Below are 227,772 nucleotides of genomic sequence, written 5' to 3'. Positions count from 1 at the left end.
GAGATGTGCAGCGGTTGGGCGAGCAGCGCGGCCAGCTCATTGACCCGCGCCGGCGACAGTTCAGCCTGACGTTCGGCGAAGGCGAGCAAGGCGCGTTGTTCGCCGAGGTTGAGCGGCACGGGCGAGCTGCGTGGCTGGGCGTCAGGTAATTGCGGGCGGAGCAGGGCGCGTTCGCTGTAGACCACCAGCGTGCCGGCTGCGATGTCGCCCAGGCGCTTGAAGGTCGGGTGTTGCAGGCAACTGATGGCGCCGAGGAAATAACCGAACGGCAGCAGATCGACAAAACGCAGCAGGTTGCGCAGCAGCGAGGCCGACCAGCCGATCGGTGTGCCGTCATCGTGGATCACCCGCAGGCCCATCCATTGCTTGCCCGGCGAGCAGCCCTGATGCAGCACTTCGAACAGCACCATGTACCACCAGCTGACGGCAAACAGCAGCAGCGAACCCAGGCCCATGCCGAGCTGGCCGAGAAACGCCAGCAGCAGAAACAGCACGCCGAGGATGGCCCCGCGAATGCCCAGGTCGATGCCGAAAGCGAGGCTGCGCACCATCAGACCGGCCGGGCGCAACGGCAGGTCGATGCCCTCCGGGGTTTCCACTTGATAGCGGGTATCGAGTGGCGGGTTCAGCGGTGCTTTCCGTGGCAGTGCTGTGTTCTCGAGCATGGGCTACCTGATGGGGCCGGATCGGGATGCGAAGTCCGTCCGATGCTAGCAGCCTCTTGGGGGAAAACGACATAACTATGTATTGCACCGCGTGTGGCGCACGCTGGTTGAATGACACAGCGCTGGCCGCGACCCCGGTTCAACGCCTAGACTTTGCCGATCTTCAGTTCAGGAACCGCCCGTGACTTCAATCTTCTGGTACGACTACGAGACCACCGGCATCAATCCGCGCAACGACCGTCCGCTGCAGGTCGCCGGGATTCGCACCGACCACGACCTCAATGAAATCGACGAACCGGTTAACCTCTACTGCCAGCCCAGCGAAGACATCCTGCCGCACCCGGCGGCGTGCGCCATTACCGGTATCACCCCGAGCTGTCTCGCCGAACAGGGTTTGAGCGAAGCCGACTTCATGACCCGCGTACACGCGCAACTGGCGGCGCCCGGCACTTGCGGTGCGGGTTACAACACCTTGCGTTTCGACGACGAGATGACCCGCTACAGCCTGTACCGCAACTTCTTCGACCCGTATGCCCGCGAGTGGCAGGGCGGCAACAGTCGCTGGGACCTGATCGATGTGGTGCGCGCCGCGTATGCGTTGCGCCCGGATGGCCTGGTCTGGCCGACCGACGACGAAGGCAAGGTCACCCTCAAGCTCGAACGCCTGACAGCGGCCAACCACATCGACCATGGGCATGCGCACGAAGCGCTCTCGGACGTGCGCGCCACCATTGCGCTGGCGCGGTTGATCCGCGAGAAACAGCCGAAGTTGTATGACTGGCTGTTTCAATTGCGCAGCAAACAGAAGGTCATGGATCAGATTCGCCTGCTGCAACCGCTGGTGCATATCTCCGGACGCTTCTCGGCGGCGCGGCACTATGTCGGTGTGGTGCTGCCATTGGCTTGGCATCCGCGTAATCGCAATGCGCTGATCGTCTGTGACCTGCACCTTGATCCGCAAGGCTTGCTGGACCTGGACGCCGAAACCCTGCGCCGGCGCCTGTACACCCGCCGCGACGACCTCGCCGAGGGTGAACTGCCGGTGCCGCTGAAACTGATTCACATCAATCGCTGCCCGGTGGTGGCGCCGTTGTCGGTGTTGCGTGCCGACGATCAGCAGCGTCTGGGCCTGGACATGGCGCTGTATCAGGCACGTGCACTGCGGCTAAGTGACGCACAACAAGTTTGGAAAGATAAAGTCGCAGCGATTTACGCCAGCGAAGACTTCACGCCCAGCGAAGATCCGGAACAGCAGTTGTACGATGGATTTATCGGTGATCGTGATCGGCGTCTATGCGAGCAAGTGAGAACGGCGGATCCGGCGCAATTAGCGCAAGAGCACTGGCCGTTCGATGATGAACGTCTGCCGGAATTACTCTTTCGATATCGCGCACGCAACTTTCCCGACACGTTGAATTTCGAGGAGCAAGAACGCTGGAGAATATTCTGTCAGCAGCGTTTGTCCGAGCCGCAAATGGGCGCGCCTAATACCCTGCAATCTTTTGCCGAGGCCGTGCAGCAATGGGCGCTTAGTGCTACGCCGATACAGAATCAAGTGCTCAATGAGTGGCAGAATTATGTCCAGGCATTGCGCAAACGTTTGAATCTTTGAAATCGAACATAGTGTGCCCATGAAATGCCGGGCATAAAAAAACGCCAGCGTATGCTGGCGTTTTTCATGGGCCGCAGAATCAGTCTGCGACAGGCGTTGCGGCTTAGCCCAGCAGGGTAGCCCAGCCTTCAACCACGTCACCGCCCCACTTGGCTTTCCACTCTTTCAGAGTCTTGTGGTTGCCACCTTTGGTTTCGATGACTTCGCCGTTATGCGGGTTTTTGTATTGTTTAACTTTGCGCGCGCGCTTGGTGCCGGTAGTTTTTACTGCGGCGCCACGGGTGCCTTTGGTTTTCGATTCCGGATCCAGCAGGGCGATGATGTCGCGCAGGGACTTGGAGTATTCGCCCATCAGGGTGCGCAGTTTGCCTTCGAATTCCAGCTCGGCTTGCAGTTTGTCGTCTTGCGACAGGTTCTTCAAACGCGCTTGCAGCTCTTTGATTGCTTCTTCGGTGGCGCGATATTCGTTGATCAAGGACATGGTAACTACCTTATGCAGATGTGTTGAATGGCAGGGGACAGTGCCGCAATAATAGTCAGGCTGTTTCATCAAGTAAACATTTAACCGGTTTTTTTATTTGAATTAGTTGCAAGGAATAACCGGTAAATTGAATGGTCATTTAAATAATGTGATGCAGTCATCACGAATATTCACAATTATCTGGCTGAACAGCTTCACTGCAGGACTATCGTTTCGCCGCGCGTGGCGTCAGGCGTCGCTAATCGGGCCTGCCTGCGGACATGTGGTCATCAATACTGCAGTTTCCGCGCACAGTCGCTAGAATGGCCGCCTTTGCGAAGTTCTGGAGTTTTCCCCCCATGCGCACCTTTCGGTTGGTGATTTCCTGCCCTGACCGCGTTGGCATCGTTGCCAAAGTCAGTAACTTTCTGGCATCCCACAACGGCTGGATCACCGAAGCGAGCCACCACTCGGATAATCAGAACGGCTGGTTCTTCATGCGTCACGAGATCCGCGCCGATTCGCTGCCGTTCGGTATTGAAGTGCTGCGCGAGAAGTTTGCGCCGATCGCCGAAGAGTTCTCGATGGACTGGCGCATCACCGACACCGAGCAGAAGAAACGCGTGGTGCTGATGGCCAGCCGCGAATCCCACTGCCTGGCCGACTTGCTGCACCGCTGGCACAGCGACGAGCTCGATTGCGAAATCTCCTGCGTGATTTCCAACCACAATGACCTGCGCAGCATGGTCGAGTGGCACGGCATTCCTTATTACCATGTCCCGGTCAATCCGCAGGACAAGGAGCCGGCGTTCGCCGAAGTCTCGCGTCTGGTCAAACAGCACGATGCCGAAGTGGTGGTGCTGGCGCGCTACATGCAGATCCTGCCGCCGGCCCTGTGCCGCGAATACGCGCACAAGGTGATCAACATTCACCACAGCTTCCTGCCGTCGTTCGTCGGCGCCAAGCCGTACCATCAGGCGTCGCTGCGCGGCGTGAAGCTGATCGGCGCGACTTGCCACTACGTGACCGAAGAGCTGGACGCCGGTCCGATCATCGAGCAGGACGTGGTGCGTGTCAGCCACAGCGACAGCATCGAAGACATGGTGCGTTTCGGCCGTGACGTCGAGAAGATGGTGTTGGCCCGAGGCTTGCGTTATCACCTCGAAGACCGTGTGCTGGTGCACGGCAACAAGACCGTGGTGTTCTGATCGAACCTGCGCGTACTTGAATAAAGAAGGGCCTGGGCGTTCAATCGTCCCAGGCCCTTTTTTCGTTTCAGCCCTTGAGGAACTGCCCGTGAGCGACCCATTGGACAAAGCCACTTCGAAAGCGCCTGCCACCCTGGGGGAGGGCTGTTTGAGCCGCTACGACCCGGATGACCTGAGCCCGGAAGACGGCACCGAGTTTCCCGGCGCCGCCGAGCTGTGGGAGCAGCTCAAGGAGCAGGCGGACGAACCTGAGAAGCCTGCCTGATCTTCAACAGCTTCTTGAGCAGCGGCCGCCCGAGCATCAATAGAAACACCGGGCCGCCCACCACCAGATAGAAATAGAACGTCACCACCCGCCAGATCAGAATCGCTGCCGCCGCAGTGGATTTGCCGACCATCGGCGCCAGCAGCGCCGCCGAGGTCAGCTCTGCGGCGCCCGCACCACCGGGCAACAGACTCATTTGACCAGCCCCCAGCGATAGCATCTGCACCAGAAAACTCCAGGCCCACTGCAGATCGGCGCCCAGTCCGCGCAGGGCCAGATACAACACGCTGTAGCGCAGCAGCCAGTGCATGCAGGTCAGGGCGAACACCTTGACCAGGGTTTGCCACGGCAACTTGAGGGTGTCGATAAACGCGTCGAGAAAATGCAGCAGCTTGCGCGCCCAGCGCCGACGCGTGGCCGGTTGCACGTTGAGGCGGGCAAGCAGGCGTCCACTCACAAGGATCAGGCGGCGGTGGTAGCGCGCCAGCAGCACGCAACTGAACAGCCCACCGAACAGCGACACGGCGCTGACCATCAGCAACCACTCCAGGCGATCACTGAGATGCTGAAACAACGCGTAAATCAGGATGCCGCTCAGGGCGCAGAGAAAGAACAGCAGATCACTCAGCTGATCCATGGCAAACACCGCGCTGCCCCGGGCCGGGCGCACGCCGCAGCGCGCCAGCAAGGCCATGATCGTCAGCGGCCCGCCACTGCCGCCGGGGGTGGCGCAATAGGCAAACTCGGCGGCCATGACCACGCCGAGGCTTTTCAGCGGCGTGACCCGTTCGCGCTGATCACCCAGCAGCAGGCGCAAACGCAGGGTGTTGATGCCCCAGCAGAGCAGGATCATGCCGAACATGATCAGCAGCCAGTGCAGCGGAAAATTCTGCAGCCGCGCACCGATCTCGCCGCCGCCGAGCAGCACGGGAATCAGCACGGCGGCGAGCAGGCCGATCAACAGCACAATGCCGCGACTCATGCAGCGCGCTCCATTCGCCTGCGTTGCCGGGTGAACCAGTCGATTTTGTTCATGGGCGTGCGTCCTTCTGCCAGCAGCCGTTCAAGGGTTTGCAGCCAGTAATCACGCGCGAAGGCGTGGCGCATGTCTACCGGGTGCAAGCCTAGACGAATCACCGCGGCGTCGCGCCACTGCTGTTGGCGTTGCTCGCTGACGAGTTTTGACAGACCCCGGCGCCAGGCGCTGCGCGCACTCCACACCAGACCCGGGGCGTTGATGGCGGTGAAATCCGGTAATTGATAAAGATGTTGCGGGTCGCTGGTGTAGCTCAATGGTGTTTCGCGAAGGGCCTGGCGCGTGCCCTCGCTCATCAACCAGGCCGGGGCGACGAAGCCGTGCAACGGCCAGTCATTGCGCCGGAACAGTTCGATGCCGTCGCGCAGTCGCGCCAGGGCGGCTTCGCGGGACAGGCGATAAAACTCCCCTTCGTGGGTATAGATTCGGCGCATGAACCAGTCGCGGGGTGTGGCTGGCGCTGGCTCGCGGTCGTCATGGTGATAGCCGTGCAAGGCCAGTTCATCGCCACGGGCCAGCCGCTCGCCGAGCATTCGGCAAAACGCGGGATGATCCTCAAGCGCGTCGTGGCCATGGAAATCCGGAACGACCAGCCAGGTCATCGGCACGCCGCCCATTGCGTCGACCGCCTCGACAAATGGCCGATAATCCGCCCACGTTGACGGTGCCACGTCGTGCAGCACCAGTAGCACTGCGCGGTCATTCAAGGAATCAGCCATTGGCCACCCTTGGCAGCGAGTGACCGAGCACCGCGTGGTAATGGCCGAGCAGGCTGTCGACCACGCTGTCCCAGGAATAACGCCGTTCGACGTGTTGCCGCGCCTGTTGGCCGAGTTTCACGCAGCCGCGACTGAACAGCTCGCGCACGGCATTGGCCATGGCTTGTGGGTTGTTCGGTGCACAGAGCAAGCCGCAGTCGTCGGCGACGATCTCTTCAAACGCCCCGGCCGCCACCGCGACCACCGGAATCCCGCAGGCCATGGCTTCGAGGATCACCAGGCCGAAGGTTTCCTGGTCACCGGCATGGATCAGGGCATCGGCGCTCGCCATCAAGCGGGCGACGGTGGGCGCCGGGCAGAAGGCGTCGATCACGCTGACGTTGTCCGGGACGGCGGCCGGCATCGAAGAACCGACCAGCAGCAGGTGATAGCGTGGGCCGAGGCGCTGCATGCATTTGAGCAGCACCGGCAGGTTCTTCTCTTTGGAACCGCGCCCGGCAAAGATCAGCAGGCGCGTGTCTTCGGCAATTCCCAGTTCGGCGCGCAGGCCGTTGTCGCGGGCGTCAGGGTGAAAGGTTTGCAGATCCACGCCCAATGGCTGCACGAATACATTGCGCACCCCCAAACCGGTGAGCTTGTCGGCCATCACCTGGCTGGGCGCCAGCACTCGATCGAAGTTGCCATAGAGCTTGGTGACGTACGCCTCGACGTTCGGCGTGACCCAATGGCCCATGCGATTGCCGACCAGTAGCGGCAGGTCCGAGTGATAAAAGCCGATCACCGGCACGTCCAGTTGCCGTCGCGCATCCAGCGCCGCCCATGCGGTGAGGTACGGGTCGCCGACTTCGATCAGATCCGGCTGCAAACCCTGCAGGACATTGCGCCACGGCGCGAGGCGCAGCGGGAAGCGATAGCCTTTGCCGAAGGGTAGGGCGGGTGCGGGCACGGTGTAGATACCGTCGTTTTCACCGAAATGTGCGCCGGGAATCAGCAGACTATGACGAATGCCCGTTTTGCCCCCCAACCGGCGATGCTTGGCATCCAGATAGGTGCGTACGCCGCCGCTGGCCGGGGCGTAGAACATGGTGATGTCGGCGATATGCACGGTGATCAACCCTCCGCTGCGTTGCACTCCCTTGGTTGACCTTTATCCAGAATAGATGTTCGGTCGGGATTGCGCGGTGGGAGTGTCAGGGAGGTGTTGTGGTGTTTGACAGGACGCCCTCGCGAGCAAGCCCGCTCCCACGGGGATCTGCAAACGACACAGATCCCATGTGGGAGAACATGAGGGGATGTCGGCGATCTGCGCGGTGGGAGTGTCAGGGAGGTGTTGTGGTGTTTGTCAGGATGCCTTCGCGAGCAAGCCCGCTCCCACAGGGATCTGCAGATGACACAGAGCCAATGTGGGAGAACAGGGGGGATGTCGGCGATCTGCGCGGTGGGAGTGTCAGGGAGGTGTTGTGGTGTTTGTCAGGATGCCTTCGCGAGCAAGCCCGCTCCCACAGGTATCTGCAAACGACACAGATCCGATGTGGGAGCGAGCCTGCTCGCGAAGAGGCCCGTGGCAGCGATTTAGATGCGGAAACTGCCGACCAGCTGCTTCAGGCGCGAAGCCTGCTGCTCCAGATCCGAACAGGCTCGCAACGTCGCCTGCAGGTTCTCGACGCCTTCCTGGTTCAGCGTATTGATCTCGGTGATGTCGACGTTGATGGATTCCACCACCGCGGTCTGCTCCTCGGTCGCTGTTGCCACCGACTGGTTCATTCCGTCGATTTCGCCGATACGCTGGGTCACGCTGTTGAGGCGTTCGCCGGCGAGGTTGGCGATTTCCACGCTGTCCTGGCTGTGGCGCTGGCTGTCGCTCATGGTGCTCACCGATTCACGGGCGCCGACCTGCAGCTCCTCGATCATGGTTTGCACCTGCTGCGCCGATTCCTGAGTGCGGTGCGCCAGGTTGCGCACTTCGTCGGCGACCACGGCAAAACCGCGTCCGGCCTCACCGGCACGCGCCGCTTCGATGGCGGCATTGAGCGCCAGCAGATTGGTCTGCTGGGAGATGCTGGTGATCACTTCGAGGATCTGCCCGATGTTCACGGTTTTGCTGTTCAGCGACTCGATGTTGCTGCTGGAGGCGCTGAGCATGCTCGACAGTTGATTCATCGCCTTGATGCTGCGATCCACCACTTGCTGGCCGTCTTCGGCGAGGCCGCGGGCGTCACTGGCCTGGTTCGAGGCTTGCGCGGCGTTGCGGGCGATTTCCTGGGCGGCGGCGCCCAGTTGATTGATCGCCGCGGCGACGCTGCTGGTGCGCGAAGCCTGCTGGTCGGAGTTGTACATCGAGGAGTTGGACGCCGCGACCACGCGCAGCGCAACCTCGTTGACCTGGCCGGTGGCCGACGATACTTCGCGGATCGAGCCGTGAATACGCTCGACGAAACGGTTGAATGCGGTACCCAGCACGCCAAACTCATCGTTATTGACGATGGTCAGGCGCTTGGTCAGGTCACCCTCACCGTCGGCGATGTCTTCCATGGCGCGGGTCATGACGTGCAGCGGCTGGATCAGCAGGCGAATCAGCATGCCCAGCAACGCGATGATGATCACCACCGCAATCACCGTGGCAATCACCGCCGAGGTGCGGAACTCACTGAGCATCGAGAAGGCTTTGTCCTTGTCCACCGACAGCCCGATGTACCAGTTGACTGACGGCAGGCCTTTGATCGGCGCGAAGCTGACGATGCGGGTCTTGCCATCGACGGTGATTTCACTGAAGTCGCTGCTGATGCGCGGAGTGTCCTGCGGATAGGCTTCTTTCAGTGATTTCATCACCAGTGCCTTGTCCGGGTGCACCAGGATCTTGCCGTCGGCGCTGACCAGGAAGGCGTAGCCCATGCCGGAGAAGTCCCGGGCGGTGAGGGTGTCGACCAGGGTTTGCAGGCTCAGGTCACCGCCCACCACGCCAACGCTCTGACCGGCCTTTTTCGAGGCGGTGGCGATGGAGATGATCAACTGGCCGGTGGCGGCGTCGATGTACGGTTCGGTCAGGGTCGACGCGCTGCTGCTCTCGGCCCCTTTATACCAAGGGCGCACCCGAGGATCGAAACCGTCCGGCATCTTCACGTCCGGACGGATGGTGAAGTGACCGGTGGCATCGCCCAGGTAAGTGGCCATGAACGTCGAGGTCAGGGATTTCTGTTCCAGCAGGCTGGCGACGTTGGCCGGGTCCGGATTGATGGCAATATTCTGGGCGGCATTCTCGACCAGCAGAATGCGCCCGTTGAGCCAGGTCTGGATGTTATCGGCGGTGACTTCGCCCATCTCGTTGAGATAGTTGTTCAGGTCATCGCGGATCGCGTTGCGTTGCAGCCAGTCGTTGTACAGCGTGAACGAGGCGAAAGCGGCGATGACGATGAGGGCGGCGGCAAGCAAAATTTTATGGCTGAAGCGCAGGTTTTTGTTCATGGCTTGGGGTTCCGCTAAGGTCTTAATGTCCTGGGCGTGCTTTTATAAAGACGCGCAAAATGGGCAAGGGTGAAACAAACTGATATTTCCGACTCTCCTTAGGGAAATGTCCGACCGACTTTTCAGTCAGGTTCTCGCCCTTATCTATCGGCCACAGCGGATTAAAGATTAACCATAGGTGACAAAATGCCTGACACATCGCAACTCGTTATCGGCGCCGATCTGGCGGGGCAACCGATTGCTCAGGCCATGCGCCTGGCTAACCGCCACGGGCTGATCGCCGGTGCGACCGGGACCGGCAAGACCGTGACTTTGCAACGCCTTGCCGAAGCATTCAGTGACGCCGGGGTCGCGGTGTTCGCCGCCGACATCAAGGGCGACCTGTGCGGCCTGGGCGCCGCCGGCAATCCGCAGGGCAAAGTCGCCGAGCGCATCGCCGGGATGCCCTGGCTCGACCACAAACCGCAGGCTTATCCGGTGACGCTGTGGGATATTCACGGGGAGTCCGGTCATCCGTTGCGCACGACTTTGAGTGAAATGGGCCCGCTGCTGATCGGCAGCCTGCTGGAGCTGACCGACAGCCAGCAGTCGGCGCTGTACGCGGCGTTTAAAGTGGCCGACCGCGAAGGCCTGTTGCTGCTGGATCTGAAAGACCTCAAGGCGCTGCTCAATCACCTCAAGGACAACCCGCAACTGTTGGGCGAAGACGCCGCGCTGATGACCACCGGTTCCAGCCAGGCACTGTTGCGTCGGCTGGCGACCCTGGAGCAGCAGGGCGCTGAAGCCTTGTTCGGCGAACCGGCGCTGCAACTGGAAGACATTCTGCAACCGGCCGCCGATGGTCGTGGGCGGATTCATTTGCTCGATGCCAGCCGTCTGGTGCATGAGGCACCGAAGGTCTACGCGACGTTCCTGCTGTGGCTGCTGGCCGAGCTGTTCGAGCAATTGCCGGAGCGCGGCGATGCCGACAAACCGCTGCTGGCGCTGTTCTTCGATGAAGCGCATTTGTTGTTCGGCGATACGCCCAAGGCGTTGCAGGAGCGTCTGGAACAGGTGGTGCGGCTGATCCGCTCGAAAGGTGTCGGCGTGTATTTCGTCACCCAGTCGCCGGGCGACCTGCCGGATGACGTGCTCGCGCAACTTGGCCTGCGGATTCAGCACGGCTTGCGTGCGTTCACTGCCAAGGAACAGAAATCCCTGCGAGCGGTAGCCGATGGCTTCCGGCCGAATCCGGCGTTCGACACCTTGTCGGTACTGACCGAGCTGGGCATCGGTGAAGCACTGGTCGGGACGTTGCAGGAAAAAGGCACGCCGGAGACGGTCCAGCGGGTGCTGGTGGCGCCGCCACAGTCGCGGATCGGACCGTTGAGCGAAACCGAACGCACGATGCTGATCGCCGGGTCGCCGTTCAAGGGCCGATATGACAAACCGATCGATCGTGAGTCGGCATATGAAATCCTGATGGGCCGCAAGGATCTGGCGCCGGAGGCGGATGCGCCAGCGGGTAAGCCGGCAGCCGAAGAGCCGAGCCTGGCTGATCGTGCCGGAGAGTTTCTGGGCACGGCGGCGGGGCAGGCGTTGAAGTCAGCCATGCGTCAGGCGGCCAATAATCTGGGTAAACAACTGGTGCGCGGCTTGATGGGGTCGTTGCTCGGTGGCAGCAAACGGCGTTGATCCAAACTGTGGGAGCGGGCTTGCTCGCGAAAACGGTCTGCCAGTCAACAATAATGTTGACTGAAAGGACGCCTTCGCGAGCAAGCCCGCTCTCACATCGGATAAGTGTCAGTTTTTTGAATTGATATCAGGTTTTGTCTTTGCGTGCGCCGCCAGACGCTCAAGCGCCGCGCGCAGTCCCGGATCGCTGATCCCGTCCGCCGTGGACTGAATGGTCGCCGCTGCATTGCTCGACAGGTCCATCGTGTGCCCGACAGCCCCAGGCTGGACGATCGGTGGTCGCACGCTGAATTTGATTCGCGTCAGGTTGGCGAACTCTTCGAACAGCTGCAATTGCCGTTGCAGGCGTTTTTGCTGGTAGCGCAGGCGTGTCGCCCAATGGCCGTCGGTGACCACCAGCGACAGTTCGCCTTCACGCCACTTGGCCACATGACAATGTGCGCGGGCGGCAGGTTGCAGCTGGCTTTCAAGCAGGCGTTGCAGATGAGCGAGGCGTTGGGCATGACCAAGAATGGCTTTGAGCGGCTTGGCTTCGCGTAGCAGAACGGCGGGCGCTCTGGCTGTAAGGGGGCGAAATGCCATGATCGAACACCTGAAGTAACAGAAGCGCCATGTTAGCAGAAAGCAACGGAACCACTCGCCCATTGCTTTTGTCCCTGCTTTACCCATTAAATCAACAACTAACTTCTTGCCTTGATGGGTTGAAGTTGAGCAAAACGCCCTTATTTTAAGTGAGCCCCGTCAAAGCGCAGTGCCAGCATCGTGGAATATCGCCACTTTCCTCACCACCGTTTCCGGGTAGAATGCTCGTTCGCATGCGGCCATGAGGGCTGCACGGGCGACTCACGGGGCCGCCCTCCATCCCTTTAGTGTGGAAGATCCTGCCGATATGTTTGCGCCTTTGTTAAAGAAACTTTTTGGAAGCAAGAACGAGCGTGAAGTCAAACGCATGCTCAAGACGGTGCAGCTCGTCAATGCCTTCGAAGAGCAAATGGTGGCCCTTTCGGACGATCAATTGCGCGCCAAGACCAATGAGTTCAAGGCCCGTATCGCCAAAGGGGAATCCCTCGACAAGCTGTTGCCTGAAGCCTTCGCGGTCGCCCGTGAAGCCGGCAAGCGCGTCATGGGCATGCGCCACTTCGACGTCCAGTTGATCGGCGGCATGACCCTGCATGAAGGCATGATTGCCGAAATGCGTACCGGTGAGGGTAAAACCCTCGTAGCGACCCTGGGCGTTTACCTCAACGCGCTGTCCGGCAAGGGCGTGCACGTTGTGACCGTGAACGACTACCTGGCCCGCCGTGACGCCAACTGGATGCGCCCGCTGTATGAATTCCTCGGCCTGACCGTCGGCGTCGTGACGCCGTTCCAGCCGCCGGAAGAGAAGCGCGCCGCCTACGCTGCCGACATCACCTACGGTACCAACAACGAATTCGGGTTCGACTACCTGCGCGACAACATGGCGTTCAGCATGGAAGAGAAATTCCAGCGCGAACTCAATTTTGCCGTGATCGACGAAGTCGACTCCATCCTCATCGACGAAGCCCGTACCCCGCTGATCATTTCCGGTCAGGCCGAGGACAGTTCCAAGCTGTACATGGAGATCAACAAACTGATCCCGCAGCTGGAACTGCACGTCGAAGAAGTCGAAGGCCAGGTCACCAAGGCCGGTCACTACACCATCGACGAGAAGACCCGTCAGGTCGAACTCAACGAAGCCGGTCACCAGTACATCGAAGAAATGCTCACCGGCGTCGGCCTGCTGGCTGAAGGCGAGAGCCTGTACTCGGCGCATAACCTGGGCCTGCTGACCCACGTCTATTCGGGTCTGCGTGCGCACAAGCTGTTCCATCGCAACGTCGAATACATCGTGCAGGACGGCCAGGTCGTACTGGTCGACGAACACACCGGCCGCACCATGCCGGGTCGTCGTCTGTCCGAAGGCCTGCACCAGGCCATCGAAGCCAAGGAAGGTCTGAACATCCAGGCCGAGAGCCAGACTCTGGCTTCGACCACGTTCCAGAACTACTTCCGTCTCTACACCAAGCTGTCCGGCATGACCGGTACCGCCGACACCGAAGCGTTCGAATTCCACCAGATCTATGGCTTGCAGGTCATGGTGATTCCGCCGAACAAGCCGTTGGCGCGTAAAGATTTCAACGACCTGGTGTTCCTGACCGCCGAAGAGAAATACGCGGCGATCATCAATGACATCAAGGAAGGCATGGCCCAGGGCCGTCCGATCCTGGTGGGCACCGCGACCATCGAAACTTCCGAGCATGTGTCCAACCTGCTCAACAAGGAAGGCATCGAACACAAGGTGCTGAACGCCAAGTTCCACGAAAAAGAAGCCGAGATCATCGCGCAAGCCGGTCGTCCGGGCGCCCTGACCATCGCCACCAACATGGCCGGTCGTGGTACCGACATCCTGCTGGGCGGTAACTGGGAAGTGGAAGTCGCGGCGCTGGAAAACCCGAGCCCCGAGCAGATCGCCCAGATCAAGGCTGACTGGCAGAAGCGTCACCAGCAAGTGCTGGAGTCCGGCGGTCTGCAGGTGATCGCCTCTGAGCGTCACGAATCCCGTCGTATCGACAACCAGTTGCGTGGCCGTGCCGGGCGTCAGGGTGATGCCGGTTCCAGCCGCTTCTACCTGTCGCTGGAAGACAGCCTGATGCGCATCTTCGCCTCTGACCGGGTGAAGAACTTCATGAAAGCCCTGGGCATGCAGCCGGGCGAAGCGATCGAGCACCGCATGGTGACCAACGCGATCGAGAAGGCGCAGCGCAAGGTGGAAGGTCGCAACTTCGACATCCGTAAACAACTGCTCGAGTTCGACGACGTCAACAACGAACAGCGTAAAGTGATCTATCACATGCGTAACACGTTGCTGGCCGCCGACAACATCGGTGAAACCATCGCCGACTTCCGTCAGGACGTGCTCAACGCCACCGTCAGCGCGCACATTCCACCGCAATCGCTGCCAGAGCAGTGGGACGTGGCCGGTCTGGAAGCGTCGATTGCCAGCGACTTCGGGGTGAAACTGCCGATCCAGCAATGGCTCGACGAAGACGATCACCTGTACGAAGAGACCCTGCGCGAGAAGCTGATGGTCGAGCTGATGGCGGCGTACAACGAGAAAGAAGATCAGGCCGGTGCGGAAGCACTGCGCTCGTTCGAGAAACAAATCGTTCTGCGCGTGCTGGACGACCTGTGGAAAGATCACCTGTCGACCATGGATCACCTGCGTCACGGCATCCACCTGCGTGGCTACGCCCAGAAGAACCCGAAGCAGGAATACAAGCGCGAGTCGTTCACGCTGTTCTCCGAGCTGCTGGATTCGATCAAGCGCGACTCGATTCGTGTGCTGTCGCACGTTCAGGTGCGCCGCGAAGATCCGGAAGCCGAAGAGCAACGCCTGCGTGAGGAAGCCGAAGCACTGGCCGCGCGCATGCAGTTCGAACACGCCGAGGCCCCTGGTCTGGAGCAGCCGGAAGTATTGGGTGAAGAGGTCGATGTCGCCCTCGCCACCGCGCCGGTGCGCAACGAGCAGAAGCTGGGTCGCAACGAACTTTGCTACTGCGGTTCGGGCAAGAAATTCAAGCATTGCCACGGGCAGATCCAGTAACCCCCGTTTCAATCGCTGAAATACCCGCGCCGCGACCGGCTCCTGCCGTCGCGGCGTTTTGCCATTTACACCACCGCCATCCCTGTGAGCGGTGCTGACATCATTGAGTAAGGAGCGCATTCATGGCTGTTGGTCTTGGTCCTTTGCCAACGTTGCACCCGGTTGCCGGTTTTGAACTCGGTATTGCCTCGGCCGGCATCAAGCGCCCGGGGCGCAAGGATGTGGTAGTGATGCGCTGCGCCGAAGGTTCGACCGTGGCCGGTGTGTTCACGTTGAACGCCTTTTGCGCCGCGCCAGTAATCCTGGCGAAAAAACGTGTGCACAACGACGTGCGTTACCTGCTGACCAACACCGGTAACGCCAACGCCGGCACCGGTGAGCCGGGTCTGGCGGCTGCCGAGCGCACCACGGCGAAACTGGCCGAGCTGACCGGTGTCGATGCCAGCCAGATCCTGCCGTACTCCACCGGCGTGATCGGTGAGCCGCTGCCGGTCGAGAAGATCGAAGGCGCGCTGCAGGCCGCACTGGATGATCTGTCGGAAAACAACTGGGAAGCCGCCGCCACTGGCATCATGACCACCGACACCCTGCCCAAGGGTGCCAGCCGCCAGTTCGAGCATGATGGCGTGACCATTACTGTCACCGGCATCAGCAAAGGTGCAGGCATGATTCGCCCGAACATGGCGACCATGCTCGGCTACATCGCCACCGATGCCAAAGTCTCCCGCGACGTACTGCACAACCTGATGCTCGACGGCGCGAACAAGTCGTTCAACCGCATCACCATCGACGGCGACACTTCGACCAACGACTGCTGCATGCTGATTGCCACCGGCAAGGCTGCACTGCCGGAAATCACTCGCGCCGAAGGCGAGCTGTTCAACAAGCTGAAACAGGCTGTGTTCGAAGTGTGCATGGACGTGGCCCAGGCCATCGTGCGTGACGGCGAAGGCGCGACCAAGTTCGTGACTGTTGAAGTCAACGGCGGCGGCAATCATCAGGAATGCCTCGACGTCGGTTACACCGTGGCCCACTCGCCGCTGATCAAGACCGCGCTGTTCGCCTCCGACCCGAACTGGGGCCGTATTCTGGCGGCTGTCGGCCGTGCCGGCGTGCCGGATCTGGATGTGAGCAAGATCGACGTGTTCCTCGGCGACGTGTGCATCGCCAGCCGTGGCGCACGCGCAGCGACCTACACTGAGGCACAGGGTTCGGCGGTGATGCAGCAGGAAGAGATCACCATCCGTATCGAACTGGGTCGCGGTAATTGCAGCGAAACCATCTGGACCACCGACCTGTCGCATGAATACGTGAAGATCAACGCCGAGTACCGCACCTGATCCAAGACCGGGTCGCTTCTTTCGCGAGCAGGCTCGCTCCCACAGGGGGATTTGTGACAACACGATCCAATGTGGGAGCGAGCCTGCTCGCGATGGCGTTGTGTCAGGCAACATCAATGTTGAATGTGCCGGCCTCTTCGCGGGCCCAGTCACTCTAAGTCTTGAAGCTTTCCACTGACGAAAAGGCGCCACACCATGTCCCTGCACCTGATCATCGGCGACAAACTGCTTTCTTCCTGGTCCTTGCGCGCCGCTCTGGCGCTGGAACTGACCGGCGCTCCCTACAGCGAAGAATTGATCAAACTCGGCAAGCCCGACACCCGCGAGCGTCTGCTCAAGCATTCGCCGACCGCCAAGGTGCCATTGCTGCAAACCTCTCGCGGCACCATCGCCGACTCTTTGGCGATCGCCGAATACCTGGCCGAGCAGTTCCCGTCCGAACAGCTCTGGCCAACCGACCTGTTCGCCCGTGCCCAGGCGCGATCCGCCTGCGCGCAGATGCACAGTGGCTTTTTCGCCATGCGCAATCACATGCCGTTCAACCTGAGCCACGACGCACCGCTCAACCCGGTGCCGCCAGAGGTGAGGGTCGATATCGAACGCATGCTCGCGCTGTGGGCTGAATGCCGTGCTGCCGCCACGGAGCCTGGGCCGTATCTGTTTGGCCGGGTGAGCCTGGCTGACGCGTTCTTCGCCCCGATTGCCGTGCGCCTGCGGACTTACCAGGTGCAGTTGCCGGCGGTTGATCAGGCCTATGTTGAAACCGTCTACCAATGGCCCGCCTTCAAGGCGTGGCAAGAGGCTGGACTGGAGGAGTTGAATCCGTGAAACGAGTACACGTCGCGGCTGCCGTCATTCGTGACGACAGCGGCAAAATCCTCATCGCCCGTCGTGCCGATACCCAGCATCAGGGCGGCTTGTGGGAATTTCCCGGCGGCAAGGTCGAGGCTGACGAATCGGTCGAAAGCGCCTTGGCGCGCGAGCTGCACGAAGAGCTGGGCATTGTCGTTGGCGCCGCTCGTCCACTGATCAAGGTCCGCCATGATTACCCCGACAAGCAGGTATTGCTGGATGTCTGGGAAGTGTCGAGCTTCAGCGGTGAACCACACGGTGCCGAAGGTCAGCCACTGGCCTGGGTGACCGCCAAGGATCTGCTGAACTACGAGTTCCCGGCGGCCAATCAGCCGATCGTGGCCGCGGCGCGCCTGCCCGGCGAATACCTGATCACGCCGGAAGATCTGGAGGCCCCGGCCTTGCTGCGCGGCATTCAGAAGGCGATTGCCGGCGGGATCAAACTGATCCAGCTGCGCGCGCCGAACGGCTATGACCCCAAATACCGCGATCTGGCGGTAGATGCAGCCGGTCTGTGTGCCGGCAAGGCGCAGTTGATGATCAAGGGGCCGTTCGAATGGCTGGGCGATTTCCCGTCTGCCGGTTGGCACATCACCGCCGCGCAACTGCGCAAATACGCCGCAGCAGGGCGACCGCTGCCAGCTGAGCGCTGGTTGGCGGCGTCCTGCCATAACGCTGAAGAACTGGCGCTGGCCGAGCAGATGGGTGTGGATTTCGTCACCTTGTCGCCGGTTCAACCAACCTTGACCCATCCGGATGCGCAGCCGTTGGGCTGGGAGCAGGCTTCGACGTTGATCGAGGGCTTCAGCAAACCGGTGTTTCTGTTGGGTGGGGTTGGCCCGGCGGAACGTGAGAGGGCCTGGGGTGTTGGCGCGCAGGGTGTGGCGGGGATTCGCGCGTTCTGGCCAGAAGCTTGATTATGTTGTGAGGCTGATGGCCTCTTCGCGAGCAAGCCCGCTCCCACATTTGACTGCATTCCAACTGGATGAATGCAATCAACTGTGGGAGCGGGCTTGCTCGCGAAGGCGTCCTTACAGGCGCTAGATATCTGAAGGTTTCGCCGCCGGTTGCCACAAGATCTCCGCAATCCCCTGCCGCCGCGCAATCAACCTTGCGGCCACAAACAACAGATCCGACAGCCGATTGATATACGCCAAACCAACCCCGGCCAACGGCTCGATCGCGTTCAAATGCTGACAACGCCGCTCGGCACTGCGCGCCAGACTGCGGCACACATGGGCCTGGGCAATCAGCATCGAACCGCCCGGCAGAATGAAATTCTCCAGCGGCCCCAATTCCTCGTTCCACACATCAATCGCCGCTTCCAGGCGCTCGATTTCTGCCGTGTTCAGCGCCTGATATTCCGGCATCGCCAGCTCACCGCCAAGATCAAACAGACGATGCTGACAAGGCGCGAGCACGTCGATCAGTTCATTCAATCCCGGGAATGCCTCACGTTCGGCGATCAACCCGGCCAGCAGCACACCGACCTGACTGTTCAGCGTATCGACTTCGCCAATCGCTTCGATGCGCGGGTGATCCTTGGGCACGCGGCGGCCATCGCCCAGGCCGGTTTCGCCAGTGTCGCCGGTGCGGGTGTAGATCTTCGACAAGCGAAAGCCCATGGGTTACCTCGGTAGTTGATTGGTTTCGGCGGCGATGGCCGCCGGTTGGGTCAGTGGCAGGCGCAACGTGAAGCAGGTGCCCTGGCCCGGCGCCGATTGCACTTCCATCTGCCCTTTGTGGTTGTTGGTGATGATGAAGTACGACACCGACAGCCCCAGCCCTGTGCCCTGGCCGATTTCCTTGGTGGTGAAGAACGGCTCGAAGGTGCGTTTGCGCACGTTTTCGCTCATGCCGATGCCGTTGTCCTCGACCTGAATCTCGGCCCATGGCGGGTTCAGTTTGGTGCGCAAAATGATCCGCCCCGGCTCGCTGTCGTCTTCGCGCTGGTGAATGGCTTGCGCGGCGTTTTTCAGCAGGTTGAGCAGCACTTGTTCCAGTTCGTTGGCGGTGCCCGGCACCGGGCCGAGCGCCGGGTCGAACTGGCGGATGATCGCCTGGCCCTTGAAGTCGAAACCGATCGCCAGATCGAAGTCGTTACCGGCAATTTCCACCGCCTGATCAATCAGCGCCGGCAGATCGCAGGGGGCCATTTGCCTAGTGCTGCGGCGGCTGAAACTGAGCATGTGCGTGACGATTTTTGCCGCCCGCGCGCCGGCCTGCTGGATGCCGTCGAGCAGTTTCGGCACTTCGCGGCTCTGCAGGTAACGGTTGACCGTGTCCAGTTCGATGCCGAGATGTTCAGCGGTTTCGAGGTTTTTTGGCAGATCTGCCGACAGCCGCCGCCGAATGTTCTGCACGTTGTGCAGGATCGCGCCCAGCGGGTTGTTGATCTCATGGGCCATGCCGGCGGCGAGGCCACCGACCGAGAGCATCTTCTCCGACTGCACCATCATTTCTTCCAGCGACAGGCGCTGGGTGATGTCGTCGATACGGATCACCACACCGCGCCCTGCACCGCCCATCAGTGGGTAGAAGGTCAGGGCGTAGTGCTTGGGCTCGTCGTCCTTGAACCAGGTCACCCGCTCGATCTTCGCCACGGTGTGTTCTTCGACCGTTTGCTTCAGTTGTGGCAGAAACGGCTTGAGCGGTTCGAAGGCGAGGAAGATCGGTTGGTTCAGCGCCTCATCCAGGCGCGTCCCGGAGAGGGCGCTGGCCTCCTGGTTCCACTGGGTCACGTAGAGTTGCTCGTCGAGAGCAATCAGCGCCGAGGGCATGGAGTCGATGATGCTGTTGAGGTAGTTCTGGAATCCGGTGAGCTTCTTCTCGATCTTGCTCCGAACCTGGACTTCCAGCTCCAGTTTTCGGTTGGTGTGGCGGGTTTCTTCGGCCAGGCCCTGGGCCTGATCGTAGGCGGCCTGCGAGTCATCGCGGGCCCGTTTGAGCTGCTGTTCGCGGGCTTCGATGCGCGAGAGCATGGTGTTGAACGCCTCGGCGAGGCTGCCGATTTCATCGTGGTTGCCGCGTGAGGCGCGCAGGGCATAGTTCTCTTCGCGAGTGACCTGACGCGACAGTTCTTCCAGCTCATGGATCGGGCGGGTGATCAGGCGTTTGATCTGCCGCGCAATCACCAGCCACAGCAGCACACTGAAAATCAGGATGCCGAGACTGGCAGTCAGGGTGCCGGTGTAGAACGCCATCGGCAGTTCACTGCTGGCGACCAGCAGCAAGTGCCCGGGCGCGGTGCCGGGGCGGGGCAGGGTGATCAACTGATTGCTGCGAAACTCGGTGAGCTGCCAGGCTTCGACGTGTCGATAGCGTTCCGGCAGATTGAGCTTGTCGCCACGCTGCACCTGGGCGATGCGGTCACCCTTGCCGTCATACAACGCGGCGGCGCGCAGTGGCGAATAGCTGTCGAGTTCCTTGAGCAGGCGTTCGGCGCTCTGGGGCGACTCGAGGGCTTGTGCGACCAGGCTCGGGTTGGAGATCAGCCGGCCGATGGTCTGCAAAGCTTGCGGCGCCATGCTTTCCTGAGAGATGTAATAGGCGGCGCTGATAAAGGTCAGGTTGGCGACCAGCAGGACGGTGGTCAACAACACCAGCAGGGCGGCCAGCAGTTTCTGGCCGACCGGCAGGTTTTCAAGGCGCTGGCGCAATGGCATCAGGTTTATCGCAGCAAAGGAACAAGTGGCCAGCGTAGCCGCTGCTCAGTCGCTGGGCAATCCAAGGCTGTGCAGATGAGCGATCAGACGCTGCTGCAATTGATTGAGGTGTGGCAGGTTCAACTGGTGACGGGTGGCGACTTTGCAGGCGTGGCCCAGCAGGTAACTGATTTCGGTGCGGCGCTGGTTCGCCACGTCCTGATACATCGACGAGTAATTGGCTGCGGTGGCGTGAATCACCCGCTCGACTTCCTGTTGCAGATTGACCGCTGCGGCCGGTTGACCGCAGTGCTCCAGTAATTCGGCCAGCTCGTTGCACAGCGTGGCGACTTCGCATTGATGCTGTTCCAGCCCGCCGTTACGGCAATCGTGGAGCACGGTCAGCGGATTGATCGCGCAATTGAGCGCCAGTTTGCGCCACAGCCGGGTGAGGATGTCGGTGCTCCATTCGTGGGGAATGTTCGCCGCTTGCAGGTCGTCCAGCCAGATCGGCGCCACCGGATGGCCGGCATCACCCAGCCAGGTGAAACCGTGGCCGGCAAACACCACGCGCCAGTCGCCGTCGCGGAACGCGCCTTCGGTGCTGGAGGCGCTGATGCAGCGTGCCTGCGGAACCACCGCTGCGACGGCGTCCTGACTGCCGAGGCCGTTCTGCAGCAGGATCAGCTCGGCATCTGCGCTCAGGCGCGGGGCGAGGCGGGCGACGGCGCTTTCGGCGTCATAGGCCTTGCAGGCGACCAGCAGGCGGCGGATCGGCTCCGGGTCGTCCGCCGTTTGCGCGGGGACGGCATAGGTAGTGGCTGCGCCGTGTTCGACCAGCGTCAGGCCGCCGGCCACCTGATAGCTGCGCAAACGCTCGGCATCCCGCACGATCAGCCGCACCGGCAGACCGGCCCGCGCCAGACGCGTGGCCCACAGGGTGCCGAGGCTGCCGGCGCCAAGAACGTGCCAAGGGGTGGACATCAGTTTTTCACTCGGTAAGGTACTGGCATGCAAGGCTCGCCGTATCGGTGGGAAAAGACCCGTTATAATGAGCCGGATTTTAACCGCAAGCCAAGCGCGCTCCCTCCTTATCGAGCGCGCCTTTTTATTGGAGAGATTACATGCCGTCGTTCGACGTGGTATCCGAACTGGACAAACACGAGCTGACCAACGCGGTCGAGAACGCCGTGAAGGAACTTGATCGTCGCTATGACCTGAAAGGCAAAGGCAGCTTCGAGTTCAAGGAAAAGGACCTGACCGTCAATCTGACCGCTGAAGCCGGGTTCCAGCTGGAAGCGATGATCGAGATCCTCAAGCTGGCTCTGACCAAGCGCAAGATTGATGTGCAGTGCCTTGAAGTCAAAGACGCTTACGCCTCGGGCAAGCTGATGAAGCAGGACGCCATTCTCAAAGAAGGCATCGACAAGGAGTTGGCGAAGAAAATCGTCGCTCACATCAAGGACGCCAAGCTCAAGGTGCAGGCCGCCATTCAGGGCGAGCAGGTGCGGGTGACCGGCAAGAAGCGCGATGACCTGCAGGAAGCCATCGCGGCTCTGCGCGCCAAGGAATTCGGCATGCCACTGCAGTTCAACAACTTCCGCGACTAAGCTCGGTCAGAAGATTTGTGGGAGCGAGCCTGCTCGCGAAGGCGGCGTGTCAGTCAACCTCCTGGCTGAATGACACACCGCCTTCGCGAGTAGGCTCGCTCCCACATTTGATTTATGTGCACCCCGGCGGGTTTCTGCCGCTTATCTTTCGCGTGCCGAATGGCCGGAAATCAGGAGATGGAAGATGGATTTGAATGCTGAGGTAGACAACCTGGTCAAGGCGTCCCAGGCGTGGATTCCGATGATCATGGAATACGGCAGCCGCGTGCTGCTGGCGGTGATTACCCTGGCCATTGGCTGGTGGCTGATCAACAAGGTCACGCAAAAACTCGGCGGTCTGCTGGCCCTGCGTAATGCCGACCTGGCGCTGCAAGGCTTCATCAGCAGTCTGGCGAACATCATTCTCAAGGTGCTGCTGATCGTCAGCGTGGCCTCGATGATCGGCGTGGAAACCACCTCGTTCGTGGCCGCGATTGGTGCTGCCGGCCTGGCCATCGGTCTGGCGTTGCAGGGCAGCCTGGCGAATTTCGCCGGCGGCGTGTTGATTCTGCTGTTCCGTCCGTTCCGTATCGGTGACTGGATCGAAGCGCAAGGTGTGGCGGGTACGGTCGACAGCATCCAGATTTTCCACACCGTGCTGCGTACCGGTGACAACAAGACCATCATCGTCCCGAACGGCAATCTGTCGAACGGCATCATCACCAACACCAACCGTCAACCAACCCGCAAAGTGGTGTTTGACGTGGGTGTGGATTACGAAGCTGATCTGCAAAAGGCCCGTCAGGTGCTGCTGGATCTGGCCAAGGATGAGCGCGTATTGCAGGACCCTGCGCCACAAGCGGTCATTTCGACGTTGGGTGACAGTTCGATCACTGTTTCCCTGCGTGTGTGGGTTAAAACTGCAGACTATTGGGACGTGATGTTCATGTTTAACGAACAGTCCCGTGACCGTTTGAAAACTGCCGGTATTGATATTCCGTTTCCACAGCGGGTTATTCGAGTAGTTCAGGAATCGGCTGTTCAGTAATACCACTGATACTTGGCCTTGCGGTCAGTTAATGAGTGGACTAACCCAAGAGCTGTCCGCACTCTTGGGTTTTTTATGTCTGATCTAGATGTTCGTTGGCTAATAAGTAGCTAGCTACTATTGTTTGTACGGTCAGAAACAGGAAGGCAGGGCAAACTTGATTCATAAAAAAACCGCTCACCTGAGTCAGGTGAGCGGTTCTTGTTAGAGCAAAGCTCTACAGTACCTCAGCTGTATATCCCGATTAGAGGATGTTCAGTGGGTACTCGACGATCAGACGGGTGTCGTTGTTGTCAGACGCGTAGCCGCTGTAAGCGCCGTTCGAACGGTACATGGCGTAACGCAGACGGAACGACAGATCCTTGGCTGGACCTTCCTGGATCACGTACTTGGACTCGGCGTTCCACTCGTTCTCTTTACCTTCACCCAGACCGTTGGTCTTGATGTTGTCACCCTTCACGTAGCGGGTCATGAAGCTCAGGCCAGGAACGCCATAGGTCTTCATGTTCAGGTCGTAACGAGCTTGCCAGGAGCGTTCTTCACGGCCCACGAAGTCGGAGATCTGAATGGAGTTGGCAACGAAGATGGTGCTGTTGCCGTCAACGCCATAGTAGTAGGCATTGTCGCCGCTGGAGCGCTGGTGAGCGATGGTGAACTTGTGCGCGCCGAGGCTGTAGGCTGCTGCCAGGGACCACAGTTTGTTGTCTACGCCACGGGTGTCGTTGTCAGGGGTTTCGTCGCCAATGGCGCTGACCAGGTTGCCACGCTTCTCGCCTTCGGTTTTATAACCGTTGAAGTCGAAGTTCAGCGACTGGTCTTCGGCGATAGGCAGGGTGTAGTTCAGATTGATGTATTGCTTCTTGAAGTACTGGTCGGCATCCGAAGCGGCAAATGCACCGGTGAAGTTGTCGGTGAAAGCATAGCTGGCGCCGAAGATGTTGATGCTGGTCAGGCCCTTGCCACCGTTGCCGTTCTCATCAGGCAGACCGCCGATGCTGTCGCGGCCCATGCCGGTTTGCTTGCTCAGGGCGGTGAAGCGACCTGCGCTCAGTTCCAGGCCTTTGATCTCTTTGGAAGTGATCAAGGTACCGGTAGCCACTTCTGGCAACAGACGGCTGTCGTCAGTGGCGAAGACCGGGCTGGCAACGAATTGCTGACCGTATTTCAGCACAGTGTCGGAAACGCGGAATTTGACAGCGCCGCCGATCTTGCCTTGGGATTTCTCTTCGTTGCCGTCGCTATCAATCGCGAACAGGCCGTTACCACGACGACCCGAGCCACCGTCCAGCTTGACCGAACCCATGGCCATGGCGTCGAGACCGAAACCTACGGTGCCTTGAGTGAAGCCCGATTCGTAGGTCAGCAGTTGGCTGACACCGGTGTCCTGGCGATAGCCGCTTTCAAAACCCGGGGTGCCGTCTTTCTTTGCAACGTTACCGGCACCATTTTTGTAATCGCGGTTCATGTATTCCATACGAGTCTTCAGTTTCAGACTCTGGTCTTCCAGGAACCCTTTGGCGTCATCCTGCGAAGATGCCATTGCGAACTGCGAGGTGCCTGCTGCAACAGCCAGGGCGATCATGCTCCACTTCATCACGCGCATCGTGATTTGCTCCTTTGGTTTTTAGAAGAGTACTGCCGTCCCACCTGTTTTATTATCTGGGCGGCTCTTTCTTTTTGTGTCGGCGCAAACTTATATCACGCCGACAATGTTGGCGATACTTGCTAATCCAACCTTTCACCTTCTTTACGACGCTGTCGCAGATGGCTTTGTAGATGTCGCAAATTCACAGTACCGATGCAATCGGATCGACAACTTTCTCGCTGTTTTTCTAGCCTTTTGCATCGCTAAAAAAGAGTCCCTGGCAAAACACTTGAATCTCCATCGGGCAACCCTGCCACTGTTTTTGTTGGGCCTAAGGCTCCCACTTCCCGTGGTGCGCTTATAGTCCATATGGGTACGAATGCAACAAGCGTGCACAAACCGCTTTCTCTATGCGGTTATTTTTCTGAACACTCGTCACTCGCTGTAAAAACCTCATAAATACTGGGCCTCAAGCCCTTCTTTATCAGGGCTTGACGCCATCCCTCGCTTGGTGTTGTCGAGCAGGTTCGTGCGCGCGACAACGAAAAACGTTACCGGTTCACCCCGCCGGTGAGTATTCGGCGGATGCCCGACGCACTGAGCGTAGACGCGCTGTGCGGTTTTGGTGCAAAAATTTTTCCAGTTGTTCCGGATTCATACAGTTTGAGCGGGAGCAGGGGATGAACGCTTTGGGCTTTTCTGGTCATTTCATTGTGCTGCACCGCGCAGTCGGTTCCGTCATGGTGCGTGCCGCCCGAAAATGTCGCATGCAGGAGCGTTGAGCAATGTCTGTCCTGGCACGCTCATCGTGAAGCCCGGCGCATTCGCAGGTATGCTGCCTGCCTGTCGCTTGGCGCCATGCCTGTCTGGAGGGCCGCTAAGCTGAATTGTGTAGATCAGCCGGGAGTGCACGCAGTGTTTGCTTTAGATTCACGACTTCAACAGGACACCCTGACCATCGGCGATTTCCCGCTCTGCCGGCTGCTGCTGTCCAACGACGCCAATTACCCGTGGTTCATCCTGGTGCCTCGTCGCGACGATATCAGCGAGTTGTTTCAGTTGGATGTCGCCGACCAGCAGCAGTTGTGGCAGGAAACCACGGCGCTGGCCGAGTTGCTCAAGGACTTGTTCGATGCCGACAAGCTGAACGTCGCGACGCTGGGCAACGTTGTCAGCCAGTTGCATATGCATGTGATCGTGCGCAAGCGTGACGACGCGGCATGGCCGGCGCCGGTCTGGGGCAAACACCCGGCCAAACCCTACAGCGCCGAGCAGGTCGCGAGCATTCGTGAGCGGCTGCGTCTGGTGCTGACCGAACACTTCACGTTTCTGGAGGGTTGAACCATGAACCTTGAAGAACGCGTCACCGATCTGGAAAGCCGTCTGGCTTTTCAGGATGACACCATTCAGGCGTTGAACGACGAACTGGTGGCGCAGCAGCGGGTGATCGAGCGCCTGCAGTTGCAAATGGCGGCGTTGCTCAAGCGTCAGGAGGAGATGGTCGGGCAGTTCGATTCTTTCGAGGAAGAGGCGCCACCACCGCATTACTGATGCCAACACCTTTATGCAGGCGTAAAAAAAACCGCGAGCAGCCTGGCTGTTCGCGGTTTTTTATTGCCTTGGATCAGCGACGCGGCAGGGCGGCGATCACGTCCTCGGCTTGCAGGCCTTTGTCCCGATTCATCACCGAGAACTCCACGCGCTGGCCTTCGACCAGTACGCGGTGGCCTTCGCCACGGATTGCACGAAAGTGCACGAAAATATCATCGCCGGAATCCCGGGAGATAAAGCCGAAGCCTTTGGAGGTGTTGAACCACTTGACGGTACCGGTATCGCGGTTGCTCATGTCATAGGTAGTCGGTGCAGCGGCCGGTGAAGACTTGTAGAAGCTGATGGCCAGATGCAGGACCACGGCAACCAGAGCGATCACCAGGCTGAACAACACCGCCGGTTGACCGGCGATGACTGGCATCGGTGCGATCAGGGTCAGGGTTTGCAGGACGACAGTCAGCACGAGAAGAGCGCTGACCAGATTTTGCAGATGCTGGCGCGGGCCTTTGTTCCAGTAAGGAATCACTGGAGCGATGACCAGATTCAGCAGGCCGAAAAAGGCCAGGTAAAGTGCATCGGGTTGTTGCAGGTAAGGAACGGCTTCGGATTTCAAGCTAGGTATGAACGACAGCAGCAAGGCCGCTGCGCCCATTAGCAGGTGGACGATTTTCAACATTTTGATTGGCTCACGTTATGACGGCTCACAAGGAAGAGCTGAAGGCGCACGGTTCGCTTCGGAACAATAAAGAGGCGTTGGACACGTGCCCGGCATCAGCCTATGCGCGACACCCCCGAAAAATGGGGCGTAGCGACACACTGCCTATTTAACAGCAAAGCCTGCAGCTACTCAAATTACCCCGGCCAGCGGCACGTGCCCGGTCGATTTGTCGCATGGCGAGTGAAGATTGTCGGCTGCGAGGTGGCGGCTGCCTTGCTAGAGTGGGTCTGCACCTGTTGGATGAATTCAATCGCCTTAGGGGGTAAACATGGCAATCGATATCGGTATCAGTGAAGAAGACCGCAAGTCCATCGTCGAGGGGCTGTCGCGGCTGCTGTCGGACACCTACGTGCTGTATCTGAAAACCCATAACTTCCACTGGAACGTCACCGGTCCCATGTTCAGGACCCTGCATCTGATGTTCGAAGAACAATACAACGAGCTGGCGCTGGCGGTGGATCTGATCGCCGAGCGTATCCGCGCTCTGGGTTTTCCTGCGCCGGGTGCCTACGCGACTTACGCGCGTCTCTCCTCTATTAAAGAAGAAGTCGGGGTGCCAAGTGCCGAGGACATGATCAAGCAGTTGGTCGACGGCCAGGAAGCGGTCACTCGCACCGCTCGCGGCATCTTCCCGCTGTTGGACAAGGTCAGCGACGAGCCGACGGCCGACTTGCTGACCCAGCGCATGCAGGTGCATGAGAAGACCGCGTGGATGTTGCGCGCGTTGCTCGAGGCCTGATAGTCCGGTGCGCGGACGTCCGCAGGGTGTGGATGTCCGCATACTGTTTCAAATCTTACTGAAGATGTCGGCTTATCCTACGCTGCTGGGCAACTAGTCATCTGGCGCTGACTTTGCGTCTGCGTTTTTATGAAGGCACAGGATGTTGTCTTTATAAAAGCAGCGATGACAAAGGAGTGTCAGCGATATGGTAGGTGGAGACAGGCGATGCGAGCACGTCGGTTCGCAACGGGAAATGAAGGTCGATCCGTTTGTCAGCGATTTCGATTTTGAGCTGATCCGGCCGCTGGCCAGATCAGTGCGTTTGAACGGCTTTGCCACTTGCTTGAGGCTCGAGCAGGTTTACTGGAACATTCTTGGTGACATGGCCGGGCACAACGGCTGTTCGGTCAGCACGCTGCTGTCACATGTGGACCGCGAAGTGCACCTGCGCCACGGCGGGGTGAAAAACTTCAGTGGTCTGGTACGGGTGGTGTGCGTGATGAATGGCCTGCGGGATACACCGGCGGCCTTCATGCCCTGAACGGGCAATACTTGAAATGACGTGGCGGGCTGTGCAGTCTTACGGCTGCACAGCCCGCATTTAATGGATATAATCCCGCTCTTTCGCCGCAAAGCCCTGCACGCGGTGGCAATCTGATCGCCGAGACACCCCCATGCCGATGTACGATTATCAATGTGCTTCCTGTGGTCATCAGTTGGAAGCCATTCAAAAGATCAGCGAGGCACCGCTGGTCGACTGCCCTGCCTGTCAGGCGCCAGAGCTCAAGAAACAGCTGTCCATGCCGGGTTTTCGCCTCAGCGGCAGCGGTTGGTACGAAACCGATTTCAAGACCGGAGCCAAGAAGAATCTGGCCGGTGGCGACAAATCTGACTAGGGTTCAGGCCCAGGTCGAACGACACGCGTGAGATTTCGCAGTGCTTGAGTGCGACGGGATCTCCACCGAATTTCGAATTACGAGAAGCGAAACCACTACCATGATGCGCAGCCATTATTGCGGCCAACTGAACGAAAGCCTGGAAGGCCAGGAAATTACCCTTTGCGGATGGGTTCACCGTCGTCGCGACCACGGCGGGGTGATTTTCCTCGATATCCGTGATCGTGATGGTCTGGCGCAGGTGGTGTTCGATCCGGATCGCGCCGAGAGCTTCGCCGCCGCCGATCGCGTGCGCAGCGAATACGTCGTGAAGATCACCGGCAAGGTGCGTCTGCGTCCGGCCGGTGCGACCAACGCCAACATGGCGTCGGGCATGATCGAAGTGCTGGGCTACGAGCTGGAAGTGCTGAACGAGTCGGAAACCCCGCCGTTCCCGCTCAACGAATACTCCGACGTCGGCGAAGAAACCCGCCTGCGCTATCGCTTCCTGGACCTGCGTCGTCCGGAAATGGCCGAGAAGCTGCGTCTGCGTTCGCGCATGACCACCAGCATCCGTCGTTTCCTCGACGAGAACGGCTTCCTCGACGTGGAAACGCCGATTCTGACCCGCGCTACCCCGGAAGGCGCCCGCGACTACCTGGTGCCGAGCCGTACTCACGCCGGTTCGTTCTTCGCGCTGCCGCAATCGCCTCAGCTATTCAAGCAACTGCTGATGGTTGCCGGTTTCGACCGTTACTACCAGATCGCCAAATGCTTCCGCGACGAAGACCTGCGTGCCGACCGTCAGCCTGAGTTCACTCAGATCGACATCGAGACCAGCTTCCTCGACGAAAAAGACATCATGGGCCTGACCGAAGGCATGATCCGCAACCTGTTCAAGGAAGTGCTGGATCTGGAATTCGGCGAATTCCCGCACATGACCTTTGAAGAAGCCATGCGTCGTTACGGTTCCGACAAGCCGGACCTGCGTAACCCGCTGGAACTGGTCGACGTTGCCGACCAACTCAAAGAAGTCGAGTTCAAGGTGTTCAGCGGCCCGGCCAACGATCCGAAATGCCGTATCGCTGCACTGCGCGTTCCAGGCGGGGCGAGTATGCCGCGCAAGCAGATCGACGACTACACCAAGTTCGTCGGCATCTACGGTGCCAAGGGCCTGGCCTACATCAAGGTCAACGAGCGCGCTGCCGGTGTTGAAGGTCTGCAATCGCCGATCGTGAAAAACATCCCTGAAGCCAACCTCAACGTGATCCTCGATCGCGTCGGCGCGGTTGACGGCGACATCGTGTTCTTCGGTGCCGACAAGGCCAAGATCGTCAGCGAAGCCCTGGGTGCGCTGCGTATCAAGCTCGGCCACGACCTCGATCTGCTGACCTGCAAGTGGGCGCCAATGTGGGTCGTCGACTTCCCGATGTTCGAAGAAAACGACGACGGCAGCTTCTCGGCGCTGCACCACCCGTTCACCGCACCGAAGTGCTCCCCTGAAGAGCTGGAAGCCAATCCGGCCGGCGCTCTGTCCCGCGCCTACGACATGGTGCTGAACGGTACCGAGCTGGGTGGCGGTTCGATCCGTATCCACCGCAAGGAAATGCAACAAGCGGTGTTCCGCCTGCTGGGTATCAACGAAGCGGAACAGGAAGAGAAGTTCGGCTTCCTGCTCGACGCGCTGAAGTACGGTGCACCGCCGCACGGTGGTCTGGCCTTCGGTCTGGACCGTCTGGTGATGCTGATGACCGGCGCCCAGTCGATCCGTGAAGTGATTGCTTTCCCGAAAACCCAGAGTGCTGCGGACGTCATGACGCAAGCGCCGGGTGTGGTGGATGCCAAGGCGCTGCGCGAGCTGCACATTCGTTTGCGCGAAACGCCAAAGGCTGAGTAAGACGGGCCTGAAGGCGCATCTTCGGATGCGCCTTTTTTCTTTCTATAGAGAGCAGGTCGAGATTTTTTGTTTGCTGGCCACTGCGTGAGCAGGGCGGGCAACGTTTCAAGAGAATTCGGAGCGAGTTATGGCAGGTCATTCCAAGTGGGCGAACATCAAGCACCGCAAAGAACGTCAGGATGCCAAGAGAGGCAAGATCTTCACCAAGTGGATCCGTGAGCTGACCGTTGCGGCCCGTCAGGGCGGCGGCGATCCGGGTTCCAACCCGCGTCTGCGCCTGGCCCTGGACAAGGCCCTCGGTGCGAACATGAGCCGCGACATCATCGACCGCGCCGTTGCGCGTGGCGCCGGTGCGACCGAAGCGGACAACGTTGAAGAGCTGACCTACGAAGGTTACGGCCCGGGCGGCGTGGCGGTGATGGTCGAGTGCATGACCGACAACCGCAACCGTACCGCAGCTGCCGTGCGCCATGCGTTCAGCAAATGTGGCGGCAACCTTGGTACCGACGGTTCGGTTGCGTACCTGTTCGAACGCAAAGGGCAGATCAGCTTCGCCCCGGGCGTCGATGAAGACGCGCTGACCGAAGCGGCGCTGGAAGCCGATGCCGACGACGTGGTCAGCCATGAAGACGGCTCGATCGACGTGTTCACCTCGTTCACCAGCTTCTACGCGGTGCGTAACGCGTTGGAAGCGGCCGGGTTCAAGGGTGACGACGCAGAAATCGTCATGCAGCCGACCACCAGCGCCGAACTGGATCTGGAAGGCGCGGAGAAGGTGCTCAAGCTGATCGACATGCTCGAGGATCTGGATGACGTGCAGAACGTCTACTCCAACGCAGACATTCCCGAAGATGTGGCCGCTCAGCTCGGTTAAGAGCGACTAGGCTTCAATGTGGGAGCGGGCTTGCTCGCGAAGGCGGCGTATCAGCAAGCATCAATGCTGAATGACACACCGCCTTCGCGAGCAAGCCCGCTCCCACATTGGTTATTCGCTGTTTTGAATTTCTTGTTTTTACCGACTCCGCAGGCGTTATGACTTTAATTCTGGGTATCGACCCCGGCTCGCGCATCACCGGTTACGGGATTGTTCGCGATACCGGCCGCGGCGGCTGCATCTATGTGGCCTCGGGCTGCATCCGTACCGGCGCCGGTGAGTTGCATGAGCGGCTGCAAATCGTTTATCGCGGCGTGCGTGAAATCATTCAGACCTATGGCCCGGTGACCATGGGCATCGAAAAAGTGTTCATGGCGAAAAACGCCGATTCGGCTCTCAAACTCGGGCAGGCTCGCGGTGCCGCCATTGTGGCTGGCGCTGAAGAGTGCCTGGAGATTGCCGAGTACACCGCCACCCAGGTCAAGCAAGCCGTGGTCGGCACCGGCGCCGCCAATAAAGAGCAGGTGCAGATGATGGTCATGCACATGCTCAAGCTGACCAGCAAACCGCAGATCGATGCCTCGGATGCCCTGGCCATCGCGATTTGTCACGCGCACACCCGTTCCAGCCTGCTGCCGCATGGCCTGGGTACCGCACGCAGTCGTGGCGGGCGCCTGCGTCTCTGATAGCATCAGCAATCATTTTTGCGGAATGCGGATTTCGCGCCTGGGTCGTCGGCCCGATTCCCGCCTTCCATCTGTCGCCAGCCCACGGCTGGCCAACGCTCAAGGATCTGAAACGTGATTGGACGCTTGCGCGGCACCCTGGCTGAGAAACAGCCGCCGCACCTGATTCTGGATGTAAACGGCCTCGGGTATGAGCTGGAAGTGCCCATGACCACCCTTTATCGCTTGCCGTCGGTCGGTGAACCGCTGACGCTGCACACCCATTTGGTCGTACGCGAAGACGCGCAGTTACTCTATGGTTTCGCCGGCAAGCGTGAGCGAGACTTTTTTCGCGAGTTGATCCGTCTCAATGGTGTCGGGCCGAAACTGGCCCTGGCCTTGATGTCGAGCCTGGAAGTCGATGAACTGATTCGCTGCGTGCAATCCCAGGACACCTCGGCGCTGACCAAGGTCCCGGGGGTCGGCAAGAAAACCGCTGAGCGCCTGCTGGTTGAACTGAAGGATCGCTTCAAGGCCTGGGAAACCTCGCCGGCCATGTTCGCCCTGGTGCCGAATCAGCCGGACGGCCCGGCGCCGGTCAACACCGCTGAAAACGATGCGGTCAGCGCGCTGATTTCCCTGGGCTACAAGCCGCAGGAAGCGAGCAAGGCGATTACCGCCATCAAGGACAAGAATTTGAGCAGTGAAGACCTGATCCGCCGCGCCCTGAAGGGAATGATTTAAGTGATTGAAGCTGATCGTCTGATCGCCGCCGCGCACAGCCCGCGCGAGCGCGAAGAAGTCCAGGATCGGGCCATTCGCCCGGTCAGTCTGGCCGACTACATTGGCCAGCCGACCGTGCGCGAGCAGATGGAACTGTTCATCCAGGCGGCGCGTGGTCGCAGTGAATCGCTGGATCACACGTTGATCTTCGGCCCGCCGGGTCTGGGTAAAACCACGCTGGCCAACATCATTGCCCAGGAAATGGGCGTGTCGATCAAGAGCACGTCGGGCCCGGTGCTTGAGCGTCCGGGAGATCTGGCGGCACTGCTGACCAATCTTGAGCCACACGACGTGTTGTTCATCGACGAAATCCATCGCCTGTCGCCAATTGTCGAAGAAGTGCTGTACCCGGCCATGGAAGACTTCCAGCTCGACATCATGATCGGTGAAGGGCCGGCAGCGCGCTCGATCAAGCTTGATCTGCCACCGTTCACCCTCGTTGGCGCCACCACCCGTGCCGGCATGCTGACCAACCCGTTGCGTGACCGCTTCGGTATCGTCCAGCGTCTTGAGTTCTACAGCACAGCGGATCTGGCGACGATTGTCAGTCGGTCGGCGGCGATTCTCGGTCTGCCGCTGGATCCGGAGGGTTCTTTCGAAATCGCTCGTCGTGCCCGTGGTACGCCGCGAATCGCCAATCGTCTGCTGCGTCGGGTGCGCGATTTTGCCGAAGTGCGCGCCAAGGGCCATATCACCAAGTCGGTGGCCGATCTGGCGTTGAACCTGCTGGACGTCGATGAACACGGTTTCGACCATCAGGACCGGCGCCTGCTGCTGACCATGATCGAGAAGTTCGATGGCGGCCCGGTGGGTATCGACAGTCTGGCGGCGGCGATCAGTGAAGAGCGCCATACCATCGAAGATGTGCTGGAGCCGTACCTGATTCAACAGGGTTACATCATGCGTACGCCACGGGGCAGGGTGGTGACACGGCATGCATACCTGCATTTCGGTTTAAACATTCCGTCACGAATGGGTGAAATGCCCGTGGCAGACGAGTTTCTCGATGCCGTGGACGATTGATACACATTTTTTGGCGATTTATTCAGCGTTTGTACTGTCACAGGACGGTACTTTTGCGGTAAAGCCTTAAACACTGAAAAAACAGTTGCCTGGCCGGATTGGCAACCCGAGGAGTAAGCACTAGAGTATGCGCGCGCAAAACGGGCTTGAGCCGTTCGCACATCGTTGTCGCGTTTATTACGAGGACACCGATGCGGGCGGCATCGTGTATTACGTTAATTACCTCAAGTTTATGGAACGGGCTCGAACCGAGCGGCTCCGGACGCTGGGCTTTGCCCAGTCGGAACTGGCCGGGGAGGACCTGTTGTTTGTCGTGCATTCCAGCGAAGCGCGCTACCACGCGCCGGCGCGACTGGACGACGAACTGCTGGTAAGCGCTGATGTAATCGAATTGAACCGTGCCAGCCTGCGCTTTAAACAGCAGGTCAGGCGGGCCACGGATAATGTGCTGCTCTGTGAAGGGCAGTTTCTGGTGGCCTGCGTGCGCACCGACAGTTTGAAACCCCGGGCCATGCCCGAATCCTTGCGTGCGGCCTTTGCCGACGCGGGCGGCACGGGTACACACTCAAAGCAGGAGATAAAGCGTGGAAGCTAACGTCGTCGACCATTCCTCCATGTGGAGCCTGGTCAGCAATGCCAGCATCGTGGTGCAGTTGGTAATGTTGACCCTGGTGGCCGCATCGGTGACCTCATGGATCATGATCTTTCAGCGCAGCAATCTGCTGCGTGCCGGTCGACGCGCCCTGGAGAGCTTCGAAGAGCGCTTCTGGTCGGGTATCGATCTGTCCAAGCTGTACCGTCAGGCCGGCAGCAACCCTGATCCGGATTCGGGCGTGGAGCAGATCTTCCGTGCCGGTTTCAAGGAGTTCTCCCGTCTGCGTCAGCAGCCAGGCGTCGACCCTGAAGCAGTGATGGAAGGTGTGGCCCGCGCCATGCGCGTTGCCATCTCCCGTGAGGAAGAGAAGCTGGAGCAGAGCCTGCCGTTCCTCGCCACCGTTGGTTCGGTCAGCCCGTACATCGGTCTGTTCGGTACCGTGTGGGGCATCATGAACTCCTTCCGCGGTCTGGCCAGCGCCCAGCAGGCGACCCTGGCCACCGTGGCCCCGGGTATCGCCGAAGCCCTGATCGCCACCGCGATCGGCCTGTTCGCCGCGATCCCGGCCGTTATCGCTTACAACCGTTTCTCTGCCCGCAGCGAAACCTTGCTGAGCCGCTACTACACCTTCGCCGATGAGTTCCAGGCGATCCTGCACCGCAAAGTGCACACCAGCGAAGAATAAGCAGGTATTTCCCGATGGCTTTAATCGCTCGAGCCCGAAACAAGCGCAAGCCGGTCGCCGAGATGAACGTGGTGCCATACATCGACGTGATGCTGGTGCTGCTGGTTATCTTCATGGTGACCGCGCCGATGCTCAATCAGGGCGTGAAAGTGGATCTGCCCAAGGTTTCCAGCGAAGCCTTGCCGCAGGACAACAACACTCAGGTGCTGACCATTTCGATCAAGGCTGACAAGACCTACTACTGGAACCTTGGCAGCGAAGTCGATACCGAAAAGCAGCAGGACAGGGCAATGACCCTGCCGCAGATGACTGACGCGGTGACCAAGATCATTCGCGCCGGCACCGAAGGCGGCAAGCGTACCCAGGTCTTTATCCGAGGCGACAAGTCGGTCGACTACGGCGCCGTGATGGGTGCCATGGGCGGGTTGCAGAAAGCCGGGGTCGGTAATGTTGGTTTGATTACCGAGGCCCCCTGATGCAGCAACAGCGAGAGCCGTCCGCCTCGGAAAGCTACTTCTGGCCCAGTGTTCTGGCGATTGTCCTGCACGTGCTGGTGTTCGGCATGCTGTTCGTCAGTTTCGCCTTCACGCCCGAGTTGCCGCCGGCCAAGCCGATTGTCCAGGCGACCCTGTACCAGCTGAAATCGAAAAGTCAGGCAACCACCCAGACCAATCAGAAGATTGCGGGTGAGGCGAAGAAATCCGCCGCGCGCCAGACCGAAGTCGAGCAGATGGAACAGAAAAAGGTCGAGCAGGAAGCGGTGAAGGCTGCGGAACAAAAGAAAGAAGAAGCGGCTCAAAAGGCCGAGGAAGCCAAGAAGGCCGACGAGGCGAAGAAAGCGGACGAGGCGAAAAAGGCTGATGAAGCCAAGAAAGCCGACGATGCGAAGAAAGCCGAGGCCAAGAAGGCAGAAGAGAAACAATTGGCTGATATAGCCAAGAAGAAAGCCGAAGAAGAAGCCAAGAAGGCGGCTGAAGAAGAGGCCAAGAAAGCGGCCGCTGAAGAAGCCAAGAAGAAGATCGTCGAAGACGCGAAGAAGAAAGCCGCCGAAGACGCCAAGAAAAAAGCTGAAGCTGAAGAGGCGAAGAAGAAAGTCGCCGACGAAGCGAAGAAGAAAGCTGCTGCCGATGCTGCGAAGAAGAAATCGCAGGAAGCGGCACGTAAATCCGCCGAAGAGAAAAAGGCTCAGGCCCTGGCAGATTTGCTTTCCGACACGCCACAGCGTGAGCAGGCCATGGCCGATGAACAGGGTGACGAAGTCGCGGGCAGTTTCGATGACCTGATTCGTGCGCGAGCAGCGGAAGGTTGGGCGCGTCCGCCTTCGGCACGCAAAGGCATGACAGTCGAATTGCGAATCGGCATGTTGCCGGACGGTACGGTGACCACGGTCAGCGTGATCAAGTCCAGTGGCGATGGTCCGTTCGATGCGTCGGCAGTCGCGGCAGTGAAGAATATTGGACGTTTGACAGAAATGCAGGGAATGAAGCCGAGCGATTTCGCTCCGTATCGTTCATTCAAGATGACATTCACACCTGAGGATCTAGCCTTGTGAGAAACCTTCTTCGAGGAATGCTGGTCGTGATCTGCTGCATGGCAGGGATCGCGATGGCTGATGAAAAGAACATTCTGGTCACCAGCGGCAGCGATCGGGCCACCCCGATCGCCGTCGTACCGTTCGGCATGCAGGGCGGTGCCGTGCTGCCGGACGACATGGCTGAAATCATTGGTAACGATTTGCGGAACTCGGGCTACTACTCGCCGATTCCAAAGCAAAACATGATCAGCCAGCCAAGCCAGCCGAGCGAAATCATCTTCCGTGACTGGAAGGCGGTGGGTGCTCAATACATGATGGTCGGCAGCATTGCTCCTGCGGGCGGTCGTCTGCAGGTGCAATGGGCACTGTTCAACGTGGCCACCGAGCAGAAAGTGGCTGACGGCAGTGTTTCCGGTACCACCGAGCAACTGCGTGACATGGCGCACTTCATCTCTGACCAGTCGTTCGAAAAACTCACCGGTATCAAAGGTGCGTTTTCGACCCGTCTGCTGTACGTGACAGCCGAGCGTTTCTCCGAGAAGAACACTCGCTACACCCTGCAGCGTTCGGACTACGACGGTGCCCGTGCCGTGACTCTGCTGCAATCGCGCGAGCCGATCCTGTCGCCGCGTTTCGCCCCGGATGGCAAGCGCATCGCCTACGTGTCGTTCGAGCAGAAGCGTCCACGGATCTTCATGCAGAACATCGACACCGGTCGCCGTGAGCAGATCACCAACTTCGAAGGCCTGAACGGCGCGCCAGCCTGGTCGCCGGATGGCAATCGCCTGGCTTTCGTACTGTCGAAAGACGGCAACCCGGATATCTATGTGATGAACCTGGGTTCGCGTCAGATCACTCGTGTGACGGCAGGTCCTGGCATCAACACCGAACCGTACTGGGGCAAGGATGGTTCGACCATCTACTTCACCTCGGACCGTGGCGGCAAGCCGCAGATCTACAAAACCAGCGCCAGCGGCGGTGGTGCCGAGCGTGTGACCTTCATTGGCAACTACAACGCCAACCCGAAGCTTTCGGCTGATGAAAAGACTCTGGTGATGATCCATCGCCAGGATGGTTTCACCAATTTCAAGGTGGCGGCCCAGGATTTGCAGCGAGGTAGTGTAAAGATCCTCACTGATAGCACTCTGGACGAGTCACCTACTGTTGCGCCCAACGGCACCATGGTAATCTACGCCACCCGCCAGCAGGGCCGGGGAGTCTTGATGCTCGTGTCCATTAATGGACGCGTGAGGCTCCCGCTTCCTACCGCACAAGGCGAAGTCAGAGAACCGTCCTGGTCCCCTTACCTGAACTGACGCGGCGCTTTACGTTTTACTTAACACACTGGGGTTCATTAGGAGTTTCACGATGGAAATGCTGAAGTTTGGTAAATTTGCTGCGCTGGCTCTGGCCATGGCTGTAGCTGTAGGTTGCTCGTCCAAAGGCGGCGACAACGCCGGTGAAGGCGCTGTTGATCCAAACGCTGGTTACGGCGCAAACACTGGTGCCGTTGACGGTTCCCTGAGCGAAGAAGCTGCTCTGCGCGCAATCACCACCTTCTACTTCGAATACGACAGCTCGGACCTGAAGCCAGAAGCCATGCGCGCTCTGGACGTTCACGCCAAAGACCTGAAAGCAAACGGCGCTCGCGTTGTTCTGGAAGGCAACACCGACGAACGTGGTACTCGTGAGTACAACATGGCACTGGGCGAGCGTCGTGCGAAAGCCGTTCAGCGCTACCTGGTACTGCAAGGTGTTTCCCCAGCTCAGCTGGAACTGGTTTCCTACGGCGAAGAGCGTCCAGTTGCTACCGGCAACGACGAGCAGTCCTGGGCTCAAAACCGTCGCGTCGAACTGCGTAAGTAATTCGATATGCGAACGTGCCGTCGTGCTGTAACTGTTCTGGCTCTCAGCCTCGCGCCGCTTGCGGCGTGGGCTGCGGTTCCTGTGGTCGATGACAACTCCGGTTATAACAATAGCGGGAGCAGTTATCCGCCTGCGGGTTACGGTACGAACGGCGCCTATGCCGGGGGAGCGGCTTCGGCCCCTGCCTCGGCACAGGGCATGCTGTTCAACCAACTGCAACAGATGCAGGATCAGATATCGCGCCAGCAAGGTGTGATCGAAGAACTGCAGAATCAGGTTGCGCGCATGAAACAGGAATCCCTGGAGCGATACCAGGATCTTGATCGGCGCATAGGATCCGGTGTTGCACCTGCCGCGACTCCTGAGAATTCTTCTGCCGGTGGCGATGCAAGTGCTGCTGCCGGTGCTGCCGCTGGCGCCGGGGCTGCTGCCCAGGCACCTGCTGCAAGTAGCGAACCGGGTGATCCGGCCAAGGAAAAGCTGTATTACGATGCCGCTTTCGACCTGATCAAAGCCAAGGATTTCGACAAGGCCAGCCAGGCTTTCTCGGCATTCCTGCGTAAATACCCGAACAGCCAATACGCGGGCAATGCCCAGTACTGGTTGGGCGAAGTGAACCTGGCCAAGGGCGATCTGCAAGGTGCAGGTCAGGCTTTCGCCAAGGTGTCGCAGCTCTATCCCAAGCACGCCAAAGTGCCGGATTCGCTCTACAAGCTGGCTGATGTAGAGCGCCGCCTCGGTCACACCGAAAAGGTCAAAGGCATTCTGCAACAGGTGGTTTCCCAATACCCGGGGACCTCCGCTGCTCAGTTGGCCCAACGCGATCTGCAACGCATGTAAGTGTGTTTGACCCGTTTGGAAGAAACCCGCGCTTGTCGCGGGTTTTTTCGTTAGAATTCACGCCCTTTTTCTGAAACACGCTTCTGGTGATCTACGCGTTGGCGGGGTTGTCTGAAGTGCCTGACGGAGGCGGACAGCCTGTTTAGCTGTTACGCCCGTGGCGACTATGCAAGACACATTGAGAATTACCGAAGTTTTCTACTCGTTGCAGGGGGAAACGCGGACTGCCGGGCTGCCCACGGTTTTTGTGCGCCTGACCGGTTGCCCATTGCGTTGCCAATACTGCGACAGCGCCTATGCGTTCAGCGGCGGTACGATCCGCACCCTCGACGATATCCTCGAACAAGTGGCCGGGTTTCGCCCGCGCTACGTCTGTGTGACCGGCGGTGAACCGCTGGCGCAGCCCAATGCCATCCCGTTGCTCAAGCAATTGTGTGATGCCGGTTACGAAGTGTCACTGGAAACCAGTGGTGCACTCGATATCTCGGCGGTAGATTCGCGCGTCAGTCGCGTGGTCGACTTGAAGACACCGGACTCCAAAGAGGCGCACCGCAACCGCTACGAAAACATCGAACTGTTGACGCCCAACGATCAGGTGAAGTTTGTCATCTGTTCGCGGGACGACTATGACTGGGCGGTTTCCAAACTGATCCAGTACGGTCTCGATCAACGTGCGGGTGAAGTGCTGTTTTCCCCAAGTCATCATGACCTCAATGCCAGGGATCTGGCGGACTGGGTGGTGGCAGACAACCTGCCGGTGCGTCTGCAATTACAGCTGCACAAGTATCTTTGGAATGACGAGCCGGGGCGCTGAGATGACTGAACAACTGAACACCACCGAACAGCGTGCAGTGATTTTACTGTCGGGCGGTCTGGATTCGGCCACGGTCGTGGCGATGGCCCGAGCCGAAGGTTTCGCCTGCTACACCATGAGTTTCGATTACGGCCAGCGCTCCCATGCAGAGCTGCATGCCGCCGCGCGCGTCGCTCGCGATCTGGGTGTGGTCGAGCACAAAGTGATCGGCCTGAACCTGAACGGCATGGGCGGCTCGGCGCTGACCGACACCAGCATCGACATCCCGGAAGAGCTGGGCGAGGGCATCCCGGTGACCTACGTACCGGCGCGCAACACGGTGTTCCTGTCGCTGGCACTGGGCTGGGCTGAAGTGCTTGGCGCCCGTGACATCTTTATCGGGGTCAACGCGGTGGACTATTCCGGTTACCCGGATTGCCGTCCGGAGTTCATCGAGTCGTTCGAGCGCATGGCCAACCTGGCGACCAAGGCGGGTGTGGAAGGCAACGGTTTCCGCATCCAGGCACCGCTGCAGAACCTGAGCAAGGCGCAGATCGTCCAGGCGGGCGTGAAGCTGGGCGTGGATTACGGCCTGACAGTTTCCTGCTATCAGGCGGACGATGAAGGCCGCGCGTGCGGCAAATGCGACAGCTGCCGCCTGCGTGCAGAAGGCTTCGCAGCGGCCGGTGTAAGCGATCCAACACCTTATTTTTGATTTTTTTCAAAAAGGTGTTGAATAGTCCTTAAAAATCAGTATTATACGCGCCACCACACAGCGGGTCGTTAGCTCAGTTGGTAGAGCAGTTGGCTTTTAACCAATTGGTCGTAGGTTCGAATCCCACACGACCCACCATATTTGGCGGTTTAGAAAATCCGGAAGGCCCACGAAAGTGAGGATTTCCGGGTTTTTTTTTGCCTGCGATTCAGGCACCTCTCCCTTGATCGTTGCCTGCGCTGACACAGGTCAGAATCATCTTTTGTATCAACGGGATATTCTGTAGCCTTGCGCAGCTTCAACGCTGTCCGTGCCTGATAATACTCACTCTCCCGGCGGTACCCTCAAGTGGTCCGGAGCCGGGTGTATACTCGACTTTCGCGCGAAAGCGCCTGCAGGTCTTGCGAACATGACGCAGATTTCCGAACGCCTTCTGGTTCAAGCCCACCTCGATGCCAAACAGCCCAAACCGCTGACTGCCGAGGAAGAGGCCTACTACCGTTCCGCCATCGCCGCCGAGCTCAAGGCTCAGGACGCGGTGCTGGTGGCCCACTTCTATTGCGATCCGGTGATTCAGGCCCTGGCCGAAGAAACCGGCGGCTGTGTGTCTGACTCCCTCGAAATGGCGCGCTTCGGCAATGCTCACCCGGCCAAGACCGTGGTGGTCGCCGGCGTAAAGTTCATGGGCGAGACCGCGAAGATCCTCAACCCGGAAAAACGCGTGCTGATGCCGACCCTGGACGCGACCTGCTCGCTGGACCTCGGTTGCCCGGTGGACGAGTTCTCGGCGTTCTGCGATCAGCACCCGGAACGCACGGTGGTGGTGTACGCCAACACCTCGGCCGCGGTCAAAGCCCGGGCTGACTGGGTGGTGACGTCGAGCTGCGCGCTGGAGATCGTCGAAAGCCTGATGGACAACGGCGAGACCATCATCTGGGGCCCGGACAAGCACCTGGGCACTTACATCCAGCGCAAGACCGGCGCTGACATGCTGCTGTGGGACGGTGCCTGCATCGTCCACGAAGAGTTCAAGTCCAAGCAGCTCGAAGACATGAAGGCGCTGTACCCGGACGCCGCGATTCTGGTGCATCCGGAGTCGCCGACCTCGGTGATCGAACTGGCGGACGCAGTAGGTTCCACCAGTCAGTTGATCGCAGCCGCGCAAAGCCTGCCGAACGAGACCCTGATCGTCGCCACCGACCGTGGCATCTTCTACAAGATGCAGCAGCTGTGCCCGGACAAGGTCTTCATCGAGGCGCCAACCGCCGGTAACGGCGCGGCGTGCCGCAGTTGCGCACATTGCCCGTGGATGGCCATGAACACCCTTGAGCGCACGCTCAAGAGCCTGAAGGAAGGGACGAACGAGATCTTTGTCGATCCGGCGCTGATTCCGCAGGCGATCCGTCCGTTGAAGCGCATGCTGGATTTCACCCAGGCGGCGCGGCTGAAGCTGGCGGGTAACGCCTAAGCTCTTTCTGCCAGACAAAAAACTGTGGGAGCGGGCTTGCTCGCGAAGGCGGTGTATCAGTCGATGCAAAAGGTGACTGATACACCGCCTTCGCGAGCAAGCCCGCTCCCACATTGGTATCTGGTGTCAGGAAGTTATTTGCTCTTCTTCGGAATCCGCACCACGCGGGTATCGGAGTAGATGTCGTGCCAGGTGCGCTTCTGCTTGTCGTACAGCGACCAGAAGAATCCAAGCCCTGCGCACAGCCACGAAGCGATCGATACCATGAAGCGCAGCAGCGCCTGCCACAGGCTGATCGCGCTGCCATCGGCGTTCTGTACGCGGATGCCCCATACCTGCATGCCCAGTGTCTGCCCGCCGTGGGTCCAGAACTTGGCGAAGAACGCAAACAGCACCAACAGCAACACTGTGGAATACAGCGGATCGCCATCCATTTTTCCGGCGTCGGTCAGCACACGCAGGCGTTCTTCACCGATGATCGCTGCCTGGATCAACTTGTAGACGAATCCGGTGACGATCAGCAGGGCAGTGCACAACAGGAAGTCATAGAACATCGCGGCCAGGCGCCGGCCGAGGCCAACAGCAGGAAAGTCGCCCTGGGGAGTGAGCAGGTTCTTCGACATGGCAGCCTCTGGACGCAAAATGAAGCGCCATTTTACGGATTCGCGCGCACAAAAAAGCCCCTGATATCAATATCAGGGGCTTTTTCGTTACAGAAGATTAACCTTCTGCTTGTACTTCATCAGCCTGCATGCCTTTCTGGCCTTGCACAGCAACGAAGGTCACTTTCTGGCCTTCTTTCAGGCTCTTGAAGCCGTTGCCCTGAATAGCGCGGAAATGCACGAACAGATCCGGACCGCTTTCTGGAGTGATAAAACCAAAACCTTTCTCGTCGTTAAACCACTTGACGGTACCGCTCTGACGTTGGGACATTTCTTATTTCCTTTGACGCATAAATTGATGACAGCCTCTTTCTCATGAAAGAGTACTGGGGCTGGTTGCAGGAGAGTAAGAAGACGTCGAGCGGGATGTAGCTAACTTGTAGGCTACTGCCCAGGTCACGATTCCAAGCTGACCCATGCAAACACAGTGGACAAACTCTACGCCAACTACGGGAGAAAAAACAAGCCCCGCGAAGGCCCCGGTTTTACTGTCCCGGCTGGCAGTTAGTCAGTCTACTAGTGCGGCTTAGACGATTAGCTTGTTCAAAAGTTTTCGAACGTTATAAGTAAAGTTCATAATCGAATCAAATGTTAGAAAATGCACTTTTTTGTGGCGATTGCGTTACACATTAGTGCACGCATAACGCAATCGCGTTACTTATAGAAACAGTCAATCAACCACGATAGTAGCGTTGTGGAACAAATGGCATTTTGCTTACAAGCATTTGCACCTTTTTCCCACGAACGATGGCCCAGACTGGCGTATCCAGGGTGACATAAGCGCTGTCGAGGTAACCCATCGCCAACGGCCCGCCCAAGGTCGGACCGAAGCCGCCGCTGCACACGCTGCCGATGATTTCGCCCGCGTCGTTGACGATTTCTGCGCCTTCACGCACCGGCGTACGTTCCTGTGGCAGCAGACCGACGCGTTTGCGCGCGACGCCATTCTGCTGCTGAGCAAAAACTGTCTCTGCCCCCGGGAAACCACCGGCCCGCGCGCCGTCGGCACGGCGTGGCTTGGAGATTGCCCACAACAGGCTGGCTTCGATCGGCGTGGTCTCGGTGTTCATGTCGTGCCCGTACAGGCACAGGCCGGCTTCCAGGCGCAGTGAGTCGCGGGCGCCGAGGCCGATGGCCTGAACTTCCGGTTCGGCCAGCAGGGCGCGGGCGAGTTTTTCTGCATCGGCGGCGGGCACCGAGATTTCGAAACCGTCTTCACCGGTGTAGCCCGAACGGCTGACGAAGCAATCCACGCCCAGCAGTTGCACGCGATTGAACTGCATGAACGTCATCTTCGCCACCTCTGGCGCAAGACGCGCCAGCACGGTGACTGCAGCCGGGCCTTGCAACGCCAGCAGCGCGCGCGCTTCGAACAGCTCCGTAATGGTGCACTGATCGCCAATGTGTTTTTGCAGATGCGCCAGATCCTGATCCTTGCACGCGGCGTTGACCACCAGGAACAGCTCGTCGTTGCCCAGATTGGCGACCATCAGATCATCGAGAATGCCGCCGCTCTCGTTGGTGAACATCGCATAGCGCTGCATGCCCACTGGCAGGTCGATGATGTCCACCGGTACCAGGGTTTCCAGTGCCTTGGCGGCATTGGCGCCGGTCAGGCGGATCTGGCCCATGTGCGAGACATCGAACAGCCCGGCCTGCTCGCGGGTGTGCTGGTGTTCTTTCATCACGCCCAGCGGGTATTGCACCGGCATGTCGTAGCCGGCGAACGGCACCATGCGGGCGCCGAGTTCGATGTGCAGAGCGTGCAGCGGGGTTTTCGACAGTTGTTCGGTGGACATGCGTGGCTCCTTGAAAGTTTGAGTTTGGGGGCATGGGGCTAGATTTAGATCAAGATCAAAAGCCCCTCACCCCAGCCCTCTCCCGGAGGGAGAGGGGGCTAAGTGCGGTCCTCTACCAAAAGGAGAGGACATAAATCAGCATTCGATGATGTTGACTGCCAGACCGCCGCGGGCGGTCTCTTTGTATTTGCTTTTCATGTCGGCGCCGGTCTGGCGCATGGTGCGGATGACTTTGTCGAGGGAGACGAAGTGTTGCCCGTCGCCGCGCATGGCCATGCGCACCGCGTTGATCGCTTTCACCGAACCCATGGCGTTGCGCTCGATACACGGCACCTGCACCAGCCCGCCAATCGGGTCGCAGGTCAGGCCGAGGTTGTGTTCCATGCCGATTTCCGCCGCGTTCTCGACTTGCTGCACGCTGCCGCCGAGCACTTCACACAACGCGCCGGCGGCCATCGAGCAAGCCACGCCGACCTCGCCCTGACAGCCGACTTCGGCGCCGGAGATCGAGGCGTTTTCCTTGTACAGAATGCCGATCGCGGCGGCGGTCAGCAGAAAGCGCACCACGCCGTCATCGTTCGCACCCGGGATAAAGCGCATGTAGTAATGCAGCACCGCCGGGATGATGCCCGCCGCGCCGTTGGTCGGCGCGGTGACTACACGACCACCGTTGGCGTTTTCTTCGTTGACCGCCAGTGCATAAAGGTTGACCCAGTCGAGCACCGACAGCGGATCGCGCAACGCCGATTCCGGGTTCTTGCACAATTGCCGATGCAGCGCCGCCGCCCGGCGTTTGACCTTCAGCCCGCCCGGCAGAATGCCTTCGTTGCGACAGCCAGCGGCGACGCAGTCCTGCATCACTTGCCAGATTTTCAGCAGACCAGCGCGGGTTTCCGCTTCAGGGCGCCAGGCACTTTCATTGGTCAGCATCACCTGGCTGATGGACAGGCCGTAGGTGGCGCAATGGCCGAGCAGGTCCTTGGCACTTTTGAACGGGAAGGTCAGCGGTGTCGCGTCTTCGACGATGCGGTCGGCACCAGCCGCATCTTCATCGACCACAAAGCCGCCACCGACCGAGTAGTACTCGCGGCTGCGAATCTGAATACCGGCAGCATCGAAGGCACGAAAGATCATGCCGTTGGGGTGGTAGGCCAACGGCTTGCGGATCATCGCCAGGTGTTCTTTCTCATTGAACACAATGCTGTGTTCGCCGAGCAGACTCAGCCGGCCATTGCCGCGAATTTCCTGCAGGCGCGCGGCGACGGTTTCGGTATCGACGGTGTCCGGGTGTTCACCTTCAAGGCCGAGCAGCACGGCTTTGTCGCTGCCGTGTCCCTTGCCGGTAGCACCGAGCGAGCCGTACAGCTCGACTTTGACGGTGCTGGTGGCCAACAACAGGTCATCGCGGCGCAGGCCTTCGGCGAAGCGCGCAGCGGCACGCATCGGGCCGACGGTGTGGGAGCTGGAAGGGCCGATGCCAATCTTGAACAGGTCGAACACGCTTAACGACATGAGTTGTTCTCCGGTTTCTTGTTATAGGAATTGGCGCAATATCAGGCTTGATGCGTTCCTTGTGGGAGCTGGCTTGCCAGCGATGGCGATGTGTCAGGCAACAGAGATGGAGACTGATCCACCCTCATCGCTGGCAAGCCAGCTCCCACAGGGATTTGTGGTGTTCTGGAGAAAGGGGCAGATAAACCTGCCCCTCCATCGCTTAAGCGTAGCTTTCGATCGACGGGCAGGCGCAGACCAGGTTGCGGTCGCCGAACACGTTGTCGACGCGACCGACCGGCGGCCAGTATTTGCCTTCGACCAACGACGCCACCGGATACACCGCTTGCTCGCGGCTGTACGGGTGGGTCCACTCGCCAACCAGCTCCGCCGCTGTGTGTGGTGCGTTCTTCAGTGGGTTGTCGTCCTTGTCCAGCGTGCCGTTTTCCACTGCGCGGATTTCTTCGCGGATGCGGATCATGGCGTCGCAGAAGCGGTCCAGTTCTTCCTTGGATTCGCTTTCGGTCGGCTCGATCATCAGCGTGCCGGCGACCGGGAACGACATGGTCGGGGCGTGGAAGCCGAAGTCGATCAGACGCTTGGCGACGTCATCGACGCTGATGCCGCTGCTGTCTTTCAGTGGACGCAGGTCGAGGATGCATTCGTGCGCCACCAGCCCGTTGCTGCCGGTGTACAGCACTGGATAGTGCTCTTCGAGGCGACGGGAAATGTAGTTGGCATTGAGGATCGCCAGTTGCGAAGCACGCTTGAGACCGGCGCCGCCCATCATGCGAATGTACATCCAGGTGATCGGCAGAATGCTCGCGCTGCCGAACGGCGCTGCGCAGACTGCGCCTTCCTTGCGTGCCATTTGGCCGTGACCCGGCAGGAACGGGGTCAGGTGCGACTTGACGCCAATCGGGCCGACGCCCGGGCCGCCACCGCCGTGTGGGATGCAGAAGGTCTTGTGCAGGTTCAAGTGCGAAACGTCGCCGCCGAATTTACCCGGTGCGCAGAGGCCGACCATCGCGTTCATGTTGGCGCCGTCGATGTACACCTGGCCGCCGTTGTCATGAATGATCCCGCAGATTTCGCGGATGCCTTCTTCGAACACGCCGTGGGTCGACGGGTAGGTGATCATCAGCGCCGCGAGGTGTTCGCGGTGCTCGATGGCTTTGGCGCGCAGGTCTTCGATATCGACGTTGCCACGCGCATCGCACGCGGTCACCACCACGCGCATGCCGGCCATGTTGGCGGTGGCCGGGTTGGTGCCGTGGGCCGACGACGGGATCAGGCAGATATCGCGGCGCTCGTCGCCACGGCTCTGGTGGTAAGCGCGAATCGCCAAGAGGCCTGCGTATTCACCCTGCGAACCGGCGTTCGGTTGCAGCGAGATCGCGTCGTAACCGGTGGCGGCGCAGAGCATCGCTTCCAGTTCGTCGGTCAATTGCTGATAACCGGCGCTCTGCGCAGCCGGAGCGAACGGGTGCAGGGCGCCGAATTCGGCCCAGGTCACCGGGATCATTTCGCTGGCGGCGTTGAGTTTCATGGTGCACGAGCCCAGCGGGATCATGGTGCGATCCAGTGCCAGGTCCTTGTCCGCCAGTTTGCGCAGGTAGCGCATCAGCTCGGTTTCCGAGTGATAACGGTTGAACACCGGGTGGCTGAGGATCGGCGACTGACGTACAAGCGCCGCCGGGATGGTGCTTTGCACCGACGCGCCCAGCGCAGCGAAGTCCGGCAGGGTCTTGCCGTCGGCGAACAGCCCCCATAGGGTTTCGATGTCAGCCTGCGTGGTGGTTTCGTCCACCGACAGGCCCAGACGCTCGGCATCGATGACCCGCAGGTTGATCTGTGCAGCGTGTGCCTTGTCGTGCAGCGCGGCGGTGTGTGCGCCGGTGGCTACGGTCAGGGTGTCGAAGAAGCTTGTCTGCTCGACTTTAGCGCCCAGTGCGCTCAGGCCCTTGGCCAGAATCACGGTCAGGTGATGCACGCGGTTGGCAATCTGGGTCAGGCCTTTCGGGCCGTGGTACACGGCGTACATGCTGGCGATGTTGGCCAGCAGCACCTGCGCGGTGCAGATGTTCGACGTGGCCTTCTCGCGGCGGATGTGTTGCTCGCGGGTCTGCATCGCCAGACGCAGCGCCGGTTTGCCGAAACGGTCAACCGAAACACCGACCAGACGGCCCGGCATATCGCGCTTGAACGCATCCTTGGTGGAGAAGTAAGCGGCGTGCGGGCCACCGAAGCCCAGCGGTACGCCGAAGCGTTGTGCGGAACCGATGGCGACGTCGGCGCCGAACTCGCCCGGGGCGGTCAGCAAAGTCAGGGCCAGCAGGTCGGCAGCGACCGCCACCAGCGCGTTGGCGGCGTGGAAGCGCTCGGTCAGTTCGCGGTAGTCGAACACATCACCGTTGCTCGCCGGGTATTGCAGCAGCGCTCCGAAAAACGGCGTGACGTCGCTCAGTTCACGCTCATCGCCAACCACCACGTCAATGCCCAGCGGCTCGGCACGGGTACGCAGCACGTCGAGGGTTTGCGGGTGGCTGTGGATCGAGGCGAAGAACTGGTGGCTGCCCTTGTTCTTGCTCAGGCGTTTGCAGAAGGTCATGGCTTCGGCAGCGGCGGTGGCTTCATCGAGCAAGGAGGCATTGGCGATCGGCAGGCCGGTGAGGTCGCTGATCAGGGTCTGGAAGTTCAGCAGCGCTTCGAGACGGCCCTGGGAAATTTCCGGCTGGTACGGGGTGTAAGCGGTGTACCAGGCCGGGTTTTCCAGCAGGTTGCGCAGGATTGGCGACGGCGTGTGGCAGTTGTAGTAGCCCTGGCCGATGTAGGTCTTGAACAGTTGGTTTTTGCCGGCGATCGATTTGATCATCGCCAGTGCATCGGCTTCGCTCAGGCCGTCGTCCAGGCCGAGCACGCTGGTGCCCTTGATGCTTTCCGGGATGACGCTGGCGCTCAGCGCTTCGAGCGAGTCGAAGCCGAGGCTGTTGAGCATGGCTTGCTCGTCACCGGCGCGCGGGCCGATATGACGGGCGATGAATTCGTTGGCAGTGCCGAGGTTTACTTGGGTCATGTCGTTACTCCTCAGGCTTCGGCTTGGGCTTTGATCAGGCGGTCGTAGGCGTCTTGATCGAGCAGTTTGCCGACAGCGGCGGCGTCGCTTGGCTGGAAGCGGAAGAACCAGCCTTCGCCCAGCGGATCTTCGTTGACCAGTTCCGGGCTGCCGTCCAGTGCCGGGTTCACTTCCACAACTTCACCATCGAGCGGCATGTACACGCCGCTGGCGGCTTTCACCGATTCAACGGTGGCGGCTTCGGCGCCTTTTTCGTAAGCCTGCAGCTCAGGCAGTTGCACGAACACCACGTCGCCCAAAGCGTTCTGCGCGAAAGCGGTGATGCCGACAGTAACGCTGCCGTCAGCTTCGGTGCGCAGCCATTCGTGATCTTCAGTAAAACGCAACTCGCTCATGGAAACTCCTAAGGGGGCCAGACTCGTCTGGTGGACGCGGTGGAAGGCTTGGGCATGAAAGCCCTGATTTTATGAGCGGTTACTTAGCAAGAACGCGGCCAGATTGTATTTATATATATAAATCAAATGGTTATGTGTTTCTGGTTGTGATGGGTGTGGGGCTTCTGTAGCGAAATCGCTACAGCTTGGGGCGGGGAGAAAAGCTGAAGCGGATCAAAGCCTTGCACAGCGGTGATTGGAGGTGGGTGTATCGATATCGTTCCGCTGTAGCGCTTTCAGTACAGATGGAGGTCGGTTTTGAACGGATTTCGAATCCGTCACATGAACCCCCTGTGGGAGCGGGCTTGCTCGCGAAAGCGTCAGGTCAGTCGACATCACTGTTGAATGGCCCACCGCATTGGCGAGCAAGCCCGCTCCCACATTTTTGACCGCGTGCGGCTTACGGTTTGTTGGGAATGCCGTACTTGCGCAGTCGATGGGCAATCGCCGTGTGCGAGGTCTGCAGGCGGCTGGCCAGTTGGCGGGTCGAGGGGTAGCTGACGTAGAGTTTTTCCAGCAGCGATTTTTCGAAGGATTCGACGGCTTGTTCGAGGCTGTCGACGTCGCTGTCGGTCTGCCGCGCCACCGAGGTGCCGGCGATGTCGAGATCACCAATATCGACCAGGCTGCTTTCGCAGATCGCCGCGGCGCGGAAGATCACGTTCTGCAACTGGCGCACGTTACCCGGCCAACGATTACCAAGCAGCGCCGGATAGGTACCGGGCGCAAGGCGACAGACTGGACGCTGAATCTGCGCACAAGCCTGCTGCATGAAGTAGCGCGCCAGCAGCAGAATGTCCTGGCCACGCTCACGCAGCGGCGGCACTTCAACGTTGAGTACGTTGAGGCGGTAGAACAGGTCTTCGCGGAACAGGCCTTCGCTGACCATTTTTTCCAGGTCGCGGTGGGTCGCGCTGAGGATCCGCACGTTGACCTTCACTTCGCGATCACCGCCGACCCGACGGAAGCTGCCGTCATTCAGAAAGCGCAATAACTTGGCCTGCAAGTACGGCGACATCTCGCCGATCTCGTCGAGAAACACCGTGCCCTGGTTGGCCAGTTCCATCAGCCCCGGTTTGCCGCCACGTTGCGCGCCGGTAAAGGCACCGGGGGCGTAGCCGAACAGTTCGCTCTCGGCGAGGTTTTCCGGCAGCGCCGCGCAGTTCAGCGCGAGAAACGGCGCACTGTGCCGCGCACTGATCGCGTGGCAAGCGCGGGCCACCAGTTCTTTACCGGTGCCGGTTTCGCCTTGAATCAGCAGCGGTGCGTCGAGGGCTGCGACTCGTTGCGCGCGGGCCTTCAGCGTACGGATCGCCGGGGATTCGCCGAGCAGCGCATCGAAGCCTTCGGCGTGGTCATGGTGCAATGCCGAGAGCTGTTCACCGATGCGGTTTGGCTGATAAAGGGTCAGCAGCGCGCCGGCGTCGGTGATCGGTGTGGCGTCGAGCAGCAGGGTCTGGCCATTGACAGTGATCTCGCGCAGCGGCAGGCGGAAGCCTTGTTCGAGCAGGGTTTCCAGCAGGCCGGGATCGTTGAACAGCTCAGAGACACTTTCCCCCGCCGGTTCACGCCCGTACAGCGCAATCAGTGCCGGGTTGGCCAGCAGCACCTTGCCGGCGCTATCGAGGGCGAGTACCGGATCGGTCATCGCCGCGAGCAACGCATCGAGCTGCAGGTGCCGGCGCTGACCAGGGAGGATGTCGACCACCACCACGGCCTCCACACCGCGCACCCGAAACAACGCATCTTTGAGCTCTTCGAGCACTTGCGGGCTCAAGGTCGGTGCATCGATGTAGACGTTGGGCGGAATCATCTCCACCGCATCCAGATTGAGATTGCGCCCACCGAGGATAGCCAGGACTTCCTGGGTGATGCCGACGCGGTCGATGAAGCTGACGTGGATACGCATGGGGGCGGTTCAGTGTTCTGGAATGCGGAGGGGGGCAAGTATGCCTTGGGGCGGGCTAATGGTGAAACCGGACACAGGATTTCAGGCCAACACGGATCCCTTGTAGGAGTGAGCCTGCTCGCGATAGCGGTGTGTCAGAAACAACGATGTTGACTGATACACCGCTATCGCGAGCAGGCTCACTCCTACAGGGGATGTGCAAAATCCAGGTTATTCGAAGTGCTCGAGATTGACCGGGTCGCCGGACTTCATATCAAGTTGCTTGCGGATGTCTTCAAACATCATGTCGTAATGCTTGTGAACCGAGCCGATCTGGCTGTGGGTCTTGGGAATGCCGTACTTCTCGGCGATTTTCGTCACATTGTTGGCAAAGTTGTAGGCCTCCTCTTTGGGCAGGAAGAAGGTCTCTTTCATGTCCTTGCCCTGAAGGTTGCCGTGCATCGTGAACTGTATGCCTTTGCCTTTCTGCGGATCGGTGAACACTTCATAGTCGAGGTGCACGTTGTAACTGACGTCATCCGGAGTCAGCGCGTGCCGCTCAATATGCAAATGACCGGGTTCAAACTGGGCCATGGGTTTCTCCTTTCAAGGCATGGGAGAAGGGCAGCCCCCTGGGCCTGCCCTTGAGTTTCTAATTATCGATAGCTGATGCCCGGCTTCGCCGTGCTGACGCGTGTGCCGGCAGTGCCCTGGACGATCGCTTCGATGTCCGCGAGCGAACCGATCACCGCGACCTTGCCAGTATGGCGCGCGAATTCGCAGGCTGCCTGCACCTTCGGCCCCATGGAGCCAGCGGCGAAACCGAGGCGTTCGAGTTCATCCGGGTGGGCTTCGGCGATGGCTTTCTGCGACGGCTTGCCATAGTCGACGAACGCCGCGTTGACGTCGGTGGCGATCACCAGCAAGTCAGCTTCCAGTTGCTCGGCGAGCAGCGACGAGCACAGATCCTTGTCGATTACCGCCTCGATGCCCTTGAGGTTGCGGTGCTCGTCGTACATGGTCGGAATGCCGCCGCCACCGGCGCAGATGACGATGCTGCCCTTGTCCAGCAGCCACTTGATCGGACGGATCTCGAAGATGCGTTTTGGCCGTGGGCTGGCCACCACACGACGGAACTTGTCGCCGTCCGGAGCGATGGCCCAGCCTTTTTCAGCAGCGAGTTTTTCCGCTTCAGCCTTGTCGTAGACCGGGCCGATCGGTTTGGTTGGATTCTGGAAGGCCGGGTCCTTGGCGTCGACTTCAACCTGGGTCAGCAGGGTGGCGAACGGCACTTCGAAGTCCAGCAGGTTGCCCAGTTCCTGTTCGATGATGTAGCCGATCATGCCTTCGGTTTCGGCACCGAGCACGTCCAGCGGGTAAGGGGTGACGGAGGTGTAGGCCGCTGCCTGCAGCGACAGCAGGCCGACTTGCGGGCCATTGCCGTGGGCGATGACCAGTTGATTGCCGGGATGGATCTTGGCGATTTGCTCGGTGGCGATGCGGATGTTGGCGCGCTGGTTGTCAGCGGTCATCGGCTCGCCACGACGGAGCAGGGCGTTACCGCCCAGAGCTACGACGATACGCATGGTGCAATCCTTTCAGCAGAGAAATGGCAAACGACTCGGTTTCCCTGTCGGAACCGGAATTCCATGTGGGAGGGGGCTTGCTCCCGAAGGCGGCGGATCAGTCGACATGGCTGTTGAATGACACACCGCTTTCGCGAGCAAGCCCGCTCCCACATTTGGAGCCGGTTCTTTCAGTGGGAGCTATTCCGGTTACAGATCAGCCAGGGTCGAGACCAGGATCGCCTTGATCGTGTGCATGCGGTTTTCCGCTTGCTCGAAGGCGATGCAGGCGGGCGACTCGAACACGTCGTCGGTGACTTCGATGCCGTTGGCCAGGTGCGGATACTGTTCGGCAATCTGTTTGCCGACCTTGGTATCGCTGTTGTGAAACGCCGGCAGGCAGTGCATGAACTTGGTGCGCGGGTTGCCGGTGGCTTTCATCAGCTCTTTGTTGACCTGGTACGGCAGCAGTTGCTGGATACGTTCGGCCCAGGCTTCAACCGGCTCGCCCATCGACACCCAGACGTCGGTGTGGATGAAATCGACGCCTTTGACCGCGGCTTTCGGGTCTTCGGTCAGGGTGATGCGCGCGCCGGATTCTTCCGCGTATTTCTTGCAGCGATCGACCAAATCGTCGTGCGGCCACAGGGCCTTCGGCGCGCAGATGCGCACGTCCATGCCGAGCTTGGCGCCGACCAGCAGCAGCGAGTTGCCCATGTTGTTGCGCGCGTCGCCGAGGTAGGCGTAGCTGATTTCGTGGATCGGCTTGTCGGCGTGTTCACGCATGGTCAGCACGTCGGCGATCATTTGCGTTGGGTGATATTCATCAGTCAGGCCGTTGAACACCGGCACCCCGGCGAACTTCGCCAGCTCTTCGACGATTTCCTGTTTGAAACCACGGTATTCGATGGCGTCGTACATGCGACCCAGCACGCGGGCCGTGTCTTTCATGCTTTCCTTGTGGCCGATCTGCGACGAGTTCGGGTCGATGTAGGTGACATTGGCGCCTTGGTCGTAGGCCGCCACTTCGAACGCGCAACGGGTGCGGGTCGAGGTTTTTTCGAAGATCAGGGCGATGTTGTTGCCCTTCAGGTGTTGCTGTTCGGTGCCGGTGTATTTCGCGCGTTTCAGATCGCGGGACAGGTCGAGCAGGTAACGCAGCTCACGTGGGGTGTGGTGTTCCAGGCTGAGCAAGTTACGGTTGTGAATGTTAAAAGCCATGATGGATCTCCTTCGGTGTCGGTTATCCCCCTGGCCGCGCTTTGTAAGTCGCGGCCAAGGCTCAGAGGTTTAGTAATCGATCGGGTCGCGGATGATCGGGCAGGTCATACAGTGGCCGCCGCCACGCCCGCGACCGAGTTCGCCGGCGCTGATGGTGATGACCTCCACGCCGGCCTTGCGCAGCAGGGTGTTGGTGTAGGTGTTGCGGTCGTAGCCGATGACCACGCCCGGTTCCACGGCCACCACGTTATTGCCGTCGTCCCATTGCTCGCGTTCGGCGGCGAAGCTGTTGCCGCCGGTTTCCACCACGCGCAGCTTCGGCAGGTTGAGGGCTTTGGCCACGGTGTCGAGGAAGCTGCCTTCTTCGCGGCGAATGTCGATGCCGCCCTGTTTGCTTTCGTCAGGGCGCAGGGTGAAGGCGACGATCTGGTTGACCACTTCCGGAAAAATCGTCACCAGGTCGCGATCGCAGAAACTGAACACGGTGTCCAGGTGCATCGCGGCGCGGGACTTCGGCAGGCCGGCGACGATGACTTTTTCCACCGCTTTGTTCTTGAACAGGTTCAGCGCCAGTTGGCCGATGGCCTGACGCGACGAGCGTTCGCCCATGCCGATCAACACCACGCCGTTGCCGATCGGCATCACGTCGCCGCCCTCGAGGGTCGAGCTGCCGTGATCCTTGTCCGGGTCGCCGTACCAGATTTCGAAATCGGCGTTGGTGAACTGCGGGTGGAACTTGTAGATGGCGGTAGTTAGCAGGGTTTCCTGACGACGCGCCGGCCAGTACATCGGGTTCAGCGTCACGCCACCGTAGATCCAGCAAGTGGTGTCGCGGGTGAACTGGGTGTTCGGCAGCGGCGGCAGGATAAAGCTGGAGTGGCCGAGGAAGTCGCGGAACATCTGGATGGTCTTGCCACCGAAGCTGTCCGGCAGATCGTCGGCGGATACGCCACCAATCAGGTATTCGGCGATGTGTCGCGGCTCAAGGCTCTTCAGCCAGGATTTCACTTCGCTGATCAGGCCCAGGCCCACCGAGTCGGCGGTGACCTTGCGCTCGAGAATCCAGTCCAGCGCTTCCGGGATGGCGACGATGTCGGTCAGCAGGTTGTGCATTTCCAGCACGTCGATCCCGCGTTCGCGCATCTTGGTGACGAAGTCGAAGTGGTCGCGCTTGGCCTGGGCCACCCACAGCACATCATCGAACAGCAGTTCATCGCAGTTGTTCGGGGTCAGCCGCTGATGGGCCAGACCTGGGGAGCAAACCATGACTTTGCGCAGTTTGCCGGCTTCGGAATGGACGCCGTACTTAACTTTTTCCGTGGTCATTGCAGTGATCCTCCAGATTACAAATCAAGGGTTACAAGGTCAGGAAGCCGTCGTAGAGACCGTAGGCAGCCACCAGGGCACCCACGACCACTGCGGCGAAAATCAGCTTCTCGACGTTAGTGAAAATCGGTTGTTTGAGTTCCAGCTTGGCCTTGGCGAACAGGATCGCGCCGGGTGCGTAGAGCAGGGCCGAGAGCAGCAGATACTTGACCCCGCCGGCATACAGCAGCCACACCGCGTAGATCAGCGCGATGCCGCCGATAATCAGATCCTTGCGTCGTTCGGCCGCGAAGCCTTCGTAGCTTTCGCCGCGCACCGCCAGCAACAGGGCATAGGCCGCCGACCACAGGTACGGCACCAGAATCATCGAAGTGGCGAGGTAGATCAGCGACAGGTAAGTGCTGGCCGAAAACAGGGTGATGATCAGGAACAGCTGGACCATCGCGTTGGTCAGCCACAGGGCGTTGACCGGTACGTGGTTGGCGTTTTCCTTGCGCAGGAACTCTGGCATGGTGTGGTCTTTGGCGGCGGCGAACATGATCTCCGCACACAGCAGCACCCACGACAGCAGCGCCCCCAGCAGCGAGATGATCAAGCCGACGCTGATCAGCACCGCGCCCCAGTGACCGACCACGTGTTCGAGCACGGCGGCCATCGACGGGTTCTGCAGTTTGGCCAGTTCCGGCTGGGTCATGATGCCCAGCGACAGCACGTTGACCAGCACCAGGAACAGCAGCACGGTGATGAAACCGATGACGGTGGCCTTGCCGACGTCCGAGCGTTTTTCCGCCCGCGCCGAGAAGATGCTCGCGCCCTCGATGCCGATGAACACCCACACGGTAACCAGCATCATGTTGCGCACCTGGTTCATCACGCTGCCCAGATCCGGGTTTTTCACGCCCCAGATGTCAGCGGTGAAGATGTCCAGTTTGAAGGCGAAGATCGCGATCAGCACGAACAGCAGCAGCGGCACGACCTTGGCAACGGTGGTCACGAGGTTGATGAACGCCGCTTCCTTGATCCCGCGCAGCACCAGAAAGTGCACGGCCCATAGCAGCACCGAGGCGCCGATGACGGCGGCCACCGTGTTGCCTTCGCCGAAAATCGGAAAGAAATACCCGAGGGTGCTGAACAACAGAACAAAGTAGCCAACGTTGCCCAGCCAGGCACTGATCCAGTAACCCCAGGCGGACGAGAAACCCATGTAGTCGCCAAATCCGGCCTTGGCGTAGGCGTAGACACCGCCGTCCAGGTCAGGCTTGCGATTGGCGAGGGTTTGAAAGACAAAAGCGAGGGTGAGCATGCCGACAGCGGTGATGGCCCAACCAATCAATACCGCGCCGACGTCGGCGCTGGCGGCCATGTTTTGTGGCAAAGAGAATATCCCGCCACCAATCATTGAGCCGACTACCAAGGCAACCAGTGCACCGAGTCGTAGTTTTCCGGGAGCTTCAGACATTGCATGACTCCATTGCAGGAGAGAAGAGTTCACAGCGTAGATCTGTTGTCTGTTCAATCAGCTGACATAGATCAGTGCATGGCCACATTCCATTGTTAATGAATGACTTATGAAACAACTGGAGGCATAACGCTATCGCCTGGAAAGCCCGTCCTAGAGGCTTTTGCCTGATGTGGTTGGGAATTGGTCTTATTACTTTAGAGTTATCACGCTAGTTGTTTTTCAGCTTTTGGCAAATTTTCAGCATCTGTTTTCAGTACAGAATTGATTTATTAGGATTCGCGCACAAAACTGTCTTAGCGTGCTAGGCGTTAGCGTCAGTCGCTATATATAAACGAGTGTTTCTCGGTATTACCTGATAAACGTCGTCTGGTATCAGGCGTTTAGTTAATAGTTGTTACAAATGAATGAAGGGAGACAAGAATGTCGCAACCGACGCAAAAGCTGCGACTGGGTGCGTTGATCGCCCTGGTGGTGGGTTCGATGATTGGCGGGGGGATTTTTTCCCTGCCGCAGAACATGGCGGCCCGCGCCGATGCCGGGGCAATCCTGATCGGCTGGGGGATCACCGCCATCGGCATGCTGACCTTGGCCTTCGTGTTCCAGACCCTGGCCAACCGCAAGCCTGAACTGGACTCCGGCGTCTACGCCTACGCCAAGGCCGGGTTTGGCGACTACATGGGTTTCTCGTCCGCCTGGGGCTACTGGATCAGCGCGTGGCTGGGCAACGTCGGTTATTTCGTGTTGCTGTTCAGCACCCTCGGTTACTTCTTCCCGGTATTCGGCCAGGGCAACACGCCAATCGCCATCGGCTGCGCATCGGTGCTGCTGTGGGCGGTGCATTTTCTGGTGATGCGCGGGATCAAGGAGGCGGCGTTCATCAATCAGGTGACCACGGTCGCCAAGATCGTGCCGTTGATCATGTTCATCGTGATTGCCGCCGTGGCGTTCAAGGCCGACATTTTCACCCGCGACATCTGGGGCCGCAGCAACCCGAGCTTCGGCGGGGTGATGGATCAGGTGCGCAACATGATGCTGGTGACGGTGTTCGTGTTCATCGGCATCGAGGGCGCCAGCGTCTATTCGGCGCGGGCGGAGAAACGCAGCGACGTCGGGCGCGCCACGGTGATCGGCTTCCTCGGTGTGCTGGCGCTGTTGGTGCTGGTCAACGTGCTGTCGCTGGGGATCATGAGCCAGCCCGAACTCGCGACTTTGCAGAACCCGTCGCTGGCGGCGGTGCTGGAGCACATCGTCGGGCCGTGGGGCGCGTTGCTGATCAGCCTCGGTCTGGCGGTTTCCTTGCTCGGCGCGTTGTTGTCGTGGGCGCTGCTCTGCGCGGAAATCCTCTTTGCCACGGCCCGGGACAAAACCATGCCGGCGTTCCTGAAAAAGGAAAACGCCAACCATGTGCCGGTCAATGCGCTGTGGCTGACCAACGTGATGATTCAGATTTTCCTGCTGATCACACTGTTTTCCGCCGGCACCTACACCAGCCTGATCTACCTCGCTTCGTCGATGATTCTGGTGCCGTACCTGTGGTCGGCGGCGTATGCGGTGCTGCTCAGCGGACGTGGCGAAACCTACGAACATGCCTCGGCCGAACGTACCAAGGATCTGCTGATTGGCGGCATCGCCCTGTGCTACGCGGTGTGGTTGTTGTATGCCGGCGGGGTGAAGTATTTGCTGCTGTCGGCGCTGCTGTATGCGCCGGGGGTGGTGCTGTTCGCCAAGGCCAAGCATGAGCAGGGCGAGCCGCTGTTCACCCCTGTCGAGAAAGGTATTTTCGCCTGCGTGCTGATCGGCGCGGGGCTGGCGGCGTATGGTTTGTACAGCGGAGTGTTGTCGTTGTAGGTGGATTGATTGTGCATCGGTGGTGTCAGTGCGGGCCTCTTCGCGAGCAAGCCCGCTCCCACATTTGAAATGCATTCCCCTGTGGGAGCGGGCTTGCTCGCGAAGAGGCCCGAATGGTCATCACCACTGCGCGCGATGCGAACCCAATTCAGTAGCCGGCAACGCCCACTGCAGCGGCGTCCCGCTGATCTTCACCGGTGCCAGCAAGCGATGCGCCGGCCCCCATGGGGTCTGCTCCACCCGTGAGTCTTGATCCTGTTTAGCCTCGGCGCGCAACGCTTCGCTCGTTCCCGGTCCGTGCTCGATCAGCAACTTGGCGGTGCGCGCCAGTGACAAGCGTGCAGAACCGCCGCGACCGCTGCGCAAACGTTCAGTGAGCAATGTGATCGCACTCGCCGCCATCAGATACCCGGTCGCGTGATCCAGCGCCTGCACTGGCAGCGGCGTCGGCTTGTCAGCCTGTTTCCAGCGCTGTCCGGCCTCGGCGATGCCGCTGCTCATCTGCACCAGGCTGTCGAAACCACGACGGTTCTGCCACGGGCCGCTCCAGCCGTAGGCATTGAGGCAGACGTCGATCAGCCCCGGCGCCAGTTGTCGGCGGCGTTCGGCGCCGAAACCGAGGTGTTCCAGGGCATCGGCACGGTAGCCATGTATGAGGATATCGGCGTCCTTCAACAGGTTTTTGAACACTGCACGATCGTCCGGTTGCTGCAGGTCCAGCCGCGCACAGCGTTTGCCAAGAGTCATGTCGGGAATGACACCCGGCTCGTTCCAGCTCGGCGGATCGATGCGCAGCACGTTGGCACCGAGGCCCGCGAGAAAACGGCTGGCGGTGGGGCCGGCGAGCACGCGGGTCAGGTCGAGCACCTTGAGCCCGGCCAGCGGTTGCTCCACGGAGCCTTGCCACGCGTTGGCCTTTTCATCCTGCGAATCGATGAAATGCACCAGCGGCTCGGCATTCACTGCCATCCCTTGCGGATGCTGCTGCCATTGCGCCCAACTGCGCATTTCGGCGGCGCAGCCGTTGGCTTCGACCACCGCTTGTTCCAGATCGGCGCTGTTCCACTGCGCGACTTTCGCCGCCATGGCAGCGCGATCGGCGCAGGCACCGAGCACGCTTTCAGCCGCAGCACGGTGATGTGGGGCGTTGGTGTGCAGGCGGATCCAGCCGTCTTCGGTTGCGTAGTCGCCGGCAATCGGATCCCACAGCGGCGGGATCTCCCAGCCGATCGGCCGCAACGAGGTGGCAAACCAGAACGACGCCAGACGCCGATCGACTTCCACGGCGGGCAAGTGCCCGGTCTGTTGCCGGAGCAGTTCGCTGACGGCCTGACCGGCAGCGCCGATGCTGGCGCAGGCCAGGTCGCTGACGGCGAACGCCGAGGGCAGGGCGCCACTGGCGGTGAACGGAATCGGCGTGTGGGGCAAGCCGAGTGCGGCTTGAATGGACGTGAGTAAATCAGTCATCGAAGGCCCTCCGGGAGAGAGGGCGATGATAGTGCAAAAAAATCTCGGGCCAGATGAAATTCCGGCAGGTGAACACTTACCCCTGTGGGAGCGAGCCTGCTCGCGAAAGCGGTGGATCAGTCACTTTGATGTTGAATGTGCTGCCGTCTTCGCGAGCAGGCTCGCTCCCACAGGGATTTTTGCAGTTTGCTAGACGCGGAACTGATCCATCAGCTTCATCTGCTGGCTCGCCAGGGCATTGAGCTGGCTGCTGATCGCCGCCGACTCGGTAGCTTGCTCGGTCAGGGTTTCAGTCACGGTGCGAATCGCCGAGACGTTGCGGTTGACCTCTTCGGCCACAGCGCTCTGCTGTTCGGCGGCGCTGGCGATCTGCAGGTTCATGTCGCTGATCACGGTCACCGCATCGCTGATCTTGCCCAGCGCATCCACCGCCTGGCGGATCTGCCCGGCGTTGTTGTGCGCCTGGGTCTGGCTCGAATGCATGGTCGCGACCACGCCACGGGTGCCGGTCTGGATGCGCTCGATGACGATGCGGATTTCTTCCACCGAATCCTGAGTGCGCTTGGCGAGGTTGCGCACCTCGTCGGCCACCACCGCGAAACCACGGCCGCTTTCCCCGGCGCGGGCCGCTTCGATCGCGGCGTTGAGCGCCAGCAGGTTGGTCTGTTCGGCGATGCTGCGGATCACTTCCAGCACCGAGCCGATCTGCTCGCTGTTGACTGCCAGTGCTTCGACTTCGGTCACCGCTTTGCTGACTTCGTCGGCCAGTTGATTGATGTCGCGGGTGCTGCGCTCGATGATCGACAGGCCGTCCCTGGCCGACTGATCGGCGCCCTTGGCGGCGTTGGCCGCGTTCGACGCGCTGTTGGCGACGTCGTGGGCAGTGGCGCTCATTTCATTGGAGGCGGTGGCGACCTGATCGATTTCGCGGAACTGCACCTGCATGCCTTCGCTGGTCTGGCGAGCGATTTCCGATGACTGATCAGCAGTGCCACGCGCTTCAGTGATGCTCTGTTTGATCTGGGCGATGGTCGGTTGCAGCTTGTCGAGGAAGCGGTTGAACCAGTTCACCAGTTCGCCCAGTTCATCCTTCTTGCTGTAGTTCAGGCGCTGGGTCAGATCGCCTTCACCGCTGGCGATGTTCTTCAGCATCTCGGCGACGCTGTTGATCGGGCGTGTGACGCCGGAAGCCGTCAGCCAGATCAGCAACAAGCCAATCAGCCCGGCGACGACAGCCACCGCCAGCGCCGTGATCACGCCGGTTTCCTGCGCGTCGTCGAGCACCGCTTGCAGCTTCACCGAGTCGGCCAGCAGCACCTGTTTCGGCAGGTCGATGACCACGCCCCAGGCCCGCGAGTTGCCAATCGGATCCACCGGGTACACCGCGCGAATCAACTCGCCCTGTTCGAGAATCTTCGGCGTGCCGCTGCTGACCAGTTGCAGCACGTCCTTGCCGTCGGCGCCGAGGGTGTCGCCGATCTTTTTGCCGACCTTGGCGGCGTCCGAGCTGTCGGCAGCCAATACGCCGCTGCCGGATACGATCAGCATGTGCCCGGCGTTGTTGAACAGGTTGCGCTGGGAATCCACCGCCGCTGCTTGCAGGGCATCGAGGGCGATGTCGACACCGACCACGCCGATCGCCTTGCCGTCGACGATCAACGGCACGGAAATGGTGGTCATCAACATTTCCTTGCCGCCCACGGTGTCGGCATACGGATCGAGCAGGCAAGTACGCTTGTTGTCACGAGGGCAGGTGTACCAGCTGTTGTACGGCGTGCCGCTGACGCTGAGGGTGGTCTTGGTCATGTCTTCTTCGACCATGATCGTGTTCAGCGCCGAGCCGGCAGCGCGGCTCCAGTAGCTCGCAAAACGCCCGGCTTCGTTGGACTGGCGCGCGGCGTCGTTGACGAACTCGCTGTCCTTGCCGTCGAGGCCGTTGGGTTCGAAGGCGAGCCAGATCCCGAGCACCTTGTCGTTGCGCTCGAACGCGGTTTTCAGGCTCTGGTTCAATTCTTCACGCAGGGCCCCGGCGTCCAGTGAACGCTTGGCGGCCAGCAGGCGCATGTTCTTGATCTGATCGGCCAGCGCGGTGATCACCGTCAGGCTTTCGCCAAAGGTCTTCTGCACCCGCACTGCTTGTTCGGCGGCTTTGGCCTGCAACAGGTTCTGCACACTGGCAGTGAGCAACTGGTTGCTGGAGTTGCTGACCAGTTCGTCGTTCTGGTTGGTCTGGTAAATGTTCATGCCGACGATCAGCGCAACCACACCCAGCAGGCACAGGCCGGAGAGCAGGACGATTTTCAGGCGAATGGAGAGAGAGTCGAACATGGGGCGATCTCGTGAATGAATGAGCAGGTGGCCACGGGATGAACTACCCGGTTCGCCAAATCCATTCAGCGCCATGCATTGCTCATCGGCGCGCAGCGAGAGGGCATGAGCCGCTTGCCGACGAACGGTCAGCGCTAAACGTTTGCGCAGGGGAATGTGCTGAAAAGGCGATTAATTACAGGGAAGTTTCAGCCTGATGAACACCGGGGAGCTGTTGGTGATGAGGCTTTGTGGTGAGGGGATTTATCCCCGATGGACTGCGCAGCAGGCCCAAAACCTGACAACCAGTTTTAACTGAAACTCTGCGGATGCCTGATTTAGTGGCTGCTGCGCAGCCAATCGGGGATAAATCCCCTCACCACAAAAGCCACATCCACAAAGCATAGTGGGAGGTCAGGAAGAGGAGGGGAGCGCTTCCGGACGCGACCAGATCCACAGATTGCCCAGACTCATCCCGGCAATCGCCAGATACACCGGCCAGCCGTGATCGAGCATTACCAGCATCAACGTCGCGCACAGCAGCATGCTGATGGTGGCGCTGACCTTGGCTTTGCGCGCGATGATCTTGCCGTTGCGCCAGTTGCTCAGGATCGGCCCGAACAGCCGATGGTTTTCCAGCCAGGCGCTCAGGCGCGGCGAGCTGCGAGTCGCGGCCCAGGCGGCGAGCAGGATGAACTCGGTGGTCGGCAGGCCGGGCACGACGATGGCGATCAGGCCAATGCCGAGGCTGACGTAGGCCAGCAGGCCGAACAACAGACGGGCGAGTTTTGAGGTGGCGGGTTGCGGCATGGGCTCAGCGGTTGCTTTTGAAGCGGGACGGGAATCTTACAGGCTTACACCGTTCCCCTGTAGGAGTGAGCCTGCTCGCGATGGCATCCGGTCATTCAACATTAATGTCGACTGATACACCGCCATCGCGAGCAGGCTCACTCCTACAAGGGGAATTTGCTGTGTATCAGGCCGGTTCGGCCTCGGTGGCGTAAGCCTGTTCCAGCAGCACGGTGAAGCGGTTGAACGCGTCGATCGCGCCTTGTTCCACTTCGGCTTCCTCTTCGGCCGTGAACTGCAGGGAATCGAGGGTGCGCACGAAGCTTTTCCAGCCTTCGGCACGGCCGCCTTCCGGTTCACCCAGGTGACGGGCACCAAAGGTTTCGCTCAGCTCCAGCGCCACCGCACGTTTGATCAGGAACGCTGCGCCAAGCTTCGAACCTTCGGAGACGAAAATCCAGCCCAATGCACGGGCTTTGCTCGGGTTTTTCAGCGCACCGGCCACCGGTGGCGGGATGTCGGTGTCGAGATCCGCCAGGTCAGCCTTGGCCGCTTCGGCGCGGCAACGGGCCGGCAGATCCGGGACGATGGCAGTCAGTTCGGCATTGTTATAGAGATCGACCAGTTCCGACTGGAACAGGTATTGCGCAACCACAAAGCGGGCGAAGTTGGCGCGGGTTTCGAACGGCGCGTGGGCCTTGACCAGGGCGTCGAGCTTGCTGTGCGGCTCGTGGGTGATCTGGTTCAGGCGTTGTGAACGCAGGGCTTTTTCCGAAGTGGTCATGGGGGTGTCCTTGATAAAAGAGGCGCTTGATAACGAGACGAACGGGCAGCTGCCAGACCGTAAAAAAAGCCCCGCGACGCGTTGATCAATGCGCGTCGCAGGGCCGTGCGGTTCAGATGTCCCAGACCAGATTGATCGCGAAGTTGCGGCCCGGCTGGGTCAGGCGATCGAGGTTGGCCGGTTGCGTCACCGAGGCTTCGCCGACGCTGTCGTAACCGCGCACGTCATCCCACAGCCAGTACTTCTTGTCGGTCAGGTTGTAGATGCCGCCGCTGACGGTGACGTCGTCGGTGACTTTGTAATAGCCGGCCAGATCGAGAATGCCGAAGCCCGGGGTCTTGAACTGGCTGCTGACGCCATCCGGCGACTTGAAGTTGCTGTCGTCGACGCGGTCCTTTTTCTTCACCACGGTCCAGCTCAGCAGGCCGCCGTAGTTGTCCTGGTCGTAACCCAGACCGAATACGCCAGTCAGCGGATTGACGCTGTTGAGTGGCTCGCCGTTGTCGTTGTTGCGACCGTAGGCATAGGCGATCGAGCCTTGGGTGTAGAGGCCCTGCGGCGCGCCGAACGCATCGAGGTTCAGACGACCTTTGACTTCGGCGCCCTTGATGGTCGCGTGCTTGATGTTGCTCGACTGGAAGGTCAGCTCGTCGTAACCGGGAGTGACCGCGTCTTCGTTGATGAAATCGCGGTACTTGTTATAGAACACCGCCACGTCGAACGAGCCTTGCTCGAAGTTGCCGCGCAGACCGGTTTCATAGCTTTTGCTTTTCTCCGGTTCCAGGTTCGGGTTCGGCGCCACGTTGTAGCCGGTGGTGCTGTTTTCAAAGCGTCCGTACAGCGCTTTCGCGGTCGGCGTGCGGAAACCTTCGGCGTACTGGCCGTACCAGGTGTAATTGTCGGTCAGTGCATAGGTCAGGCCGAATTTGGGCGAAACTTTGTGCCAGCTCTTGTTCGCGTCGCTGACCGTGCCGTTGCCGTCGGCGGCCACGGTGTTGAGGAATTCCTGGGTGATGTGCGGCTTGAGCTGGGTGTGGTCGTAGCGCAGGCCCGGCAGGAAGGTCCACTTGTTCCAGCTGATCTGATCCTGGGCAAACAGGCTGTAGGTGTTGATGGTCGGGTCCGGGAAGTCGCTGGATTTTTTCAGCACATCCGCCGCGCTGGTGGCGCCGATGGCGGTGCAGCCTCGGCCGACTGCCAGGCACTTGCCGTCGCCGCTGCGCGAGCCGGTGACTTTCTGCTGTTTGATCGTGGTGCCGTAAGTCAGCACGTGATCGGTGTCACCGATGGCGAAAGCCTTGTCCAGTTGCGCGTCGAATACCCACTGTTTTTCCTCGTAGACTGTGTCGCGGGTGCGCAGCACTTTACGGGTCATCGGGTAGTAGAACTCTTCGGTGCTCTGATCGGTTTTGGCGATCTGGTGATTGAGGCTCCACTTCACGTTATCGGCCAGCAGGCTGTCGAGGGCGAAGCTGTGTTCGAGGCCGAAACGCTCGCGGGTGATGGTGTCGTTGCCGGTACGCCACTGGTACATGCCGCCTGGCAGCACGCTGTTGGGAATGGTCGGCGCGCCATTGAAGTACGGGCCGCCGTAAGCACTTTTCTGATCGGTGTCGCGATCGTCCTTGTACTTCTCGTAGGTCAGCCCCAGGCGCGAATCGTCGTTGTAGTTCCAGCCGATCTTCGCCAGGACGTTGGTGGCTTTGACGTCTTCCGGGTTGGCGGCGGTGCGCGTCAGGCCGGTGCTGTTGTTGCTGCCGTAGGAATCGGTTTCGTGACCGTCGCGCTGGCTGAAATGCAACAAGCCGTCGAACTGCTCGGCGCGGCCGGCGACGGTGGCGGATTTCAGCCAGCTCTCATCGGCGGAGCTGTAACCGGTTTTCAGGCGAGCGCCGACGTCTTTGCCGGGCTTGATGATGTCGTCCGGGTCGAGGGTGTAGTAGCTGACGGCGCCGCCGATGGCGTTGCTGCCGTACAACACCGAGGCCGGGCCACGGAGGATTTCCACGCGTTTGACGATTTCCGGGTCGACGTAATTGCGTTGGGTCTTGGCATACGGGCCATTGAAGAAACCGTCCGGCACTTCGACGCCGTCAACCTGCGTCAGGATGCGGTCGCCGTCGATGCCGCGAATGTTGTAGCCGCTGATACCACCACGCTGGCCGGCGCCGCCGACCGACACGCCCGGCTCGTAGCGCACCAGATCCTTGATGGTGTTGACGTTGTTGCGATCCAGATCCTGGCGGGTCTGCACGGTGACGGTGGCCGGCACGCTGCTGACCGATTGTTCCTGGCGGGTGGCGCTGATGGTCACCTGATCCAGATTGAGCGTGCCGCTGTTATTGCGCTTTTCCAGCACCACATTGTTGTTGCTCAGCTTACGGAAGCTCAGGTTGGTCCCCACCAACAGGCGCTCCAGGGCTTTTTCCGGCGGCAGCGAACCGCGCACGCCCGGCGACGACACGCCCTGACCCAGTGCTGCCGGTAAACCGACCTGCCAGCCGGTGACGCTGGTGAAGGCATTGAGCGCCGACACCAGCGGTTGCTGGCCGATCGAGAACGAATAATCACCCATGTTGCGCGCCGGTTGTTCGCTGGCAGCCATCAGCGGTGCAGTGCCGGCCATGAGGATGGCGGCCGTCAGCAGCGACAATACGCGGGAAGGGGTAGCAGTCTGGCGGGTAAGGCGAGAGGACATCGATAGCGCTCCGTGTCGCACGAATCTTTATAGGTGCTGATTCGCCTCCGAAGATGCGAATCAATTGCATTGGCTATAACGAGACGAACGGGCTTTGGCTATCGAGTAAAAATAATTCTCATTTAGTTCAGGATCACCAGCGCGGGGAATTCCTGCAGGCGCGCCGAGGTGATGTGGGCGAGGGAACGCACCACGTCCAGCGGCTGGTCAAGGCGGTAGTTGCCGGTGACGTTGACGTCGGCCAACTGCTCGTTGGTGTTGATGATCCAGCCTGGGTAGTAGCGGCGCAGTTCGGCCAGCACCTTGTCGAGCGGACAGTTCTCGAAGATCAACCGGCCCTGAACCCAGGCCAGGTCGGTGGCAGTATCCAGTTTGGCCGGACGATCGAAACCGTTGGGGCCGATGCGGATGCTTTCGCCGGCGCTCAAACGCACCCGCGCGTCGTTGTGCGTGGCACGCAAATCGACATCGCCGCGCTGCACATTGACCTGCGCGACGCCGTCCAGATAGCGCACCGCGAACGCGGTGTCGCGCACGCTGGCCTGCACCGGGCCGGCATCGATTTGCAGCGGCTGGCCACGGTTGGCGGCCACTTCGAAAAACGCTTCGCCCTGATACAGCCGCGCCACGCGCTGCCGGTCATTGATGGTGCTGGAGAATGCCGAGTTGGTATTGAGCAGCACCTTGGAGCCATCCTCCAGTTGCAGGCGCTGACGCTCGCCGACCACGGTCAGGTGATCGGCCTGAATGCGCATCGGCAGATTGCTGAAACTGAACAGGCCCAGAATCAGCACCGCAGCGGTGGCCAACGGTTTCCAGTGCGGACGCAACCGCTTGAGAACGGTGACTTTCGCCGGTTTGGCCGCGAGGCTTTGCGCGCACTGGGCGACTTGCGGCCCGTCCCAGATCGCCTGCGCCTTGGCGAACGCCTCGGCATTCAACGGATCGGCCGCCAGCCAGGCATGGAACTGCCGGGTCTGTTCCTCGTCCGGGCTGCCGAGCACAATGAGCCAGTCCAGAGCCTGATCCATTGCGTTGGCAGCGTCCTGCGCCGAATCCGGCGAAGGCGAGCGGTGGGTGTCCGTCACGGTGTTTCCTCGGCAGTGTCTGTGCACGGCTGTTTTTTAAGTGAAGCGTAAAAGTCGGCCAAGGGTAGCAAAGCCCGATGATCAGTGCAGGCGATCCTGACACTTACAGAAAAGCCCTACGACTTCAGTCGCCATTCAGACGTTCGGCGACGCCAATACAAATGGTCATGATCAGCTTCAGCTCCTTTTGCACGGTGCTGAGGGAAACATTCAGTTCGTCGGCGATTTCCTGATAGCTGTGCCCGTGCAGGCGGCTGAGGATGAAAATCTGCTGCTGACGCGGGCTGAGTTGACTGAGGCTCACGTTCAGGCGCTCCAGCAATTGTTCGGCGTGGGCGGCGTCTTCGGCGCTGCTGGCGGGGGCGGCGACGCTGTGCACCACGTCCTGTGGCACGTCATCGACCATGGTCCGCGAATGGATCTTGCGCGCACGCAGGTGATCCAGCGCCAGGTTGCGCGCGGTCTGGAACACGAAGGGTTCAAGGTGATCGATGGCGCGCTCGCTCAGCGCCCGCGTGACGCGCAGGTAGGTCTCCTGCAACAGGTCTTCGGCGGTGCTGTGGTTGTTGACCATCCGTTCGATCGTGCGCAGCAGGGACGTGCGCTGAGAGAGGAAGACATGATTGAAGCGCGATTGACTCACGGGGGAACCTGATCCATTTCGAGCGAATGATAATGCTTATCATCCAGCCGAGTGGTCAAGTGTTGATTTCAGATTGAAATCAAAAACCTGTGGGAGCGGGCTTGCTCGCGAATGCGGTGAGTCAGTCGATACATTAATTGCCTGACACGACGCCTTCGCGAGCAAGCCCGCTCCCACATGGGAGGAGGGAATTACTCCGCGTTGCAGAGCGCCAGGCAGTTATCCAGCATGCGGTTGGAGAAGCCCCATTCGTTGTCGTACCAGGCCAGTACCTTCAGCAGTTTGCCGCTGGCTTTGGTGTGGTTGGCGTCGAAGATCGACGACAGCGGGTTGTGGTTGAAGTCGCTGGAAACCAGCGGCAACGTGTTGTAACCCAAAATTTTCGAGTGCTGGCTGGCGGCTTTCATCAGCGCGTTGACCTCATCGGCCGAGGCTTCTTTTTTCAACTGCACTGTCAGGTCCACCAGCGACACATTGATCACCGGCACCCGCACGGCCATGCCGGTCAGTTTGCCCGCCAGTTCCGGCAGCACCAGGCCTACCGCTTCAGCGGCGCCGGTCTTGCTCGGGATCATGTTCTGCGTGGCCGAACGCGCGCGGTACGGGTCGGTGTGGTAGACGTCGGTCAGGTTCTGGTCGTTGGTGTAGGCATGAATCGTGGTCATCAGGCCGCTTTCGATCCCCAGCTCGCGGTGCAACACCTGCGCCACTGGCGCCAGGCAGTTGGTGGTGCACGAAGCGTTGGAGATGATCTGGTGCGACTGGCGCAGAATGTCGTGGTTCACGCCGTAAACCACGGTGGCGTCGGCGCCTTTGGCCGGGGCCGAGATAATGACTTTGCGCGCGCCGGCAGTAAGATGCGCAGCCGCTTTGGCGCGGTCGGTGAACAGACCGGTGCATTCGAACACCACGTCGATTTTTTCCGCCGCCCATGGCAGCTCGGCCGGGTTGCGAATGGCGCTGACCGAAATGCGGTCGCCATTGACCGTCAGGCTCTCATTGTCATGGGCCACTTCGGCGTCGAATGTGCCGTGAACGGTGTCGTATTTGAGCAGATGGGCATTGATGGCGCTGTCGCCCAGATCGTTGATGGCGACGATCTGCAAATCCTGTCGATAGCCTTGGGTATACAGTGCGCGCAGGACATTACGGCCGATGCGGCCAAAACCATTGATTGCGATTCGAAGAGTCATTGAACAGCGCCGCCGTCGTTTTGTTGTTGGAATTACAAGATTATTCGCATAAAAATAGAAAACAAGCCTTTTTAGTGGCAATATTTTGTTTTATCTACAACGAGTGACCTGAATCAACTGGTCCGAATGGTCAAAAAAGCCGTCTGTCATTCCAACAACAACGGCGTTTGATCAGCATAGACAATCAGGTCGCCACATCCGTTAGCCTGGAGTTCTACACATGCATCCCCGCGTTCTTGAGGTCACCGAACGGCTTATCGCCCGCAGCCGCGCCACGCGTCAGGCTTACCTTGCACTGATTCGCGGTGCCGCTACCGACGGGCCGATGCGCGGCAAGCTGCAATGCGCCAACTTCGCCCACGGCGTGGCCGGGTGCGGCAGCGAAGACAAGCACAGCTTGCGGTTGATGAACTCGGCGAACATCGCCATTGTTTCTTCGTATAACGACATGCTCTCGGCGCACCAGCCGTACGAAGTCTTTCCCCAGCAGATCAAAAACGCCTTGCGCGAAATCGGCTCGGTCGGCCAGTTCGCCGGTGGTACGCCGGCGATGTGTGATGGCGTGACCCAGGGCGAGCCAGGCATGGAGCTGAGCCTGCCGAGCCGTGAGGTGATCGCCATGTCCACGGCGGTGGCGCTGTCGCACAACATGTTCGACGGCGCGCTGATGCTCGGCATCTGCGACAAGATCGTGCCGGGCCTGATGATGGGTTCGCTGCGCTTCGGCCATCTGCCGACGATTTTCGTCCCGGGCGGGCCGATGGTCTCGGGGATTTCCAACAAGGAAAAAGCCGACGTGCGGCAGAAGTACGCCGAAGGCAAGGCGACCCGCGAAGAGCTGCTGGAATCGGAGATGAAGTCCTACCACAGCCCGGGCACTTGCACCTTCTACGGCACCGCCAACACCAACCAGTTGCTGATGGAAGTCATGGGCCTGCACTTGCCAGGCGCGTCTTTCGTCAACCCGAACACTCCGCTGCGTGATGCCCTGACCCGCGAAGCCGCGCATCAGGTCACACGCTTGACCAAGCAGAACGGCAACTTCATGCCGATCGGCGAAATCGTCGACGAGAAAGCGCTGGTCAACTCGATCGTCGCGCTGCACGCCACCGGCGGCTCGACCAACCACACCCTGCACATGCCGGCGATCGCCATGGCCGCTGGCATCCACCTGACCTGGCAGGACATGGCCGACCTCTCCGAAGTCGTGCCGACCCTGAGCCACGTCTACCCGAACGGCAAGGCCGACATCAACCACTTCCAGGCTGCTGGCGGTATGTCGTTCCTGATCCGCGAATTGCTCGAAGCCGGCCTGCTCCACGAAGACGTCAACACCGTGCTCGGCCATGGCTTGAGCCGTTACACCAAAGAGCCGTTCCTCGATAACGGTGAGCTGGTGTGGCGCGAAGGGCCGATCGAAAGCCTCGACGAAAACATCCTGCGCCCGGTCGCCCGTGCATTCTCCGCCGAGGGCGGTCTGCGGGTGATGGAAGGCAACCTCGGTCGCGGGGTGATGAAAGTCTCCGCCGTGGCGCTGGAAAACCAGATCGTCGAAGCACCGGCCATGGTGTTCCAGGATCAGCAGGATCTGGCCGATGCGTTCAAGGCTGGTCTGCTGGAGAAGGATTTTGTCGCGGTGATGCGCTTCCAGGGCCCGCGCTCCAATGGCATGCCCGAGCTGCACAAGATGACGCCGTTCCTCGGCGTGCTGCAGGATCGCGGCTTCAAAGTCGCGCTGGTCACCGACGGGCGCATGTCCGGCGCGTCGGGGAAAATCCCGGCGGCGATTCACGTCAGCCCCGAAGCTTATGTCGGTGGTGCTTTGGCGCGGGTGCAAGAGGGCGATATCATCCGCGTCGATGGCGTCAAAGGCACTTTGGAACTCAAGGTCGACGCCGCCGAATTTGCAGCGCGCGAACCTGCCAAAGGCCTGTTGGGCAACAACATCGGCAGCGGTCGCGAACTGTTTGGCTTCATGCGTTTGGCCTTCAGCTCGGCGGAGCAGGGCGCCAGCGCCTTCACTTCTGCCCTGGAGACGCTTAATTGAAACTGGCTTTGGTCGGTGATATCGGAGGCACCAACGCGCGGTTCGCGTTGTGGAAAAACCAGCAACTGGAATCGGTTCAGGTGCTGGCGACAGCCGACCACGCCAGCCCGGAACAGGCGATCAGCCTGTACCTGAGCGGCCTCGGTCTGGCGCCGGGTTCGATCGGTTCGGTGTGCCTGTCGGTAGCAGGGCCGGTGAGTGGTGATGAATTCAAGTTCACCAACAACCACTGGCGCCTGAGCCGCGCGGCGTTCTGCCAGACCTTGCAGGTCGAGCAACTGCTGCTGATCAACGACTTCTCGGCGATGGCGCTGGGCATGACCCGTTTGCAGCCCGGCGAATTCCGTGTGGTCTGCGAAGGCACGCCGGAGCCGTTGCGCCCGGCGGTGGTGATCGGCCCGGGCACTGGCCTGGGCGTCGGCACCTTGCTCGATCTGGGCGAAGGCCGGTTTGCCGCGTTGCCGGGGGAGGGCGGTCACGTTGATCTGCCGCTGAGCAGCCCGCGTGAAACCCAGCTCTGGCAGCACATCCACAACGAGATTGGCCACGTCAGCGCCGAGACTGCGTTGAGCGGCGGCGGCTTGCCTCGTGTGTACCGGGCGATCTGCGCAGTGGACGGACATGAACCAAAGCTTGATACGCCGGAAGCGATCACCGCAGCCGGTCTGGCTGGCGATCCGATCGCGCTGGAAGTGCTGGAGCAGTTCTGCTGCTGGCTCGGCCGCGTGGCCGGCAACAACGTGCTGACCACCGGTGGGCGTGGCGGCGTGTACATCGTTGGCGGGGTGATTCCGCGCTTTGCCGATTTCTTCGTCGAAAGCGGCTTCGCCCGCAGCTTCGCCGACAAGGGCTGCATGAGCGATTACTTCAAGGGCATTCCGGTGTGGCTGGTGACGGCGCCTTACTCCGGGCTGGTGGGTGCCGGTGTGGCACTGGAGCAAGCAATCCCGACCTGAAATGCAATCCAATTGTGGGAGCGAGCCTTTGTGGCGAGGGGATTCATCCCCGATGGCCTGCGAAGCAGGCCCGGTTTTTCCAGGGTCGCTGCGCAACCCATCGGGGATAAATCCCCTCACCACAGGTTTGTTCCCACAGTGGTTCTGTGGTGTTTGCAAGTTCGATGCTTAAGGCATAATCCGCCCCAATTCCAACAACAAGGATGCCTTCGAAGTGAGCTCAGTCAACAAGTCGATATTGTTGGTCGATGACGACCAGGAAATACGCGAGTTGCTGGAAACCTACCTGACCCGCGCCGGGTTTCAGGTGCGGGCCACGGCCGATGGCGCCAGTTTCCGCCAGGCACTCAACGAGGCGCCGAGCGATCTGGTGATCCTCGATGTGATGCTGCCCGATGAAGACGGTTTCAGCCTGTGCCGCTGGGTGCGCCAGCATCCGCGTCAGGCGCAGGTGCCGATCATCATGCTCACCGCCAGTTCCGACGAGGCCGACCGGGTGATCGGGCTGGAGCTCGGCGCTGATGACTACCTCGGCAAACCTTTCAGCCCCCGTGAACTGCAAGCGCGAATCAAGGCTTTGCTGCGGCGGGCGCAGTTCGGTCAAGAGCGCAGCGGCAGCGACGTACTGGCCTTCGACGAGTGGCGGCTGGACATGGTCAGTCATCGGCTGTTTCACACCGACGGTGAGGAAGTGATTCTCTCCGGTGCCGACTTTGCGCTGCTGAAGTTGTTTCTCGATCATCCGCAGGAAATTCTCGACCGCGACACCATCGGCAACGCCACCCGTGGCCGTGACCTGATGCCGCTCGACCGGATTGTCGACATGGCCGTCAGCCGCTTGCGCCAGCGTCTGCGCGACACGGAAAAACCGCCACGACTGATCCGCACCGTGCGCGGCAGTGGCTACCAACTGGCAGCCAATGTGGTTGCCGGCAATGCTCACTGAGTCGCTGCGCCGGCTCGCCAGCAAGGTGCCGGTGCCGCGTTCGCTGCTTGGGCGGATGCTGCTGCTGACCTTGTTGGCGGTGCTGTTTGCGCAGACGTTGTCGAGCGTGATCTGGGTCTCGCAACTGCGTGCCACCCAGCTTGAAGGCCTGGTCACCAGCGCCCGCAGCCTTGCCCATTCGATGACCGCCAGCGTCAGTTATTTCCGCTCGCTGCCAGTGGCTTACCGGCCGCTGGTGCTCGACCAGTTGCGCAGCATGGGCGGCACCCGTTTCGTGGTGACGCTCAACGACAAACCGCTGGGTATGGACGTGCTGCCGATCACTCCGCGAAAGGCCGCGGTGATTCAAGCGGTGGATGAAGTGCTGCGCCAGTCGCTGGGCCATGACACTGATATTTCGGTGACCTTCGTCAGCCCCGAGGATCTGCGGATCTTCAATGCCGGGCTGAAACTCGATGAGCTGCCGCGCTCGTGGGCGCATTACGCGCTGACGCTGGAACCGGTGAATCCGCCGGTGCTGGTCACGCAGATTCAAATGGCGCCGGGCGAATGGCTGTACATCGCCTCGTTGCTGCCCGAACCCTACACCAGTCTCGAAGAGCAAGGCCTGCCGGCACAGCAGGTGTGGTTCATCGTCCTCACCAGCGGCTTTTTGCTGCTGTTCATCGGCCTGCTGGTGCACTGGCAGAGCCGGCCGCTCAAGCGTCTGGCGCGGGCGGCGCGGGATCTGTCGCTGGGTGCCGATGTCGAGCCGGTGGCCGAGGGCGGCGGCAGTGAAGTGGTGGAAGTGGGCCGTGCGTTCAACACCATGCGCGAACGCATCAGCCGTTACCTGACCGAACGCAGCCAGTTGTTCAGCGCGATTTCCCATGACTTGCGTACGCCGATCACCCGTCTGCGCTTGCGCGTCGAACTGCTCGAAGATGAGAAGCTGCAAGCCAAGTTCGGCCGCGATCTGGATGAACTGGAGTTGCTGGTCAAAGGCGCGCTGCAGTGCGTGAAAGACACCGACATCCACGAGAACATCGAGCCGGTGGATCTCAATCATGTGCTCGACTGCCTGGTGGAGCCGTACCTGGCGCCCAACGGCAATGGCCGCGTGACCCAGCAGGGCAAGGCACTGGCGGCGTATCCGGGCAAGCCTCTGGCGTTGAAGCGCTGCATCGGCAACCTGATCGACAATGCGCTGAAGTACGGGCAGAACGCGCATCTGCACATCGACGACGATGAGCGCGCGTTTGTCCTGCACGTCGACGACGAAGGCCCGGGGGTGCCGGAGCAGCGGCTGGAGCAGGTGTTCGAGCCGCACTTTCGCTTGGCCGGGCAGCAGCAGGGTTATGGTCTCGGCTTGGGCATTGCGCGCAACATTGCCCACAGTCATGGCGGCGAGGTGACGCTGCAGAATTTGCGTGAGGGCGGGTTGCGGGTGACCCTGCAGTTGCCGCGCAGTGTTGATTAGTCAGACCGAGTTATCGTTCTTCGCGAGCAGGCTCGCTCCCACAAGTTGATTGCGTTTCAACTGAAGGAACGCAGTCGAATGTGGGAGCGAGCCTGCTCGCGAAGGCGTCGGTCCATCCAACATAAATGTCACGAGCTGGTGACAAAACCCGCCCCCTTCGTTACAAGCCCACCCCGGCCCGTTGTTTAGACTGCCCGCAGTCATAACAACAAAAAAGGGCCACTCATGGACACCTTTCACCCAGACTTCAGCAGTTGGCTGAATGCCCCTGCCCACCAGCAATGGCTCGCAGACGAAGGTCTGCGCCTGCTTGCATTCGCCAAGGCTTCCAGACTGCCCGAGGGTTTCGGCAATCTCGACGAACGCGGCCATCTGCCGGTGCACGCACAAGCCGAAACCATGAACACTGCACGCATGACCCACAGTTTCGCCATGGCTCACATTCAGGGTCTGCCGGGGTTCGCGGAGCTGGTCGATCACGGCATTGCGGCGCTGCGGGGGCCGTTGCGGGATGCGCTGCATGGCGGCTGGTTTGCGGTCGCCGAACACCGCGATGGCAACACCGGCAAGAACGCCTATCTGCATGCCTTTGTCGCGCTCGCGGCCAGCTCGGCAGTGGTCGCGCAGCGTCCCGGCGCCCAGGCGCTGCTGGATGATGCGATCGACATCATCGACACGTATTTCTGGAGCGAAGAAGAGGGCGCCATGCGCGAATTCTTCAATCGCGACTGGCGCGAAGAAGAGGCCTATCGCGGCGCCAACAGCAACATGCACGCCACCGAAGCATTCCTCGCGCTGGCCGATGTCACTGAAGATCCGCGCTGGCTGGTACGTGCGCAGCGCATCGTCGAGCGGGTGATCCACGGTCACGCCGCCGCCAATGGCTACATGGTCATCGAACACTTCGACCGCGACTGGCAACCGCTGCGCGAATACAACCGCGACAATCCGGCCGACGGCTTCCGCCCTTACGGCACCACGCCGGGCCACGGTTTCGAGTGGGCGCGGCTGTTGCTGCACCTTGAAGCCGCGCGGGTTCAGGCCGGGATGCTCACGCCGGGTTGGCTGGCGACCGATGCACAGAAACTCTTCGAACAGAATTGCCGAAACGGCTGGGACGTCGATGGCGCGCCGGGGATCGTTTACACCCTCGACTGGGGCAACAAAGCCGTGGTGCGTCATCGCTTGCACTGGACCCATGCTGAAGCCAGCGCGGCTGCCAGCGCCTTGCTCAAACGCACCGGTGATGCGCAATACGAAACCTGGTACCGGCTGTTCTGGGAATTCTGTGAAGGCCATTTCATCGATCGCTGCGACGGCAGCTGGCATCACGAACTCGATCCGCAAAACCGTCCGAGCGCCGATATCTGGCCGGGCAAACCCGATCTGTATCATGCCTGGCAGGCAGTACTGATCCCTCGTCTACCCTTGTCACCGAGTATGGCGACAGCTCTGGCGCAAATATCCCGGCCTGTTCCTGTGTAACCATGTGGTGACATTTGCGCGTCCCTTCGTTACCTGCGAAGGGAATCGCCCTGTTTAAACTCCTGTGCAGCGCAAGCACCAGACTTGCATGCATAACAACAAGAAAGGTACATCTCAGATGAATGCGATTTCTCGCCTCGCTACTGTCATTTCTGTCGCCTCCCTGTTCCCGCTCGCAATTCTGCCTCTCAGTGTTTCCGCTGCCGAATCCAAAGGTTCGGTCGAAGTCGTGCACTGGTGGACGTCCGGTGGCGAAAAAGCCGCCGTTGATGTGCTCAAGGCGCAAGTCGAAAAAGACGGTTTCACCTGGAAAGACGGCGCTGTCGCCGGCGGTGGCGGTGCCACGGCGATGACCGTGCTGAAAAGCCGCGCCGTTGCCGGCAACCCACCAGGTGTCGCCCAGATCAAGGGCCCGGACATCCAGGAGTGGGCTTCCACCGGTCTGCTCGACACCGACGTCCTGAAGGACGTGGCCAAAGAAGAGAAGTGGGACAGCCTGCTCGACAAGAAAGTCTCCGATACCGTGAAGTACGACGGTGATTACGTGGCCGTACCGGTGAACATTCACCGGGTGAACTGGCTGTGGATCAACCCGGAAGTCTTCAAAAAGGCCGGCATCACCAAGAACCCGACCACCCTCGAAGAATTCTACGCCGCCGGCGACAAGCTCAAGGCTGCGGGCTTCATCCCGCTGGCTCACGGCGGTCAGCCTTGGCAGGACAGCACCGTGTTCGAAGCCGTGGTGCTCTCGGTCATGGGCGTTGATGGCTACAAGAAAGCCCTGGTCGACCTGGACAACAAAGCGCTGACCGGTCCGGAAATGGTCAAGGCGCTGACCGAGCTGAAGAAAGTCGCGACCTACATGGACCAGGACGGCAAGGGTCAGGACTGGAACCTGGAAGCGGCCAAGGTCATCAACGGCAAGGCCGGCATGCAGATCATGGGTGACTGGGCCAAGTCCGAATGGACCGCCGCCAAGAAAGTCGCCGGCAAGGACTACGAGTGCGTAGCGTTCCCTGGCACCGACAAGGCGTTCACCTACAACATCGACTCCCTGGCGGTGTTCAAGCAGAAAGACAAAGGCACTGCGGCCGGTCAGCAGGACATCGCCAAAGTCGTGCTGGGTGAAAACTTCCAGAAAGTCTTCAGCATCAACAAAGGCTCGATCCCGGTACGTAACGACATGTTGAACAACATGGACAAACTCGGTTTCGACTCTTGCGCGCAGACCGCTGCCAAGGACTTCCTGGCAGACGCCAAGTCCGGTGGTCTGCAGCCGAGCATGGCGCACAACATGGCGACCACGCTGGCGGTGCAGGGCGCGTTCTTTGATGTCGTGACCAACTACATCAACGACCCGAAAGCCGACCCGGCCGATGCGGCCAAGAAACTGGGCGCGGCGGTTCAGTCGGCCAAGTAATCCTTGGCCCCTGTAGGAGTGAGCCTGTGTGGTGAGGGGATTTATCCCCGATGGGTTGCGTAGCAGCCCTGTTTTTGGGACCGCTTCGCGGTCCATCGGGGATAAATCCCCTCACCACAGGCTGGCTCCCACAGGGAACCCAAATGCAATCCTAATTCCCTGTACTGGATTTCCCCATGAGTTCTGTTGCTGTGTTCAGCAAGGCCTCGCCGTTCGATGCACTGCAGCGCTGGCTACCGAAACTGGTGCTGGCGCCGAGCATGTTCATCGTGCTGGTGGGCTTCTATGGCTACATCCTGTGGACGTTCGTGCTGTCGTTCACCACCTCGACGTTCCTGCCCAACTACAAGTGGGCCGGCCTGGCGCAATACGCACGGCTGTTCGACAACGATCGCTGGTGGGTGGCGAGCAAGAACCTTGCGGTGTTCGGTGGCATGTTCATCGGCATCACCCTGGTGATCGGTGTGCTGCTGGCGGTGTTCCTCGACCAGCGCATCCGTCGCGAAGGCTTTATCCGCACCATTTACCTGTACCCGATGGCGCTCTCGATGATCGTCACCGGTACCGCGTGGAAATGGCTGCTCAACCCGGGCATGGGCCTGGACAAATTGTTGCGTGACTGGGGCTGGGAAGGCTTCCGTCTGGACTGGCTGATCGACCCGGATCGCGTGGTCTACTGCCTGGTGATCGCCGCTGTGTGGCAAGCCTCGGGCTTCATCATGGCGATGTTCCTCGCCGGCCTGCGCGGGGTTGATCAGTCGATCATCCGTGCCGCGCAGATCGATGGCGCGAGCATGCCGACCATCTACTGGAAAGTCGTACTGCCAAGCCTGCGTCCGGTGTTCTTCAGTGCGGTGATGATCCTCGCCCACATCGCGATCAAGAGCTTCGACCTGGTCGCGGCGATGACGGCGGGTGGCCCGGGTTATTCCTCCGACCTGCCGGCGATGTTCATGTACTCCTTCACCTTCAGTCGCGGCCAGATGGGCATGGGCTCGGCCAGTGCGATTCTGATGCTCGGTGCGATTCTCGCGATCATCGTGCCTTACCTGTACTCCGAGCTGAGGACCAAGCGTAATGACTAGTCTCGCTGCCAAACCCGCTTTCAGCCTGAGTCGCGTGGCGATCTACGCGGTGCTGATCCTCGCGGTCCTGCTGTACCTGATTCCGCTGGTGGTGATGCTGCTGACCAGCTTCAAGACCCCGGAAGACATCAGCACCGGCAACCTGCTGAGCTGGCCGACCGTGGTCAGCGGCATCGGCTGGGTCAAGGCCTGGGCCACGGTTGACGGGTACTTCTGGAACTCGATCAAGATCACCGTGCCGGCCGTGGTCATCTCCACCGCCATCGGCGCGCTGAACGGCTACGTGCTGTCGTTCTGGCGCTTCCGCGGTTCGCAGCTGTTCTTCGGTCTGCTGCTGTTCGGCTGCTTCCTGCCGTTCCAGACCGTACTGCTGCCGGCCTCGTTCACCCTCGGCAAGATGGGCCTGGCGAGCACCACCACCGGCCTCGTCTTCGTCCACGTGGTCTACGGTCTGGCGTTTACCACGCTGTTTTTCCGTAACTACTACGTGAGCATTCCCGATGCGCTGATCAAGGCTGCACGGCTGGATGGCGCGGGTTTCTTCACGATCTTCCGGCAGATCATTCTGCCGATGTCGACCCCGATCATCATGGTTTGCCTGATCTGGCAGTTCACCCAGATCTGGAACGACTTCCTGTTCGGTGTGGTGTTCTCCAGCGGTGATTCGCAACCGATCACGGTGGCGCTGAACAACCTGGTCAACACCAGCACCGGGGCCAAGGAATACAACGTGGATATGGCAGCGGCGATGATCGCCGGCCTGCCGACCCTGCTGGTCTATGTGGTCGCAGGCAAGTATTTCGTGCGCGGGCTGACGGCCGGCGCAGTCAAGGGGTAATCATGGCAACGCTCGAACTTCGCAACGTCAACAAGACCTACGGTGCCGGCCTGCCGGACACCCTGAAGAACATCGAACTGTCGATCAAGGACGGTGAGTTCCTGATCCTGGTCGGCCCGTCGGGCTGCGGCAAATCGACCCTGATGAATTGCATCGCCGGCCTCGAGACCATCACCGGTGGCGCGATCATGATCGGCGATCAGGATGTCAGCGGCATGAGCCCGAAGGATCGTGACATCGCCATGGTGTTCCAGTCCTACGCGCTGTACCCGACCATGAGCGTGCGCGAGAACATCGAGTTCGGTCTGAAGATCCGCAAGATGAGCCAGTCGGCGATCGACGAAGAAGTCGCGCGCGTGGCCAAGCTGCTGCAGATCGAACACTTGCTCAACCGCAAGCCGGGCCAGCTCTCCGGTGGTCAGCAACAGCGCGTGGCGATGGGCCGTGCGTTGGCGCGTCGGCCGAAGATCTATCTGTTCGACGAACCGCTGTCCAACCTCGACGCCAAGCTGCGCGTCGAGATGCGCACCGAAATGAAACTGATGCACCAGCGCCTGAAAACCACCACGGTCTACGTGACCCACGACCAGATCGAAGCGATGACCCTGGGTGACAAAGTGGCGGTGATGAAGGACGGGATCATTCAGCAGTTCGGCACGCCGAAAGAGATCTACAACGACCCGGCCAACCTGTTCGTCGCGAGCTTCATCGGTTCGCCGCCGATGAACTTCATTCCGCTGCGCCTGCAACGCAAGGACGGTCGTCTGCTGGCGCTGCTCGACAGCGGCCAGGCCCGTTGCGAGTTGCCGATGAGCATGCAGGATGCAGGGCTGGAAGATCGCGAAGTGATCCTCGGCCTGCGCCCGGAACAGATTGTTCTGGCGAACGGCGAGGGCAATGGTCTGCCGAGCATCAAGGCCGAAGTGCAGGTCACCGAGCCGACCGGTCCGGACACCCTGGTGTTCGTCAATCTGAATGAGACCAAGGTCTGCTGCCGCCTGGCGCCGGACGTGGCACCGCAGGTGGGCGAGACCCTGACCCTGCAATTCGATCCGTCGAAAGTGTTGTTGTTCGATGCCAGGACTGGCGAGCGTCTGGGCGTTGCGGGCCAGGCGCAGACCGAAGCGCGGTCGGCAAATGTCGCCCAGTTCAAGGGGCGCTGAGGAACAAATGTGGGAGCGAGCCTGCTCGCGATGACGGTGTATCAGTCGACAGTGATGTTGAATGTAAAACCGCTATCGCGAGCAGGCTCACTCCTACAAGGAGCAAGCGCTGCCCGGCCTGTCGAGCATCGCAATTTATGTAAACCGCGTTGGAAAAAAACAGTTAATAACAATAAAGACGAGGATGTAGGGATGAAAAAGAAACACGTCAATGCCCGGTTGATCTGCCAAGTGTCAGCTGCGGCGGCATTGGTGCTGGCCGGTAACGCCATGGCGGCGGATGCCTTCAGCTCCGACTCGAAATGGATGACCGGTGACTGGGGTGGCGAGCGGACCAAGCTGATCGAGCAAGGTATCGACATCAAGGCTGACTACGTTGGGGAAATGGGCGCCAACCTGCATGGCGGCTACAACGACGACAAGACCGGTCGCTACAGCGATCAGTTCGGTCTGGGCGTGGCGCTGGACCTGCAAAAACTCTGGGGCTGGGACAACACTCAGGCCAAGATCCAGCTGACTAACCGTAACGGGCAAAACATCTCCAACGACCGCGTTGGCGATCCGCGTGCCGGCACTCTGTCGTCTTCGCAGGAAGTCTACGGTCGTGGCCACATGGTGCGTCTGACCCAGTTGTGGATTCAGCACCAGTTCTTCGACAACAAGCTGGACGTCAAGGCCGGTTACTTCGGTGAAGGCGAAGACTTCAACACCTTCCCGTGCGACTTCCAGAACCTGGCGTTCTGCGGCTCGCAAGTGGGTAACTGGGCGACCAACATCTGGTACAACTGGCCGGTCAGCCAGGCCGCGATCCGTGTGAAGTACAACATCAACGACGAGCTCTACGCGCAGATCGGTGCGTACAACCAGAACCCGTCGCAACTGGAACACGGCAACGGCTTCAAGCTCAGCGGCAGTGGCACCAAAGGCACCGTTCTGCCAGTCGAACTGGTCTGGTCGCCGAAGGTCAACAGCCTGCCGGGCGAATACCGCGTCGGTTACTACAAGAGCACGGCTGACGCCAATGACGTCCGTGAAGACGTCAACGGCTTCGACGCTGCAACCACTGGCGACGCGTACAAGACCCACAGCAGCAAACACGGCTACTGGTTCGTCGCGCAGCAGCAACTCACCAGCCACAACGGTGATGCTTCGCGCGGTCTGAACATTGCGGCCAACGCCACGTTCCACGACAAGGACACCAACTTCATCGACAACTACCAGTCGGTGATGTTTGTCTACAAAGGCCCGTTCGACGCCCGTCCAAAGGATGACGTCGGTATCGGTGCGGCGCGTATTCATGTCAACGATGACGTGAAGAAAAACGCCGAGTTCCTGAATGCGTCCAACGGTGTTTCGGACTACGACAATCCGGTGTTCTCGCCGATTCGTGAAACCGAATACAACTACGAGATCAACTACGGCTTCCACGTCACTAATTGGCTGACGGTGCGTCCTAACCTGCAGTACATCACTCACCCGGGTGGTGTGGATGAAGTGGACAACGCATTGGTCGCTGGCCTGAAAATTCAGTCTACGTTCTGACGTTGTTGCGATAAGCTCCTCTCTATGTGCGCATATTTGCGGACAGCCAAGGCTGTCCGCTTTTTTTTGAGGGTGGCGCAACCCATGACAGTCGAATTCGGAACCGTGGCCAATGCATGAGCATCCGCTGCAACGCTTCTTCAAATCCCTGCGCGAGCGACCGGTGTTTGCCTGGGAGCGCTATCAGATGCGCGATGTGCTGGTGATCGATCATCCGCTGTGTCAGGCGGTGTTCAGTCGGCAGGGTGCGCAGTTGCTGCACTTTCAGCCACGCGGGCAGAAACCGTGGCTGTGGTGTGCGGCAAAGTGGCCCCACGTTGGCGCCATTCGCGGCGGCGTGCCGGTGTGCTGGCCGTGGTATGGCCGCCATCCGAGCGAAAATGCCTGGCCATCCCATGGCTGGGCACGACTGCTCGACTGGAAATTGCTCGACAGCAGCAGCGCCGAGGATGGCGTGCGACTGCACTGGCAATTGCAGTTGTGCGACTGGCAGGTTGACCTGCATGCGCACCTCGGTGAACGCATGGAATTACGCCTGAGCACCGAGCATCAGGACGACATGCCGTGCCAATTGAGCCAGGCTTTGCACGCTTACTGGCGTATTGGTGATGTCGGTGAGATAGCGCTGTCTGGGCTCGAAGGTGCGCAGGGTTATGACCAACTGAGCCGCCAGTCCTGTCAGCAGGAAGGCGAGTTGCGCGTCGATGGCGGCTGTCAGCGGGTGTTCCAGCACGACGGCGAATTACAGCTCAAGGATCACGCCTGGCAGCGCGAGTTGTGCATCGATACCGGTGATAGCGGCGATACCGTGGTCTGGCATCCTGGCTCGCGCCCCCTGTTGGGCGTGAGCTGGGATGAAGTGACGGAGTTCGTTTGTGTCGAAGCGGCGGCGGGCGGTACCGACAGCCTGCATCTGGCGCCGGGGGAGAAGGCGCATTTGAGTTTGCAGGCGTGGGCTGCTGCCTAGATTTGCGGTGAGTCGACTGTCGCCTTCGCGAGCAAGCCCGCTCCCACAGTAGATGGCATTCCAATTGAAGGAACCCGATCACCTGTGGGAGCGGGCTTGCTCGCGAAGAGGCCGGATCATTCAATAAAGAACCATCTGGCCTCAGTTGAACTCATCACCCACCGGATACCGGCTGGCATTCAAGCTCTCTTTGATCTTGCGCAGATGCGGCTGGAAGTCCACCCCGCGACGCAGCGTCATGCCGGTCGCCAGCACATCCAGCACCGTCAACTGAATGATCCGCGAGGTCATCGGCATATAGATGTCGGTGTCTTCCGGCAGCGGAATGTTCAGGCTCAGGGTACTGGCTTTGGCCAGCGGTGAATTCTCGGCGGTCAGGCCCAGCACCGAAGCGCCGTTCTCCCGGGCGATGCGCGCCACTTCCACCAGTTCGCGGGTGCGGCCGGTGTAGGAAATGATCACGAACAGCTCACCGGTATGCGCCACCGAAGCAATCATTCGCTGCATCAGCACATCGGCATGGGCGGTGACGGCGAGGTTGAAACGGAAGAATTTGTGCTGCGCATCCAAAGCCACAGGCGCTGACGCACCGAGGCCGAAGAAGTGAATCTGCCGCGCCTGAATCAACAGGTCGACGGCGCGGCTGATCAGGTTCGGATCGAGCGCCTGACAAGCACTGTCCAGCGAAGCGATGGCGCTGCCGAAAATCTTCTGCGTGTACGCCTCGGGATTGTCATCGGCCTCCACTGCACGGCTGACATACGCTGCGCCACTGGCCAGGCTTTGCGCCAGTTGCAGCTTGAGTTCAGGGTAGCCGCTGACACCGAACGAACGGCAGAAACGGTTGACCGTCGGCTCGCTCACCGATGCGGCCTGGGCGAGGGCGGCGATGCTGAAGCGGGTGGCCTGCTGCGGGTTGAGCAGGATCACCTCGGCGACTTTGCGTTCGGCCTTGTTCAGCTCTTCAAGGCGACTCTGGATCTGTTCCAGTAAATTTCGCACGCGGTCCATATGGAATTCCTAATTCACCTGCGCAAAGGTGCGCCGGGCTATGCAAATTGGGCCTTTGATATGGCCCGTAACGGTGGCCTATCCTACTGGTGGCTCCGACCGACCACCACTCGGAATCTGTATTTTGCGAAAATGTTGTGGTTATTACTACATTTTCCCTTGAGTGATGCCTTGAAAAAAGGTATTTGTAGCTTAACTTGATAAAAGAACAAACATCATGCCTTCGATTACGGTTGAACCGTGCACCTTTGCCTTGTTCGGCGCTCTGGGCGATCTGGCCCTGCGCAAGCTGTTTCCTGCCCTTTATCACCTCGATGGCGCCGACCTGTTGCACGAGGACACGCGCATCATCGCGCTGGCCCGTGAACCCGGTTCCGAGCAGCAGCACATGGCGTTCATCGCCGCCGAATTGCGCCGTTACGTCGGCAAAGAGCTGGACGAGGCCGTGGCCGAGCGCTTTCTGGCGCGCCTGAGCTACCTGCACGTCGACTTCCTCAAGGCTGAAGACTATGTGGCGCTGGCCGAAGCGGCCGGCAGCGCGCAACGCATGATTGCCTACTTCGCCACACCAGCAGCGGTGTACGGCGCGATCTGCGAGAACCTGGCAAAAGTCGGTCTGGCAGAAAACACCCGCGTGGTCCTGGAAAAGCCGATCGGCTCCGATCTGGAATCCTCGCGCAAAGTCAACGACGCCGTGGCGCAGTTCTTCCCGGAGAACCGCACCTATCGCATCGACCACTACCTGGGCAAAGAGACCGTCCAGAACCTGATCGCGCTGCGTTTCGCCAACAGCCTGTTCGAAACCCAGTGGAACCAGAATTACATCTCCCACGTGGAAATCACCGTGGCCGAGAAGGTCGGCATCGAAGGCCGGTGGGGCTACTTCGACAAGGCCGGCCAGCTGCGCGACATGATCCAGAATCACCTGTTGCAGCTGCTGTGCCTGATTGCGATGGACCCGCCAGCCGACCTGTCCGCCGACAGCATCCGTGACGAAAAGGTGAAAGTGCTCAAGGCCCTGGCGCCGATCAGCCCGGAAGGCCTGACCACCCAAGTGGTGCGCGGTCAGTACATCGCCGGGCACAGCGAAGGCAAGTCCGTGCCGGGCTACCTCGAAGAGCCGAATTCCAACACCCAGAGCGACACCGAAACCTTCGTCGCCCTGCGTGCCGACATCCGCAACTGGCGCTGGGCCGGCGTGCCGTTCTACCTGCGTACCGGCAAGCGCATGCCGCAAAAGCTGTCGCAGATCGTTATCCACTTCAAGGAACCGTCGCACTACATTTTCGCGCCGGAACAGCGCCTGCAGATCAGCAACAAGCTGATCATCCGTCTGCAACCGGACGAAGGCATTTCCTTGCGTGTGATGACCAAGGAGCAGGGCCTGGACAAAGGCATGCAACTGCGCAGCGGCCCGCTGCAACTGAATTTCTCCGACACCTGGCGCAGCGCACGGATCCCCGATGCCTACGAGCGGTTGTTGCTGGAAGTGATGAACGGCAATCAGAACCTGTTTGTCCGTAAAGATGAAATCGAAGCGGCGTGGAAGTGGTGTGACCAGTTGATCGCCGGCTGGAAAAAATCCGGTGACGCGCCCAAGCCGTATGCGGCCGGGTCGTGGGGGCCGATGAGCTCGATTGCACTGATCACGCGGGACGGGAGGTCGTGGTATGGCGATATCTGATGTGAAACTGCCCGCGGGCGTGAATGCCCACGAATTCAAGAGCCCGGTGCTGTTGGCCGAAGGTCTGGCGCTGAACGTCGCCAAGCAGTTGAGCGATGCCATCGCTGCACGCGGCAACGCGGTGCTGGTGGTCTCAGGCGGTCGCAGCCCGGTGGCGTTTTTTCAGCACCTGGCCAAGCAGGAGCTGGACTGGTCGAAGGTCGTCGTGACCCTCGCCGACGAACGCTGGGTACCGGTTGAACACGCCGACAGCAACGCCGGCCTGCTCAAGCAGTATCTGCTCAAAGGGCCGGCCGCCAAGGCGCAGTTCCTCAGCCTCTACAGCGCGGCGGCCAACGTCGAGCAGGCTGCGGAACAGGCCGACCGTCTGCTCGCGGAATTGCCGCCGATCGACGTGCTGGTGCTGGGCATGGGCGATGACGGTCACACCGCGTCGCTGTTCCCCGACAGCCCGAACCTGACTGAAGCCTTGCAGGCTGACGGCAGCCGTCGCTGCTGGCCAATGCTGGCGCCGAGTGTGCCGCGTCAACGCCTGACCATGAGCCGTGCGCTGCTGGCTTCGGCGAAGCACAAGATTCTGTCGATTTCCGGTCAGTCGAAACTGACCACTCTGAATGCCGCACTGGCATCCGACGACGTCGCGGCCATGCCGGTGCGCGCGTTTCTGCAACCTACGTTAGAGATTTACTGGTGCCCATGAGCCAAGGATCAGCCGCTATGAAAAATCCATCCCCGACCGTTTCCATGGCGGACAAAGTTGCCCTGATCGACAGCCTCTGCGCCAAGGCGCGGATCCTGCCAGTGATCACCATCGCCCGTGAACAGGACGTGCTGCCACTGGCTGACGCTCTGGCCGCCGGTGGCCTGACCGCGCTGGAAGTGACCCTGCGTTCGCAGTTCGGTCTCAAGGCGATCCAGATCCTGCGTGAGCAGCGTCCGGAGCTGGTCACCGGTGCCGGCACCGTGCTTGATCGCAACATGCTTGCAGCAGCGGAAGCGGCGGGTTCGCAATTCATCGTCACCCCGGGCATCACCCGTGACCTGCTCGAAGCCAGCGTCGACAGCCCGATTCCGCTGTTGCCCGGCATCAGCAACGCTTCCGGCATCATGGAAGGCTATGGCCTGGGCTATCGCCGCTTCAAGCTGTTCCCGGCGGAAGTCAGTGGTGGCGTGGCCGCGATCAAGGCACTCGGCGGCCCGTTCGGCGAAGTGAAATTCTGCCCGACCGGTGGCGTTGGCCCGGCCAACATCAAGAGCTACATGGCGCTGAAAAACGTCATGTGCGTGGGCGGCAGCTGGATGCTTGATCCCGAGTGGATCAAGAACGGCGACTGGGCGCGCATTCAGGAATGCACCGCCGAGGCCCTGGCGCTGCTGGACTAAACGTTTTACCTGACACTTCGTTGTGTGTTCTACGGCTTTACGGTGCGCTTGGTCGGTGCACCGTTTTTTTTGCCCGGCAAAAATACTCATGGAAACGGCGCGACACATAGTTACCGCACCGCGGGGCTCGTGCGCCGTTAATCTGCGTTCATCTTATGGAAAAGAGAACGCGTCATGGAACGAGACACTTCAACCGCACCGTCACCATCGATCTATCAGTTGGCCCCCGAGCAGATCGCCGGGCCGTACTTTCGCAATCCCAAATTGCTGCGGCGCAACATCAGCGAAGGCGCTGAAGGCCTGCCCTTGCTGCTGCGCCTGAGCATTGTCGATGCGATGACCGGTCAACCGGTGAGCGGAGCATTGGTGGACATCTGGCACTGCAATGCACGAGGCGCCTATTCAGGGTGGAGCCGGATCAATCCGGATCTGGAGGTCGACTCCGATGCCATCGGCTCAGTGCCGCGCACCGACGATGACACCTATCTGCGTGGCAGCCAGTTCTGCGATCAGCAGGGGCGGGTGCGCTTCACCACCATCTATCCCGGGTTCTATGCCGGTCGGGCGCTGCACATTCATGTGGCGGTGCGCATGGTCAGCGGCAGTGAATATCTGGAGGAGCGCAACGTGGCCTGGGTCGGTCAGCTCTATTTCCCCGAAGTGGTGTCACGCGCGGTGCTCAATGCCCGTGACTATCGCGGGCGAGCCTCGACACCCTTGAACAATGCCGATGACAGCTACTACAGCAACATGCGCGGCGAAGATTCGACCCTGACCGTGTGGCCGATCGGCCGCGACTCTCACGAGGACGGTTTCTTCGGCCACCTGACCATCGGCATCGACACCTTTGCCGCCTCGTCGCAGATCAAACCCGAGGACTTCGACAAGTACACCGTGTGAACCGATCAACGCAGCTCGTTGAGTGCACGGGTCAGCGACTGCATGTCAGCCGCCGTGGTGGTCAGCCCCGGCGTGATGCGGATGCTCGGCCCGCTCGCTGCGCCGTTGCGCACCACGGTGAACAGGTTGTACTCGTCGAGCAGGCGCTCGACCATTGCCTGTTGATCGGCGTGGCGAGTGAAACGCATCGAGGTGATCCCGCAATACAGGCGCGGATCGTCCGGGGTCATCACCTCGATCCCCGGCAGGTGCCGCACCGCGCTGACCCACAGATTGCGCAGGTAATTGAGCCGGGCGCTTTTGGCCGCAGCGCCGCCGAGCGAGCGGTGCTCCTCGAGCGCCAGCGGCAGCGACATCAGCGCCGGAATGTTCGGCGTGCTGTACGGCGTGCGCGCGCGGATGTCGCTGGCCGGAAAGTGCATTTCGCCCATGTCCGGATCGATGTCGGCCAGGCGCTGCGGGGCGATGTACAGAAAGCCCAGGGTCAATGGCGCGCCAATCCACTTGTGCAGGTTAAAACCGGCGAAGGCGATGCCCATCGCTTCCAGATTGAACTCGATCTGGCCAAGGGCGTGAGCGCCGTCGAGGATGATGTCCACGCCATGCTGTTTCGCCAGTTCGGCGATGGCCTGCACCGGCATCACCAGACCGGTGCGGTGGGTGACATGGGTCAGGGCCATCAGTTTGAGTTTCGGATAGCGGATGAAGGCTTCGCGGTAACTGTCCAGCAGGCTGTCGAAACTGGCCGGGTGAGTGTGGTTGATCTCGATCACGTCGACGCCGCGACGGCGTGACAGCCAGCGCATGGCACCTTTGACCGTGTCGTATTCCAGGTCGCTGATCAGCACCTGATCGCCCGGAAGCAGGCGATTGTAATTGCGGATCAGCGATTGCAGCGCATCACTGGCGTTGCGGGTGAAGGCCACGCTCTGCGCGCGCACACCGATGGTCTCGGCCAGTTGCGCACGGATCTCCAGGCTGTCGTGCTGTTCGAAACGCTGGCGCACGTACACCGAGTTGTTGGTGTTGATCAGCTCGATATTGCGCTGATAGTCCTCGATCACTGTGCGCGACATGCGCCCGAAGTAACCGTTCTCCAGGTTCAGCGGGCCGGTTTGCGCTTCGTAACGATCGGCGAAGGTTTGCCAGAATGCTTCGTCACGGGCGCGGCGGGTGTTGTCAGGCATGGTCGAGGCTCTAGGGAGGAGGGCGCTTCAGTGGCGCGGGGCAGGTTTGCCGTGTTTGGCGCGTAGTGGTTCGAGCAGATCCGACAGGCCGTTATGGTCGATTTCCTGCATCAGCGCCAGCAGTCCGCCGAGTTCGCCGTGAGGAAAACCCTCGCGGGCGAACCAGTTGAGGTAAGGCCCCGGCAGGTCTGCAATGATCCGGCCCTTGTACTTGCCGAAGGGCATTTCACGGGTGATCAGCAGTTCAAGTTTTTCAGGATTCATCAGTGGCAATCATCTGGATTCAATAGGTCAGGAAAATACAGGCATTCTGCATGCAGGCCAAATGACAGATCATGCAAATAACCGTGATACGGATAGTTCAAATATCTTTAACTTATTGAAAAATAACGATTTATTTTTGAATGAAAAGCTGGCACGCACACTGCAATAACCCTTGCATCTTCAACCAACCGCAAGGAATTGAAAAATGACTGACATGAATAAAGAAGCCATCTCTGTACTCAACGACCTGATCGAAACCTGCAAGGACGGCCAGGAAGGGTTCAAGACTTGCGCTGAAGACATCAAGCATCCAGAACTCAAGACTCTGTTCGTGACCCGTTCTGCCGATTGCGCGACTGCCGCCGCTGAACTGCAGGCTGAAGTGCGTAAACTGGGCGGTGATCCGGAAACCTCTACCAGCGTCAGCGGTGACCTGCACCGTCGCTGGGTCGACGTCAAAGCCATGTTCACTGGCAAGGACGAAGAGGCTGTGCTGAACGAAGCCGAGCGCGGTGAAGACCATGCCCTGAAGGCTTATCGTGAAGCCATCGAGAAAATCAACAAGCACGGCCTGGTCGGTATTCGTGACCTGGTTGAGCGTCAGTACCACGGCGTACAACGCAATCACGACCAGGTGAAAGCCCTGCGTAACCAGGCTCGCGCTCGTTCGTAAGCCACGCTAAAAAACTGTGGGAGCGGGCTTGCTCGCGAAGCGGTGTGTCATGCAACGATGCTGTTGCTGACACGACCCCTTCGCGAGCAAGCCCGCTCCCACTTTTGTTTTGTGTACCTGATGATCAGCCGATGCTGATTGCTGGCAACGTCGGCAAGGTCACGGTCTGCTGCTTGCGCGGTGCCAGAATCTCGGCCTCGCCATCCACCACCAGCTCATCACGCTGGTTGAACACGCGAGTGGCGATGCGCACGCGAAACTTCGGCAGCTTCTCGAGGATTTCCAGGCGCACGGTCAGGGTGTCGCCAATCTTCACCGGCTTCTGAAAGCTCATCTGCTGACCGATGTAGATGGTGCCCGGCCCAGGCAGCTCGCACGCCACGGCCGCGCTGATCAGTGCACCGCTGAACATGCCGTGGGCGATGCGTTCCTTGAACATGCTGGCGGCGGCGAACTCGGCATCCAGGTGCACCGGGTTGTGGTCGCCCGACATCGCGGCGAACAGCTGAATGTCGCGCTCTTCGACAGTCTTGCTGTAGCTGGCGGTCTGGCCGACTTCGAGGGCTTCGTAAGGGATGTTGGTAACCTGGGTCATCGGTCTTGATTCCTGTGACGGATTAAAGTGAATCCACAAAAAATTATTCGCTGCGATGGGGGCGGCGATGGCTCAGCGCCTGGTCGATCCAGGTCAGCACATCGGCAATCACTTCGTCGCGATTGGTTTCGTTGAACAATTCGTGCCGCGCCTGCGGGTAGATCTTCAGTTGCAGGTTCTGGCTGCCGGCCGAGCGCAACGCTTCGGCCAGATCTGTCAGACGCTTGCCTTCGCTCACCGGATCACATTCACCGCCGATCACCAGCAGCGGCAGGCCCGGGTCGATCTGGGCGAGATTGGACGCTTTGCTGATCTGCTGCAAGCCGCCGAGCAAGTCGATCCACAATTGATTGGTGCAGCGGAAGCCGCACAACGGGTCGTTGGCATACAGATCGACCTCGACCGGGTCGCGGCTCAGCCAGTCGAACGGCGTGCGCGACGGTTTGAATTTTTTGTTGAACGAGCCGAACGACAACCACTCGATCAGCGCACTGCGGCCCTTGCCACCCTGACGCAGTTTTTCGAAACGGGCGATTTGTCGCGCCGCGCCGTAAAGCGCCACCGGCTGGAAGTTCGAACCGCTGAGAATCGCCCCATGCAGGCTGGCGCTGTGATGCAGCAGGTAACCCTGAGCGAGGTAGCTGCCCATGCTGTGCCCGAGCAGGATGATTGGCACGTCGGGATGCTGCTGGCCGATGTGCTGGTTGAGGCTGGCCAGATCGCCGATCACCTTGCACCAGCCGTCGTCATCGGCGAAATGCCCGAGCGTCCCGTGTTCGGCGGTCTTACCATGGCCGCGCAGATCCGGGGCGTACACACCGTAGCCTTGTTCACAGAACGCATTCGCCAGCCGCTCGTAGCGCGCGCTGTGTTCGGCCATGCCGTGGGCCAGCAGGATCAGCGCTTTCAAGGGCGCGGCGGGCAGCCACTGGTTGACGAACAGGCGGCTGCGGTCACTCGCGTCCAGCCAAAAGCCTCGGTGGATCATGGCAATTCCTTTTTATCGAGCGGTATCGGCCCGCAGTCGTTGCATTGTATAGCGCGTCCGATCAGCTCACGCCACGGCAGGAAGATTCATACGATCAATGTCGCCATCGCCCATATTTGCCTCAATGGCCATAACTGCTAGTGTCCGTGAAGCTCCGCTTTTTGCTTTGTGCCCTCAGGGATCAGCGCGAAACCACAGAAAAGCGGCTCCCGGATCGATTCAGGTAAAGAGGACAAGAACAATGCAACCTGATTTCTGGAATGACAAACGCCCCGCCGGCGTACCACTGGACATCGACATGGGCGAGTTCAAGTCGGTGATCGAGGTGTTTGAGCGTTCCTGCAAGAAATTCGCGGACCGTCCGGCCTTCAGCAATATGGGCGTGACCCTGACTTACGCTGAACTCGAGCGCTACAGCGCGGCGTTCGCCGGTTACCTGCAAGCCCACACCGATCTGGTGCCGGGGGATCGCATCGCGGTGCAGATGCCCAATGTGCTGCAATATCCGATTGCCGTGTTCGGCGCCTTGCGCGCCGGGCTGATCGTGGTCAACACCAACCCGCTGTACACCGCGCGCGAGATGCGCCACCAGTTCAAGGATTCCGGCGCCCGCGCGCTGGTGTACCTGAACATGTTCGGGCAGAAGGTTCAGGAAGTGCTGCCGGACACTGACATCCAATACCTGATCGAAGCGAAGATGGGCGACATGATGCCCACCGCCAAGGGCTGGCTGATCAACACCGTGGTCAGCAAAGTGAAGAAAATGGTCCCGGACTATTCGCTGCCGCAGGCGATCTCGCTCAAGAGTGCGCTGCGCCTGGGCCGTGGTCTGGGGATCAAGCCGTTGAAAGTCGGTCTCGACGACATCGCCGTGTTGCAATACACCGGCGGCACCACCGGCCTGGCCAAGGGCGCGATGCTGACCCACGGCAACCTCGTGGCGAACATGCAGCAGGTGCGCGCGTGTCTTGCGCAATTGGGGCCAGACGGTCAGCCGCTGCTGCGCGAAGGGCAGGAGGTGATGGTGGCGCCACTGCCGCTGTACCACATCTATGCCTTCACCGCGAATTGCATGTGCATGATGGTATCGGGCAACCACAACGTGCTGATCACCAATCCGCGCGACATCGCAGGCTTCATCAAAGAGCTGAAGAACTGGCGCTTCTCGGCGTTGCTCGGCCTGAATACGTTGTTCGTGGCGCTGATGGAGCACCCGGACTTCAAGACCCTGGATTTCTCCAGCCTCAAGCTGACCAACTCCGGCGGTACCGCGCTGGTCAAGGCCACCGCCGAGCGCTGGGAGCAGATCACCGGTTGCCGCATCACCGAGGGTTACGGCCTCACGGAAACGTCGCCGGTGGCCTGCACCAACCCGTATGGCGACAAGTCGCGTCTGGGCACGGTCGGTCTGCCGGTGCCGGATACGCTGCTGAAAGTCATCAATGACGAGGGTGTCGAGCAGCCGATGGGCGAGCGCGGCGAGTTGTGCATCAAGGGCCCACAGATCATGAAAGGCTACTGGCACAAACCCGAAGCCACCGCCGAAGTGCTGGATGCCGAGGGCTGGTTCAAGTCCGGTGATATCGCGGTGATCGACCCGGACGGCTTCGTACGCATCGTCGATCGCAAGAAGGACATGATCATCGTCTCCGGTTTCAACGTGTACCCCAATGAGATCGAAGACGTGGTGATGGCCCACCCGAAAGTCGCCAACTGCGCGGTGATCGGCGTGCCGGACGAGCGTTCGGGCGAAGCGGTGAAGCTGTTTGTGGTGGCGCGGGAAACCGGGGTCAGCCTCGAAGAGCTCAAGGCGTACTGCAAAGAGAATTTCACCGCTTACAAGGTGCCGAAACACATCGTGCTGCGTGAGTCGTTGCCGATGACGCCGGTCGGGAAGATTCTGCGGCGGGAGTTGCGCGATATCGCCTGATCGGTGAATGGCCGCGCGTTGCGCGGATCGCGGGCAAGCCACGCTCCCACAGGGATCTCCCAACCTTGTGGGAGCGGGCTTGCCCGCGATGCTTTTTGGGCGGTGAAGTCCCGGAAAACCGGGGCTTTCAGGCTGGTATAGGATTTTTGCTCTAAAATGACTGTTAGAAAGTCTTGAGTCATTAAAGTGACCATGGAGGCCGCTTTTGGCTCTAGTCGGCCCTCGGCAAAGCTGCTACTCTCGGCGCGCTTTGTGACTTCTCGGCCTGTAGAAAAGCCAGATTCACCAATACAAAACACACACCAATAATAATCGCATCAAATGCGGTGAAGAATTCGCGTTGCTGAGGAGTGGGCTTCCATGATCGAAGACTTTTGGAAGGATAAATACCCGGCTGGAATTGCTGCCGACATCAATCCAGACGAGTACCCGAATATTCAGGCAGTGTTGAAGCAATCCTGCCAACGCTTCGCCAACAAGCCGGCTTTCAGCAACCTGGGCAAGACAATCACCTACGGTGAACTGTACGAATTGTCCGGTGCGTTTGCCGCGTATCTGCAACAGCATACCGACTTGCAGCCCGGTGATCGAATCGCCGTGCAACTGCCCAACGTTCTGCAGTACCCGGTGGCCGTCTTCGGTGCGATCCGCGCCGGGCTGATCGTGGTCAACACCAACCCGCTGTACACCGCGCGGGAAATGGAACACCAATTCAACGACTCCGGCGCAAAAGCCCTGGTCTGCCTGGCCAACATGGCGCACCTGGCGGAAGCCGTGGTGCCGAAGACCGGGGTCAAACACGTTATCGTCACCGAAGTTGCCGACCTGCTGCCGCCGGTCAAGCGCCTGCTGATCAACAGCGTGATCAAGTACGTGAAGAAGATGGTCCCGGCGTATCACCTGCCCAAAGCCGTCAAGTTCAACGACGTGCTGAGCAAGGGCCAGGGTCAGCCGGTGGCCGAAGCCAATCCGCACAGCAGCGATGTCGCGGTGCTGCAATACACCGGCGGCACCACCGGCGTGGCCAAGGGTGCGATGCTGACCCATCGCAACCTCGTCGCCAATATGCTGCAGTGCAAGGCGCTGATGGGTTCCAACCTCAATGAAGGCTGCGAGATCCTGATCACCCCTCTGCCGCTGTACCACATCTATGCGTTCACCTTTCATTGCATGGCGATGATGCTGATCGGCAACCACAACATCCTGATCAGCAACCCGCGCGACCTGCCGGCGATGGTCAAGGAACTGTCGAAGTGGAAGTTCAGCGGCTTCGTTGGCCTGAACACGCTGTTCGTCGCGCTGTGCAACAACGAAGGTTTCCGCAAGCTGGATTTCTCCAATCTGAAAGTCACCCTGTCCGGCGGCATGGCCCTGCAACTGGCCGCCGCCGAGCGCTGGAAAGCGGTGACCGGTTGCTCGATCTGCGAAGGTTACGGCATGACCGAAACCAGCCCGGTGGCCACGGTCAACCCGATCCAGAACATTCAGATCGGCACCATCGGCATTCCGGTGCCGTCGACCCTGTGCAAAGTCATTGACGATGCCGGTGTCGAGCAGCCTATGGGCGAAATCGGCGAGCTGTGCGTCAAGGGCCCGCAAGTGATGAAGGGCTACTGGCAGCGTCAGGAAGCCACCGACGAGATCCTCGACAGCGAAGGCTGGCTGAAGACCGGTGACATCGCGCTGATCCAGCCCGATGGCTACATGCGCATCGTTGATCGCAAGAAAGACATGATTCTGGTCTCCGGTTTCAACGTTTACCCGAACGAACTGGAAGACGTGCTGGCGACCCTGCCGGGTGTGTTGCAGTGCGCGGCCATCGGCGTGCCGGACGAGAAGTCGGGCGAGGCGATCAAGATCTTCATCGTGGCCAAGCCGGGCGTGACCCTGACCAAGGAAACCGTGATGGAGCACATGCGCGCCAACGTCACCGGTTACAAGGTGCCGCGTTCGGTGGAGTTCCGCGATGCGCTGCCGACCACCAACGTCGGCAAGATCCTGCGTCGTGAGTTGCGTGATGAAGAGCTGAAGAAGATCAAGGCCAAGTCCGCCGCCTGAAGCAAAAAGCCCCGCAGATGCGGGGCTTTTTGTTGGAATAGGTGGTGGATCTGTAGTGACTGTGATGCCGCCTTCGCGAGCAAGCCCGCTCCCACATTCAACCGCGTTCCTCCAGTTGGAATACAGTCAAATGTGGGAGCGGGCTTGCTCGCGAAGCTTTTCGGTTACTGCCGGAACGGCGCGAAATTCACATTGGTTCCCGCCGGACGCATGTCCTGCAGATACGAATCCTTGTCCGCACTCAATTCCAGACTCAACGCTGCCTTGCGCTTGCCTTCGTTGCGAATCACCAGGCCTTCGAGCTTTTCGCGCAGGAACACGGTCGGCACTTTCAAGTGCAGCAGTTCGTCGGTGGCCGGGGTGTGCATCAGCAGGTGAATCCACTCGTACTGACCGACGGCGAGGCGCGTCACCGGCAGGTCGAACCACCAGATGTTGCGGTTGCGGTTCAATTCGGCGAAGTGGCAGTTGTTGGTGCCGAGCACAGCGCCGCCTAGTTCCTGGTTGCGACGGGCAATGGCCTGCTTTTTATCGAGTTTCATAACATTCCTGCGGGATCTGATCGTTGGCGCACGGCGCCCATAGGTGCGCATTCTCGGGGCTTGCGGGGCAAACATAAAGCCCAACCTGCATGGCACGACGAAATGAAGGGCAAAAATAAATGAAACTCGTGGCAAACCCGGCCAGTCAATCATTACGTACTGACTTTTCCCCTTCAATGCACCAAGGAGAAACACCATGAGTAGCACTGGCGATAAAGTAAAAGGCATGGCTAACGAAGCAGTCGGCAACGTCAAGCAAGGCGTCGGCAAAGCCACCGACAACACCAAGCTGCAAGCCGAAGGCAAACTGCAAGAGAAAAAAGGTGAAGCCCAGCAAGCTGTCGGCAAAGCCAAAGACGCCATCAAGAAAGGTGTCGACAAGGCGTAATTCCGCCTTGAACGAAACACACGAGCGGCCATCCAAGGATGGCCGTTTTTGTGTCAAAACCCGACAGCCATCCACGAAGGTCGCCAAGTAGGCTACCGTGATGTAGAAAACGGCCCCTGAGTCGCCACGACTTCAACCTGTAATGCGGCGAAAGGAGACGCGAATGATTTTTCCAGACATGAAAGGTCTGCCACTGCACCGGGTGATGGTGCGCACGGTCACTGAATTCGTCGACGACGAGATGTCGACCTACGCCTCGGCACTGGCCTACCAGATGCTGTTCTCGCTGTTCCCGTTCATTCTGTTCCTGATTGCCCTGATCGGTTTCCTGCACCTGCCGGACTTCTTCACCTGGTTGCGCCTGCAGTCGGAACTGGTGCTGCCACCGCAGGCGCTGGAACAGGTCAACCCGGTGATCGATCAATTGCAGCAGTCCAAGGGCGGCTTGCTTTCGGTCGGTATCGTCATCGCCCTGTACACCGCATCTGCCGGTGTGCGCTTGATGATGAGTGCGATGAACGCCGCTTACGACGTGGTCGAGGGCCGGCCGATCTGGAAGCGTTTTCCGCTGTCGGTGTTCTACACCGTCGGCATTGCCGGCATGTTGCTGGTGGCGGCCGCACTGATGGTGCTCGGGCCGCAAGTGATGGGCTGGATTGCCGCGCAGGTGGGGCTGGAAGACTTCATCGTCACCGTGTGGACGATTGCGCGCTGGCCGGTGATCGTGATCCTTATGATGGTCGCGGTGGCGCTGATCTATTACGTGATGCCCGACGTCAAACAGGAATTCCGTTTCATCACCCCCGGCTCGGTACTCGCCGTGGTGGTGTGGATCATCGCCTCACTGGGCTTTGCGTTCTACGTCAAAACCTTCGCCAACTACAACGCGATGTATGGCAGCATCGGGGCGATCATCGTGCTGTTGCTGTATTTCTACATTTCCTCGGCGGTGCTGCTGCTCGGCGCCGAGATGAATGCGGTGATCGAACACATGTCCAGCGAGGGCAAGGACGAGGGCGAGAAAGTCCCCGGCGAACTCGATGAACATCCCAAACAACATGTCTCGGGCCTGGGGCGCGACCACTCGCTCAAGCCGGACACTGACGAAGCCCGACCATGATTCGTGAAATCCTCAAAATGGGCGACGAACGCCTGCTGCGCATCGCCCCACCGGTGCCGCCGGAAATGTTCGACAGCCCCGAGCTGTGGCAACTGATCGATGACATGTTCCAGACCATGGAAAGTGTCGGTGGTGTCGGCCTGGCAGCGCCGCAGATCGGCGTCGACCTGCAACTGGTGATCTTCGGTTTCGAGCACAGCGAACGCTACCCGGACGCCGAAGCGGTTCCGCAGACGATCCTGATCAATCCGCTGATCACGCCGCTGAGTCCGCTGACCGAGGAGGGCTTTGAAGGCTGTCTGTCGGTGCCCGGCCTGCGCGGTGCGGTGGATCGTTATCAGCAGATTCGCTACGAAGGCTTTGATCCCAAGGGCGAGCCGATCGTACGCGTGGCGTCAGGCTTCCATGCGCGGGTAGTGCAGCACGAATGCGATCACCTGATCGGCCGCTTGTATCCGTCGCGGATTACCGATTTCAGCAAGTTCGGCTTTACCGAGGTGATGTTCCCGGATCTCGATCCCACAGCCGACGATTAAGCAAAATCAAAAGATCGCAGCCTGCGGCAGCTCCTACAGAGATCGGTGTAGGAGCTGCCGAAGGCTGCGATCTTTTGAGCTTTTGATCTTCAAACAAGCCCCATCGCAATCATCGGCTTGCTCCGCGCATACCGGCTCAACCGTTCGGCCAGCGCGTAGGGCAGGGCAGGGTCGAAACTGAAGCCACGCCGCTCATAAAAACCGCGCAAATCCGGATGACAGAACAGCCACACCGGCTCCTGCAGATCCTTCACTGCCGCCGCGATCAACTGCGCGGCGATCCCTTGCTCACGGCAACCCGGATCGACAAACAGCCCGGTCAGCCAATACCCGCCCGCCACTGGCCGCAGGCACAGCGCGGCGACGATGTCCTCGCGCCGCGCCACCCACAACTGCGCATCGCGCACCGCCTTCATCGACGATTGGTGGCGGCGGTAAAACTTGTTCATCAACGGCCACAAAGGCTCGTCGAGCAGGACGTATCGGGTATCGGGCATGGGATCGGACTGGCGGCGGGCAAAGCGCCGATTATAAAAGAACGCGCGCCGCGCGATAGGTGTATACCTGAGCCTACATCCCTGTGAGTGGAGTACGCATCATGTCCAAAGGTATGGATTCAAAGAAAGCCGCGAAGAAGAAACCGGTGAAGACGGCGATTGAAAAGCGTGCAGAGAAGAAAGCCAAGAAGGTCGATATTTTCGGTCATTGATCACGTCCTTCGGGAGCCCGTCCCCCGGGCTCCCGTTTCAGCGCAAAAATAATCTGCAAGATTGCTCGGCTTCGTTGCACAGAAGGGGAAGATTCCCGTTCCGAGCCACGCCATGCCGAATTACTTCGACGCCGACCATCGCCAGCAGATCGAAACCCTGCGCCAGCGCTTCACTGCCCGCACCGAGTGGCCGACGTGGCTGCTGCTGATCGGCGTGTATGGCGGCTGGTTCGCAATCATCCTCAACAGCCACTGGCTCGGTCGCGGCTTGAGCACATTGCTGCTGATTCCGCTGCTGGTGCTGTGGTTGTCAGTGCAGCATGAATTGCTGCATGGGCACCCGACCCGCTCGGTGCTTTTCAATAAAATCCTCGGTTACGCACCTTTTGCGGTGTGGTACCCATATACCTTGTATCGCGACAGCCACCTGCTGCATCACCGCGATGAACACCTGACTGTGCCCGGTATCGATCCGGAAAGCCGTTATCTGACGGCCGTGCGTTGGCAGGGCAGTTCCTTGTTCGAACGCAGCCTGCACTGGCTGAATAAAACCGTAATCGGCCGCTTCATCATTGGTGCGCCGCTGGGATTGATCGCGCTCGCTGCCGAAGAACTGCAACGCCTGAAAAACCGCGAGCGTCAGGCCTGGTTGATGTGGCTGACCCACGGTGCGTTCAGCGTGTTGATGCTGTGGTTTATCGCGCGCTTCAGCGTGTTGCCGGTCTGGCATTACCTGCTGCTGATCAGTGTGCCGGCACTGTCGATCGCGATGATCCGCTCCTACTATGAACACCGCCCGCACGTTCAGCCGGAGCAGCGCACCGTGCTTAACGAAGCCGGCTGGCCGTGGCGCTGGCTGTTTCTGAATCTGAATTTCCATCTGGTGCATCACGACCTGCCGGGGCTGGCGTGGTACGACTTGCCGGCGGCCTACCGGATGCGCCGCGAACAATGGGTAGCGCGCAGTGGCGGGTTTCTGGTGCAGGGTTATGGGCAGTTGTGGCGGCAGCACGGTTTGAAGCCGATCGACAGTCCGCAACATCCTTACCACTAACCTGAAAAACACCACAAAACCCTTGTAGGAGTGAGCCTGCTCGCGATAGCGGTGTGTCAATCAACGAAAAAGGTTACTGACACACCGCTATCGCGAGCAGGCGAAGGCCTACAGTGGAAATCTGTTGTCCGGGAATAATGTGTATGACCCAACACCACCTCGAACTGCTGATGTACACCGCCCCCGAGCCCATTCGCGCGGCCAACGAACGCTGGATCGCCCGCATTCTTGAACACCTCGGCCATTCCCGCCTCAACGCCGCAAGCCTGTCGCTCCCCGAGCTTTGGTTGTCGCCGGATCTGCTGCTGACCCAGACCTGCGGCTATCCCTTGATGACCTTGCTGCGCGATCAGGTACGCATCGTCGGTCGCCCGCGCTACGAATTGCCCGACGCCACTGCCGGCAATCATTGCAGCCTGATTCTCAGCCGTGCTGACGATACGCGCAAAACCCTGGCGGATTTTCGCGGCAGCCGTGGGGTGATCAACAGTGACGACTCCAACAGCGGCATGAACCTGTTGCGCCAGCGTCTGGCGCCCTTACACCGCGACGGGCAGTTTTTCGCCACGGTCGGCATCAGTGGGGCGCACCGCGAAAGTCTGCGTTGGTTGCGTGAAGCGCGCGCCGATCTGGCGGCGATCGACAGCGTGACCTATGCCTGCCTTGCGCAATACGCACCTGAGGAGGTCAACGGATTGCGGGTTGTGGCGCGTAGTGCGTTCAGCCCGACGTTGCCGTTTATCACCGCCGCGACTGCCACGAATGAGCAGATCGAACAGTTGCGCCGGGTAATGAATCAGGCGTTGCGTGAATTGCCTGATGTGGCGCAGATCCTCGGCTTGCCTGAAGTGTTGCCCGCCAGCGAAAGCGATTATCAGATCTTGCTCGACTATCAACGTGAGGCTGAAGAGTTGGGCTACGGCCGCTTGCACTGAACAGCCTTATATCTCCAAAAAGAATATAAGAATGAAATATAAATATTATTAATGCATAAGGCTCCTTGCTACGATCGCGCCACCGGATCACCGGACATTCAGCGACCCTTACCCAGGAGCCCTCATGTCCGGCGCCGACACCGCTCACCGCAATCATCTCGACGTTCTGTTCCGCGCCCACTACCGCTGGCTGTGCACTTACCTGAGCCGACATCTGCACGACTCCGCAGGCGCGGAAGGCATCGCCGCCGAAACCTTCGCGCAATTGCTTCAGGCGCCCAGCATCACGGCGATCCGTGAACCGCGCGCCATGCTCACCACGATTGCTCAGCGCTTGCTTTATCAGCGCTGGCGCCGGGCGGATCTGGAGCGCCGGCATGCGCAGCAGATGGACGTCGATGCTGCCACTTCGCCTGAAGACCTCGCGCAACTGAGCCAGACCCTCAAACGCCTCGACCACAGCCTGCAACGCCTGCCCGGCAAGGTCCGTTCGACCTTTCTGCTGGCGCGGATCGATGGCCTGACCTACCCGCAAATCGCCGCCGAACTGGGCATCTCCCAGCGTTCGGTCAGCGTTTACATGAGCCGCTCCCAAGCCCTGTGCGATCGCCACAGCGCCAACCAAATCCTGACAGACAAGAGGTCCGCATGAGATCAATCAAAACCCTGCTCGGCCGTTCGTTACTGGCGCTGAGCCTGAGCGTCGGCGCTGTTTCGGCGGCGGAAAAAACCGCACCGATCCACTTCGGTGACATCACTTGGGAAAGCGGCAGTTTCATCACCGAAGTGCTGCGCCTGATCGTCGAAAAAGGTTACGGCTACCCGACCGACACGCTGCCGGGCAGCACCGTCAGCCTGGAAGCGGCGCTGGCGAAGAACGATATTCAGGTGATCGGCGAGGAGTGGGCCGGGCGCAGTCCGGCGTGGGTCAAGGCTGCCAATGAAGGCAAGGTGTTCGGCCTTGGCGACACGGTCAAGGGCGCGACCGAGGGCTGGTGGGTGCCGGAATACGTGATCAAGGGTGACCCCGAGCGCGGGATCAAACCATTGGCACCGGAGCTGAAATCGGTGGCCGACCTGCCGCGCTACAAGGACGTGTTCCGCGACCCGGAAGACCCGCGCCGTGGACGCTTCCTCAACAGCCCGACCGGCTGGACTTCGGAGATCGTCAACAGCCAGAAACTCAAGGCCTATGCGCTGACCGACAGCTATGTCAACTTCCGCACCGGCTCCGGCGCGGCCCTGGATGCCGAGGTGGCGTCGTCGATCAAACGCGGCAAACCGGTGCTGTTCTATTACTGGTCGCCGACGCCGCTGCTCGGGCGCTTCAAACTGGTGAAGCTCGAAGAGCCACCGTTCGATGCTGAAGCCTGGAAAACCCTGGCCGATGCCAACAACCCGAATCCCAAGGGCACCCGCTCGATGCCGGCCAGCCTGGCGATTGGCGTGTCGGCGCCGTTCAAGGCGCAATACCCGGAGCTGGTGTCGTTCTTCGAGAAAGTCGATTTGCCGATTGATCTGCTGAACCAGACGCTGGCCGGGATGAGCGAAAAACGCCAGCCACCGCGGCAGGTTGCCGAAGCATTTTTACGCGATCAGCCGCAGGTGTGGAGGGCGTGGGTGCCGGGGGAGGTGGCGAGCAAGGTGACGGCGGGGCTTTGAGTTTCTGCCGGTTGATCGGTGTTGTTTGAACTGATGCCTTCGCGAGCAGGCTCGCTCCCACACTGGATTTTTGACGTGCACAAAACCCCTGTGGGAGCGAGCCTGCTCGCGAATGATCTAAAGACTTACGCCGCTTCCGCAGCCAACGCCGCCATCACGGTCGGCCGCCGCTCAATCCGCGCCTGAAACCGCGCCAGTGCCGGCCACTGCGCCAGTTCGATCCCGAACAACCCGGCCCAGCGCAACACCACAAACAACAAGGCATCCGCGACGCTGAAGCCGCTCGGCAGCAGATACTCCTGCTGCTCCAGCACTGCGACCAACACCGCAAAACGCTTGAACAACTTCTCCTTGATCACCTCGGCCGGCAACCGCTCATCGAACAGCGCACCAAGCCCGCCGTGGACTTCGCTCGAAATGAAATTCAGCCACTCCTGCAAACGCAGCCGTTCAAAACTGCCGGGTGCCGGCGCCAATCCTGGCTGTGGTTGCAGATCCGCCAGATATTGCAGGATCACCGGGCCTTCGGTCAGTACCGTGCCGTCGTCCAGTTGCAGGGCCGCGACGTACCCCTTGGGATTGATCGCGAGAAAGTCTTCACCGCTGGCGGTGCGCTTGCTGCGGTTGTCGACGCGAATCAGCACGAAGGGCAGCTTGAGTTCGCGCAAGACAATGTGCGGCGCCAGTGAACAGGCTTGCGGGGCGTAATACAGCTTCATCGGCAGCTCTCTGGTGAGGAATTGGCGCCAGTGTCATAGTGCGCCGCACCCTCGGTAAAATTAATCTTTCAGAAACCTGCCATAAGGACAGCTACTGGCATGATGAACCTGATGCATTGGCGGCTGGTGGTCGCCGTGGCCGATCACGGCAACATCACCCGCGCTGCCGAGCGGGTCGGCATGACCCAGTCCGGCGCGAGCCAGGCCCTGGCGCTGATGGAAGAAACCCTCGGCGTGCAACTGTTCAGCCGCGAAAGCCGACAGACCTTGCCCACCGCCATCGGTCTGCCGGTGATCGAGCAGGCGCGGCTGATGCTCGGTGCGTTGGAGACCATTCGCCAGACCGTCGACAGCGTGCGCCCGATGCTGCGCGGGACGATTCGTCTGGCGAGTTTTCCCATGGTGCTGGCGAGTTTTCTGCCGCCGCTGTTGCGCCAGTTCAATCGGCTGTATCCGGGGATCGAAGTGGTGGCGCTGGAGGTCAGCGACGACGAGGTGGAAACCTTGCTGGCGGCCGGTCTGGTGGATGTTGGCGTGGTGCTCAACCCGGCGCCCGAGCGCAATGCCGGGCCGTTGGGCCGTGATGAATGGGTAGCGGTGGTGCCGGCAGGGCACCCTTTGGCGCTGCGGGGGATCGAGCAGGGCGTCAGCCTGCAAGAACTGACGGCGCTGCCCTTTGTGCTGGCCACCGGCGGTTGCTCGACCAACGCCCGCAGCCTCGCCGCTGAAGCCGGGTTGCAGTTGCAGGACGTGCGGGTCGAGGTGCGCGAATGGAGCAGCGCCTTCACGTTGGTGCGGGAAAATCTCGGCGTGACCCTGGTGCCGGAAATGACCTTGCCGGCCGAGCGTCAGGGCTTGCGCGTGATTGCCTTGCAGCCACGTATCGAACGGGTGTTTTCGCTGGTGCTGCCTGCGGGGCAGACGCCGTCAGCGACGGTGCAGGCGTTGCTGGATCTGGTGGCGGAGACGGCAGTCGCGACAGCTCGCTGAACCGTTTCTTGTGCAAAAAGTGCCAGATACTGGCCGACTAGTGGCCTTGCGCACGGCATGGCGATGGCTATGCTAGCTGTAACTAACTATGTCGACCGTCATCTGTTAGCCGTGATTTCAACGCTGCCAGAGTGCGCAACCCAAGGCACCGGACACTGAACCAACAAGGAGCAAGTTGTACATGGAAGTTTTCTGCACGTTAGGGCTGGCCCGCTGCTGGGCTATCAAGAGAAGGATGTCTTGATTAGAGCGTCGCTGCATGGACCCTCGGATTAAACATCATTTATCACCTGACAACTTCCTCCCGTGGAGGAATGCGTGTGCCTGTTCTGTGGAACGTAGTGGTGGATGCTGAAAGACCTGACTTTCATCAAATCAAAAGACCGCGCGGAAGGTGATACAACCATGTTCAACCTACATCACAAGGCTGACCTGCAGGAAATCGAGCGTTTCAGCTGCGCCTTGACCGAAGCCAACGCCAAGCTCGAAGCGATCAGCCGCTCCATGGCGATGATCGAATTTACCCCCGAGGGCATTGTTCTGGATGCCAACGAAAACTTCTGCAAGACCATGGGGTACAGCGCCGAGGAAGTGCGTGGCAAGCATCACCGGGTGTTTTGCGAAGAAGCGTTTTACCGCAGCGAGGAGTACGCCAAGTTGTGGCGCGACCTGGCCCGGGGTGAGCCGATCAGCGGCACGTTCCTGCGTTTGAACAAGTCCGGCAAGGAGATCTGGCTCGAAGCCAGTTACATGCCGGTGTACGGCCCGGACAAACAAGTCAAAAGTGTGATCAAAGTGGCGTCGGACATCACCGCCCGGGTCAATAAAGAACACGAAGAAGAAAGCATGCTGGCGGCGATCAGCCGTTCGATGGCGGTGATCGAGTTCACCCCGGACGGCAACGTGATTACCGCCAACGACAACTTTCTGAAAACCATGCAGTACTCGCTCAACGAAATCGTTGGCCATCACCACAGCATGTTCTGTCACCGTTCCGAATCCGAATCGGCGCAGTACAAGGCGTTCTGGGCGTCGCTCAATCGCGGCGAATATCACTCGCACCGTTTCGAACGCAAGAACAAGTCCGGGCAGATGGTCTATCTCGAAGCCTCGTACAACCCGCTGTTCGACACCAAGGGTCGTTTGTACAAGGTGGTGAAGTTCGCCAGCGACATCACCAGCCAAATGACCACGTTGCAAAACGCCGCGGAATCGGCCCACAGCACCTCGGTTCAAAACGACGCCTGCGCGCAAAAAGGCTCACAGGTCGTGCAGCAGACGGTGCAGATCATTCAGGACATTTCCCGCGACCTCAACGAAGCGGCGCTGAGCATTGATGCGGTCAGCAAACAGTCGGACATCATCGGCACCATCGTCCAGACCATTCGCGGCATCGCCGACCAGACCAACCTGCTGGCGCTCAACGCGGCCATCGAAGCGGCGCGAGCCGGTGAACACGGACGCGGTTTTGCGGTGGTGGCGGACGAGGTGCGCAGTCTCGCGGCGCGCACCAGTCAGGCGACCCTGGAGATTGTCGAAGTGGTGCGCAAAAACCATGACCTGTCGCTTAGCGCGGTGTCGAGCATGCAGTCGAGTCTGAGTCGCACCGGGCTGGGTGTGGAGTTGGCGAATGAGGCGGGGGAGGTGATTCTGGAAATTCAGCAGGGATCGCGACATGTGGTGGATGCGATCGGGCAGTTCAATGCGACGTTGCAACTAAACTGACACCCATCAACAACTGTAGGAGTGAGCCTGCTCGCGATTGCGGTGCGTCAGTCACTGGATAAGTAACTGATGTATCGCTATCGCGAGCAGGCTCACTCCTACATTGGTTTCTAAGCAACTTTCAGATCAAAGCGCCGCGAGAAACTTGTCCGCCAGTTTGTCGCTGTCTTTGACGTCATTGACGTTGTCTTTTTCCGCTTGCGCCAGCTTCATCTTGTCCTGCAGACGCTCGGCGATCTCTTTGCCGATGGCCAGTTGTTTCTCCGGCGGCATGGCTTTGATGTCGTCTTCGGTGATGCCCATGCTCTGAAGGATACTGTCGCGCAGGCGCTGTTCCGGCGACTTGCTCATGTAGTCCTTGAACGCGTCAGTGGCCGAGGTCCCGGTGGTGGTGCCGGCCGCCGTGGCGTCGGTGGTTTGCAGGCCCACGCGGGTCTTGGCGAAGGCTTCGTCGACGTTATCGCTGATGCGCGTAGCGGCGGCCACTTGCTGGGTGGCGATCTGCGTGGCCGAATCCTCGACCCTGGAGGTCGCATCGGTGGCTTGCGACTGGGCCTGGTTCTGCAGCGATTGCAGCATGGCGCCGTGCAGGCCGCTTTGCAGACCGGCAGCGGCGGTCGTGGTCGCATCATCCGCCAGCCGCTTGGGCAGGTGGATGAGCTGCTGCTGTTTGGCACTGACCAACATCATGATGGAGACCTTTGGATAATTGCTGACGGGCATATCCGAGCAATTACCGTGCCTTTAAAGAAAGTTATTTTATTTCAACGTGTTAGTGATCTGGCATGTGCAACAAAGCGGTCATCCCTTGCCGTCGGGCGGCAGAGGATGACCGTGTAGCCTCAGCGGTGGGCAATGTTTTCCAGCGCCAGATTGCGCGTGCGCGGGCCGAACCAGCCGATGGTCAGCATCACGATCAGCATGCTGCTGACAATGAACGCGAGCACCCCGGGCGTGCCGAAGTTGTCGAGGAACAGCCCGATCAACAGGCTGCTGAACACCGTCGACAAACGGCTGAACGAATAGCAGAAACCCACCGCTCGGGCACGGATGTTGGTCGGGAACAGTTCGCTCTGGTACGAGTGATAACTGAAGCTCAGCCAGGCATTGCAGAAGGTGATCATCACCCCGCAGAAGATCAGGCCGAAGGCGCTGGTCTGCAACGCGAACAGAGTGCCGAAGGTCATCGCGCCGAGGGCTGAGCCGACGATCTGCCATTTGTTCTCGAAACGGTTGGCAAACTTCACGAACAGCAACGGCCCGAGCGGGTAGGCGAGGGTGATGATAAACGCGTACATCAGGCTGTGGGTGACGCTCACACCCTGGCCGGAAAGCAACGCCGGCAGCCAGTTACCAAAACCGAAGAAACCGATCGCCTGGAACACGTGAAACACGATCAGCATCAACGCACGTCGACGGTAGGGTGGTTGCCAGATATCGGCGAAGCGGCCCTTGCCCTCGACATCGACGGGCACCGTTTCTGGAGCGTCCAGCGGTTGGCGGTGATCCTTCTCGCAGCGGGCTTCGATATCGTCGAGAATCCTGTTCGCTTCATCGAAACGCCCATGTTGCGCCAGCCAGCGTGGCGACTCGGGAAGACGCTTGCGCAGCCACCAGATGAACAGTGCAAACACCGCGCTCGCCAACACCACCCAACGCCAGCCGGACACACCGAACGGCGCCTGCGGCACCAGCCACCACGACATCAATGCCACCGCCGGCACCGAGAGAAACTGCACGAAAAAGGCGAAGGCAAACGCTGAACTGCGCATGCGTTTGGGCACCAGTTCCGAGAGATAGGCGTCGATGGTCACCAGCTCGATACCGAGGCCGATGCCCACCAGAAAGCGCATGCAGATGATGCCCAGCGCCGAGCTTTGGATGCCCATCAGCACCGTGGCCACGGTGTACCAGACCAGCGCGAAGGTGAAGATCGCGCGCCGGCCGAATCGATCGGCCAACGGGCTGAGCAGGCTGGCGCCGAGGAACAGGCCGAGGAAGGTCGCCGACGCGAACGCTGCCTGATCGGAGAAGCCGAACACGCCCTGATTGCCGGTGGCGAAGATCCCGTCACGGATCAGTCCCGGACTGATGTAGGCGGTCTGGAACAAATCGTAGAGTTCGAAGAAACCACCAATCGACAACAACGCGACCAATCGCCAGATCGTGGCGACGGCGGGCAGGCGGTCGATGCGGGCGGAAATCTCGGCGGCGCGTATCGGGTCGATGCCGTCGCTTTGCGCGGCGGCGGGGGCGTGAGCAGTCATCTGCGGATCCATTTTTTATTGATGGAAAAGCTTAGCCTGCTATCGGAGTTCACGGATTGTGAATTTCGGCGGTTAGCCCCGGAGAACCGCCGATTTCTTGCAATAACTGCTTACCAATTAACGATTTATGCCGCAGCAGTCGAATCGGGCAGCGCCGAGGCCGGCAAGCCGAAGACGCGATCGAACAGCCAGTTGAAGGCAAACGTGTAGCACGGGATGAAGATGATCAGCGCCAGATCCAGCAGGAACGCCTGCACCAGACTGATGTTCATCCACCAGGCGATCAGCGGAATAAGGAACACGATCAGCGTCAGTTGAAAACCCACTGCATGAGCGATGCGCCGCTTGACCGTGCGGGTGCGTGACTGCTGGCGGCTTTCCCAGTGCTCGAACAGCGAGGTGTAGATGAAATTCCAGGTCACCGCGATGGTGGTGATGATCACCGCCAGTGGGCCAGTGCTGCCGGGCGAAGTGCCGGATAACAGCGCCAGGCCGAGGGCCGAGAAGGTCATGCCGATCACTTCGTAGAGCGACACGTAGACCAGTTTGCGTTTGACGCCTTGCATGGGGATTTGCCTCTTTCTTGCAACGTGTTGGCCAGCGGGACTGGCGAAGGCGGCAAAAGATAGCTTCAATATGCGTGACAGAAAAAGTCAGTAGCTTTCAGTTTTGGTGATAGGTGGTGTTTTGAATTTCAACAGCGACAGCATCGAACTGTTCCTCGCAGTGATCGAGCGTGGCTCGTTTTCCGCTGCTGCCCGCGCTTTGGGCCGGGTACCTTCGGCAGTCAGCATGGGCATCGGCAATCTTGAGGCGGAGCTTGGCTATCCGCTGTTCGACCGCAGCCACCGCGAACCCCAACCGACCGCGATGGCGCTGTCACTGGTGCCGCATGCGCGGCTGATCGCCGAGCAGCTCAAGCAACTGCAGGTGCACGCGGTGGAGTTGTCGCTGGGGCTGGAGAGCAGGCTGTCGATAGGCGTGGTCGCCGACATCGACCGCCGCCGCTTGCTCGCCGCGATCAAGGTGATTGCCGAGCGTCATCCGCTGCTCGATATCGAAGTGTTGACCGCACCGCAGGACGACGTGCTGGCGATGCTGCACAGTGGCCGTGTCAGCGTGTGTCTGGCGTTTGCCGGGTTGAGCATGAACGTGCTGGAGCGTTTTCAGTTTGTCGGCAGCGAACGGATGATCGCCACGCTGGCGGCGGACAGTCCGTTGTTGCAGGGGCAGGATCTGTTTCTCGAAGACCTGGTGCATGTGCGGCAGATCTTCGTCGCCAGTCGCGACTTGCCGATCAGCGAAACTCGACCGCTGGTGGCCGAATCGCACTGGCGCACCGACACCCTGGAGACTGCGTTGGAGATGGTCGAGGCGGGGTTGGGCTGGGGCAATTTCCCGCTGTCGGTGGTGCAGCCGTGGCTGGACAGCGGACGACTGAAGCGCCTGAATTTCCGCAACATCGAAAACGGCCTGGTACTGCCGGTCCACGCGGTGTGGCTCAAGAGCCAGCCGCTGCAGAAGGGCGCATCGGCCCTCGTCGAACTGCTCAGCCACTGAGCCCAACACAAACCCCCTGTAGGAGTGAGCCTGCTCGCGATAGCGTTGTGTCAGGCGATGCATGTGTTGAATGACACACCGCTATCGCGAGCAGGCTCACTCCTACAGGGGGTGTGTTTCAACTCAGCATTTGGGAAGGATCAGGTACTCTCGCGAATCTTCAATTCAAAACCCATATCCTCAACCGGCCGCGCCACGCTGTTGCCCGCCATCAACGTCAACATTTGCTCCGCCGCGCGCCGGCCGATCGCTTCGCGTGGGGTGTTGATGCTGCTTAGGCGCGGCACCATGTGTTCGGACATCGGCAAATCGTTGAAGCCGAGAATCGCCACCTGCTCGGGGATCTTGATTCCGTTGCGCAGCGCCTCCAGCAGCGCACCCTGCGCCAGGTCGTCGTTGCCGAAGAAGATCGCATCCACATCCGGATGCGCCGCCAGCAGTTGCAGAAACAGCTCACCGCCAAGGCCCACGGACGAGGAGCGCGGCGTCAGCACTTCCAGATCCGGGTCGTAGCGCCCGGCCTTCTGCAGGGCTTTGCGGAAACCTTCACCGCGCAACAAGGTGCGCTGATCGAGTTGCGCACCGATGTAGGCCAGACGCTTGCGACCGCGCGAGAGCAAATGTTCGGCCGCCGTTTCGCCGGCATTGAGCTGCGAGAAACCCACACAATTCACGCCGGCAGCGCTGTCCAGTTCCATCATGTACACGCAGGGAATATTGCTGGCCTCGATCATCCGCCGCGAACTTTCCGTGCGATCAAACCCGGTCAGCAGCAAACCACGCGGCTGATAAGCCATGTAGTTGCGCAGCAGGTTCTCTTCTTCATCGCGCGAATAGTGGAAGTTGCCGATCAGCACTTCGAAGCCCTTGGGTGTCAGCACCCGATGAATGGCTTCCAGCGTATCGATGAACAACAGGTTGGACAGCGATGGCACCAGCACCACCACTGAATGGCTCTGCGCCGAGGCCAATGCGCGGGCGGCAGGGTTGACCACGTAGTTGAGTTCAAGCGCGGCTTTCTGCACTTTTTCCACCAGCTCCGTGGCCACCGTGCTGACCCCGCGCAAGGCGCGGGAGGCGGTAATCGGGCTCACGCCGGCGAGGCGGGCAACTTCATTAAGGGTGGGACGGCCGGTGGTGCGAGTGTTTTTATCGTTTTTAGGGGTGGTCATCGGGCGGCTTGCCAAACAAAAATCAAGGCACTAAGGTAGCGCTGTCCTGATGCAGCTGCAAATGCGTAAGCGAGGTCCTGCCTGATCTTCGCTTTTTGGCGTTGGGAACAAACCTGCTGCAACCCAAAAAAACGACAAGAAGGCGTCGGCAACTTCTGCCTGTGCACTAGAGTCATAGCTAGCAAAGGTAGCGCTGTCTGCGCGCTGAGGTGTTATATGAGTCATCCCATCACCGCCCTAGTCATCATGGGCGTTGCCGGTTGCGGCAAGACGTGCGTCAGCGAGGCCCTGTGCCAATTGAGCGGCGCCACTGCCATTGAAGGCGATACTTTTCATCCGGCCGCCAACATCGAAAAGATGAGCGCGGGGATCCCCCTGAACGACGACGACCGTGCCGGCTGGCTCGACAGCCTGTGCGATGAACTGCGTCGCGTCGATGCATCGGGTAAACGCCCGGTGCTGACCTGCTCGGCCCTTAAACACAGTTATCGCGAAGTGCTACGCAGTGCCTTGCCGGGCCTGGGCTTCGTGTTTCTTGAGCTGACCCCGGAAGTGGCCGCCGACCGCGTGTCCCATCGCCCGGGACACTTCATGCCGGCAACGTTGATCGAAAGCCAGTTCGCCACCCTCGAATCGCCGGTCGGTGAGCCGTTGACCCTGGCGCTGAATGCTTCGATCCACAGCGTCGAAGAATTGGCTGCCCAGGCGCACGTCTGGTGGCAGGCCCACGGTTTGAAACAGGCGGTATGAGTGTGTTGAAAGAGCTAGCGCTGTCCTCACGAATTCTGTTTAACCCGCTTTAATAACAACAACAAGCCAGGAGACACCCCCAATGTTTGGCATGTCCCACGACGCCTACCTGCTGCTCGATGCAGTGGTCACGGTAATCGGCCTGATTATCCTGATCACCAAATTCAAGATTCACCCCTTCATCTCGCTGACCATTGCGGCCGCGTTCCTCGGCCTGACGTCCGGCATGCCGATCGGCACCATCATCAAGGCGTTCCAGGACGGCTTCGGTGGCGTGCTCGGTTTCGTCGGCATCATCCTCGCGCTGGGCACCATGCTCGGCAAAATGATGGCCGAATCCGGTGGTGCCGATCAGATCGCGCAGACACTGATCCGCGCCTTCGGCAAGGACAAAGTCCAGTGGGCAATGATGTTCGCCGCGTTCCTCGTCGGTATCCCGCTGTTCTTCGAAATCGGCTTCGTGCTGCTGATTCCGCTGGTGTTCATCGTTGCCCGCCGCACCGGTGTGTCGATCATCAAGATCGGTATCCCGCTGCTCGCCGGCCTGTCCGCTGTACACGGTCTGGTGCCGCCGCACCCGGGCCCGCTGCTGGCGATCGGGGTGTTCGGCGCCGACATCGGCAAGACCATCCTCTACGGTCTGATCGTTGCGCTGCCGACCGCCATCATCGCCGGTCCGATCTTCGGTACCTTCATCGCCAAGCACATTCCCGGCACGCCGAATCAGGAGCTGGTCGATCAACTGGCCCGTGAAAGCGACGACTCAACCAAGTTGCCGAGCTTCAGCATCACCCTGATCACCGTGCTGCTGCCGGTGTTCCTGATGCTGCTGAAAACCTTTGCTGACGTGGCGCTGCCGGACGGTCACTTCTTCCGCACCTGGATGGACATGATCGGTCACCCGATCTCGGCCCTGCTGCTGGCCTTGCTGCTGTCGCTGTACACCTTCGGTCACAAGCAGGGCATCGGTTCGCAGCAGATGCTCAAGTGGCTGGACGCGAGCCTGGCGCCAACCGCCGCGATCATCCTGATCATCGGTGCCGGTGGTGGCTTCAAGCAGATGCTGGTGACCAGTGGTGTGGGCGACGTGATCGGCCACATGGCGGTCAGCGCGCAGATCTCGCCGATCCTGCTGGCATGGCTGGTGGCGGCGGTGATTCGTATCGCCACCGGTTCGGCCACCGTGGCGACCATCACGGGCGCGGGCATCGTGGTGCCGGTGGTGGGGATGATTCCGGGCGTCAACCGTGAGCTGCTGGTGCTGGCCACCGGTGCCGGTTCGTTGATCCTGTCTCATGTGAACGACGCCGGTTTCTGGCTGGTGAAGCAGTACTTCAACATGACCGTGGCCGAGACCTTCAAGACCTGGACCGCGATGGAAACCATCCTGTCGGTGGTTGCGTTGGGCTTTATCCTGCTGCTGTCGCTGTTCGTGTAAGCGATCACACAGACACAAAAAAACCGCAGCGATGCGGTTTTTTTTGTGCGCTGATTTTAGGGTTCACCCAAAACCAATGTGGGAGCGAGCCTGCTCGCGAAGAGGCCATGTCAGACAACCAATATGTTGACTGATAGACCGCTTTCGCGAGCAGGCTCGCTCCCACAGGGGGCAGGTGTCAGGCGCCAGTTTTGGTGACTAAGCCATCCGCCCGGAACATCCCGCGAATCCCGCGCACCGCCTGACGAATCCGGTCCTGGTTCTCGATCAGTGCGAAGCGCACGTGATCGTCGCCATACTCACCAAAGCCCACCCCCGGCGAGACGCAGACCTTGGCCTCGGCCAGCAGCTTCTTGGCAAATTCCAGCGAACCCAGATGCGCATAAGCCTCGGGAATCTTCGCCCAGACGTACATCGAAGCCTTCGGATTCTCGACCATCCAGCCCAGCTCATGCAGGCCTTTGACCAGCACGTTACGACGCTGGCGATACTGCTCGGCGATGTCGCGCACGCATTGCTGATCGCCTTCCAGCGCAGCAATCGCCGCCACTTGCAGCGGGGTGAAGGTGCCGTAGTCGTGATAGCTCTTGATCCGCGCCAGGGCGTTGACCAGCTCCGGGTTGCCGACCATGAAACCGATGCGCCAGCCAGCCATGTTGTAGCTCTTGGACAGGGTGAAAAACTCCACTGCGATGTCCTTGGCGCCGGGCACCTGCATGATCGACGGGGCTTTCCAGCCGTCGTAGACGATATCGGCGTAGGCCAGGTCGTGAATCACCAGCACGTCGTACTGCTTGGCGAGGGCGATCACCCGTTCGAAGAAATCCAGCTCGACGCACTGCGCGGTGGGGTTGGACGGGAAACCGAGGATCATCATTTTCGGCTTGGGGATCGAACCGCGAATCGCCCGCTCCAGTTCATCGAAGAAGTCCACGCCCGGCACCAGCGGTACCGAACGCACTTGGGCGCCGGCAATAACTGCGCCGTAGATGTGAATCGGGTAGCTCGGGTTCGGCACCAGCACCGTGTCGCCCTGATCCAGGGTGGCCAGCATCAAATGCGCCAGGCCTTCCTTGGAACCGATGGTGACGATGGCTTCGCTTTCCGGGTCGATGTCGACCGCGTAGCGTTCCTTGTACCAATTGGAAATCGCCCGACGCAGGCGCGGAATACCCTTGGACGTGGAGTAACCGTGGGTGTCTTCACGTTGGGCAACTTGTACGAGTTTTTCGACGATGTGCGGCGGTGTGGCCCCGTCGGGGTTGCCCATGCTCAAGTCGATGATATCTTCACCACGACGCCGCGCGGCCATCTTCAGCTCGGCGGTGATGTTGAAAACGTAAGGGGGGAGTCGATCAATGCGCGCAAAGCGGCGCGGCGAACCTTGTTCAGCCATTGTTGCCTCGGATAACGTAAGCGCCCGGAACCGTCCGAGCGACGCTGGTCACTGCGGTGACCTGTGGCGGAAGATAAGGGCAGCGATGGCAGACTGTCCAGCGTGCACGACAATAATTTTTTCCAAGGAAATGCTTAATGGAATTCACCAGCGGCTTCTTGCTGAGCCTTTCGCTGTGCCTGGACATCGGCGTAGCCAACATCGCGATGATCACCCTGGCGATGCAGCGCGGTTACTTTCAGGGCTTCGCGCTGGGCCTCGGCACTTGCGTCGGCGACCTGATCTACGCAGTGCTGGCGCTGGCCGGGACGACCGTGCTGCTGCAGTACGAAAGCGTGCGCTGGGTGCTGTGGATCGGCGGGTCGGCGCTGCTGATCTACTTTGCGGCGAAGATGATCTATTCGGCGATTCACCACGAAGCGCAGTTGGCAGCGACCGCGGAGGTGGGGCAGAACTCCCATCGCAAGGAGTTCTTTCGCGGGATCTTCCTCGCCATGTCTTCGCCGAGCGCGATCCTCTGGTTCGCTGCAGTTGGCGGCACCCTGATCGCCCGTTCCGGTGGCGGTGGCCCGGTTAGTTCGGCGCTGTTCCTCGGTGGTTTCCTCTGCGCCGGCCTGCTGTGGTCGGCCGGTCTGTGCTTTGCCGCAAGCCACGGCGGCAAGTTGCTCGGCGACAAGCTGTTGCGCTACTCCTACATGGCATCGGCGGCGATCTTCTGCTATTTCGCGGTTTACGTGATCGTATCCGGTTATAACGAGTTCGTCGGCTCCGGCGCTGCCGACCAGTTGCACGCCTTGTGACATTGCGAATCGGGTTTGGCTTCTATACTCAGCAGCCGAACCCCTACTTTTGTTCCAGGAGTCGAGTCATGGATGAGCAAAAACGCGTCGAAGTGGCGGAACCTCGCTTCGAACATGGACACTTCCTGCTGATCGCGGGATTTCGTGGACGATTTACCCAGGACACTGCCAAGGACATCCCCGCGCTGTGGGAAAAGTTCTTGCCGCACCTGGGAAAGATACAGGGACAAAAAAACGAAGTGACCTACGGCGTCTGCAGCAATTTCGACGGCAAGGGTGGCTTCGACTACATCGCCGGGGTAGAAATCAGCAAGCTCGATGACCTCGACCAGAAGGTCTATCAGTGGGTCGAAGTGCTGCCCCGGCAGTACGCGGTGTTCGAGCACAAGGGACCGCTCGACCAGTTGCCGCAAACCCTGCAATACATCTACAAGACCTGGCTACCGACTTCCCATTACGTGGAACTGAATGCCCCGGAACTGGAACGCTACAGCGCCGATTTCAATCCGCGACTGCACACCGGCAAACTGGAAATCTGCGTGCCGGTCGACAGCAAAGCCTGAGCCCATGACGATGAGGCGGATCACTGATCCGCCTCATGCTGTTCAACCGCGTTTGCCCTTGCCCAGCCGTCGCGCCCGCAACAGGTCGATGCCCAGGGTGATAAAGCCGAACGTACTGATGCCCAACACCATCAACAGGCCGATTTCAACGCTGCTCATAAGCGGTTACCCCCAAGGGTGATCAGAGACACACCGCAGGAATAGCCCGTCAGCGGCACGAAGAAAAGCGCTTATACGCAGGCTTTACGCCCCCCGCGCGGATCGATATGAACACCTTATTCCTTTATGCTTTGCGCACTTTTCTCCGTTGATTTTCGAGCTGCCATGAACACAGTCATCCGCAACGTCACCGCCGCCGACCTGGATCGCTGCTACGCGATCGAAACCGTTGCCTACGAAGGCGATGAAGCCGCCACTCGCGAGAAGATCGCCACGCGCATCGCCACCTGGCCCGAGGGTTTCATCGTCGCCGAAGTAGACGGCGTAGTCGCTGGTTTCGTGAACTCCGGTGCGGCATTTGACGTGCAGATGTCCGACGAGGCGTTCAAAGAGCTGATCGGTCACGACCCGCAAGGGCCGAACGTGGTGATCATGTCGGTGGTGGTGCACCCGGACTATCAGGGCCAGGGTTTGGCCAAGCGACTGATGGCCGAGTTCATCGAGCGCATGCGCGGGATGGACAAGGCGACGATTCATCTGATGTGCAAGGAGAAGCATATTGCGCTGTACGCCGGGTTCGGCTTTGCCTACATCAAACCGTCGGAGTCCGACCATGGCGGGATGGCGTGGCACGAGATGATCCTTACTCTCTGATTCAACCCGTTCAAAACTGTGGGAGCGAGCCTGCTCGCGAAGAGGGCGTGTCAACCAACCAATTTGTTGACTGATATGACGCTTTCGCGAGCAGGCTCGCTCCCACAGGGGGTTGTGGCGTTTTGAGTTCCCCGTTCAGTAGAGAGTGTCGCTTACTCTTTTCGGTGCTTCGCGGTCGTAGGTCTCGGCGTCAAACTGCCCGTCATTCAGGCGCTTGTGGAAGGCGCCGGCAGAGGGCAGGGCCGAGCGCGGCAGGTGGGTTTCGGGGTTCCAGGCGTCAGAGCGCACAAAGGCTTTCGAGCAGTGGAAAAACGCCGCCTCTACCGTCACCAGCAACACCGTTTTCGCCGGTTTGCCGTTCACCGCAAAGCTTTCCAGCAGCTCAGGATCGGCGCTGATGGTCACGGTGCCATTGACCCGCAAGGTCTCGCCAATGCCCGGAATGATGAACAGCAACGACACCCGAGGATCGTGCAGCACATTGCGCAGGGTATCGATGCGGTTGTTGCCCGGGCGGTCCGGCAGGGCCAGGGTGTTCCTGTCGATGATCCGCACGAACCCCGGCGCATCACCCCGCGGCGAATTGTCGAGACCGTCGGCGCCCACCGAGCTGATGATCACCAGCGGCGACAGGCGCACCATCGCCTGATAATCCTCGTTGAGAAACCCGATCTGCTTGCGCACCGCACGCTCGTGGGGCAGGCCGTAAATAGCTTCCAGTGCTTCGATTGAATCGATCATCGTGCATCCCTCGATGACTTAGAAAAACAGTCCCATACGCCGCTCGTAACCGATCCGGCCCTTGTACGCTTCGCCGCTGTCGACGAAACCGTGTTTGGCGTACAGCGCGATGGCGGCATCGTTATCGGCATCCACCGACAGTTCCAGCCCCTTGATCTCCGGCCATGCTTCACGCGCCACCTTGGGCAACGCTTGCAGGCAGGCCTTGCCGTAACCTTTGCCCTGCGCCCGGTGATCGACCTGCAAGGCGTGCAGTGTGGCGCTGTGTTCATCGGCCCAGTCCGGCAACACCGGTGGGCGCTTGAGCAGCAGAAAAGCCACCGGCACCTGATCGGCCAGCAGCGCGAAACCTTTGACGCCGGGGCCGGGTCTGGACAGCAGCGTGTGCAACGCGCCGTGAATGTCGCCGGAAAATTTGATCTGCTCGGGATGGATTTCAATCGCCTCGACCTGCTGACGCTGCAAGGCGTTCAGGCTGTCGTACGGCACGAGTTGGGCTGACACGGGAATTTCCTTTTTCCTACAAAGATGAGCCTCGGATTCTAGCGATTTTGTGTTCGGCGGAAATTTTTTGTTTCGTCTGTCGATCCGCACGATGGCCGAACGACTAAGGGTGTCTTCAGCACAAAAACCACGGAGAACACCATGAGCGCACAGACTGAAATCCAGGCCCTGATCAACACCTACCGCGAAGCGGTGATGACCAAGGACGTCGACAAGGTCATGACGTTGTACACCGACGACATCGTCTCCTTCGACGCGATCAAGGCCCTGCAATTCAAGGGCAAAGCGGCCTACCGTGCACATTGGGAAGCCTGCATGGAGATGTGTTCCGGCCCGCACGTTTTCGAGTTTCACGAAATCGCCATCGAGACCGCCGACAACCTCGCCTTCGCCCATTGGGTAACGCATTGCGGCGGCACCAACGACAAGGGCGAAACCCAGAGCTGCTGGATGCGCGCCACCGCGTGCTATCGGCAGGTCGGCGGGACGTGGAAGATCGCTCACGAGCACTGGTCGGCACCGTTCGATCCGATGAGCGGCAGCACGCTGTTCGATGTGCAGCCCTGATCTTCAGCCATAGTTGATCCGTTCGATTCAGGAGAAAACCATGAAGTATTTATGCTTGGTCTACAGCGATGAGCGCCTGCTGCACACCTCGCCCGACAGCCCGGAAGACGCCGAGTGCTGGGCCTACGCCGAGTCGATTCAGGGCAGCGGGCGGATGGTCGCGGCCGAAGCGCTGGAGTCGGTGCAGACCGCGACCACGGTGCGCATGCGCAACGGCAAGCTGTCGATCACCGATGGCCCGTTCGCTGAAACCAAGGAGCAACTGGCCGGTTTCTACCTGATCGATGCCAAGGATCTCAACGAAGCGATTCAGGTCGCCGGTAACATTCCGGCGGCCCGGGTCGGCAGCGTTGAAGTGCGTCCGGTGCGGCAGTTGAATGTCTGAAGTCCGGGCGCGGGTCGAGCAGGTCTATCGCGAAGACTCGCGGCGGATTCTGGCGACCCTGATTCGTCTGCTCGGGGATTTCGACCTCGCCGAGGAAGCCTTGCACGAGGCGTTCTTCGTCGCGGTCGAGCGCTGGCAGCGCGACGGTGTACCGGACAATCCGCGCACCTGGCTAGTGTCCACCGGGCGTTTCAAGGCCATCGATGTGTTGCGCCGCCGCGCTCGCTTCAAGGCCTCACAGCCGCTGTTGCTGGCGCAGCTCGAAGAACTGGAACAGGCCGACTGGAGTGGCGAAGACGTGGAAGACGACCGCCTGCGGCTGATCTTCACTTGCTGTCACCCGGCGCTGGCGGCGGACGCGCAAGTGCCGCTGACCCTGCGTGAAGTCTGCGACCTGACCACCGAGGAAATCGCCCGCGCGTTTCTCTCGGCGCCGGCGGCGATTGCCCAGCGCATCGTGCGCGCCAAGGCGAAGATTCGCGATGCAAAAATCCCTTATCAAGTACCGAGCCTGAGCGAACTGCCCGAGCGCCTCGACAGCGTGCTGCGGGTGATTTATCTGGTGTTCAACGAAGGCTATTCGGCATCGATGGGCGCCGAGCTGACCCGCGAAGATCTGACTCGCGAGGCGATTCGGCTTGGGCGGTTGCTGATGGAGCTGCTGCCGGAACCGGAGGTCATGGGCCTGCTGGCGTTGATGTTGTTGCATGAGTCGCGGCGGCCGGCGCGCACGTCACCCAGTGGAGAATTGATCCTGCTGGATGACCAGGATCGCTCGCGCTGGGATGCCGGGTTGATTGCTGAAGGTTGTGCGCTGGTGGAGCGGGCGCTGACCACCCGAAGGTTCGGGCCGTATTGCCTGCAAGCGGCGATTGCCGCGGTGCATGCCGAAGCGCCGTCAGCGGCGGAAACCGATTGGCAGCAGATCGTCGGGCTGTATGACGTGCTGTTGCGGGCGGTGCCGTCGCCGGTGATCGAGTTGAACCGCGCGGTGGCAGTGGCCAAGCGCGATGGGGCGCTGGCCGGGCTGACGCTGATCGAGGGGATTCTGGATCGCGGTGAGTTGCAGGATTACCACCTGGCGCATTCGGCGCGGGCGGAGTTTTGTCGGCAGTTGGGCCGGGTGGAGCAGGCGCGGGCGGCGTATCGGCGAGCACTGGAACTGACCCGGCAAGAGCCGGAGCGGCGGTTTATCGAGGGGCGGCTGAGCGAACTGGATTGATCCGAGATATTCATTGGCAGTGCCGGCCCCTTCGCGAGCAAGCCCGCTCCCACAGGCGATCGCATTCCAACTGTGGGAGCGAGCCTGCTCGCGAATGGGCGCGCCGCTATTCCAGCATCTTGCTCAGCAACCAGCTCCCCGCCGGCCCCGGCGGATACAGCCGCGACCACAACGCATCGACATACACCGGCCGCGGCCAGCCGCGCACCGTCAGTTCCACCAGCGAGCCATTACCGAAACGCGCCACCAGCCAGCGCGGCAGCGCCGCCCAGCCAAAGCCCATCTCCGCCATTTCCATCAGCATCAGGTAACTCGGCGCCGACCACACCCGGCCCTTTGCCCGGCTGTCGTAGGGATTGACGATGGTCGCCAGGCGCAACTCGCGATGCTGCTCCAGCACCTGCTGGTCGACCCGTTCGACACGGGTCAGCACATGATCATCTTTGACGAACAGCGCCAGGTCAGTGCGCTCGGCGACGGTCGAGGTCACCAGATCCGGTGGATAGGTGTCCTGCATTTCGGCAAACGCCAAGTGTGCGCGGCCACGCTGGACCAACTCGATCAGGTCGTCACACTCGGCGATCAAGCATTCCAGTTCCAGGTCCGGATAACGCTGCTCGAAGCCGACCAGTGCCGCTTCAAATCGCGCTGACTGGTAGGTGTCGGAAATCGCCACGGTCAGCTTCGGCTCGACGCCTTGTGCCAGTTGCCGGGCGCTCATTTCCATACGACTGGTGGCCGCCAGAATCGCCTCGGCCCGTTGCAGCATCACATGGCCGGCCGGAGTCAGGGTCGGTTTGCGGCTGCTGCGGTCGAACAGAATCAGATCCAGATCGATCTCCAGGCTGGCCACTGCCGCACTGATGGTCGACTGACTGCGCCCCAGCTTGCGCGCCGCTGCAGAAAACGAACCCTGAGTGGCCGCTTGCACGAACGCCAACAGCACTTCTTGCGAAGCCATGAACTATCGCCTTGATCGATGGTTATTGGTTATGAAGTATCGGTATGGTGGCCGATCATGGCAACCCTCTTCACTCAAGGAGTCAGGCCATGACTGCCAACAAATCCATCACTGAACGTATCTTCCAGGCCATCGGTTTCGAGTGTCTGGCGATCTTGATCTGTACCCCGTTACTGGCGTGGATCATGGACAAACCGCTGCTGGACATGGGCGCGGTGACCGTGCTGATTGCCCTGCTGGCGCTGGCGTGGAACGTGCTGTTCAACGGCTTTTTCGACCGCATGCTCAAGCGCCTGAACATCGCGCACAACGCCTGGACGCGGGTGGTCCATGCGCTGCTGTTTGAGGGCGGATTGATCGTGATGGGCGTGCTGCTGATTGCCTGGTGGTTGTCGGTCAGCCTGTGGCAGGCGTTCTTGCTCGACATCGGCGTTCTGCTGTTTTTCCTGCCGTACACCTATGTGTATCACTGGGGCTATGACGTGGTGCGCGAGCGCCTCGTGACCCGCCGGGTATGCGCGGGATAAGCACAACCTGTGGCTAATGCAAAACCTGTGGCGAGGGGATTTATCCCCGATGGGGCGCGTAGCGGCCCTTCTTTTTATCCAGAAAAGAAGGGCCTGCTGCGCAGTCCATCGGGGATAAATCCCCTCGCCACAGAGGCTCTCACCAAGAAAGTTTTTAGTGAATGGGGGATTTAAAGGAACATCCCGCCCGACGCCTCGACCCTCTGCCCGTTGATCCACTGCGCACCCGGCGCCAGCAGCATCGACAGCGCACCCCCAATATCATCCGGTTGCCCGGCGCGCCCCAGTGCGGTGTTGCTCGCAACCATCGCGTTCAACGCGGCGTTGTCGCGCACCGCACCGCCGCCAAAGTCGGTCTCGATGGCGCCCGGCGCCAGTATGTTCACGCCGATCTGCCGCGCGCCCAGCTCCTTGGCCTGATAGCGGGTCAGCACTTCCATCGCGCCTTTCATCGCGGCGTAGGCGGCATAACCCGGCAGGCTGAAGCGGGTCAGGCCGCTGGAGATGTTGATGATCCGGCCGCCGTCATTGATCAGCGACAGCAGTTGCTGAGTCAGGAAGAACGGCCCTTTGAGCTGGATATTCATCAGCAGGTCGAACTGTTCCGGGGTGGTCTCGGCGAACGCCGCGTGCACTCCGATCCCGGCGTTGTTGATCAGGAAGTCGAAACGCGGACGCTCCAGTTGCTGCAGCGCCTGCTCCACCCGCGAAGCGAAATCGGCAAAGGTTTCGCTGCGACCAACATCCAGTTGCAGCATCACGGCTTTGGCGCCGCGTTGTTCCAGTTCAGCCACCAGCGCCTGGGCTTCATCGGCGCGGCTGTTGTAGGTGCCGATGATGTCCACGCCTTCGGCGGCGAGGTGCAGGGCGGCATTCTTGCCCAAGCCACGGCTGGCGCCGGTGATCAATGCGATTTTGCGGCTCATGTTAAATCCTCGATTGCGGTGAGTGGTGATGAGCAAAGTTTATTTATCCGCCATGGGGTGATAAACAGACTGAAACCGGAATCACTGATCGACTCAGCCGAACAATCAACGGGTGTCCTGATGAACAAACTGGAACTACTGCGCACCTTCGTCCGGGTCAGCGAACTGTCGAGTTTCACCCTGGCCGGCGAGAGTCTCGGGTTGCCGCGCTCGACGGTTTCCGAACACGTACAGGCGCTGGAAACCCTGCTCGGCACGCGTCTGCTGCAACGCACCACACGTAAGGTGCAGGCGACTCAGGACGGCCTGGTGCTGTACGAACGCAGCAAGGATCTGCTGTCGCACATGGACGAGATCGAGGGTCTGTTTCGGCAGGATCCGGCGTCGCTGAGCGGGCGGATTCGTGTCGACATGCCGAACATCCTCGCGCGGCGCCTGATCATGCCGCTGCTGCCGGAGTTCATGGTGCGCCACCCGAATCTGGAACTGGAAATCAGCAGCACCGACCGCCGTGTCGATTTGCTCAGCGAAGGTTTCGATTGCGTGGTACGCATCGGCGCGCAGCCGGATCAATCGGTGGTGGCGCGGCACTTGGGCGACTTCCCGATGATCAACTGCGCCAGCCCGGCGTACCTTGAGCGCTACGGCGTGCCGCAGACGCTGGAGGATCTGGCGCAGCATCGGCTGGTGCACTACGTCGGGGTGCTCGGTTCGCGCTCGGAAGGGTTTGTGTATGAACAGGACGGACAGGTGCGGCGATTGCCGATGGCTGGCAGCGTCACGGTCAACAGCACCGATGCTTACGAGTCGGCCTGCCTGGGCGGCTTTGGTCTGATCCAGGTGCCGCGCACCGGCATGCAGCCCCATCTGGACACCGGTGAGCTGCTGACTGTGCTGCCGCAGTTCACCGCGCCGGCGATGGGCATTTCAATCCTGTATGCGCGGCAACGGCATTTGCCGCTGCGGGTGCGGGTGTTCATGGAGTGGTTGGGCGATGTCATCCGTTCGACGTTGTAACTCGCCGCAGATCAACTGTAGGAGTGAGCCTGCTCGCGATGGCGTGCTGTCAGTCGATGCAGATGTGACTGAAGCGCCGCTATCGCGAGCAGGCTCACTCCTACAGGGGGGGCCGGGTTGTTCAGAAAATCTGGGTGAACAGCCAGTACAGGCTGCCCGATAGCAGAATCGCCGCCGGCAAGGTCAGCACCCACGCCATCAGCAGATTGCGGATGGTCTTCATCTGCAGCCCGCCGCCATTGGCAACCATGGTCCCGGCCACACCCGATGACAGCACATGGGTGGTCGAGACCGGCAAACCGAACATGTCCGCCGCGCCGATGGTCAGCATCGCCACGGTTTCCGCCGAGGCGCCCTGGGCATAGGTCAGGTGGGTCTTGCCGATTTTTTCACCGACCGTCACCACAATTCGTTTCCAGCCAACCATGGTGCCGAGGCCCAGAGCGATGGCCACGGCGATCTTCACCCACAGCGGGATAAAGCGTGTGGCGTTGTCGATCTGCTGCTTGAACAGTTGCAGTTTGTCAGTGGTGTCGGCGTCGAAATTGCCGACCTTGTTCTTGTCCATCAGGCGAATGCTTTCGCTGGCCAGGTACATGTCGTTACGCACGTTGCCCATGGCCTCGGCCGGGACTTTCGACAGCGAGCCATAGCCTTTCACCTCTTCGCCAATGTGCCCGGTGAGAGCGGCGAGGGCGGGGATCAGTTGCGGCGTGGCTTGCTTGCTGCGCACGTAATCCGACAGTACCGGACGCGGATCGGCCGGGGCCGGCAGCGGGGTGTTTTTCACCAGCGCTTGCTGGGTGACCTCGGCGACGGCAGCGAACTGCAGCGCCTGATCGGCGGGCATGGTGCGGTTCAACGCGTAAGCCATCGGCAAGGTGCCAACCAGAATCAGCATGATCAGGCCCATGCCTTTCTGCCCGTCGTTGGAGCCGTGGGCGAAAGACACGCCGGTGCAGGTGGCGATCAGCAAACCGCGAATCCACCACGGTGGCGGGTTGTTGCCTTCCGGTGCCTTGTACAGCGCGCGATTCTTGATGAAGGCGCGCATGGCCAGCAGCAACAGCGCCGCGCAGCCGAAGCCCACCAGCGGCGACAACAACAGCGCATAACCAATCTTGGTCGCCTGCGCCCAGTCCACGCCACTGGTGCCATCGCGTCCGTGCATCAAGGCATTGGCCACGCCGACGCCGATGATCGAGCCGATCAGCGTGTGGGAAGAGGAGGCCGGCAGGCCCAGCCACCAGGTGCCGAGGTTCCACAGGATCGCCGCGATCAACAGGGCGAAGATCATCGCGAAACCGGCGGACGAACCGACCTGCAGAATCAGCTCCACCGGCAGCAGGGCGATGATGCCGAACGCCACGGCGCCACTGGACAGCAACACCCCGAGGAAATTGAAGAACCCCGACCAGACCACCGCCACATTCGGCGGCAGCGAGTGGGTGTAGATCACCGTCGCGACTGCGTTGGCGGTGTCGTGGAAACCGTTGACGAACTCAAAGCCCAGCGCAATCAGCAGCGCCACGCCGAGCAGCAAAAACGGGGTCCAGGTGGTGACGGTGGTGCCCAGCTCATGCATGTCGTGCATCAGGCTGTAAGCGGTGAACAGCATCCCCATCGCGAGCACCGCGAAGAACACCACGTAAGTGAACGGCCCGGGTTTTTTATCAAGTGCCGGCCGGCCGCCGTGGGCGGACGTGGGGCGGGCGGCGGTCAGGGAGGGAGTAGCCATGAGCGGACAATCCTGAGCGAGGGAAGGAGTGTCGGTCATGATCGTTGCTAAATATTACAGAGAGACTGCGGCAGGTCAGTGTTTGGCTGAATAACCAGACCACCGATCTGAAGGTCAATGAGGTCCCCTGTGGGAGCGAGCCTGCTCGCGAAGACGGCGTGTCAGTCATCGTCATTGTTGAATGACAGATCGCTTTCGCGAGCAGGCTCGCTCCCACAGGGGAACTGTGCTGGACATCAAGTTTGGTGGTTAGTAATCCCCACGCTTGCGAAACGCCCATCGCCCTGCAATCACGGTAAACGTCGCGACCAGCGCCACCAGAATCCAGAACCCCTCCGGATCCGTCGCCAGCGGTACACCCCCCACGTTCATGCCAAAGAAACCGGCAATGATGTTGATCGGCAGCGCCAGCACCGTGACCACGGTCAGGGTGAACAGTGTGCGGTTGCTCTGTTCGTTGAGGTTGGCGGCGATTTCTTCCTGGAGCAGTTTGATCCGCTCGCCGAGGGCGGTGAGGTCGTTGATGATCAGCGCGAACTCCTCGGTGGATTTGCGCAGCTCCTTGACGTCCTCCTTCTGCAGCCACGGCGGCGGACGGTTGAGCAGGCGCAGCAGCGAACCCGGCTCCAGCGCCAGCAGCCGTTGCAGGCGCACCAGTACCCGGCGATTGGCGCCGAGTTCGGCGCGGTTGGTCGACAGCCGTGAGGAGAGCAATTCGTCCTCGACCAGATCGACGCTCATGCTGGTCTTGCGCACGATCTGCGTCAGCACTTCGCCCTGATCACGCAGCAAGTGCACCAGCAGTTCCGACGGTGAGCGAAAGCATTCGCCGGCCTTCACCGATGAACGCAATTTGTCCACCGAGTGCAACGGTTGCAGGCGTGCGCTGACGATCAGTTTGCTGCGCACGCAGACCCACAGCGTCGACACGTCTGAGGAAACCATGCTGCTGAGGTTGAACACCACGTCGTTGACCACTGCCAGCAACGCCGAGTCAACGTGTTCGATGCGCGTCGAGCGCGAACCTTCGTGCAGCGCCTCGAAAAACTCTTCGGGCAATTGCAGATGACTTTTCATCCAGCGCTCGCACGCGGCGTGCGCCAGGTTCAGGTGCAGCCAGAGGAATTCATCACTGTCGCTGTCGTCTTGCAGACAACGCAGGGCGGTCGCCGAATCGACTTCGCGGCCACGTTCACCGGGACGAAAACGGAAGCCGTAAAGCAGACCGAACAAATCAGGATCGCGATGACTGAGGTCGAGGCTGTGGTTCATGGAGGCTCGCTGCGAGGAGGGCGCGTCGGTCGCGGAATGGCAGGTTCACTGAGCCGCATCATCGCAATCGCATGTGACGCTTGCGTGACTGAAAAATGACAGCGACCCGGATCATCCACTGGTAATCCAGTGGGAGGGGGCTTGCTCGCGAATGCGGATGTTCATTGAGTGACGATGTGGATGACACGCCGCTTTCGCGAGCAAGCCCCACCCTGGGCCACGGTCGATCACAGCCTTTCAATTCATCTGCCAATGGTCGGATTCTCTTCAAGAAGCGCTCTGGTACGCCGATCACGCTTGGTTACGTCAGTCATGCAGAGCGCATTCACAGCATCACCCAGATGCGTGGTGAGATTGCCATTGCCGCCACGGTGATCCGTCGCCTGAGCGCCTGACGTCCGCCGACGTGTACCGGTTCGGTTACCGAGTCGGTACACAGTCGATCTCAAATCCATGCGAGTACCGCCGATGGCCGGTTATCTAAAACCGGCATTGGAGCCCTCCCATGGTCAGCATCACCTCCGTTTCGATCAATCAGACCGTCAGCACCGCCACCAGTAAGACCAGGATCAGCGACGCCAGTGACGACACCTCGACCCCTGCAACCAGCAGCACTGGCGTCAGCGCCGATACCAGCAAAGTGGCGGCCGGCGGTGGCGCGGCTCCGGCAGGCGACAGCAGTTCCGACAGCAGCGGTGAGTCGGATTCGGTGAAAGAACTGCGCAAGCAGATCGCCGAGCTGCAAAAGCAATTGCAGGAACAGCAGCAGGCGCTGCAAGCGGCTCAGGCCAAGCAGGAAGACGTTGATGCCAAGGCTGCCGACGTGGCGTCCGCCGAGTCGCAAATCTCCAGCACTTCGGCTTCGTTGCAGACCGCGACGGCGGCGTTGTTGCAAGCTTTGCAGGATTCCGGATCGAGCAGCTCGGGCTCGCTGGTCAGCACTTCGGCTTAAGCATCACGCGATTCCCCTATAGGAGTGAGCCTGCTCGCGATAGCGGTATATCTGCCTTATTCATGGTGACTGACACACCGCTATCGCGAGCAGGCTCACTCCTACAGAGAACTGCGGTGTGTTTCAGAGGGTTGGCAGGCTGAAGGTGAACAGCGTGCCGCTCTGTGCGGTGGACGCCACATGCAAATGCCCGCCATGGGACTGGGCGATCTGGCTGGCGATATACAGCCCCAGACCGAGCCCGGCCTGGGGCGCGCTGCCGGTCGGGCGCGAGTAAGGCTGGAACAGGTGCGGCAGGATCGCCTCGGGAATATGCCCCTGATTCTTCACCCCCAGCATCAGCGCACCGTGCTCGACTTGCGCGATGACCTCAATGTCGCCCTCCGGGTCGCCATGGGCCACGGCATTGGCCAACAGGTTCGACAGCAGTTGAGCAATTCTCGCGCGGTCACAGGGCAAGCCCTGCAAGTCGCCGATGGACGCACGAATCGTGCGCTGCGGATGCACGTTGCGAATCTCCGTCACCACTTGTTGCACGGCTTCGGTCAAATCCGCGCAGGGCTGGATATCCACCGGAATACCATTGCCCAGACGTCCGCGAGCAAAGTCGAGCACATCATCCACCAACCGCGTCGCCCGTTGCGCACTGCCAAGGATATTGCGTATCCGCACCTCGATGGCAGGATCCGGATGCTTGCGCAGAAGCATTTCGGCACCGGCGCTGATGGCGAACAACGGGTTGCGCAAGTCGTGGCCGAGCACGGCGATGAACTGTTCGCGCAACTCGGCGGTTTCGCGCTCCTGCAACAACGCGGTTTCGGTGAGCTGCGCGTTTTCCTCGGCTTCGATCTGCAATGCGAGCATCCGCGCGAACGACTCCATGGTGCTTTGGATGCTGCTGGACTTGAGTTGTGCGGGGTTCGGATCGAGCGCGCAGATCGTGCCGAAAAACCGTCCGTCAGTGCGGAACACCGGCACCGAGATATAACTCTCGAATTTGTACAGGCGCGGGGTGTGATGATCGCGGTAGAGCGGGTCTTCACTGGCCTTGTCGATCACCACCGAGGTGTGCGCAGCACGGATTTCGTGGCACAGCGTGGTGACCACATCCAGCTCGCCACCAACCTGCAGGCCGAAATCCAGCTGATCGAGGACGGCGCAGGCTGTCCACGAATCTTCGGTAACCCGCGCTACGGCGGCAAAGCGCAGGCCGGTCAGTTCGCGGATCACCTGAAGGATCGCCGGAACCGCGCTGATCCGTCCGATTGTCGCGATGTCTGCTGCCGCTGTCTGCCTCATGCCCATCGTTCTCGGCTGCAATCGTTATCTGATGGTCGCCATACTAGCGGTCTGATGGCGGTTTTGGCATCCCTTCAGGCTGCATCCGCGTGATTCGCCGGGCAACGGACGCAAAAAAGCCGCACGATCGCTGATCGTGCGGCTTTGCTTTGGCGGTGTATCAGGTGTCTTGCTTGTTGCTCAGCACTTTGCCGGTGGTGGCATCGAAGTCGACGTCGAACTCTTTGCCGTCGGCGGTTTTCAGCTCGACTTCGTACTCGTAACCGTTGAAGTGGTTATCCAGATCGGTGTCGGTGATGGTCGCACCCGGGTGCAGTTTCAGTGCCTCGGCGTTCATCGACTCCAGCGACTTGATCTTGCCGGATTTGACCAACTCAGGGATCTGGTCGACGCGCACATCGGCCTGGGCGAGGCCAGCAGTCAGGGTCAGGGCAGCGGCGGTAAACAGGGCAGTCAAAGTTTTCATCGGGTCATTCCTTGGGTTGTTCGTTGAAGTGGGCTCAGGTTAACCACCACAACTTAATTCACCCTTAAAACCCCACATCGCGTGCAGCGCTCTTGTGGGAGCGAGCCTGCTCGCGATGCGGACAACCCGGTCTGCTGATCAGAACCCGTTGTTCTTCAACACCTGATCAACACTGGCCGCCGCCGGACGCTTGTAGAACTTCAACAGTTCGCTGGCGCGGTTGGTGAAGATGCCATCAACCCCGGCCGCCATGACTTTCTCGAAGTCCACCGGCTCATCGACGGTGTACACGTGCACCAGCATGCCCTGATCGTGGGTGTACTGGTTCATCCACGGTTGCACCAGATCCGAATAGCTCTGGTCGCCACCCTTGGTCAGCTTCGCCGAAGGACCGGTGCCGATGGCGCCCTGCGACTTGGCGAAATCAACCCATTGCTTGAATTCGGCTTCGGACTTCGGCTCCTGCTTGCCGTAGAACACGTTCTTGTCCTTCTCGCCGGACTCGGCAAAGGTCACCTTCGATTTCGGCTCGATGCTGCCTTCGCCGACCCACAGCAGCAGGATTTTCGGCACTTGCGGCATTTCCTTTTGCAGCAGTTCGAGGCTGTTCTTCTCGAAAGTCTGCAGGATCACCTTGCCTTTGCCCTGGCCGACGGCCAACTCGCTTTTCGCCAGTTTCGAACCGGCCGGGCTCAGCCAGCCGCGATCTTGCAGCTTCTCTTTCAGGTCATGCTCGATGCCCGGAAACAGCTGCGGCTCCTTGGTTTCGATGTAAAGACCCGGCTTGTGTTTCGGATTGGCCTGGGCGATGTCGATGATCTCGTCGAGGGTGAGGATTTTCAGCCCGGCGTAGGATGGACGCGCGCGATCCGGGTAAGCCTTGTTGTACCAGCTGCCGGCGTCGAGGGTTTTCAATTCGGCCATGGTGAAGGCGGTGGCCGGGCTGTCCTTGCGCTCCGGGAACTTGGTCGCGACGTCTGTGGTGCGCTGCAGGTTGTTATCGTGCAGGGCGAACAGCACGCCGTCCTTGCTGCGCTGCAAATCCATTTCCAGGTAGTCGGCGCCGAGGTCGCGGGCCAGTTTGTAGGAGGCGGCGGTGGACTCCGGTGCATCAAAGGACGCGCCACGGTGAGCGATCACGGCTGGATGCGGGATGCCATGGGCGGCGGCAAGCGCGTTGACGTCAGTCTGGGCGGCGTGGGCCTGGCCGAGACCAAGCAGCAGGCTCAGCATGAGGGCGCTTTTGGTGAAAGTGGCGGGCATGTTCGAGTTCCTTTCGCAGGGCATTTTCAAAGACGTACCTTTTAACAACTGAATCGATTGGGTGCTATCGCCAGACCGACATAAACGTATTAAAAGCGATTTTTCCTGCACTTTTGTGGCGCGGTTTGCAGTACGCTTGCCCTCGGCAGACGCTCCGGCAGAGGGCGCGCCGATTCCGTTGCCCTGCGTGTAAACCATCGATGATTTTTCGTGAGGTTTACCATGCGCATCACTTCCCAACTCATCTGTCAGGCCGCCGATGACCTCAAGGGTTTCGTCGGCCTCAACCGCAAGACCGGCCAGTACATCGTGCGTTTCAGCGAAGATTCGTTCGGCATGGACGTCGCCGATGACGGCATCATTCCCACCAGCGAGTTTGTCTGGGCGCCGGCTTCTGAGACGACCATGACCTTGAAGCGCGAGCTGATTCAGTTGCTGCTGGATCAGAACATCGATGAGCGGATCAACATCAGCGAGCCGTTGCGGGTGTACATGAGCAAGGTTGAGGTGCCGGAGATTGTGGCGGTGCGCAGTCTGGTGAAGGGCTGAAGTTTTGTAGTGGCTGTTCCGGCATCTTCGCGAGCAAGCCCGCTCCCACATTGGATCTGTGGCGTTCACAAATCCCTGTGGGAGTCAGCCTGCTGGCGATGAGGCCAGTGAGCACACAACCAAATTCAAAACCCAAACGCGGTACCTGTGGGAGCGGGCTTGCTCGCGAAGGGGCCAGTCAGCGCGCCGCCAAAGTCACTGCCCAAACCGATACTCCCGCTCCACCCGACACACCCGGGTCTGAAACTTCGAATACCACTGCGCCCGCCCGCGCGCCTGAATCACCCGGTGCTCCGGATGCTCGCGCCAAGCCAGAATCGCCGCCTCGCTCTGCCAGTACGAAATGGTGATCCCGACCCCGTCTTCCCCACGAATCGAATCAATGCCGAGAAACCCCGGTTGCTGGCTGACCAGTTCCATCATCCGTTCCGACGCCGCCGCATAACCGTTGTCACCCTCGGTGCGGGTCGAGGTGAAAATCACCGCAAAGCAAGGCTCGTTCGGCTTCATGGACGTTGCTCCGCACACGCTTCGACGAACGCCCGCACCAATGGCGGAACCTGGCCCTTGAGCGCCGCACGTTCCGGTTGAAACAACGTGGCGACAAAAAACACATGGTCAGGCAATTCGATTGCGCGCAAGTCGCCTGCCGAATCGTGCCCCACGGCGCGTAGCCGATGGGTCAACAACTCTCGTTCGAACTGCGGATTCACCCCGAAGCGGCAGCGATAGCCTTCAAGAATTTCGGACGTTTCGTACGCCTTGGCGATCAACGAACCGGCGACCAGATGAATGCTGTCCACCGCCTCCACCAACGAACAGGTCAGCGGTGTGAGCACGGCTCGCGGTGAATCCGGCGATGTTTCGCCATGCTCGGCGTCGGCCCAGCCCAGCACATTGCGGGAAAACTCCAGCAGCGCATGCTGAAAACCACCGCAGGTGCCGAGGAAAGGGCGCTGTTGTTCGCGGGCAAAACGGATGGCCCTGAGTGCACCGGCCTCACTTTTGTAGGGGCTGGCCGGGACGCACCAGAAGCCGTCAAAGTGATCCAGCGCAGTGTCGGCGTGGATCTGCTCGGTGGGCAGCCATTCGAATTGCACATTGTGGCCGGACTGCTCGGCGATCAGGCCGAAGGCAACGGGGATCGCCTGGTGGGCGGTGACTTGCGGATCGTGATCGCCGATCAGGGCGATGGAAATGGCGTCCATGGGATTTCCTTGATTTGAGTGAGTGATGAACCTCTGGGGGAGGGTGTGCAGTTGTCGATCACCGGGGCTCACTATAGATTGGCGTTCACGCACTCAATATTGGCGTTTCCCCAAGTGATCAATGCAGCGACGCACTATCGACTCGACTACCCGGATCTGGCGCTGATCCTCGCGTTGGTGCGGGGCGGCTCTCTGGCCCGGGCGTCGCAGCTGCTCAGGGTAGATGTGTCTACGGTGTTTCGCGCAGTGCGGCGGCTGGAGTCGGCGCTCGGTCAGCAGTTATTCGAAAAGAGCCGCGCCGGTTACCTGCCAACCACCCTCGCGCAGACCTTGGCCGAGCAGGCCGAGCGCGCCGAACAGGCACTGGAAGCGGCGCGAATCGGTGTCGAGCAGGGCGGCGAAGTGGTCAGCGGCACGGTGCGCCTGACCTGCACCGACTCGGTGCTGCAAGGCCTGCTGTTGCCGGCGCTGGCGCAGTTCATGCCGAACTATCCGGCATTGACTCTCGAGCTGAGCACCTCCAACGATTTCGCCAACCTCAACCGCCGCGATGCCGACATCGCCCTGCGCCTGACGCGTACGCCGCCAGAGCATCTGGTCGGACGGCAACTGGCGAAGATTTCCTACCGGGTCTGCGCCAGTGCGCGTTATCTGCAAAACGTCGATGCGACGGATCTGGCGGCGCTGACCTGGATCGCCCCGGACGAGTTTCTGCCGGATCACCCGACCGTCGCCTGGCGCCGTCAGCAGTTGCCCGGCGTGACCCCGGCTTATCGCTGCAACAGCATGCTCTCGGTGACGGAACTGGTGCGCGGCGGACTCGGTGTGGCGGCGTTGCCGGACTTTCTCATTACCGAAGGTTTACAGGCCCTCAGCGAACCGTTGCACGGCTACGACACCGCGCTGTGGTTGCTGACCCGCCCGGATTGCCGAGCATTGCGCTCGGTGGTCACGCTGTTCGATGAACTGGGGCGGGCACTGCGGTTGCCGTGATCAGCGTTGCGGGTTCTGGCAGATGTGCGCATGCAGTTCGCGGGTCAGGCCTTCGATGCGTTCGGTCAGGCTCTTGGTCATTTCGGTGAGGCGGGTGTTCTGCTCCAGCAGTTCGAGCAGTTGCGCGGTGGTCTGCGCGGCCTGCGCCTGGCGCTCGCTGTTGGCCACCGCCAGCGCTTCACGGTGTTGCGCGTCGGCGTCCGATTGCGCCTTGTCCCGCGCGGCTTGCCGGGTTTGTGCCAGCAGGATCAACGGTGCGGCGTAGGCCGATTGCAGGCTGAACGCGAGGTTGAGCAGGATGAACGGGTACACGTCGAAAGTGGTGATACCCGTCGCATTGAGGCACACCCACAACAGCACGATCAGGGTTTGTGCGCCAAGAAAGGTCGGCGTGCCGAAGAACCGCGCGAAGGCCTCGGCGCGCAGGGCGAACGTGTCGTTGCCGAAGGTGGTGTTGAGGTGGGCGTGGGGGCGGTGGAAGCGCAAGTGGTCGACGGGGGCGGGCGTGGGGACGTCGGGTTTTTCTGTGGTCATGATGGGCTCGGCAGGACTTGGGACTGAAGGTCACTATAGTCCTGCATCGAGGCTTATGGCCCTTTCGCGAGCAGGCTCGCTCCTACAGGGGAACGCATTCCAATGTGGGAGCGAGCCTGCTCGCGAAGGCCGCGACGCGGTCTCTCAGCCCGGCGCGCGCTCATTGGCAAACATGCTCACCGCCTGCACCGCTTCACTGGCGCCATCGCGGATCTGCAGAATCACGCTGCCAGCCTGATCCGCCAGTTCAACGCCTTGCGCCGCCCGCCCGCGAGTGCCTTCCATGCTCTTGATCGCCTGACGGGTTTCGCTCTGGATCAGGCCGATCATGTTGGAAATCTCCGCCGTCGAGCCGCTGGTACGCGCCGCCAGTTGCCGCACTTCGTCCGCTACAACCGCGAATCCGCGACCCTGATCACCGGCACGCGCCGCTTCAATCGCTGCGTTGAGCGCCAGCAGATTGGTCTGGTCGGCAATCGCACGGATGGTGTTGACAATCGCCGTGATCTGCTCCGAGCGTTCGCCAAGTTGCGCGATCAGCGTTGATGACTGCGCGATATCGTCAGCGATTTCGCGCATCTCACTGGCCGCCTGCTGGATCACCTGAGTGCCTTGCTCGGCGACTTTCCGGGTTTCCACCGAGATGTGATAAGCAGCGCTGGCGCTGCGCGCATCGTGCTCGTGCTGCTCGACGCGGGCGGTGACGTCCGTGGCGAATTTCACCACTTTGCACAACCGCCCGGCAGCGTCGTATACCGGGTTGTAGTTGGCCTCCAGCCACACACTCTGGCCGCGCTTGTCGACGCGTTCGAACTGACCCTGAAACAGCTCACCCTGATTCAACCGCCGCCAGAAATCCTCGTAGGCGCTGCTGTTGACCAGCTCCGCGCGGCAGAACAAACGGTGATGTTTACCCTTCAGTTCAGCGAGCGTGTAACCCATGCGCGTCAGAAAATTCTGGTTGGCGGTGAGAATGCCGCCGTTGAGGTCGAATTCGATCACCGCCATCGCCCGGTCGATCGCCTGCAGCTTGGCATTGGCCTCGCTTTCCTGCTGAACCTTGGTCGTCACGTCCATGGCGAACTTGACCACTTTGACCACGCGCCCCGACGCATCCTTGATCGGGTTGTAATTAGCTTCCAGCCAGACCGGCTGGCCCTGGCTGTTGATCCGCTCGAAGGTACCGGACTGGAACTGGCCGTTTTTCAGGCGCGACCACAGTTCGGTGTATTGCGCGCTGCGACCAAACTCCGCGGTGCAGAACAAACGATGCGGCTGGCCGATCACCTGTTCGGCGCGGTAACCCATGGTTTTGAGGAAGTTGTCATTGGCCTTTAACACTACGCCTTCAAGGTCGAACTCGATCACCGCCATGGAGCGATTGATCGCTTCAAGCAGGCCGTTCTGTTCGGTGATGGTGTGTTGAAGGTCGTTGAGTTCGGACTGGTGGCGTTTGAAAAACATAGGGGCAGTACCTGGAAGTAGGGAAAGACGAGGTTTGTGTCCCTGTTTCCGCGCTGGCAGAGCAAATGCCGGGTCGGCATTTGTCATTGACTGCAAAGTGCCAGCATCCAGGCTGACGAGCCGATCTTATACAAACTGCTTTGAGTTGTACAAGAAATTGCGAATCAGTTTTTTCAAGGCTGAGGGCGCGGGCGTCTTCTTAGCCCGGACTGCTCAGCGCCACGCTGATGGTGTTGCGCCCGGTGTGTTTGGCGGTGTACAGCGCTTTGTCGGCGTCATCCAGCCAGGCAACTGCGTCGCTGTACGTCGGCTGAAACCGGGCCAGACCAATACTCAGGCTGACGCGTAGCTCTGGCACATCCGGGTGCCGATATTGATCCATCGCCTGACGCAATCGTTCCATTTGCGCCTCGGCTTTATTGAGTGGCTGGTCGGGCAGGATCAGGCAAAACTCGTCGCCGCCATAACGACCGGCCCGTTCACCTTCGGCCAGCAGCCCTTTGAGTGCCTGGCTCAACTCGCGCAGCACGGCGTCGCCAACGATGTGCCCATAGTTGTCGTTGATGGTCTTGAAATGATCGATGTCGATCAGCGCCAGAATGTCCTGGGTGTTGTTATCTCGGCACCGGATGAAACGCGTATGGAGCAGATCCTTCCAGGCGCCGTGATTGAGCAGCCCGGTGAGGCTGTCGGTGCGGCTCAGGTCTCTGAGTGCACGTTTGTGTTGTGCAAGTTTGATCGCCAGTTGGTAACTGACCATGCCCAAGGCCAAGGGGTACAAGGTCAGCATCGGCAGGCAGGCCCAAACCTCGATTTGCGTCATCGTCAGGCTGAACTTGAAGCCGAACAGTAAACAGCCCAGCAGTACGCCGGCCACTTGGGCAAGGGCACCGAGCAGGAACAGACGTCGTCCACCGGCGGCGACATTGTTCATGGTCATCATCGACAGGATGGTCACGGTGGTCAGCGGATTGAACTGAAAGCACGCGGTCCAGAAGCCCCCGCACAACGAGTCGTACAACAGGTTGCGGCGTTCGGCATGGTAGGGGAAGGTCGAGCGGGTCGAAATCTGGTAGGCCAGATGCGGCCAGATAAAACCGTTGAACACCAGCAGCGCCCAGAGCCAGTTCGGCATGTGCAACGGATACAGCGCGGCCGCGACGCTGAAAAAGCCGACACCCAGACCGATGATCCTGGGCAGATAAATGCGTCTGGCGAATGACAAGCCTTTGCCGCGTTGATTTTCCATGATGTCCTGCGCCAGATTCATCCTGAAATACTTTGAAGTGTTTTTTCAGGTTGACCGTTCGTCGGTCAATTGTCGGACATTGTCATTTATTCCAACGGGAATAATCAGTGTCCTTCCGAGCCATTTAATCGTGGCGGGGCGCAGGAGAGGGCCGGTTTAGAGCTGGTATCTGGACAGAAACATCTCCATGGCCGACTCGGCCACGGCTTTTTGCGTGTCTGCATCCAGCGGCGGCAGGCCCATGGAAATCTGCGGCCAGAAACCGAACGATTTCAACAGCCCTTGCACCTGCTGCGCGGCAAATTCTGCGTTTACGGTTTTCAGCCGACCATCCGCCAGCGCAGCGCGAATCCACACCGTCAGGCCTTCCTCCCGCTCTCCCATGCGCGCCACCATGTCCTGCGCGCGCTCCGGGGAATGGATGGTGGCGGCAATCGCCACCCGTGCCAGCCCGAGAAAGTTGTCATCGGCCATCATCTGCAGTTTAGCCAGCAACATGGGCAGCAGTTGCTCGCGCAGCGGCTGATCCGCGCGATAGGTCACGGCTTGCTCGTCGGTAATCCGTGCCCAGAGTTGGTTGAGAATTTCGGCGAACAGCTCTTCCTTGCTGGGAAAGTGGTTGTACACCGTGCGCTTCGACACCCCGGCGGTGGCCGCGATTTTGTCCATGCTGGTGACCTCGAACCCGTTGGCACGGAATTCGGCAATTGCCGCCTGGATGATGGCTTCGCGTTTGCGGTCGGTGAGGCGTTGTGGAGCTGTCATAAGTACGCTTCGGCAGAGAAGGGGGTGGAATTACACTTGGCAGTTTACTTGTCATCACGTTTCATGCAACCTAGAAACTACACCGCCCAGTGTAATGTTGCGTTAATCCGCGCAACCTAAAAACAGACAGTTCGGCTGATGCGTGCGTGCCTTGGCCATTTATCGTCCCACCGTGAAAAACCGTGAATTGCGCGGTTTTTCTGGAGTCTCTCAGTCATGGCCAATCCAGATTTTTCTGCGGATCAAACTTCCACGCCTGAAGCCTCTCGCCAGGATCAAGGGCTGTTCCGTAACCATGCGCCGGTGCAGCGCGAAGGTGGGCGCAAGATGCTGCGGATCATGTGGAACATGATCTTCAACAAGCCGCGCAATACCCGACCGGCCGCCGCGATCCCGGTACAGTCGCTGACCCGTGAAGACCTGCTGGCAGCACCGAATCACAGCGTTTACCGCCTCGGCCACTCGACCCTGCTGCTGAAAATGCGCGACAAATTCTGGATCACTGACCCGGTCTTCGCCGAGCGTGCCTCGCCCGTGCAATGGGCCGGTCCGAAACGTTTTCACCAGCCGCCGATCAGCATCGACCAGTTGCCGCCGATCGAAGCGGTGATCCTGTCGCACAACCATTACGACCACCTCGATTACCAGGCGGTATTGCAACTGGCGGCCAAAACCAACTATTTCCTGACCCCGCTGGGCGTCGGCGACACCCTGATCAAATGGGGCATCGACGCCAGTAAAGTTCGCCAGTACGACTGGTGGCAGGGCACCGAAATCGCCGGCATCCGCTTCGTTGCCACTCCCTCGCAGCACTTCTCCGGACGCGGCCTGTTCGACAGCAACAACACTCTGTGGGCCTCGTGGGTGATGATCGACGGCGACACGCGAATCTTCTTCAGCGGCGACAGCGGCTACTTCGACGGCTTCAAATGCATCGGCGAACAATACGGCCCGTTCGACCTGACCCTGATGGAAACCGGCGCCTACAACGTCGAATGGCCACACGTGCACATGCAACCCGAAGAAACCCTGCAGGCGCACCTCGACCTCAAGGGCCGCTGGCTGTTTCCGATCCACAACGGCACCTTCGACCTGGCAATGCACGCCTGGCATGAGCCGTTTGACCGGATTCTGGCGCTGGCCTGGGAGCGTAGTGTTTCGATTACCACGCCGCGAATGGGCGAGGCGTTTAATTTGATGCAGCCGCAGCGGGGGCACACGTGGTGGCTGAATATGGAGCAGGATGTGTCGGAAAACGCCCCAATTGCTGGTAGCGGCTACAAGTCGGGATGACTTTTCCTACTGTCGGTAGTCCAGCTGGCTGACAGCTCTTTCCTATGTCCTCGGTAGGCTTGGTCGCGAGTGAATGAATCACTCGTGATTAGCCTAAACAAGGACGATAGACATGACGCATTTCTTCAAACGTCGCGTGAATACGCTGACGAGATCCATATTGGTCGCACTGGCAGCGACAGGAGTCGCCGCCAGTGCCCATTCGGCCACTGATCTTCATTACGCCAGCGTCAGTGAACTCAGCAAAATGATGGCCGACAATGAGCTCACTGCTGTTGAGCTGGTTGAACACTTTCAACAGCGAATTGCCGAGCTGGACAAGCAAGGCCCTGCTATCCACGCCATCGTCGAACTGAATTCACAAGCCATCGAAATTGCCACCGCGCTGGATAACGAGCGTAACGAGGGGCTGTCGCGTGGTCCGTTGCATGGTATTCCGGTACTGCTCAAAGACAATTTTGATACCGCCGACAGCCTGCAAACCAGCGCCGGCTCCTTGGCCATGGTCGGCCAGCCGGCAGCCAACGATGCTTTTGTGGTTAAACAGCTGCGGGATGCCGGCGCGATTATTCTGGGTAAAGCCAACATGAGCGAATGGGCTTATGTGCGGGAAATGGGGTTACCCCATGGTTGGAGCGGACGTGGTGGGCAAGGGAAAAACCCGCATGCACTGAGCGAGGAAATCTGCGGTTCCAGTTCTGGATCGGCCGCTGCCGTGGCTGCCGGTTTCGCGCCGATCTCCTTGGGCACGGAAACCAACGGTTCGATCACTTGCCCGGCATCTGCCAATGGCGTAATCGGCGTCAAACCCACCTTGGGTCTGTTCAGTCGCACCGGGGTGGTGCCAATCACCCGTCTGCAAGATACCCCTGGTACTTTGACACGTACTGTCCGTGACGCAGCGTTGATGTTCAACGTGTTGCAAGGCACGGATGCGACAGACTCCGCGACATCGATCGCCCCGACAGGAATCGACTACACCGCGTTACTGGCAAACGATGCCCTGCAAGGCAAGCGTATCGGTTATCCCGCCGCTTACGAGGGAACGGACGGCGTGGTCCTGACTCCCGGAGTGGAGTTTCAGAAGGCAATGATCACACTCGAGAAACAAGGTGCGACGCTCGTGCCAGTGACCATTCGTTTACCTGATATCGATAATTTCGTACCCGGTCTGATGGGCGCGATGAAATACGAATTGCCTGAATATCTCGTCAGCCGTTCCGGTCTGCCGATCCAGTCGTTGCAGGACCTGATCGACTTCAATCAGCTCAATCCCGGCAAGGAGGGCTATGGGCAGGCCACGCTCGAAGCGATGAATGCGCTGGACATGACTCACGAACAGGCCAGCGGATTGATCTTGAGCATCAGCAAAAACTTCAAGGACGCCATTGACGAGCAACTGCGCGAACACAACCTCGACGCAATGGTTGCCGAAGCGGATGGTTACTCGCAATTTTCTGCCGCAGTGGCTGGTTATCCGGCGGTAACCCTGCCATCGGGCATGAGCGCTAACGGTATACCCACGTCCGTGTTCTTTTTCGGCAAAGCATGGAGCGAGCCGCAATTGTTCGCCATGGCCTACAGCTATGAACAAGCCTCGGCCGAGCTGCGGCACCCTGCGTTCAAGTAATCATTCCACCTAAGCAAAATCCCCACGCTCTGCAACGTTCTGTTGCATGGCTTGGGGATTCAATTTGCGACCCGGCGCAAACCCGGGAAAGAACACCAACCCCTGTGCCTCAAACCGATAAGCCAACGCCAGCCGCGTCGCATCCGCCACGTCCTGCTGCGCTTCAAACCGCTGGATATCATCCACCGCAACCTCCGCCTCGCGCGACAGTTGTTCCACGCTCCAGCCCAGCATCGCTCGGGCCTGGACGCAGTGCGTCGGGGTGAACTGGAAAAGGGCAATGCGTTCGAGGATGTGGTTCATCGCAAGAGAGGCCATGGTGTGCTCCGGGCTCAAGAGTGCTGATTGAAAATGTACTGTGTTTTTGTACAGTTGTTTTCGGCCGGGATCAAACGCATTTTTTGATTTGCCCTAGTTCGCCGCCTCCAACCAGACGGACGGTGCCTGTCCGAGGATGCGCCGGAACATCGTCGAGAACGCCGCCGGGCTCTCATAACCGAAGTCCAGGGCGATTCGCGTCACCGCTTCACCGGCCGCCAGCCGCGCCAGCGCCAGCACCACGCAGGCCTGTTGCCGCCATTGGCTGAAGCTCAACCCGGTCTGCTGCCGAAACAGTCTGTTGAAGGTGCGCAAGCTTATGTGCAACTGCTCGGCCCAGTGTTGCGGCGACTGATGGGCGTTCGGCTGAAGCAGAAAGGTCTGACACAAAGCCAGGAGCTTTCCGTCAGTCGGCAGCGGAATGTGCAAGGGAAGGGGTGCACTGCGCGTCAGTTCATGCAGCAACAGCTCGATCAACACGCCGTCGCGTCCTTCGAGGTCATAGGTCAGCGGCACTTCCACGGCTTCCATCAACAAGTGCCGCATCAACGGTGAAACGCTGATCACCTGACAAAGCTGGCCCAAATCTACCGCCCCCGGCTCGATGTACAAACTGCGCGTACTCACGCCGAGCATCAGCACCTCATGCGCCACTCCCGGCGGAATCCACACCGCTCGTTGCGGCGGCACCACCCAATTGCCGTCATGAGTACGAACCTGCATCACCCCCGTCGCGCCGTACAACAACTGCGCCCGTCGATGCGTATGAAACGGCAACAGATGGCCGTGGGAATAATCCGTACCGATCGCCACCACCGGGCGCGGTGTGTGATCCAGCAGATTGATCGAAACATTGCGCATCGAGCGTTTCCGGTAGTTGGCGTAAACGCAAACATTATTGGCTGAGTTGCTGAAGCAGGCCAAGCCGCGTCGCTCTATTGTCAACCGCTCGCCACCACCGGAAGACGCGCCATGTTCTATCTCTTGTTGACCCTTTTCGGCTGTATGACCGGCATCACCGCCGTGCTCTTCGGCTTCGGCGGCGGCTTCGTCGTCGTGCCGTTGCTCTACCGCATGCTCACCGCCAGCCACGGCGCCGACGACCCCATCAGCCAATCGGCCATGCACATCGCCGTCGCCACCTCGACCTGCGTGATGATCGTCAACGCCCTGATCGCCACCGACAAACACCGCCGCGCCGGCAACCTGATCCGCCATTACCTGTGGCCGCTCGGCGGCTTCATCGCCCTGGGCGCGATCATCGGCGCGATCGCCGCGGTGTGGGTCAGCGGCGAGGTGATTCGCTACACCTTCATCGCCTACCTCGGCGTGACCATCATCGACTGCCTGCTCAGACGCGGCTTCCTCACCCGCAGCGAAGGCGTCATCCCACGCCGATTGGATCGCAAGGAAATATCCGCCGGCGGTGTAGGCATCGGCGCCATCGCCACGTTCCTCGGCGTAGGAGGAAGCGTCATGACCGTGCCGCTTCTGCGCCGCTGCGGACTGAGCATGTCTCAATCAACGTCCATGGCGAATCCGTTAAGCGTGCCGGTGGCCGTGGCCGGGACGCTGACGTATATGGCACTGGCCGGTTTCAGCGAGACGGATCTGGGCGTGTGGTTTGTCGGGTATGTGGATTTGCTGGCGTTTGCGGTGCTGACGCTGGGGTCCTTGGTCGGGATTCGGTTGGCTACGCCGTGGATCGGGCGGATACCGGATCGGGTGCATGCGTGGGTGTACATCGCACTGCTGATCATCGTGATGCTGGGCATGCTGCTCAAGTAGAGCCTCGATTCCTGCGCGCATCCTCTGCATACTTCGCAGCCTCATTCATTCAGGGATCGATCCATGCTCAAGGGACTGCTGCGCCTGGCGCCATACGCTGCGGCGCTGTTCACATTGATTTCCACCGCCCATGCCGAAGATGGCCGACACGTGTTCACCGGTACGCTGGGCAAGATGCCGATTGTGGTGGAGCTCAACACCACGCAGCAGGACGAAGTTACCGGCCGCTACTTCTATGAGAAGTATCACCGCGACCTGGAACTCAGCGGCTCGCTGCAAGACAGCACGTTGAACCTTGTTGAAGGCAACAACCGCTATGGCGACGACAAACCGCTGCCAACCCTGAAGTTGAAATCCACCGCCAATGGCTGGCAGGGCGAATGGCAAAACCCCAAGGGCAAGAAGCTGCCGGTACAACTGACCGAAGCCAAACTTCCCGCGCCAACTGCAACGACGTTGCCCTTTATTGCCACTTTGCCGAAGAGCGATCCCTACGAGTATTTGCGCTTACAGGGACTCAAGCTCAAACCGGAGAAGAAAGAAAACTTCATGGGCTACGACCTGCAATGGTGGACGGAGCCTGAGTCAAAGATATCGTTGTTCAGTGTCGAGTCCGGCTATACGAAAGAAGAGCAGCAGCGGATTAATAACCACTTGCTCGGACGGCTCTGGACTGAAGTCATCGACTATCACCGCTGCATGATGGATGGCGGGGAATACGCCGAGTTCGATCAAGGTGCTGCCCCTGAGTTTCTCTCGCCGGACGTGGTCAGCCTGGACATCTCCACCGGTTACAGCTGCGGCGGTGCCCACCCGGATTTCGGCAGTTCGCCAATCAACCTCGACGTCCACACCGGCGAATTGTTGAAACTCAAAGATGTACTGTGGATTGGTGAACCGAATAGCGCGGCCACCGAATACGATCAGCTGAAAGTCATGGCGCCGTGGCTGGTCAAACAGTTCACCACGCTCTATCCCGAAGAGATGAAGAAGCCCGCGGAAGATGACGGCAGTTGCGATTACACCGATGAAAGCGTCTGGGGTTATTCCAACTGGCACTTCACACCGAAGGGGATTTACCTGGGCGCTTACTTCGCCCGTTACCAACGTAACTGCGACAACCCCGATTGGTCAGTGCTGCCGTACTCGCTGGTCAACCAGCACCGTGGCGAAGCCAAACTGCAATTGCCCAAAGGCTAACCATCACGCCAACCCCGGCGCTTCCCGCACAATGAAGTGATCCAGGTTCTCGATGTTGGCACTGAACACCCCGAACGTCTGTTCGGGGTTCTTCTTGCTCGGCACCTGCTTCAACTCCGGCGTCACGCCATAGAAGAAACAGAACAACTCCTTGTCGCTGTCGATCGCGTGCTTGATCTCTTCCAGAAACGCCTTGCGCTTGCGGTAGTTGTCGATCAACTTCTTGCTCAAGTACACGTTCACCGAATACGGCTTCTTCTTCGCCTCATCCGCCTGCTTGAACCAGACTTTCTGCTCGAAATCGATACGAAAACTCTGGGTGTAATCCTTGATCTCCTTGATCTTGCCCCAGTAAATCAGCCCCTTGTTGTCCGTCAGATACTCGATCTTCTTGAAGAACGAGCCATAAGGCGCCGTGTGCTCGCCGATCTTCAACGGCATGCGCTTGAGCAACTCCTTGTCGGCGAAGTTCGACACAAAACACTCCACCGGATGCGCAAACACACTGGTCTTGTCCGGCGCCGTCTCACGCCCCGGCGACTCCCTGGAACTCACCTGCGCCACCCGCACCGGATCGTCCCGCAACACATCCGCCATCCCTGCTGGCGCAGCAGGCTTGCGAACATACTCACGCCGCGTCAGCAACAACTCCGACGGAAAATGCTCCTCCCGCCCGTCATCCACCTCACCCTCCGCCGTCTCAATCCCCGACGCCGACGCCTTCAAACTCACATACGGACAACCCGCTACATGCTGCGTACCGGGCAAGTTCTTGAAGTGCGGCGTGCGCACGTAATTCACGTTCTTGGCGTTGAACGTGCCCAACTCGTTCGACGCATCAAACGCCGAACGACAGGCATCGTTGGGGCACTGGAAGTGTTCCTTCGCAGAATCGAACGCCACCGTCTCATCGAAATTGAGATCGCGAACGTCATAGATCGACAACTTGTCGTCGAGGCTGAGGCAGTAGGCGAGGTCGAATTTCATGGCAGGGCTCGGATCCTTGAGTGGGGGAGGGGTATTAATAGCGGGAGGCGGCGCGGGTTGCACTGATTGTTTTCAGGATGATGCTGGATTTGTGGGGATGAGCCTGCAATTGGTGGTATCACCTCAATCCTTGATCTTGACGTCCCGATTCCGCAGTAATGCTGTGAAGTGAGGGGATCCCTTCACTCCCGTCTCAGCCGCTTCACGCTCAGATATAGCGACTCAGTAAACGCCTCGCGATCATTCGAATGGTGACAGCGTCTATGACAGTTTGGGCAGAGCGCCACAGCGTTGCTGGTTCGATCAGACCCTTTATTTGCCAAGTGCTTAACATGGTGGACTTCAAGATAGGGTGAGTCATTTTTTGTGAACGGCGCAGGTTTCTTACATCCCTCGCATACACCTTTAGCCTTCTTCCGAACCCAAGCTCTAACTTTCGGGTCGCGGATGTAGGCAGTGCCTGGTGATGGAGCGCGCTTGGGCTTCAGAATCCCAACCGGTTCATCTCCAAGTGGCAGTTTTTCCAGTGCGACCGCCCTTTGCTCCAGAGTTTCCTCATCAGCAGTAGGAGCTGTCGGGTCTCCAGGCTTCACGCCTTTTTCAATCAGCACTGCTCGAATTGACTGCTCAACATTTGAGCCAACGTTTCGGGCGGGCTTATATCCTTTGATGAATTCTTGATGCATTTTCATCAGAACAGCGGATATGTTTTGCATACGGAATTCGACCGAACCTTTTGTTCGATTCGGTAATGCCGTTTCGCGCAGGGCAAGATTCTCTGCGGTCTTAACAAACCTTTGACCGCGTTTCTCTAACGCGAGCATTTTCAGATAGGCATCTACGGCGGCCCTAACCTCAGCAATGCTCCAATCGCTATCTTTGTTCGTTGTGCTCATAAAATCGCCGAGGGTGGAAATCCTCGGACGATACTGAGTGGCCATCACTGTTGTCTACGAAAAATCCTACACCAATGATGGATCTTTCTCTCAAGCTCGTCCTAGGACGTTGCTCCATTCCATCTGCTGGCAACGAAAGCCGCAGGCTTCTCGGTCTTTTTTATTGGAGCTTCACTAGATAACTTCGATAGATCCAGCCATCCACATCTTCACCGTCGACATCGGCCTTGACTCTAATCCAGGAGGACGTGTCACCATCAATGTTCTCGACCCATTCTCCCTTTGGCAGGCGGGCTAATTCATCTGAGTTTTTGTTAGGTTTCGCGCGCAGGATGACTTCGTCAGCCGTAACGACGCTATAACCCTTGAGCAGTGCACGTTGTTCACTTGTTAGCGACTTAACTGTCGCGCGAATTTCTTCGGGGGTTTTTGATGCTTCTGTAGCGCTGTACGACGTTGTGATCAGGGCGGCTAGGGCGATTACGTTTAAAAATTTCTGCAATTTATCCCAGAAGAAAGTAAGGAACACTGAAAGGTATCTGTATGCGTCCACTGAAAGCTCAGTAAGGCTCGCTCCATTTTCAATGACTTCAACTATTTCTTTTTCCAGATCAAGCTTGTTAGGCGGAGGGGTGTAGAGGGTTTCTGTGCTTGTATCGAAGTGGACAGAGTCGAATGTAAAGTGTTTTGTGGTTCTGTGAGCTTCGGGTGAATGAGAGGTCAGGTAGTTATAGAGGAGTGAATTTTTCTGCTCTTCAAACCATTCGGGTGCGAGGGCAAGAACTTCAATATTATTGAGGCTCGCTGTTGCTTTTCGAATTCGGTTGCTCACGGCTAAGCCAATATTTTTGGCTGGTTTATAGCTTGAAATACGTTGTAAGCCCAGCTCTTCGAATACTGCAGAGATGTTCTGCATCCGAAACTCAACAGAGGCTTTAGTTCGACTATTTAAAACTCCCTCACGTAGCACACGATTCTCATGAGCTTTATTGACGGTCTGACCACTTTTTTCACGCAGCAACATTCGGAAGTAAGCCTCGACCGTTGCTTGAATCTCCACATCGCTCCAATCGTTGGTGCTCATTTCCGTATTCCTAGAATCGTCCGAGGTCTAAAGCACTCGAACGATACTGAGTGGTCATCACGACTGTCTAGGAAAAATACTACATTTGCTGGCGATGCGGCTGACGGGTGATCCTACAAGTGCAGCACTAACTCATTGAACGTCTCGACGAAAGAAACAGTTGCATCGCCTTCCACCACCGAGGCTTAGCAGTCATTACTCTCCGTTGTTTTTGATCCTGCAACAGATACGGCATATCCCGAAGCCGAATCCAGCCCTCATCCTGCCAATGCAGCAAACTCAAAGACATCTCCGGCCAATCCAACAAGCTCAACATTGGCCGATTCGAATCTCCTGAATCCGCAGCATCGCGCAATGTCGGCACCACCTCATTGGTCAGCCATTCCCGCAACAACCGATTACCCGGAACGTAGTGATAGACCAGCAGCGCGTACACCCCGGACTCACTGAGCATCAGATGCTGTTCTGGTTCTCGAAAGTACTCAATCCACATGACGCGGCGCTGATCGCTATCTAGCTTGTTGACCACCCGATCATTCAGATGGAAACCCATCAAGCGGCCGACATCGCGAGCGGAGAACCAAGGCTGGTTTTCTAATAAAAGGGCATGGAGAGAAAGGTTGTGGCGAGAGAACACTATTACCGGGAGCGGATCAGACATATCTATGACCTCTACGTTAGATTTTGGGAGGGCCTGACCCCAACGTAGAGCGGACTTAAGAAATCCCAACGAGCAGAGCAGTTGTCACCGACGAATCACACGTCTGTGTCACTGACCAAGCTTTCTACGTTGGGCGTTTCTTAGGCACCTGCGATAGAGCTTAGTAGTGCTTGTAGCGGCCTTCAATGGGACGCGGCTGTAAGTGCTGTAGGAGATTGAGCGCTGTGACGTAGGCGTAAAAAACGATTACCAATCGTCCATAAAAAAGCCCCGATCAGATCGGGGCTTTTGCTTTCTCGACTTGGCGACTCAAGCAGCAATCGTCAAATCGTGGCGAGCGAGACCATTAGTCCCAGCTCAACGCACCACCAGTTTGGTATTCGATCACGCGAGTCTCAAAGAAATTCTTCTCTTTCTTCAAGTCCATAATCTCGCTCATCCAAGGGAACGGGTTAGTGGTCCCTGGGTACTCTTCTTTCAAACCGATCTGCGACAAACGACGGTTAGCGATGAACTTCAGGTAGTCCTCCATCATCGCCGCGTTCATGCCCAGTACGCCGCGAGGCATGGTGTCGCGGGCGTATTCGATTTCCAGCTGCGTACCCTGCAGGATCATTTGGGTCGCTTCTTCCTTCATCTCGGCATCCCACAGGTGTGGGTTTTCGATTTTGATCTGGTTGATCACGTCGATGCCGAAGTTCAGGTGCATGGATTCGTCGCGCAGGATGTACTGGAACTGCTCGGCGACGCCGGTCATTTTGTTGCGGCGGCCCATGGAGAGGATCTGGGTGAAGCCGCAGTAGAAGAAGATGCCTTCCAGAACGCAGTAGTAGGCGATCAGGTTGCGCAGCAGTTCTTTGTCGGTGTCCGGGGTGCCGGTTTCGAACTTCGGATCGGAGATCGAACGGGTGTATTTCAGGCCCCAGGCTGCCTTTTTGGCGACCGATGGGATCTCGTGGTACATGTTGAAGATCTCGCCTTCATCCATGGCCAGCGATTCGATGCAGTACTGGTAGGCGTGGGTGTGGATCGCCTCTTCAAACGCCTGGCGCAGGATGTACTGGCGGCATTCCGGGTTGGTGATCAGGCGGTACACGGCCAGGACCAGGTTGTTGGCAACCAGGGAGTCGGCGGTGGAGAAGAAGCCGAGGTTGCGCATCACGATGCGGCGCTCGTCGTCGGTCAGGCCTTCCGGGTTTTTCCAGAGGGCGATGTCGGCGGTCATGTTGACTTCTTGCGGCATCCAGTGGTTTGCGCAGCCGTCCAGGTACTTCTGCCAGGCCCAGTCGTACTTGAAGGGTACGAGTTGGTTGAGGTCGGCGCGGCAGTTGATCATGCGCTTTTCGTCAACAGCGACACGGGCGGAGGCGCCTTCGAGTTCGGCGAGGCCTTCGGCGACGTCGAGGGAATCCAGTGCTGCCTTGGCGCGGGCCACGGCGGCCGAGTCGTCGGCGGTGACGGCGCGGGCTTCCAGCGCTGCGGCACCGCCGGCGCTGTCGAGGCGGTCCATGTTGGCTTCAGTAGCGTGGCCGGCGTTGGCGCCTTTCACGGTTGCTACTTCACTGTCTTCTTTGTCGAATTCGTCCCAGCTCAGCATGACGTGTCGTCTCCTGCGTGAGGGCCTGTCGCCCCGTGTGAAACCTGATTGGTTGGGTGGTTCACACGGTCGTACAGACCGCGTTGGATCTTAAGGAATCGTTTTTTGCAGCAGCTAAGGCAGGCAATAAAACAGAATTTTGTTCGGGGTTCCGAGAGCCTCTGACGGGCGCAGCTCGCGTTGAACGCTGCTGCGGGGCTTCAGATTGGCTGTTCATCCCTGTAAGGGAATATTGCTGTCCCGATTAGGGCGGCATTATAGGGAAAAAAAACGGGCTGTGCTGAGGCGAATCCGCGCATGGAGCGGTCGAGGAGGCTGGTTTTTCGATGAGAGTGCGGGTTTACAGGGCTTTGCCGGGGATAGATTTTTTTTCGCAGAAATTTCGTAAATGTGGATTTGCTCAAAAAACGAACAAAAAAACCGGTTTTTTACTACATCTAGTGTTTTGCAAGCATTTTTGACGACTCCAGACACAACTGAGCCCGACCGAAGCCGGGCTGGAATCGACCCTCAAATGAGGCGCTGAGCGGTCCGATTCGGTGCAGTCTCAATCATCAATTGGTGCAGCCATTACCCATGACGCTGTAACGCAGGATATGGCGCTGACCCTTGGAGTCGTCGTACTCCATTTTGGCCGGTACCACTTCGCAGACATTCGGCACTTCGCTCATCGATACAACTTTGGCGATGTCCAGGTGAGTGGAGTAAGTGTATTCCTCGATCACCGGTTGTTGCTGTGCGACATCAGTCGGGACCTCGTCTGCCATGGCGGTTGCGCACAGACTGCTGAGGGCCAGAACCAATAAAGCTTTCATTTCAGATTTACCTTTTTGAGGTCGAGTGGGGTCACGCAACCTTTTTAGGGTTGCGTGTGGAACTTCATCATTTGCAGTTATTACTTGAGAGCTGGATTAACGGCCTTCGTGGGGGCTGTAACGTTGTTAATCGCGTTTGCCTTGTCGGCGAGGTGGATTTTAGGGAGGAGGGGTGGGGGTAAACAGGTGGGGTTTTGATAAACACTTTTGGCAGATTTGGTAACAATCGGTCGCCAGGGTGGGGAAGAGCGTTTTCTGGCGATGCAATTTGTCTGGGGAACCGAGTTGTCTGGATCGCTTGCAGGCAAGCTCCTACAAGGGGTTTGGGGTGTTTGGGGGTAGTGCGTCGGGCTTGCTGTCTGGGTATCGCCATGTTTTGTAGGGGCTTGTTACTACCATCGTCGAATGGTTCTATGGGCCCGGCCCGGCTACAACGGGGTCATACAAAAACAACTATTCCACCGAGGTAAGAAAGATGAGTGCGGCTTCTCTGTATCCCGTTCGTCCCGAGGTTCTGGCCAATACGCTGACTGACGAGGCGACCTACAAAGCCATGTACCAGCAGTCGGTCGTCAACCCTGACGGTTTCTGGCGCGAGCAAGCCAAGCGCCTCGACTGGATCAAGCCTTTCACCACGGTGAAGCAGACTTCCTTCGACGATCACCATGTCGACATCAAATGGTTCGCCGACGGCACCCTGAACGTTTCCTACAACTGCCTCGACCGTCATCTGGCCGAGCGCGGCGACCAAGTCGCAATCATCTGGGAAGGCGACGATCCTTCCGAAAGCCGTAACATCACCTACCGCGAACTGCACGAGCAAGTGTGCAAACTGGCCAACGCCCTGCGTGGTCAGGACGTGCACCGCGGCGACGTGGTGACTATCTATATGCCGATGATCCCTGAAGCCGTGGTCGCCATGCTGGCCTGCACCCGGATCGGCGCGATTCATTCGGTGGTGTTCGGTGGTTTCTCGCCGGAGGCGCTGGCGGGGCGGATCATCGACTGCAAATCGAAAGTGGTCATCACCGCTGACGAAGGCATCCGTGCCGGCAAGAAGATCTCGCTGAAGGCCAACGTCGACGACGCGCTGACCAACCCGGAAACCAGCAGCATCCAGAAAGTCATCGTGTGTAAGCGCACCGGTGGCGACATCAAGTGGAACCAGCATCGCGACATCTGGTACGAAGACCTGATGAAAGTGGCGGGCACCGTCTGCGCGCCAAAAGAGATGGGCGCCGAAGAAGCGCTGTTCATCCTTTATACCTCTGGCTCGACCGGCAAACCGAAGGGCGTGCAGCACACCACCGGCGGTTATCTGCTGTACGCGGCGATGACCCACGAGCGTGTGTTCGACTACCGTCCGGGCGAAATCTACTGGTGCACCGCCGACGTCGGCTGGGTCACCGGCCACAGCTACATCGTCTACGGCCCGCTGGCCAATGGCGCGACCACGCTGCTGTTCGAAGGCGTGCCGAACTACCCGGACATCACCCGGGTGGCGAAGATCGTCGACAAGCACAAGGTCAACATCCTCTACACAGCGCCGACCGCGATCCGCGCGATGATGGCGTCCGGCACCGCCGCCGTTGAAGGCGCGGATGGCAGCAGCCTGCGTCTGCTCGGTTCGGTCGGCGAGCCGATCAACCCGGAAGCCTGGGACTGGTACTACAAGAATGTCGGCAAGTCGCGTTGCCCGATCGTTGATACCTGGTGGCAGACCGAAACCGGCGGCAACATGATGAGCCCACTGCCGGGGGCGCATGCACTGAAGCCGGGGTCGGCGGCACGTCCGTTCTTCGGTGTGGTGCCGGCGCTGGTCGACAACCTCGGCAACATCATCGAGGGCGAGGCCGAGGGCAATCTGGTGATTCTCGATTCGTGGCCGGGTCAGGCGCGCACGCTGTATGGCGACCATGACCGCTTCGTCGACACCTACTTCAAGACTTTCCGTGGCATGTACTTCACCGGTGACGGTGCGCGGCGTGATGCCGATGGTTACTACTGGATCACCGGGCGCGTGGACGACGTGCTCAACGTCTCCGGCCACCGCATGGGCACCGCCGAGATCGAAAGCGCGATGGTCGCCCACCCGAAAGTCGCCGAAGCGGCGGTGGTCGGTGTGCCGCATGACATCAAGGGGCAGGGCATTTATGTCTATGTCACCTTGAAGAATGGTGAAGAGCCGAGCGAGCAACTGCGTCTGGAACTGAAGAACTGGGTGCGCAAAGAGATCGGCCCGATCGCTTCGCCGGACGTGATCCAGTGGGCGCCGGGGCTGCCGAAGACCCGTTCGGGCAAGATCATGCGGCGGATTCTGCGCAAGATTGCTACGGCTGAGTACGATGGGTTGGGGGATATCTCGACCCTGGCGGATCCGGGTGTGGTGCAGCATTTGATTGATACGCACAAGACGATGAATGTGGCTTAAGCCTGTCTGATGCATTGAAAAGCCCTGTCCGGTGTTTGCCGGGTGGGGCTTTTTTGTGTCTGGTTGGTTTGTGGTGGTTTTGCTGGCCTCTTCGCGAGCAGGCTCGCTCCCACAGTTTGACTGAGTACCTTCAGACAAAATGCAGAACCCTGTGGGAGCGAGCCTGCTCGCGAAGGCAACTTGGCTGACGCCCGTGTAGCCCGCTGTCGGAACGCAGGCCCCACCCACCAATAATTATCGATCTCCCCCGTAAGACATTTCCCGCTGTTACCGCCTGCCTTCCACGTAACCGAATGTGTAACCGCCCGCGTCAAACCGGGGCGAAGGGAAACGCAATGCCCCGTTTTAGAGCCTCAAAACCCCCAGTGAAAAATAAGACACAACGCTGCGCTTGCCGGATTAGAAGGGTTTGCGAATAATAGGCCCGCAATTTGCAGCATAGATCGGTTCACTGTCTTTCGCTCTTGCATGAATTTGCAAGGCTGTCAATGCGCCCGGGCGGGTTTCTCTGTGCATCTGTAATTAGTTGTCGCATTGAAGAAATATCGGCTTCGGGCCTGTCGTTAGAATGCCGATCACTCGCTCATCGTGGCTGACGTTGAAACCCCTAGTGGTTTCAATGGGAAATTTCCCACCGATGCTGCACCGCTTTCCCGATTCACCCATTCGCATATTGGGCTGTCGCTCACTCTGCCGTTTTTGCCCTTTACCGATGGAGTCCCAAGATGAAGAAACTTGTGCTGCTTGGCGCCCTGGCACTGTCCGTGCTGTCGCTGAATTCCTTCGCTGATGAAAAACCTCTGAAGATCGGTATCGAAGCGGCTTACCCTCCGTTCGCTTCCAAAGCGCCGGATGGCAGCATCGTTGGTTTCGACTACGACATCGGCAATGCCCTGTGTGAAGAAATGAAGGTCAAGTGCCAGTGGGTCGAGCAAGAGTTCGACGGTCTGATCCCGGCACTGAAAGTGCGCAAGATCGACGCGATCCTGTCGTCCATGTCGATCACCGAAGACCGTAAGAAGTCCGTGGACTTCACCAACAAGTACTACAACACCCCGGCCCGTCTGGTCATGAAGCAGGGCACCGTTGTCAGCGACAACCTGTCTGAGCTCAAAGGCAAGAACATCGGTGTGCAACGTGGTTCGATCCACGAGCGTTTCGCCCGCGAAGTCCTGGCCCCGCTGGGTGCCGAGATCAAGCCATACGGCTCGCAGAACGAAATCTACCTCGACGTGGCTGCTGGTCGCCTCGACGGTACCGTGGCTGATGCCACCCTGCTGCAGGACGGCTTCCTGAACACTGATTCCGGCAAAGGCTTCGCCTTCGTTGGCCCGCAGTTCACCGACGTCAAATACTTCGGCGACGGCGTAGGCATCGCGGTGCGCAAGGGTGACGCGCTGAAAGACAAGATCAACGCGGCCATCGCGGCCATCCGTGAAAACGGTAAATACAAAGCTATCCAGGACAAGTACTTCGCCTTCGATATCTACGGCAAGTAACACGTCTCTGCGACAAGTCAGAAATGGCGCAAGCAACAGGATCTCTGCGGTTTGCGCCATTTTTTCATCCCAACTTTCGAGGACCTGAATCATGTTGAAAGGCTACGGGGCTGTCATCCTCGATGGCGCATGGCTGACGCTTCAGCTCGCCTTGTCGTCCATGGCCCTGGCCATCGTTCTCGGGCTGATCGGGGTCGCGTTGCGCCTGTCGCCGATTCGCTGGCTGGCGTGGCTGGGCGATCTGTATTCCACGGTGATCCGCGGGATTCCCGACCTGGTGCTGATCCTGCTGATCTTCTACGGCGGTCAGGACCTGCTCAACCGTGTTGCGCCGATGCTCGGCTATGACGACTACATCGACCTGAACCCGCTGGCCGCCGGTATCGGCACCCTCGGTTTCATCTTCGGTGCGTACCTTTCGGAAACCTTCCGTGGCGCGTTCATGGCGATCCCAAAAGGCCAGGCCGAAGCGGGCATGGCGTACGGCATGAGCAGTTTTCAGGTGTTCTTCCGGGTGATGGTGCCGCAGATGATTCGCCTGGCGATTCCTGGCTTCACCAACAACTGGCTGGTGCTGACCAAGGCGACCGCGCTGATTTCGGTGGTCGGTCTGCAAGACATGATGTTCAAGGCCAAGCAGGCGGCAGATGCCACCCGCGAGCCTTTCACCTTCTTCCTCGCAGTGGCGGCGATGTACCTGGTGATCACCAGTGTCTCGTTGCTGGCGCTGCGTCACCTTGAGAAGCGCTACTCGGTAGGCGTAAGGGCGGCTGATCTATGATCTTCGACTACAACGTCATTTGGGAGGCCATGCCGCTGTACCTCGGCGGCCTGCTGACCACCCTCAAACTGCTCGCGCTGTCGCTGTTGTTCGGTCTGTTGGCGGCACTGCCGCTGGGCCTGATGCGCGTCTCCAAGAACCCGATCGTCAACGGCGCCGCGTGGCTCTACACCTACGTGATCCGCGGCACGCCGATGCTGGTGCAGCTGTTTTTGATCTACTACGGTCTGGCCCAGTTCGAAGCAGTACGTGAAAGCTTCATGTGGCCGTGGCTGTCCAGCGCAACGTTCTGTGCGTGCCTGGCGTTCGCGATCAACACCAGCGCCTACACCGCCGAGATCATCGCCGGCAGCCTCAAGGTCACGCCGAACGGCGAGATCGAAGCCGCCAAGGCCATGGGCATGTCGCGCTTCAAACTGTACAAGCGCATCCTGTTGCCATCGGCCCTGCGCCGGGCGCTGCCGCAGTACAGCAACGAAGTGATCATGATGCTGCAGACCACCAGTCTGGCGTCCATCGTGACCCTGATCGACATCACCGGCGCGGCCCGTACCGTCAACGCGCAGTACTACCTGCCGTTCGAGGCGTACATCACCGCCGGCGTGTTCTACCTGTGCCTGACCTTCATTCTGGTGAAGCTGTTCAAGCTGGCCGAGCGCCGCTGGTTGAGCTACCTCGCCCCGCGGAAGCACTGATATGGAACGCATCGACCACGTATTGCCGTGGAGCCATCTGGGCAGCGAGCGCAAGATTTCGGTGTTCCGGTTTGGGAGCGGCGAGCGCAAGGCTTACATCCAGGCCAGCCTGCACGCTGACGAACTGCCGGGCATGCGCACCGCCTGGGAGCTGAAAAAGCGCCTCGGCGAACTCGAAGCCCAAGGTCTGCTCAACGGTGTGATCGAGCTGGTACCGGTCGCCAACCCTCTGGGCCTCGGCCAATTGCTGCAAGGCAATCATCAGGGGCGTTTCGAGGCGGGCAGCGGCAAGAATTTCAACCGCGATTTCGTCGAGCTGAGCGCGCCGGTGGCGGCGACGCTGGCCGAGCGTCTTGGTGACGATCCGCACGCCAACATTCGCCTGATCCGTCAGGCCATGACCGATCATCTGGCGGCATTGCCCGAGGCAAGCAGCCAGTTGCAAGGCATGCAGCGCGTTTTGCTCAGCCACGCCTGCACTGCCGATGTGGTGCTTGACTTGCACTGCGACGCCGAAGCCGCGCTGCACATGTATGCACTGCCGCAGCACTGGCCGCAGTGGCGCTCCCTGGCCGCACATCTGAATGTGAAGGTCGGTTTGCTGGCGGAAGATTCCGGCGGCAGCTCCTTCGATGAAGCGTGCTCGTTGCCGTGGTTGCGTCTGTCGCGGCTGTTCCCGGACGCGCAGGTTCCACTGGCGTGCCTGGCGACCACCGTCGAGCTGGGCGGTCAGGCCAATACCGACCGCGCGGATGCGGTGGCGTGGGCTGAAGGTATTCTGGCGTTCCTTGCCGAGCAGGGCCTGATCACGGGCGAGTGGCCGAAGCCAGTCAACGAACCGTGCGAAGGCATGCCGTTCGAAGGCACTGAATTACTGTTGGCGCCGCACCCCGGTGTGGTGAGTTTTCTGCGTAAACCCGGCGAGTGGGTTGAAGCCGGGGATGAGATTTTCGAAGTGATCGACCCTGTGTCCGATCGGGTCAGCACGGTGTGTGCTGGTACGTCCGGGGTGCTGTTTGCCATTGAACGGCTGCGCTATGCCCAACCCGGTTTCTGGCTGGCCAAGGTGGCGGGGCGCGAAGCGCTGCGTCACGGGCGCTTGCTCAACGACTGACTGACTGTTTTTGTGAGAACCGACCGCATGTACAAACTTGAAGTCCAAGACCTGCATAAACGCTATGGCAGTCACGAAGTGCTCAAGGGCGTGTCCCTGAAAGCGGCAGCCGGCGATGTGATCAGCATCATCGGCTCCAGTGGCTCCGGCAAAAGTACTTTCCTGCGCTGCATCAACTTGCTCGAGCAGCCGCACGCGGGCAAGATCCTGCTCAACAACGAAGAGCTGAAACTGGTGGCCAACAAGGACGGCGCGCTGAAAGCCGCTGATCCGAAACAGCTGCAGCGCATGCGCTCGCGCCTGTCGATGGTGTTCCAGCATTTCAACCTGTGGTCGCACATGACCGCGCTGGAAAACATCATGGAAGCGCCGGTCCACGTACTCGGCGTGTCCAAGGCTGAAGCCCGCGAGAAAGCCGAGCACTACCTGAACAAGGTTGGCGTGGCCCATCGTAAAGACGCGTTCCCGGGGCACATGTCCGGTGGCGAGCAGCAGCGTGTGGCAATTGCCCGTGCGCTGGCGATGGAGCCGGAAGTGATGCTGTTCGACGAACCGACTTCGGCGCTCGACCCGGAACTGGTCGGCGACGTGCTCAAAGTCATGCAGGCCCTCGCTCAGGAAGGCCGCACCATGGTCGTGGTCACGCACGAAATGGGCTTCGCCCGTGAAGTGTCGAACCAGTTGGTGTTCCTGCACAAAGGTGTCGTGGAAGAGAGCGGCAACCCGCGCGAAGTGCTGGTCAATCCGCAATCCGAGCGCTTGCAACAATTCCTCTCAGGTAGCCTCAAGTAATCGCTGCCGTTATGCACCAGATTAGGTCATGCTTCGCGACCTGAAGACTGGCTCGGTCCCCCTGTGGGAGCGGGCTTGCTCGCGAAAACGGTCGATCAGTCAACATCATTGCTGCCTGAACCACCGCCTTCGCGAGCAAGCCCGCTCCCACAATGGACCTGCGACAGCTTCGATTACGGGCTAGCATTGGCCCATGCCTTCATCACCGTTCTTCGTTTCGGATTGCCCGCCCATGACTGCCCATCGAATTGGTTTCCTGATTTGGCCCAGCACTAAAGCTCTGACGCTGGCGCTGGCGGAGGAGGCCTTGCGTGTTGCTCAGCGGGTGCATCCGGAGGTGGTTTACGAATTGTCGTTCCTCCAGGCCGAAACCGTGACAGACGTTGCGGCCGAGGGGGCGTGGCAACTGCCCGGCGAGGCGTGGACCGGCAAGCTGGAAAACTTCCAGAAACTCTTTTTGCTCGCCGACGAGCCGCCGACCACTCTGGCCCCGGCCCTCAGCAGCGCACTCAAGCAACTGGTGCGTGCCGGTTGCGTGATCGGTGGTCTGTCGGCCGGTGTCTATCCGTTGGCGCAGCTCGGTCTGCTCGACGGTTATCGCGCGGCCGTGCACTGGCGCTGGCAGGACGATTTCGCTGAACGTTTTCCGAAAGTCATCGCCACCAGTCACTTGTTCGACTGGGATCGCGATCGCCTGACCGCGTGCGGCGGCATGTCGGTGCTCGACCTGCTGCTGGCGGTGCTGGCCCGTGATCATGGGGCCGAGCTGGCCGGTGCGGTGTCCGAAGAGCTGGTGGTCGAGCGCATCCGCGAGGGCGGTGAACGCCAGCGCATTCCACTGCAGAACCGCCTCGGTTCCAGCCATCCAAAGCTCACCCAGGCGGTGTTGCTGATGGAAGCCAACATCGAAGAGCCGCTGACCACCGACGAAATCGCCCAGCACGTGTGCGTATCCCGTCGGCAACTGGAGCGGATCTTCAAGCAATACCTCAACCGCGTGCCGAGCCAGTACTACCTGGAACTGCGCCTGAACAAGGCCCGGCAGATGTTGATGCAAACCAGCAAGTCGATCATCCAGATCGGCCTGTCCTGCGGTTTCTCCTCCGGGCCGCATTTCTCCAGCGCCTACCGCAACTTCTTCGGCGCCACGCCGCGTGAAGATCGCAACCAGCGGCGCAGCAGCAGTCCGTTCGAACTGTCGTCAGTGCCGCCGGAGCGCGGTTGACGCACCCCGGCAGAACCCGCTGAGCGTCACTCATCGACCCCCGAATCTTCAGACGTGGACACCTCCATTTCCGCCCGTTCGATGACGGCGTCCACGCCAAAATCGATGCGGTGCTTTTTGAAGTAGGCGATCAGCCGTTGCACGCTGAGCTCAAAGAGCGGATTGCCCCGCAGGCTGAATTTGTCCGCACGCTCTTCTGGCAACTCCAGGATATCGCTGGGAACCTGGGTGATTGCGTTGTCGCTCAGGTCGGCGATTTCCAGGTGTTCGAGTTGCAGCAGGCCCGGCGGCAGGCTGGTGATGCCGCTGTTGTCCAGCATCAGCGTTTGCAGATTGGTCATCTGACTGACATCCGGCGTCTCGCCCAACGGGTTGTCACTCAAGTCCAGGTGATCGAGGCGCTCCATTTGCGCAAGCTCAAGGGCGTTTTGCGGCGTGAGCGTCAAATCGCAGTGTGAAAGCGACAAATAGGTCAGCTCAGCCATGCGAAACACCGCCGGCGGAATGTGTTCAAGCCGATATTGATAAATCGTCAGTCCTCTGAGGCTGGCGAACGTCTCGACAAACCTGTCGATTCCAAACGTCTGACCCGGCAGGCTTCTGAGGTACAGATGCGTGACATGGCTGAAATCGGCATCGAGTACGGGCAAGTCGCCGCGGATGATCGTCGCCAGGTTCAAGTCATGCAGTGGCTGGAGGTTCTCATCCGGTTCGTCCTGCTCGGTTTCCCGGCGCCAGCACTGCTCAATGAGCGATTTGAATTCGTGACGTGCGGCGTGCTCGTTCAGCACCTGCTCAATCGTGAAGGGCTCGCCACTGATCGGATGCAAGGCAGGGTGGTCGGTCGCCCAGTTGGCGAGGTTGCTCCTCAAGTCGCTGTATTCGCGCTCAAGCCGTGCAAGTTCGATTCGACCCTCGGCCAGGGTGCCGGGTAGCAGATAGAAAAATTCACTGGCCTGTTCCAGATCCATGTGTGTGTACAGCGCCTGTACGCGCAGCAGATCAGCCTGTTCGGCCATTACGCCGAAGTCCTGGCGGGTGTCGTTGAAGTGGCGTTTGATGCGCTCCCGGTCTGCGCTGGCAATCGGATTGCCGCTCAGGTCGAAGCCTTCCGGAACATTGTTGGGCAGCTCGAAAAGGGCGGGAGGCAGCGATCGGATCTGGTTGTCGTTGAGCAGCGCGGTGCGCAATAACGGACGCGTGAGCAGGCCGGGTGGCAGTTCGGAAATGCCGGTCTCTGACACATCGATGTAATTGAGTCGTTGCATTTTTTCGACGTTGGGGGTGAGTCCGAGCGGGTTCCTGAACAGGTCCAGGGTTCTCAGGTGAGTCAGGGCCGCCAATGTTGTGTGGCTCTCGGCTGTCAGGGTGATGCTGCAGTCGCTGAGAATCAGCTCGCGCAGTTGTGGCGACTGGCTGATCGACTCCGGCAGGTTGCCCAGCTGGAAATTGCGCAGCGCCAGGCGACGCAAGCCGGAGAAGCAGTTTAGAAAACCGTGTATACCCTGAGTGCTGCCGACCCCCTCGATGGTCAGGTAGTCCACGTGACTGAAGTTCACCTCAAGTTGTGGCAGCTCTCCGATGATTGACTGTGACAGCCGCAGATCGATGGTCTGCTCGGTGTTCTCCGGCAAGGAAACCTGCTGCTTCCAGCAGTCCAGGATGTCGACGCGCATCTGCCGTCGGCGATGACGCTGGATCGCGTATTGCTCGGTGGTGAGGCGCGCGCTGGTCTCCGGATGAACGAGGGGAATCCCCTCAGTCCACGGACTCAGCACCGCGTCGAGGCGGTTGCGTTCAGTGATCAAGCGGCTCAGCTCCGCTCGCGGGCCGTTCGGATGGCGTTGCAGGCGCTCGACGAATGCATTGAGTTCCTCGGGCAGCAAGTGCGGCAGGAGCCAGTGGGCATGGGCGTGCAGCGTCGGCGTATTGGTCGGCATGCGCCGATAGCCGCTGGTACCGCCACGCAGGCGCATCACGGTGGGGTCGTAAGCAGGTTTGCGAAGCGGGTTTTGCGACAACAGATCCAGCAACGCTTGACGGTCGAGCGCGTGCTCACGAATCAGCTGCTTGAGCTGCAGGTCTTGCGTGATGTGGATGTTCAGCGCCGAACGTTCTGCGTCGGGCAGGGCATGCAGCAGGCTTGAATACAGTGACCCCGGCGCGCTGAGTGACTCACCGGTAGCGTCGAACGGCTGATAGTCGCCCTGTTCGGTCAGTACCAGTACCTTGCGAATGAGCGCGTCCTGCGCGCCGAGGCTGTCGATCAGTTGCCCGCTATGGCTGTAGTGCCTGAGCTCCATTCGTATCGACGGCGACCAGCCCGGCAAGCGTGGCAGCGAGTGGAGGGCCAGCCGATCCGTATCCAGATTATTGACTGTCGCTTGCAGCTCCAGCCCTTCAAAGGCTCGGGTTACGCGCACTTGCAGAACCGTTTCCTGGGTCAGAACCACCAGTCTTGCGGAGAGTGTTCCACGCTGTAATTGCAGGTATTCAGCATCACTTGCCGTTTCCAGTATCGATTGCGCCAACGCCTTCGGCAGGCCGGGTTCGGCATCCATCAGTACCTGTACCAGCGGGCTGGCGCCGCGCTGTAACTGACGATATTGATCCTCGAACAGGCTTTGGCGTTTGCGCTTTGCCAGCTCGGCGACGCTGCGCCGCAGGCTAGTTGCGCGGGCCTCGGCCGAGGGTGCGGGCGTATGCAGGGCTTCGCTCAATAGCCGCCTTCGTTGCGATTCTGTCAGGCGTTGCAGACAGGTCTTGAGCAGGTCGCCATCGTCCAGTCGTGAGCCCTCGATTTGTATGAAGGGCATATCGGCGACGGGGCTGCGCCACAGGGTTCTGCCTTGACGGTCGATCAGTTGCAGGCCTCGGTCGGCAGGCCAGTCGCCGTTGTCGAAAAGCAGTTGCAGTTGGGTGGCCGGGTCGGCCTTGAGGTAATCCTCGGCATTCGAGCTGCCAATCTGCTCGATGAGCAATTGAATGTCCTGATCGATCTGCCAGCGCTGCAGCGTGTCACTGAGTAAGGGTGGCAATTGATCGCGCTCGACGTGCATCTGGCGCAGGGTGTTTTCCTCGCAGCCACTGATATTCAGCAGGCGCTCCCGCAGAGCGGCGGGAAGGCGCTGCATCTGCGCACTGCTGCGGCTCAGCACGGTGGCGCGATCCCAAGCCAGTGGCTGGTCAATTTCGGTTTGCCAGGCGCCTGCGGTGTTGTGCCTGAGTGCGGGTTTGTAAGCCTCGGGGCGCGTCGGATGGTCGATGCTATGGGCGCCCGTTTCGGGGTCAAGGCTGACGGCATACAACTTGTCTTCCAGGGCCAGCAGGCTCTTGCCCAGGTGGGTGTGCAAGCCCAGTGCATCGGTTCGGATGTCTTTGGGCAGCGTGCCGGGCCACTCGTAAGGGCGCAGGTCGGGTTTCCAGTAGCGGGTCTTGCCATTGGCCGTTTTCACCGGAATGAAGCGGTCGATGAACTGGACGACATTGGCAGGCAACAGCGCGCGAAACTCGCTGACGGCGATAGCGCCGCCGGCGGCGAAAGTGCCGACCTGCACCATGGACTCCACGACGCCGATCAAATGCGCGAACGCTTCGCCGGACTGTCCTTCGGCCCAGTCGACGATGCTTTCGAACGTCTCGTCGAGCAGTTGGTAGGCCGTGTAGGCAAGCATCAGCTCGCCGAGAAATGGCACGAATGGCAAGGCGACGAACGCGACGAGGTTGAGCAACGACTGTGCGATGTCCGTGAAGGAATCCCAGAGTGCCCAGCGCGCCTTGCGATCGACCATGGCCGTCGAGACGGCGATGACGCGGGCATCGTTGAGCATCTTGTCGAGCTTGCGCTGGTAGAGGTAAACCCACAGCTCACCCCGGATCGGGGTCGCGACGATCTGCATAAAAGGCCGCACGGCCGGATGCTCGCGCCAGCTGGGGCGTGGATCGCCGGCCGGTACGGGTTGCCAGGTGACGGGGCTGAGCAAGGCCCGCAACTGACCGAAGAAAGCGCCGCGCTCGGCGTGGTCGATAAAACGGCTGAAGAAGACCTGATAGTCCGGATCGCGCAGGCGTTGCGCCAGCTCCTCAGCGAAGGCAGCGGAACTGGCGTATTCCTTGACTGGGTGTTGTGGGTCATCGGGAATGTAAACCACGACTCGCGCTGCTGCGTTTGCAGCTTCAAGATTCGGCGCGAACAGCACGATGCCGGTCAGGCGGACTTTCATCATCGTCAGCACATGGCAATGCCACGCCTGACGATTGAGGCGCAAATGCTGCAAGCCATCGAGCAGCCCGAGGATCAGGCGATGGACATCGGCCCCCAGCAGCTTTTGCATGTAGGCCATTTGCAGGGCGGCGACCAGGGCGGCTTTGTCACTCGTGCAAACCTGTGGTTGCAGCACGGCTGCGACCAGCGGATTGCTGACGCCCAAATTGTCTTGCAGATAAGTGTTGTAGCGGCGGCCGATATCCAGCTCGCGACACAGGCGGGTGAAGGCAGGGATCGACATCGCCTTGGGGATGTTCGGCAGCAAGCTGAACTGACCGTCGGACGAGGGCTGGCTGACATAACCCGAGGCGGACTCAAAGGCGTCAGCGCTGGTCTCGCTGCTTTCAAAATTGTGCAGCGCGGCGTCCAGCAACGAGACGGTCCAGGTGCGCGCGGCACCGGATTTGAGGCGTAGCCACGGAACATGGTCGGGCAGGTACAGGCGCAGGAAGGTTTGCCGGACATCCAGATTCAAGCCAAACCGCTTTTCCAGTTCGGCGCGCAGCAGCGGTTCGGCGAACGCTTTGGCGTCCTGCAAGCGGGCAAGGCTTCGTTCGACGCGGTTGTGTGCGGTCCAGTGCGCGGCATTCAGTGCGCGAAGTTTTGCATGCTCGGTGCGTGAAGCCTGTTTAAGGTTGGCGGGCAGTAGCGGACTGGCTCGTTTCAAAGCCGCGCGCTTGTGTGCCGCAGCCTGACTCAGCCATATCGGGATGGCCTGGAGCAGTGGTTGATAGTGTGCGTCCTGCCGGGGTAGGAGCAGTGAGTCGGGCAGTGTCGCGAGGGCAGGTGTGGTTTCTTGAATCATGGGGTGAGGCCGTTTGCCTGGAGAAAGGTCCCTAGCAAACACCGGCCATTGATTCGATGTGCGGTACATATATACCGCACGCCACAAAACTCTCTTGATTAAGATCCCCGGTACGTCTGCGCAAATGGCGGCGTGCAGTTTAAACTGCGCCTTTGCGACGCTATATGTCGCATTGCCGTAAACCCGGGAAAATCCGGGGTTTGCGCTATAAGAAGTTGTCGCTTGGCGGCAAGGCCGGGCTGAAAACTGTCCTTACAATCCCCCCATCGCTCGCCAGTTTCAGGCGGGTGTTCCTCTTCAGGAGACTCCGATGTCCGTTGAGCACGCTGCGGTACAACGCGCCGATTTCGACCAGGTAATGGTTCCCAACTACGCGCCTGCCGCTTTCATTCCGGTGCGTGGCGCCGGTTCCCGCGTCTGGGACCAGAGCGGTCGCGAGCTGATCGACTTCGCCGGCGGGATTGCCGTAAACGTATTGGGCCACGCGCATCCGGCGCTGGTCGGTGCCTTGACCGAGCAGGCGAACAAGCTGTGGCACGTGTCCAACGTGTTCACCAATGAGCCGGCCCTGCGCCTGGCGCACAAGCTGATCGACGCCACGTTCGCCGAGCGCGTGTTCTTCTGCAACTCGGGCGCCGAAGCCAACGAGGCCGCGTTCAAGCTGGCCCGTCGCGTGGCGTTCGACCGTTTCGGCAGCGAAAAATACGAGATCATCGCCGCGCTCAACAGCTTCCACGGTCGTACCCTGTTCACCGTTAACGTCGGTGGCCAGTCGAAGTACTCCGACGGTTTCGGTCCGAAAATCACCGGCATCACTCACGTCCCTTACAACGATCTGGCCGCGCTGAAAGCGGCGGTGTCCGACAAGACCTGTGCGGTCGTGCTGGAACCGATCCAGGGCGAGGGCGGTGTGCTGCCGGCCGAACTGGCTTACCTGCAAGGTGCCCGCGAACTGTGCGACGCGCACAACGCGCTGCTGGTGTTCGACGAAGTGCAGACCGGCATGGGCCGTACCGGTCACCTGTTCGCCTACCAGCATTACGGCGTAACCCCGGACATCCTGACCAGCGCCAAGAGCCTGGGCGGTGGTTTCCCGATCGCCGCGATGCTGACCACCGAAGCGCTGGCCAAACATCTGGTCGTCGGCACCCACGGCACCACCTACGGCGGCAACCCGCTGGCGTGCGCCGTTGCCGAGGCAGTGATCGACGTGATCAACACCCCTGAGGTGCTGAGCGGCGTCAACGCCAAGCACGACAAATTCAAGACCCGCCTGCAGCAGATCGGCGAGAAGTACGGCCTGTTCACTCAGGTGCGTGGCCTCGGTCTGTTGATTGGTTGTGTGCTGAGCGACGCCTGGAAAGGCAAGGCCAAGGACATCTTCAACGCCGCTGAAAAAGAAGGCCTGATGATTCTGCAGGCTGGCCCGGACGTGATCCGTTTCGCCCCGAGCCTGGTGGTGGAAGACGCCGATATCGACGCCGGTCTCGACCGCTTCGAACGCGCGGCAGCAGCACTGACGCAAGCCTGATAGACCCTTCGACGCCCGAGGATTCGGGCGTCGAACCCAATTTTTGATACCGGGCGAGTTCCATTGTGGGAGCGAGCCTGCTCGCGAAGAGGGCGTGTCAGTCAACATTTTTGCTGACAGATAGACCGCTTTCGCGAGCAGGCTCGCTCCCACAGTATCCGGTGTTTTTTCAGTAAATTTTTATAAGAGAAAGGAGTGACACCATGCTGGTGATGCGCCCTGCGCAAATGGCTGATCTGGGCGAGGTACAGCGTCTGGCTGCGGACAGTCCGATTGGTGTCACTTCCTTGCCGGATGACGTGGAACGTCTGAGCGACAAGATCGCCGCAAGCGAAGCCTCGTTCGCCGCCGAAGTGAGTTTCAACGGCGAGGAGAGCTACTTTTTCGTCCTCGAAGACACCGCCACCGGCAAACTGGTCGGCTGCTCGGCCATCGTTGCCTCGGCCGGTTACTCCGAGCCGTTCTACAGCTTCCGCAACGAGACCTTCGTCCACGCCTCCCGCGAACTGAAGATCCACAACAAGATCCACGTGCTTTCGCAATGCCACGACCTGACCGGCAACAGCTTGCTGACCAGTTTCTACGTGCAGCGCGAGCTGGTGGGTTCGCCGTGGGCCGAGCTCAACTCCCGTGGCCGCCTGCTGTTCGTCGCCAGCCACCCGGAGCGTTTCGCCGATTCGGTGGTGACCGAGATCGTCGGTTACAGCGACGAGAACGGCGATTCGCCATTCTGGGACGCAATCGGGCGCAACTTCTTCGACCTCAACTACGCCGAGGCCGAACGCCTGTGTGGCCTGAAGAGCCGCACGTTCCTCGCCGAACTGATGCCGCATTACCCGATCTACGTGCCGCTGCTGCCGGATTCCGCTCAAGAAGCGATGGGCCAGGTGCACCCGCGTGCGCAGATCACCTTCGACATCCTGATGCGCGAAGGCTTCGAGACCGATCACTACATCGACATTTTCGACGGTGGCCCGACCCTGCATGCGCGTGTTTCGGGGATCCGTTCGATCGCCCAGAGCCGTGTAGTGCCGGTGAAGATCGGCGAGCCGGTCAAAGGTGCCGGGCGCCAGTATCTGGTGGCCAACGCGCAGTTGCAGGATTACCGCGCGGTGCTGCTGGAACTCGATTACGCGCCGGGCAAACCGGTGACCCTGGATCTGGAAGCAGCCGAAGCCCTGGGCGTCGGTGAAGGTGCCAGCGTGCGCCTGGTGGCGGTTTAACGCCTTAGCGAGTTTCACGGGTGGCGAAGGCGGCCCGTTTGAGGAGATAGCATGATTGTTCGTCCCGTACGCAGCAGCGATTTATCCGCGCTGATCGACCTGGCCCGCAGCACCGGCACCGGCCTGACCACCTTGCCGGCCAACGAAGAGCGCCTGACCCATCGGGTCGGCTGGGCCGAGAAGACCTTTCGCGGCGAAGCCGGCCGTGGCGATGCGGACTACCTGTTCGTGCTCGAAGACGACAACGGTCGCGTGGTGGGGATTTCCGCCATCGCCGGCGCGGTCGGTCTGCGTGAGCCGTGGTACAACTTTCGCGTCGGCCTGACCGTCAGCGCCTCGCAAGAGCTGAACATCTATCGCGAGATTCCGACGCTGTTCCTCGCCAACGACCTGACCGGCAACTCCGAGCTGTGCTCGCTGTTCCTGCATGCCGATTACCGCACCGGTCTGAACGGCCGCATGCTGTCCAAGGCGCGCATGCTGTTCATCGCCGAGTTCCCGGAACTGTTCGGCAACAAGATCATCGCTGAGATGCGCGGCGTCTCCGATGAGGCCGGTCGTTCGCCGTTCTGGGAAAGCCTGGGTCGGCACTTCTTCAAGATGGAATTCAGTCAGGCCGATTACCTGACCGGCGTTGGCAACAAGGCGTTCATCGCCGAACTGATGCCGAAATTCCCGCTGTACACCTGCTTCCTGTCGCCGGATGCGCGCAACGTGATCGGTCAGGTACATCCCGACACCGAGCCGGCGCTGGCGATGCTCAAGAGCGAAGGTTTCAGCTATCAGGGTTACGTCGACATCTTCGACGCCGGCCCGGCCATCGAATGCGAAACCAGCAAGATCCGCGCAGTCCGCGACAGCGAAGCGCTGGTGCTGGCGATCGGTACACCGGGCGATGACGCCACGCCGTTCATCATCCATAACCGCAAGCGCGAAGACTGCCGCATCACCGCTGCGCCGGCCCGCCTGGCCGCCGGCACGCTGGTGGTCGATCCGCTGACCGCCAAACGTCTTCAACTCAACGCCGGCGATCAAGTGCGCGCCGTGGCGTTGTCTGCTGCTCGGGAGTCGAAATAATGAATTCGCTATACATCGCAGGTGAATGGCTGGCCGGTCAGGGTGAAGCCTTTCAGTCGCTGAACCCGGTGACCCAGCAAGTGCTGTGGTCGGGGGAGGGCGCGACTGCCGCTCAGGTCGAGTCCGCCGTGCAGGCTGCGCGTCAGGCCTTTCCGGGTTGGGCGCGGCGTTCGCTTGACGAGCGTATCAGCGTACTCGAAGCCTTTGCTGCCGCCCTGAAAAACCACAGCGACGAACTGGCCCGCACCATCGGCGAGGAAACCGGCAAGCCTCTGTGGGAAGCCGCGACTGAAGTCACCAGCATGGTCAACAAGATCGCGATCTCGGTGCAGAGCTATCGCGAACGTACTGGCGAGAAGAGCGGCCCGCTGGACGACGCCACCGCCGTACTGCGCCACAAGCCACACGGTGTGGTGGCGGTGTTCGGCCCTTACAACTTCCCGGGTCATTTGCCGAACGGCCACATCGTGCCGGCGCTGCTGGCCGGTAACAGCGTGCTGTTCAAGCCAAGCGAGCTGACGCCGAAAGTCGCCGAGCTGACGGTCAAGTGCTGGATCGAAGCCGGTCTGCCGGCCGGCGTGTTGAACCTGCTGCAAGGTGCTCGCGAAACCGGTATCGCGCTGGCGGCGAACCCGGGCATCGACGGTCTGTTCTTCACCGGTTCGAGCCGTACCGGCAATCACCTGCACCAGCAGTTCGCCGGGCGTCCGGACAAGATCCTCGCGCTGGAAATGGGAGGCAACAACCCACTGGTGGTCGATCAGGTGGCTGATCTGGACGCGGCGGTGTACACGATCATTCAGTCGGCGTTCATCTCCGCCGGTCAGCGCTGCACGTGCGCGCGTCGTCTGCTGGTGCCGCAAGGCGCGTGGGGCGACAGCCTGCTCAAGCGTCTGGTGGAAGTCAGCGCGACCATCGAGGTCGGTGCGTTCGATCAGCAACCCGCGCCGTTCATGGGCTCGGTGATTTCCCTTGGCGCGGCGAAAGCGCTGATGGATGCCCAGCAACACCTGCTGGCCTATGGCGCGGTGTCGCTGCTGGCGATGACTCAGCCGCAAGCGCAATCGGCGTTGCTGACTCCGGGCATTCTGGATGTGACCGCCGTGGCTGAGCGTCCAGACGAAGAACTGTTCGGCCCGTTGCTGCAAGTGATTCGCTACGCCGATTTCGCTGCGGCGATCGCTGAGGCCAACGACACCGCTTATGGCTTGGCGGCTGGTTTGCTGTCGGATTCCGAAGATCGTTATCAGCAGTTCTGGCTGGAAAGCCGCGCCGGTATCGTCAACTGGAACAAACAGCTGACCGGTGCCGCGAGCAGCGCGCCGTTCGGCGGCGTCGGGGCTTCGGGTAACCATCGCGCCAGTGCTTACTACGCGGCGGATTACTGCGCGTACCCGGTGGCGTCGCTGGAAACACCGAGCCTGGTGTTGCCGGCGGCCCTGACGCCTGGCATCAAAATGGTGTGATGCCTATTCGCGAGCAGGCTCGCTCCCACAGGAAGTTGCATTCCAAAGTGGGAGCGAGCCTGCTCGCGAAGGCCGCGCCGCGGTCTTAAAGAATAGTTACTGAAGCCTATAACAACAGATTCTCGTGGAGCCTCGCTGATGAAATCCTATGAAGTCAATTTTGACGGTCTAGTGGGGCCGACCCATAACTACGGTGGTCTGTCCTACGGCAACGTTGCGTCCCAGAGCAACAGCCAGCAATCCTCGAATCCGAAGGAAGCGGCGCTGCAAGGTCTGGCGAAAATGAAAGCGCTGATGGAAATGGGCTTTCAGCAAGGCGTGCTGGCGCCGCAGGAGCGTCCTGACGTGGCCGCTCTGCGCCGTCTGGGTTTCAGCGGCACCGACGCGCAAGTGATCGAGCGCGCCGCGAAGGAAGCCATGCCGTTGCTGGTCGCCAGTTGCTCGGCATCGAGCATGTGGGTGGCCAACGCCGCCACTGTCAGCCCGAGTGCCGACACCGCTGATGGTCGCGTGCATTTCACCGCCGCCAACCTCAATTGCAAATACCACCGCAGCATCGAACACCCGACCACCAGCCGCGTGCTCGGCGCGATGTTCGCCGATCAGCAGCACTTCGCCCACCACGCCGCGTTGCCGGCAGTGGCGCAGTTCGGTGACGAAGGCGCAGCCAACCACACGCGTTTCTGCCGTGAGTACGGCGAGGCCGGTGTCGAGTTCTTCGTGTTCGGTCGCAGTGCGTTCGACAACCGTTACCCGGCACCACAGAAGTACCCGGCGCGCCAGACCCTGGAAGCGTCGCAAGCGGTGGCGCGTCTGCACGGTCTGCGTGACGAGGGCGTGGTCTACGCGCAGCAGAACCCGGCGGTGATCGACCAAGGCGTATTCCACAACGACGTGATCGCGGTGGGTAACGGCGAGGTGCTGTTCTATCACGAGGACGCGTTCCTCGACACCGAGCAGATGCTGGCCGAGTTGCAGGGCAAACTGGCCAAGGTCGGCGGCAAGTTCCAGTCGGTCTGCGTGCCGCGTTCGGCGGTCACCGTGGATGACGCCGTGCGTTCCTATCTGTTCAACAGCCAGTTGCTGTCGCGTCCTGATGGCTCGATGCTGTTGATCGTGCCGGAAGAATGCCGTGGCAACGAGCGTGTTTGGAACTACCTGCAAGGGCTGACCAGCTCCGGCGGGCTGATCCGCGAAGTCAAAGTCTTCGACCTCAAGCAGAGCATGCAGAACGGCGGTGGCCCGGCGTGCCTGCGACTGCGCGTCGCGCTCAACGAAACCGAGCTGGCGGCCGTCAACCCAGGGGTTATCATGACGGCCCCGTTGTACGGTTCGTTGACCGCATGGGTTGAAAAGCACTACCGCGACCGCCTGAGCGAAACCGATCTGGCGGACCCGCAGTTGCTGCTTGAATGCCGGACGGCACTGGATGAACTGACGCAAATCCTTAAACTGGGCGCGGTTTATCCATTCCAGATCAATTGATGGCCGGCGCGTTGCCTGAACGCGGCGCGCGGCTTGTCTCCCCAAGAGAGTAAAAACATGAGCGATTCCCTGCAGCTGATCCTTGAAGACACCGACGGCACGCAACTGCAAACCTCGTGCACCCGCGTCGCGGTCATGTGGCAAGGCAAAGAGCTGTGGATCCAGCAGGACGGCCGTGGCCAACTGCTGATCGGCGTGGACGTCGAGGAAGGTGACGAAGAGTACGCCAACCTGCTGCTGCGCCCATTGGCAACTAATCTGGTAAGTCTGCAACTGGAAATGGAACCGGCTGAAGTCGGTGACGAAGACCACGTGCACGGCCCGGATTGCAACCACGATCACTAAGGAAACCGCTCTATGCTCGCCCTCGGCAAACTGCTTGAACTGACCCTCGCCGGCCGCGAACCGGCGGAGAAGACTCAACTGACTGTCGAAGGCGTGCGCATGCGCTGGTTGAGCGAGGGTGCGCTGGAAGTCCGGCCTCCCGAAGCGCGTGACAATGGCCTGGACCTGCTGCTGTCGGCAGGCATCCACGGCAATGAAACAGCGCCGATCGAGTTGCTCGATCGGCTGCTGCATGACATCGCTCGCGGCGATCTGAAGCCGCGTGCACGCATTCTGTTCCTGTTCGGCAACCCGGAAGCGATTCGCAAGGGCGAGCGCTTCGTCGAGCAGGACGTCAATCGGCTGTTCAACGGCCGGCATGAACAAACCAGCGGTTCCGAAGCCATCCGCGCCTGCGAGCTGGAACGGCTGGCGGCGAGCTTCTTCAGCCTGCCGGATCGGCAGCGCCTGCACTACGACCTGCACACCGCCATTCGTGGTTCGAAGATCGAGCAGTTCGCGCTGTATCCGTGGAAGGAAGGTCGCCAGCATTCGCGCCGCGAGCTGGCGCGTCTGCGCGCCGCCGGGATGGAAGCGGTGCTGCTGCAGAACAAGCCGTCGATCGTGTTCAGTTCCTACACCTACGACAAGCTCGGTGCCGAGGCTTTCACCCTGGAACTGGGCAAGGCGCGGCCGTTCGGGCAGAACGAAGGGGTGGATGTTTCACGTCTGGAAACTCGTCTGAAGCAGATCATCGAAGGCAATGAGCCGGATCTGGCAGCAGAGGGACTGGATGGTTTGCAGCTGTTCAGCGTCGCCCGGGAAATCATCAAGCACAGCGATGCGTTCCGCCTGAACCTGCCAGCGGACATCGAAAACTTTTCCGAACTGGATGTGGGTTATGTGCTGGCCGAAGATCTGGCCAATACCCGCTGGGTCATCGAGGAAGAGGGCGCGCGGATCATCTTCCCTAATCCCAAGGTCAAGAACGGCTTGCGTGCGGGCATCCTGATCGTGCCGGCCACCGACGAACACTTATCCTGAGAACACCTCAGACCCCATGTGGGAGCGGGCTTGCTCGCGAAAGCGGTGTGTCAGTACACAGATTCGTCACTGACACACCGCTTTCGCGAGCAAGCCCGCTCCCACATTTAGATTTGAGTGAGGTTTGGGGCCGCGCTCGACCCAGACAGGCTCAGACCGCTACAGCTCGCGGCTCACTGCGACGCAACGCACGAACCTTCTGCAGCGTATCCGCGCAAGTCCGCGCCGCTTCCTGGCCCTTGTGCACGAAATGCTCGAAGAAGAATTTCTGATGTTCTTCACCGGCATGGAAGTGGTGCGGGGTCAGGGACACCGAGAACACCGGTACTTCGGTTTCCAACTGCACTTGCATCAGGCCGCTGACCACTGACTGGGCGACGAATTCGTGACGATAGATGCCGCCATCCACGACCAGAGCGGCCGCGACGATGCCGGCATAACGGCCAGTTTTGGCCAGCAACTTGGCGTGCAGGGGCATTTCAAAGGCGCCGCCGACTTCGAAGAAGTCGATGTCCGATTCCTGATAACCCTGAGCCAGCATTTCGGCGACGAAGCCTTTACGGCTCTGGTCGACGATTTCCTTGTGCCAGCAGGCCTGGATGAACGCAACGCGCTCGCCGTGAGGGTGTTTGGTTTTGCTGTCGATAGCGGTGGGTTGCATGTTCTGACTCCTGTTTGTGTGAAAAACAGGGCGTTATGAATTGAAAGGGATTCAAGGGTACGCACGAGCACACAAGCGCGCGGGCGGCCCATTGGCGTCAATCCCGTTCTCTCTTCATCCGGACTATGACCGTCGGCCCCGGAATCACACCGGGTCTGCTGACCTTGTCGCCGATCACAGCCTTTGCCGTGTTCGTCGCCAAGCGCTCGCGGGCTATGCGCATTGCGCGCAATTACCGCCGGTGGGGAATTGCACCCCGCCCTGAGAACGTTTTTGCCGCCCTTTCTCGGGCGGCGCAGCGTTTTTATCACATATTTTCCGGCCTTGCACAGAACCTGTGGGAGCGAGCCTGCTCGCGAAAGCAATGTGTCAGTCAGCAGATGTGTCACTGACAGACCGCTTTCGCGAGCAGGCTCGCTCCCACATTGGGTTGCGTCCTTTCAAGGAGTAATGTGCTTTTTCTCATTCAAGGGTTGATTAATCGGCGCCATGACCGCAGTAATTCACCTTCGAAAAGGGATTTCCCCTGCTGACCAGAGGCCAGGTTCATGAGCGTTATCGATCTTCGCAGCGACACCGTCACCCAACCGACTCCTGCCATGCTCGACGCGATGACGGCGGCGGCTACCGGTGACGATGTGTACGGCGAAGATCCGACGGTCAATCGTCTGGAGGCGGAACTGGCAAGTCGCCTGGGGTTCGCCGCCGCGCTGTTCGTGCCGACCGGCACCATGAGCAACCTGTTGGGCCTGATGGCGCACTGCGAACGTGGCGACGAATACATCGTCGGCCAGCAGGCGCACACCTATAAGTACGAGGGCGGCGGCGCGGCGGTGCTCGGTTCGATCCAGCCACAGCCGCTGGAAGTGCAGGCCGACGGTTCGCTGGATCTGGATCACGTAGCAGCGGCGATCAAGCCCGATGACTTTCACTTCGCCCGTACCCGGCTGCTGGCGCTGGAAAACACCATGCAGGGCAAAGTGTTACCGCTGGAGTATCTGGCCCGCGCGCGTCAATTCACCCAAGACCACGGTCTGGCCCTGCATCTGGACGGCGCGCGGCTGTACAACGCGGCGGTCAAGCTCGGGGTGGATGCTCGCGAGATCACGCAACATTTCGATTCGGTATCGGTGTGCCTGTCCAAGGGCCTCGGCGCGCCGGTCGGTTCAGTGCTGTGTGGCACTGAGCAGCTGATCGGCAAGGCCCGCCGCCTGCGCAAAATGGTCGGCGGTGGCATGCGTCAGGCCGGGTTGCTGGCAGCGGCGGGGCTGTATGCGCTGGATCACCACGTTGAGCGCCTGGCGGATGACCATGCCAACGCCCGGTTTTTGGCCGAAGGCTTGCGCGAGGCCGGGTTCAGCGTCGAGCCGGTGCAGACCAACATGGTCTACGTGCAAATGGGCGATCAGGCCGAAGCGCTCAAGGCGTTTGCCGCCGAACGCGGGATCAAGTTGAGCGCCGCTGCGCGCTTGCGCATGGTCACGCACATGGACGTCAGTCGCTCGCAAATCGAGCAAGTGATCGCGACATTCGTCGAGTTTTCGCGCAAGTGACAGCGTTAGCCGTCCAATTGACCGTTACTATCGTATAAACACGCTGTACCCCGCGCGAAGGGCCGATATAATGCGGCCCTTTGCCGTCGTTTCGTCTGTTGACGTTTCGTACAGGCCTTTGGCCGCAGCCTCCGTGGAAGAACCTAATGAAAAGCGCAGAAATCCGTGAAGCCTTCCTTCGCTTCTTCGAAGAGCAAGGCCACACCCGTGTAGCCTCCAGCTCTTTGATTCCGGGCAACGACCCAACCCTGCTGTTCACCAACGCGGGGATGAACCAGTTCAAGGACTGCTTCCTGGGCCAGGAAAAGCGCGCTTACACCCGCGCAACCAGCAGCCAGAAGTGCGTGCGTGCCGGTGGCAAGAACAGCGACCTGGAAAACGTCGGTTATACCGCTCGTCACCACACATTCTTCGAAATGCTCGGTAACTTCAGCTTCGGTGACTATTTCAAGCACGATGCGATTACCTTCGCCTGGACCTTCCTGACCGGCGTTCTGAAACTGCCGAAGGAAAAACTCTGGGTCACCGTCTACGCCTCCGATGACGAAGCGTATGACATCTGGACCAAGCAGATCGGCGTGCCGGTCGAGCGCATGATCCGTATCGGCGACAACAAAGGCGCGCCTTACGCGTCCGACAACTTCTGGACCATGGGCGATACCGGCCCGTGCGGCCCATGCACCGAGATTTTCTACGATCACGGCGACCACATCTGGGGCGGCCCACCGGGTTCGCCGGAAGAAGACGGCGACCGTTACATCGAGATCTGGAACAACGTGTTCATGCAGTTCAACCGCACCGCCGATGGCGTGTTGCATCCGTTGCCAGCGCCGTCGGTCGACACCGGCATGGGCCTGGAGCGGATCAGTGCGGTGATGCAGCACGTCAATTCCAACTACGACATCGACCTGTTCAAGAACCTGCTCAAAGCCTCGGCTGAAGCGATCGGCTGCGAGAATGGTGACCAGTCGTCGCTGAAAGTGGTGTCCGACCACATCCGTTCCTGCGGTTTCCTGATCGCCGACGGCGTGCTGCCGTCCAACGAAGGTCGCGGCTACGTGCTGCGTCGGATCATTCGTCGCGCCTGCCGTCACGGCAACAAGCTCGGCGCTACTGGCAGCTTCTTCTACAAGATCGTCGCTGCGCTGGTCGCCGAGATGGGTGAAGCCTTCCCGGAACTGAAGAAGCAGCAGAGCAACATCGAGCGCGTACTCAAGGCCGAAGAAGAGCAGTTCTCCAAGACCCTGGAGCACGGCCTGAAAATCCTCGAGCAGGATCTGCTGGAACTCAAAGGCACCGTGGTGCCGGGCGACGTAGTGTTCAAACTCTACGACACCTACGGTTTCCCGATGGACCTGACGGCCGACATCGCTCGCGAGCGCGGCCTGACCGTCGACGAAGTCGGCTTCGAGCGTGAAATGGAAGCCCAGCGTGTTCGTGCGCGTTCCGCCAGCTCGTTCGGTCTGGACTACAACACCCTGGTCAAGGTTGATGTGGCCACCGAGTTCACCGGTTACAAAGACACCAGCGGTTCGGCAAAAATCGTCGCTATCTATAAAGATGGCCAGTCGGTCGACGTCCTGAGTGAAGGCGAAGAGGCGGTGATCGTGCTGAATCAGACGCCGTTCTACGCTGAATCCGGCGGCCAGATCGGTGATTGCGGTTTCCTCCAGGCGGGCAACGCGCGTTTCGACGTCCGTGATACCACCAAGACCGGCGGCGCCTTCCTGCACCACGGCGTGCTGGATTCCGGCAGCCTGACCATCGGCGCGCCAGTGGAAACCCACGTCGATGCCGAGGTGCGTCACGCGACCTCGCTGAATCACTCCGCAACTCACTTGCTGCACGCTGCATTGCGTCAGGTGTTGGGCGAGCACGTTCAGCAGAAGGGCTCGTTGGTGGATAGCCAGCGTCTGCGCTTCGACTTCAGCCACTTTGAAGCGATCAAGCCGGAGCAGATCAAAGCGCTGGAAGACATCGTCAACGCCGAGATCCGCAAGAACTCCGCAGTTGAAACTGAAGAAACCGACATCGAAACCGCCAAGCAGAAAGGCGCGATGGCGCTGTTCGGCGAGAAGTACGGCGACAACGTGCGCGTGCTGAGCATGGGCGGCGATTTCTCTGTCGAGCTGTGTGGCGGTATCCACGCCAACCGTACCGGCGACATCGGCCTGCTGAAGATCATCAGCGAAGGCGGTGTGGCATCGGGTGTGCGTCGTATCGAGGCAGTCACCGGTGCTGCGGCACTGGCCTACTTGAACGCTGCAGAAGAACAACTCAAGGAAGCGGCCAACCTGGTCAAGGGCAGCCGCGACAATCTGATCGACAAGCTGTCGGCCGTGCTGGAGCGCAACCGCGCGCTGGAAAAGCAACTCGAGCAGTTGCAGGCCAAGGCTGCCAGCGCCGCGGGCGACGATCTGTCGAACTCGGCAGTCGACGTCAAGGGCGTGAAGGTTCTGGCCGCACGCCTGGATGGTCAGGATGGCAAGGCGCTGCTGGCGCTGGTCGATCAGCTGAAAAACAAACTCGGCCGCGCAGTGATCCTGCTCGGCAGTGTCCATGAGGAAAAGGTCGTACTGGTTGCAGGCGTAACCAAAGACCTGACTGGCCAACTCAAAGCCGGTGATTTGATGAAACAGGCTGCTGCGGCAGTGGGCGGGAAGGGCGGTGGTCGTCCGGACATGGCGCAGGGCGGCGGTGTTGACGCCGGCGCACTGGATGGCGCACTGGCGCTGACCGTTCCATTCGTCGAGCAGGGTTTATAAGACGGCCCGCCGGGTCCGCAGTCTAGTGGCGGGTCCGGCGGCTGTTCGAGTGATTATTGGGCGCCCTTCATGGGCAGAGGCGGCTTTGAAATGGCTTTGATCGTACAGAAATTTGGAGGCACCTCGGTCGGCACTGTCGAGAGAATCGAGCAGGTCGCCGACAAGGTTAAGAAATTCCGCGATGCCGGCGATGACCTGGTGGTTGTGCTGTCTGCAATGAGCGGCGAAACCAACCGTCTGATCGATCTGGCCAAGCAAATCAGTGGCGACGTGCAACCGGTTCCGCGTGAGCTGGACGTGATCGTCTCCACCGGTGAGCAGGTGACGATTGCCCTGTTGGCCATGGCGCTGATCAAGCGCGGTGTGCCGGCGGTGTCGTACACCGGTAATCAGGTGCGGATCCTGACGGACAGTGCGCACAATAAAGCGCGTATCTTGCAGATTGATGACCAGAAGATTCGCGGTGATCTGAAAGCAGGTCGCGTGGTGGTTGTCGCCGGTTTCCAGGGCGTCGACGAGCACGGCAACATTACCACCCTCGGCCGTGGCGGTTCCGACACCACAGGCGTGGCACTGGCGGCTGCCTTGAAGGCTGACGAGTGCCAGATCTACACCGACGTCGATGGTGTCTACACCACTGACCCGCGCGTGGTGCCGGTCGCTCAGCGTCTGGACAAGATCACCTTCGAAGAGATGCTGGAAATGGCCAGCCTCGGTTCCAAGGTGCTGCAGATCCGTGCGGTGGAATTCGCCGGCAAGTACAACGTTCCGCTGCGCGTACTGCACAGCTTCAAGGAGGGTCCGGGCACCCTCATTACTATTGATGAAGAGGAAACCATGGAACAGCCGATCATTTCCGGCATCGCTTTCAACCGCGATGAAGCCAAGCTGACCATCCGTGGCGTGCCAGACACCCCGGGCGTAGCGTTCAAGATTCTCGGCCCGATCAGTGCCGCGAACATCGAAGTCGACATGATCGTGCAGAACGTTGCGCACGATAACACCACCGACTTCACCTTCACCGTGCACCGCAACGACTACCAGGCCGCACAGACCGTGCTGGAAAACACCGCTCGCGAGATCGGTGCCCGGGAAGTGGTGGGCGACACCAAGATTGCCAAGGTCTCGATCGTCGGCGTCGGCATGCGTTCCCACGCAGGCGTGGCCAGCCGCATGTTCGAATCCCTGGCCAAGGAAAGCATCAACATCCAGATGATCTCGACGTCGGAAATCAAGGTTTCCGTGGTGATCGAAGAGAAGTACCTGGAGCTGGCCGTGCGCGCCCTGCACACGGCTTTCGAACTGGACGCGCCGGCCCGTCAGGGCGAGTAAATCCGGTCACCTGAAGGGCGCGGTCTGACCGCGCCCTTTATTTTTTGAATGGCGCGAGCCCTGAACTGTTCTTTTGCTCGCGCTGGTCAATACTCAGGCATGTAGGGCTACGATCGCTCCGGTTGTAGGTCGGGTGCCTTTTTTTTGCAGACTGTTGTCCCTGAAATGAAATGCGTGAGGAGAAAGGTATGCTGATTCTGACTCGTCGGTGCGCAGAAAGCCTGATTATCGGTGATGGCGAAATCACCGTGACCGTGCTCGGCGTCAAAGGAAATCAAGTGCGCATCGGCGTCAACGCCCCGAAAGAGGTTGCCGTGCACCGTGAGGAAATTTACCTGCGTATAAAGAAAGAGAAGGACGAAGAACCAAGCCATTAATTTTTATCGATTTTTATGTTTGCAAACGGGGAAGAAGGTGGTTAATATACGCCCCGTGTTGCGGAGAGCTGGCCGAGTGGCCGAAGGCGCTCCCCTGCTAAGGGAGTACACCTCAAAAGGGTGTCGGGGGTTCGAATCCCCCGTTCTCCGCCATTATTTGCTTAGTACGTTGTAATCTGGCTTTTTCTGTAAGTTGTTGAATTTATTAGAAAAAGTGGTTGGAATAGAGATTAGACGGGCTATAATGCGGCGCAACAAATGCACTCGTAGCTCAGCTGGATAGAGTACTCGGCTACGAACCGAGCGGTCACAGGTTCGAATCCTGTCGAGTGCACCATTTAAGAGTTGTTTATAGCGATATAAAGAACTCGGCTTCAGCCAGTTGTGGTCTGGTTTAAAAACACAAATGCACTCGTAGCTCAGCTGGATAGAGTACTCGGCTACGAACCGAGCGGTCACAGGTTCGAATCCTGTCGAGTGCACCATTTAAGAGTCGTTTGTAGCAATACAGGCAACTCGGCTTCAACCAGTTGTGATCTGGTCTAAAAACACAAAATGCACTCGTAGCTCAGCTGGATAGAGTACTCGGCTACGAACCGAGCGGTCACAGGTTCGAATCCTGTCGAGTGCACCATATTCAAGAAGCCCGCGTTTAACGCGGGCTTTTTGTTGCCTGCGATTTGGCTTTTCCTTTCACGCATCCCTTCTCGTCAAAATCGACTTGAGCACTTCGGCCTCTTTTCAGGTCATAGCGATAGCTAGTCGTCGACGTTCGAATATTCACCTTGTCCGGTTTGCCGAGCGCGCTCTCGACATCCTGTTGGCTCATGCCGGCAATCACTCGTTGATTGATGATTGCTGCGCGGCGCTGCCTGGCATCGATCAGGTTGCCGCATTTGTCCGCCAGGCGGCCAACGATGCCCGGTTCACGTCCCCTGATTGTCATACCGGATATTTCCTCATGGTTGTGTTCCGGCATGATCGGTACGACGGATCCGGGCGAGTAAGGGTGAACCTGTTGCTCTGAAAGCTGCTCGTCGCTCGCACAGCTCAGGGTCGTGAAGGTGATGCCGCCGTCGGCAGCCTCGCATCGGTGAAGGGTGGTGGCGGCTCCGGCGGGTGGCAGGCAGAGCAGGCTGGCGACTACAAAAAGGGATGTTCTGGATAGCATTCGACGTCCTCCATGACGGTCTACGCTCAAGGGTAGTCGCTACATTTTTCAACGCCGGTGTGTTTTCTTTTCAAGATGAGTCGTCGCATCTGCACGGGTCAGGACAGCGCTCAACTTTGTCGCGCAAGCACTTGTTTCGACCGCGATTTTTTAACGTTTAAAACCGTCAGGCGGTGTATCATTGCGCCCGTCAGCCCCGCCGGGGCTTATGGAAAACCTCCATGGACTTACCCAGTAGTTACTCAGTAGCCCGTTTCACCAATCATGAATTGACTGATTGATCCTTCCGGCGTGCCCCGCTGCTGGGAGTGGAGTTCGCCTATGTCCGAAATCGAAGTAAAGAAAACCCAGGAAAGCCTGCAGGATCGCCTGGCTCAGGTCGTTGAGCTGCTGCAGCGCCAGAAGGTCGTCGAAGACCTGACTCATCGCCAGGAAGGCGCGCACCACGACCGGGTCGAGAACCTGGTTCACCGGCAGAACCTCGTCGAGCTGCAACGCAAACTCGATGATCTGCACTCCGCCGACGTTGCCTACATCCTTGAAGCCTTGCCGCTGGACGACCGTCTGACGCTCTGGCAACTGGTCAAGGCTGATCGAGACGGCGACATTCTTCTCGAAGTATCCGATTCCGTTCGTGAAACGCTGATCGCCGACATGGACGATCACGAGCTCCTGGCTGCGGCCAAGGACATGGACGCCGACGAACTTGCTGACTTGGCCTCCGAGCTGCCGCGAGACGTCGTCCATGAGCTGATGGAGACGCTCGACCAGCAGCAACGCGAGCGCGTGCGTTCGGCCCTGTCCTATGACGAGGAGCAGGTCGGTGCGCTGATGGACTTCGAGATGGTGACGATCCGTGAGGATGTCAGCCTCGAAGTGGTTCTGCGTTACCTGCGTCGGCTCAAAGAGCTGCCGGGCCATACCGACAAACTGTTCGTGGTCGATTACGACGGCGTGCTCAAGGGCGTGCTGCCGATCAAGCGTCTGTTGGTCAACGACCCGGAGAAGCAGGTTTCTGAAGTCATGGCCAGCGATCCGGTGAGTTTTCACCCGGACGAAGACGCCTATGACGCGGCTCAGGCGTTCGAGCGTTACGACTTGATCTCGGCCCCGGTGGTCGACAAGAACGGCAAGCTGATCGGCCGTCTGACCATTGACGAAATGGTCGACCTGATTCGTGAGGAGAGCGAAAGCGAAGTCCTCAACATGGCGGGTCTGCGCGAAGAGGAAGACATCTTCGCCTCCGTCTGGAAATCCCTGCGCAACCGTTGGGCGTGGCTGGCGATCAACCTCATCACTGCCTTTGTCGCGTCGCGGGTGATCGGTCTGTTCGAAGGCTCGATCGAGAAGCTGGTGGCGCTGGCGGCGCTGATGCCGATCGTGGCGGGTATCGGCGGCAACTCCGGTAACCAGACGATCACCATGATCGTGCGTGCCATGGCGCTTGACCAGGTCAGCACCGGCAACACCTCGCGTCTGATGCGCAAGGAGCTGGCGGTAGCGTTGATCAACGGTCTGGTCTGGGGCGGGGTGATCGGTGTGGTCGCCTACCTGCTTTACGGCAGTTGGTCGCTGGGCGTGGTGATGACGGCGGCGATGACCCTCAACCTGCTGCTCGCGGCGCTGATGGGGGTGTTGATCCCAATGACGCTGGCCAAGATGGGCCGCGACCCGGCGATGGGCGCCAGCGTGATGATCACGGCCATGACCGACAGTGGTGGCTTCTTCATCTTTCTGGGGTTGGCGACGATCTTCCTGCTCTGATTCTATGCAACGCAAAAGCCCGCCAATTGGCGGGCTTTTTTGTGCCTGTGTAGTTATCTGTAGTGAGAGGATTTATCCCCGATGGGTTGCGCAGCGACCCCGGAAGAGGGCCTGCTGCGCAGTCCGTCGGGGATAAATCCCCTCACCACAAAGTCTGCCTTGGATTGTCGTGATTAAAATCCGGGTAAAAAAAAGCCAGCACTTAAGCTGGCTTGAGATGTTCGATGTAGCTCAGGACGCGTCTGCGGCCATCTCGGCGTCGTGAGCGATCAGCGACACCAGTGCGTTCTGTTGACGGTGTGACAGCTGACGGAAGCGTTGCAGCAGCTCACGCTCGTGCAGCGAAAGCTCCGGGCTGTCCAGGCGCATGCTCAGCTCTTCGCCCAGTGCGCCTTCCTGAATAAGACTCTGCTCAAGGCGCGCAATGATTTCGGAGTTCATGCTGCGATGATGATTGCGAGCCACCTCGGCAATGCGTTCACGCATCCCGTCTGGCAGACGTACGACGAACTTGTCAGCCGTACGGCTGGAATAAATTGCCTGTTTCAATGGGCGCATATATTTAACCGGTTAGTTCAGGGGAGCGGTTCTCGGGATTGGCCGCAGGATGTGTGGTAGGACAAGCATCCGCGCCAAATGGTTCAACCTGAATTGTTAAGAGGCGCGCATCATGCCTCAAAATTGCCAGATCATTGGCGTCAATTCTGTGACAAATATTGAGCTGGGTAAAGGCGTAATGCCAGCACCAATTATCAGAAATGCGGACTGGTTGGAAAACTTTGCCTTGGTCCGCATCAATGACCGCTTCCGGGTGCACATCTGTTGATGTCCGAAGACGTCAGAACGTGCATGCTATGCGGCTTTCAATCCTTGTTCCTTACCTGTACAGGATAGTGGCAATTTGCCGATTTACTAGGGCAAACACCCGTTGGAGGGCGTTTTCAGGATGGATGGCAGGCTTATTTATCTGATGGGACCCTCCGGTTCAGGCAAGGACAGCCTGATCGAGGCCGCGCGTGAGCCTTTGCGCGAGTTGAACTGCGAAGTCATGCGTCGAGTAATTACCCGATCCGCGGAATCGGTGGGTGAGGACGCCATCGGCGTGACGCCCGAAGAGTTCGAGCGACGCCAGCAAGCCGGGGATTTCGCGCTGGCCTGGCAGGCCAATGGGCTGGCTTATGGCATCCCGGCAGAAATGGACGAGCGGTTACGCGCTGGGCGATCCGTGGTGGTGAACGGCTCACGCGCTAACCTGCGTCAGGCGCTTGAGCGCTATCCAAGCCTGCTGCCGGTGCTGCTGACGGTCAAGGATGAGGTGTTGCGTGAGCGCCTGCTCAGACGAGGGCGGGAGACGCCTGAGCAGATCGATGCAAGGCTGGCGCGCAATGCGCTGTTCAAGGACAGAAGAGCAACTGACTTGCCCGTGCATCTGATCGACAACTCGGGCGACCTGGCGGACGCCGTCAAGCAACTGCTGGGCTTGATCCGTCTTAACGCAGCACCGGATCAAACTTGATCCTGCGCCCGGCCACCAGGGCCAGCACAAACAACACCGCAAACACGCCGCAGCCAATCAGGGGCAGGGTGACTGAGGTTTCCTCGAACAGCGAAAAATGCACAACGCCACTCAATAAGGCGAGGATCAGAAATCCTGCGGCTGATCTGGACATGCTGTACTCCTGAAGATATTTCAAAAAACCAGACGTTCGGTGTCGCGCGTCGGCATTGCTTGCTCAGGCTCATTGACTGCCTGCGCCGCGTAGTCGCTCTGATCGCTCAGCACCGCCAACTGCGGCGCTTTCTGCACCTGCAAATAATGCGGCATACGCTGAGCTACCGGTTCAGCACTCTCTGGAACAAAATGAAAGCCAACCAAAACCGCCAGTGCGATAGCGTTTGCGAGCAGGAGAGTGCTGTTCATGGGGCGGACTCCGTTTGTGCTGTTGTGAGAACAGACAAAGCAGCCGTCGTGCCAACAGTCTAACTGCTGTTAAGTCCTTTAAAAACAAGGATTTGCAAGGTTTTTTCATAAGGCGCGGGTTGCAATCTGCAATGATGGCTTTTTGAGGTAGTGCAAATTGCACGGTAAATGTTCTCGCAACCTTGCAGGGCGCCTGCCTACACTTAAAAAGCCCACGGACGACATGACAAATCAAGGGCTGGCCGTTAACATGCACGCCGTCCGTCGCGCCGAGTCCAGCCGCGACAACTCAGTGTCTCAGTAGCTCAATTGGATAGAGCATCCCCCTCCTAAGGGGAAGGTTGGCAGTTCGAACCTGCCCTGGGACACCATATAAAATAAGGTTTCTAGCTATTTTAGCGTGTTGCGAGGTTTTTCCGTGACAGCAGGGTGGCAGCAATCGCAGATGTAAAGAGCCCTGTTCAGGATTGTGCCTAGCAGGGCTTTTTCGTAACTGTGACCTCATATCAAGGAAAGGTATGGATACGCCAATGAACTTCGCCCTGACGACACTTGCTTCTGCAGGAGTGACCACAGCTCTCTTGGCGGCACTCGGCTGGTTGCTCAGAACCTGGATAGGGGAACGCTTCAAAGCGAGCGTCAAGCATGAATACGATGACCGACTAGAAAGACTAAAAAGTGAGCTGAGGGCGCAGAGCGACTTGGATCTTGCTGCTCTGAAGTCGGAAGTGGATCGACAGGCTGAGAAGCTAAAAATAGCAGCGCTGTCCTTCTCAGACGTCCAAAAGGCCACAATTCCTCGGAAGATTGACGCTGTCGATAATTTGTGGGAAGCCGTTAGACAGGCGCGGAACTATATTCCAGGCGAGCTCTATGTCTGCGACGTGCTCACTGACGACGAGCTAACTGATATGCGTAAGACTGTCCCGCTGAACGACTTGCGTCTGAGGCTGCTGGATATTGACGCAGTAGAATTGTCCACTCGATTGTTTGGAGACGCTGAAAAAATACGTCCTCATGTAGGCGAGTATATCTGGGCGTTGTTTGCGACCTACCATGGTCTCTTGAGCAGAATACTGTTTCTGATTTCTGGTAAAAACGAAGATCGCAGATGGTACAGAGACGAAAATGTTCTGCGTCTGATCGCGTCGGCGTTCGGCCAGAATCGAGTCGATGTATTTCGCTGCCTCCAGTCGAATCGTTATGACTGGTTGAGGAGAGAGTTTGAAGGTCTGCTTTTCGTTGCTTTTGAGCACCTATTGAACGGTAAGGCTTTTAGTGAGGCGGCTCTCCGTCAAGCTCAGGATATGGAGAGCCAGCTTGTACGCGCTAAACAGGACCAAGGCTAGTTAGGATATTGCGTCCCTGATTCTCAAAACGGTAGTTGTCGAGCAATCTGCGTGCCGCGCGGTAGCACGTATACCTAAACCGGCTTTTAGTAACTCTTTAACGCGCTTGTGTAGCTCAGTGTCTACTGGCCGGCCCTGATACTTGCCCTCGGCCTTTGCCTTCTCGATGCCTTGGGCCTGTCGCTCGCGGCGCTGCTCGTAGTCCTTGCGCGCGATTGCCGCCATCATTTCCACCAACATCGAGTTGATGGCACCCAACATCCGGCCGGTGAACTCGTCGCCTTTGGTGTCCTGCATTCCTTGGTGACTGGTCGGCAGATCGAGCGCGACGATGCGCAAGCCTTTGGAGTCGATTGCAGCTTTGAGCTTCTGCCAATCTTCCACAGGAAGGCGTGAGAGGCGGTCTATCGACTCCACCAGCAGGACGTCACCCTTGCGCGCATCTTTGAGCAGGCGCAGCAGTTCAGGCCGATCTGCCGACGCTCCGCTGGCGTTCTCCAGGTACACGCTCGCGATCACCTTGTTATGGTCGGTGGCAAATTGCTCGAGCGATGCCCGGGCGCGGCCGGCGTCCTGCTCTTCGGTCGATGCTCGGAGGTATGCGCGGATGAACATGATGTGCTGTCCGTATCAGTTAAGGTGTTCTACTAATACTGTTGCACTTTGAGTGTCACTTATCAAGGAGATTGCGCAAATAAAGACGAATTTGCGTGTATCAGCTCAGGCATACTCATAACGGACTGATCTGCGTCAGCCCGCTAGGTGAGAGGGGGGGATTAGGCGATATCGTTGGTCATCAACACTCGGCGGATAGCATCTCGATTTCCACCGCTGAATTGTCCAGGCTCATGTCCGATCTTGGATTCAATGTACGAATCCAGATCGCTAATCTCTGGCAAAAGCTCTCTATTTAATTGCATGGAGATTGAATATATTCTTTTGCTTTTGGTCCCAATAGAAATTTCTAAGTCCCCGGGCAATCTGATGTTTTTGAGTGTTTCAGATTGGGATAAATAGCGAAACTCGATGTGAAAAACAAAGTTTTTTGCATCGATATTTTCTCGATTGGATCTATACGCAATCGGTACATCAGATGGTGAAAGCATAAAGTGGGTTTTAGATCCGTTGAACTCTTCATGCTTGCTTGGCTGATTTATATCTTTTTGAGAAATGCTAATCCAACCCGTGCTCATCGCGCTTTCTCCAAAAGTTGACCAACCAATGCTACTGTCAAATCATAATTTAGCACTGAATCTGCAGTCACACCATTCGGGAGTCGACTGTCAAGGACAATCACTCCCCAGATCGTTCCAGAGACCATGATGGGAATGGCCGCAATCGAGCGGGGCATTGGCCGGCGGGCTTTTATATATTTTTCGACCATTTCACGGGTGCTATATGTCGCTTTGGCATAAGTGATGATGTCTCGAGACTTTGGCGTTCCGCTATTGATCGATGGTAAATTTTCCTTAACCACCACTTGATTGCTTGTCCAAGCTTTTGCCGCCACGCTTTCACAGTCATCGCTACTATCGGATGTGTAAAACACGGCTGATGATTTCTGAGAAAGATGGCCGGACCGTAGAACAGGTATTAAGTAGTCGGAGAAAGGTGATTTTGTTCCCCAAGGTTTTAGTATTGAATTTGAACTCCAGTGACGAACGAAAAGACAGTTCTTTTTGTGTTGGAATAGAGTAACTCGATGGTGGTCGGTCGCGTCATCTGGATCTTTAGTGAAAGCCTTACCTTGATATTCATCCAGAATGAATTTAAGTTTTTCCCAAATCCACGGGTCACCGCGTCTGCGGTGGAAATAACTTAGGATAACCAAGGCGCAGATCGTCGCGTAAATTGGTATGGCATATTCCTGCAAGAACTCAACCACTCTTACAACAATTGGTCTGTTTTTTAGCCAGCCCGACTCAACATCTGATCCCGTAGCTACCCCCATTACAGCGGAGGTGAACACTGCCGCTGCATATACCAGTTCGGAGGCTTTATAGATAAGCTTTCTCGTTGCGCCAAATCCCTTCATAGGATCTTCAGTCCTGTAGTGTTCGACGGCTATGCCACCCTCATTGGGTAGTCTTGTGCGTTCAAGCTCAAACAAATCGCGGTGCTTGTGATTGCTATTGCGCCAGCATGTATTGCTTCAGTGTGGCGTAAAATTCGAATTTCATAGCGAAAAATACTCAATTTATTCAATCGCAGGCACTGCTACGACTTGTCCTCCGCATGGATCGATGCGGAGATGATTATGCCGCCCCGCCTGCGCTCGCAGATGCAGATCGGCAAAGGGTTGACGCTGGCGGTTGTGTTCTTAGCACTACCGAAGGCGTAGGACGGAGCATTTTCCGGCGATGAGCTTTGTTTGAGACCGGTAGCCTCGATGGGATTTGAGTTGGCTTCAAACCCACATTAAGAATTATATGATCTTATCCAGTGTTTTTAGGGTGCACCTCAGGTGATACACATAACCGGATTAAACGGAACTGAAATAGTTGGTTTTGGCGGATCGGAAGAGGGATTTTTTGTAGCAGTAAGTCGGGGGAAGGCAAAGTGATACAGCAGCTCAGGCGAACGATTTATCCTCAATCTGAGGTCGGGTGCGGGGGCGTGCACTGGAGAGTGGTGGGACTTCCTCAATTTGAGGAACACTCCCCCAACGGGGAAAGTTGAGCGGCCCAACCCCCATTGGGGGCTGGACCTGCCATCCCATTGCGGTAGGGCAGGTGTAGCGACACGTTTCGCGGGATCTGAAAACGTGTCGCGTACTTGATGATCCAGATTTGGATGAGTCTTCCCCCAGCGGGGAAATACCTCGGATATGAGGGGTTTCGAACTACCGAGAAATCCTCGGCAGTTCGCGGACAGGGCAACGTGAGAAAATCCCACTTTGGTTCGGATGGCTCAAATGTGGGCCATGATCACAATTTCATACGCCTGCTCCAGCCTGCTGTCTGGAGCTTATCTGCCGGCAAAATCGTTGTATTTACCGCTCAGGAAAGGAGCGAAGGTCTCACTCGAATCCTCAATCACACCGATGGCTATCAATAAAGTGTCAGATATACCCTCCACCGGATACTCGTGCAGCAAATCTAATAGTTCATTTATTTCTGATATAGAGCGCACAGAAAATACCATTGTATAAGTCTGCACGGTCCCATCTTTTATGTGTCTGTTAGCTGACTCTGTAATCATCTTTATAGATGATTTAAATATGGCCCGACTGATCGTGAAGGGTCTTGTTTCATATCCGCTTCTGTAGTTGGAGTGCTCGATCAATAAATCAAATTTATCATCCGGGACTGGAGTTCCTCCAAGAGAAAGAATCCAGCTATGCATCATGTTTTTATTAGCTATCGCGTTTGTTAGAAACTCTTTGTAGCTTTCTTTTCGTATAATATTTTCTATTGAGGTGTCACGAACATCTTCTAGTGTAGTCTCTGATATTTCTGTCTTCAAAAAGTCTTGCGCGTATTGCATGAAGCTTTCAGGGTTATACATTATGAAGGTGCTTATGCCACCTATTAAGCTGGCTTCCTCGATTAGTTCTGGTCTAGGTCCAATGGTTTTCGTTCCCTCAAGATTGTACTTAAGCCACCAATCTTCTTTAGCGTCATCTGTTACGAATATAATTTTCGTTTTGTTTTGAGATTTTGCAAAGTCCAGAAGCTGCGTCCAGATTAGGTAGTCCCCATACTTGCGTTTGTACACAATGCCTGAGTGTACGAACTCGTCTGGAGAATCCTCGTCCTTTTTGCTATCCATATAGCCAGGTGGGGTTTTGAATTTGTAACGTTGCTCAGCAGCCTTGAATAGATCATCAACAGTTTTCTGATCGACTGGAGATGGTCCGACACGATTTTCAAAGAGATCCTCAATTCGATTTTTTAGGATGTCTGGTGCGGTTAACTTTTGCTGTGTTTTTTGCGAGTTATCTAGTTGCTCCAGAAATTTTTGGGCTAGGTTGTCAAACTCCACAGTCAAAGAGTCAAAGTCAATCAACGTGTGCCGCTTTGCAAGGTTCAATCTGGCGGCTTCTGCAGCAACGGCGCTCTTGATTTTTTCAATACTTTTTCTTACTTCGGAAAATTTTTTTCCTTGTGTTGTAATTACTGTGAGTCTATTTCTCTGGAATTCCAATGCTACGTGGAATGGTATCCATATTTTTTCAGATAGTTCTTGCAATACTGAAAGTAATTCGTCTCGAGTGTTTTCCTGATAACGATACAGGTTCAACAACACATTAGTGTCGAACACAAAGACTGCTTCTTTCCATGCAGATTTGAAGTCAATCTGTGTCGATGCATCGTATTGTGGAAAGAGTCCCTTCATGTGCCCTCCAGGCGATTGACACCCAAATGCGTGGGTGGCCATTGAAATGGCATCATCTTGCAGGCTTTTCGTACGATTGTCGAAAGGTGCCAGCAGTAAAGATTGCATCCGATCCGCGAAATCAGCCTGACACGGTCAGCTCAGCAATTCCCTTCCTGATAAAGTCTAGGTTCTCGACCAGCGTGGAAAGCGCCCCACGCACGTTCTCAGCTAAACTGACCGAGTCGCACTGTTCCACTCAAGGTCGATTGAACTACATTTTCAGAAAAATCACTGAAGGGTCGTGAATGCTAACCCACTGGATATTCATGTTGTTCATTGGCGGTCAGCCTGCACTGACCGAGCAGAAGGCTTCGGAGACTGACTGCAACCGGGCGCTTGTCCGCATCGTTACGTTGGCCCGTACCTAGGGAAAGGACGCGATAGGTGCTTGCTATCTTCGTGCAACGTCAGATGCTTGAGCCTTCCGTTATAACTGGCACAGTGAGAACACATCGAATTTCTAATGGAGGCAACGGCATACAGCGTGTCGAGAGTCGCTATTTATTTTTGCTGATAATATAAATCGGTCGGGCCATTAACCCAACCAAAAATCTCTAGGAGTTTCTTTGATGTCCGATGGAAGAGATTATGAAATTTTCGTTCAGAATCTTCAGCAAGCTATGTTGGATTCCGAAAAGTTTTCTGATCAAAAAACTATAAAGGTCGAGCGAAATAAAAAAATCATAGATAATTTTGGTGTCGAGCGAGAATTTGATTTGTATTGGGAGTATGAACTCGCTGGTGTTGTGTATAAAACTATTATTGAGTGTAAGGACTATGCGTCAAGAGTGTCGATAGAGAAAATAGATGCTCTGATAGGGAAAATACGCGATATACCGGATTTGAAACCGGTTTTTGCAACTAAGACTGGCTATCAAAGCGGCGCGGAGCAAAAAGCAAAACATAATAGAATCGATTTGCTGATCGTTCGAGAGCAAAGGGATGATGACTGGATTGATAGTGATGGTAATCCACTAGTTCGTGAAATCAATATAAATTTTTGTATAACTCCTTGCCCAAGAATTACCGATTTCAGACCTAAGGTAGATGGTGAGTGGTTAAGGAAAAATCCAGTAGGGGAGGGGGTCAAGCTTGTTTCTTCTGGTTTGAATACTGAAATATTTATCGAGGATGTGTTAGGTGCAGATGCGTATTCGCTTTATGAGCTAGCATCCAGATTAGATGCTAAATCAGATGGTAGGTATGGTGACTTAACTCATGCGGAAGCTTTTGAGGAGGCGTATTTGATAACTAATGGGCTTAGATTAAAACTAGTGTCGTACGAAGTCGATTATTGGCGTTCAGAGCCACACAATGATTTAATGCAAATCGACTTTTCAAAAGAATTGATTGGAGTGATTGAATATATACATAAAGGGTCTTCTACGGCGATTTTTAGGGACAAAATTGTGAGGGACTGGAAGTGAGCGGCGGAGGGGTACTAGGTGAGCGTAATGTATTGGAAACAGAATGCATCGGAGAGATGCGGCAGTGCTGCTCGCATCTATCATCCCCTGCATACTCCCATCAAGCGCGTCTCTTAGAGTTGCTTGGTCATTGAAGATTTGTTGTGAGAAAGCGCTCAACGTCATCAATCATGCCCCTTACGTCTGCGGCCGTGAACTCTTCTGGCTTTCCATGGGCTGCACTGTTGCGGATTGCTGCCAAAGCTGTGATCCGTTTTTTCTGACTCGCGTTGTATGCGCCGGCCTTAGCCAGGTCATCGTTCATTTTGTTGAGGCTGCCGTGCTCTAGCTCCAGGGTAGTACACAGATCGCGCAAAGTCGTTTCGAGCACAACTCCAGCAATGACTGCCGCTGCTGTCGCGTATCCCGACTTGAGGAGCTCCTCCGCTTGCTCAAGCTCGTTGGTGAACACCTCTGCCTGTACAAGATTCCGGAAAGAAATGAGGTAGCCGCCTTCGAAATCTTCCTTGGTTGCGTGGAAGACTGCTCTCATACGTTTTAGGCGGCTGCCATTGAACTCCAACCCGAGTTTTTTTTCTGCGTCTATGAACATCTGTAGTTGGCTAGATGCTCCTGCGCCAAGTCGCTCGAAAAGGGATTTTACCTTTACCCCCCAGCTCAGAAGTACTTCGGAATCAAGGTCCTCATAGTCTCTGCCGTCGTAAGGATTGCGTAGAGTGACGACGCCGGTTTGCACAGCTTGTAACTGTTCATCGAGCTCAACAAAGCGCTTCGCGAGTAGTGCCGTCATCTAAATCATACCGCTCCATGTGTGATGGCCGATTTTGGCCTGTGTGACTCGTGGGAGCAAGACGGCTCTCAATGAGCATTCATATGGCTGCAATTATTTTGCACCCCTGCTCTTGCGTCAGCACTAACAGGAGTCTGGTATGGAAGTTGAGGACAAAGGCAAGCGCACGGGGGCGGATCGTCAGCGAGACTTTGCAGAGCGCCAGAAAGCGGCAGGTTATAAGCGCACCACGGTATGGATTCACGAAGGGGAAGGTTGGCAGTTCGAACCTGCCCTGGGACACCATCAGTTCCGGATGCTAAAAGCGTCCACCCAAAAAGCCTCGAGCAGGGCCACCTTTCGGGGCTATTTTATGCGCTTGCGGTTGGCTTATCGGAGTCTGGCACTTACCGGTAATCGTTCAGCCAGACAGCTTCATTATCCTCAAGGAATCTTGAACACCCACTTCAGAGAACCCCACCCCTTGCCGATAACTCATTCGGCGGCCTCAGACTCGCGCGAAATCGCTTGATAGCATTTGGCCTCCAGCTATCATCAGCGCGCCTGTGAAAACGCCCCCGGTTCACCTACTTCAATTGCCTGGAAATCTTCGATGCTGTCGTATCACCAAAAGAGTTTTCTGATCGTCGATGATTTCTCGGATTTCCGCAGTTCCGTACGCTCGATGCTGCGTGAACTGGGGGTCAAGGATGTGGATACCGCCGATACCGGCGAGCAGGCGCTGAAGATGTGTGCGCAGAAGTCCTACGATTTCATCCTGCAGGATTTCCACCTCGGCGACGGCAAGAAGAACGGCCAGCAGGTGCTGGAAGACTTGATGTCGGAAAAGCTCATCAGCCATGAAGCGGTGTTTGTCATGGTCACGGCCGAGACCAGTCAGGCGATGGTGCTCAGTGCCCTGGAGCATGAGCCGGATGCTTACCTGACCAAGCCGTTCAATCGCTCCGGTCTGGCGCAGCGCCTGGAGCGTCTGGAGCAGCGCAAGACGTTGCTCAAACCGATTCTGCAAGCCCTTGATCGCGGTAAGCCGGTCGAGGTGCTCAATGCCTGTATTGCGCTGTGCAAGCAGGACATCCGTTATTCGCCGCTGTGCCTGCGTTATCGCGCCGATGCGCTGCGCGACATGAACCAGAACGAAGCGCTCGAACGCCTCTATGACAGCATCATCGCTGACCGGCCATTGCCGTGGGCGTTTGCCGGGCTGGGCAAGTTGCTGTTCAAGCGTGGGCAAGTGGCGCAGGCCAAAGATGTTTACGAAAAGGCGCTGAAAGTGTTCCCGATGATGCCGGCGCTGTACGACGGCATGGCCGATGTGCTGGTCGCCGAGGGCGATACCAAAGGCGCGCAGCGGGTGCTGGAAGAGGCGATTCGTTTGTCGCCGCTGGCGGTGCGCCGGCAGGCGTTGCTCGGCAAACTGGCGATGGCCAACGAGGATTTCGACACCGCGTCCCGGGCCTATCGTCAGGCGGTGGCGCAGGGCGCGCAGTCGCGGTTCAAGGACCCGGAAAGCAACCTCGGCCTGGCCCATGCCTTGATCAGCAAGGGCAGTGAGCGCGGGCTCGACACGCGCACGCGGCTGGAGATCAACACCACGCTCAGCGCCGTCGCCAAAGAGAACCCGTCTGACCCCGGCCTGCAGATTCGTGCGCGGCTGATGAAGGCCACCAGTCTGCTGCTCAACGATGCCGAGACCGCCGACAAGCTCACCGAACAAGCGCTGATGCGCCTCGACGGCATGGAACAGTTCATGAGCCCTGAAGCGGCGCTGCTGGTCGCCAAGCAATTGCAGATGCTCGGTCAGGCCGAGGCAGGCACTTCGATGCTCAAGAGCTGTGCGGAGATCTACGGTGACGATCCGGCGGTGATGAAAGACATCGCCAAGCTCACCGACGACCCGACTATCCTCAGTTCGAGCAACGCTGCCGCCGACCTCAACCGTCAGGGCGTGCGCGTGTACAAGACCGGCAACCTGGTGGAGGCCCGCGAGGTGTTCCGCAAGGCGCTGAAGATGCAACCGAAGAACATCAGTATCGCGCTGAACATGGCCCAGTCGCTGCTGCACGGCACCGACACCAGTGTGCCGTCGGCGGAGCTGGAAGAATGTCGGGCCTGCCTGAAAATGGTCGGCCTGATGCCCGACACCGACGCGCGTTATGCGCGTTATCAGAAGCTGAAAAGCAAGGCGTTTGGCGAATGAACCAAGACGAGCAGGCGCTGGATTTTTCCACGGTGATCGCCTCCACCGTTCACGACATGAAGAACTCGCTGGCGATGCTGATGCAAGCCCACAGCCAATGGCTGGCGCGCTTGCCCGAAGCGCAACGCGGTGGGGCGGAGCAGGGTGTGATCGACTTCGAGTTCGCCCACCTCAACGGCATGCTGGTGCAGTTGCTCGGGCTGTACAAACTTGGCGTCAACCAGTTGCCGCTGCAACCGGCGTATCACGAGCTGGATGATTTCATTGAGGCGCAACTGGCCGCGCATCAAGAGGTGTTCGCCAGTCGCGGGATCATTGCTACCTACGAAGTTGATCCGCTGAGCCCGCTGGGTTTCTTCGATCGCGAATTGGTGGCGTCGGTATTGGGCAACTGCATCAACAACGCGATTCGTTATGCCCGCGAGTCGCTGCTGATTACCGTCAGCGACGAGGCCGGGCAACTGGTGTTGAGCATCAACGATGACGGCGACGGTTACCCGGCAGCGATGCTCGAGCGTCAGGCTGATTACGTGCAGGGCATCAATCACGGCAGCGGCAGCACCGGGTTGGGTCTGTATTTCGCCAACCGGATTGCTGCGTTGCATCAGCGCAATGGCGTGGTCGGGCACACCGAGATTCGCAATGGCGGACCATTGGGTGGCGGGGTGTTCAGCCTTTATCTGCCGTGACTCGGGTTTTTGTTTGACGCTGCTTGATATTCCGAACAGCCGGAGCCTATTTTGTACGGGTCGCCGCTTGCGGCTCGCACAATAACAAGGATTGCGTCATGACAACCGATGGCCAGCGTTCACTCGCGCAGCGACTGACCGGCATTGATGAGATTGAATGTGTCACGCCGGATTTGAACGGCGTGCCGCGCGGCAAGGTGATGACCGCCGAGGGTTTCCTCGAAGGGCGGCGTTTGCAGATGGCGCGGGGAGTGCTGCTGCAATGCATCATGGGCGGTTATCCGCCAGCGCGGTTTTACGGCAGCGATGACGGCGACCTCGCGCTGGTGGCCGAGCCGAGCATGATCCATCCCCTGCCATGGAGCGACGAGCCACGTGCCCTGGCCATCTGCGATGCCGACGAACTGAGCGGCGAAAGCTCCAACCTGTCGACCCGTGGCCAACTCAAGAAAGTCATCGCCCGTTACGCCGCACGCGGTATGGCCCCGGTAGTGGCGACCGAGCTGGAATTCTTCGTCTTCGCGCCGAACACTGATCCGACCCAGCCGTTCCGTCCGCCAGTCGGCCTCGACGGGCGTCGCGAGGATGGGCAGTCGGCGTTCAGTGTCAGTTCCAACAATGGCCTGCGGCCATTCTTCAGCGAAGTCTATAAATGCATGGCAGCCCTCGGTCTGCCGCGCGATACCTTCATGCATGAAATGGGCGTCAGCCAGTTCGAGATCAACTTGCTGCACGGTGATCCGCTGTTGCTCGCCGATCAGACCTTCCTGTTCAAACACCTGCTCAAGGAAGTCGCGCTCAAGCATGGTCTGAGCGTAGTGTGCATGGCCAAGCCGCTGGCGCACACGCCGGGCAGTTCGATGCACATTCACCAGAGCGTCGTCGAGATCGCCACCGGCAACAACGTGTTCAGTGACGAGAATGGCCAGCCGACGGCGATGTTCCGCCATTTCATCGGTGGGCAGCAGGCGGGCATGGCTGATTTCACAGCGCTGTTCGCGCCGAACGTGAACTCCTATCAGCGTCTGTGTCACCCGTATGCGTCGCCGAACAATGCCTGCTGGTCCCATGACAACCGCGCCGCAGGGTTGCGGATTCCGGCCAGTTCGCCGGTGGCTCGACGCGTGGAAAACCGTTTGCCTGGCGCCGATGCCAACCCGTATCTGGCGATTGCCGCGAGTCTGGCCGCCGGCTTGCATGGCATCGAGCATGAGCTGGAACCGACTGCGGCGATTCAGGGCGAATTCGAAGTGCCGGAGAATCTTTCGCTGCCGTGTACCTTGCATGCCGCGCTCGAGCGTCTGAAACGTAGCCAATTGGCCAGGGAACTGTTCGGACAGGAGTTCATCGAAGGCTACATCGCTTCGAAGACCATGGAGTTGACCAGCTTCTTTGATGAAATCACTCCCTGGGAACGGCGTGTTCTAGCAGCCCAGGCCTGACTAACTGTCGCCGTCGGGCTATCGTCTTGATAGTCCGATACTCACTGCAAGGAGCCGCTCGGAACGCCGATGCGCCAAATCTGGAAATCCTTTCGAGCGCTGTATTTCGCCTCGCTGATGATGTTGATCGGCTCGGGCCTTCTATCTACTTATCTGGCATTGCGCCTGGCTGCTGACCATGTCGACGGACTGTGGGTCGGTGCGCTGATGGCGGCCAACTATTTCGGCCTGGTGCTGGGCGGCAAGATTGGTCACCGCTTGATCGCCCGGGTCGGACACATTCGCGCTTATTCGGCGTGTGCCGGGATCGTCGGCGCGGCGGTGCTCGGGCATGGCCTGGTCGACTGGCTGCCGGCATGGCTGGTGCTGCGGACCATCGTCGGTCTGGGCATGATGTGCCAATACATGGTGATCGAGAGCTGGCTCAACGAGCAGGCCGACGCCAACCAGCGTGGGCTGGTGTTCAGCGGCTACATGATCGCTTCGTATCTGGGGCTGGTGCTCGGTCAGTTGATTCTGGTCATGCACCCGGGCCTCGGCCTGGAGCTGCTGATGCTGGTCGCGCTGTGTTTTGCCCTGTGTCTGGTGCCGGTGGCGCTGACCCGCCGGATTCACCCGGCGCCGCTGCATCCGGCACCGATGGAACCGCGCTTCTTTATCAAGCGCGTGCCGCAATCGTTGAGCACGGTGCTCGGTGCTGGTCTGATCATCGGCTCGTTCTACGGTCTGGCGCCGCTGTATGCGTCGCAGCAGGGGCTGTCGACCGAGCAGGTCGGTCTGTTCATGGGTAGCTGCATTTTTGCCGGGCTGCTGGTGCAGTGGCCGTTGGGCTGGTTGTCCGACCGTTATGACCGGGCGCTGCTGATCCGTTGTTTTGCCGGGTTCCTGGCCGTGGCGGCGTTGCCGTTGGCGATCCTGCCGCAGGTGCCGCTGGAAGTTCTGTTTGTCGTCGGGTTCATGTGTTCGCTGGTGCAGTTCTGCCTGTATCCGCTGGCGGTGGCGTTCTCCAACGACCACGTCGAGGGCGATCGCCGGGTGTCGCTGACGGCGATGCTGCTGGTGACCTACGGGGTTGGCGCGAGCATCGGCCCGCTGCTGGCCGGGGTGCTGATGAAGCTGTTCGGCAGTCAGAGCCTGTACGCGTTTTTCAGTTTCTTCGCGCTGGTGCTGGTGTGGCGCATCCGCCCGAAAGCGGTGACCAATCTGCATCAGGTCGACGACGCACCGCTGCATCACGTGGCGATGCCGGACAGCATGTCCAGCTCGCCGTTGGTTGCAGCACTCGATCCGCGAGTGGATGAGCAGGTGGTGCAGGAGCAGATGCAGACCACGGTTACGCCAGAACCGGAGCCGGAACCCGAAGTGCAGCCTGCTGAAGCGGCGGTGGAAACTGATCCGGCTGATGAGGGGGATAAACCAGCACCGGACATCAGTGGGGCCAGACCCTGAAATGTGGGAGCGGGCTTGCTCGCGAAGGCGGCGTGTCAGCCAGCATCAATTTTTAATGTCGGGCCGTATTCGCGAGCAAACCCGCTCCCACAATGGATCTCCAGTCGCCGCGAGATTAAATCGCGCATAAAAAAGGGCAGTCCCGCCAAGGACTGCCCTTTCTATTTGCCTGTAGGAATTACAGATCGTCTTTATCGAACCGGCGTGCTTCACGCTGCAACTGATAGACGAAGCGTTCGACGTTGCGCGCCGCCTGGCCGCTGATGTTGTGGAAACGCAGGCCGGCGAAGGTGATGTTGAGCTTTTCTTCGAAGTGCAGATAACGCAGTTCGACCGAGATCGGTTGATTGCCAAACAGCGGGGTGGCGATCATGCGGTCGTAGACCTGGCCCAGTTGCAGGCGGTCGGTGATGTCGCCTTCAAAGCGCAGCTTACAACCGGTGGCGGAAATATCCAGCAGTTTGCCGTTGATCGGCGCCTTGAGCTTTTCGCCGCCGAGTTCGACGCTGACCAGGTCAGTCAGCTTCAGGGCTGCACGAAAGGCGTTGCGGCGCTGGTGGTAAACCACTTCGGTCGGCAGTTCGCCGGTGTAGAAGCGATCGCCCTCGGACTCTTCAATGTTCAGCTTACCGGTGCATTCCCAGGCGATGCGCACGCCCTCGTGGAAGCCTTCGACCTTGAACGGTTCGCCCGCCTGCAGAAAGCGCTCGCCATCGCGCGGGATCATTTCGTCCAGGGCAATCGTTGCGGTTTCGCGGTCGACCTTGATCAGGTAGCTCTGAAAGCGCTGGCTGCGCTCGTGGAACGTGATGATCAGCGGATCGTGGCTTTCTTGCAGCTGGCGCAGGTTGCTGGAGATTTCCAGGGGCGTGGTCAGCACCTTTGGTGGCTGCGGACTATCATCCGCGCTTAGGGCGTTTGGCACGTTTTCTCAATCTCCAGACAAAATTTGACTACGACTAGCCAGCATTTTGCCAGCATGTTTCGCGGGTTGATAGTGCAGGCACATCGAATGGCTCACGCCTGGCTGAGCGTACGCGGCTTGGTGGGTTTGGCGAAAGTGCCCGAGGCGTCATACAACGCTGGCGGCTCGCCCCCGGTGAGGATTTTCAGTTGATTGGCCGTGGCGGCCTGCTGAATCTGGATCGACTGGCCGTTTTTCACATTGGCGGCCTGGCACTGGGCAATCAGGTCGGTCAGTACATCGCTCTGGGACAGCAACTGATCGCCAATGCTCGACTGGCTGGCCAGTTGCTCCAGGCCCTGACGGTCGAGCGGCAGGTTGAGGCTGGCAAGGATTTCGCTGCGCTTGCGGCCATGCTGTTCAAGCAGAATGATCAATGCCTGTTTGCGCGCCAGAATGTCTTCGAGCAATGGCATGTCACGACCGTGCAAAGCGAGGGACTCGGTTTGCAGTAACTCCAGCAATTGTTGAGCTGGAGCAAAGTCGTCGGTGATCAGTTGCAATAAATTAGTGTCGTGCATGGCTGGCCTTGGGTTTTAAGCGTCCAAAAGCCTGGCGCCGGCAAAAGCCTAGCGCTGGGCTTCGAAGTTGAGCAGTTTGCTGGCTACACGGTTGCTGTCGACTTTATAGCTGCCATCGGCAATCGCTGCTTTCAACTCGGCCACCCGGGCTTTGTCGACGGCAGGCTGATCGCGCAGCTTGTCAGTGACCTTCTGCAACTGTTGAGCCTCATTGCTGAGGTGTACCGATTCCCCGCTTTTTGCGGTACTGGCCGTTTCGGCCTGGGTATTCAGCGGCGCGGAGGTGCCGGATTCGGCGGTTTCCTTGGCGTTGCTGGTACGTGTACTGCCCGTAAGTGACGAGGAGCTGTTCAAACGGCTGAAATCGATGACCATGTTAAAAACCTCTGGGAATTTGGACGCTTGCCATGTTCTCGGCCATTCCCTGGAAAACTTTAGGCTCACTTTGCAATGAGCTGCATGTGCCGAAGCGTGTTCTGCTGCGGCACAGTTTAGGGAAGCATCGAGGCCGGCGCCAGTTTTCTGCCTGAGCGTTTTACATGGCCACTTCCACCTGGCCCGGCGCGATGACCTGCGCCTTGATCACCCGGTTGGAATTGAGGTTTTTCACCCGGATCTGTTCTTTCAAACCGCCATTGGCCAAGGCTTCGCCGGGCATGCGCACAGCGAGTGTACCGCTGCGGGCGATGATGACCACCTGATCACCCTTGCGCACCACTTCAGCCTGTTCCAGATGCACCAGGGTAATCACCTGATCGGCGACCGTTGGTCGGGTCAATTTCTGCCCGATGGCTTCATCCACCGACGTCAGGAAACCCTGATTGATCTGGCTGATGTCGCGTTCACGCAAGGTCACATCCTGCGGCTCGATAATTCCGGCGCGTTTCAGCGGGCGGGTGGTGGTAACAATCTCGCGAAACAGGCGGACTTGAGCGGGCACGAACACCGTCCACGGCGAGCTTCCCTCGCACCGGACCTTGACCGTAACCCGGCCCAGCGGACGGGCCGGACTCTCCAGCGACGCTGTCAATTCCTTGTCGCACATAGGCATGCGCATACGCGGGTCGAGCTGGTTGACCTCGATTTCGTAGCGGCCTTCCGTTTGACTGGTAGCCAGATAGTCTTCTACGGTGAACTCAAGAAAGCCTTGGGTGACGCCGATAAGCATGTCAGGCAAGGTAACCGTATCAGCACCGGCAGGGCTGCCAGCGAAGAAGAAGCAGACGGCAGACACCGCGCACAGCGCTTTGCGGGTGCGGGAGGTCAGGCGTCGGAAAAATGTCGTTTGAGCGTTCATACGAGTTAAAAAGCAAGCGCCGTGCCGTTTAGCAATGAATGTGCGTCGCAACAACACTTGGCGTTGGTGTAGGAGTCTGGGCATGGCTGGTGTAATGGATTCGGTGAACCAGCGCACGCAACTGGTAGGGCAGAATCGCCTGGAGCTGTTGTTGTTCCGTCTCGACGGTCAACAGCTCTACGGCATCAACGTGTTCAAGGTGCGGGAAGTGCTGCAATGCCCGTCGCTGACGTTGATGCCCAAGTCCAGTCCTGTCGTGTGCGGGGTGGCGAATATCCGGGGGGCGACCATTCCGATCCTTGATCTGGCAATGGCGACCGGTTCCGGGGCGTTGAAAGACAAGAACAGTCCGTTCGTGATCATCACGGAGTACAACACCAAGACCCAGGGTTTCCTGGTTCGCTCGGTGGAGCGCATCGTCAACATGAACTGGGAAGAGATCCATCCGCCGCCCAAGGGCACCGGGCGCGATCACTACCTGACCGCTGTGACTCGGGTCGACAATCAGTTAGTCGAAATCATCGATGTCGAGAAGGTGCTGGCGGAAGTCGCGCCGACGCCCGAGGCGATTTCGGTCGGCGTGGTCGATGTCGAAACCCAGAGCAAGGCGTTGTCGCTGCGGGTGCTGACGGTCGATGACTCGTCGGTGGCGCGCAAGCAGGTCACGCGTTGCCTGCAGACGGTCGGGGTCGAAGTGGTGGCGCTGAACGACGGCAAGCAGGCACTGGATTACCTGCGCAAGCTGGTCGATGAGGGCAAGAAGCCGGAAGAAGAGTTCCTGATGATGATTTCCGACATCGAGATGCCGGAGATGGACGGGTACACCCTGACGGCGGAGATCCGCAGCGACCCGCGCATGCAAAAGCTTCATATCATCCTGCATACTTCGTTGTCGGGGGTATTCAATCAGGCGATGGTCAAGAAAGTCGGTGCCGATGACTTCCTGGCCAAATTCCGTCCTGATGACCTGGCATCCCGGGTAGTCGACCGGATCAAAGCAGCAGATATCAGCTAGGGACCTTTTGTCCCTGGCGGTCAACACGATTTAAGAGGCGGCATCATTGTCTACGGGTAATTTGGATTTCGAACAGTTCCGGGTCTTCCTGGAAAAAGCCTGTGGCATTTTGCTCGGTGAAAACAAGCAGTACCTGGTCTCGAGCCGTCTCAACAAACTGATGGAGCAGCAAGGCATCAAGTCCCTGGGTGAGCTGGTACAGCGCATCCAGACCCAGCCGCGCAGCGGTTTGCGTGAGCAGGTGGTCGATGCCATGACGACCAACGAAACCCTGTGGTTTCGGGACACCTATCCGTTTGAAGTCTTGAAGAACAAGGTGCTGCCCGAGGCAATCAAGGCCAGTCCCAACCAGCGTCTGCGGATCTGGTCGGCGGCGTGCTCGTCGGGTCAGGAACCGTATTCGCTGTCGATGTCGATCGACGAGTTCGAGCGCAGCAACCTCGGTCAGTTGAAGATGGGCGTGCAGATCGTTGCCACGGACTTGTCCGGCAGCATGCTGACCAACTGCAAGACCGGCGAGTACGACAGCCTGGCGATCGGTCGCGGTTTGTCCGCCGATCGTCTGCAGCGCTACTTCGACCCGAAAGGGCCGGGGCGCTGGGTGATCAAGGCGCCGATCAAGAACCGGGTGGAATTCCGTTCGTTCAACCTGCTCGACAGCTACGCGAGTCTGGGCAAGTTCGACATCGTGTTCTGCCGCAACGTGCTGATCTACTTCTCCGCCGAGGTGAAGAAAGACATCCTGTTGCGCATTCACAGCACATTGAAGCCGGGCGGGTACCTGTTCCTTGGCGCGTCCGAAGCGCTGAACGGTTTGCCGGATCATTACCAGATGGTCCAGTGCAGCCCGGGGATCATTTACCAGGCGAAGTGATTCAAAAGCGGCAGGCATAAAAAAAACGGGAGTCCTTAGGGGGCTCCCGTTTTTTATGCCTGATGATTTCCCTGAGCCTACAACAATCCAATGTGGGAGCGGGCTTGCTCGCGAATGCGGTATGCCAGTCAAAGCAAATGTCGACTGACACGACGCCTTCGCGAGCAAGCCCGCTCCCACATTGGATAGTCGTTGCCAGTTACAAGCGGCAGAAAAGCGGCAGCCAGCGGAAACCGGTTGCCGCTTTTCTGGCATTGCCGCTTTGCCGACTCCTCGCAAAGCCCCGGTTTACGGGGGTTGTTCTGTTTGGCACGGCGCTTGCTAAAGCTCAGGTACGAAAAACCGGTCACCCGAAGGTTCCCGACATGAGCATCAGCTTCGATAAAGCGCTCGGCATTCACGAAAAGGCACTGGGCTTCCGCGCCCAGCGTGCCGAAGTGTTGGCCAACAACATCGCCAACGCCGATACCCCGAACTACAAGGCTCGGGATCTGGACTTCTCCAAAGTGCTTGAAGCACAGACCCAGAAGAACGCCAACGGCACCATCGCCCTGAACATGACCAACAGCCGTCACATCGAAGCTGAAGGCCTGGGCAATGGCGACGAGTCGCTGATGTATCGCACGCCGATGCAGCCTTCGATCGACCAGAACACCGTTGACGCTCAGCTTGAGCAGTCGAACTACGCGGAAAACGCGGTCGGCTTCCAGGCCAGCTTCACCCTGCTCAACAGCAAATTCAAAGGGCTGGTGTCAGCCCTGCGCGGAGAGTAATCCATGTCCCTGTCCAGCGTTTTCAACATTGCCGGCAGCGGCATGAGCGCACAAACCACGCGTCTGAACACCGTGGCTTCGAACATCGCCAACGCCGAAACCGTTTCGTCGAGCATCGACCAGACCTACCGCGCCCGTCACCCGGTGTTTGCCACCATGTTCCAAGGCGGCCAGAACAGTGGCAGCAACTCGCTGTTCCAGAGCCAGGACGCCGCAGGGCAGGGCGTGCAGGTACTTGGCGTGGTCGAAGACCAGAGCAACCTCGAAGCGCGTTACGAGCCGAACCATCCGGCCGCTGACGCCAAAGGCTACGTCTACTACCCGAACGTCAACGTGGTGGAAGAAATGGCTGACATGATTTCCGCGAGCCGTTCGTTCCAGACCAACGCCGAAATGATGAACACCGCCAAAACCATGATGCAGAAGGTACTGACCCTCGGTCAGTAATAAGGGGCGACTGCCATGAGCGTTACCGATACCACCAGCAGCCTGAGCATGAATGACATCCTGGCGAACTCCTCGAAGAAAACGAGCAGTACGACCACCGGTGGCATTGCTTCGGCCACCAACAGCGCCACTGGCGGCAAAGCCCTGGGCAAGGATGCGTTCCTGCAACTGCTGGTCACCCAGCTGAAAAACCAGAACCCGCTTGATCCGCAGGACAACAGCGCCTTCGTAGCACAGTTGGCGCAGTTCAGCAGTCTTGAGGGCATCACCACCCTCAACAGCACCGTCAGTTCGCTGGCCGGCAACTACAGCTCCTCGCAAGCCCTGCAGGCGTCGTCGCTGGTTGGCCGCAACGTGATCGTGCAGACCAACACCGTTCAATTGGACGACCCGAGCAAAGGCATGACCGGTTCGGTCACCGTGCCGTCGTCGATTGCCGGTGGCACCGTCAGCATTACCGACAGCAGCGGCACGGTGGTTCGCACCATCGATCTGGGCAGTCGCGCCGCAGGCAGCGCAAGCTTCACCTGGGACGGCAAGGACAAGGATGGCAATCTGGTGAAGACCGGGACCTACACCGTCAAAGCCAACGCCTCGATCAATGGCACCGCGACCGATCTGGCGACCTACCTGCCAGCCACGGTCAACAGCGTGACCATCAGCCAGACCGGTGGCGAGCTGATGCTCAACCTGTCCGGCAAGGGCACCGTCGCCCTGTCCAAAGTACAAACCATTGGTATATAGAGCCGACTAACCGGCACAAAGGAGTGGAATATGTCTTTCAATATCGGCCTTAGCGGTCTCTATGCAGCCAACAAACAACTGGACGTGACCGGCAACAACATCGCCAACGTCGCGACCGCCGGTTTCAAATCGTCCCGTGCAGAATTCGAAGACGTCTATTCGGCCACTCGCCTGGGTAGCGGCAGCAAGGTCATCGGCAACGGCGTGCGCCTGGCCAACGTGTCCCAGCAGTTCACTCAGGGTGACATCAACAACACCGGCAACGTGTTGGACATGGGTATCAACGGTTCCGGTTTCTTCACCATGAGCAACAACGGCGCGATCACCTACACCCGTGCCGGTACGTTCAAGGTCGACAATGCCGGTTTCATCACCAACACTGACTACACCTCGCGTCTGCAAGGTTACGGTGTGGACGCTAACGGCAAGATCATCAACGGTGTGTTGACCGACCTGAAGATCGACACTTCAAACCTGGCGCCGAAATCGACTTCGTTGGTGACTTCAAGCATCAACCTGAACTCGTCGGCACCCGTGATCGACGACACAGCCGCGGCAGGCAAGTTCGACCCGGCAAAACTCGAAACCTACACCAAGTCCTTCAGCACGCCTATCTATGACTCTCAGGGCAACTCGCACGTCATGGATCAGTACATGGTGAAAACCGGCCAAAACACCTGGAAAGTCTACACCCTGGTGGACGGGCGCAATCCAGATGCAACCGGCAGCGATCCAACCAAGACCGCCCCGACTGCTTCGACACTGACGTTCGACAGTTCGGGCAATCTCACTCAGGTCAGCACGCCTAACCCGGCAGATCCGACCAAGCCGATCATCAGCAGCGACCTGAAGCTGACCGGCTGGGTACCGGGTACCGTGACCAACGGCACCTTCACGCCAAACGGCGCGTCTGCCAACACCAATGGCGTGACCATATCCATGGCCAAGACCACTCAGTTCAACGCTGACACCGCCCGTTCGATCCCGACTCAGGATGGTTACGCCACTGGTCAGATCACCAACCTGACCATCGACGGCACAGGCACGTTGTTCGCCAACTTCAGCAACAACCAGAGCAAGGCCATCGGCCAGGTTGCGCTGGCCAGCTTCACCAACGAACAAGGCTTGCAGGCGGTCGGCGGTACCAGCTGGAAAGAGACTTTTGCCTCGGGTATCCCGGGTTACGATGCGCCGGAAACCGGTACGCTGGGTTCGATCGCGTCCAACTCGCTGGAAGAGTCCAACGTTAACCTGACCAACGAGCTGGTGGATCTGATCAAGGGCCAGAGCAACTATCAGGCGAACGCCAAGACCATTTCGACCCAGAGCACTATCATGCAGACCATCATTCAGATGACCTGATTGGGTTTACCCGCTTCATGAAAAAGCCGACGCCTTGAGCGTCGGTTTTTTTATGCTTGTGGTTAAACATATTCACGATCGTACCGTTTGTCTGAATTTATGGTGTGGAAGTTGCAGCCCTGCCCGGTAAGGGACCTTGGCGTCAAAACTTCGCACAACCTGCTTCATTGAGCCAGGACACTGTACGGCGATATGGAAATCAGGAAGCTCCTACCAGGTTTTTCAACGTAGTTTCCAACACAAAAACACAAGGACGATGTAATGGCGATAATCAACGGGACCGCTGGTGCCGATAATCTGATCGGTTCTGCGGGCGATGATCAGATACGCGGGTTGGCGGGAAATGATGTTTTGAATGGTGGCGATGGTAATGATCTGTTGATCGGCGGCGATGGCGCCGATCAACTGATTGGCGGCGCAGGTTTCGATATTGCCAGCTATGAAGACGTACCCAACAGCGTTGCGGTAACCCTGAACCTGAAGACGGGTGTGCATACCGGGTATGCAGCGGGCGATACGTTTGTCGGGATCGAGAGTTTCCGTGGTTCAAATTATGACGATACGTTCTTTGCCAGCGCTGCTGCCGACAATCTCGATGGCTACAACGGCAACGACCGGCTGAGCTACTCGCAGTCGGAGCAAGGCGTCAACATCACCATGACCGCTGCACGTTCGGGTACCGGTCTGGGCGGCGACGCTCAGGGCGATACGTTCTCCGATTTCGAAACCATCATCGGCTCGAACTACAACGACGTGTTCACGGCATCGCTGGGTACCACGGCTTTTTACGGCGGTGCTGGCAATGACGTGTACATCATCAACGGCTCGGCCAGCCAGAACGTGGTGGAAATGGCCGGTGGCGGTGATGACGAAGTACGCACCACGCTGAACATCATCACCTTGGCCAATGAGGTCGAGCGTCTGACCTTTACCGGTTCCGGCACCTTCATCGGTCGTGGTAATGCTTCCGACAACGTCATTACCGGCGGTGCCGGCAACGACATCCTGATGGGGGGCGCAGGCGCCGACCAGCTGATTGGCGGCGCAGGTTTCGATATTGCCAGCTATGAAGACGTACCCAACAGCGTTGCGGTAACCCTGAACCTGAAGACGGGTGTGCATACCGGGTATGCAGCGGGCGATACGTTTGTCGGGATCGAGAGTTTCCGTGGTTCAAATTATGACGATACGTTCTTTGCCAGCGCTGCTGCCGACAATCTCGATGGCTACAACGGCAACGACCGGCTGAGCTACTCGCAGTCGGAGCAAGGCGTCAACATCACCATGACCGCTGCACGTTCGGGTACCGGTCTGGGCGGCGACGCTCAGGGCGATACGTTCTCCGATTTCGAAACCATCATCGGCTCGAACTACAACGACGTGTTCACGGCATCGCTGGGTACCACGGCTTTTTACGGCGGTGCTGGCAATGACGTGTACATCATCAACGGCTCGGCCAGCCAGAACGTGGTGGAAATGGCCGGTGGCGGTGATGACGAAGTACGCACCACGCTGAACATCATCACCTTGGCCAATGAGGTCGAGCGTCTGACCTTTACCGGTTCCGGCACCTTCATCGGTCGTGGTAATGCTTCCGACAACGTCATTACCGGCGGTGCCGGCAACGACATCCTGATGGGGGGCGCAGGCGCCGACCAGCTGATTGGCGGCGCAGGTTTCGATATTGCCAGCTATGAAGACGTACCCAACAGCGTTGCGGTAACCCTGAACCTGAAGACGGGTGTGCATACCGGGTATGCAGCGGGCGATACGTTTGTCGGGATCGAGAGTTTCCGTGGTTCAAATTATGACGATACGTTCTTTGCCAGCGCTGCTGCCGACAATCTCGATGGCTACAATGGCAACGACCGGCTGAGCTACTCGCAGTCGGAGCAAGGCGTCAACATCACCATGACCGCTGCACGTTCGGGTACCGGTTTGGGCGGCGACGCTCAGGGCGATACGTTCTCCGATTTTGAAACCATCATCGGCTCGAACTACAACGACGTGTTCATGGCATCACTGGGTACCACGGCTTTTTACGGCGGTGCTGGCAATGACGTGTACATCATCAACGGTTCGGCCAGCCAGAACGTGGTGGAAATGGCCGGTGGCGGTGATGACGAAGTCCGCACCACGCTGAACACCATTACCCTGGCCAACGAAGTCGAGCGTCTGACCTTTACCGGCGTCGGCAACTTCATCGGTCGTGGTAATGCTTCCGACAACATCATCACTGGCGGTGCCGGAAATGACACGTTGTTCGGTGGTGCAGGGGCGGACCAACTCAATGGCGGAGATGGTTTTGATACGGTCAGTTATGCCGATGCCGACAAGGGCGTGAGCCTCAACACTAAAACCGGGATACATACCGGAATTGCTGCTGGCGATGTTTACACCAGTATTGAAGCAATCAGTGGTTCGAATTTCAGTGATGCTTTTGTCGGGGATGCGGGTATAAACCGCTTCGACGGTGGTAGCGGCATGGATATGGTGAGCTTTGCTGACGAAACTGCAGGTATCACCCTTGATTTGGGGGCGCCTGTTTTGACGGGGGCGGCCGCTGGCGATATTTACACCTCGATCGAGATATACCAAGGCACTGCGCAAGCCGACAGCTTTACCGGAAGTGCGGCAGCTGCGGAGAATTTCGTAGGTGGCGCTGGCGCCGATCTACTGACGGGTGTGGGTCGAGGTGATGGCGCCTGGTACTTGACCAGTACTGGCAGCGTTCAGATAAATTTGCTGGATGGCACTGCCGCAGGTGGCGACGCTCAAGGTGACGTACTGATCAACATCGATAATCTGATGGGGTCGTCATTCAATGACACGCTGACAGGCAATGCCTATTCGAACAAGCTTGAGGGTGGAGCGGGTAACGATGTCATCTATGGTGGCGAAGGCGATGACTTTATCTATGGCGGCACTGCCACTGATATCGGTGCATTTGGACTGCTCGCTATCAGCGGCGTCCAGGCCGATACGCTTTACGGTGGCAATGGTAACGACACCATGCGCAGTGCCGATGAAGATACTGGCAGCATTCTCTATGGCGAGGCTGGCAACGACAACATAACCGTGTCGGCAGGGATTGCTTATGGTGGCGACGGCAACGATACCTTGACGGGTACCGGTTACGGCTACGAACTCCAGGGTGGTGCAGGCGTTGATACGTTGAACTTGCGCGGCTCTGGAGATGCCTTCGGTGGAGAGGGCGGTGACACCTATGTCGTGTTCTCGAAAACCATGGTCGGCATCCAGGACACAGGCACTTCGGGGGTAGATACCGTCACCCTCAAGAATATTCAAAGTGTCAGTGATGTGCGGATTGTTCAGAACGACCTTGGCGCCTACATCTTCAATGCCGCCGATCTGCAAAGCGGCAACCTGGACTCCGGCGTATTCCTGAAAGACTGGTACAAGGGGGGGAACACCATTGAAACCTTTTTCACCAACAACGGTGAGTCCTTCACCATTCCTGTCGTAGGGCAAGCGATGATGGAGTCTTTCGCAGTCTGACAAAGGCGTTGCACACATAAAAAAACGGCGAAGCCTGTATTCAGGTCTCGCTGTTTTTTTTGCCGTTTTTTTAGGTTGCCAAAAGAAAACCCCCGACAAACCAGAAGTCTGTCGGGGGTTTTCTTTTGCCTGGAAGCATCAGGCGTCTCGCGACGCCTGGCCCGGCTCAGCTTATTGGCAAGCTTCGCAATCCGGCTCGTCGATCGCGCAAGCCTTTGGCACTGGAGCTGGACCTGCCGGAGCTGCCAGAACCGAATCGTCGCCGTGGTTGCCGCCGCTGGAAACAGCGTTCAGCTTGCCGGTGTTGATGGTCGACTTCTCGGTGCTGGTCGCGGCCAGGGCACGGAGGTAGTAAGTGGTTTTCAGACCACGGTACCAGGCCATGCGGTAGGTCACGTCGAGTTTCTTGCCCGAGGCGCCGGCGATGTACAGGTTCAGCGACTGGGCCTGGTCGATCCACTTCTGACGACGGCTGGCGGCGTCAACGATCCACTTGGTGTCCACTTCGAACGCGGTCGCGTAGAGCTCTTTGAGTTCTTGCGGGATGCGCTCAATCTGCTGAACCGAACCGTCGTAGTACTTCAGGTCGTTGATCATGACCGAGTCCCACAGACCGCGCGCCTTGAGGTCGCGAACCAGGTACGGGTTGATCACGGTGAATTCGCCCGACAGGTTCGATTTCACATACAGGTTCTGGTAGGTCGGTTCGATCGACTGCGATACGCCGGTGATGTTGGCGATGGTCGCGGTCGGTGCGATGGCCATGATGTTGGAGTTACGAATGCCTTTCTGTACACGGGCGCGAACCGGTGCCCAGTCCAGGGTTTCGTTCAGGTCAACGTCGATGTACTTCTGGCCACGTTGCTCGATCAGGATCTGTTGCGAATCCAGTGGCAGGATGCCTTTGGACCACAGTGAACCGTTGAAGGTCTCGTAGGCACCACGCTCGTCTGCCAGGTCGCAGGACGCCTGGATCGCGTAGTAGCTGACCGCTTCCATCGACTTGTCGGCGAACTCGACGGCAGCGTCGGAACCGTAAGGGATGTGCTGCAGGTACAGCGCGTCCTGGAAGCCCATGATGCCCAGACCGACCGGACGGTGGCGGAAGTTGGAGTTCTTCGCTTGCGGCACCGAGTAGTAGTTGATGTCGATCACGTTGTCGAGCATGCGCACGGCGGTGTTCACGGTGCGTTGCAGCTTGGCGGTGTCCAGCTTGCCGTCGACGATGTGGTTCGGCAGGTTGATCGAGCCCAGGTTGCAAACGGCGATCTCGTCCTTGTTGGTGTTCAAGGTGATCTCGGTGCACAGGTTCGAGCTGTGAACCACGCCGACGTGCTGCTGCGGGCTACGCAGGTTGCACGGGTCTTTGAAAGTCAGCCATGGGTGGCCGGTTTCGAACAGCATGGAGAGCATTTTGCGCCACAGGTCTTTGGCCTGGATGGTCTTGAACAGCTTGACCTTGCCCGGGTACTCGGTCAGGGCTTCGTAGTACTCGTAGCGCTCTTCGAAGGCTTTACCGGTCAGGTCGTGCAGGTCCGGCACTTCGGAAGGCGAGAACAGGGTCCACTTGCCGTCATCGAAGACACGCTTCATGAACAGGTCAGGGATCCAGTTGGCGGTGTTCATGTCGTGGGTACGACGACGATCATCACCGGTGTTCTTGCGCAGTTCGATGAACTCTTCGATGTCCATGTGCCAGGTTTCCAGGTAGGCACACACAGCGCCTTTGCGCTTGCCACCCTGGTTAACGGCTACAGCGGTGTCGTTCACCACTTTCAGGAACGGAACCACGCCTTGCGACTTGCCGTTGGTGCCTTTGATGTACGAACCCAGGGCGCGCACAGGGGTCCAGTCGTTGCCCAGGCCGCCAGCGAATTTGGACAACATGGCGTTGTCGTGGATCGCGTGGTAGATGCCCGACAGGTCGTCCGGAACGGTGGTCAGGTAGCAGCTCGACAGCTGTGGACGCAGGGTGCCGGCGTTGAACAGGGTCGGAGTCGAAGCCATGTAGTCGAACGAGGACAGCAGGTTGTAGAACTCGATCGCACGGTCTTCTTTCTGCTTCTCTTCGATCGCCAGGCCCATGGCCACGCGCATGAAGAAGATCTGCGGCAGTTCGAAACGCACGCCATCCTTGTGGATGAAGTAACGGTCGTACAGGGTCTGCAGGCCCAGGTAGGTGAATTGCTGATCGCGCTCGTGGTTGATCGCCTTGCCCAGTTTTTCCAGGTCGAAGGTGGCCAGCACAGGGTTCAGCAGTTCGAACTCGATACCTTTGGCGATGTAAGCCGGCAGTGCCTTGGCGTACAGGTCGGCCATTTCGTGGTGAGTGGCGCTCTCGGCCACACCCAGGAAACCCAGACCTTCGGCACGCAGGGTGTCCATCAGCAGGCGGGCGGTGACGAACGAGTAGTTCGGCTCACGTTCAACCAGGGTACGCGCGGTCATCACCAGCGCGGTGTTGACGTCGTTCAGGGCCACGCCGTCGTACAGGTTTTTCAGGGTTTCGCGCTGGATCAGGTCGCCGTCGACTTCAGCCAGGCCTTCGCAGGCTTCGGTGACGATGGTGTTCAGGCGGCCCATGTCCAGCGGCGCGAGGCTGCCATCGGCACGGGTGATGCGGATCGACGGGTGCGCATTGACTGCCGCTTCGACCGGGGCGTGGGCAGCGCGTTCTTTCGAGCGGCCGTCACGGTAGATCACGTAGTCACGAGCGACTTTCTGCTCGCCGGCACGCATGAGGGCTAGTTCGACCTGGTCCTGGATCTCTTCGATGTGGATGGTGCCGCCCGAAGGCATGCGACGCTTGAAGGTCGCGGTGACTTGTTCGGTCAGGCGGGCAACGGTGTCGTGGATTCGCGACGAAGCGGCAGCGGTGCCGCCCTCAACTGCGAGAAACGCTTTGGTGATAGCGACGGTGATCTTGTCATCGGTGTAAGGAACGACAGTGCCATTGCGCTTGATCACGCGCAGTTGACCAGGCGCGGTGGCGGCCAGATCCGAATTCGAATCGGCGGCCTGCGGCAAGGTGCCCTGCGGGTTCTCGCGAGTTGTGTCGGTTTGCATGGGGGGTGATCTCCACATTCTCTATGTTTGTTTGGGCACCATCATGGTGCTCACCGTTCTGGTCCGAAGCACTACAACCGACGGGCGTCGGGCATAACAACTTCGGACCAGTAGGAAAAAGGCTAATGACGCCGCATCCTTGCCGAAGTTTTTGGCTGCGAGCCAGGGCTCGAGCCGGATTCCTTCCCGGATGACAGTAATGACTGCAACACCCGTACCGTTCCGGTCGTTTCCAACCTGAAAAACGGCGCCATCCGCAAGTGCGGTTTGGGCTTTGAAAAACTTGCTTGGTTCAACCGGAAACAGGCAATAAAGCGCTTGAGTTTCAGGTCCGAAATGTGGTTGGGCGTTTGAGCGGAAAACCCTATATGTAGGGTCTCTCCTTGCGCCGTGCTACAAGATAATGCGTTTCGAGGGGGCTTGCAACGTACTAGCTGTGGATAAACCTGTGCGTAAATTGTGTAAGAAACCAGGAAATCCCGTGTAGGCCGCGAACCTGCTGAGCTAGACCGTTTGTCACTGGTTTTCACCCGGGAAAAACGCTTCAGCGGATTTTTAAGGGCGCGAACCCTATCACAAAAAACCGCCTTGTCCGAACGCATTTGCCGACTTGTGTTCTGGTTGTACGCCGTTTATACAATCGGGCAGTGTTTACCCATTCTTATCCTCCCGAAAGATGACAAAAAGACGGGAGGATCTACAACTGTGGGAGCGAGCCTGCTCGCGAAAGCGTTGGATCAGCCAACATTGATGCTGAACCTGCCGACGCATTCGCGAGCAGGCTCGCTCCCACATGGATTGTGCTGCGTCGTACGGTTCTTCCTTTATTAATAAAAACAGCAAGCAGAGGTCACCGGTGGAGCAAGAAGCCTGGCAGGTATTGATAGTCGAGGACGACCAGCGTCTGGCCGAACTCACCCGCGAATACCTGCAAGCCAATGGATTGCGCGTGGAGATCGAAGGTAACGGCGCGCTGGCGGCGGCGCGGATCATCAAGGAGCAGCCGGATCTGGTGATCCTCGACCTGATGCTACCCGGCGAAGACGGCCTGAGCATTTGCCGCAAGGTGCGCGACCGTTACGACGGCCCGATCCTGATGCTCACCGCGCGCACCGACGATGCTGACCAGATTCAAGGCCTCGACCTCGGCGCTGATGATTACGTATGCAAACCGGTGCGCCCACGGCTGTTGCTCGCGCGCATTCAGGCTTTGCTGCGACGCAGCGACACAGCCGAGCCAATCGTGGAAAAAAGCCGTCGCCTGCAATTCGGCCCGCTGGTGGTGGACAACGCCTTGCGCGAAGCCTGGCTCAGCGACAGCGGCATCGAACTGACCAGCGCCGAATTCGACCTGCTCTGGCTGCTGGTGTCGAATGCCGGGCGGATCCTCTCTCGCGAAGAAATCTTCACTGCGTTGCGCGGCATCGGTTACGACGGCCAGGATCGTTCGATCGATGTGCGCATCTCGCGCATTCGCCCGAAAATCGGTGATGACCCCGACCATCCGCGGCTGATCAAGACCATCCGCAGCAAAGGCTATCTGTTCGTCCCTGAAGCCTGTGTGGATCTGGCGCTGTGAATTCGATCTTCCTGCGCATCTATGGCGGCATGTGCGCGGCGCTGATTCTGGTGGCGGTGCTCGGTGTGCTGGCACTGCACCTGCTCAATCAGGTGCGCAGCGAGCAATACCGCGAGCGCCTGGCCCACGGCACGTTCTCTCTGATGGCCGACAACCTGCAACCGATGAATGAAACCGAGCGCCATCGGGCGTTGCTGGTCTGGGAGCGTCTGCTGGGGATTCCGCTGGCACTGAAGAAGTTTTCCGAGACCGATCTGGATCTCTCTCAGCGCGCCCGGGTGCAGCGCGGTCAGGCCTTGGTGGAGCAGACCGGCCCGCATGCGGCGCGAGTCTATCGGCTGGTCAGCGACAAGGAACAGCTGCTGCTGACCGGTGACGTACAACAGATCAGCGAGCAATTGGCCCGCGCGACTATTTATCTGTTGGCCGATGAACTGGTACGGGTGCCGGTCGGCGAACAGCCCAAACGACTGGCGCAGTTAAAGGAAGAGAAAGGCTTCGGTTTTGATCTGCGGCTGGTCACGGTCAACGAGGCCGACATGGACGAAGACCAGAGCCGCCGGGTGTCCGAGGGCGATACAGTGATGGCGCTGGGCAAGGGCGGGGATTCGATCCGGGTGTTTGCCGGCATGGTCGGCACGCCGTGGGTGCTGGAGATCGGCCCGCTGTATCAGATGAATCCGTATCCGCCGCAATGGCTGGTGTTGATCGCTGCCTTGGGCCTGAGCCTGATCGGTCTGATCGTTTATCTGTTGGTGCGTCAGCTCGAACGGCGTTTGCGCGGCCTCGAAGCCGCGGCCACACGCATCGCCAAGGGCAGCCTGGAAACCCGCGTGCCGGCCCGCGGTGCTGACTCGGTCGGGCGGCTGGCGGCGGCGTTCAACGGCATGGCCGAGCATCTGCAGCAGTTGCTGGCGATCCAGCGCGAGCTGGTGCGCGCGGTGTCCCACGAACTACGCACGCCAGTGGCGCGCCTGCGTTTCGGGCTGGAGATGATCGGCTCGGCCACCACCCCGCAGGCGCTGGAGAAGTACCGCGAGGGTATGGATCACGACATCGAGGATCTCGATAAGCTGGTGGACGAAATGCTCACTTACGCGCGGCTGGAGCAGGGTTCACCGGCACTGACCTTTCAGCGCATTGACCTCGATGCGCTGGTCAATCAGGTGATCGCAGAACTGGCGCCGTTGCGTGCTGAGGTCACGGTGCAGCGCGGGTTGTGCCTGTCAGCGGCGGACAACGATGGCGCCTGGGTCGAAGCCGAGCCGCGCTTCCTGCATCGGGCGTTGCAGAATCTGGTGAGCAACGCGATGCGCCATGCACGCTCTAACGTCACGGTGAGTTATCAGGTCGGGCAGTTGCGCTGCCGGGTCGATGTCGAGGATGACGGGCCGGGTGTGCCGGAGTCGGCGTGGGAACGGATCTTCACGCCGTTCCTACGTCTGGATGACAGCCGCACCCGGGCCTCTGGTGGGCATGGGCTGGGGCTGTCGATTGTGCGGCGGATCATCCACTGGCATGACGGTCGGGCGCTGATCAACAAGAGCAAAAGTCTGGGTGGGGCTTGTTTCAGTCTGAGTTGGCCGAGGAATCAGGAGCGCCGTTGAGTTTTGTGTCAGCAGAAATGACGCCTTCGCGAGCAAGCCCGCTCCCACAGGGGAATGCATTTCAAGGGTGGGAGCGGGCTTGCTCGCGAAGGCGGTGCAACAGTCGCCGAAAAATCTTCAGGCCGGAATGCTGACCAGACTCAACAACTGCCCATCCTGCACACCAAATTGCGCCTCCAGCTCGGTGCCATGACGCCATTCGCCCGACAAGTCAGTCAGCAAACGCAACCGGATCTGACCCTGCTCCGTCCACTCCAGCACCTCGGCGTGCTCGAAGTAGAAGCGCTTCTGCACAATCGGATACAGCGCCTTGAACAGGCTCTCTTTCACCGAAAACGTCAGGGTCACGCACAACGCCAGTTGTTCCCGCGCACCGGCGGCCATGCGTTGCAGCTCCGGCGGCGTCAGAATCTCCCCGGCCAGGCGTTCGGCGCGCTCGGTCTCGAGCAGGTTTTCCAGATCCATGCCCAAGCCGCGCCAGTGCCGCTTGTTGGCGACAATCGCCGCCGCGTGTCCGGTGCTGTGAGTGATCGAGCCGCAGATGTGCGCCGGCCACACCGGTGCGCGGTCTTCGCCAATCGGCGGAATCACGTTTGAGCCTTCCAGTTGCTGCAGCGCGGCCCGGGCGCAGATTCGTCCGGCAAGAAACTCGGCCTGCCGTTTGGCCACCGAGCGCTGAATGCTCGGCGGCGGCTCGATGGCGCTGCGCTGGAAGTCATCGCCGAGCAGTTGCTTCGGGTCGAAACGGGTACTGAGCAGCACGGTCTCGGGCAACACGTTGGGCAACGGCCAATGGGCGTCGAGCGGGGTGCAGCAGGCGGGGAGGGGCGGGCTGGAATTCATGGCGGGCATTTTGCCGATTCGCAGGGGCAAGGTCGAGATCGGCGGTGCGGCTTTCGCGAGCAGGCTCGCTCCCACATTTGGAACGCATTCCCATGTGGGAGCGAGCCTGCTCGCGAAGGCCGCGCTGCAATCTATCTGATCAGCCAAAGATTTTCTGGAAGAACGCCTTCATGTCCGCCCAGGATTTTTCATCGGCCGCCTTGTTGTAACCTATATCCGGGCCACCGTGTTCACCATGGCTCAAGCGATCGGCATCCGGATTGGTGAAGCCATGTTTGGCGCCGTCGAGGCTGACGAACTTATAGTCGGCGCCGGCCTTGTCCATTTCAGATTTGAACGCGGTGACGTTGTCCGGGGTGACCATGCTATCCAGCGCACCGTGCTCGACCAGAATCTTCGCCTTCACACTGCCGGGCGTCGCCGGGGTGGTGGTCGCCAGCGCACCGTGGAAACTCACCACGCCCGCCAGCGGCTCGCCCTGACGCGCGGCGTTGAGCACCACGCCACCGCCGAAGCAGTAACCGATGGCGGCGATTTTATTGACGTCGGTCTGCGGCTGCTTTTTCAGCAGGTTCAACCCGGCCTCGAAACGTTTGCTGGAGGCCGCAGCATCCTGGGTCGCGGCCTGCATGAACGCCATCGCATCCTTGGGATGTTCGGTGTTCTTGCCTTCGCCATACATGTCGATCGCCAGCGCGCTGTAGCCCAGTTCGGCGAGGTCGCGGGCGCGACGTTTGGCGTAATCGTTAAGGCCCCACCATTCATGCACCACGACGACTCCCGGGCGTTTGCCCTTGATCGCGTCGTCATAGGCGTAGTAGCCGATCAGCTTGGTGCCGTCGGCACTCTGGTAGGGAATCTCCTGAGTCTTGATCGCGGCGTTGGCCAGATTGCTGGCGGCGAGCAAGACGAGGGCGAGGAACAGGCGCATGGTCGGTCTCCTTATCGAAAGTGGTCAGGACAGCCTAGTCGATTTGATTCAGCGCAGGTTCAGAGAGTGTTCAGGGCAGGTACAGGGGCGGGTCAGTAACCTTGCGCCATACCCAAACAGCACTGTGAAAGAGGAAACGCGATGAATCGTCTAAACAAACTGCTGCTGGCTTTTACCTTGTTGGGCTCCAGCCTTGCGGCACATGCCGATGACACCAGCAACTTCGCCGGCCTGACCTTTGGCCAGACCAGTGACAAGGTTAAAAAATCCCACGCGCTGAACGACAACCTTGGCCACCCGGACGCCAGCGGCGCAATCGACGGCAACAACACTTACGGCGTACGCCTCGGTCAGCAAAACTCGCAAGGTCGTTACTACGCGACCTACGACAACGTGTCCGGTTCGCACAATGGCATTAAACTGCGCCAGGAAAACCTGCTGGGCAGCTACGATCTGTTCTATCCAGTGGGCGGCAGCATCAAATTGTTCGGTGGCGCCACGGCCGGTTTGACCAAGCTGACTCAGGATTCGCCAGGCTACAGCCGCGACAGTGACATCGGTTACGCCGTCGGTGGCCAGTTCGGTGTGCTGCAACAAGTGGCGCAGAACGTTTCGGTGGAACTCGGTTACCGTTACCTGATGAGCAACGCCAGCACTGAAATGAAAGAAAGCGGTGGCAGCAAGCAAGGCTCGCTGGACTTGACCAGCAGCGCCCAGACTTACCTGTCGGCGAACTACGCTTTCTAAAGCGCGGTTCGTTCTAGACCCTGTGGGAGCGAGCTTGCTCGCGAAAGCGGTCTATCAGTCGACAACAATGTTGGCTGATACATCGCCTTCGCGAGCAAGCCCGCTCCCACAGGTGCGTTGTTGGAGTTTTTGATTTACCCGGGAGAGCGTTATGAAACTGTTGGTCGTCGAAGATGAAGCGCTGTTGCGCCATCACCTGCAAACCCGCCTGACGGAGAGCGGTCACGTGGTCGAGTCCGTGGCCAATGCCGAAGAGGCGCTGTACCAGACCGGGCAGTTCAACTTCGATCTGGCGGTGATTGACCTCGGTCTGCCGGGCATGGGCGGTCTGGACCTGATCCGCCAGTTGCGCTCGAGCGGCAAGACCTTTCCGATCCTGATCCTCACCGCGCGCGGCAATTGGCAGGACAAGGTCGAAGGCCTCGCCGCCGGTGCCGACGACTACGTGGTCAAGCCGTTCCAGTTCGAGGAACTCGACGCGCGCCTGAATGCCTTGCTGCGTCGCTCCAGCGGCTTCACCCAGTCGACCATCGTCGCCGGGCCGCTGTTGCTGGACCTCAATCGCAAGCAGGCGTCGCTGGATGAAGAGCCGCTGGCACTGACCGCCTACGAATACCGCATCCTCGAATACCTGATGCGCCACCACCAGCAAGTGGTGCCCAAGGATCGCCTGATGGAGCAGCTCTATCCGGATGACGACGAGCGCGATCCGAACGTGATCGAAGTGCTGGTCGGCCGTCTGCGCCGCAAGCTCGAAGGACCGGGCGGGTTCAAGCCGATCGACACCGTGCGCGGTCTTGGCTACTTGTTCAATGAGCGCTGCACTTGATTCGTTCTCTTCGCGTTCGCTTGATGCTCGCCGCCACCACGTTGGCGGTGTTGTTCATGCTCGGCTTGCTGCCGGCCATGCAGGGCGCGTTCAGCCTGGCGTTGCAGGACTCGATCGAGCAGCGCCTGGCCTCGGACGTCACCACGCTGATCTCGGCGGCACGCGTCGACAGTGGCCATCTGGTGATGCCGGCGCAGCTGCCGGATGAGCGCTTCAACCTCACCGACAACCGCCTGCTCGGCTACATCTACGACCGCGAAGGCAAACTGGTCTGGCGCTCGAAAGGCACGCAGGAAGAGCAGATCAACTACAAGCCGCGTTACGACGGCATGGGCAACGAGTTCGCGCGGATCCGCGAGAGCAATGGCCAGGAGTTCTTCGTCTACGACGTCGAAGTCAAACTGCTGGGCGGTAAAAGTGCCGCGTTCAGCATCGTCGCTCTGCAACCGGTGCGCGAATACGAAAATACCCTCGAAGGCCTGCGCGAAAATCTCTACCTGGGCTTTGGCGCCGCATTGCTGGTGCTGCTGGCGTTGTTGTGGATCGGCCTGACCTGGGGTCTCAAGGCGCTGCGTCGGCTCAGTCAGGAACTCGACGAGATCGAAAGCGGCACCCGCGAAAGTCTCACCGAACAGCACCCGCGCGAACTGCTGCGCCTGACCGGCTCGCTCAACCGTTTGCTGCACAGTGAGCGCCAGCAGCGCAGCCGCTACCGTGACTCCCTCGATGATCTGGCGCACAGCCTGAAAACCCCGTTGGCGGTGTTGCAAGGGGTCAGCGAAGACATGGCCCAACGCCCGGAAGATCGCGATCAGGCCTGGGTGCTGCAAACCCAGATCGAGCGCATGAGTCAGCAGATCAGCTATCAACTGCAACGGGCCAGCCTGCGCAAAAGCGGTCTGGTGCGCCATCAGGTGCGGCTGCAACCGGTGCTCAAAAGCCTGTGCGACACGCTGGACAAGGTCTACCGCGACAAACACGTGCGGGTGGCCTTCGATCTGCCGGAGCACTGTTACGTGCCGATCGAGCAGGGCGCGCTGCTGGAGATGATGGGCAACCTGCTGGAAAACGCCTATCGCCTGTGCCTGGGCGAAGTGCGCATCAGCGTGCGCGAGACCCTCGCCGGCATCGAGTTGTGCATCGAAGACGACGGCCCCGGTGTGCCGCCGAATCAGCGCGCGCGGATCCTTGAGCGCGGTGAGCGTCTGGATCGCCAGCATCCGGGGCAGGGCATCGGGCTGGCGGTGGTCAAGGACATCATCGAAAGCTACAACGCCAAGCTGATGCTCGGGGATTCGCCGATGGGCGGGGCGGCGTTCAGGATTCAGTTTCCTGCGGTTTAGGTGTTGGCTGTTCTGACGTCATCGCGAGCAGGCTCACTCCTACAAGGGGAATGCATTTCAAATGTAGGAGTGAGCCTGCTCGCGATAGCGCCAGTCAGTTCAGCGCGGGTCTTACTGCTCTTGCGCCCGATACGCCCCCGGTGTCAGCCCGGTCCATTTCTTGAACGCCCGGTGAAACGCCGACGGTTCGGAAAATCCCAACTGCTCGGCAATCTGTTGCAACGACAGATCCGCCCGTCCCAGATGATAGATCGCGATGTCGCGGCGCAACTGATCCTTCAATTCCTGAAAACTGCTGCCTTCCTCACGCAGATGCCGACGCAGGGTTTGCGGGCTGATGTGCAGCTGCGCGGCCACCGCTTCGAGGTCCGGCCAGTGCGCACTGTCGCGGCTGAGCAAGCGGCGCAGGCGACTGCTGAGGCTGTCGCCGTCGTCCGGGCGCGATAGCAGGTCGGCGGGTGAGCGTTCGAGAAAGTGCTTGAGGGTGCGTTCGTCCTGCAACAGCGGCATGTGTAGATAGCGACTGTGAAACAGCAGGCTGCTCTGCTGGGCGGAAAACACCAAAGGGCAGGGGAATAACAGGTCGTACTCGGCACCGTGCGCCGGTTTCGGATAACTGAAGGTGGCCTGCTCCAGACGAATCCGCTGGCCGATCAGCCAACTGCCGAGGCGATGCCAGATCACCAGCAGGCTCTCGCTGAGAAAGTGATCCGGGTCCCATAACTGCGAGTCATCAAGGCTCAGGCGCACCCATTCGTCTTCGCGGCTCAGGCTCAGGCGCGGAGCCTCGGGGAATAGGCTATAAAACAATAAACCGCGTTGCAGTGCCTTCTCCAGATTGCGGCAGTGGATCAGCGCGTGGCACATCATCGCGAAGCTGCCGGGCTTGCTTGGCGCATTGCCGAAACCCAGGTATTCGTCATCCAGCGCCAGCCACAGGCTCTGGATCAGTTGGGTGAATTGCTCCGGGGCGATGCGCGCCCGAGGTTCATCGAGCAATTCGGGACTGATGCCCAGTTGCTGCAGCAGCGGCGCATAGTCGAACCCCGAACGGCGTGCGCCACCAAGGGCGGCGCGGGCGAAATGACTGGCGATGGTACGTTCGCGCATAAGCGGCAGATCCTTCCTCAGACGCCGGATGGTAGCCGGGGCATGCGCAGGGCAACAAGGCGGATTTCCGCCAAATTGTAGGACGAGATCCGCTGACTTGGCGGAAATCCGCCACACTGGCGTCACCGGGCAGTGACAAAAATTAGCCTGCATCCCCTGATATCAAAAGGCTTGCAGCAAATTGCACCAAAGTGGCACGGCGTTTGCGATAAGAGCGACAGAAGTGTGCGTCTATTCCGCTGGAATAGCGCCGCTCCAACAACAAATCCCTCCAGTGCAGGAGGGTTCGCAATTCAGGTTCTGCGCCCAACAGATGGATGTTGCCCGCGGGACGCTTGAGGACACTTGCAATGACGACTCGTCAGCCACTGTACAAATCCCTGTATTTCCAGGTGATCGTCGCGATCATCATCGGTATTGCCCTTGGTCACTACTACCCGCAGTTCGGTGTGGCGGTAAAGCCACTGGGTGACGGGTTCATCAAGCTGATCAAAATGATCATCGCCCCGATCATCTTCTGCACCGTGGTCAGCGGCATCGCTGGCATGCAAAGCATGAAGTCGGTCGGCAAGACCGGCGGTTACGCACTCCTGTACTTCGAAATCGTTTCGACCATCGCCCTGCTGGTGGGCCTGATCGTGGTCAACATCGTGCAGCCGGGCAACGGCATGCACATCGACGTCAGCACCCTGGACGCCTCGAAAGTCGCGACCTACGTGCAGCAAGGTGCAGACCAGAGCGTAGTCGGCTTCCTGCTCAACGTGATCCCGACCACCATCGTCGGCGCGTTCGCTACCGGTGACATCCTGCAAGTGCTGATGTTCTCGGTGATCTTCGGTTTCGCCCTGCATCGCCTGGGTGACTATGGCCGTCCGATCCTCGACTTCATCGATCGCTTCGCCCACGTGATGTTCAACATCATCAACATGATCATGAAGCTCGCGCCAATCGGTGCCTTCGGCGCGATGGCGTTCACCATCGGTGCTTACGGTGTCGGCTCGCTGGTGCAGCTGGGTCAACTGATGGCCTGCTTCTACATCACCTGCCTGGCCTTCATCCTGATCGTGCTGGGTGCCATCGCCCGCATGCACGGCTTCAGCGTGCTGAAGATGATCCGCTACATCCGTGAAGAACTGCTGATCGTACTCGGTACCTCGTCCTCGGAATCGGTACTGCCACGCATGCTGATCAAGATGGAGCGTCTGGGCGCGAAGAAATCCGTCGTGGGTCTGGTGATCCCGACCGGTTACTCGTTCAACCTCGACGGTACCGCGATCTACCTGACCATGGCTGCAGTGTTCATTGCTCAGGCCACCGACACGCACATGGACATCACCCATCAGATCACCCTGCTGGTGGTGTTGCTGCTGTCTTCCAAAGGTGCCGCCGGTGTGACCGGTTCGGGCTTCATCGTGCTGGCCGCCACTCTGTCGGCGGTCGGTCACCTGCCGGTGGCCGGTCTGGCGCTGATCCTCGGTATCGACCGCTTCATGTCCGAAGCCCGCGCCCTGACCAACCTGGTCGGCAACGCCGTGGCGACCATCGTGGTTGCCAAGTGGGTGAAAGAGCTGGACACCGACGTGCTGCAATCCGAGCTGGCTTCGGGCGGTCGCGGTATCGCCGATACCCGTCCGGAAGATGACCTGGGTGTGGCTGAAGGTGCTACTCCGAGCAACGTCAAGTAATCTGAATTGGCTCCAGTGTAATGCTGGAGTCTGAGAGCCCTTGTGGTGAGGGGATTCATCCCCGATGGGTCGCGAAGCGGCCCCTTCTTAGATAGAAGGGGACTGCTGCGCAGTCCATCGGGGATGAATCCCCTCGCTACAGGGGTTTTTTATTGCCTGCGATTTGAGCATTACGGTCACTGCCGCTGATGCATCCGGTGATTGCCGTGTGCGGCAGCGCTGCCTAGGCTGGGTGCATCGCCCAAGGAGATCGCCCATGTCCGCGCCGCTGGCCTCACTGAAGATTCTGGATTTCTCGACCCTGCTGCCAGGGCCATTCGCCTCGCTGTTGCTGGCGGACATGGGCGCCGAAGTGCTGCGCATCGAATCGCCAACGCGCATGGACCTGCTGCGGGTGCTGCCGCCGCATGATCAAGGTGTGTCAGCCAGCCACGCTTACCTCAATCGCAACAAGCGCAGTCTGGCGCTGGACCTCAAACAGCCTGAGGCGCTGGAGGTGGTCAGGCAGTTGCTGGCCGACTACGACATCGTCCTCGAGCAGTTTCGGCCCGGTGTGATGGAGCGCCTGGGTCTGGGTTACGAGGCACTGAAGGCGATCAACCCGAAGCTGATTTACGTGTCGATCACCGGCTATGGCCAGACCGGGCCGTACAAGGATCGCGCCGGGCATGACATCAACTACCTGGCGCTGGCCGGTCTTTCCAGTTACACCGGCCGCGCCGACAGCGGGCCGTTGCCGCTGGGCATGCAGGTGGCGGATATCGCGGGTGGTTCGCTGCATGGGGTGATCGGCCTGCTGGCGGCGGTCATCGCCCGGCAGCAGACCGGGCAGGGCACGCATCTGGACGTGAGCATGACCGATTGCGCCTTCAGCCTGAACGCCATGGCCGGTGCCGGCTATCTGGCCTGTGGCGACGAACCGCATTGGGAAGAGCTGATGCTCAATGGCGGCAGCTTCTACGACTACTACCGCTCCCGCGACGGGCGCTGGTTGTCGGTAGGCAGTCTTGAGCCGGGGTTCATGCAGCAGCTGTGTACGGCGTTGGGCCGGCCGGAGCTGGCGGCGCAGGGCTTGTCGCCGAAACCCGAGCAGCAACGGTTATTGAAGGATGCGCTGAAAGTTGAATTCGAGAAGCACGACTTTGCCGAGCTGCGCGCGTTGTTTGCCGAGGTCGATGCCTGTGTCGAACCGGTCTTGAACCTGAGCGAGGCGGTGCAGCATCCGCAGTTGCAGGCGCGGGAACTGGTGACCCAGGTGCCGCGTGGCGACGGTACGACCCAGGCGCAGATTGCCTGTCCGCTGAAATTCTCCGAAGCGCTGCCGGCGCCGCGGCATGTCGGGGCGGGGTTGGGGCAGCATACTGAGCAGGTGTTGGGGGAGTTGGGCTTTGATGCTGAGCGGATTGCTCAATTGCGGGCGGCCAAGGTAATTCTCTAGCGCCTGGCTGGGCCTCATCGCGAGCAGGCTCACTCCTACAGGTGGAACGCTTTCAATTGTAGGAGTGAGCCTGCTCGCGATGGGGCCAGTCGGGACAATACAAAAAACGACTATTCCACCCGCATCTCACCACTGAACACCAAGGTGTTGCGACAACGCCGGCACAAATACCGTCGCCCTTGGCGCACCAGGCTATGACGCTGCGCCGAAAACGGAAAATCACTGTCGGCGCACGGGCATTTGTAGATGTAGCGGGTCACGCTGCGGCGTTTGATTGCGTAGGTATGGCAACGATCCGGCGGCAGCTCGTAAACCCCGCGCATGATCAGTTGCCACTCCTCGCCGTGCGGCTGGATGCGGTCGCCGAACAGTTGGTGGGCGATCAGGTGCGCGACTTCGTGGGCCACGGTCTGCTTGAGGAAGTGTTCGGTGTTTTCCCGGTACAGCTGCGGGTTGAAGCGCAGCAGGTTCTCGTGCAGATGCGCGACACCGGCTTTTTGCCCGCGCAGCTTGAGGCTGACGACGGGGCGTTGGAAATGACGTTTGAAAAAGGCTTCAGCGAGTTGGTAACAGTCTTCGACGCGGGTATTGAGTTGCTCGGGCATGCTTGATGGATCTCCAGAGGCGTCGAGTATGCCGCAACGTTCCTGACTTGCGAATCGCTGACCTGCCGAATGGTCATCCGCCAAACGAGAAGGCCGCCTTGCGGCGGCCTGTATTGGCAGATCTTGTTTTTCTCGGGGGTGAAACATGTCAGTTGGTATACACCGGCCCCACGCCGAGGCCCCAGACAATCACGGTGAACGCCATGATGGCCACCAGCACCACCAGACCCACCGCCAGCACCGAGCTGGAAAACAGGAAGCCTTCGTCCGACGGAATGTTCATGAACGTCGGCAGCCCGACATACAGCAGGTACACCGTGTAACAGATGGCCGCCGTGCCGACGATCATCCCCAGCCACATGTGCGGATACAGCGCCGCCAGCCCGCCGACGAACAACGGCGTCGCGGTGTAGGTGGCGAATGCCACGCAACGGGCCAGACTCGGGTTGGCGTCATAGGTGCGGGCCATCCAGTGCACGAAGGCGCCCATCACCGCGACCCCGCCGAGCATCGCCAGGTACGACATGATGGTCATCCACAGTGCGCTTTCGAAGGTCAGCATCACCGGTGCGCGGTTGCCGATCACCCAGCCGACCTGAGTGGTGCCGATAAACGCCGAAACCGCCGGAATCGCCGCCAGGATCAGCGTGTGCGTCAGGTACATGTGGCTGATGCTTTCCTCTTGGTCGCCACGGATTTCCTTCCATTCCTGATCGGGGTGGGTAAAAAGTCCCACTACGTGATGGATCATGCCAGTCACTCCTCTTGTTATTGCCATCGCCCCCCAACGGAGCGCCTAAGGGCCAAAGGTGGCCGAGCAAATTCAGGTCTTCAGATGTGTGCGACCTTATGTCGCAGTATAGAAAGGACTTAACCGCACAGGGACTAGGGGCTTAGAGCAAATCGCGCTGTAAACCGGCGGGGTAATCGCGTCGGGGTCTGTGCAAACGGGCAATCGAAGGGGCGACAACCTGTGGCCACAACCCCGGTGTTTTTGCGTAAAATGCCCGCCTTTCGTCACACCTCACGGATTTCGCGTCATGGGCACTCTTACGGTCAACCAGAACAAACTGCAAAAGCGCCTGCGCCGCCTGGCCGGCGAAGCGGTCGCCGATTTCAACATGATCGAAGACGGCGACAAGGTCATGGTCTGCCTGTCCGGAGGCAAGGACAGCTACACCATGCTCGACGTGCTGCTGCACCTGCAGAAGGTTGCACCGATCAAGTTCGAGATCGTCGCGGTGAACATGGACCAAAAGCAGCCGGGTTTCCCCGAGCACGTACTGCCGGCCTACCTGAAAGAGCTGGGCGTCGAGTACCACATCGTCGAGAAGGACACTTACTCGGTGGTCAAGGAACTGATCCCGGAAGGCAAGACCACTTGCTCGCTGTGCTCGCGCCTGCGTCGCGGCACGTTGTACACCTTCGCCGACGAAATCGGCGCGACCAAAATGGCCCTCGGTCACCACCGTGACGACATCGTCGAGACGTTCTTCCTCAACATGTTCTTCAACGGCACCCTCAAGGCGATGCCGCCGAAGCTGCGCGCCGACGACGGGCGCAACGTGGTGATCCGTCCGCTGGCCTACTGCAACGAGAAAGACATCCAGGCTTACTCGGACTTCAAGGAATTTCCGATCATCCCGTGCAACCTTTGCGGTTCGCAGGAAAACCTGCAGCGTCAGGTGGTCAAGGAAATGCTTCAGGACTGGGAGCGCAAGACTCCGGGCCGAACTGAAAGCATCTTCCGCAGTCTGCAGAACGTGGTGCCGTCGCAACTGGCCGACCGCAACCTGTTCGACTTCACCAGCCTGAAGATCGACGAAACGGCGGCTTCGCGCTTCGTTAACGTCGTTAACTTGTAAACACCTTCAAATGTGGGAGCGAGCCTGCTCGCGAAAGCGGTGTGTCATTTAACTGATTTGTTGACTGACACTCCGTCTTCGCGAGCAAGCCCGCTCCCACATTGGTTTTTCGTTTTATTCAATAGGAGAGGGCATGCGCGATTACAAGTGGCTGCACGAATACTGTCTGAACCGCTTCGGTTCGGCGGCTGAACTGGAAGCCCATCTGCCCGTTCCCAAGACTCCCGCGCAATTGCGCAAGATCAGCGACGATCGTTACCTCTCGACCATGGCCCTGCGCGTGTTTCGCGCTGGTCTCAAGCACAGCCTGGTGGACGCCAAGTGGCCGGCCTTCGAAGAAGTGTTCTTCAGGTTCGACCCGGAAAAAGTCGTGCTGATGAGCGCCGAACACCTCGAACGCCTGATGCAGGACGCGCGCATCATTCGCCACCTGGGCAAGCTCAAGAGCGTGCCGCGCAATGCGCAGTTCATCCTCGATGTGGAAAAGGACAAGGGCAGCTTCGGCGCGCTGATCGCCGACTGGCCGGTGACCGATATCGTCGGTCTGTGGACCTACCTGAAAAAGCACGGGAGTCAGTTGGGCGGGCTGTCGGCGCCGCGCTTCCTGCGCATGGTCGGCAAGGACAGCTTCGTGCCGAGCTATGACGTGGTCGCCGCGCTGAATGCACAGAAGATCGTCGACAAGGCGCCGACCAGTCTGCGCGATCTGGCGATTGTGCAGAACGCGTTCAATCAGTGGCATGAGCAGAGTGGCGGGCGGCCGATGAGCCAGATTTCGATGATGCTCGCGTACACCGTCAACCATTAAGACCGCGTCGCCCCATTCGCGAGCAGGCTCGCTCCCACAGAGTGAATACATTTCA

The 227,772-nt window shown here is 59.4% G+C and carries 207 protein-coding genes, 6 tRNA genes, 7 pseudogenes and 1 riboswitch (1 of these 221 only partly in view); of the genes and pseudogenes, 127 read left to right on the top strand and 93 right to left on the bottom strand.

The window, feature by feature from the left end; translation table 11 throughout:
• Positions 1 to 665, bottom strand: partial view of an RDD family protein gene (locus ACM6I7_RS02040; protein WP_247267984.1) — the 5' portion only. 61 nt of this gene lie to the left of the window's left edge; 665 of the gene's 726 nt are visible here — the first part of the coding sequence; the start codon lies at positions 663 to 665; its stop codon lies beyond the left edge, outside the window.
• A 181-nt stretch (positions 666 to 846) separates the two neighbouring features.
• Here ACM6I7_RS02040 and sbcB point away from each other — a divergent pair, with 181 nt between their 5' ends.
• Entirely contained in the window at positions 847 to 2,277 is a 1,431-nt protein-coding gene (gene sbcB, locus ACM6I7_RS02035; protein ID WP_247267983.1) for an exodeoxyribonuclease I, read from the top strand.
• Between the two features lie 103 nt (positions 2,278 to 2,380).
• On the opposite strand, the gene mvaT is transcribed toward sbcB, so the two are convergent.
• Positions 2,381 to 2,758, bottom strand: coding sequence for a histone-like nucleoid-structuring protein MvaT (gene mvaT, locus ACM6I7_RS02030; RefSeq protein ID WP_003227581.1), 378 nt, complete (start codon positions 2,756 to 2,758; stop codon positions 2,381 to 2,383).
• Between the two features lie 338 nt (positions 2,759 to 3,096).
• Here mvaT and purU point away from each other — a divergent pair, with 338 nt between their 5' ends.
• Together purU and ACM6I7_RS02020 are read left to right on the top strand one after the other, a co-directional pair.
• Positions 3,097 to 3,945, top strand: coding sequence for a formyltetrahydrofolate deformylase (gene purU / locus ACM6I7_RS02025; protein ID WP_003227580.1), 849 nt, complete (start codon positions 3,097 to 3,099; stop codon positions 3,943 to 3,945).
• An 88-nt stretch (positions 3,946 to 4,033) separates the two neighbouring features.
• Positions 4,034 to 4,210, top strand: a complete 177-nt coding sequence (locus ACM6I7_RS02020) for a hypothetical protein (protein WP_167797083.1) — start codon at positions 4,034 to 4,036, stop codon at positions 4,208 to 4,210.
• Here the strand turns inward: ACM6I7_RS02020 and ACM6I7_RS02015 are convergent.
• From ACM6I7_RS02015 to ACM6I7_RS01995, 5 genes and pseudogenes are all read right to left on the bottom strand, one after another.
• Positions 4,173 to 5,192: a lysylphosphatidylglycerol synthase transmembrane domain-containing protein gene (locus ACM6I7_RS02015; protein WP_414887858.1), complete on the bottom strand. Its 1,020-nt coding sequence runs from the start codon at positions 5,190 to 5,192 to the stop codon at positions 4,173 to 4,175. The genes ACM6I7_RS02020 and ACM6I7_RS02015 overlap by 38 nt on opposite strands.
• On the bottom strand, positions 5,189 to 5,965 hold the full coding sequence (locus tag ACM6I7_RS02010) for a polysaccharide deacetylase family protein (protein WP_333988627.1): 777 nt from the start codon (positions 5,963 to 5,965) through the stop codon (positions 5,189 to 5,191). The genes ACM6I7_RS02015 and ACM6I7_RS02010 overlap by 4 nt, the downstream gene beginning before the upstream one ends.
• Positions 5,958 to 7,049: a glycosyltransferase family 4 protein gene (locus ACM6I7_RS02005; RefSeq protein ID WP_183784132.1), complete on the bottom strand. Its 1,092-nt coding sequence runs from the start codon at positions 7,047 to 7,049 to the stop codon at positions 5,958 to 5,960. The genes ACM6I7_RS02010 and ACM6I7_RS02005 overlap by 8 nt, the downstream gene beginning before the upstream one ends.
• Positions 7,050 to 7,537: 488 nt before the next feature.
• Entirely contained in the window at positions 7,538 to 8,302 is a 765-nt protein-coding gene (locus ACM6I7_RS02000) for a methyl-accepting chemotaxis protein (RefSeq protein ID WP_371043227.1), read from the bottom strand.
• Between the two features lie 93 nt (positions 8,303 to 8,395).
• Positions 8,396 to 9,427 (bottom strand): annotated as a pseudogene (locus ACM6I7_RS01995) (cache domain-containing protein); the annotation flags it as partial.
• Between the two features lie 186 nt (positions 9,428 to 9,613).
• Between ACM6I7_RS01995 and ACM6I7_RS01990 the strand changes: the two are divergent.
• Complete coding sequence (locus tag ACM6I7_RS01990; RefSeq protein WP_027612520.1) at positions 9,614 to 11,101, top strand: helicase HerA-like domain-containing protein; 1,488 nt, start codon at positions 9,614 to 9,616, stop codon at positions 11,099 to 11,101.
• 108 nt (positions 11,102 to 11,209) lie between these two features.
• Here ACM6I7_RS01990 and ACM6I7_RS01985 read toward each other — a convergent pair whose 3' ends face one another.
• Positions 11,210 to 11,683 carry a DUF721 domain-containing protein gene (locus ACM6I7_RS01985; RefSeq protein ID WP_027612521.1) on the bottom strand — a complete coding sequence of 158 codons (474 nt, stop codon included), beginning with the start codon at positions 11,681 to 11,683 and terminating at the stop codon, positions 11,210 to 11,212.
• 307 nt (positions 11,684 to 11,990) lie between these two features.
• On the opposite strand from ACM6I7_RS01985, the gene secA reads away from it, so the two are divergent.
• The 4 genes from secA to ACM6I7_RS01965 all read left to right on the top strand — a co-directional run bounded on the left by secA (position 11,991) and on the right by ACM6I7_RS01965 (position 17,835).
• Entirely contained in the window at positions 11,991 to 14,726 is a 2,736-nt protein-coding gene (secA, locus tag ACM6I7_RS01980) for a preprotein translocase subunit SecA (protein ID WP_027612522.1), read from the top strand.
• 122 nt (positions 14,727 to 14,848) lie between these two features.
• A complete protein-coding gene (gene argJ / locus ACM6I7_RS01975) occupies positions 14,849 to 16,066 on the top strand; it encodes a bifunctional glutamate N-acetyltransferase/amino-acid acetyltransferase ArgJ (RefSeq protein ID WP_414887857.1) in 1,218 nt (405 codons plus the stop codon).
• A gap of 195 nt (positions 16,067 to 16,261) precedes the next feature.
• Positions 16,262 to 16,894 carry a glutathione S-transferase family protein gene (locus tag ACM6I7_RS01970; RefSeq protein WP_414887856.1) on the top strand — a complete coding sequence of 211 codons (633 nt, stop codon included), beginning with the start codon at positions 16,262 to 16,264 and terminating at the stop codon, positions 16,892 to 16,894.
• The gene (locus ACM6I7_RS01965) at positions 16,891 to 17,835 is read left to right on the top strand and encodes a Nudix family hydrolase (RefSeq protein WP_414887855.1); all 945 of its coding nucleotides are present in this window, start codon (positions 16,891 to 16,893) and stop codon (positions 17,833 to 17,835) included. The genes ACM6I7_RS01970 and ACM6I7_RS01965 overlap by 4 nt, the downstream gene beginning before the upstream one ends.
• Before the next feature lie 123 nt (positions 17,836 to 17,958).
• Here ACM6I7_RS01965 and ACM6I7_RS01960 read toward each other — a convergent pair whose 3' ends face one another.
• The 3 genes from ACM6I7_RS01960 to ACM6I7_RS01950 are packed head-to-tail and all read right to left on the bottom strand — an operon-like array spanning position 17,959 to position 21,546.
• The gene (locus ACM6I7_RS01960) at positions 17,959 to 18,543 is read right to left on the bottom strand and encodes a cob(I)yrinic acid a,c-diamide adenosyltransferase (protein ID WP_027612526.1); all 585 of its coding nucleotides are present in this window, start codon (positions 18,541 to 18,543) and stop codon (positions 17,959 to 17,961) included.
• Between the two features lie 3 nt (positions 18,544 to 18,546).
• Positions 18,547 to 20,583 (bottom strand): ATP-binding protein, encoded by a 2,037-nt coding sequence (locus tag ACM6I7_RS01955; protein ID WP_414887854.1) that lies wholly within the window; start codon positions 20,581 to 20,583, stop codon positions 18,547 to 18,549.
• Between the two features lie 45 nt (positions 20,584 to 20,628).
• Positions 20,629 to 21,546, bottom strand: a complete 918-nt coding sequence (locus ACM6I7_RS01950; protein ID WP_103367421.1) for a putative 2-dehydropantoate 2-reductase — start codon at positions 21,544 to 21,546, stop codon at positions 20,629 to 20,631.
• A gap of 140 nt (positions 21,547 to 21,686) precedes the next feature.
• Between ACM6I7_RS01950 and ACM6I7_RS01945 the strand changes: the two genes are divergently transcribed.
• A complete protein-coding gene (locus ACM6I7_RS01945) occupies positions 21,687 to 22,172 on the top strand; it encodes a YajQ family cyclic di-GMP-binding protein (RefSeq protein ID WP_003227548.1) in 486 nt (161 codons plus the stop codon).
• A gap of 184 nt (positions 22,173 to 22,356) precedes the next feature.
• Entirely contained in the window at positions 22,357 to 23,199 is an 843-nt protein-coding gene (locus tag ACM6I7_RS01940) for a mechanosensitive ion channel family protein (protein ID WP_027612528.1), read from the top strand.
• 244 nt (positions 23,200 to 23,443) lie between these two features.
• Here ACM6I7_RS01940 and ACM6I7_RS01935 read toward each other — a convergent pair whose 3' ends face one another.
• Complete coding sequence (locus tag ACM6I7_RS01935; RefSeq protein WP_027612529.1) at positions 23,444 to 24,802, bottom strand: OprD family porin; 1,359 nt, start codon at positions 24,800 to 24,802, stop codon at positions 23,444 to 23,446.
• A gap of 897 nt (positions 24,803 to 25,699) precedes the next feature.
• Here ACM6I7_RS01935 and ACM6I7_RS01930 point away from each other — a divergent pair.
• On the top strand, positions 25,700 to 26,125 hold the full coding sequence (locus ACM6I7_RS01930) for an HIT family protein (protein ID WP_027612530.1): 426 nt from the start codon (positions 25,700 to 25,702) through the stop codon (positions 26,123 to 26,125).
• A 3-nt stretch (positions 26,126 to 26,128) separates the two neighbouring features.
• Entirely contained in the window at positions 26,129 to 26,335 is a 207-nt protein-coding gene (locus ACM6I7_RS01925; RefSeq protein WP_007962092.1) for a SlyX family protein, read from the top strand.
• 73 nt (positions 26,336 to 26,408) lie between these two features.
• Here ACM6I7_RS01925 and ACM6I7_RS01920 read toward each other — a convergent pair whose 3' ends face one another.
• Complete coding sequence (locus ACM6I7_RS01920) at positions 26,409 to 27,011, bottom strand: cold-shock protein (protein ID WP_027612531.1); 603 nt, start codon at positions 27,009 to 27,011, stop codon at positions 26,409 to 26,411.
• Between the two features lie 310 nt (positions 27,012 to 27,321).
• Between ACM6I7_RS01920 and ACM6I7_RS01915 the strand changes: the two genes are divergently transcribed.
• The 19 genes from ACM6I7_RS01915 to nadA all read left to right on the top strand — a co-directional run bounded on the left by ACM6I7_RS01915 (position 27,322) and on the right by nadA (position 42,387).
• Positions 27,322 to 27,792 carry a Dps family protein gene (locus tag ACM6I7_RS01915; protein WP_007912745.1) on the top strand — a complete coding sequence of 157 codons (471 nt, stop codon included), beginning with the start codon at positions 27,322 to 27,324 and terminating at the stop codon, positions 27,790 to 27,792.
• A 187-nt stretch (positions 27,793 to 27,979) separates the two neighbouring features.
• Positions 27,980 to 28,315: a ribbon-helix-helix domain-containing protein gene (locus tag ACM6I7_RS01910; protein WP_096795088.1), complete on the top strand. Its 336-nt coding sequence runs from the start codon at positions 27,980 to 27,982 to the stop codon at positions 28,313 to 28,315.
• 133 nt (positions 28,316 to 28,448) lie between these two features.
• Positions 28,449 to 28,670, top strand: coding sequence for an FmdB family zinc ribbon protein (locus ACM6I7_RS01905; RefSeq protein ID WP_003227532.1), 222 nt, complete (start codon positions 28,449 to 28,451; stop codon positions 28,668 to 28,670).
• A 100-nt stretch (positions 28,671 to 28,770) separates the two neighbouring features.
• Positions 28,771 to 30,546, top strand: a complete 1,776-nt coding sequence (gene aspS, locus ACM6I7_RS01900) for an aspartate--tRNA ligase (RefSeq protein ID WP_003227530.1) — start codon at positions 28,771 to 28,773, stop codon at positions 30,544 to 30,546.
• Positions 30,547 to 30,673: 127 nt separating this feature from the next.
• Positions 30,674 to 31,420, top strand: a complete 747-nt coding sequence (locus ACM6I7_RS01895) for a YebC/PmpR family DNA-binding transcriptional regulator (protein WP_003227527.1) — start codon at positions 30,674 to 30,676, stop codon at positions 31,418 to 31,420.
• A 158-nt stretch (positions 31,421 to 31,578) separates the two neighbouring features.
• Positions 31,579 to 32,106 carry a crossover junction endodeoxyribonuclease RuvC gene (ruvC, locus tag ACM6I7_RS01890; protein ID WP_007962095.1) on the top strand — a complete coding sequence of 176 codons (528 nt, stop codon included), beginning with the start codon at positions 31,579 to 31,581 and terminating at the stop codon, positions 32,104 to 32,106.
• Positions 32,107 to 32,220: 114 nt separating this feature from the next.
• Positions 32,221 to 32,829, top strand: coding sequence for a Holliday junction branch migration protein RuvA (gene ruvA, locus ACM6I7_RS01885; RefSeq protein ID WP_003227522.1), 609 nt, complete (start codon positions 32,221 to 32,223; stop codon positions 32,827 to 32,829).
• Positions 32,830 to 33,891: a Holliday junction branch migration DNA helicase RuvB gene (gene ruvB, locus ACM6I7_RS01880; protein ID WP_007962024.1), complete on the top strand. Its 1,062-nt coding sequence runs from the start codon at positions 32,830 to 32,832 to the stop codon at positions 33,889 to 33,891. It begins immediately after the preceding gene.
• 127 nt (positions 33,892 to 34,018) lie between these two features.
• Positions 34,019 to 34,486 (top strand): tol-pal system-associated acyl-CoA thioesterase, encoded by a 468-nt coding sequence (gene ybgC, locus ACM6I7_RS01875; protein ID WP_027612533.1) that lies wholly within the window; start codon positions 34,019 to 34,021, stop codon positions 34,484 to 34,486.
• Complete coding sequence (gene tolQ / locus ACM6I7_RS01870) at positions 34,476 to 35,171, top strand: protein TolQ (protein WP_007912733.1); 696 nt, start codon at positions 34,476 to 34,478, stop codon at positions 35,169 to 35,171. The genes ybgC and tolQ overlap by 11 nt, the downstream gene beginning before the upstream one ends.
• A gap of 23 nt (positions 35,172 to 35,194) precedes the next feature.
• A complete protein-coding gene (gene tolR / locus ACM6I7_RS01865) occupies positions 35,195 to 35,647 on the top strand; it encodes a protein TolR (protein ID WP_161794900.1) in 453 nt (150 codons plus the stop codon).
• The gene (tolA, locus tag ACM6I7_RS01860) at positions 35,647 to 36,723 is read left to right on the top strand and encodes a cell envelope integrity protein TolA (RefSeq protein WP_115984268.1); all 1,077 of its coding nucleotides are present in this window, start codon (positions 35,647 to 35,649) and stop codon (positions 36,721 to 36,723) included. The genes tolR and tolA overlap by 1 nt, the downstream gene beginning before the upstream one ends.
• Before the next feature lie 17 nt (positions 36,724 to 36,740).
• The gene (gene tolB / locus ACM6I7_RS01855; RefSeq protein WP_164747834.1) at positions 36,741 to 38,021 is read left to right on the top strand and encodes a Tol-Pal system beta propeller repeat protein TolB; all 1,281 of its coding nucleotides are present in this window, start codon (positions 36,741 to 36,743) and stop codon (positions 38,019 to 38,021) included.
• A 52-nt stretch (positions 38,022 to 38,073) separates the two neighbouring features.
• Positions 38,074 to 38,571 carry a peptidoglycan-associated lipoprotein Pal gene (gene pal / locus ACM6I7_RS01850; RefSeq protein WP_003178634.1) on the top strand — a complete coding sequence of 166 codons (498 nt, stop codon included), beginning with the start codon at positions 38,074 to 38,076 and terminating at the stop codon, positions 38,569 to 38,571.
• A gap of 6 nt (positions 38,572 to 38,577) precedes the next feature.
• Positions 38,578 to 39,411 carry a tol-pal system protein YbgF gene (gene ybgF / locus ACM6I7_RS01845; protein WP_346649708.1) on the top strand — a complete coding sequence of 278 codons (834 nt, stop codon included), beginning with the start codon at positions 38,578 to 38,580 and terminating at the stop codon, positions 39,409 to 39,411.
• Positions 39,412 to 39,577: 166 nt separating this feature from the next.
• Positions 39,578 to 40,225, top strand: coding sequence for a 7-carboxy-7-deazaguanine synthase QueE (gene queE / locus ACM6I7_RS01840; RefSeq protein WP_027612537.1), 648 nt, complete (start codon positions 39,578 to 39,580; stop codon positions 40,223 to 40,225).
• Position 40,226: 1 nt separating this feature from the next.
• On the top strand, positions 40,227 to 40,919 hold the full coding sequence (gene queC / locus ACM6I7_RS01835; protein WP_097085949.1) for a 7-cyano-7-deazaguanine synthase QueC: 693 nt from the start codon (positions 40,227 to 40,229) through the stop codon (positions 40,917 to 40,919).
• Between the two features lie 62 nt (positions 40,920 to 40,981).
• Positions 40,982 to 41,057: transfer RNA gene (locus tag ACM6I7_RS01830), tRNA-Lys, on the top strand.
• 271 nt (positions 41,058 to 41,328) lie between these two features.
• On the top strand, positions 41,329 to 42,387 hold the full coding sequence (nadA, locus tag ACM6I7_RS01825) for a quinolinate synthase NadA (protein ID WP_414887853.1): 1,059 nt from the start codon (positions 41,329 to 41,331) through the stop codon (positions 42,385 to 42,387).
• Positions 42,388 to 42,521: 134 nt separating this feature from the next.
• On the opposite strand, the gene ACM6I7_RS01820 is transcribed toward nadA, so the two are convergent.
• The 12 genes from ACM6I7_RS01820 to arcD (ACM6I7_RS01765) form a co-directional block, all read right to left on the bottom strand.
• Complete coding sequence (locus tag ACM6I7_RS01820; RefSeq protein WP_098965267.1) at positions 42,522 to 43,010, bottom strand: RDD family protein; 489 nt, start codon at positions 43,008 to 43,010, stop codon at positions 42,522 to 42,524.
• Between the two features lie 97 nt (positions 43,011 to 43,107).
• On the bottom strand, positions 43,108 to 43,320 hold the full coding sequence (locus ACM6I7_RS01815) for a cold-shock protein (protein WP_007934683.1): 213 nt from the start codon (positions 43,318 to 43,320) through the stop codon (positions 43,108 to 43,110).
• Positions 43,321 to 43,723: 403 nt separating this feature from the next.
• Entirely contained in the window at positions 43,724 to 44,848 is a 1,125-nt protein-coding gene (gene gcvT, locus ACM6I7_RS01810; RefSeq protein ID WP_414887852.1) for a glycine cleavage system aminomethyltransferase GcvT, read from the bottom strand.
• Between the two features lie 135 nt (positions 44,849 to 44,983).
• Positions 44,984 to 46,360 carry an L-serine ammonia-lyase gene (locus ACM6I7_RS01805; RefSeq protein ID WP_336840455.1) on the bottom strand — a complete coding sequence of 459 codons (1,377 nt, stop codon included), beginning with the start codon at positions 46,358 to 46,360 and terminating at the stop codon, positions 44,984 to 44,986.
• Positions 46,361 to 46,562: 202 nt separating this feature from the next.
• Entirely contained in the window at positions 46,563 to 49,415 is a 2,853-nt protein-coding gene (gene gcvP / locus ACM6I7_RS01800; RefSeq protein WP_414887851.1) for an aminomethyl-transferring glycine dehydrogenase, read from the bottom strand.
• 11 nt (positions 49,416 to 49,426) lie between these two features.
• Positions 49,427 to 49,810, bottom strand: a complete 384-nt coding sequence (gene gcvH, locus ACM6I7_RS01795) for a glycine cleavage system protein GcvH (RefSeq protein WP_027612543.1) — start codon at positions 49,808 to 49,810, stop codon at positions 49,427 to 49,429.
• A gap of 439 nt (positions 49,811 to 50,249) precedes the next feature.
• Positions 50,250 to 51,758, bottom strand: coding sequence for a sigma-54-dependent transcriptional regulator (locus ACM6I7_RS01790; RefSeq protein WP_027612544.1), 1,509 nt, complete (start codon positions 51,756 to 51,758; stop codon positions 50,250 to 50,252).
• A 210-nt stretch (positions 51,759 to 51,968) separates the two neighbouring features.
• Positions 51,969 to 52,331 carry a DUF5064 family protein gene (locus ACM6I7_RS01785; protein ID WP_007908047.1) on the bottom strand — a complete coding sequence of 121 codons (363 nt, stop codon included), beginning with the start codon at positions 52,329 to 52,331 and terminating at the stop codon, positions 51,969 to 51,971.
• Between the two features lie 62 nt (positions 52,332 to 52,393).
• A complete protein-coding gene (arcC, locus tag ACM6I7_RS01780) occupies positions 52,394 to 53,323 on the bottom strand; it encodes a carbamate kinase (protein ID WP_027612546.1) in 930 nt (309 codons plus the stop codon).
• Positions 53,324 to 53,512: 189 nt separating this feature from the next.
• Positions 53,513 to 54,523, bottom strand: coding sequence for an ornithine carbamoyltransferase (locus ACM6I7_RS01775; RefSeq protein ID WP_003227481.1), 1,011 nt, complete (start codon positions 54,521 to 54,523; stop codon positions 53,513 to 53,515).
• 69 nt (positions 54,524 to 54,592) lie between these two features.
• Positions 54,593 to 55,849 carry an arginine deiminase gene (gene arcA, locus ACM6I7_RS01770; protein ID WP_150368611.1) on the bottom strand — a complete coding sequence of 419 codons (1,257 nt, stop codon included), beginning with the start codon at positions 55,847 to 55,849 and terminating at the stop codon, positions 54,593 to 54,595.
• 31 nt (positions 55,850 to 55,880) lie between these two features.
• Positions 55,881 to 57,308, bottom strand: a complete 1,428-nt coding sequence (gene arcD / locus ACM6I7_RS01765; protein ID WP_097085936.1) for an arginine-ornithine antiporter — start codon at positions 57,306 to 57,308, stop codon at positions 55,881 to 55,883.
• A gap of 423 nt (positions 57,309 to 57,731) precedes the next feature.
• Between arcD (ACM6I7_RS01765) and arcD (ACM6I7_RS01760) the strand changes: the two genes are divergently transcribed.
• Entirely contained in the window at positions 57,732 to 59,159 is a 1,428-nt protein-coding gene (gene arcD / locus ACM6I7_RS01760) for an arginine-ornithine antiporter (RefSeq protein WP_027612550.1), read from the top strand.
• Between the two features lie 120 nt (positions 59,160 to 59,279).
• Here arcD (ACM6I7_RS01760) and ACM6I7_RS01755 read toward each other — a convergent pair whose 3' ends face one another.
• From ACM6I7_RS01755 to gap, 9 genes and pseudogenes are all read right to left on the bottom strand, one after another.
• A complete protein-coding gene (locus ACM6I7_RS01755; RefSeq protein WP_414887850.1) occupies positions 59,280 to 60,626 on the bottom strand; it encodes a CoA transferase in 1,347 nt (448 codons plus the stop codon).
• A 189-nt stretch (positions 60,627 to 60,815) separates the two neighbouring features.
• A pseudogene (locus tag ACM6I7_RS01750) lies at positions 60,816 to 61,340 on the bottom strand (methyl-accepting chemotaxis protein); the annotation flags it as partial.
• 381 nt (positions 61,341 to 61,721) lie between these two features.
• Positions 61,722 to 62,690: pseudogene (locus ACM6I7_RS01745) on the bottom strand (cache domain-containing protein); the annotation flags it as partial.
• A 657-nt stretch (positions 62,691 to 63,347) separates the two neighbouring features.
• A complete protein-coding gene (locus tag ACM6I7_RS01740) occupies positions 63,348 to 63,743 on the bottom strand; it encodes a YbaN family protein (RefSeq protein WP_097085930.1) in 396 nt (131 codons plus the stop codon).
• Positions 63,744 to 63,909: 166 nt separating this feature from the next.
• On the bottom strand, positions 63,910 to 64,506 hold the full coding sequence (locus ACM6I7_RS01735; RefSeq protein ID WP_414887849.1) for a biliverdin-producing heme oxygenase: 597 nt from the start codon (positions 64,504 to 64,506) through the stop codon (positions 63,910 to 63,912).
• A 112-nt stretch (positions 64,507 to 64,618) separates the two neighbouring features.
• The gene (locus ACM6I7_RS01730) at positions 64,619 to 67,204 is read right to left on the bottom strand and encodes a TonB-dependent receptor (protein WP_414887848.1); all 2,586 of its coding nucleotides are present in this window, start codon (positions 67,202 to 67,204) and stop codon (positions 64,619 to 64,621) included.
• 122 nt (positions 67,205 to 67,326) lie between these two features.
• On the bottom strand, positions 67,327 to 68,292 hold the full coding sequence (locus ACM6I7_RS01725; RefSeq protein WP_414887847.1) for a FecR family protein: 966 nt from the start codon (positions 68,290 to 68,292) through the stop codon (positions 67,327 to 67,329).
• Between the two features lie 124 nt (positions 68,293 to 68,416).
• The gene (locus ACM6I7_RS01720; RefSeq protein WP_047599555.1) at positions 68,417 to 68,935 is read right to left on the bottom strand and encodes an RNA polymerase sigma factor; all 519 of its coding nucleotides are present in this window, start codon (positions 68,933 to 68,935) and stop codon (positions 68,417 to 68,419) included.
• Positions 68,936 to 69,126: 191 nt separating this feature from the next.
• Positions 69,127 to 70,128 (bottom strand): type I glyceraldehyde-3-phosphate dehydrogenase, encoded by a 1,002-nt coding sequence (gene gap / locus ACM6I7_RS01715; protein WP_414887846.1) that lies wholly within the window; start codon positions 70,126 to 70,128, stop codon positions 69,127 to 69,129.
• A 220-nt stretch (positions 70,129 to 70,348) separates the two neighbouring features.
• On the opposite strand from gap, the gene edd reads away from it, so the two are divergent.
• From edd to ACM6I7_RS01660, 11 genes are all read left to right on the top strand, one after another.
• Positions 70,349 to 72,175, top strand: coding sequence for a phosphogluconate dehydratase (gene edd, locus ACM6I7_RS01710; protein ID WP_414887845.1), 1,827 nt, complete (start codon positions 70,349 to 70,351; stop codon positions 72,173 to 72,175).
• The gene (locus ACM6I7_RS01705; RefSeq protein ID WP_414887843.1) at positions 72,172 to 73,131 is read left to right on the top strand and encodes a glucokinase; all 960 of its coding nucleotides are present in this window, start codon (positions 72,172 to 72,174) and stop codon (positions 73,129 to 73,131) included. The genes edd and ACM6I7_RS01705 overlap by 4 nt, the downstream gene beginning before the upstream one ends.
• Positions 73,132 to 73,345: 214 nt before the next feature.
• Positions 73,346 to 74,077, top strand: a complete 732-nt coding sequence (locus tag ACM6I7_RS01700) for a response regulator (RefSeq protein WP_007917879.1) — start codon at positions 73,346 to 73,348, stop codon at positions 74,075 to 74,077.
• Positions 74,067 to 75,536: an ATP-binding protein gene (locus ACM6I7_RS01695; RefSeq protein WP_027612561.1), complete on the top strand. Its 1,470-nt coding sequence runs from the start codon at positions 74,067 to 74,069 to the stop codon at positions 75,534 to 75,536. Before ACM6I7_RS01700 ends, ACM6I7_RS01695 begins: the two co-directional genes overlap by 11 nt.
• Before the next feature lie 225 nt (positions 75,537 to 75,761).
• Complete coding sequence (locus ACM6I7_RS01690) at positions 75,762 to 77,021, top strand: AGE family epimerase/isomerase (protein WP_414887841.1); 1,260 nt, start codon at positions 75,762 to 75,764, stop codon at positions 77,019 to 77,021.
• 118 nt (positions 77,022 to 77,139) lie between these two features.
• The gene (locus ACM6I7_RS01685) at positions 77,140 to 78,441 is read left to right on the top strand and encodes an ABC transporter substrate-binding protein (protein WP_027612563.1); all 1,302 of its coding nucleotides are present in this window, start codon (positions 77,140 to 77,142) and stop codon (positions 78,439 to 78,441) included.
• A 176-nt stretch (positions 78,442 to 78,617) separates the two neighbouring features.
• Complete coding sequence (locus ACM6I7_RS01680; RefSeq protein ID WP_007917874.1) at positions 78,618 to 79,526, top strand: carbohydrate ABC transporter permease; 909 nt, start codon at positions 78,618 to 78,620, stop codon at positions 79,524 to 79,526.
• Positions 79,519 to 80,364, top strand: a complete 846-nt coding sequence (locus ACM6I7_RS01675; protein WP_007969317.1) for a carbohydrate ABC transporter permease — start codon at positions 79,519 to 79,521, stop codon at positions 80,362 to 80,364. Before ACM6I7_RS01680 ends, ACM6I7_RS01675 begins: the two co-directional genes overlap by 8 nt.
• Before the next feature lie 2 nt (positions 80,365 to 80,366).
• Positions 80,367 to 81,527 carry an ABC transporter ATP-binding protein gene (locus tag ACM6I7_RS01670; protein WP_103369644.1) on the top strand — a complete coding sequence of 387 codons (1,161 nt, stop codon included), beginning with the start codon at positions 80,367 to 80,369 and terminating at the stop codon, positions 81,525 to 81,527.
• A gap of 192 nt (positions 81,528 to 81,719) precedes the next feature.
• On the top strand, positions 81,720 to 83,069 hold the full coding sequence (locus ACM6I7_RS01665) for a carbohydrate porin (RefSeq protein ID WP_027612565.1): 1,350 nt from the start codon (positions 81,720 to 81,722) through the stop codon (positions 83,067 to 83,069).
• A 112-nt stretch (positions 83,070 to 83,181) separates the two neighbouring features.
• Positions 83,182 to 84,036 carry a D-hexose-6-phosphate mutarotase gene (locus tag ACM6I7_RS01660; RefSeq protein WP_007969321.1) on the top strand — a complete coding sequence of 285 codons (855 nt, stop codon included), beginning with the start codon at positions 83,182 to 83,184 and terminating at the stop codon, positions 84,034 to 84,036.
• Between the two features lie 141 nt (positions 84,037 to 84,177).
• On the opposite strand, the gene ACM6I7_RS01655 is transcribed toward ACM6I7_RS01660, so the two are convergent.
• On the bottom strand, positions 84,178 to 85,038 hold the full coding sequence (locus tag ACM6I7_RS01655) for a MurR/RpiR family transcriptional regulator (RefSeq protein WP_169842436.1): 861 nt from the start codon (positions 85,036 to 85,038) through the stop codon (positions 84,178 to 84,180).
• Positions 85,039 to 85,264: 226 nt separating this feature from the next.
• Between ACM6I7_RS01655 and zwf the strand changes: the two genes are divergently transcribed.
• The 4 genes from zwf to ACM6I7_RS01635 all read left to right on the top strand — a co-directional run bounded on the left by zwf (position 85,265) and on the right by ACM6I7_RS01635 (position 89,014).
• Complete coding sequence (gene zwf / locus ACM6I7_RS01650; protein ID WP_097085913.1) at positions 85,265 to 86,731, top strand: glucose-6-phosphate dehydrogenase; 1,467 nt, start codon at positions 85,265 to 85,267, stop codon at positions 86,729 to 86,731.
• Positions 86,718 to 87,431 (top strand): 6-phosphogluconolactonase, encoded by a 714-nt coding sequence (gene pgl, locus ACM6I7_RS01645; protein ID WP_095137060.1) that lies wholly within the window; start codon positions 86,718 to 86,720, stop codon positions 87,429 to 87,431. Before zwf ends, pgl begins: the two co-directional genes overlap by 14 nt.
• A 17-nt stretch (positions 87,432 to 87,448) precedes the next feature.
• Positions 87,449 to 88,114 carry a bifunctional 4-hydroxy-2-oxoglutarate aldolase/2-dehydro-3-deoxy-phosphogluconate aldolase gene (locus ACM6I7_RS01640; RefSeq protein WP_003227433.1) on the top strand — a complete coding sequence of 222 codons (666 nt, stop codon included), beginning with the start codon at positions 87,449 to 87,451 and terminating at the stop codon, positions 88,112 to 88,114.
• A gap of 174 nt (positions 88,115 to 88,288) precedes the next feature.
• Complete coding sequence (locus ACM6I7_RS01635; protein ID WP_098965238.1) at positions 88,289 to 89,014, top strand: intradiol ring-cleavage dioxygenase; 726 nt, start codon at positions 88,289 to 88,291, stop codon at positions 89,012 to 89,014.
• A gap of 5 nt (positions 89,015 to 89,019) precedes the next feature.
• Here the strand turns inward: ACM6I7_RS01635 and ACM6I7_RS01630 are convergent, their stop codons facing one another.
• A complete protein-coding gene (locus tag ACM6I7_RS01630; RefSeq protein ID WP_414887840.1) occupies positions 89,020 to 90,201 on the bottom strand; it encodes an aminotransferase class V-fold PLP-dependent enzyme in 1,182 nt (393 codons plus the stop codon).
• A gap of 27 nt (positions 90,202 to 90,228) precedes the next feature.
• Entirely contained in the window at positions 90,229 to 90,465 is a 237-nt protein-coding gene (locus ACM6I7_RS01625; RefSeq protein WP_003227425.1) for a DUF3820 family protein, read from the bottom strand.
• 205 nt (positions 90,466 to 90,670) lie between these two features.
• Here ACM6I7_RS01625 and ACM6I7_RS01620 point away from each other — a divergent pair, with 205 nt between their 5' ends.
• The gene (locus tag ACM6I7_RS01620) at positions 90,671 to 91,138 is read left to right on the top strand and encodes a ferritin-like domain-containing protein (RefSeq protein ID WP_003227422.1); all 468 of its coding nucleotides are present in this window, start codon (positions 90,671 to 90,673) and stop codon (positions 91,136 to 91,138) included.
• 124 nt (positions 91,139 to 91,262) lie between these two features.
• Here ACM6I7_RS01620 and ACM6I7_RS01615 read toward each other — a convergent pair whose 3' ends face one another.
• Both ACM6I7_RS01615 and ACM6I7_RS01610 read right to left on the bottom strand, forming a co-directional pair.
• Entirely contained in the window at positions 91,263 to 91,733 is a 471-nt protein-coding gene (locus ACM6I7_RS01615; RefSeq protein ID WP_003227420.1) for a MaoC family dehydratase, read from the bottom strand.
• A gap of 43 nt (positions 91,734 to 91,776) precedes the next feature.
• Positions 91,777 to 92,721: a lysophospholipase gene (locus ACM6I7_RS01610; RefSeq protein WP_414887838.1), complete on the bottom strand. Its 945-nt coding sequence runs from the start codon at positions 92,719 to 92,721 to the stop codon at positions 91,777 to 91,779.
• A gap of 241 nt (positions 92,722 to 92,962) precedes the next feature.
• Here ACM6I7_RS01610 and fadD2 point away from each other — a divergent pair, with 241 nt between their 5' ends.
• The gene (gene fadD2 / locus ACM6I7_RS01605) at positions 92,963 to 94,651 is read left to right on the top strand and encodes a long-chain-fatty-acid--CoA ligase FadD2 (RefSeq protein WP_414887837.1); all 1,689 of its coding nucleotides are present in this window, start codon (positions 92,963 to 92,965) and stop codon (positions 94,649 to 94,651) included.
• A gap of 360 nt (positions 94,652 to 95,011) precedes the next feature.
• On the top strand, positions 95,012 to 96,709 hold the full coding sequence (gene fadD1 / locus ACM6I7_RS01600; RefSeq protein ID WP_003227414.1) for a long-chain-fatty-acid--CoA ligase FadD1: 1,698 nt from the start codon (positions 95,012 to 95,014) through the stop codon (positions 96,707 to 96,709).
• 164 nt (positions 96,710 to 96,873) lie between these two features.
• Here fadD1 and ACM6I7_RS01595 read toward each other — a convergent pair whose 3' ends face one another.
• A complete protein-coding gene (locus tag ACM6I7_RS01595) occupies positions 96,874 to 97,251 on the bottom strand; it encodes a hypothetical protein (protein WP_007969330.1) in 378 nt (125 codons plus the stop codon).
• A 196-nt stretch (positions 97,252 to 97,447) separates the two neighbouring features.
• Here ACM6I7_RS01595 and ACM6I7_RS01590 point away from each other — a divergent pair, with 196 nt between their 5' ends.
• The 3 genes from ACM6I7_RS01590 to def all read left to right on the top strand — a co-directional run bounded on the left by ACM6I7_RS01590 (position 97,448) and on the right by def (position 99,295).
• Positions 97,448 to 97,639, top strand: a complete 192-nt coding sequence (locus ACM6I7_RS01590; RefSeq protein ID WP_027612573.1) for a CsbD family protein — start codon at positions 97,448 to 97,450, stop codon at positions 97,637 to 97,639.
• A gap of 163 nt (positions 97,640 to 97,802) precedes the next feature.
• Positions 97,803 to 98,759, top strand: coding sequence for a YihY/virulence factor BrkB family protein (locus ACM6I7_RS01585; protein WP_096795060.1), 957 nt, complete (start codon positions 97,803 to 97,805; stop codon positions 98,757 to 98,759).
• Positions 98,756 to 99,295, top strand: a complete 540-nt coding sequence (def, locus tag ACM6I7_RS01580; RefSeq protein WP_003227403.1) for a peptide deformylase — start codon at positions 98,756 to 98,758, stop codon at positions 99,293 to 99,295. Before ACM6I7_RS01585 ends, def begins: the two co-directional genes overlap by 4 nt.
• An 89-nt stretch (positions 99,296 to 99,384) precedes the next feature.
• Here the strand turns inward: def and ACM6I7_RS01575 are convergent, their stop codons facing one another.
• On the bottom strand, positions 99,385 to 99,792 hold the full coding sequence (locus ACM6I7_RS01575; RefSeq protein WP_414887836.1) for a GNAT family N-acetyltransferase: 408 nt from the start codon (positions 99,790 to 99,792) through the stop codon (positions 99,385 to 99,387).
• Between the two features lie 324 nt (positions 99,793 to 100,116).
• Between ACM6I7_RS01575 and ACM6I7_RS01570 the strand changes: the two genes are divergently transcribed.
• The 4 genes from ACM6I7_RS01570 to ACM6I7_RS01555 all read left to right on the top strand — a co-directional run bounded on the left by ACM6I7_RS01570 (position 100,117) and on the right by ACM6I7_RS01555 (position 103,655).
• Complete coding sequence (locus ACM6I7_RS01570; protein WP_285373589.1) at positions 100,117 to 101,058, top strand: fatty acid desaturase; 942 nt, start codon at positions 100,117 to 100,119, stop codon at positions 101,056 to 101,058.
• Positions 101,059 to 101,201: 143 nt separating this feature from the next.
• A complete protein-coding gene (locus ACM6I7_RS01565; protein ID WP_414887835.1) occupies positions 101,202 to 101,993 on the top strand; it encodes a phosphate/phosphite/phosphonate ABC transporter substrate-binding protein in 792 nt (263 codons plus the stop codon).
• 124 nt (positions 101,994 to 102,117) lie between these two features.
• Positions 102,118 to 102,645, top strand: coding sequence for a sigma-70 family RNA polymerase sigma factor (locus ACM6I7_RS01560; RefSeq protein WP_414887834.1), 528 nt, complete (start codon positions 102,118 to 102,120; stop codon positions 102,643 to 102,645).
• Entirely contained in the window at positions 102,642 to 103,655 is a 1,014-nt protein-coding gene (locus ACM6I7_RS01555) for an ABC transporter substrate-binding protein (protein WP_027612580.1), read from the top strand. The genes ACM6I7_RS01560 and ACM6I7_RS01555 overlap by 4 nt, the downstream gene beginning before the upstream one ends.
• 125 nt (positions 103,656 to 103,780) lie before the next feature.
• Here the strand turns inward: ACM6I7_RS01555 and gstA are convergent, their stop codons facing one another.
• Positions 103,781 to 104,374 (bottom strand): glutathione transferase GstA, encoded by a 594-nt coding sequence (gene gstA / locus ACM6I7_RS01550; protein ID WP_097085895.1) that lies wholly within the window; start codon positions 104,372 to 104,374, stop codon positions 103,781 to 103,783.
• A 99-nt stretch (positions 104,375 to 104,473) separates the two neighbouring features.
• Between gstA and ACM6I7_RS01545 the strand changes: the two genes are divergently transcribed.
• From ACM6I7_RS01545 to ACM6I7_RS01535, 3 genes and pseudogenes are all read left to right on the top strand, one after another.
• Positions 104,474 to 105,364, top strand: coding sequence for a LysR family transcriptional regulator (locus tag ACM6I7_RS01545; RefSeq protein ID WP_098965223.1), 891 nt, complete (start codon positions 104,474 to 104,476; stop codon positions 105,362 to 105,364).
• Positions 105,365 to 105,712: 348 nt separating this feature from the next.
• Positions 105,713 to 106,546, top strand: a pseudogene (locus ACM6I7_RS01540) (PAS domain-containing protein); the annotation flags it as partial.
• Positions 106,547 to 106,549: 3 nt separating this feature from the next.
• Positions 106,550 to 107,089, top strand: a complete 540-nt coding sequence (locus ACM6I7_RS01535; protein WP_256214240.1) for a methyl-accepting chemotaxis protein — start codon at positions 106,550 to 106,552, stop codon at positions 107,087 to 107,089.
• 126 nt (positions 107,090 to 107,215) lie between these two features.
• On the opposite strand, the gene ACM6I7_RS01530 is transcribed toward ACM6I7_RS01535, so the two are convergent.
• The 3 genes from ACM6I7_RS01530 to ACM6I7_RS01520 all read right to left on the bottom strand — a co-directional run bounded on the left by ACM6I7_RS01530 (position 107,216) and on the right by ACM6I7_RS01520 (position 109,922).
• A complete protein-coding gene (locus ACM6I7_RS01530; protein WP_139054368.1) occupies positions 107,216 to 107,776 on the bottom strand; it encodes a hypothetical protein in 561 nt (186 codons plus the stop codon).
• Between the two features lie 155 nt (positions 107,777 to 107,931).
• Positions 107,932 to 109,356 carry an MFS transporter gene (locus tag ACM6I7_RS01525; protein WP_346649691.1) on the bottom strand — a complete coding sequence of 475 codons (1,425 nt, stop codon included), beginning with the start codon at positions 109,354 to 109,356 and terminating at the stop codon, positions 107,932 to 107,934.
• A 125-nt stretch (positions 109,357 to 109,481) separates the two neighbouring features.
• Positions 109,482 to 109,922, bottom strand: a complete 441-nt coding sequence (locus ACM6I7_RS01520) for a PACE efflux transporter (RefSeq protein WP_096795052.1) — start codon at positions 109,920 to 109,922, stop codon at positions 109,482 to 109,484.
• A gap of 121 nt (positions 109,923 to 110,043) precedes the next feature.
• On the opposite strand from ACM6I7_RS01520, the gene ACM6I7_RS01515 reads away from it, so the two are divergent.
• Entirely contained in the window at positions 110,044 to 110,916 is an 873-nt protein-coding gene (locus tag ACM6I7_RS01515) for a LysR family transcriptional regulator (protein WP_414887833.1), read from the top strand.
• A 140-nt stretch (positions 110,917 to 111,056) separates the two neighbouring features.
• Here ACM6I7_RS01515 and ACM6I7_RS01510 read toward each other — a convergent pair whose 3' ends face one another.
• Positions 111,057 to 112,088, bottom strand: coding sequence for a LacI family DNA-binding transcriptional regulator (locus tag ACM6I7_RS01510; RefSeq protein WP_027612588.1), 1,032 nt, complete (start codon positions 112,086 to 112,088; stop codon positions 111,057 to 111,059).
• A gap of 216 nt (positions 112,089 to 112,304) precedes the next feature.
• Between ACM6I7_RS01510 and ACM6I7_RS01505 the strand changes: the two genes are divergently transcribed.
• Both ACM6I7_RS01505 and ACM6I7_RS01500 read left to right on the top strand, forming a co-directional pair.
• A complete protein-coding gene (locus ACM6I7_RS01505) occupies positions 112,305 to 112,838 on the top strand; it encodes a gluconokinase (RefSeq protein WP_027612589.1) in 534 nt (177 codons plus the stop codon).
• 82 nt (positions 112,839 to 112,920) lie between these two features.
• A complete protein-coding gene (locus ACM6I7_RS01500) occupies positions 112,921 to 114,276 on the top strand; it encodes a GntP family permease (RefSeq protein ID WP_414887832.1) in 1,356 nt (451 codons plus the stop codon).
• Between the two features lie 178 nt (positions 114,277 to 114,454).
• Here ACM6I7_RS01500 and alaC read toward each other — a convergent pair whose 3' ends face one another.
• Positions 114,455 to 115,672 (bottom strand): alanine transaminase, encoded by a 1,218-nt coding sequence (gene alaC / locus ACM6I7_RS01495; protein ID WP_183784297.1) that lies wholly within the window; start codon positions 115,670 to 115,672, stop codon positions 114,455 to 114,457.
• Between the two features lie 137 nt (positions 115,673 to 115,809).
• On the opposite strand from alaC, the gene ACM6I7_RS01490 reads away from it, so the two are divergent.
• The 3 genes from ACM6I7_RS01490 to ACM6I7_RS01480 all read left to right on the top strand — a co-directional run bounded on the left by ACM6I7_RS01490 (position 115,810) and on the right by ACM6I7_RS01480 (position 117,848).
• A complete protein-coding gene (locus ACM6I7_RS01490) occupies positions 115,810 to 116,472 on the top strand; it encodes a LysE family translocator (protein WP_414887831.1) in 663 nt (220 codons plus the stop codon).
• Positions 116,473 to 116,540: 68 nt separating this feature from the next.
• Positions 116,541 to 117,035 (top strand): GyrI-like domain-containing protein, encoded by a 495-nt coding sequence (locus tag ACM6I7_RS01485; protein WP_027612592.1) that lies wholly within the window; start codon positions 116,541 to 116,543, stop codon positions 117,033 to 117,035.
• Positions 117,036 to 117,359: 324 nt separating this feature from the next.
• Positions 117,360 to 117,848 (top strand): GNAT family N-acetyltransferase, encoded by a 489-nt coding sequence (locus tag ACM6I7_RS01480; RefSeq protein ID WP_166496493.1) that lies wholly within the window; start codon positions 117,360 to 117,362, stop codon positions 117,846 to 117,848.
• A gap of 135 nt (positions 117,849 to 117,983) precedes the next feature.
• Here the strand turns inward: ACM6I7_RS01480 and ACM6I7_RS01475 are convergent, their stop codons facing one another.
• Together ACM6I7_RS01475 and ACM6I7_RS01470 are read right to left on the bottom strand one after the other, a co-directional pair.
• Complete coding sequence (locus ACM6I7_RS01475; RefSeq protein ID WP_027612594.1) at positions 117,984 to 118,589, bottom strand: pyridoxamine 5'-phosphate oxidase family protein; 606 nt, start codon at positions 118,587 to 118,589, stop codon at positions 117,984 to 117,986.
• 18 nt (positions 118,590 to 118,607) lie between these two features.
• Positions 118,608 to 119,093 carry a GNAT family N-acetyltransferase gene (locus tag ACM6I7_RS01470; RefSeq protein WP_414887830.1) on the bottom strand — a complete coding sequence of 162 codons (486 nt, stop codon included), beginning with the start codon at positions 119,091 to 119,093 and terminating at the stop codon, positions 118,608 to 118,610.
• Between the two features lie 141 nt (positions 119,094 to 119,234).
• Here ACM6I7_RS01470 and ACM6I7_RS01465 point away from each other — a divergent pair, with 141 nt between their 5' ends.
• From ACM6I7_RS01465 to ACM6I7_RS01455, 3 genes are read left to right on the top strand one after another with little or no spacing between them, the layout of a single operon-like run.
• Entirely contained in the window at positions 119,235 to 119,660 is a 426-nt protein-coding gene (locus ACM6I7_RS01465) for a YybH family protein (protein ID WP_414887829.1), read from the top strand.
• A 40-nt stretch (positions 119,661 to 119,700) separates the two neighbouring features.
• Positions 119,701 to 120,045 (top strand): YciI family protein, encoded by a 345-nt coding sequence (locus ACM6I7_RS01460; protein WP_007969364.1) that lies wholly within the window; start codon positions 119,701 to 119,703, stop codon positions 120,043 to 120,045.
• Positions 120,038 to 121,267: an RNA polymerase sigma factor gene (locus ACM6I7_RS01455; RefSeq protein WP_097085875.1), complete on the top strand. Its 1,230-nt coding sequence runs from the start codon at positions 120,038 to 120,040 to the stop codon at positions 121,265 to 121,267. The genes ACM6I7_RS01460 and ACM6I7_RS01455 overlap by 8 nt, the downstream gene beginning before the upstream one ends.
• Before the next feature lie 106 nt (positions 121,268 to 121,373).
• On the opposite strand, the gene ACM6I7_RS01450 is transcribed toward ACM6I7_RS01455, so the two are convergent.
• Positions 121,374 to 122,228, bottom strand: a complete 855-nt coding sequence (locus ACM6I7_RS01450; RefSeq protein ID WP_134787152.1) for a LysR family transcriptional regulator — start codon at positions 122,226 to 122,228, stop codon at positions 121,374 to 121,376.
• A gap of 89 nt (positions 122,229 to 122,317) precedes the next feature.
• On the opposite strand from ACM6I7_RS01450, the gene ACM6I7_RS01445 reads away from it, so the two are divergent.
• Positions 122,318 to 122,755, top strand: coding sequence for a multidrug/biocide efflux PACE transporter (locus tag ACM6I7_RS01445; RefSeq protein WP_414887828.1), 438 nt, complete (start codon positions 122,318 to 122,320; stop codon positions 122,753 to 122,755).
• A 170-nt stretch (positions 122,756 to 122,925) separates the two neighbouring features.
• Here ACM6I7_RS01445 and ACM6I7_RS01440 read toward each other — a convergent pair whose 3' ends face one another.
• Positions 122,926 to 123,681, bottom strand: coding sequence for an SDR family NAD(P)-dependent oxidoreductase (locus ACM6I7_RS01440; RefSeq protein WP_027612601.1), 756 nt, complete (start codon positions 123,679 to 123,681; stop codon positions 122,926 to 122,928).
• Between the two features lie 120 nt (positions 123,682 to 123,801).
• Between ACM6I7_RS01440 and ACM6I7_RS01435 the strand changes: the two genes are divergently transcribed.
• Positions 123,802 to 124,698 carry a LysR family transcriptional regulator gene (locus tag ACM6I7_RS01435; RefSeq protein WP_414887827.1) on the top strand — a complete coding sequence of 299 codons (897 nt, stop codon included), beginning with the start codon at positions 123,802 to 123,804 and terminating at the stop codon, positions 124,696 to 124,698.
• Between the two features lie 121 nt (positions 124,699 to 124,819).
• Here the strand turns inward: ACM6I7_RS01435 and ACM6I7_RS01430 are convergent, their stop codons facing one another.
• Together ACM6I7_RS01430 and ACM6I7_RS01425 are read right to left on the bottom strand one after the other, a co-directional pair.
• A complete protein-coding gene (locus ACM6I7_RS01430) occupies positions 124,820 to 126,436 on the bottom strand; it encodes an inorganic phosphate transporter (RefSeq protein ID WP_097085869.1) in 1,617 nt (538 codons plus the stop codon).
• 249 nt (positions 126,437 to 126,685) lie between these two features.
• Positions 126,686 to 127,708, bottom strand: coding sequence for a transporter (locus ACM6I7_RS01425; RefSeq protein ID WP_027612604.1), 1,023 nt, complete (start codon positions 127,706 to 127,708; stop codon positions 126,686 to 126,688).
• Positions 127,709 to 127,872: 164 nt separating this feature from the next.
• Here ACM6I7_RS01425 and ACM6I7_RS01420 point away from each other — a divergent pair, with 164 nt between their 5' ends.
• On the top strand, positions 127,873 to 128,103 hold the full coding sequence (locus tag ACM6I7_RS01420; protein ID WP_414887826.1) for a hypothetical protein: 231 nt from the start codon (positions 127,873 to 127,875) through the stop codon (positions 128,101 to 128,103).
• Positions 128,104 to 128,213: 110 nt separating this feature from the next.
• Positions 128,214 to 128,660: a hypothetical protein gene (locus ACM6I7_RS01415; protein ID WP_027612605.1), complete on the top strand. Its 447-nt coding sequence runs from the start codon at positions 128,214 to 128,216 to the stop codon at positions 128,658 to 128,660.
• Positions 128,661 to 128,783: 123 nt separating this feature from the next.
• On the opposite strand, the gene ACM6I7_RS01410 is transcribed toward ACM6I7_RS01415, so the two are convergent.
• From ACM6I7_RS01410 to ACM6I7_RS01400, 3 genes are all read right to left on the bottom strand, one after another.
• Complete coding sequence (locus ACM6I7_RS01410) at positions 128,784 to 129,959, bottom strand: ATP-binding protein (protein ID WP_414887825.1); 1,176 nt, start codon at positions 129,957 to 129,959, stop codon at positions 128,784 to 128,786.
• Between the two features lie 160 nt (positions 129,960 to 130,119).
• Positions 130,120 to 130,425: a PepSY domain-containing protein gene (locus ACM6I7_RS01405; RefSeq protein ID WP_007917758.1), complete on the bottom strand. Its 306-nt coding sequence runs from the start codon at positions 130,423 to 130,425 to the stop codon at positions 130,120 to 130,122.
• A 138-nt stretch (positions 130,426 to 130,563) separates the two neighbouring features.
• Positions 130,564 to 131,688, bottom strand: a complete 1,125-nt coding sequence (locus ACM6I7_RS01400; RefSeq protein ID WP_414887824.1) for a glycerophosphodiester phosphodiesterase — start codon at positions 131,686 to 131,688, stop codon at positions 130,564 to 130,566.
• A 222-nt stretch (positions 131,689 to 131,910) separates the two neighbouring features.
• Between ACM6I7_RS01400 and ACM6I7_RS01395 the strand changes: the two genes are divergently transcribed.
• Complete coding sequence (locus ACM6I7_RS01395) at positions 131,911 to 132,237, top strand: DUF2025 family protein (RefSeq protein WP_096795039.1); 327 nt, start codon at positions 131,911 to 131,913, stop codon at positions 132,235 to 132,237.
• 195 nt (positions 132,238 to 132,432) lie between these two features.
• On the opposite strand, the gene ACM6I7_RS01390 is transcribed toward ACM6I7_RS01395, so the two are convergent.
• Complete coding sequence (locus tag ACM6I7_RS01390; protein WP_027612609.1) at positions 132,433 to 132,747, bottom strand: antibiotic biosynthesis monooxygenase family protein; 315 nt, start codon at positions 132,745 to 132,747, stop codon at positions 132,433 to 132,435.
• On the bottom strand, positions 132,744 to 133,445 hold the full coding sequence (locus tag ACM6I7_RS01385; protein WP_414887823.1) for a CTP synthase: 702 nt from the start codon (positions 133,443 to 133,445) through the stop codon (positions 132,744 to 132,746). Before ACM6I7_RS01385 ends, ACM6I7_RS01390 begins: the two co-directional genes overlap by 4 nt.
• 51 nt (positions 133,446 to 133,496) lie before the next feature.
• Here ACM6I7_RS01385 and ACM6I7_RS01380 point away from each other — a divergent pair, with 51 nt between their 5' ends.
• Positions 133,497 to 134,438 carry a LysR family transcriptional regulator gene (locus ACM6I7_RS01380; protein WP_027612611.1) on the top strand — a complete coding sequence of 314 codons (942 nt, stop codon included), beginning with the start codon at positions 133,497 to 133,499 and terminating at the stop codon, positions 134,436 to 134,438.
• Here the strand turns inward: ACM6I7_RS01380 and ACM6I7_RS01375 are convergent, their stop codons facing one another.
• The 5 genes and pseudogenes from ACM6I7_RS01375 to ACM6I7_RS01355 all read right to left on the bottom strand — a co-directional run bounded on the left by ACM6I7_RS01375 (position 134,439) and on the right by ACM6I7_RS01355 (position 138,450).
• Positions 134,439 to 134,972 (bottom strand): DUF1003 domain-containing protein, encoded by a 534-nt coding sequence (locus tag ACM6I7_RS01375; RefSeq protein WP_097085857.1) that lies wholly within the window; start codon positions 134,970 to 134,972, stop codon positions 134,439 to 134,441.
• 144 nt (positions 134,973 to 135,116) lie between these two features.
• Positions 135,117 to 135,554, bottom strand: a pseudogene (locus ACM6I7_RS01370) (methyl-accepting chemotaxis protein); the annotation flags it as partial.
• Between the two features lie 108 nt (positions 135,555 to 135,662).
• A pseudogene (locus ACM6I7_RS01365) lies at positions 135,663 to 136,346 on the bottom strand (PAS domain-containing protein); the annotation flags it as partial.
• A gap of 289 nt (positions 136,347 to 136,635) precedes the next feature.
• The gene (locus ACM6I7_RS01360) at positions 136,636 to 137,685 is read right to left on the bottom strand and encodes a diguanylate cyclase (RefSeq protein ID WP_414887868.1); all 1,050 of its coding nucleotides are present in this window, start codon (positions 137,683 to 137,685) and stop codon (positions 136,636 to 136,638) included.
• Between the two features lie 156 nt (positions 137,686 to 137,841).
• Positions 137,842 to 138,450: a TetR/AcrR family transcriptional regulator gene (locus tag ACM6I7_RS01355; protein WP_097085854.1), complete on the bottom strand. Its 609-nt coding sequence runs from the start codon at positions 138,448 to 138,450 to the stop codon at positions 137,842 to 137,844.
• A gap of 216 nt (positions 138,451 to 138,666) precedes the next feature.
• On the opposite strand from ACM6I7_RS01355, the gene ACM6I7_RS01350 reads away from it, so the two are divergent.
• Together ACM6I7_RS01350 and ACM6I7_RS01345 are read left to right on the top strand one after the other, a co-directional pair.
• Positions 138,667 to 139,743 carry an MBL fold metallo-hydrolase gene (locus tag ACM6I7_RS01350; RefSeq protein WP_414887822.1) on the top strand — a complete coding sequence of 359 codons (1,077 nt, stop codon included), beginning with the start codon at positions 138,667 to 138,669 and terminating at the stop codon, positions 139,741 to 139,743.
• A gap of 112 nt (positions 139,744 to 139,855) precedes the next feature.
• A complete protein-coding gene (locus tag ACM6I7_RS01345) occupies positions 139,856 to 141,373 on the top strand; it encodes an amidase family protein (protein WP_414887821.1) in 1,518 nt (505 codons plus the stop codon).
• Between the two features lie 9 nt (positions 141,374 to 141,382).
• On the opposite strand, the gene ACM6I7_RS01340 is transcribed toward ACM6I7_RS01345, so the two are convergent.
• Positions 141,383 to 141,691, bottom strand: coding sequence for a hypothetical protein (locus ACM6I7_RS01340; RefSeq protein WP_027612618.1), 309 nt, complete (start codon positions 141,689 to 141,691; stop codon positions 141,383 to 141,385).
• Positions 141,692 to 141,784: 93 nt separating this feature from the next.
• Positions 141,785 to 142,552: an AraC family transcriptional regulator gene (locus tag ACM6I7_RS01335; protein WP_414887820.1), complete on the bottom strand. Its 768-nt coding sequence runs from the start codon at positions 142,550 to 142,552 to the stop codon at positions 141,785 to 141,787.
• Positions 142,553 to 142,663: 111 nt separating this feature from the next.
• Here ACM6I7_RS01335 and ACM6I7_RS01330 point away from each other — a divergent pair, with 111 nt between their 5' ends.
• Positions 142,664 to 143,479: a sulfite exporter TauE/SafE family protein gene (locus tag ACM6I7_RS01330; RefSeq protein WP_414887819.1), complete on the top strand. Its 816-nt coding sequence runs from the start codon at positions 142,664 to 142,666 to the stop codon at positions 143,477 to 143,479.
• Positions 143,480 to 143,542: 63 nt separating this feature from the next.
• Positions 143,543 to 144,679 (top strand): hypothetical protein, encoded by a 1,137-nt coding sequence (locus ACM6I7_RS01325; RefSeq protein WP_414887818.1) that lies wholly within the window; start codon positions 143,543 to 143,545, stop codon positions 144,677 to 144,679.
• Between the two features lie 3 nt (positions 144,680 to 144,682).
• Here ACM6I7_RS01325 and ACM6I7_RS01320 read toward each other — a convergent pair whose 3' ends face one another.
• From ACM6I7_RS01320 to ACM6I7_RS01295, 6 genes are all read right to left on the bottom strand, one after another.
• On the bottom strand, positions 144,683 to 145,666 hold the full coding sequence (locus ACM6I7_RS01320; protein ID WP_414887817.1) for a hypothetical protein: 984 nt from the start codon (positions 145,664 to 145,666) through the stop codon (positions 144,683 to 144,685).
• Positions 145,667 to 145,848: 182 nt separating this feature from the next.
• A complete protein-coding gene (locus tag ACM6I7_RS01315) occupies positions 145,849 to 146,562 on the bottom strand; it encodes an HNH endonuclease (RefSeq protein WP_414887867.1) in 714 nt (237 codons plus the stop codon).
• Between the two features lie 160 nt (positions 146,563 to 146,722).
• Entirely contained in the window at positions 146,723 to 147,646 is a 924-nt protein-coding gene (locus tag ACM6I7_RS01310) for an SH3 domain-containing protein (RefSeq protein WP_414887816.1), read from the bottom strand.
• A 127-nt stretch (positions 147,647 to 147,773) separates the two neighbouring features.
• Positions 147,774 to 148,307: a Bro-N domain-containing protein gene (locus ACM6I7_RS01305; RefSeq protein WP_414887815.1), complete on the bottom strand. Its 534-nt coding sequence runs from the start codon at positions 148,305 to 148,307 to the stop codon at positions 147,774 to 147,776.
• A gap of 346 nt (positions 148,308 to 148,653) precedes the next feature.
• On the bottom strand, positions 148,654 to 149,904 hold the full coding sequence (locus ACM6I7_RS01300; protein ID WP_003227292.1) for a ribonucleotide-diphosphate reductase subunit beta: 1,251 nt from the start codon (positions 149,902 to 149,904) through the stop codon (positions 148,654 to 148,656).
• 554 nt (positions 149,905 to 150,458) lie between these two features.
• The gene (locus ACM6I7_RS01295) at positions 150,459 to 150,719 is read right to left on the bottom strand and encodes a DUF2790 domain-containing protein (RefSeq protein ID WP_027612631.1); all 261 of its coding nucleotides are present in this window, start codon (positions 150,717 to 150,719) and stop codon (positions 150,459 to 150,461) included.
• Positions 150,720 to 151,194: 475 nt separating this feature from the next.
• Here ACM6I7_RS01295 and acs point away from each other — a divergent pair, with 475 nt between their 5' ends.
• The 7 genes from acs to argR all read left to right on the top strand — a co-directional run bounded on the left by acs (position 151,195) and on the right by argR (position 159,256).
• On the top strand, positions 151,195 to 153,150 hold the full coding sequence (gene acs / locus ACM6I7_RS01290) for an acetate--CoA ligase (RefSeq protein ID WP_007963105.1): 1,956 nt from the start codon (positions 151,195 to 151,197) through the stop codon (positions 153,148 to 153,150).
• 725 nt (positions 153,151 to 153,875) lie between these two features.
• Complete coding sequence (locus ACM6I7_RS01285) at positions 153,876 to 154,649, top strand: ABC transporter substrate-binding protein (protein WP_027612633.1); 774 nt, start codon at positions 153,876 to 153,878, stop codon at positions 154,647 to 154,649.
• Between the two features lie 91 nt (positions 154,650 to 154,740).
• On the top strand, positions 154,741 to 155,430 hold the full coding sequence (locus ACM6I7_RS01280; protein WP_003227287.1) for an ABC transporter permease: 690 nt from the start codon (positions 154,741 to 154,743) through the stop codon (positions 155,428 to 155,430).
• A complete protein-coding gene (locus ACM6I7_RS01275) occupies positions 155,427 to 156,125 on the top strand; it encodes an ABC transporter permease (protein ID WP_414887814.1) in 699 nt (232 codons plus the stop codon). Before ACM6I7_RS01280 ends, ACM6I7_RS01275 begins: the two co-directional genes overlap by 4 nt.
• A gap of 1 nt (position 156,126) precedes the next feature.
• Positions 156,127 to 157,239, top strand: coding sequence for a M14 family metallopeptidase (locus tag ACM6I7_RS01270; RefSeq protein WP_414887813.1), 1,113 nt, complete (start codon positions 156,127 to 156,129; stop codon positions 157,237 to 157,239).
• Positions 157,240 to 157,266: 27 nt separating this feature from the next.
• Positions 157,267 to 158,031: an ABC transporter ATP-binding protein gene (locus ACM6I7_RS01265; protein WP_003227281.1), complete on the top strand. Its 765-nt coding sequence runs from the start codon at positions 157,267 to 157,269 to the stop codon at positions 158,029 to 158,031.
• Positions 158,032 to 158,263: 232 nt separating this feature from the next.
• Positions 158,264 to 159,256, top strand: coding sequence for a transcriptional regulator ArgR (argR, locus tag ACM6I7_RS01260; protein WP_027612635.1), 993 nt, complete (start codon positions 158,264 to 158,266; stop codon positions 159,254 to 159,256).
• Between the two features lie 26 nt (positions 159,257 to 159,282).
• On the opposite strand, the gene ACM6I7_RS01255 is transcribed toward argR, so the two are convergent.
• Positions 159,283 to 164,190 carry a dermonecrotic toxin domain-containing protein gene (locus ACM6I7_RS01255; protein ID WP_414887812.1) on the bottom strand — a complete coding sequence of 1,636 codons (4,908 nt, stop codon included), beginning with the start codon at positions 164,188 to 164,190 and terminating at the stop codon, positions 159,283 to 159,285.
• Positions 164,191 to 164,638: 448 nt separating this feature from the next.
• Here ACM6I7_RS01255 and ACM6I7_RS01250 point away from each other — a divergent pair, with 448 nt between their 5' ends.
• The 7 genes from ACM6I7_RS01250 to astE all read left to right on the top strand — a co-directional run bounded on the left by ACM6I7_RS01250 (position 164,639) and on the right by astE (position 172,478).
• Positions 164,639 to 165,859 (top strand): aspartate aminotransferase family protein, encoded by a 1,221-nt coding sequence (locus ACM6I7_RS01250; RefSeq protein WP_097085830.1) that lies wholly within the window; start codon positions 164,639 to 164,641, stop codon positions 165,857 to 165,859.
• Positions 165,860 to 166,062: 203 nt separating this feature from the next.
• Positions 166,063 to 167,082: an arginine/ornithine succinyltransferase subunit alpha gene (gene aruF, locus ACM6I7_RS01245; RefSeq protein WP_025112905.1), complete on the top strand. Its 1,020-nt coding sequence runs from the start codon at positions 166,063 to 166,065 to the stop codon at positions 167,080 to 167,082.
• 51 nt (positions 167,083 to 167,133) lie between these two features.
• Positions 167,134 to 168,159, top strand: a complete 1,026-nt coding sequence (astA, locus tag ACM6I7_RS01240; protein ID WP_027612638.1) for an arginine N-succinyltransferase — start codon at positions 167,134 to 167,136, stop codon at positions 168,157 to 168,159.
• The gene (gene astD, locus ACM6I7_RS01235; protein ID WP_414887865.1) at positions 168,156 to 169,625 is read left to right on the top strand and encodes a succinylglutamate-semialdehyde dehydrogenase; all 1,470 of its coding nucleotides are present in this window, start codon (positions 168,156 to 168,158) and stop codon (positions 169,623 to 169,625) included. The genes astA and astD overlap by 4 nt, the downstream gene beginning before the upstream one ends.
• Positions 169,626 to 169,763: 138 nt before the next feature.
• Positions 169,764 to 171,110 carry an N-succinylarginine dihydrolase gene (gene astB, locus ACM6I7_RS01230; protein WP_096795019.1) on the top strand — a complete coding sequence of 449 codons (1,347 nt, stop codon included), beginning with the start codon at positions 169,764 to 169,766 and terminating at the stop codon, positions 171,108 to 171,110.
• Positions 171,111 to 171,167: 57 nt separating this feature from the next.
• Positions 171,168 to 171,455, top strand: a complete 288-nt coding sequence (locus tag ACM6I7_RS01225; RefSeq protein WP_007963090.1) for a hypothetical protein — start codon at positions 171,168 to 171,170, stop codon at positions 171,453 to 171,455.
• A 12-nt stretch (positions 171,456 to 171,467) separates the two neighbouring features.
• Positions 171,468 to 172,478: a succinylglutamate desuccinylase gene (gene astE / locus ACM6I7_RS01220; RefSeq protein ID WP_096795017.1), complete on the top strand. Its 1,011-nt coding sequence runs from the start codon at positions 171,468 to 171,470 to the stop codon at positions 172,476 to 172,478.
• Positions 172,479 to 172,629: 151 nt separating this feature from the next.
• Here the strand turns inward: astE and ACM6I7_RS01215 are convergent, their stop codons facing one another.
• Positions 172,630 to 173,139, bottom strand: coding sequence for a 6,7-dimethyl-8-ribityllumazine synthase (locus tag ACM6I7_RS01215; protein WP_047599675.1), 510 nt, complete (start codon positions 173,137 to 173,139; stop codon positions 172,630 to 172,632).
• Between the two features lie 101 nt (positions 173,140 to 173,240).
• Positions 173,241 to 173,412, bottom strand: a riboswitch (FMN riboswitch).
• Between the two features lie 275 nt (positions 173,413 to 173,687).
• On the opposite strand from ACM6I7_RS01215, the gene ltaE reads away from it, so the two are divergent.
• The 8 genes from ltaE to ACM6I7_RS01175 all read left to right on the top strand — a co-directional run bounded on the left by ltaE (position 173,688) and on the right by ACM6I7_RS01175 (position 179,800).
• Positions 173,688 to 174,692, top strand: a complete 1,005-nt coding sequence (ltaE, locus tag ACM6I7_RS01210; protein ID WP_414887811.1) for a low-specificity L-threonine aldolase — start codon at positions 173,688 to 173,690, stop codon at positions 174,690 to 174,692.
• Positions 174,693 to 174,838: 146 nt separating this feature from the next.
• Positions 174,839 to 177,457, top strand: coding sequence for an alanine--tRNA ligase (gene alaS / locus ACM6I7_RS01205; RefSeq protein ID WP_098965156.1), 2,619 nt, complete (start codon positions 174,839 to 174,841; stop codon positions 177,455 to 177,457).
• Positions 177,458 to 177,547: 90 nt separating this feature from the next.
• Positions 177,548 to 178,789 (top strand): aspartate kinase, encoded by a 1,242-nt coding sequence (locus ACM6I7_RS01200; protein WP_025112914.1) that lies wholly within the window; start codon positions 177,548 to 177,550, stop codon positions 178,787 to 178,789.
• 188 nt (positions 178,790 to 178,977) lie between these two features.
• Positions 178,978 to 179,166, top strand: a complete 189-nt coding sequence (csrA, locus tag ACM6I7_RS01195) for a carbon storage regulator CsrA (RefSeq protein ID WP_002554426.1) — start codon at positions 178,978 to 178,980, stop codon at positions 179,164 to 179,166.
• Between the two features lie 62 nt (positions 179,167 to 179,228).
• Positions 179,229 to 179,319, top strand: a tRNA-Ser gene (locus tag ACM6I7_RS01190).
• Positions 179,320 to 179,426: 107 nt separating this feature from the next.
• Positions 179,427 to 179,503 (top strand) — tRNA-Arg (locus ACM6I7_RS01185).
• A gap of 71 nt (positions 179,504 to 179,574) precedes the next feature.
• Positions 179,575 to 179,651: transfer RNA gene (locus ACM6I7_RS01180), tRNA-Arg, on the top strand.
• 72 nt (positions 179,652 to 179,723) lie between these two features.
• Positions 179,724 to 179,800: transfer RNA gene (locus ACM6I7_RS01175), tRNA-Arg, on the top strand.
• 18 nt (positions 179,801 to 179,818) lie between these two features.
• Here ACM6I7_RS01175 and ACM6I7_RS01170 read toward each other — a convergent pair.
• Positions 179,819 to 180,337, bottom strand: a complete 519-nt coding sequence (locus tag ACM6I7_RS01170; RefSeq protein ID WP_414887810.1) for a cell envelope protein SmpA — start codon at positions 180,335 to 180,337, stop codon at positions 179,819 to 179,821.
• Positions 180,338 to 180,658: 321 nt separating this feature from the next.
• On the opposite strand from ACM6I7_RS01170, the gene mgtE reads away from it, so the two are divergent.
• Positions 180,659 to 182,101: a magnesium transporter gene (gene mgtE, locus ACM6I7_RS01165; RefSeq protein WP_027612263.1), complete on the top strand. Its 1,443-nt coding sequence runs from the start codon at positions 180,659 to 180,661 to the stop codon at positions 182,099 to 182,101.
• A gap of 231 nt (positions 182,102 to 182,332) precedes the next feature.
• Here the strand turns inward: mgtE and ACM6I7_RS01160 are convergent, their stop codons facing one another.
• On the bottom strand, positions 182,333 to 182,659 hold the full coding sequence (locus tag ACM6I7_RS01160) for an Arc family DNA-binding protein (RefSeq protein WP_003178899.1): 327 nt from the start codon (positions 182,657 to 182,659) through the stop codon (positions 182,333 to 182,335).
• Between the two features lie 388 nt (positions 182,660 to 183,047).
• Here ACM6I7_RS01160 and phnN point away from each other — a divergent pair, with 388 nt between their 5' ends.
• Positions 183,048 to 183,617 (top strand): phosphonate metabolism protein/1,5-bisphosphokinase (PRPP-forming) PhnN, encoded by a 570-nt coding sequence (gene phnN / locus ACM6I7_RS01155; protein WP_330206611.1) that lies wholly within the window; start codon positions 183,048 to 183,050, stop codon positions 183,615 to 183,617.
• Here phnN and ACM6I7_RS01150 read toward each other — a convergent pair.
• Both ACM6I7_RS01150 and ACM6I7_RS01145 read right to left on the bottom strand, forming a co-directional pair.
• A complete protein-coding gene (locus ACM6I7_RS01150; protein ID WP_027612267.1) occupies positions 183,592 to 183,771 on the bottom strand; it encodes a PA3371 family protein in 180 nt (59 codons plus the stop codon). The two genes, phnN and ACM6I7_RS01150, sit on opposite strands and share 26 nt — an antisense overlap.
• A gap of 20 nt (positions 183,772 to 183,791) precedes the next feature.
• Entirely contained in the window at positions 183,792 to 184,022 is a 231-nt protein-coding gene (locus tag ACM6I7_RS01145) for a hypothetical protein (protein WP_027612268.1), read from the bottom strand.
• A gap of 294 nt (positions 184,023 to 184,316) precedes the next feature.
• Between ACM6I7_RS01145 and ACM6I7_RS01140 the strand changes: the two genes are divergently transcribed.
• Both ACM6I7_RS01140 and ACM6I7_RS01135 read left to right on the top strand, forming a co-directional pair.
• Positions 184,317 to 184,393, top strand: a tRNA-Arg gene (locus ACM6I7_RS01140).
• A 159-nt stretch (positions 184,394 to 184,552) separates the two neighbouring features.
• Positions 184,553 to 185,371 (top strand): hypothetical protein, encoded by an 819-nt coding sequence (locus ACM6I7_RS01135; protein ID WP_330206596.1) that lies wholly within the window; start codon positions 184,553 to 184,555, stop codon positions 185,369 to 185,371.
• Here ACM6I7_RS01135 and ACM6I7_RS01130 read toward each other — a convergent pair whose 3' ends face one another.
• From ACM6I7_RS01130 to ACM6I7_RS01110, 5 genes and pseudogenes are all read right to left on the bottom strand, one after another.
• Complete coding sequence (locus ACM6I7_RS01130) at positions 185,372 to 185,986, bottom strand: recombinase family protein (RefSeq protein ID WP_330206595.1); 615 nt, start codon at positions 185,984 to 185,986, stop codon at positions 185,372 to 185,374. It lies immediately after the preceding gene.
• Between the two features lie 161 nt (positions 185,987 to 186,147).
• Positions 186,148 to 186,564 carry a hypothetical protein gene (locus ACM6I7_RS01125; RefSeq protein ID WP_330206594.1) on the bottom strand — a complete coding sequence of 139 codons (417 nt, stop codon included), beginning with the start codon at positions 186,562 to 186,564 and terminating at the stop codon, positions 186,148 to 186,150.
• On the bottom strand, positions 186,561 to 187,406 hold the full coding sequence (locus tag ACM6I7_RS01120) for a GAF domain-containing protein (protein ID WP_330206593.1): 846 nt from the start codon (positions 187,404 to 187,406) through the stop codon (positions 186,561 to 186,563). Before ACM6I7_RS01120 ends, ACM6I7_RS01125 begins: the two co-directional genes overlap by 4 nt.
• Positions 187,407 to 187,588: 182 nt before the next feature.
• A pseudogene (locus tag ACM6I7_RS01115) lies at positions 187,589 to 187,759 on the bottom strand (tail assembly protein); the annotation flags it as partial.
• A 579-nt stretch (positions 187,760 to 188,338) separates the two neighbouring features.
• Positions 188,339 to 189,817 (bottom strand): PIN-like domain-containing protein, encoded by a 1,479-nt coding sequence (locus ACM6I7_RS01110; protein WP_330206592.1) that lies wholly within the window; start codon positions 189,815 to 189,817, stop codon positions 188,339 to 188,341.
• 503 nt (positions 189,818 to 190,320) lie between these two features.
• Here ACM6I7_RS01110 and ACM6I7_RS01105 point away from each other — a divergent pair.
• Positions 190,321 to 191,178, top strand: a complete 858-nt coding sequence (locus ACM6I7_RS01105; protein ID WP_336840348.1) for a restriction endonuclease — start codon at positions 190,321 to 190,323, stop codon at positions 191,176 to 191,178.
• Positions 191,179 to 191,305: 127 nt separating this feature from the next.
• Here the strand turns inward: ACM6I7_RS01105 and ACM6I7_RS01100 are convergent, their stop codons facing one another.
• Positions 191,306 to 191,968, bottom strand: a complete 663-nt coding sequence (locus tag ACM6I7_RS01100; RefSeq protein WP_330206590.1) for a DUF4145 domain-containing protein — start codon at positions 191,966 to 191,968, stop codon at positions 191,306 to 191,308.
• Between the two features lie 139 nt (positions 191,969 to 192,107).
• On the opposite strand from ACM6I7_RS01100, the gene ACM6I7_RS01095 reads away from it, so the two are divergent.
• The 5 genes from ACM6I7_RS01095 to ACM6I7_RS01075 all read left to right on the top strand — a co-directional run bounded on the left by ACM6I7_RS01095 (position 192,108) and on the right by ACM6I7_RS01075 (position 197,745).
• The gene (locus ACM6I7_RS01095; protein ID WP_336840346.1) at positions 192,108 to 192,479 is read left to right on the top strand and encodes a hypothetical protein; all 372 of its coding nucleotides are present in this window, start codon (positions 192,108 to 192,110) and stop codon (positions 192,477 to 192,479) included.
• Positions 192,480 to 192,560: 81 nt separating this feature from the next.
• The gene (locus ACM6I7_RS01090) at positions 192,561 to 194,165 is read left to right on the top strand and encodes a tetratricopeptide repeat-containing response regulator (protein ID WP_047295822.1); all 1,605 of its coding nucleotides are present in this window, start codon (positions 192,561 to 192,563) and stop codon (positions 194,163 to 194,165) included.
• Positions 194,162 to 194,854 (top strand): sensor histidine kinase, encoded by a 693-nt coding sequence (locus ACM6I7_RS01085; protein WP_027612271.1) that lies wholly within the window; start codon positions 194,162 to 194,164, stop codon positions 194,852 to 194,854. The genes ACM6I7_RS01090 and ACM6I7_RS01085 overlap by 4 nt, the downstream gene beginning before the upstream one ends.
• A 200-nt stretch (positions 194,855 to 195,054) precedes the next feature.
• Positions 195,055 to 196,296 carry a glutamine synthetase family protein gene (locus tag ACM6I7_RS01080; RefSeq protein ID WP_414887864.1) on the top strand — a complete coding sequence of 414 codons (1,242 nt, stop codon included), beginning with the start codon at positions 195,055 to 195,057 and terminating at the stop codon, positions 196,294 to 196,296.
• A gap of 69 nt (positions 196,297 to 196,365) precedes the next feature.
• Complete coding sequence (locus ACM6I7_RS01075) at positions 196,366 to 197,745, top strand: MFS transporter (RefSeq protein ID WP_336840340.1); 1,380 nt, start codon at positions 196,366 to 196,368, stop codon at positions 197,743 to 197,745.
• A 178-nt stretch (positions 197,746 to 197,923) separates the two neighbouring features.
• On the opposite strand, the gene ACM6I7_RS01070 is transcribed toward ACM6I7_RS01075, so the two are convergent.
• From ACM6I7_RS01070 to flgA, 4 genes are all read right to left on the bottom strand, one after another.
• Positions 197,924 to 198,670, bottom strand: coding sequence for a flagellar brake protein (locus ACM6I7_RS01070; RefSeq protein ID WP_027612274.1), 747 nt, complete (start codon positions 198,668 to 198,670; stop codon positions 197,924 to 197,926).
• 92 nt (positions 198,671 to 198,762) lie between these two features.
• Positions 198,763 to 199,230 carry a flagella synthesis protein FlgN gene (locus ACM6I7_RS01065; RefSeq protein WP_027612275.1) on the bottom strand — a complete coding sequence of 156 codons (468 nt, stop codon included), beginning with the start codon at positions 199,228 to 199,230 and terminating at the stop codon, positions 198,763 to 198,765.
• A 48-nt stretch (positions 199,231 to 199,278) separates the two neighbouring features.
• Positions 199,279 to 199,605 carry a flagellar biosynthesis anti-sigma factor FlgM gene (flgM, locus tag ACM6I7_RS01060; protein WP_007917589.1) on the bottom strand — a complete coding sequence of 109 codons (327 nt, stop codon included), beginning with the start codon at positions 199,603 to 199,605 and terminating at the stop codon, positions 199,279 to 199,281.
• 160 nt (positions 199,606 to 199,765) lie between these two features.
• Positions 199,766 to 200,527 (bottom strand): flagellar basal body P-ring formation chaperone FlgA, encoded by a 762-nt coding sequence (gene flgA / locus ACM6I7_RS01055; protein ID WP_027612276.1) that lies wholly within the window; start codon positions 200,525 to 200,527, stop codon positions 199,766 to 199,768.
• Positions 200,528 to 200,609: 82 nt separating this feature from the next.
• Here flgA and ACM6I7_RS01050 point away from each other — a divergent pair, with 82 nt between their 5' ends.
• From ACM6I7_RS01050 to ACM6I7_RS01020, 7 genes are all read left to right on the top strand, one after another.
• The gene (locus tag ACM6I7_RS01050; RefSeq protein ID WP_041074300.1) at positions 200,610 to 201,542 is read left to right on the top strand and encodes a chemotaxis protein CheV; all 933 of its coding nucleotides are present in this window, start codon (positions 200,610 to 200,612) and stop codon (positions 201,540 to 201,542) included.
• A gap of 46 nt (positions 201,543 to 201,588) precedes the next feature.
• Positions 201,589 to 202,416, top strand: a complete 828-nt coding sequence (cheR, locus tag ACM6I7_RS01045) for a protein-glutamate O-methyltransferase CheR (protein ID WP_007963053.1) — start codon at positions 201,589 to 201,591, stop codon at positions 202,414 to 202,416.
• A gap of 365 nt (positions 202,417 to 202,781) precedes the next feature.
• Positions 202,782 to 203,189, top strand: a complete 408-nt coding sequence (gene flgB / locus ACM6I7_RS01040; RefSeq protein ID WP_007917581.1) for a flagellar basal body rod protein FlgB — start codon at positions 202,782 to 202,784, stop codon at positions 203,187 to 203,189.
• A 3-nt stretch (positions 203,190 to 203,192) separates the two neighbouring features.
• On the top strand, positions 203,193 to 203,636 hold the full coding sequence (gene flgC / locus ACM6I7_RS01035) for a flagellar basal body rod protein FlgC (RefSeq protein ID WP_003227217.1): 444 nt from the start codon (positions 203,193 to 203,195) through the stop codon (positions 203,634 to 203,636).
• A 15-nt stretch (positions 203,637 to 203,651) separates the two neighbouring features.
• Entirely contained in the window at positions 203,652 to 204,380 is a 729-nt protein-coding gene (gene flgD / locus ACM6I7_RS01030) for a flagellar hook assembly protein FlgD (protein WP_096796810.1), read from the top strand.
• A gap of 30 nt (positions 204,381 to 204,410) precedes the next feature.
• Positions 204,411 to 205,742, top strand: a complete 1,332-nt coding sequence (flgE, locus tag ACM6I7_RS01025) for a flagellar hook protein FlgE (protein ID WP_096796809.1) — start codon at positions 204,411 to 204,413, stop codon at positions 205,740 to 205,742.
• 261 nt (positions 205,743 to 206,003) lie between these two features.
• Positions 206,004 to 209,261: a beta strand repeat-containing protein gene (locus ACM6I7_RS01020; RefSeq protein ID WP_414887809.1), complete on the top strand. Its 3,258-nt coding sequence runs from the start codon at positions 206,004 to 206,006 to the stop codon at positions 209,259 to 209,261.
• Between the two features lie 171 nt (positions 209,262 to 209,432).
• Here ACM6I7_RS01020 and ACM6I7_RS01015 read toward each other — a convergent pair whose 3' ends face one another.
• A complete protein-coding gene (locus ACM6I7_RS01015) occupies positions 209,433 to 212,327 on the bottom strand; it encodes a ribonucleoside-diphosphate reductase subunit alpha (RefSeq protein WP_047599692.1) in 2,895 nt (964 codons plus the stop codon).
• Positions 212,328 to 213,183: 856 nt separating this feature from the next.
• Here ACM6I7_RS01015 and ACM6I7_RS01010 point away from each other — a divergent pair.
• Positions 213,184 to 213,906 (top strand): response regulator, encoded by a 723-nt coding sequence (locus ACM6I7_RS01010; RefSeq protein WP_027612283.1) that lies wholly within the window; start codon positions 213,184 to 213,186, stop codon positions 213,904 to 213,906.
• A complete protein-coding gene (locus ACM6I7_RS01005; RefSeq protein ID WP_096796805.1) occupies positions 213,903 to 215,513 on the top strand; it encodes an ATP-binding protein in 1,611 nt (536 codons plus the stop codon). Before ACM6I7_RS01010 ends, ACM6I7_RS01005 begins: the two co-directional genes overlap by 4 nt.
• 117 nt (positions 215,514 to 215,630) lie before the next feature.
• On the opposite strand, the gene ACM6I7_RS01000 is transcribed toward ACM6I7_RS01005, so the two are convergent.
• Positions 215,631 to 216,356 (bottom strand): 4'-phosphopantetheinyl transferase family protein, encoded by a 726-nt coding sequence (locus ACM6I7_RS01000; RefSeq protein ID WP_414887808.1) that lies wholly within the window; start codon positions 216,354 to 216,356, stop codon positions 215,631 to 215,633.
• A 139-nt stretch (positions 216,357 to 216,495) separates the two neighbouring features.
• Positions 216,496 to 217,287, bottom strand: coding sequence for a dienelactone hydrolase family protein (locus ACM6I7_RS00995; protein ID WP_346649662.1), 792 nt, complete (start codon positions 217,285 to 217,287; stop codon positions 216,496 to 216,498).
• Between the two features lie 141 nt (positions 217,288 to 217,428).
• Between ACM6I7_RS00995 and ACM6I7_RS00990 the strand changes: the two genes are divergently transcribed.
• The 3 genes from ACM6I7_RS00990 to ACM6I7_RS00980 all read left to right on the top strand — a co-directional run bounded on the left by ACM6I7_RS00990 (position 217,429) and on the right by ACM6I7_RS00980 (position 220,206).
• Positions 217,429 to 218,034 (top strand): hypothetical protein, encoded by a 606-nt coding sequence (locus tag ACM6I7_RS00990; protein ID WP_414887807.1) that lies wholly within the window; start codon positions 217,429 to 217,431, stop codon positions 218,032 to 218,034.
• A 151-nt stretch (positions 218,035 to 218,185) separates the two neighbouring features.
• A complete protein-coding gene (locus ACM6I7_RS00985; RefSeq protein WP_027612288.1) occupies positions 218,186 to 218,863 on the top strand; it encodes a response regulator transcription factor in 678 nt (225 codons plus the stop codon).
• Positions 218,860 to 220,206, top strand: a complete 1,347-nt coding sequence (locus ACM6I7_RS00980; protein WP_027612289.1) for an ATP-binding protein — start codon at positions 218,860 to 218,862, stop codon at positions 220,204 to 220,206. The genes ACM6I7_RS00985 and ACM6I7_RS00980 overlap by 4 nt, the downstream gene beginning before the upstream one ends.
• Before the next feature lie 111 nt (positions 220,207 to 220,317).
• On the opposite strand, the gene ACM6I7_RS00975 is transcribed toward ACM6I7_RS00980, so the two are convergent.
• The gene (locus ACM6I7_RS00975; protein WP_103368753.1) at positions 220,318 to 221,316 is read right to left on the bottom strand and encodes an AraC family transcriptional regulator; all 999 of its coding nucleotides are present in this window, start codon (positions 221,314 to 221,316) and stop codon (positions 220,318 to 220,320) included.
• Between the two features lie 350 nt (positions 221,317 to 221,666).
• Between ACM6I7_RS00975 and ACM6I7_RS00970 the strand changes: the two genes are divergently transcribed.
• Together ACM6I7_RS00970 and ACM6I7_RS00965 are read left to right on the top strand one after the other, a co-directional pair.
• Positions 221,667 to 223,001, top strand: a complete 1,335-nt coding sequence (locus ACM6I7_RS00970; protein ID WP_027612291.1) for a dicarboxylate/amino acid:cation symporter — start codon at positions 221,667 to 221,669, stop codon at positions 222,999 to 223,001.
• Between the two features lie 256 nt (positions 223,002 to 223,257).
• Entirely contained in the window at positions 223,258 to 224,439 is a 1,182-nt protein-coding gene (locus ACM6I7_RS00965) for a CaiB/BaiF CoA transferase family protein (protein ID WP_096796801.1), read from the top strand.
• 110 nt (positions 224,440 to 224,549) lie between these two features.
• Here ACM6I7_RS00965 and ACM6I7_RS00960 read toward each other — a convergent pair whose 3' ends face one another.
• Together ACM6I7_RS00960 and ACM6I7_RS00955 are read right to left on the bottom strand one after the other, a co-directional pair.
• A complete protein-coding gene (locus ACM6I7_RS00960; RefSeq protein ID WP_003227192.1) occupies positions 224,550 to 225,044 on the bottom strand; it encodes a SprT family zinc-dependent metalloprotease in 495 nt (164 codons plus the stop codon).
• A 148-nt stretch (positions 225,045 to 225,192) separates the two neighbouring features.
• On the bottom strand, positions 225,193 to 225,795 hold the full coding sequence (locus tag ACM6I7_RS00955) for a Yip1 family protein (RefSeq protein ID WP_016773629.1): 603 nt from the start codon (positions 225,793 to 225,795) through the stop codon (positions 225,193 to 225,195).
• 289 nt (positions 225,796 to 226,084) lie between these two features.
• Between ACM6I7_RS00955 and ttcA the strand changes: the two genes are divergently transcribed.
• Positions 226,085 to 226,909, top strand: coding sequence for a tRNA 2-thiocytidine(32) synthetase TtcA (gene ttcA / locus ACM6I7_RS00950; protein WP_041067551.1), 825 nt, complete (start codon positions 226,085 to 226,087; stop codon positions 226,907 to 226,909).
• A 133-nt stretch (positions 226,910 to 227,042) separates the two neighbouring features.
• A complete protein-coding gene (locus ACM6I7_RS00945) occupies positions 227,043 to 227,717 on the top strand; it encodes a DNA-3-methyladenine glycosylase I (protein ID WP_414887806.1) in 675 nt (224 codons plus the stop codon).
• The last annotated feature ends 55 nt before the right edge of the window (positions 227,718 to 227,772 follow it).

It is taken from the genome of Pseudomonas sp. IT-93MI4 (assembly GCF_949767635.1).
Taxonomy (GTDB): domain Bacteria; phylum Pseudomonadota; class Gammaproteobacteria; order Pseudomonadales; family Pseudomonadaceae; genus Aquipseudomonas; species Aquipseudomonas putida_A.
This window is presented reverse-complemented; position numbering and strand designations above follow the sequence as displayed.

Coding starts and splice junctions, on each gene's coding strand:
- ACM6I7_RS02010 (WP_333988627.1), bottom strand. CDS start 5,965: ATGGCTGATTCCTTGAATGACCGCGCAGTGCTACTGGTGCTGCACGAC.
- ACM6I7_RS01265 (WP_003227281.1), top strand. CDS start 157,267: ATGTACAAACTTGAAGTCCAAGACCTGCATAAACGCTATGGCAGTCAC.
- astA (WP_027612638.1), top strand. CDS start 167,134: ATGATTGTTCGTCCCGTACGCAGCAGCGATTTATCCGCGCTGATCGAC.
- queC (WP_097085949.1), top strand. CDS start 40,227: ATGACTGAACAACTGAACACCACCGAACAGCGTGCAGTGATTTTACTG.
- ACM6I7_RS01500 (WP_414887832.1), top strand. CDS start 112,921: ATGTTTGGCATGTCCCACGACGCCTACCTGCTGCTCGATGCAGTGGTC.
- ACM6I7_RS01075 (WP_336840340.1), top strand. CDS start 196,366: ATGCGCCAAATCTGGAAATCCTTTCGAGCGCTGTATTTCGCCTCGCTG.
- ACM6I7_RS01455 (WP_097085875.1), top strand. CDS start 120,038: ATGTCTGAAGTCCGGGCGCGGGTCGAGCAGGTCTATCGCGAAGACTCG.
- ACM6I7_RS01530 (WP_139054368.1), bottom strand. CDS start 107,776: ATGTTGGTCAGTGCCAAACAGCAGCAGCTCATCCACCTGCCCAAGCGG.
- ACM6I7_RS01565 (WP_414887835.1), top strand. CDS start 101,202: ATGACCCAACACCACCTCGAACTGCTGATGTACACCGCCCCCGAGCCC.
- flgA (WP_027612276.1), bottom strand. CDS start 200,527: ATGAACGCTCAAACGACATTTTTCCGACGCCTGACCTCCCGCACCCGC.
- ACM6I7_RS01625 (WP_003227425.1), bottom strand. CDS start 90,465: ATGAATCCTGAAAAACTTGAACTGCTGATCACCCGTGAAATGCCCTTC.
- ACM6I7_RS01160 (WP_003178899.1), bottom strand. CDS start 182,659: ATGCGCCCATTGAAACAGGCAATTTATTCCAGCCGTACGGCTGACAAG.
- ACM6I7_RS01510 (WP_027612588.1), bottom strand. CDS start 112,088: ATGACCACCCCTAAAAACGATAAAAACACTCGCACCACCGGCCGTCCC.
- ACM6I7_RS01080 (WP_414887864.1), top strand. CDS start 195,055: ATGACCGCCGAGGGTTTCCTCGAAGGGCGGCGTTTGCAGATGGCGCGG.
- def (WP_003227403.1), top strand. CDS start 98,756: ATGATTCGTGAAATCCTCAAAATGGGCGACGAACGCCTGCTGCGCATC.
- ACM6I7_RS01785 (WP_007908047.1), bottom strand. CDS start 52,331: ATGGCCCAGTTTGAACCCGGTCATTTGCATATTGAGCGGCACGCGCTG.
- ACM6I7_RS00945 (WP_414887806.1), top strand. CDS start 227,043: ATGCGCGATTACAAGTGGCTGCACGAATACTGTCTGAACCGCTTCGGT.
- edd (WP_414887845.1), top strand. CDS start 70,349: ATGCATCCCCGCGTTCTTGAGGTCACCGAACGGCTTATCGCCCGCAGC.
- ACM6I7_RS01560 (WP_414887834.1), top strand. CDS start 102,118: ATGTCCGGCGCCGACACCGCTCACCGCAATCATCTCGACGTTCTGTTC.
- ACM6I7_RS01375 (WP_097085857.1), bottom strand. CDS start 134,972: ATGACCACAGAAAAACCCGACGTCCCCACGCCCGCCCCCGTCGACCAC.
- ACM6I7_RS01535 (WP_256214240.1), top strand. CDS start 106,550: ATGACCACGTTGCAAAACGCCGCGGAATCGGCCCACAGCACCTCGGTT.
- ACM6I7_RS01020 (WP_414887809.1), top strand. CDS start 206,004: ATGGCGATAATCAACGGGACCGCTGGTGCCGATAATCTGATCGGTTCT.
- purU (WP_003227580.1), top strand. CDS start 3,097: ATGCGCACCTTTCGGTTGGTGATTTCCTGCCCTGACCGCGTTGGCATC.
- gstA (WP_097085895.1), bottom strand. CDS start 104,374: ATGAAGCTGTATTACGCCCCGCAAGCCTGTTCACTGGCGCCGCACATT.
- fadD1 (WP_003227414.1), top strand. CDS start 95,012: ATGATCGAAGACTTTTGGAAGGATAAATACCCGGCTGGAATTGCTGCC.
- ACM6I7_RS01100 (WP_330206590.1), bottom strand. CDS start 191,968: ATGACGGCACTACTCGCGAAGCGCTTTGTTGAGCTCGATGAACAGTTA.
- ACM6I7_RS01360 (WP_414887868.1), bottom strand. CDS start 137,685: ATGGAAAATCAACGCGGCAAAGGCTTGTCATTCGCCAGACGCATTTAT.
- queE (WP_027612537.1), top strand. CDS start 39,578: ATGCAAGACACATTGAGAATTACCGAAGTTTTCTACTCGTTGCAGGGG.
- flgB (WP_007917581.1), top strand. CDS start 202,782: ATGAGCATCAGCTTCGATAAAGCGCTCGGCATTCACGAAAAGGCACTG.
- ACM6I7_RS01280 (WP_003227287.1), top strand. CDS start 154,741: ATGTTGAAAGGCTACGGGGCTGTCATCCTCGATGGCGCATGGCTGACG.
- ACM6I7_RS01135 (WP_330206596.1), top strand. CDS start 184,553: ATGAACTTCGCCCTGACGACACTTGCTTCTGCAGGAGTGACCACAGCT.
- ACM6I7_RS02005 (WP_183784132.1), bottom strand. CDS start 7,049: ATGTTCTACGCCCCGGCCAGCGGCGGCGTACGCACCTATCTGGATGCC.
- ACM6I7_RS01320 (WP_414887817.1), bottom strand. CDS start 145,666: ATGAAATTCGACCTCGCCTACTGCCTCAGCCTCGACGACAAGTTGTCG.
- arcD (WP_097085936.1), bottom strand. CDS start 57,308: ATGTCTGAAGCTCCCGGAAAACTACGACTCGGTGCACTGGTTGCCTTG.
- ACM6I7_RS01425 (WP_027612604.1), bottom strand. CDS start 127,708: ATGAACCACAGCCTCGACCTCAGTCATCGCGATCCTGATTTGTTCGGT.
- nadA (WP_414887853.1), top strand. CDS start 41,329: ATGACGCAGATTTCCGAACGCCTTCTGGTTCAAGCCCACCTCGATGCC.
- ttcA (WP_041067551.1), top strand. CDS start 226,085: ATGGGCACTCTTACGGTCAACCAGAACAAACTGCAAAAGCGCCTGCGC.
- ACM6I7_RS01920 (WP_027612531.1), bottom strand. CDS start 27,011: ATGTTGAAAATCGTCCACCTGCTAATGGGCGCAGCGGCCTTGCTGCTG.
- ACM6I7_RS01225 (WP_007963090.1), top strand. CDS start 171,168: ATGAGCGATTCCCTGCAGCTGATCCTTGAAGACACCGACGGCACGCAA.
- ACM6I7_RS01970 (WP_414887856.1), top strand. CDS start 16,262: ATGTCCCTGCACCTGATCATCGGCGACAAACTGCTTTCTTCCTGGTCC.
- ACM6I7_RS01595 (WP_007969330.1), bottom strand. CDS start 97,251: ATGAAACTCGATAAAAAGCAGGCCATTGCCCGTCGCAACCAGGAACTA.
- ACM6I7_RS00995 (WP_346649662.1), bottom strand. CDS start 217,287: ATGCGCCTGTTCCTCGCCCTCGTCTTGCTCGCCGCCAGCAATCTGGCC.
- csrA (WP_002554426.1), top strand. CDS start 178,978: ATGCTGATTCTGACTCGTCGGTGCGCAGAAAGCCTGATTATCGGTGAT.
- ACM6I7_RS01130 (WP_330206595.1), bottom strand. CDS start 185,986: ATGTTCATCCGCGCATACCTCCGAGCATCGACCGAAGAGCAGGACGCC.
- astB (WP_096795019.1), top strand. CDS start 169,764: ATGAAATCCTATGAAGTCAATTTTGACGGTCTAGTGGGGCCGACCCAT.
- ACM6I7_RS01735 (WP_414887849.1), bottom strand. CDS start 64,506: ATGACCACTTCGGAAAAAGCCCTGCGTTCACAACGCCTGAACCAGATC.
- astE (WP_096795017.1), top strand. CDS start 171,468: ATGCTCGCCCTCGGCAAACTGCTTGAACTGACCCTCGCCGGCCGCGAA.
- ACM6I7_RS01635 (WP_098965238.1), top strand. CDS start 88,289: ATGGAACGAGACACTTCAACCGCACCGTCACCATCGATCTATCAGTTG.
- ACM6I7_RS01200 (WP_025112914.1), top strand. CDS start 177,548: ATGGCTTTGATCGTACAGAAATTTGGAGGCACCTCGGTCGGCACTGTC.
- tolB (WP_164747834.1), top strand. CDS start 36,741: ATGCTGGTCGTGATCTGCTGCATGGCAGGGATCGCGATGGCTGATGAA.
- tolA (WP_115984268.1), top strand. CDS start 35,647: ATGCAGCAACAGCGAGAGCCGTCCGCCTCGGAAAGCTACTTCTGGCCC.
- ACM6I7_RS01630 (WP_414887840.1), bottom strand. CDS start 90,201: ATGCCTGACAACACCCGCCGCGCCCGTGACGAAGCATTCTGGCAAACC.
- arcA (WP_150368611.1), bottom strand. CDS start 55,849: ATGACCACGGAAAAAGTTAAGTACGGCGTCCATTCCGAAGCCGGCAAA.
- ACM6I7_RS01215 (WP_047599675.1), bottom strand. CDS start 173,139: ATGCAACCCACCGCTATCGACAGCAAAACCAAACACCCTCACGGCGAG.
- ACM6I7_RS01740 (WP_097085930.1), bottom strand. CDS start 63,743: ATGCCGCAACCCGCCACCTCAAAACTCGCCCGTCTGTTGTTCGGCCTG.
- ACM6I7_RS01675 (WP_007969317.1), top strand. CDS start 79,519: ATGACTAGTCTCGCTGCCAAACCCGCTTTCAGCCTGAGTCGCGTGGCG.
- ACM6I7_RS01950 (WP_103367421.1), bottom strand. CDS start 21,546: ATGTCCACCCCTTGGCACGTTCTTGGCGCCGGCAGCCTCGGCACCCTG.
- ACM6I7_RS01670 (WP_103369644.1), top strand. CDS start 80,367: ATGGCAACGCTCGAACTTCGCAACGTCAACAAGACCTACGGTGCCGGC.
- ACM6I7_RS01000 (WP_414887808.1), bottom strand. CDS start 216,356: ATGAATTCCAGCCCGCCCCTCCCCGCCTGCTGCACCCCGCTCGACGCC.
- fadD2 (WP_414887837.1), top strand. CDS start 92,963: ATGCAACCTGATTTCTGGAATGACAAACGCCCCGCCGGCGTACCACTG.
- ACM6I7_RS01805 (WP_336840455.1), bottom strand. CDS start 46,360: ATGTCGTTAAGCGTGTTCGACCTGTTCAAGATTGGCATCGGCCCTTCC.
- ACM6I7_RS01170 (WP_414887810.1), bottom strand. CDS start 180,337: ATGCTATCCAGAACATCCCTTTTTGTAGTCGCCAGCCTGCTCTGCCTG.
- ACM6I7_RS01665 (WP_027612565.1), top strand. CDS start 81,720: ATGAAAAAGAAACACGTCAATGCCCGGTTGATCTGCCAAGTGTCAGCT.
- ACM6I7_RS01270 (WP_414887813.1), top strand. CDS start 156,127: ATGGAACGCATCGACCACGTATTGCCGTGGAGCCATCTGGGCAGCGAG.
- ACM6I7_RS01335 (WP_414887820.1), bottom strand. CDS start 142,552: ATGCGCAATGTTTCGATCAATCTGCTGGATCACACACCGCGCCCGGTG.
- ACM6I7_RS01525 (WP_346649691.1), bottom strand. CDS start 109,356: ATGACTGCTCACGCCCCCGCCGCCGCGCAAAGCGACGGCATCGACCCG.
- ACM6I7_RS00955 (WP_016773629.1), bottom strand. CDS start 225,795: ATGATCCATCACGTAGTGGGACTTTTTACCCACCCCGATCAGGAATGG.
- ACM6I7_RS00975 (WP_103368753.1), bottom strand. CDS start 221,316: ATGCGCGAACGTACCATCGCCAGTCATTTCGCCCGCGCCGCCCTTGGT.
- ACM6I7_RS01415 (WP_027612605.1), top strand. CDS start 128,214: ATGGTCAGCATCACCTCCGTTTCGATCAATCAGACCGTCAGCACCGCC.
- ACM6I7_RS01050 (WP_041074300.1), top strand. CDS start 200,610: ATGGCTGGTGTAATGGATTCGGTGAACCAGCGCACGCAACTGGTAGGG.
- arcC (WP_027612546.1), bottom strand. CDS start 53,323: ATGCGTATCGTCGTAGCTCTGGGCGGTAACGCCCTGCTCCGTCGTGGC.
- flgM (WP_007917589.1), bottom strand. CDS start 199,605: ATGGTCATCGATTTCAGCCGTTTGAACAGCTCCTCGTCACTTACGGGC.
- ACM6I7_RS01065 (WP_027612275.1), bottom strand. CDS start 199,230: ATGCACGACACTAATTTATTGCAACTGATCACCGACGACTTTGCTCCA.
- ruvC (WP_007962095.1), top strand. CDS start 31,579: ATGACTTTAATTCTGGGTATCGACCCCGGCTCGCGCATCACCGGTTAC.
- aruF (WP_025112905.1), top strand. CDS start 166,063: ATGCTGGTGATGCGCCCTGCGCAAATGGCTGATCTGGGCGAGGTACAG.
- ACM6I7_RS01585 (WP_096795060.1), top strand. CDS start 97,803: ATGATTTTTCCAGACATGAAAGGTCTGCCACTGCACCGGGTGATGGTG.
- ACM6I7_RS01690 (WP_414887841.1), top strand. CDS start 75,762: ATGGACACCTTTCACCCAGACTTCAGCAGTTGGCTGAATGCCCCTGCC.
- ACM6I7_RS00965 (WP_096796801.1), top strand. CDS start 223,258: ATGTCCGCGCCGCTGGCCTCACTGAAGATTCTGGATTTCTCGACCCTG.
- ACM6I7_RS01465 (WP_414887829.1), top strand. CDS start 119,235: ATGAGCGCACAGACTGAAATCCAGGCCCTGATCAACACCTACCGCGAA.
- pgl (WP_095137060.1), top strand. CDS start 86,718: ATGGCGATATCTGATGTGAAACTGCCCGCGGGCGTGAATGCCCACGAA.
- ACM6I7_RS01310 (WP_414887816.1), bottom strand. CDS start 147,646: ATGAGCACCAACGATTGGAGCGATGTGGAGATTCAAGCAACGGTCGAG.
- gcvP (WP_414887851.1), bottom strand. CDS start 49,415: ATGACCCAAGTAAACCTCGGCACTGCCAACGAATTCATCGCCCGTCAT.
- ACM6I7_RS01150 (WP_027612267.1), bottom strand. CDS start 183,771: ATGTCCAGATCAGCCGCAGGATTTCTGATCCTCGCCTTATTGAGTGGC.
- ACM6I7_RS01430 (WP_097085869.1), bottom strand. CDS start 126,436: ATGGCTACTCCCTCCCTGACCGCCGCCCGCCCCACGTCCGCCCACGGC.
- ACM6I7_RS01685 (WP_027612563.1), top strand. CDS start 77,140: ATGAATGCGATTTCTCGCCTCGCTACTGTCATTTCTGTCGCCTCCCTG.
- ACM6I7_RS01545 (WP_098965223.1), top strand. CDS start 104,474: ATGATGAACCTGATGCATTGGCGGCTGGTGGTCGCCGTGGCCGATCAC.
- ACM6I7_RS01435 (WP_414887827.1), top strand. CDS start 123,802: ATGAACAAACTGGAACTACTGCGCACCTTCGTCCGGGTCAGCGAACTG.
- ACM6I7_RS01105 (WP_336840348.1), top strand. CDS start 190,321: ATGTCCGATGGAAGAGATTATGAAATTTTCGTTCAGAATCTTCAGCAA.
- ACM6I7_RS01815 (WP_007934683.1), bottom strand. CDS start 43,320: ATGTCCCAACGTCAGAGCGGTACCGTCAAGTGGTTTAACGACGAGAAA.
- ACM6I7_RS01955 (WP_414887854.1), bottom strand. CDS start 20,583: ATGCCATTGCGCCAGCGCCTTGAAAACCTGCCGGTCGGCCAGAAACTG.
- ACM6I7_RS01490 (WP_414887831.1), top strand. CDS start 115,810: ATGGAATTCACCAGCGGCTTCTTGCTGAGCCTTTCGCTGTGCCTGGAC.
- ACM6I7_RS01400 (WP_414887824.1), bottom strand. CDS start 131,688: ATGCCCGCCACTTTCACCAAAAGCGCCCTCATGCTGAGCCTGCTGCTT.
- ACM6I7_RS01295 (WP_027612631.1), bottom strand. CDS start 150,719: ATGAAAGCTTTATTGGTTCTGGCCCTCAGCAGTCTGTGCGCAACCGCC.
- flgE (WP_096796809.1), top strand. CDS start 204,411: ATGTCTTTCAATATCGGCCTTAGCGGTCTCTATGCAGCCAACAAACAA.
- ACM6I7_RS01345 (WP_414887821.1), top strand. CDS start 139,856: ATGACGCATTTCTTCAAACGTCGCGTGAATACGCTGACGAGATCCATA.
- ACM6I7_RS01305 (WP_414887815.1), bottom strand. CDS start 148,307: ATGTCTGATCCGCTCCCGGTAATAGTGTTCTCTCGCCACAACCTTTCT.
- secA (WP_027612522.1), top strand. CDS start 11,991: ATGTTTGCGCCTTTGTTAAAGAAACTTTTTGGAAGCAAGAACGAGCGT.
- mgtE (WP_027612263.1), top strand. CDS start 180,659: ATGTCCGAAATCGAAGTAAAGAAAACCCAGGAAAGCCTGCAGGATCGC.
- ACM6I7_RS01680 (WP_007917874.1), top strand. CDS start 78,618: ATGAGTTCTGTTGCTGTGTTCAGCAAGGCCTCGCCGTTCGATGCACTG.
- ACM6I7_RS00990 (WP_414887807.1), top strand. CDS start 217,429: ATGAATCGTCTAAACAAACTGCTGCTGGCTTTTACCTTGTTGGGCTCC.
- ACM6I7_RS01315 (WP_414887867.1), bottom strand. CDS start 146,562: ATGAGCACAACGAACAAAGATAGCGATTGGAGCATTGCTGAGGTTAGG.
- flgD (WP_096796810.1), top strand. CDS start 203,652: ATGAGCGTTACCGATACCACCAGCAGCCTGAGCATGAATGACATCCTG.
- ACM6I7_RS01615 (WP_003227420.1), bottom strand. CDS start 91,733: ATGACCCAGGTTACCAACATCCCTTACGAAGCCCTCGAAGTCGGCCAG.
- ACM6I7_RS01350 (WP_414887822.1), top strand. CDS start 138,667: ATGGCCAATCCAGATTTTTCTGCGGATCAAACTTCCACGCCTGAAGCC.
- ACM6I7_RS01395 (WP_096795039.1), top strand. CDS start 131,911: ATGCGCATCACTTCCCAACTCATCTGTCAGGCCGCCGATGACCTCAAG.
- ACM6I7_RS02015 (WP_414887858.1), bottom strand. CDS start 5,192: ATGAGTCGCGGCATTGTGCTGTTGATCGGCCTGCTCGCCGCCGTGCTG.
- pal (WP_003178634.1), top strand. CDS start 38,074: ATGGAAATGCTGAAGTTTGGTAAATTTGCTGCGCTGGCTCTGGCCATG.
- ACM6I7_RS01570 (WP_285373589.1), top strand. CDS start 100,117: ATGCCGAATTACTTCGACGCCGACCATCGCCAGCAGATCGAAACCCTG.
- ACM6I7_RS01660 (WP_007969321.1), top strand. CDS start 83,182: ATGCATGAGCATCCGCTGCAACGCTTCTTCAAATCCCTGCGCGAGCGA.
- ACM6I7_RS01990 (WP_027612520.1), top strand. CDS start 9,614: ATGCCTGACACATCGCAACTCGTTATCGGCGCCGATCTGGCGGGGCAA.
- acs (WP_007963105.1), top strand. CDS start 151,195: ATGAGTGCGGCTTCTCTGTATCCCGTTCGTCCCGAGGTTCTGGCCAAT.
- alaC (WP_183784297.1), bottom strand. CDS start 115,672: ATGGCTGAACAAGGTTCGCCGCGCCGCTTTGCGCGCATTGATCGACTC.
- ACM6I7_RS01910 (WP_096795088.1), top strand. CDS start 27,980: ATGGTAGGTGGAGACAGGCGATGCGAGCACGTCGGTTCGCAACGGGAA.
- gcvH (WP_027612543.1), bottom strand. CDS start 49,810: ATGAGCGAGTTGCGTTTTACTGAAGATCACGAATGGCTGCGCACCGAA.
- ACM6I7_RS01275 (WP_414887814.1), top strand. CDS start 155,427: ATGATCTTCGACTACAACGTCATTTGGGAGGCCATGCCGCTGTACCTC.
- ACM6I7_RS01300 (WP_003227292.1), bottom strand. CDS start 149,904: ATGCTGAGCTGGGACGAATTCGACAAAGAAGACAGTGAAGTAGCAACC.
- ACM6I7_RS01985 (WP_027612521.1), bottom strand. CDS start 11,683: ATGGCATTTCGCCCCCTTACAGCCAGAGCGCCCGCCGTTCTGCTACGC.
- ACM6I7_RS01590 (WP_027612573.1), top strand. CDS start 97,448: ATGAGTAGCACTGGCGATAAAGTAAAAGGCATGGCTAACGAAGCAGTC.
- ACM6I7_RS01480 (WP_166496493.1), top strand. CDS start 117,360: ATGAACACAGTCATCCGCAACGTCACCGCCGCCGACCTGGATCGCTGC.
- ybgF (WP_346649708.1), top strand. CDS start 38,578: ATGCGAACGTGCCGTCGTGCTGTAACTGTTCTGGCTCTCAGCCTCGCG.
- arcD (WP_027612550.1), top strand. CDS start 57,732: ATGTCGCAACCGACGCAAAAGCTGCGACTGGGTGCGTTGATCGCCCTG.
- ACM6I7_RS01410 (WP_414887825.1), bottom strand. CDS start 129,959: ATGAGGCAGACAGCGGCAGCAGACATCGCGACAATCGGACGGATCAGC.
- ACM6I7_RS01330 (WP_414887819.1), top strand. CDS start 142,664: ATGTTCTATCTCTTGTTGACCCTTTTCGGCTGTATGACCGGCATCACC.
- ltaE (WP_414887811.1), top strand. CDS start 173,688: ATGAGCGTTATCGATCTTCGCAGCGACACCGTCACCCAACCGACTCCT.
- zwf (WP_097085913.1), top strand. CDS start 85,265: ATGCCTTCGATTACGGTTGAACCGTGCACCTTTGCCTTGTTCGGCGCT.
- mvaT (WP_003227581.1), bottom strand. CDS start 2,758: ATGTCCTTGATCAACGAATATCGCGCCACCGAAGAAGCAATCAAAGAG.
- ACM6I7_RS01285 (WP_027612633.1), top strand. CDS start 153,876: ATGAAGAAACTTGTGCTGCTTGGCGCCCTGGCACTGTCCGTGCTGTCG.
- alaS (WP_098965156.1), top strand. CDS start 174,839: ATGAAAAGCGCAGAAATCCGTGAAGCCTTCCTTCGCTTCTTCGAAGAG.
- ACM6I7_RS01120 (WP_330206593.1), bottom strand. CDS start 187,406: ATGAAGGGATTTGGCGCAACGAGAAAGCTTATCTATAAAGCCTCCGAA.
- argR (WP_027612635.1), top strand. CDS start 158,264: ATGACTGCCCATCGAATTGGTTTCCTGATTTGGCCCAGCACTAAAGCT.
- flgC (WP_003227217.1), top strand. CDS start 203,193: ATGTCCCTGTCCAGCGTTTTCAACATTGCCGGCAGCGGCATGAGCGCA.
- ACM6I7_RS01460 (WP_007969364.1), top strand. CDS start 119,701: ATGAAGTATTTATGCTTGGTCTACAGCGATGAGCGCCTGCTGCACACC.
- ybgC (WP_027612533.1), top strand. CDS start 34,019: ATGCGCGCGCAAAACGGGCTTGAGCCGTTCGCACATCGTTGTCGCGTT.
- ACM6I7_RS01575 (WP_414887836.1), bottom strand. CDS start 99,792: ATGCCCGATACCCGATACGTCCTGCTCGACGAGCCTTTGTGGCCGTTG.
- ACM6I7_RS01440 (WP_027612601.1), bottom strand. CDS start 123,681: ATGAGCCGCAAAATCGCATTGATCACCGGCGCCAGCCGTGGCTTGGGC.
- ACM6I7_RS01090 (WP_047295822.1), top strand. CDS start 192,561: ATGCTGTCGTATCACCAAAAGAGTTTTCTGATCGTCGATGATTTCTCG.
- ACM6I7_RS01905 (WP_003227532.1), top strand. CDS start 28,449: ATGCCGATGTACGATTATCAATGTGCTTCCTGTGGTCATCAGTTGGAA.
- ACM6I7_RS01085 (WP_027612271.1), top strand. CDS start 194,162: ATGAACCAAGACGAGCAGGCGCTGGATTTTTCCACGGTGATCGCCTCC.
- ACM6I7_RS01945 (WP_003227548.1), top strand. CDS start 21,687: ATGCCGTCGTTCGACGTGGTATCCGAACTGGACAAACACGAGCTGACC.
- ACM6I7_RS00985 (WP_027612288.1), top strand. CDS start 218,186: ATGAAACTGTTGGTCGTCGAAGATGAAGCGCTGTTGCGCCATCACCTG.
- ACM6I7_RS01355 (WP_097085854.1), bottom strand. CDS start 138,450: ATGACAGCTCCACAACGCCTCACCGACCGCAAACGCGAAGCCATCATC.
- ACM6I7_RS01110 (WP_330206592.1), bottom strand. CDS start 189,817: ATGCAATCTTTACTGCTGGCACCTTTCGACAATCGTACGAAAAGCCTG.
- ACM6I7_RS01775 (WP_003227481.1), bottom strand. CDS start 54,523: ATGGCTTTTAACATTCACAACCGTAACTTGCTCAGCCTGGAACACCAC.
- gcvT (WP_414887852.1), bottom strand. CDS start 44,848: ATGTCCACCGAACAACTGTCGAAAACCCCGCTGCACGCTCTGCACATC.
- ACM6I7_RS00960 (WP_003227192.1), bottom strand. CDS start 225,044: ATGCCCGAGCAACTCAATACCCGCGTCGAAGACTGTTACCAACTCGCT.
- ACM6I7_RS01250 (WP_097085830.1), top strand. CDS start 164,639: ATGTCCGTTGAGCACGCTGCGGTACAACGCGCCGATTTCGACCAGGTA.
- ACM6I7_RS01325 (WP_414887818.1), top strand. CDS start 143,543: ATGCTCAAGGGACTGCTGCGCCTGGCGCCATACGCTGCGGCGCTGTTC.
- ACM6I7_RS01095 (WP_336840346.1), top strand. CDS start 192,108: ATGGAAGTTGAGGACAAAGGCAAGCGCACGGGGGCGGATCGTCAGCGA.
- ACM6I7_RS01610 (WP_414887838.1), bottom strand. CDS start 92,721: ATGATCCACCGAGGCTTTTGGCTGGACGCGAGTGACCGCAGCCGCCTG.
- aspS (WP_003227530.1), top strand. CDS start 28,771: ATGATGCGCAGCCATTATTGCGGCCAACTGAACGAAAGCCTGGAAGGC.
- ACM6I7_RS01405 (WP_007917758.1), bottom strand. CDS start 130,425: ATGAAAACTTTGACTGCCCTGTTTACCGCCGCTGCCCTGACCCTGACT.
- ACM6I7_RS01520 (WP_096795052.1), bottom strand. CDS start 109,922: ATGCAAGGCGTCAAACGCAAACTGGTCTACGTGTCGCTCTACGAAGTG.
- gap (WP_414887846.1), bottom strand. CDS start 70,128: ATGACTCTTCGAATCGCAATCAATGGTTTTGGCCGCATCGGCCGTAAT.
- ACM6I7_RS01695 (WP_027612561.1), top strand. CDS start 74,067: ATGCTCACTGAGTCGCTGCGCCGGCTCGCCAGCAAGGTGCCGGTGCCG.
- ACM6I7_RS01820 (WP_098965267.1), bottom strand. CDS start 43,010: ATGTCGAAGAACCTGCTCACTCCCCAGGGCGACTTTCCTGCTGTTGGC.
- ACM6I7_RS00970 (WP_027612291.1), top strand. CDS start 221,667: ATGACGACTCGTCAGCCACTGTACAAATCCCTGTATTTCCAGGTGATC.
- ACM6I7_RS01940 (WP_027612528.1), top strand. CDS start 22,357: ATGGATTTGAATGCTGAGGTAGACAACCTGGTCAAGGCGTCCCAGGCG.
- ACM6I7_RS01485 (WP_027612592.1), top strand. CDS start 116,541: ATGGATGAGCAAAAACGCGTCGAAGTGGCGGAACCTCGCTTCGAACAT.
- ACM6I7_RS01730 (WP_414887848.1), bottom strand. CDS start 67,204: ATGTCCTCTCGCCTTACCCGCCAGACTGCTACCCCTTCCCGCGTATTG.
- ACM6I7_RS01790 (WP_027612544.1), bottom strand. CDS start 51,758: ATGCGTATCCACGTCAGCTTCATCGACCGCGTCGGCATCACCCAGGAA.
- ACM6I7_RS01390 (WP_027612609.1), bottom strand. CDS start 132,747: ATGAAGCCGAACGAGCCTTGCTTTGCGGTGATTTTCACCTCGACCCGC.
- ACM6I7_RS01145 (WP_027612268.1), bottom strand. CDS start 184,022: ATGAACAGCACTCTCCTGCTCGCAAACGCTATCGCACTGGCGGTTTTG.
- ACM6I7_RS01475 (WP_027612594.1), bottom strand. CDS start 118,589: ATGATCGATTCAATCGAAGCACTGGAAGCTATTTACGGCCTGCCCCAC.
- ACM6I7_RS01385 (WP_414887823.1), bottom strand. CDS start 133,445: ATGGACGCCATTTCCATCGCCCTGATCGGCGATCACGATCCGCAAGTC.
- argJ (WP_414887857.1), top strand. CDS start 14,849: ATGGCTGTTGGTCTTGGTCCTTTGCCAACGTTGCACCCGGTTGCCGGT.
- ACM6I7_RS02000 (WP_371043227.1), bottom strand. CDS start 8,302: ATGTACAACTCCGACCAGCAGGCTTCGCGCACCAGCAGCGTCGCCGCG.
- phnN (WP_330206611.1), top strand. CDS start 183,048: ATGGATGGCAGGCTTATTTATCTGATGGGACCCTCCGGTTCAGGCAAG.
- ACM6I7_RS01935 (WP_027612529.1), bottom strand. CDS start 24,802: ATGCGCGTGATGAAGTGGAGCATGATCGCCCTGGCTGTTGCAGCAGGC.
- ACM6I7_RS01445 (WP_414887828.1), top strand. CDS start 122,318: ATGACTGCCAACAAATCCATCACTGAACGTATCTTCCAGGCCATCGGT.
- ACM6I7_RS01895 (WP_003227527.1), top strand. CDS start 30,674: ATGGCAGGTCATTCCAAGTGGGCGAACATCAAGCACCGCAAAGAACGT.
- ACM6I7_RS01620 (WP_003227422.1), top strand. CDS start 90,671: ATGACTGACATGAATAAAGAAGCCATCTCTGTACTCAACGACCTGATC.
- ACM6I7_RS01640 (WP_003227433.1), top strand. CDS start 87,449: ATGAAAAATCCATCCCCGACCGTTTCCATGGCGGACAAAGTTGCCCTG.
- ACM6I7_RS01505 (WP_027612589.1), top strand. CDS start 112,305: ATGAGTCATCCCATCACCGCCCTAGTCATCATGGGCGTTGCCGGTTGC.
- ACM6I7_RS01450 (WP_134787152.1), bottom strand. CDS start 122,228: ATGGCTTCGCAAGAAGTGCTGTTGGCGTTCGTGCAAGCGGCCACTCAG.
- ACM6I7_RS01340 (WP_027612618.1), bottom strand. CDS start 141,691: ATGGCCTCTCTTGCGATGAACCACATCCTCGAACGCATTGCCCTTTTC.
- ACM6I7_RS01925 (WP_007962092.1), top strand. CDS start 26,129: ATGAACCTTGAAGAACGCGTCACCGATCTGGAAAGCCGTCTGGCTTTT.
- ACM6I7_RS01125 (WP_330206594.1), bottom strand. CDS start 186,564: ATGAGCACGGGTTGGATTAGCATTTCTCAAAAAGATATAAATCAGCCA.
- ACM6I7_RS01015 (WP_047599692.1), bottom strand. CDS start 212,327: ATGCAAACCGACACAACTCGCGAGAACCCGCAGGGCACCTTGCCGCAG.
- ACM6I7_RS01555 (WP_027612580.1), top strand. CDS start 102,642: ATGAGATCAATCAAAACCCTGCTCGGCCGTTCGTTACTGGCGCTGAGC.
- ACM6I7_RS01960 (WP_027612526.1), bottom strand. CDS start 18,543: ATGGGCTTTCGCTTGTCGAAGATCTACACCCGCACCGGCGACACTGGC.
- ACM6I7_RS01755 (WP_414887850.1), bottom strand. CDS start 60,626: ATGACTGATTTACTCACGTCCATTCAAGCCGCACTCGGCTTGCCCCAC.
- ACM6I7_RS01915 (WP_007912745.1), top strand. CDS start 27,322: ATGGCAATCGATATCGGTATCAGTGAAGAAGACCGCAAGTCCATCGTC.